The sequence below is a fragment of the Paenibacillus sp. FSL H7-0703 genome, from assembly GCF_038003485.1.
GTDB classification, from domain to species: domain Bacteria; phylum Bacillota; class Bacilli; order Paenibacillales; family Paenibacillaceae; genus Paenibacillus; species Paenibacillus polymyxa_B.
In genome coordinates this window covers 1,094,731-1,325,416 of record NZ_JBBOPF010000001.1, presented here as the reverse complement: position 1 = coordinate 1,325,416, position 230,686 = coordinate 1,094,731, and the positions used below count along the sequence as shown (strand labels likewise).

Annotated in this window: 218 protein-coding genes, 1 tRNA gene, 2 pseudogenes and 1 other annotated feature (2 of these 222 running past the window's edge); of the genes and pseudogenes, 181 read left to right on the top strand and 40 right to left on the bottom strand. The window is 45.6% G+C overall.

Annotated elements, in window-relative coordinates:
• A protein-coding gene (locus tag MHB46_RS05370) for a YkvI family membrane protein (protein WP_028542811.1) crosses the window boundary here: on the bottom strand, positions 1–44 show its beginning. Its footprint begins 1,063 nt before the window's first position; 44 of the gene's 1,107 nt are visible here — the first part of the coding sequence; its start codon is at positions 42–44; the stop codon falls past the left edge of the window.
• 140 nt (positions 45–184) lie between these two features.
• Here MHB46_RS05370 and MHB46_RS05365 point away from each other — a divergent pair, with 140 nt between their 5' ends.
• The 5 genes from MHB46_RS05365 to MHB46_RS05345 all read left to right on the top strand — a co-directional run bounded on the left by MHB46_RS05365 (position 185) and on the right by MHB46_RS05345 (position 2,703).
• A complete protein-coding gene (locus MHB46_RS05365; RefSeq protein WP_235308041.1) occupies positions 185–790 on the top strand; it encodes a DedA family protein in 606 nt (201 codons plus the stop codon).
• 84 nt (positions 791–874) lie between these two features.
• Positions 875–1,447, top strand: a complete 573-nt coding sequence (locus tag MHB46_RS05360; protein WP_013309742.1) for a xanthine phosphoribosyltransferase — start codon at positions 875–877, stop codon at positions 1,445–1,447.
• Between the two features lie 101 nt (positions 1,448–1,548).
• On the top strand, positions 1,549–1,893 hold the full coding sequence (locus MHB46_RS05355) for a hypothetical protein (RefSeq protein ID WP_007429850.1): 345 nt from the start codon (positions 1,549–1,551) through the stop codon (positions 1,891–1,893).
• 140 nt (positions 1,894–2,033) lie between these two features.
• Positions 2,034–2,255 carry a hypothetical protein gene (locus MHB46_RS05350; RefSeq protein WP_061828588.1) on the top strand — a complete coding sequence of 74 codons (222 nt, stop codon included), beginning with the start codon at positions 2,034–2,036 and terminating at the stop codon, positions 2,253–2,255.
• 118 nt (positions 2,256–2,373) lie between these two features.
• Positions 2,374–2,703 (top strand): carboxymuconolactone decarboxylase family protein, encoded by a 330-nt coding sequence (locus tag MHB46_RS05345; RefSeq protein ID WP_013309744.1) that lies wholly within the window; start codon positions 2,374–2,376, stop codon positions 2,701–2,703.
• 140 nt (positions 2,704–2,843) lie between these two features.
• Here MHB46_RS05345 and MHB46_RS05340 read toward each other — a convergent pair whose 3' ends face one another.
• Complete coding sequence (locus MHB46_RS05340) at positions 2,844–3,380, bottom strand: hypothetical protein (protein WP_341161783.1); 537 nt, start codon at positions 3,378–3,380, stop codon at positions 2,844–2,846.
• 222 nt (positions 3,381–3,602) lie between these two features.
• On the opposite strand from MHB46_RS05340, the gene MHB46_RS05335 reads away from it, so the two are divergent.
• From MHB46_RS05335 to MHB46_RS05325, 3 genes are all read left to right on the top strand, one after another.
• A tRNA-Leu gene (locus MHB46_RS05335) sits at positions 3,603–3,687 on the top strand.
• A gap of 177 nt (positions 3,688–3,864) precedes the next feature.
• A complete protein-coding gene (gene msrA / locus MHB46_RS05330; protein WP_341161782.1) occupies positions 3,865–4,377 on the top strand; it encodes a peptide-methionine (S)-S-oxide reductase MsrA in 513 nt (170 codons plus the stop codon).
• Between the two features lie 125 nt (positions 4,378–4,502).
• Positions 4,503–5,438 (top strand): divergent polysaccharide deacetylase family protein, encoded by a 936-nt coding sequence (locus tag MHB46_RS05325; RefSeq protein WP_341161781.1) that lies wholly within the window; start codon positions 4,503–4,505, stop codon positions 5,436–5,438.
• Here MHB46_RS05325 and MHB46_RS05320 read toward each other — a convergent pair.
• Positions 5,413–6,174 (bottom strand): N-acetylmuramoyl-L-alanine amidase, encoded by a 762-nt coding sequence (locus tag MHB46_RS05320; protein ID WP_341161780.1) that lies wholly within the window; start codon positions 6,172–6,174, stop codon positions 5,413–5,415. The genes MHB46_RS05325 and MHB46_RS05320 overlap by 26 nt on opposite strands.
• 289 nt (positions 6,175–6,463) lie before the next feature.
• On the opposite strand from MHB46_RS05320, the gene MHB46_RS05315 reads away from it, so the two are divergent.
• On the top strand, positions 6,464–6,655 hold the full coding sequence (locus MHB46_RS05315) for a YqzE family protein (RefSeq protein WP_029516735.1): 192 nt from the start codon (positions 6,464–6,466) through the stop codon (positions 6,653–6,655).
• Positions 6,656–6,751: 96 nt separating this feature from the next.
• Here the strand turns inward: MHB46_RS05315 and MHB46_RS05310 are convergent, their stop codons facing one another.
• The 4 genes from MHB46_RS05310 to MHB46_RS05295 all read right to left on the bottom strand — a co-directional run bounded on the left by MHB46_RS05310 (position 6,752) and on the right by MHB46_RS05295 (position 11,807).
• Complete coding sequence (locus MHB46_RS05310) at positions 6,752–7,807, bottom strand: hypothetical protein (protein ID WP_341161779.1); 1,056 nt, start codon at positions 7,805–7,807, stop codon at positions 6,752–6,754.
• A gap of 258 nt (positions 7,808–8,065) precedes the next feature.
• The gene (locus MHB46_RS05305) at positions 8,066–9,016 is read right to left on the bottom strand and encodes a YqhG family protein (RefSeq protein ID WP_328802330.1); all 951 of its coding nucleotides are present in this window, start codon (positions 9,014–9,016) and stop codon (positions 8,066–8,068) included.
• 1 nt (position 9,017) lies between these two features.
• Positions 9,018–10,832 (bottom strand): DEAD/DEAH box helicase, encoded by a 1,815-nt coding sequence (locus MHB46_RS05300; RefSeq protein ID WP_341161778.1) that lies wholly within the window; start codon positions 10,830–10,832, stop codon positions 9,018–9,020.
• A 135-nt stretch (positions 10,833–10,967) separates the two neighbouring features.
• Positions 10,968–11,807 carry a helix-turn-helix transcriptional regulator gene (locus MHB46_RS05295; RefSeq protein ID WP_103047982.1) on the bottom strand — a complete coding sequence of 280 codons (840 nt, stop codon included), beginning with the start codon at positions 11,805–11,807 and terminating at the stop codon, positions 10,968–10,970.
• Between the two features lie 163 nt (positions 11,808–11,970).
• Here MHB46_RS05295 and fabF (MHB46_RS05290) point away from each other — a divergent pair, with 163 nt between their 5' ends.
• From fabF (MHB46_RS05290) to MHB46_RS05275, 4 genes are all read left to right on the top strand, one after another.
• Complete coding sequence (gene fabF / locus MHB46_RS05290; protein ID WP_341161777.1) at positions 11,971–13,209, top strand: beta-ketoacyl-ACP synthase II; 1,239 nt, start codon at positions 11,971–11,973, stop codon at positions 13,207–13,209.
• A gap of 141 nt (positions 13,210–13,350) precedes the next feature.
• The gene (locus MHB46_RS05285; protein WP_061828577.1) at positions 13,351–13,857 is read left to right on the top strand and encodes a GNAT family N-acetyltransferase; all 507 of its coding nucleotides are present in this window, start codon (positions 13,351–13,353) and stop codon (positions 13,855–13,857) included.
• A gap of 20 nt (positions 13,858–13,877) precedes the next feature.
• On the top strand, positions 13,878–14,831 hold the full coding sequence (locus tag MHB46_RS05280; RefSeq protein WP_061828692.1) for a helix-turn-helix transcriptional regulator: 954 nt from the start codon (positions 13,878–13,880) through the stop codon (positions 14,829–14,831).
• A gap of 106 nt (positions 14,832–14,937) precedes the next feature.
• Positions 14,938–15,678: a zinc ribbon domain-containing protein gene (locus MHB46_RS05275; protein ID WP_341161776.1), complete on the top strand. Its 741-nt coding sequence runs from the start codon at positions 14,938–14,940 to the stop codon at positions 15,676–15,678.
• Positions 15,679–15,761: 83 nt separating this feature from the next.
• Here the strand turns inward: MHB46_RS05275 and MHB46_RS05270 are convergent, their stop codons facing one another.
• On the bottom strand, positions 15,762–16,997 hold the full coding sequence (locus MHB46_RS05270) for an MFS transporter (RefSeq protein ID WP_341161775.1): 1,236 nt from the start codon (positions 16,995–16,997) through the stop codon (positions 15,762–15,764).
• A 195-nt stretch (positions 16,998–17,192) separates the two neighbouring features.
• Between MHB46_RS05270 and MHB46_RS05265 the strand changes: the two genes are divergently transcribed.
• The 4 genes from MHB46_RS05265 (at position 17,193) to MHB46_RS05250 (ending at position 19,565) form a co-directional block, all read left to right on the top strand.
• Positions 17,193–17,774: a TetR/AcrR family transcriptional regulator gene (locus MHB46_RS05265; protein ID WP_069291646.1), complete on the top strand. Its 582-nt coding sequence runs from the start codon at positions 17,193–17,195 to the stop codon at positions 17,772–17,774.
• Between the two features lie 80 nt (positions 17,775–17,854).
• The gene (locus MHB46_RS05260; RefSeq protein WP_069291647.1) at positions 17,855–18,586 is read left to right on the top strand and encodes an SDR family NAD(P)-dependent oxidoreductase; all 732 of its coding nucleotides are present in this window, start codon (positions 17,855–17,857) and stop codon (positions 18,584–18,586) included.
• 53 nt (positions 18,587–18,639) lie between these two features.
• A complete protein-coding gene (locus MHB46_RS05255; protein WP_341161774.1) occupies positions 18,640–18,969 on the top strand; it encodes a macro domain-containing protein in 330 nt (109 codons plus the stop codon).
• Positions 18,970–19,004: 35 nt separating this feature from the next.
• Positions 19,005–19,565 carry a GrpB family protein gene (locus MHB46_RS05250; protein WP_341161773.1) on the top strand — a complete coding sequence of 187 codons (561 nt, stop codon included), beginning with the start codon at positions 19,005–19,007 and terminating at the stop codon, positions 19,563–19,565.
• Positions 19,566–19,741: 176 nt separating this feature from the next.
• Here MHB46_RS05250 and MHB46_RS05245 read toward each other — a convergent pair whose 3' ends face one another.
• Positions 19,742–20,926 (bottom strand): aminotransferase class I/II-fold pyridoxal phosphate-dependent enzyme, encoded by a 1,185-nt coding sequence (locus MHB46_RS05245; protein WP_061828572.1) that lies wholly within the window; start codon positions 20,924–20,926, stop codon positions 19,742–19,744.
• Between the two features lie 42 nt (positions 20,927–20,968).
• Positions 20,969–21,207 (bottom strand) — a binding site (T-box leader).
• Positions 21,208–21,397: 190 nt separating this feature from the next.
• On the opposite strand from MHB46_RS05245, the gene MHB46_RS05240 reads away from it, so the two are divergent.
• Together MHB46_RS05240 and MHB46_RS05235 are read left to right on the top strand one after the other, a co-directional pair.
• On the top strand, positions 21,398–22,006 hold the full coding sequence (locus tag MHB46_RS05240) for a DUF1349 domain-containing protein (protein WP_341161772.1): 609 nt from the start codon (positions 21,398–21,400) through the stop codon (positions 22,004–22,006).
• 93 nt (positions 22,007–22,099) lie between these two features.
• The gene (locus MHB46_RS05235; RefSeq protein WP_069291650.1) at positions 22,100–22,810 is read left to right on the top strand and encodes a DUF1361 domain-containing protein; all 711 of its coding nucleotides are present in this window, start codon (positions 22,100–22,102) and stop codon (positions 22,808–22,810) included.
• Between the two features lie 56 nt (positions 22,811–22,866).
• On the opposite strand, the gene MHB46_RS05230 is transcribed toward MHB46_RS05235, so the two are convergent.
• Positions 22,867–23,796, bottom strand: coding sequence for an ArsR/SmtB family transcription factor (locus MHB46_RS05230; protein ID WP_061828569.1), 930 nt, complete (start codon positions 23,794–23,796; stop codon positions 22,867–22,869).
• Positions 23,797–24,304: 508 nt separating this feature from the next.
• On the opposite strand from MHB46_RS05230, the gene MHB46_RS05225 reads away from it, so the two are divergent.
• The 11 genes from MHB46_RS05225 to MHB46_RS05175 all read left to right on the top strand — a co-directional run bounded on the left by MHB46_RS05225 (position 24,305) and on the right by MHB46_RS05175 (position 36,385).
• Complete coding sequence (locus tag MHB46_RS05225) at positions 24,305–25,648, top strand: ABC transporter substrate-binding protein (RefSeq protein ID WP_250244585.1); 1,344 nt, start codon at positions 24,305–24,307, stop codon at positions 25,646–25,648.
• A gap of 93 nt (positions 25,649–25,741) precedes the next feature.
• Complete coding sequence (locus MHB46_RS05220; RefSeq protein ID WP_013309768.1) at positions 25,742–26,632, top strand: carbohydrate ABC transporter permease; 891 nt, start codon at positions 25,742–25,744, stop codon at positions 26,630–26,632.
• Between the two features lie 27 nt (positions 26,633–26,659).
• Positions 26,660–27,502 (top strand): carbohydrate ABC transporter permease, encoded by an 843-nt coding sequence (locus MHB46_RS05215; protein ID WP_025723511.1) that lies wholly within the window; start codon positions 26,660–26,662, stop codon positions 27,500–27,502.
• A gap of 80 nt (positions 27,503–27,582) precedes the next feature.
• Complete coding sequence (locus MHB46_RS05210; RefSeq protein WP_341163686.1) at positions 27,583–28,968, top strand: arabinan endo-1,5-alpha-L-arabinosidase; 1,386 nt, start codon at positions 27,583–27,585, stop codon at positions 28,966–28,968.
• Between the two features lie 40 nt (positions 28,969–29,008).
• On the top strand, positions 29,009–29,980 hold the full coding sequence (locus tag MHB46_RS05205; protein ID WP_341161771.1) for a glycoside hydrolase family 43 protein: 972 nt from the start codon (positions 29,009–29,011) through the stop codon (positions 29,978–29,980).
• A gap of 357 nt (positions 29,981–30,337) precedes the next feature.
• A complete protein-coding gene (locus MHB46_RS05200; protein ID WP_341161770.1) occupies positions 30,338–32,446 on the top strand; it encodes a class I SAM-dependent methyltransferase in 2,109 nt (702 codons plus the stop codon).
• Between the two features lie 90 nt (positions 32,447–32,536).
• Positions 32,537–33,076: a GrpB family protein gene (locus tag MHB46_RS05195; RefSeq protein ID WP_341161769.1), complete on the top strand. Its 540-nt coding sequence runs from the start codon at positions 32,537–32,539 to the stop codon at positions 33,074–33,076.
• A 24-nt stretch (positions 33,077–33,100) separates the two neighbouring features.
• Positions 33,101–33,748, top strand: coding sequence for a hypothetical protein (locus MHB46_RS05190; protein WP_341161768.1), 648 nt, complete (start codon positions 33,101–33,103; stop codon positions 33,746–33,748).
• 97 nt (positions 33,749–33,845) lie between these two features.
• Positions 33,846–34,271 (top strand): VOC family protein, encoded by a 426-nt coding sequence (locus MHB46_RS05185; RefSeq protein ID WP_235308060.1) that lies wholly within the window; start codon positions 33,846–33,848, stop codon positions 34,269–34,271.
• Positions 34,272–34,502: 231 nt separating this feature from the next.
• A complete protein-coding gene (locus MHB46_RS05180; RefSeq protein ID WP_341161767.1) occupies positions 34,503–34,976 on the top strand; it encodes a MarR family transcriptional regulator in 474 nt (157 codons plus the stop codon).
• Positions 34,977–35,131: 155 nt separating this feature from the next.
• Positions 35,132–36,385 carry an MFS transporter gene (locus MHB46_RS05175; RefSeq protein WP_341161766.1) on the top strand — a complete coding sequence of 418 codons (1,254 nt, stop codon included), beginning with the start codon at positions 35,132–35,134 and terminating at the stop codon, positions 36,383–36,385.
• A 193-nt stretch (positions 36,386–36,578) separates the two neighbouring features.
• Here MHB46_RS05175 and nrdF read toward each other — a convergent pair whose 3' ends face one another.
• The 3 genes from nrdF to nrdI all read right to left on the bottom strand — a co-directional run bounded on the left by nrdF (position 36,579) and on the right by nrdI (position 40,191).
• Entirely contained in the window at positions 36,579–37,544 is a 966-nt protein-coding gene (gene nrdF / locus MHB46_RS05170) for a class 1b ribonucleoside-diphosphate reductase subunit beta (protein ID WP_029516760.1), read from the bottom strand.
• Between the two features lie 216 nt (positions 37,545–37,760).
• Positions 37,761–39,845, bottom strand: coding sequence for a class 1b ribonucleoside-diphosphate reductase subunit alpha (gene nrdE / locus MHB46_RS05165; protein WP_341161765.1), 2,085 nt, complete (start codon positions 39,843–39,845; stop codon positions 37,761–37,763).
• Positions 39,832–40,191 (bottom strand): class Ib ribonucleoside-diphosphate reductase assembly flavoprotein NrdI, encoded by a 360-nt coding sequence (nrdI, locus tag MHB46_RS05160; RefSeq protein ID WP_016819181.1) that lies wholly within the window; start codon positions 40,189–40,191, stop codon positions 39,832–39,834. Before nrdI ends, nrdE begins: the two co-directional genes overlap by 14 nt.
• Before the next feature lie 405 nt (positions 40,192–40,596).
• Between nrdI and MHB46_RS05155 the strand changes: the two genes are divergently transcribed.
• Genes MHB46_RS05155 through MHB46_RS05145 form a run of 3 tightly spaced genes read left to right on the top strand, consistent with a single transcriptional unit; the run spans position 40,597 to position 42,806 of the window.
• Complete coding sequence (locus MHB46_RS05155; RefSeq protein WP_341161764.1) at positions 40,597–40,959, top strand: DUF2500 domain-containing protein; 363 nt, start codon at positions 40,597–40,599, stop codon at positions 40,957–40,959.
• 60 nt (positions 40,960–41,019) lie between these two features.
• Positions 41,020–41,580 carry a GNAT family N-acetyltransferase gene (locus MHB46_RS05150; RefSeq protein ID WP_341161763.1) on the top strand — a complete coding sequence of 187 codons (561 nt, stop codon included), beginning with the start codon at positions 41,020–41,022 and terminating at the stop codon, positions 41,578–41,580.
• 2 nt (positions 41,581–41,582) lie between these two features.
• Positions 41,583–42,806, top strand: a complete 1,224-nt coding sequence (locus MHB46_RS05145) for an MFS transporter (protein WP_341161762.1) — start codon at positions 41,583–41,585, stop codon at positions 42,804–42,806.
• 76 nt (positions 42,807–42,882) lie between these two features.
• On the opposite strand, the gene MHB46_RS05140 is transcribed toward MHB46_RS05145, so the two are convergent.
• Positions 42,883–44,574, bottom strand: a complete 1,692-nt coding sequence (locus MHB46_RS05140; protein WP_160789687.1) for an ABC transporter substrate-binding protein — start codon at positions 44,572–44,574, stop codon at positions 42,883–42,885.
• A 280-nt stretch (positions 44,575–44,854) separates the two neighbouring features.
• Here MHB46_RS05140 and MHB46_RS05135 point away from each other — a divergent pair, with 280 nt between their 5' ends.
• From MHB46_RS05135 to MHB46_RS05110, 6 genes and pseudogenes are all read left to right on the top strand, one after another.
• Positions 44,855–45,922: a LacI family DNA-binding transcriptional regulator gene (locus tag MHB46_RS05135; RefSeq protein ID WP_341161761.1), complete on the top strand. Its 1,068-nt coding sequence runs from the start codon at positions 44,855–44,857 to the stop codon at positions 45,920–45,922.
• Between the two features lie 205 nt (positions 45,923–46,127).
• A complete protein-coding gene (locus MHB46_RS05130; protein ID WP_341161760.1) occupies positions 46,128–48,680 on the top strand; it encodes a beta-mannosidase in 2,553 nt (850 codons plus the stop codon).
• A 143-nt stretch (positions 48,681–48,823) separates the two neighbouring features.
• Positions 48,824–49,180 (top strand): annotated as a pseudogene (locus MHB46_RS05125) (sugar phosphate isomerase/epimerase); the annotation flags it as partial.
• A 313-nt stretch (positions 49,181–49,493) separates the two neighbouring features.
• Complete coding sequence (locus MHB46_RS05120; protein ID WP_341161759.1) at positions 49,494–50,234, top strand: DUF1361 domain-containing protein; 741 nt, start codon at positions 49,494–49,496, stop codon at positions 50,232–50,234.
• A 63-nt stretch (positions 50,235–50,297) separates the two neighbouring features.
• On the top strand, positions 50,298–50,501 hold the full coding sequence (locus tag MHB46_RS05115; protein ID WP_039270088.1) for a YwbE family protein: 204 nt from the start codon (positions 50,298–50,300) through the stop codon (positions 50,499–50,501).
• Positions 50,502–50,525: 24 nt separating this feature from the next.
• Positions 50,526–51,158 carry a DUF2238 domain-containing protein gene (locus tag MHB46_RS05110; RefSeq protein WP_039270090.1) on the top strand — a complete coding sequence of 211 codons (633 nt, stop codon included), beginning with the start codon at positions 50,526–50,528 and terminating at the stop codon, positions 51,156–51,158.
• Between the two features lie 57 nt (positions 51,159–51,215).
• On the opposite strand, the gene MHB46_RS05105 is transcribed toward MHB46_RS05110, so the two are convergent.
• Together MHB46_RS05105 and MHB46_RS05100 are read right to left on the bottom strand one after the other, a co-directional pair.
• Positions 51,216–52,385: a glycosyltransferase family 4 protein gene (locus tag MHB46_RS05105; RefSeq protein WP_341161758.1), complete on the bottom strand. Its 1,170-nt coding sequence runs from the start codon at positions 52,383–52,385 to the stop codon at positions 51,216–51,218.
• Between the two features lie 92 nt (positions 52,386–52,477).
• Positions 52,478–53,800 carry an MFS transporter gene (locus MHB46_RS05100; RefSeq protein ID WP_445667583.1) on the bottom strand — a complete coding sequence of 441 codons (1,323 nt, stop codon included), beginning with the start codon at positions 53,798–53,800 and terminating at the stop codon, positions 52,478–52,480.
• A 187-nt stretch (positions 53,801–53,987) separates the two neighbouring features.
• Here MHB46_RS05100 and MHB46_RS05095 point away from each other — a divergent pair, with 187 nt between their 5' ends.
• The 5 genes from MHB46_RS05095 (at position 53,988) to MHB46_RS05075 (ending at position 60,879) form a co-directional block, all read left to right on the top strand.
• Positions 53,988–55,019 carry an FUSC family protein gene (locus MHB46_RS05095; RefSeq protein WP_175405266.1) on the top strand — a complete coding sequence of 344 codons (1,032 nt, stop codon included), beginning with the start codon at positions 53,988–53,990 and terminating at the stop codon, positions 55,017–55,019.
• A gap of 355 nt (positions 55,020–55,374) precedes the next feature.
• Positions 55,375–57,753 carry an RNA polymerase recycling motor HelD gene (helD, locus tag MHB46_RS05090; RefSeq protein ID WP_341161757.1) on the top strand — a complete coding sequence of 793 codons (2,379 nt, stop codon included), beginning with the start codon at positions 55,375–55,377 and terminating at the stop codon, positions 57,751–57,753.
• A 153-nt stretch (positions 57,754–57,906) separates the two neighbouring features.
• Positions 57,907–59,748 carry an adenine deaminase gene (locus tag MHB46_RS05085; RefSeq protein ID WP_341161756.1) on the top strand — a complete coding sequence of 614 codons (1,842 nt, stop codon included), beginning with the start codon at positions 57,907–57,909 and terminating at the stop codon, positions 59,746–59,748.
• A gap of 125 nt (positions 59,749–59,873) precedes the next feature.
• Entirely contained in the window at positions 59,874–60,455 is a 582-nt protein-coding gene (locus MHB46_RS05080; protein WP_341161755.1) for a Crp/Fnr family transcriptional regulator, read from the top strand.
• A gap of 82 nt (positions 60,456–60,537) precedes the next feature.
• On the top strand, positions 60,538–60,879 hold the full coding sequence (locus tag MHB46_RS05075) for a darcynin family protein (RefSeq protein WP_341161754.1): 342 nt from the start codon (positions 60,538–60,540) through the stop codon (positions 60,877–60,879).
• A 139-nt stretch (positions 60,880–61,018) separates the two neighbouring features.
• On the opposite strand, the pseudogene MHB46_RS05070 reads toward MHB46_RS05075, so the two are convergent.
• Positions 61,019–61,865, bottom strand: a pseudogene (locus MHB46_RS05070) (copper amine oxidase N-terminal domain-containing protein).
• A gap of 244 nt (positions 61,866–62,109) precedes the next feature.
• Between MHB46_RS05070 and MHB46_RS05065 the strand changes: the two are divergent.
• Both MHB46_RS05065 and MHB46_RS05060 read left to right on the top strand, forming a co-directional pair.
• Positions 62,110–63,384, top strand: a complete 1,275-nt coding sequence (locus MHB46_RS05065; RefSeq protein ID WP_341163685.1) for an ABC transporter substrate-binding protein — start codon at positions 62,110–62,112, stop codon at positions 63,382–63,384.
• A 33-nt stretch (positions 63,385–63,417) separates the two neighbouring features.
• Entirely contained in the window at positions 63,418–65,121 is a 1,704-nt protein-coding gene (locus tag MHB46_RS05060; RefSeq protein WP_341161753.1) for a methyl-accepting chemotaxis protein, read from the top strand.
• 95 nt (positions 65,122–65,216) lie between these two features.
• Here the strand turns inward: MHB46_RS05060 and MHB46_RS05055 are convergent, their stop codons facing one another.
• Complete coding sequence (locus MHB46_RS05055) at positions 65,217–66,491, bottom strand: oligosaccharide MFS transporter (RefSeq protein WP_341161752.1); 1,275 nt, start codon at positions 66,489–66,491, stop codon at positions 65,217–65,219.
• 482 nt (positions 66,492–66,973) lie between these two features.
• Between MHB46_RS05055 and brnQ the strand changes: the two genes are divergently transcribed.
• Positions 66,974–68,332: a branched-chain amino acid transport system II carrier protein gene (gene brnQ / locus MHB46_RS05050; RefSeq protein ID WP_341161751.1), complete on the top strand. Its 1,359-nt coding sequence runs from the start codon at positions 66,974–66,976 to the stop codon at positions 68,330–68,332.
• Positions 68,333–68,347: 15 nt separating this feature from the next.
• On the opposite strand, the gene MHB46_RS05045 is transcribed toward brnQ, so the two are convergent.
• Positions 68,348–69,268 carry an AraC family transcriptional regulator gene (locus tag MHB46_RS05045; protein ID WP_341161750.1) on the bottom strand — a complete coding sequence of 307 codons (921 nt, stop codon included), beginning with the start codon at positions 69,266–69,268 and terminating at the stop codon, positions 68,348–68,350.
• A gap of 181 nt (positions 69,269–69,449) precedes the next feature.
• On the opposite strand from MHB46_RS05045, the gene yicI reads away from it, so the two are divergent.
• Complete coding sequence (gene yicI, locus MHB46_RS05040; RefSeq protein ID WP_341161749.1) at positions 69,450–71,774, top strand: alpha-xylosidase; 2,325 nt, start codon at positions 69,450–69,452, stop codon at positions 71,772–71,774.
• 137 nt (positions 71,775–71,911) lie between these two features.
• Here the strand turns inward: yicI and MHB46_RS05035 are convergent, their stop codons facing one another.
• The gene (locus MHB46_RS05035; RefSeq protein ID WP_341062849.1) at positions 71,912–72,865 is read right to left on the bottom strand and encodes a serine hydrolase domain-containing protein; all 954 of its coding nucleotides are present in this window, start codon (positions 72,863–72,865) and stop codon (positions 71,912–71,914) included.
• Between the two features lie 271 nt (positions 72,866–73,136).
• Between MHB46_RS05035 and MHB46_RS05030 the strand changes: the two genes are divergently transcribed.
• Positions 73,137–74,855, top strand: a complete 1,719-nt coding sequence (locus tag MHB46_RS05030) for a methyl-accepting chemotaxis protein (RefSeq protein ID WP_069291672.1) — start codon at positions 73,137–73,139, stop codon at positions 74,853–74,855.
• 90 nt (positions 74,856–74,945) lie between these two features.
• A complete protein-coding gene (locus MHB46_RS05025; protein ID WP_341161748.1) occupies positions 74,946–76,256 on the top strand; it encodes an MFS transporter in 1,311 nt (436 codons plus the stop codon).
• A gap of 79 nt (positions 76,257–76,335) precedes the next feature.
• Here MHB46_RS05025 and MHB46_RS05020 read toward each other — a convergent pair whose 3' ends face one another.
• The 3 genes from MHB46_RS05020 to fsa form a co-directional block, all read right to left on the bottom strand.
• On the bottom strand, positions 76,336–77,535 hold the full coding sequence (locus MHB46_RS05020; protein ID WP_341161747.1) for an MFS transporter: 1,200 nt from the start codon (positions 77,533–77,535) through the stop codon (positions 76,336–76,338).
• Between the two features lies 1 nt (position 77,536).
• Complete coding sequence (locus MHB46_RS05015) at positions 77,537–77,992, bottom strand: MarR family winged helix-turn-helix transcriptional regulator (protein WP_341161746.1); 456 nt, start codon at positions 77,990–77,992, stop codon at positions 77,537–77,539.
• A gap of 202 nt (positions 77,993–78,194) precedes the next feature.
• Positions 78,195–78,842 (bottom strand): fructose-6-phosphate aldolase, encoded by a 648-nt coding sequence (fsa, locus tag MHB46_RS05010; RefSeq protein ID WP_013309811.1) that lies wholly within the window; start codon positions 78,840–78,842, stop codon positions 78,195–78,197.
• Between the two features lie 185 nt (positions 78,843–79,027).
• On the opposite strand from fsa, the gene MHB46_RS05005 reads away from it, so the two are divergent.
• Positions 79,028–79,738 (top strand): CBS domain-containing protein, encoded by a 711-nt coding sequence (locus MHB46_RS05005; RefSeq protein ID WP_165175733.1) that lies wholly within the window; start codon positions 79,028–79,030, stop codon positions 79,736–79,738.
• A gap of 23 nt (positions 79,739–79,761) precedes the next feature.
• A complete protein-coding gene (locus MHB46_RS05000) occupies positions 79,762–80,382 on the top strand; it encodes a TraX family protein (RefSeq protein ID WP_341161745.1) in 621 nt (206 codons plus the stop codon).
• A gap of 91 nt (positions 80,383–80,473) precedes the next feature.
• Here MHB46_RS05000 and MHB46_RS04995 read toward each other — a convergent pair whose 3' ends face one another.
• The 3 genes from MHB46_RS04995 to MHB46_RS04985 form a co-directional block, all read right to left on the bottom strand.
• On the bottom strand, positions 80,474–81,472 hold the full coding sequence (locus MHB46_RS04995; RefSeq protein WP_103047942.1) for a polysaccharide deacetylase family protein: 999 nt from the start codon (positions 81,470–81,472) through the stop codon (positions 80,474–80,476).
• 119 nt (positions 81,473–81,591) lie between these two features.
• Positions 81,592–85,287, bottom strand: a complete 3,696-nt coding sequence (locus tag MHB46_RS04990; RefSeq protein ID WP_341161744.1) for a non-ribosomal peptide synthetase family protein — start codon at positions 85,285–85,287, stop codon at positions 81,592–81,594.
• A 139-nt stretch (positions 85,288–85,426) separates the two neighbouring features.
• Positions 85,427–87,196, bottom strand: a complete 1,770-nt coding sequence (locus MHB46_RS04985) for a methyl-accepting chemotaxis protein (protein WP_061831317.1) — start codon at positions 87,194–87,196, stop codon at positions 85,427–85,429.
• Positions 87,197–87,663: 467 nt separating this feature from the next.
• Between MHB46_RS04985 and MHB46_RS04980 the strand changes: the two genes are divergently transcribed.
• From MHB46_RS04980 to MHB46_RS04935, 10 genes are all read left to right on the top strand, one after another.
• Positions 87,664–88,134 carry a GNAT family N-acetyltransferase gene (locus MHB46_RS04980; RefSeq protein ID WP_165175727.1) on the top strand — a complete coding sequence of 157 codons (471 nt, stop codon included), beginning with the start codon at positions 87,664–87,666 and terminating at the stop codon, positions 88,132–88,134.
• 60 nt (positions 88,135–88,194) lie between these two features.
• Positions 88,195–88,863: a ribose-5-phosphate isomerase RpiA gene (gene rpiA, locus MHB46_RS04975; RefSeq protein WP_165175725.1), complete on the top strand. Its 669-nt coding sequence runs from the start codon at positions 88,195–88,197 to the stop codon at positions 88,861–88,863.
• On the top strand, positions 88,863–89,312 hold the full coding sequence (locus MHB46_RS04970; RefSeq protein WP_254325861.1) for a VanZ family protein: 450 nt from the start codon (positions 88,863–88,865) through the stop codon (positions 89,310–89,312). The genes rpiA and MHB46_RS04970 overlap by 1 nt, the downstream gene beginning before the upstream one ends.
• Before the next feature lie 199 nt (positions 89,313–89,511).
• Positions 89,512–89,973 carry a MarR family winged helix-turn-helix transcriptional regulator gene (locus tag MHB46_RS04965; RefSeq protein WP_013309820.1) on the top strand — a complete coding sequence of 154 codons (462 nt, stop codon included), beginning with the start codon at positions 89,512–89,514 and terminating at the stop codon, positions 89,971–89,973.
• Positions 89,974–90,166: 193 nt separating this feature from the next.
• Complete coding sequence (locus MHB46_RS04960) at positions 90,167–91,231, top strand: cobalamin B12-binding domain-containing protein (RefSeq protein ID WP_341161743.1); 1,065 nt, start codon at positions 90,167–90,169, stop codon at positions 91,229–91,231.
• Positions 91,232–91,280: 49 nt separating this feature from the next.
• On the top strand, positions 91,281–92,996 hold the full coding sequence (locus MHB46_RS04955) for an ATP-binding protein (RefSeq protein ID WP_341161742.1): 1,716 nt from the start codon (positions 91,281–91,283) through the stop codon (positions 92,994–92,996).
• 54 nt (positions 92,997–93,050) lie between these two features.
• The gene (locus tag MHB46_RS04950; RefSeq protein WP_013309823.1) at positions 93,051–94,304 is read left to right on the top strand and encodes an MDR family MFS transporter; all 1,254 of its coding nucleotides are present in this window, start codon (positions 93,051–93,053) and stop codon (positions 94,302–94,304) included.
• 19 nt (positions 94,305–94,323) lie between these two features.
• Positions 94,324–94,878: a nucleotidyltransferase family protein gene (locus MHB46_RS04945; protein WP_341161741.1), complete on the top strand. Its 555-nt coding sequence runs from the start codon at positions 94,324–94,326 to the stop codon at positions 94,876–94,878.
• A gap of 43 nt (positions 94,879–94,921) precedes the next feature.
• On the top strand, positions 94,922–95,344 hold the full coding sequence (locus MHB46_RS04940; RefSeq protein ID WP_069291686.1) for a GNAT family N-acetyltransferase: 423 nt from the start codon (positions 94,922–94,924) through the stop codon (positions 95,342–95,344).
• 71 nt (positions 95,345–95,415) lie between these two features.
• The gene (locus tag MHB46_RS04935; protein WP_341161740.1) at positions 95,416–96,054 is read left to right on the top strand and encodes a GDSL-type esterase/lipase family protein; all 639 of its coding nucleotides are present in this window, start codon (positions 95,416–95,418) and stop codon (positions 96,052–96,054) included.
• 103 nt (positions 96,055–96,157) lie between these two features.
• On the opposite strand, the gene MHB46_RS04930 is transcribed toward MHB46_RS04935, so the two are convergent.
• The 7 genes from MHB46_RS04930 to MHB46_RS04900 form a co-directional block, all read right to left on the bottom strand.
• Positions 96,158–97,039, bottom strand: coding sequence for a TetR/AcrR family transcriptional regulator (locus MHB46_RS04930; RefSeq protein WP_341161739.1), 882 nt, complete (start codon positions 97,037–97,039; stop codon positions 96,158–96,160).
• The gene (locus MHB46_RS04925) at positions 97,036–100,116 is read right to left on the bottom strand and encodes an efflux RND transporter permease subunit (protein WP_341161738.1); all 3,081 of its coding nucleotides are present in this window, start codon (positions 100,114–100,116) and stop codon (positions 97,036–97,038) included. The genes MHB46_RS04930 and MHB46_RS04925 overlap by 4 nt, the downstream gene beginning before the upstream one ends.
• A complete protein-coding gene (locus MHB46_RS04920) occupies positions 100,113–101,525 on the bottom strand; it encodes an efflux RND transporter periplasmic adaptor subunit (RefSeq protein ID WP_445667582.1) in 1,413 nt (470 codons plus the stop codon). Before MHB46_RS04920 ends, MHB46_RS04925 begins: the two co-directional genes overlap by 4 nt.
• Before the next feature lie 226 nt (positions 101,526–101,751).
• A complete protein-coding gene (locus MHB46_RS04915) occupies positions 101,752–102,429 on the bottom strand; it encodes a tetratricopeptide repeat protein (RefSeq protein ID WP_341161736.1) in 678 nt (225 codons plus the stop codon).
• 171 nt (positions 102,430–102,600) lie between these two features.
• Positions 102,601–102,972: an iron chaperone gene (locus tag MHB46_RS04910; protein WP_165175703.1), complete on the bottom strand. Its 372-nt coding sequence runs from the start codon at positions 102,970–102,972 to the stop codon at positions 102,601–102,603.
• A 241-nt stretch (positions 102,973–103,213) separates the two neighbouring features.
• Positions 103,214–103,744 carry a GNAT family N-acetyltransferase gene (locus MHB46_RS04905; protein WP_341161735.1) on the bottom strand — a complete coding sequence of 177 codons (531 nt, stop codon included), beginning with the start codon at positions 103,742–103,744 and terminating at the stop codon, positions 103,214–103,216.
• A 234-nt stretch (positions 103,745–103,978) separates the two neighbouring features.
• On the bottom strand, positions 103,979–105,013 hold the full coding sequence (locus MHB46_RS04900) for a C40 family peptidase (RefSeq protein WP_341161734.1): 1,035 nt from the start codon (positions 105,011–105,013) through the stop codon (positions 103,979–103,981).
• Between the two features lie 253 nt (positions 105,014–105,266).
• On the opposite strand from MHB46_RS04900, the gene MHB46_RS04895 reads away from it, so the two are divergent.
• Positions 105,267–106,418, top strand: coding sequence for an iron-containing alcohol dehydrogenase (locus MHB46_RS04895; RefSeq protein WP_341161733.1), 1,152 nt, complete (start codon positions 105,267–105,269; stop codon positions 106,416–106,418).
• Between the two features lie 95 nt (positions 106,419–106,513).
• On the opposite strand, the gene MHB46_RS04890 is transcribed toward MHB46_RS04895, so the two are convergent.
• Positions 106,514–107,110, bottom strand: a complete 597-nt coding sequence (locus MHB46_RS04890; protein ID WP_250268070.1) for a TetR family transcriptional regulator — start codon at positions 107,108–107,110, stop codon at positions 106,514–106,516.
• Positions 107,111–107,357: 247 nt separating this feature from the next.
• Here MHB46_RS04890 and MHB46_RS04885 point away from each other — a divergent pair, with 247 nt between their 5' ends.
• The 5 genes from MHB46_RS04885 (at position 107,358) to MHB46_RS04865 (ending at position 111,619) form a co-directional block, all read left to right on the top strand.
• Positions 107,358–108,479 carry an NADH:flavin oxidoreductase gene (locus tag MHB46_RS04885; RefSeq protein WP_341161732.1) on the top strand — a complete coding sequence of 374 codons (1,122 nt, stop codon included), beginning with the start codon at positions 107,358–107,360 and terminating at the stop codon, positions 108,477–108,479.
• Positions 108,480–108,825: 346 nt separating this feature from the next.
• Positions 108,826–109,248, top strand: coding sequence for a MarR family winged helix-turn-helix transcriptional regulator (locus MHB46_RS04880; protein WP_341161731.1), 423 nt, complete (start codon positions 108,826–108,828; stop codon positions 109,246–109,248).
• Between the two features lie 72 nt (positions 109,249–109,320).
• Complete coding sequence (locus MHB46_RS04875; protein ID WP_341161730.1) at positions 109,321–109,902, top strand: NAD(P)H-dependent oxidoreductase; 582 nt, start codon at positions 109,321–109,323, stop codon at positions 109,900–109,902.
• Positions 109,903–110,329: 427 nt separating this feature from the next.
• Positions 110,330–110,767 (top strand): MarR family winged helix-turn-helix transcriptional regulator, encoded by a 438-nt coding sequence (locus MHB46_RS04870; protein WP_165175690.1) that lies wholly within the window; start codon positions 110,330–110,332, stop codon positions 110,765–110,767.
• A 21-nt stretch (positions 110,768–110,788) separates the two neighbouring features.
• On the top strand, positions 110,789–111,619 hold the full coding sequence (locus tag MHB46_RS04865) for a DegV family protein (RefSeq protein ID WP_025718529.1): 831 nt from the start codon (positions 110,789–110,791) through the stop codon (positions 111,617–111,619).
• A 73-nt stretch (positions 111,620–111,692) separates the two neighbouring features.
• Here MHB46_RS04865 and MHB46_RS04860 read toward each other — a convergent pair whose 3' ends face one another.
• From MHB46_RS04860 to MHB46_RS04850, 3 genes are all read right to left on the bottom strand, one after another.
• Positions 111,693–112,328 carry a BclA C-terminal domain-containing protein gene (locus MHB46_RS04860; protein WP_061831340.1) on the bottom strand — a complete coding sequence of 212 codons (636 nt, stop codon included), beginning with the start codon at positions 112,326–112,328 and terminating at the stop codon, positions 111,693–111,695.
• Between the two features lie 210 nt (positions 112,329–112,538).
• Positions 112,539–113,765, bottom strand: a complete 1,227-nt coding sequence (locus MHB46_RS04855) for an MFS transporter (RefSeq protein WP_341161729.1) — start codon at positions 113,763–113,765, stop codon at positions 112,539–112,541.
• Between the two features lie 69 nt (positions 113,766–113,834).
• On the bottom strand, positions 113,835–115,862 hold the full coding sequence (locus MHB46_RS04850; protein WP_341161728.1) for a beta-galactosidase: 2,028 nt from the start codon (positions 115,860–115,862) through the stop codon (positions 113,835–113,837).
• A gap of 138 nt (positions 115,863–116,000) precedes the next feature.
• On the opposite strand from MHB46_RS04850, the gene MHB46_RS04845 reads away from it, so the two are divergent.
• From MHB46_RS04845 to coaD, 9 genes are all read left to right on the top strand, one after another.
• Positions 116,001–116,837: an AraC family transcriptional regulator gene (locus tag MHB46_RS04845; RefSeq protein WP_061831343.1), complete on the top strand. Its 837-nt coding sequence runs from the start codon at positions 116,001–116,003 to the stop codon at positions 116,835–116,837.
• 193 nt (positions 116,838–117,030) lie between these two features.
• Positions 117,031–118,848, top strand: a complete 1,818-nt coding sequence (locus MHB46_RS04840) for an APC family permease (RefSeq protein WP_023988151.1) — start codon at positions 117,031–117,033, stop codon at positions 118,846–118,848.
• Positions 118,849–118,988: 140 nt separating this feature from the next.
• Positions 118,989–119,060 (top strand): hypothetical protein, encoded by a 72-nt coding sequence (locus MHB46_RS26200; RefSeq protein ID WP_367987578.1) that lies wholly within the window; start codon positions 118,989–118,991, stop codon positions 119,058–119,060.
• Entirely contained in the window at positions 119,029–120,147 is a 1,119-nt protein-coding gene (locus MHB46_RS04835; protein WP_341161727.1) for an acyltransferase family protein, read from the top strand. The genes MHB46_RS26200 and MHB46_RS04835 overlap by 32 nt, the downstream gene beginning before the upstream one ends.
• Positions 120,148–120,318: 171 nt before the next feature.
• A complete protein-coding gene (locus MHB46_RS04830) occupies positions 120,319–120,951 on the top strand; it encodes a hypothetical protein (RefSeq protein ID WP_341161726.1) in 633 nt (210 codons plus the stop codon).
• The gene (locus MHB46_RS04825) at positions 120,944–121,459 is read left to right on the top strand and encodes an accessory gene regulator ArgB-like protein (RefSeq protein ID WP_165176697.1); all 516 of its coding nucleotides are present in this window, start codon (positions 120,944–120,946) and stop codon (positions 121,457–121,459) included. Before MHB46_RS04830 ends, MHB46_RS04825 begins: the two co-directional genes overlap by 8 nt.
• 5 nt (positions 121,460–121,464) lie before the next feature.
• Positions 121,465–121,587, top strand: coding sequence for a cyclic lactone autoinducer peptide (locus tag MHB46_RS04820; protein ID WP_023988155.1), 123 nt, complete (start codon positions 121,465–121,467; stop codon positions 121,585–121,587).
• 308 nt (positions 121,588–121,895) lie between these two features.
• Entirely contained in the window at positions 121,896–122,537 is a 642-nt protein-coding gene (gene rsmD / locus MHB46_RS04815) for a 16S rRNA (guanine(966)-N(2))-methyltransferase RsmD (protein WP_028542741.1), read from the top strand.
• Positions 122,530–123,051: a pantetheine-phosphate adenylyltransferase gene (gene coaD / locus MHB46_RS04810; RefSeq protein ID WP_250261723.1), complete on the top strand. Its 522-nt coding sequence runs from the start codon at positions 122,530–122,532 to the stop codon at positions 123,049–123,051. Before rsmD ends, coaD begins: the two co-directional genes overlap by 8 nt.
• Here coaD and MHB46_RS04805 read toward each other — a convergent pair.
• On the bottom strand, positions 123,014–124,297 hold the full coding sequence (locus MHB46_RS04805) for a nucleoside recognition protein (protein ID WP_341161725.1): 1,284 nt from the start codon (positions 124,295–124,297) through the stop codon (positions 123,014–123,016). The genes coaD and MHB46_RS04805 overlap by 38 nt on opposite strands.
• A gap of 198 nt (positions 124,298–124,495) precedes the next feature.
• Between MHB46_RS04805 and MHB46_RS04800 the strand changes: the two genes are divergently transcribed.
• The gene (locus MHB46_RS04800) at positions 124,496–125,527 is read left to right on the top strand and encodes a YlbL family protein (RefSeq protein WP_341161724.1); all 1,032 of its coding nucleotides are present in this window, start codon (positions 124,496–124,498) and stop codon (positions 125,525–125,527) included.
• On the opposite strand, the gene MHB46_RS04795 is transcribed toward MHB46_RS04800, so the two are convergent.
• Positions 125,517–126,752, bottom strand: coding sequence for a nucleotidyltransferase (locus MHB46_RS04795; RefSeq protein ID WP_341161723.1), 1,236 nt, complete (start codon positions 126,750–126,752; stop codon positions 125,517–125,519). The two genes, MHB46_RS04800 and MHB46_RS04795, sit on opposite strands and share 11 nt — an antisense overlap.
• 355 nt (positions 126,753–127,107) lie before the next feature.
• On the opposite strand from MHB46_RS04795, the gene MHB46_RS04790 reads away from it, so the two are divergent.
• The 28 genes from MHB46_RS04790 (at position 127,108) to MHB46_RS04655 (ending at position 153,346) form a co-directional block, all read left to right on the top strand.
• Complete coding sequence (locus tag MHB46_RS04790) at positions 127,108–127,626, top strand: YceD family protein (RefSeq protein ID WP_069291707.1); 519 nt, start codon at positions 127,108–127,110, stop codon at positions 127,624–127,626.
• 187 nt (positions 127,627–127,813) lie between these two features.
• Positions 127,814–127,987 (top strand): 50S ribosomal protein L32, encoded by a 174-nt coding sequence (rpmF, locus tag MHB46_RS04785; RefSeq protein WP_007429979.1) that lies wholly within the window; start codon positions 127,814–127,816, stop codon positions 127,985–127,987.
• 281 nt (positions 127,988–128,268) lie between these two features.
• The gene (gene fapR / locus MHB46_RS04780) at positions 128,269–128,865 is read left to right on the top strand and encodes a transcription factor FapR (protein ID WP_007429980.1); all 597 of its coding nucleotides are present in this window, start codon (positions 128,269–128,271) and stop codon (positions 128,863–128,865) included.
• Complete coding sequence (plsX, locus tag MHB46_RS04775; protein ID WP_061832012.1) at positions 128,849–129,841, top strand: phosphate acyltransferase PlsX; 993 nt, start codon at positions 128,849–128,851, stop codon at positions 129,839–129,841. Before fapR ends, plsX begins: the two co-directional genes overlap by 17 nt.
• Before the next feature lie 8 nt (positions 129,842–129,849).
• Positions 129,850–130,839: a beta-ketoacyl-ACP synthase III gene (locus MHB46_RS04770; protein WP_069291709.1), complete on the top strand. Its 990-nt coding sequence runs from the start codon at positions 129,850–129,852 to the stop codon at positions 130,837–130,839.
• Positions 130,840–130,920: 81 nt separating this feature from the next.
• Entirely contained in the window at positions 130,921–131,865 is a 945-nt protein-coding gene (gene fabD / locus MHB46_RS04765) for an ACP S-malonyltransferase (RefSeq protein WP_069291710.1), read from the top strand.
• 50 nt (positions 131,866–131,915) lie between these two features.
• A complete protein-coding gene (gene fabG, locus MHB46_RS04760) occupies positions 131,916–132,665 on the top strand; it encodes a 3-oxoacyl-[acyl-carrier-protein] reductase (protein ID WP_025721716.1) in 750 nt (249 codons plus the stop codon).
• A gap of 108 nt (positions 132,666–132,773) precedes the next feature.
• Positions 132,774–133,007 carry an acyl carrier protein gene (locus tag MHB46_RS04755; RefSeq protein ID WP_007429985.1) on the top strand — a complete coding sequence of 78 codons (234 nt, stop codon included), beginning with the start codon at positions 132,774–132,776 and terminating at the stop codon, positions 133,005–133,007.
• Positions 133,008–133,235: 228 nt separating this feature from the next.
• Positions 133,236–134,474, top strand: coding sequence for a beta-ketoacyl-ACP synthase II (gene fabF, locus MHB46_RS04750; RefSeq protein ID WP_061832008.1), 1,239 nt, complete (start codon positions 133,236–133,238; stop codon positions 134,472–134,474).
• A gap of 12 nt (positions 134,475–134,486) precedes the next feature.
• The gene (rnc, locus tag MHB46_RS04745; protein ID WP_341161722.1) at positions 134,487–135,185 is read left to right on the top strand and encodes a ribonuclease III; all 699 of its coding nucleotides are present in this window, start codon (positions 134,487–134,489) and stop codon (positions 135,183–135,185) included.
• A 256-nt stretch (positions 135,186–135,441) separates the two neighbouring features.
• Positions 135,442–139,011, top strand: a complete 3,570-nt coding sequence (smc, locus tag MHB46_RS04740; protein WP_341161721.1) for a chromosome segregation protein SMC — start codon at positions 135,442–135,444, stop codon at positions 139,009–139,011.
• A gap of 38 nt (positions 139,012–139,049) precedes the next feature.
• Positions 139,050–140,066, top strand: a complete 1,017-nt coding sequence (gene ftsY, locus MHB46_RS04735; RefSeq protein WP_061832006.1) for a signal recognition particle-docking protein FtsY — start codon at positions 139,050–139,052, stop codon at positions 140,064–140,066.
• Between the two features lie 162 nt (positions 140,067–140,228).
• The gene (gene trhA / locus MHB46_RS04730; protein ID WP_013309859.1) at positions 140,229–140,879 is read left to right on the top strand and encodes a PAQR family membrane homeostasis protein TrhA; all 651 of its coding nucleotides are present in this window, start codon (positions 140,229–140,231) and stop codon (positions 140,877–140,879) included.
• Positions 140,880–141,045: 166 nt separating this feature from the next.
• Positions 141,046–141,414, top strand: coding sequence for a putative DNA-binding protein (locus MHB46_RS04725; RefSeq protein WP_069291713.1), 369 nt, complete (start codon positions 141,046–141,048; stop codon positions 141,412–141,414).
• Positions 141,415–141,465: 51 nt separating this feature from the next.
• Positions 141,466–142,842, top strand: coding sequence for a signal recognition particle protein (gene ffh, locus MHB46_RS04720; RefSeq protein WP_254327919.1), 1,377 nt, complete (start codon positions 141,466–141,468; stop codon positions 142,840–142,842).
• A gap of 67 nt (positions 142,843–142,909) precedes the next feature.
• A complete protein-coding gene (gene rpsP / locus MHB46_RS04715; protein ID WP_013309862.1) occupies positions 142,910–143,182 on the top strand; it encodes a 30S ribosomal protein S16 in 273 nt (90 codons plus the stop codon).
• A gap of 23 nt (positions 143,183–143,205) precedes the next feature.
• Positions 143,206–143,436 (top strand): KH domain-containing protein, encoded by a 231-nt coding sequence (locus MHB46_RS04710; protein WP_013309863.1) that lies wholly within the window; start codon positions 143,206–143,208, stop codon positions 143,434–143,436.
• Between the two features lie 97 nt (positions 143,437–143,533).
• Positions 143,534–144,049, top strand: coding sequence for a ribosome maturation factor RimM (gene rimM, locus MHB46_RS04705; protein WP_165175670.1), 516 nt, complete (start codon positions 143,534–143,536; stop codon positions 144,047–144,049).
• A complete protein-coding gene (trmD, locus tag MHB46_RS04700) occupies positions 144,049–144,867 on the top strand; it encodes a tRNA (guanosine(37)-N1)-methyltransferase TrmD (RefSeq protein ID WP_341161720.1) in 819 nt (272 codons plus the stop codon). Before rimM ends, trmD begins: the two co-directional genes overlap by 1 nt.
• Positions 144,868–145,091: 224 nt before the next feature.
• Positions 145,092–145,436, top strand: coding sequence for a 50S ribosomal protein L19 (gene rplS / locus MHB46_RS04695; protein ID WP_010346403.1), 345 nt, complete (start codon positions 145,092–145,094; stop codon positions 145,434–145,436).
• 101 nt (positions 145,437–145,537) lie between these two features.
• Positions 145,538–146,164, top strand: a complete 627-nt coding sequence (lepB, locus tag MHB46_RS04690) for a signal peptidase I (protein ID WP_069291716.1) — start codon at positions 145,538–145,540, stop codon at positions 146,162–146,164.
• 86 nt (positions 146,165–146,250) lie between these two features.
• Positions 146,251–147,111 carry a ribosome biogenesis GTPase YlqF gene (gene ylqF, locus MHB46_RS04685; RefSeq protein ID WP_069292106.1) on the top strand — a complete coding sequence of 287 codons (861 nt, stop codon included), beginning with the start codon at positions 146,251–146,253 and terminating at the stop codon, positions 147,109–147,111.
• 209 nt (positions 147,112–147,320) lie between these two features.
• A complete protein-coding gene (locus MHB46_RS04680; RefSeq protein ID WP_080682994.1) occupies positions 147,321–147,968 on the top strand; it encodes a ribonuclease HII in 648 nt (215 codons plus the stop codon).
• Between the two features lie 90 nt (positions 147,969–148,058).
• Positions 148,059–150,176, top strand: coding sequence for a DNA ligase (locus MHB46_RS04675; protein ID WP_341161719.1), 2,118 nt, complete (start codon positions 148,059–148,061; stop codon positions 150,174–150,176).
• The gene (locus MHB46_RS04670) at positions 150,173–150,472 is read left to right on the top strand and encodes an EscU/YscU/HrcU family type III secretion system export apparatus switch protein (RefSeq protein WP_061831852.1); all 300 of its coding nucleotides are present in this window, start codon (positions 150,173–150,175) and stop codon (positions 150,470–150,472) included. Before MHB46_RS04675 ends, MHB46_RS04670 begins: the two co-directional genes overlap by 4 nt.
• A complete protein-coding gene (locus tag MHB46_RS04665; protein WP_341161718.1) occupies positions 150,472–150,855 on the top strand; it encodes a YraN family protein in 384 nt (127 codons plus the stop codon). Before MHB46_RS04670 ends, MHB46_RS04665 begins: the two co-directional genes overlap by 1 nt.
• 155 nt (positions 150,856–151,010) lie before the next feature.
• Complete coding sequence (locus tag MHB46_RS04660; protein ID WP_025723284.1) at positions 151,011–151,562, top strand: nitroreductase family protein; 552 nt, start codon at positions 151,011–151,013, stop codon at positions 151,560–151,562.
• A 164-nt stretch (positions 151,563–151,726) separates the two neighbouring features.
• Positions 151,727–153,346 carry a YifB family Mg chelatase-like AAA ATPase gene (locus MHB46_RS04655; protein ID WP_341161717.1) on the top strand — a complete coding sequence of 540 codons (1,620 nt, stop codon included), beginning with the start codon at positions 151,727–151,729 and terminating at the stop codon, positions 153,344–153,346.
• A gap of 368 nt (positions 153,347–153,714) precedes the next feature.
• Here MHB46_RS04655 and MHB46_RS04650 read toward each other — a convergent pair whose 3' ends face one another.
• Positions 153,715–154,143 (bottom strand): organic hydroperoxide resistance protein, encoded by a 429-nt coding sequence (locus MHB46_RS04650; protein ID WP_069291719.1) that lies wholly within the window; start codon positions 154,141–154,143, stop codon positions 153,715–153,717.
• 147 nt (positions 154,144–154,290) lie between these two features.
• On the opposite strand from MHB46_RS04650, the gene MHB46_RS04645 reads away from it, so the two are divergent.
• The 75 genes from MHB46_RS04645 to MHB46_RS04275 form a co-directional block, all read left to right on the top strand.
• A complete protein-coding gene (locus tag MHB46_RS04645) occupies positions 154,291–154,761 on the top strand; it encodes a MarR family winged helix-turn-helix transcriptional regulator (protein ID WP_061831856.1) in 471 nt (156 codons plus the stop codon).
• A 338-nt stretch (positions 154,762–155,099) separates the two neighbouring features.
• Positions 155,100–156,260 carry an ADP-forming succinate--CoA ligase subunit beta gene (sucC, locus tag MHB46_RS04640; RefSeq protein WP_053325253.1) on the top strand — a complete coding sequence of 387 codons (1,161 nt, stop codon included), beginning with the start codon at positions 155,100–155,102 and terminating at the stop codon, positions 156,258–156,260.
• Between the two features lie 49 nt (positions 156,261–156,309).
• Complete coding sequence (gene sucD / locus MHB46_RS04635) at positions 156,310–157,239, top strand: succinate--CoA ligase subunit alpha (RefSeq protein WP_165175658.1); 930 nt, start codon at positions 156,310–156,312, stop codon at positions 157,237–157,239.
• Between the two features lie 228 nt (positions 157,240–157,467).
• Positions 157,468–158,586, top strand: coding sequence for a DNA-processing protein DprA (gene dprA / locus MHB46_RS04630; protein ID WP_165175656.1), 1,119 nt, complete (start codon positions 157,468–157,470; stop codon positions 158,584–158,586).
• A 285-nt stretch (positions 158,587–158,871) separates the two neighbouring features.
• Positions 158,872–160,974, top strand: coding sequence for a type I DNA topoisomerase (topA, locus tag MHB46_RS04625; RefSeq protein WP_165175654.1), 2,103 nt, complete (start codon positions 158,872–158,874; stop codon positions 160,972–160,974).
• Positions 160,975–161,001: 27 nt separating this feature from the next.
• The gene (gene trmFO, locus MHB46_RS04620; RefSeq protein ID WP_341161716.1) at positions 161,002–162,342 is read left to right on the top strand and encodes an FADH(2)-oxidizing methylenetetrahydrofolate--tRNA-(uracil(54)-C(5))-methyltransferase TrmFO; all 1,341 of its coding nucleotides are present in this window, start codon (positions 161,002–161,004) and stop codon (positions 162,340–162,342) included.
• A 26-nt stretch (positions 162,343–162,368) separates the two neighbouring features.
• Positions 162,369–162,911: an ATP-dependent protease subunit HslV gene (hslV, locus tag MHB46_RS04615; RefSeq protein WP_013309881.1), complete on the top strand. Its 543-nt coding sequence runs from the start codon at positions 162,369–162,371 to the stop codon at positions 162,909–162,911.
• Positions 162,912–162,947: 36 nt separating this feature from the next.
• Entirely contained in the window at positions 162,948–164,348 is a 1,401-nt protein-coding gene (hslU, locus tag MHB46_RS04610) for an ATP-dependent protease ATPase subunit HslU (protein ID WP_023988186.1), read from the top strand.
• Between the two features lie 408 nt (positions 164,349–164,756).
• Entirely contained in the window at positions 164,757–165,164 is a 408-nt protein-coding gene (gene flgB / locus MHB46_RS04605; RefSeq protein ID WP_013309883.1) for a flagellar basal body rod protein FlgB, read from the top strand.
• A 6-nt stretch (positions 165,165–165,170) separates the two neighbouring features.
• On the top strand, positions 165,171–165,623 hold the full coding sequence (flgC, locus tag MHB46_RS04600) for a flagellar basal body rod protein FlgC (protein WP_013309884.1): 453 nt from the start codon (positions 165,171–165,173) through the stop codon (positions 165,621–165,623).
• Positions 165,624–165,662: 39 nt separating this feature from the next.
• Positions 165,663–165,977: a flagellar hook-basal body complex protein FliE gene (fliE, locus tag MHB46_RS04595; protein ID WP_061831861.1), complete on the top strand. Its 315-nt coding sequence runs from the start codon at positions 165,663–165,665 to the stop codon at positions 165,975–165,977.
• A gap of 35 nt (positions 165,978–166,012) precedes the next feature.
• Positions 166,013–167,596: a flagellar basal-body MS-ring/collar protein FliF gene (gene fliF / locus MHB46_RS04590; RefSeq protein WP_013309886.1), complete on the top strand. Its 1,584-nt coding sequence runs from the start codon at positions 166,013–166,015 to the stop codon at positions 167,594–167,596.
• Between the two features lie 11 nt (positions 167,597–167,607).
• Positions 167,608–168,624 carry a flagellar motor switch protein FliG gene (fliG, locus tag MHB46_RS04585; protein ID WP_013370674.1) on the top strand — a complete coding sequence of 339 codons (1,017 nt, stop codon included), beginning with the start codon at positions 167,608–167,610 and terminating at the stop codon, positions 168,622–168,624.
• Positions 168,617–169,453 carry a FliH/SctL family protein gene (locus MHB46_RS04580; protein ID WP_069291724.1) on the top strand — a complete coding sequence of 279 codons (837 nt, stop codon included), beginning with the start codon at positions 168,617–168,619 and terminating at the stop codon, positions 169,451–169,453. The genes fliG and MHB46_RS04580 overlap by 8 nt, the downstream gene beginning before the upstream one ends.
• The gene (gene fliI, locus MHB46_RS04575; protein WP_341161715.1) at positions 169,440–170,759 is read left to right on the top strand and encodes a flagellar protein export ATPase FliI; all 1,320 of its coding nucleotides are present in this window, start codon (positions 169,440–169,442) and stop codon (positions 170,757–170,759) included. Before MHB46_RS04580 ends, fliI begins: the two co-directional genes overlap by 14 nt.
• Before the next feature lie 10 nt (positions 170,760–170,769).
• A complete protein-coding gene (gene fliJ / locus MHB46_RS04570) occupies positions 170,770–171,213 on the top strand; it encodes a flagellar export protein FliJ (RefSeq protein WP_013309890.1) in 444 nt (147 codons plus the stop codon).
• Between the two features lie 47 nt (positions 171,214–171,260).
• Complete coding sequence (locus MHB46_RS04565; protein WP_341161714.1) at positions 171,261–172,244, top strand: magnesium transporter MgtE N-terminal domain-containing protein; 984 nt, start codon at positions 171,261–171,263, stop codon at positions 172,242–172,244.
• A 26-nt stretch (positions 172,245–172,270) separates the two neighbouring features.
• Positions 172,271–173,728 (top strand): flagellar hook-length control protein FliK, encoded by a 1,458-nt coding sequence (locus MHB46_RS04560; RefSeq protein ID WP_341161713.1) that lies wholly within the window; start codon positions 172,271–172,273, stop codon positions 173,726–173,728.
• Positions 173,729–173,747: 19 nt separating this feature from the next.
• Positions 173,748–174,281 (top strand): flagellar hook capping FlgD N-terminal domain-containing protein, encoded by a 534-nt coding sequence (locus tag MHB46_RS04555; protein WP_025723729.1) that lies wholly within the window; start codon positions 173,748–173,750, stop codon positions 174,279–174,281.
• Positions 174,278–174,658, top strand: coding sequence for a TIGR02530 family flagellar biosynthesis protein (locus MHB46_RS04550; protein ID WP_341161712.1), 381 nt, complete (start codon positions 174,278–174,280; stop codon positions 174,656–174,658). Before MHB46_RS04555 ends, MHB46_RS04550 begins: the two co-directional genes overlap by 4 nt.
• A gap of 103 nt (positions 174,659–174,761) precedes the next feature.
• The gene (flgF, locus tag MHB46_RS04545) at positions 174,762–175,571 is read left to right on the top strand and encodes a flagellar basal-body rod protein FlgF (RefSeq protein ID WP_071640489.1); all 810 of its coding nucleotides are present in this window, start codon (positions 174,762–174,764) and stop codon (positions 175,569–175,571) included.
• Between the two features lie 60 nt (positions 175,572–175,631).
• Positions 175,632–175,856 carry a flagellar FlbD family protein gene (locus MHB46_RS04540; RefSeq protein ID WP_013309896.1) on the top strand — a complete coding sequence of 75 codons (225 nt, stop codon included), beginning with the start codon at positions 175,632–175,634 and terminating at the stop codon, positions 175,854–175,856.
• A complete protein-coding gene (locus MHB46_RS04535) occupies positions 175,853–176,326 on the top strand; it encodes a flagellar basal body-associated FliL family protein (RefSeq protein WP_061831870.1) in 474 nt (157 codons plus the stop codon). Before MHB46_RS04540 ends, MHB46_RS04535 begins: the two co-directional genes overlap by 4 nt.
• Before the next feature lie 43 nt (positions 176,327–176,369).
• Positions 176,370–177,368: a flagellar motor switch protein FliM gene (fliM, locus tag MHB46_RS04530; RefSeq protein WP_322251976.1), complete on the top strand. Its 999-nt coding sequence runs from the start codon at positions 176,370–176,372 to the stop codon at positions 177,366–177,368.
• Positions 177,358–178,668 (top strand): flagellar motor switch phosphatase FliY, encoded by a 1,311-nt coding sequence (gene fliY / locus MHB46_RS04525; RefSeq protein WP_341161711.1) that lies wholly within the window; start codon positions 177,358–177,360, stop codon positions 178,666–178,668. Before fliM ends, fliY begins: the two co-directional genes overlap by 11 nt.
• 29 nt (positions 178,669–178,697) lie before the next feature.
• The gene (locus tag MHB46_RS04520; RefSeq protein ID WP_010346372.1) at positions 178,698–179,063 is read left to right on the top strand and encodes a response regulator; all 366 of its coding nucleotides are present in this window, start codon (positions 178,698–178,700) and stop codon (positions 179,061–179,063) included.
• A gap of 12 nt (positions 179,064–179,075) precedes the next feature.
• Positions 179,076–179,609 carry a flagellar biosynthetic protein FliO gene (locus MHB46_RS04515; RefSeq protein ID WP_209941756.1) on the top strand — a complete coding sequence of 178 codons (534 nt, stop codon included), beginning with the start codon at positions 179,076–179,078 and terminating at the stop codon, positions 179,607–179,609.
• Positions 179,606–180,361, top strand: a complete 756-nt coding sequence (fliP, locus tag MHB46_RS04510; protein ID WP_013309901.1) for a flagellar type III secretion system pore protein FliP — start codon at positions 179,606–179,608, stop codon at positions 180,359–180,361. The genes MHB46_RS04515 and fliP overlap by 4 nt, the downstream gene beginning before the upstream one ends.
• A 37-nt stretch (positions 180,362–180,398) precedes the next feature.
• On the top strand, positions 180,399–180,668 hold the full coding sequence (fliQ, locus tag MHB46_RS04505; RefSeq protein ID WP_007430038.1) for a flagellar biosynthesis protein FliQ: 270 nt from the start codon (positions 180,399–180,401) through the stop codon (positions 180,666–180,668).
• A gap of 10 nt (positions 180,669–180,678) precedes the next feature.
• The gene (gene fliR, locus MHB46_RS04500; protein WP_023988198.1) at positions 180,679–181,464 is read left to right on the top strand and encodes a flagellar biosynthetic protein FliR; all 786 of its coding nucleotides are present in this window, start codon (positions 180,679–180,681) and stop codon (positions 181,462–181,464) included.
• On the top strand, positions 181,464–182,576 hold the full coding sequence (gene flhB, locus MHB46_RS04495) for a flagellar biosynthesis protein FlhB (protein ID WP_341161710.1): 1,113 nt from the start codon (positions 181,464–181,466) through the stop codon (positions 182,574–182,576). Before fliR ends, flhB begins: the two co-directional genes overlap by 1 nt.
• Positions 182,577–182,599: 23 nt before the next feature.
• On the top strand, positions 182,600–184,633 hold the full coding sequence (gene flhA, locus MHB46_RS04490; protein ID WP_016820963.1) for a flagellar biosynthesis protein FlhA: 2,034 nt from the start codon (positions 182,600–182,602) through the stop codon (positions 184,631–184,633).
• The gene (gene flhF / locus MHB46_RS04485; protein ID WP_341161709.1) at positions 184,630–186,072 is read left to right on the top strand and encodes a flagellar biosynthesis protein FlhF; all 1,443 of its coding nucleotides are present in this window, start codon (positions 184,630–184,632) and stop codon (positions 186,070–186,072) included. The genes flhA and flhF overlap by 4 nt, the downstream gene beginning before the upstream one ends.
• On the top strand, positions 186,069–186,956 hold the full coding sequence (locus MHB46_RS04480; protein WP_341161708.1) for a MinD/ParA family protein: 888 nt from the start codon (positions 186,069–186,071) through the stop codon (positions 186,954–186,956). Before flhF ends, MHB46_RS04480 begins: the two co-directional genes overlap by 4 nt.
• A 30-nt stretch (positions 186,957–186,986) precedes the next feature.
• On the top strand, positions 186,987–188,531 hold the full coding sequence (locus MHB46_RS04475; RefSeq protein WP_341163684.1) for a chemotaxis protein CheB: 1,545 nt from the start codon (positions 186,987–186,989) through the stop codon (positions 188,529–188,531).
• Between the two features lie 33 nt (positions 188,532–188,564).
• Positions 188,565–190,661 (top strand): chemotaxis protein CheA, encoded by a 2,097-nt coding sequence (locus tag MHB46_RS04470; protein ID WP_061829450.1) that lies wholly within the window; start codon positions 188,565–188,567, stop codon positions 190,659–190,661.
• Positions 190,662–190,723: 62 nt separating this feature from the next.
• The gene (locus MHB46_RS04465) at positions 190,724–191,185 is read left to right on the top strand and encodes a chemotaxis protein CheW (RefSeq protein ID WP_007430046.1); all 462 of its coding nucleotides are present in this window, start codon (positions 190,724–190,726) and stop codon (positions 191,183–191,185) included.
• Between the two features lie 3 nt (positions 191,186–191,188).
• Entirely contained in the window at positions 191,189–191,815 is a 627-nt protein-coding gene (locus MHB46_RS04460; protein WP_023988204.1) for a chemotaxis protein CheC, read from the top strand.
• On the top strand, positions 191,808–192,305 hold the full coding sequence (locus tag MHB46_RS04455; protein WP_010346358.1) for a chemotaxis protein CheD: 498 nt from the start codon (positions 191,808–191,810) through the stop codon (positions 192,303–192,305). Before MHB46_RS04460 ends, MHB46_RS04455 begins: the two co-directional genes overlap by 8 nt.
• A 2-nt stretch (positions 192,306–192,307) precedes the next feature.
• The gene (locus MHB46_RS04450) at positions 192,308–192,721 is read left to right on the top strand and encodes a hypothetical protein (protein WP_341161707.1); all 414 of its coding nucleotides are present in this window, start codon (positions 192,308–192,310) and stop codon (positions 192,719–192,721) included.
• Between the two features lie 14 nt (positions 192,722–192,735).
• Entirely contained in the window at positions 192,736–193,524 is a 789-nt protein-coding gene (locus tag MHB46_RS04445; RefSeq protein WP_013309911.1) for a FliA/WhiG family RNA polymerase sigma factor, read from the top strand.
• Positions 193,525–193,568: 44 nt separating this feature from the next.
• A complete protein-coding gene (locus MHB46_RS04440; protein WP_341161706.1) occupies positions 193,569–194,978 on the top strand; it encodes a DUF342 domain-containing protein in 1,410 nt (469 codons plus the stop codon).
• Between the two features lie 79 nt (positions 194,979–195,057).
• Entirely contained in the window at positions 195,058–195,378 is a 321-nt protein-coding gene (locus MHB46_RS04435; RefSeq protein WP_165175642.1) for a hypothetical protein, read from the top strand.
• 41 nt (positions 195,379–195,419) lie between these two features.
• Entirely contained in the window at positions 195,420–196,052 is a 633-nt protein-coding gene (locus MHB46_RS04430) for a hypothetical protein (RefSeq protein ID WP_165175640.1), read from the top strand.
• A complete protein-coding gene (locus MHB46_RS04425) occupies positions 196,049–196,696 on the top strand; it encodes an endolytic transglycosylase MltG (RefSeq protein WP_341161705.1) in 648 nt (215 codons plus the stop codon). Before MHB46_RS04430 ends, MHB46_RS04425 begins: the two co-directional genes overlap by 4 nt.
• A gap of 254 nt (positions 196,697–196,950) precedes the next feature.
• Positions 196,951–197,649, top strand: coding sequence for a 30S ribosomal protein S2 (gene rpsB, locus MHB46_RS04420; RefSeq protein ID WP_013309916.1), 699 nt, complete (start codon positions 196,951–196,953; stop codon positions 197,647–197,649).
• A gap of 131 nt (positions 197,650–197,780) precedes the next feature.
• Positions 197,781–198,431: a translation elongation factor Ts gene (gene tsf, locus MHB46_RS04415; protein WP_013309917.1), complete on the top strand. Its 651-nt coding sequence runs from the start codon at positions 197,781–197,783 to the stop codon at positions 198,429–198,431.
• A gap of 121 nt (positions 198,432–198,552) precedes the next feature.
• The gene (gene pyrH, locus MHB46_RS04410; RefSeq protein WP_013309918.1) at positions 198,553–199,281 is read left to right on the top strand and encodes a UMP kinase; all 729 of its coding nucleotides are present in this window, start codon (positions 198,553–198,555) and stop codon (positions 199,279–199,281) included.
• Positions 199,281–199,835 (top strand): ribosome recycling factor, encoded by a 555-nt coding sequence (frr, locus tag MHB46_RS04405; RefSeq protein WP_029517013.1) that lies wholly within the window; start codon positions 199,281–199,283, stop codon positions 199,833–199,835. Before pyrH ends, frr begins: the two co-directional genes overlap by 1 nt.
• 84 nt (positions 199,836–199,919) lie before the next feature.
• Positions 199,920–200,687 carry an isoprenyl transferase gene (locus tag MHB46_RS04400; RefSeq protein ID WP_023988210.1) on the top strand — a complete coding sequence of 256 codons (768 nt, stop codon included), beginning with the start codon at positions 199,920–199,922 and terminating at the stop codon, positions 200,685–200,687.
• 17 nt (positions 200,688–200,704) lie between these two features.
• Positions 200,705–201,496 carry a phosphatidate cytidylyltransferase gene (locus MHB46_RS04395; RefSeq protein WP_029517015.1) on the top strand — a complete coding sequence of 264 codons (792 nt, stop codon included), beginning with the start codon at positions 200,705–200,707 and terminating at the stop codon, positions 201,494–201,496.
• Positions 201,497–201,641: 145 nt separating this feature from the next.
• Complete coding sequence (locus MHB46_RS04390) at positions 201,642–202,781, top strand: 1-deoxy-D-xylulose-5-phosphate reductoisomerase (protein ID WP_165175634.1); 1,140 nt, start codon at positions 201,642–201,644, stop codon at positions 202,779–202,781.
• Positions 202,782–202,887: 106 nt separating this feature from the next.
• Positions 202,888–204,159, top strand: a complete 1,272-nt coding sequence (rseP, locus tag MHB46_RS04385; protein ID WP_341161704.1) for an RIP metalloprotease RseP — start codon at positions 202,888–202,890, stop codon at positions 204,157–204,159.
• Positions 204,160–204,210: 51 nt separating this feature from the next.
• Positions 204,211–205,659, top strand: coding sequence for a proline--tRNA ligase (gene proS / locus MHB46_RS04380; RefSeq protein WP_069291738.1), 1,449 nt, complete (start codon positions 204,211–204,213; stop codon positions 205,657–205,659).
• A gap of 202 nt (positions 205,660–205,861) precedes the next feature.
• A complete protein-coding gene (locus MHB46_RS04375; protein ID WP_341161703.1) occupies positions 205,862–210,178 on the top strand; it encodes a PolC-type DNA polymerase III in 4,317 nt (1,438 codons plus the stop codon).
• 312 nt (positions 210,179–210,490) lie between these two features.
• The gene (gene rimP, locus MHB46_RS04370; RefSeq protein ID WP_061829440.1) at positions 210,491–210,952 is read left to right on the top strand and encodes a ribosome maturation factor RimP; all 462 of its coding nucleotides are present in this window, start codon (positions 210,491–210,493) and stop codon (positions 210,950–210,952) included.
• Positions 210,953–211,053: 101 nt separating this feature from the next.
• Complete coding sequence (gene nusA, locus MHB46_RS04365) at positions 211,054–212,151, top strand: transcription termination factor NusA (protein ID WP_013309927.1); 1,098 nt, start codon at positions 211,054–211,056, stop codon at positions 212,149–212,151.
• A 23-nt stretch (positions 212,152–212,174) separates the two neighbouring features.
• Positions 212,175–212,483: an RNase P modulator RnpM gene (rnpM, locus tag MHB46_RS04360; protein WP_007430067.1), complete on the top strand. Its 309-nt coding sequence runs from the start codon at positions 212,175–212,177 to the stop codon at positions 212,481–212,483.
• Positions 212,476–212,799 carry a L7Ae/L30e/S12e/Gadd45 family ribosomal protein gene (locus tag MHB46_RS04355; protein WP_025720915.1) on the top strand — a complete coding sequence of 108 codons (324 nt, stop codon included), beginning with the start codon at positions 212,476–212,478 and terminating at the stop codon, positions 212,797–212,799. The genes rnpM and MHB46_RS04355 overlap by 8 nt, the downstream gene beginning before the upstream one ends.
• Positions 212,792–215,347 (top strand): translation initiation factor IF-2, encoded by a 2,556-nt coding sequence (gene infB / locus MHB46_RS04350; RefSeq protein ID WP_061829439.1) that lies wholly within the window; start codon positions 212,792–212,794, stop codon positions 215,345–215,347. The genes MHB46_RS04355 and infB overlap by 8 nt, the downstream gene beginning before the upstream one ends.
• Positions 215,348–215,367: 20 nt before the next feature.
• Positions 215,368–215,718 carry a 30S ribosome-binding factor RbfA gene (gene rbfA / locus MHB46_RS04345; RefSeq protein ID WP_010346342.1) on the top strand — a complete coding sequence of 117 codons (351 nt, stop codon included), beginning with the start codon at positions 215,368–215,370 and terminating at the stop codon, positions 215,716–215,718.
• Positions 215,719–215,769: 51 nt separating this feature from the next.
• Entirely contained in the window at positions 215,770–216,747 is a 978-nt protein-coding gene (locus MHB46_RS04340) for a DHH family phosphoesterase (protein ID WP_061829438.1), read from the top strand.
• Complete coding sequence (truB, locus tag MHB46_RS04335; protein WP_341161702.1) at positions 216,744–217,679, top strand: tRNA pseudouridine(55) synthase TruB; 936 nt, start codon at positions 216,744–216,746, stop codon at positions 217,677–217,679. Before MHB46_RS04340 ends, truB begins: the two co-directional genes overlap by 4 nt.
• Positions 217,680–217,737: 58 nt before the next feature.
• Complete coding sequence (locus MHB46_RS04330) at positions 217,738–218,676, top strand: bifunctional riboflavin kinase/FAD synthetase (protein ID WP_341161701.1); 939 nt, start codon at positions 217,738–217,740, stop codon at positions 218,674–218,676.
• Between the two features lie 132 nt (positions 218,677–218,808).
• A complete protein-coding gene (gene rpsO / locus MHB46_RS04325) occupies positions 218,809–219,078 on the top strand; it encodes a 30S ribosomal protein S15 (RefSeq protein WP_007430074.1) in 270 nt (89 codons plus the stop codon).
• Positions 219,079–219,292: 214 nt separating this feature from the next.
• A complete protein-coding gene (pnp, locus tag MHB46_RS04320) occupies positions 219,293–221,395 on the top strand; it encodes a polyribonucleotide nucleotidyltransferase (RefSeq protein WP_250261597.1) in 2,103 nt (700 codons plus the stop codon).
• 230 nt (positions 221,396–221,625) lie between these two features.
• Positions 221,626–222,630, top strand: a complete 1,005-nt coding sequence (locus MHB46_RS04315) for a polysaccharide deacetylase family protein (RefSeq protein WP_341161700.1) — start codon at positions 221,626–221,628, stop codon at positions 222,628–222,630.
• Positions 222,631–222,696: 66 nt separating this feature from the next.
• Positions 222,697–223,962 carry a M16 family metallopeptidase gene (locus MHB46_RS04310; protein ID WP_061829434.1) on the top strand — a complete coding sequence of 422 codons (1,266 nt, stop codon included), beginning with the start codon at positions 222,697–222,699 and terminating at the stop codon, positions 223,960–223,962.
• Entirely contained in the window at positions 223,940–224,386 is a 447-nt protein-coding gene (gene dut, locus MHB46_RS04305) for a dUTP diphosphatase (protein WP_013309936.1), read from the top strand. Before MHB46_RS04310 ends, dut begins: the two co-directional genes overlap by 23 nt.
• 184 nt (positions 224,387–224,570) lie before the next feature.
• On the top strand, positions 224,571–225,470 hold the full coding sequence (gene dpsA / locus MHB46_RS04300) for a dipicolinate synthase subunit DpsA (RefSeq protein WP_250261595.1): 900 nt from the start codon (positions 224,571–224,573) through the stop codon (positions 225,468–225,470).
• Entirely contained in the window at positions 225,467–226,060 is a 594-nt protein-coding gene (locus MHB46_RS04295) for a dipicolinate synthase subunit B (RefSeq protein ID WP_029517031.1), read from the top strand. The genes dpsA and MHB46_RS04295 overlap by 4 nt, the downstream gene beginning before the upstream one ends.
• A 134-nt stretch (positions 226,061–226,194) precedes the next feature.
• Complete coding sequence (locus MHB46_RS04290) at positions 226,195–227,232, top strand: aspartate-semialdehyde dehydrogenase (protein ID WP_341161699.1); 1,038 nt, start codon at positions 226,195–226,197, stop codon at positions 227,230–227,232.
• Between the two features lie 23 nt (positions 227,233–227,255).
• Positions 227,256–228,473, top strand: coding sequence for an aspartate kinase (gene dapG / locus MHB46_RS04285; protein ID WP_165175616.1), 1,218 nt, complete (start codon positions 227,256–227,258; stop codon positions 228,471–228,473).
• Positions 228,474–228,512: 39 nt separating this feature from the next.
• Positions 228,513–229,394 carry a 4-hydroxy-tetrahydrodipicolinate synthase gene (gene dapA / locus MHB46_RS04280; protein ID WP_341161698.1) on the top strand — a complete coding sequence of 294 codons (882 nt, stop codon included), beginning with the start codon at positions 228,513–228,515 and terminating at the stop codon, positions 229,392–229,394.
• 348 nt (positions 229,395–229,742) lie between these two features.
• Positions 229,743–230,686 carry the 5' portion of a ribonuclease J gene (locus MHB46_RS04275; RefSeq protein WP_013309942.1) on the top strand. 736 nt of this gene lie beyond the right edge of the window, so only the first 944 of its 1,680 coding nucleotides appear in the window; the start codon lies at positions 229,743–229,745; its stop codon lies beyond the right edge, outside the window.

The window sequence follows — 230,686 nt, the reverse complement described above, 5'->3', positions numbered from 1 at the left end:
ATGTATGTAAAAGCAATTTGAAAAACATGAATATTACGTTTCATCCCCAGTCCCTCCTTGCTTGCTTGAATAACGCTGCAGCGAGCATATAATACAAACTATGTTCAACTGAAATAGGACATGACTGGATGAGACTGAAAATAATTAAAGTGAATTAATGAATAGCTTGACGGGAGCGTAATTTATGGGTCAAATCCTTGCATGGATACTTGAATACGGATATTTGGCAATGTTCGGCTTGCTTGCACTTGGAGTAGCGGGTATGCCGATACCCGACGAAGTGCTAATGATCGCCTTCGGCGGGCTCGTGTCTCAAGGGCACTACAACTTCATTGCTGCACTGGCAGTCACATTTTTCGGTAGTATGACGGGTATGATGCTTAGCTACACATTGGGGCGTCTGTTGGGCAAACCACTTTTGCATCGATACGGAAAATGGGTGAGGCTTACGCCTTCTAGGATTGCCTCTTCTGAAAATTGGTTTGGGCGCTATGGTACCTGGGGAATCCTGTTTGGATATTTTGTCCCCGGCCTGAGACATGTATCCTCATATCTGGCAGGTACAACCCGTCTAGGCGTTTTTCGCTACATCAGTTATGCATCAGCAGGAGCTTTGCTGTGGTGCGGTACATTTTTGGGGATTGGACATGCGGTGGGCATGCATTGGGAGCAGGTGGCGAAGCTAATGGAGAAGGTGACGCATCAGGTAGGGCTGGTCGTTATTCTTTTAATCGTTGCGGGAGGAATCACCGCATGGTTCTGGAACAAGCGTAAAAAAAATGTCACATGACCGCATGGAAAGCAGCTATAGCTTGAAAGCGGCGGGTGAAGTATGGTACTTTTACCGCATAGGATTGCCGTGGGAGGTCATGTAATGGAAGTATTAAAGAAACGAATTTTAAATGAAGGCGTGATTGCATCAGATCAGGTGCTGAAGCTGGATGGTTTGCTTAATCACCAGGTTGATCCAGAACTGACAATGGCAATGGGACGAGAGTTCGCAGCACGTTTCCGGGAAGAGAAGATTACCAGAGTAGTGACCGTGGAGTCCTCAGGCATTGCCATCGGGTTTGCGACAGCATTGGAATTGGGTGTACCGTTGGTATTTGCTCGTCGTAAAAAGACCCTATTAGCTGATCCAGACGCGCTGTGTGAACGCGTACCTTCGTTTACAAAAGGTATTGTTACGGATATTATGCTGTCTCGTCAATTTATTCACGAAGATGACCGTGTTCTGTTCATTGATGATATTATTGCTAATGGTGATGCGGCGCGAGGTATGGTTAAAATCATTCAACGCTCCGGAGCGGAGTTGGTTGGATTTGGTGTCGCAGTGGAAAAAAGCTTTCAGGCCGGAGCGAGAACCATCCGTGAGCAGGGTATTCGTGTAGAGTCATTGGTCAAAATTTCGTCGTTAGCTGACGGCAAGATTGAGTTTGCTGAATAGTAACAATTCAAAACTCCTGATCCTTATTTCTAATAATAACCTTTGCATGAGCTTCAATTTCGCTTATAATATAGATAAGGTTTTGGAGAGGAGGCAGCAACATGGGGAAAGAACAATTGACCGAACAGTTTTTTCTGGAAAAACTGGCAGCGGCTAAAGTACACTTTGAGCGTGCCTTGGATTGTAAGCATACGGAATTCGACGATTTGTATCCCTATATGATTGAACATCCTCAGTTTTTTTGGTATAAACGCTATGTGGCCTGGTCTGAGTTGTTGACGTTGGTTAACCTATGCGAAGAATTGTCCTTCTCTTGGAAAGAAGAATTTACTGCTCACCAAGTGGAGTATGTAGATCAGCGAGTGTTGTCTGCACAAGTGCTGGACTTCTGGTATGAGAAGAACGATACAAAAGAACATGATCACAGTGTGAATCAGTCGGGATAATTTGTCGCTCTGTTGGCAATCCATATAAGTAGTAAGAGAGAAGAGACCTAAATGATTCGTTTAGGTCTCTTTTTAAACTTTTTTCATGTATATAGAACCATGATCGTTATGTTAAAAAAGTGAATAAGGAGGGGACAAGGATGATTATGGACGAAGAATTGGATGCTTATCGACTCTCCGGTGAAAAGGTGCGTGTCGTACGCGATGGATTGGAGTCCAACGATGTTGTGGGCATTGTACTGGCATGGGATGAGGAACAGGTGCTTATTCGTCGCCAGAATCGACGTGTGGTCAAATTGGATCGCAGCTATACATACCAGTCGTTCAGCGAGCCGCGTCACAATCCGATAGATCTGGATTAGGAATGGGTTCTCAAATGGGTGTTGGATAAAAATAACTGGGTGATTCATTAGGCATACAGAAACTCTAAATCGGACACAGTAATGAAGGAAAATCCAACAGAGAGGACGTGCTGTGTCAATGACGGTTATGGACGAAAAAGTACATGCATACAAGGATCAAATCAGCCATTTGGAAGATCAGTTGCCCGAGGTAGTTCATGCATATCATCGTTTTACCGGAGAGTGCTTTCAAGCCGGCAGCTTAGATGAGAAAACCAAGCAACTGATTGCGCTAGGCATTGGCTTATTTGCCAACAATGAGGTATGCACGTTTTATCACGTGGACGAGGCGCGGTCCAAAGGAGCCAGTGATCAGGAAATTATGGAGACCATTGCTGTAGCCGCAGCAGTAGGTGGAGGACATGCTCTAAGCCAAGGGGTAACGCGTGTACAGAAGGCGTTGCAATAAGGCGAATCATTAATTGATGTGCTTATACTTCGTCATAGCGGTTATAGATCGATTTGGATATATGATGAATATGGAAAGGAGCTTCCGCGCACACTTGGTGTCTGCGGAAGCTTTTCTTTTGCGTGTTGGTTGTGCGGGGATTATGCTCTTCTGCTTGCGGCAAAAGCAGCAGGGCGAGACATTTTACGCTTATAAGCCAAAGAGGATGTAACCAAACTTCGTTCAACGATGCGTAGAGGTTTGGATGTTGTATTGTTAGGTAATTCGGGGCGATGTTTCTCTAGTAAAGGAAGGGCAGCTGTATGGGGCATAGAGGTTGAGAGCCCGAGATATGCTCGCATCCGCTCATACATTTCTTTGCGGAATGCTGGCATTGCCATACTGAACTGCTCTTTATTGCCTTTACTTATATAGGTGGCGTGAACGCCGGAGTGGTTTTGTTGTATGTCCAGAACATGAATGTGATATTTATTAAATTCATGTTTTATTTCAGACAGCAGGATCCCGGTACGATCTACACCTGCGTTAACCATTTCGACATAAAGACCAGGGGTTTTCAGCATACCGCTTTCTTCAAGAATTAGGCTGTCCCGCTCAAATACTTTTTGAATAAAGGTAAGGAGTAGATAACTTTTCACAAGAGACCATTCATGCTGAGTAGTATCTAAAGAGATCATTACCATTCACCGCCTTAGGAAAATGTGATGATAATTCATAACCGAATGAAGAAAAGGAACCTTCGTTCCCAGGAACTTATGTTCTTATTTTAGTTTATTATTCCTTTTTTATCAAGAGGAAATTAACAAACATAAAAGGTTTGACATCTCGATATGAGCATGGTATGATCTATCTTGTCGCTAAGAAAGATTGATCTTTCGAGGATAAACGACAACTTATATGCGGTCGTGGCGGAATTGGCAGACGCGCACGGTTCAGGTCCGTGTGGGCTAACCCCCCGTGGAGGTTCGAGTCCTCTCGACCGCATCTATTAGAAAAGGTCTATAGAATTGCTCTCGTAGCAGTTTTAGAGACCTTTTTCTTATATTTCCGGGGATTTGCTCATAGTTTAAGCTGAACACGTTTCTTGTCTTCCCGCAAACTATGGATTTCCAGATATGATAGAAAATTTTAAGATGAAGTTATTGAAAGGTTGGATGTAAGATGGAGAAAGCGACTTTTGCAGGTGGATGCTTCTGGTGTATGGTGACTCCGTTTGAAGAACAGCCGGGCATTCATGGCATTGTGTCAGGATACACTGGAGGAACGATTCCCGATCCGACCTACGAGCAGGTTAAAACAGGAACTACAGGTCACTACGAGGTGGTGCAGATTACTTTTGAACCTGGGCTGTTTCCTTATGAAAAGCTGCTCGAATTATATTGGCCGCAAACAGATCCTACCGACGGGGAAGGTCAATTTCAGGACCGGGGTACACAGTATAAACCAGCAATTTTTTATCATACAGAGCAGCAACGTGAGCTTGCACAACAGTCCAAGGAGCAGTTGGCACAAAGTGGACGCTTTGATAAGCCAATTGTAACGGAGATTCTTCCTGCTTCGATTTTTTATCCTGCAGAGGATTATCATCAGGATTACCACAAGAAAAACGTGAAGCACTATAAGGAAGATCGGGCCCAATCAGGTCGTGATGAATTTATTGATAAGAACTGGTAAGCGGCTTTAACATACGTTTCTACGCACGATAAGGCAGATCAGGGAGTATTCCATGGATCTGCCTTATACATATTTAGACGACGTTACTCACACAATGAAGGGACAGAGAAGGAGGCTGACCCGCAATGAGTACACGACGGAAGCTGCACATGAGAAATATAATAAAAAAGGCTTTAAAGGAATCTCGCGCTCGGAAAGAGCCAGCTTATGTACCTGTATTCCATTCAAGCTCCAAAATGCGAAGAACCGTAGTACTCTGTATTTCGGTATGCATGTTATTCATGGTCTGTAGTACTGGTGTTGCAGAAGCAATAGACAAACAGGACGAGCCGCAAAAGATGGTTGCTGTCATTATTGACGATCTGGGAAACAATATGAAAGGAACTGAGCAAATTTTAAATTTACCCGTTAAGATTACCGTTGCTGTGATGCCCTTCCTGCCTACAACCAAGCAGGACGCTATGGAAGCGCATAAGCGCGGTCATGATGTCATCGTCCATCTTCCAATGGAGCCAAAGCAGGGGAAGCCCGAATGGCTTGGGCCTGGAGCAATTAAGGCTAATATGACGGATGAAGAAGTACGTGCGAAGGTGACAGCAGCCATTAAGGATGTTCCTTATGCGATAGGGATGAACAACCACATGGGTTCAAAGGTCACTTCGGATAAGCGCATTATGTCCATTGTTCTTGATGTTTGTAAGGAGCATGGACTATTTTTTGTCGATAGCCGTACTAATTATTGGTCAGTGGTCCCTGAGCTTGCCGCTAAAAAGGGAATGCCACCAGTACGAAATGATGTTTTTCTGGATGATGTCCATAACCTCGCCCATGTGAATCGGCAACTTACAAAAGTGGTTGAATGGCTGGATGAGCACAACACCTGCGTAACGATTGGGCACGTCGGCGTGTCTGGTATGTACACATCCTCCGCTCTTCATTCGTCGGTTCCCAAGCTAAAGGAGCACGCCAAATTTGTGGGTATTAGCGATTTGGTACGAGCTGTATGGGGATGGACGGGAGACCCAGCCACCAACACTACCATGCCGTCAGATGCGCAATAATGCCTTCGGCAATAGCTTCGGCAATGCTTTTTTGACCACGATCCTCGGAAAGTATAGCTCTGTCCTGTTCGTTACTGATAAATCCAGTTTCTACAATTACAGCAGGATGCTGAATTTTATTCAAAAGATAAAAGGGCTTTCCGTACACTGTTTTTCTATTCATGCAAAATAAGCGGTTTAATGAATGCTGAATCCGTTCAGCTAACAGATAGCTGCTGCCTTCATCCTGATACAGTACAATGGGTCCCCGTTTTTCGGCACGTTTGTTCCAATTGACATGCAGGCTTACAACCAAAGCGGTGGGCAATTGTTCTGTTAAGCTTTTCCGTTGGGCGAGGTCTTTAAGGTGCCGGGATTTGGACTGCAGCCAACGGTTGTCGTCACTCAGTGCGTAGTCCTTGTCCCGATTCAGGACAGCAGGATATCCCTGGGAGCGTAAAATCAAGTACAGCTTTTGAGCAATGGCAAGATTGATATCTTTTTCCAAAATTCCTTTGTGACTTGTTCCACCATCCACACCGCCATGGCCTACATCAATCAGGACAACGGGCTTGGCAAAAGCGTGATAGGACGAATGTACGTTGGATGGACTATCTATATACTTGTTCGGTTCGTTACTTTTCTCGTCGGGCTGAGCAGCTATATAGGTAAATGGGGCGAATACAGCACTGCAAAGGATGCATAGACTGAACCCCAAGCATGTCAGCCATATTTTGTTTAACTTTTTTTTTCTCACATTCTATTCCTCCAGTGGACGAATTGATTATTTACTGAAAAACCATGCATAACAGGTATCAAACCTAAAGCAGCGTAGCTGCCTTCAATATGACAATTAGCCTTGGGGTAACTGTTATGTTGAAGATAGTATGTTCCATTTAAGGGAAACCATGCATAGTTATTTCCACAGGGGTTAGACCTTTTGGAAAATGAGCAAGCTAGTTTTATCTGCACCTAACGTGTGAATCCGATATTTCCAAGCAATGTAAATGGAAATAATAGGCGCAGATTGGAGGAGGTTATGGAGGATGGCGAAAAGTGACGAACTGGTGACGTATATTACGCAGCGGATTGTTCGCTATATGGAAACGCCGCGTGATGTTCGGCGCAGTCAAAAACAAGCCAGAGAGCCGTGGGGGAGCAAATGGTTTGGCATGTTGCCTCTCGCTCTGAAAATGTGGATGAAATCCACACGCAGAGGGCGAAGGGAGCGACATTAAACTCGCCAAAGAGACCACAAGAGGCATAGGGAATGCCATTTGAGGTCTCTTTTTATGTTGTAGGGATCATTCCGATCTTTTCGTGTTTCTTAATAACTAGGAGTCCAAACGATAAAATTCGCCAGCTGACAATAACTGTTTTAATGGTACAAATCGGGAAAGTCCATGATGGTAGGTTAACGCATATAAATTGGGTTGGGACGGATGATCTGGGGATATCCAGGACTGATACCCACTAATGGATAAGGGACCTCCAAAGACAAAATTGATACCTGTGGCAGAAAATATAATACGCGGTGAAATACTCAGTGTATCCATAAATTGGGCTGTGTTACGGACAGAAAGTTTTTGCTTGGGTTGAAGCCAACCCAGATCGTCATAGGGATCGAAAGGAGCAGACGAGACCGTAACTGCTTGCGCCTGTGTTTTCAAAAAGGGTACAGATGAAGAGAACACGTTGTTTTGGAGCTTATGTTTCCAACTCCCATCTGCCACTTCTTCAGGTAACGGATCGCCAGTTACAGCATCAATACATATTTCGCTGCCTGTAGAGGAACGCACCAGCCAGTAGGCTAGTAGCGGTTCCTCATACATAGGTGTGATTTGCAGCTTGTCGATAGATGAAAGATCGGTTTCTGTGAGCGACACCAGAGATTGGCGAAGTATATCCATACTATAAGGTCCACCCGGACCATTCCCATATTCGTTGAGTTGATATGCGCCATTTGAGTCTGATCCGATAATCAGGTAGCCGATGTATTCTCCCGCACGGTTTACTTGAACAAGCCAACTATGGGTTCCAGGTCCGAGCGGATGATAGCTAAGCTCAGCATCTTTCCACGAGGCAAAAGGGGGCTGCGACGATAGGGATTGTACCATGTTGTCTACAGTCTGTTTTACGTCTGCGGGCACGCCTTGCACCTCAGTAGGAAAACTTGCTGAAACGTCACCCGGGGAAGGAGTAGCAGGACTCGTGGAGTTCAATGGAGGAACCCGGGAGCTTTTGTTGTAGAGAGACACCAAGTTTAAATTGTTGCCTTGAGCGATTGAGGGAGCCGCATGAATGGAAGCGAACGGACAGACTGCGGACAGGCCGATCAGAACAGCTGCGATCATACCTATGCTATAGTGCCCGGAATGATTCTTCTTCAATGAAATCCACCTTTCTGTCGGCTTGATTGCCCGACGGAGGCATTCTTTTTATACAGCATACAGCCTGTCCGATAAAAAGACTGCTGCACCTTGTCGGCGCAAATGTCGTATCCAGGTTCGCTTTTTGCTGTCGATACATAGGAGACATGTTTAACCAAACTTGTGGTTACAGCAGCGGAAACTGATGTAGGCTGAAGCAAGATGTTACAAGCTGACGATACCTCTGCAACTCTCCTGCGAAGGAGCAAGAGATATCGGTTACCGCAGATGAAATATCCCGCAGTTAATGGCGGATACGAGTACCTTGGGCTCATATTGCCATACCATCTCTTTACGGCGGGCTTGATGCTGCTCTGATATGGCTTCTTTTTTATCCTCTTCCTCTTTCTGCTCCTTGATTAGATCATCATAGTAGTGGTCAATAACCTCCAATTCCTCGCGCAATCGTTCCTTCGCCTGCTCAGCCCAATCATAATCTTGCTGACGGAGCTGTTCGGTGAGGTAGCTTTCAAGCGAGCTAGAAGCTTCAGGGACAGATAACTCGGCAGGCTGCACATGCATATTACCCGCCAGCAGCGGGCTGAGCTGTCGAGTTTCGAGCATGGCGCCAAAATCGGTTACAATGGTGCCGCTTTTGAGGGAAATACCTAGCCACTGAAGTTCTTCACGCTTCAAATCGCAGGCGAATTCAATCTTATAGCAGATGCTGAGCCAAGCTTCATAGACTACGGGAGAGCGGGCAGACAGCTGACGGGCATCAGGCTGCTCAAACAAATAAACATATTTTCCTCCATCTCGTGCGGCTTCAAAAATTTGATGTAGCCGACGGCTTCCATATCGAAGCTCCTCCTGCAGAATACGTCCAGGTCCCAATTGTGGTAATGTCGGTACATGACCGAAGTAACGCCCCATGACCTGATCTTGTGCTGCGTTGCCTGATGCTGGAGTTGGGGGCGTATGATCTGCTAAACGTTCCTGTTCTGTGCGATAGGCTTCCCCATCAAAGATGAAAGTGAAGGACATCGTCTGCGCTGGAACGCCAGTACGCTCTACGTATCCCCAATAGTAGGGCCGGTTTGTTAAGGCTTTATCCGCTTCTGGAGAAAGCTTGACGGTTACATGGTGGGGCGACCTCTCAATGACACTGCATCCGGTAGCTTCCAGATAGGTGTGGACAAAACGCTGGACTTGCTGGGCATCCATGGTCAAACTAGCGACCTCCCTTCACACTGCGTCGAGCTTTGCCCGGTGGAACCGTGTTGTCTGCTAGGCCTAATAAATCCTCGGTGTTTGGCTGGTCTGTGCGCAGTTGTTCCATTTCCTGCTTGATGGAATCCAGCGAGTGGCCCAGCTTTTGCATTTTTTTGCGAATTTCATCATCGCTACTGGATTCAAGCATGATCTTATACAGACTTTTTTCAATGGATTCTTTTTTCTCAAACTTCTCAAGAATAACGTCCAATCCGCCAATGACCATCTCAAACATATTTATCTTTTCATGCAGCAGATGCAGGATATGCTCCTCTATCGTTCCGGTTGTGGACAAGTTGAAAATATTAACATCATGCGTCTGTCCAAGCCGATGCACCCGTCCGATCCGCTGCTCCACACGCATGGGATTCCACGGTAAATCGAAGTTAATCATATGGTGACAAAATTGCAGGTTAATGCCTTCACCACCCGCTTCGGTGGCAATCATGACCTGAATGCGCCCACGGAACAGATCCATCATCCAATCCTTGCGTCCACGGTTCATACCGCCTCGATAAGGAACAGCAGATAGGCCACGGTCACGGAAATAGTTCAGCAAATACTCCTGTGTGGCCCGGTATTCTGTAAAAATGATCACTTTTTCGTTCATCTGACGGATAAGTTCGAGCGCTTTTTCTGCTTTGGAATTGGCCTTGATCGCTTTAATATGTGCAACCAAATCCCAGACACGATCGCGTAGGGGAGAGTCTGGGGCCATCTTTTTAGACAAATTGACCAGCGTCACGAACACAGCGTCCCGGCTGCTGCAGACTTCCCGTTGAAGGGTGACGAGAGACAGCATGCTACTTAAATTTCCGCCATTCGCCTGGTATTGCTCTTTGACAAAAAAGGTCACCCCATCGTACAGCGCTTGCTCTTCCGGCGAAAGTTCCAAGTGAATGTTGGAAACATTTCGTTTGGTGAATTGAACCGGGCCTTCTCCGCGACGATTGCGGATCATGACTTTAGATAGCTCATCCTTGAGCTGATCTTCATTTTTGGGCAGACGTTTATCTACAACAAAGTTGGCTGAAAAATCGCCATGTCTTCCCAATTGACCAGGCTTGAGCAGTGTAATCAGGTTAAACAGCTCAGACAGATCGTTTTGTACAGGTGTTGCTGTCAGGAGCAAACAATATTTTTTACGCAGCTTCATAATGAACTGGTAGTTGGATGTCTTTTTATTTTTCAGCTTATGAGCCTCGTCTATAATGAGCAGGTCATAATCGGTATCTAGCAGGATGTTACTATGGGGCTCCCGCTTGGCGGTATCCATAGAGGCCACGACGACCTCGGAAGACCATGAATACGCTTTTTTCTGGGCGACAGCGGGAATACCGAATTTGCTGTTCAGCTCACGTACCCATTGTAGGACCAGAGATGCGGGTACAAGAATAAGCACTTTGGAAGCCAGCCCGCGAACCAGATATTCCTTTAGGATCATTCCAGCTTCGATTGTTTTGCCTAGGCCGACTTCATCGGCAAGAATGGCACGTCCGGACATTTGAAACAGTACCTTTCGAGCGGTATCCAGCTGATGGGGTAGTGGAGTGAGGTCTTGCAAATGCTGTAGACATTGAAGCTCATCAAAGCTCGGCACCAGTTTGACTTTTTCAGCCTCAATGGCCAGCTGATACAGATTCCAATCTCCCCAAGGGCCACCTTTGCGCAGCCGCTGGTCCAGCTCATCCTGCCAGCTTCGATCAAATTGCACCGGAACAGGCAGTGGCGCTTGATTAGGTATGTGCGGGGAACTTGTCGTTTTGGCTTTCATGATGATTCCCTCCCTCCTGGTAGTAGCACAGTTGAAGCTCTTGGTTCTGTCACATATGTGGCATCTATTTAGCACAGATCGTAGATGTAGTATGGACGGAAAAAGATATCTTCATAACAGGAGGGATGAAATCCTTTAGCTGCCTTCCATTAACTTTTGGAGTTTACTTTCCGTAGAGGTCTGCGCATTAGGGGTGTAGATGCTGCAACGGAGATCAACACTGCCCTGTACCTGAAGAGAAGTCAGGTCAAATAGCATTTTGCCAGCCTTGGCATGACGAAATTCAATGAGCACCTCCGGCGCGGAGCTTACTTCACTCTGATTCCAAAGCTCGTTAAACTCTGGGTAGGTCTGACTCATATTTTGTATAAATTGTGCATACCAGGGGTCTGTTACGTATTGTCCGTAATAAGCGCGGAAAATTGCAAGGAACCCCTTTACAAAGTGTTCCCAATTCACGGCTAGACTTTTAAACTCCTTTTTGGTGAATAGCAGTTCAATCATATTGCGTTGCTCATGTGGTAGCTCGGCAAAATCCATAAAAACATGAGCAGCAGCGGCGTTCCAGCCGACAATATGACAACGCCGATCTGAAATAATAGCAGGGCAGTAGTGTAGCTCTTGTACGATCTTTTGCAGAGAGGGGGAAATGACGGCCTGCTCTGCAGGAACAGGAAGGCTGTGAGACCCGGCCTCGATCGCCAAATCATACAAATATTTGCGCTCGTCTGTGTTCAACTGCAATGCGGCAGCAATAGCATCCAACACAGAGGCGGACACCTTAATATCTCGTCCTTGCTCCAGCCAGGTATACCAGGTCGTACTGACACCTGCCAGCTGAGCGACTTCTTCTCTGCGCAAGCCTGGTGTTCTGCGACGTGATCCTTGGGGGAGACCGACCATATGTGGGTGTAGGCGGGCCCTTTTTGTTTTTAGAAAAACAGATAGTGCTTCCAGACGTGCTTCCGTTTTCATAGGTATTTTCTCTCCATTCAATGGGTATATCCGAAGTGAGCAAATAAGGCGTTTACTATAGTAGTGTTCATTATACCAGGATAAACAAACACTTGTAATAGGATAAGACAAGGGTAAAATGAGGATTATAAGTAAGTCACCGAGCAGGAGGAATGAATAGCTTATGCAAAGAGTAGTGATAACAGGTATGGGTGTCGTTTCCCCACTAGGTAATGAAGTGGACACGTTGTGGAAGAATTTGCTGGAAGGCAATTCAGGTATACGTAAAATTGATACATTCGATGTGTCCGATTTGAAAGCACAAATTGCTGGACTGGTACAGGATTTTGATGCAGAAAAGCAATGGGGACGTAAAGATGCTAGACGAATGGATCGGTTTACTCAGTTTGCATTATATGCGGCAGAACGAGCGCTTAAGGATTCCGGTCTGGAACTGGATCACACCGATTTGGAGCGTGTAGGTGTCTATGTGGGATCGGGAGTCGGCGGTTTGGATACGTTGGTGAACAATGTAGATGTTCTGCTACATCGTGGACCGGGTAGAGTTAGCCCGACGCTGGTACCCATGATGATTTCGAATATGGCAGCTGCTCAAATTAGTATCGCGTTTGGAGCGATGGGACCTACGCTTTCACCCGTGACGGCTTGCTCTATTGGGAATACAGCAATTGGAGAGGCGTTTCGGACGATTCGCACAGGAGATGCGGATGTCATTTTTGCTGGTGGAACTGAAGCGGCGGTGACTAGATTGGCCTTGGCAAGCTTTGCTAATGCGACTGCCTTGTCCACACGTAACGAGGAGCCTTCTATAGCAAGTCGACCTTTTGATCAGGATCGAGACGGCTTTGTCATGAGCGAAGGTGCAGGTATTCTGGTACTGGAGTCACTGGAACACGCTATCCGCCGTGGTGCGGAAATCTATGGTGAGGTCATCGGTTATGGAGCCAGTTCGGATGCTTATCACATGGTTGCACCGCATCCCGAAGGAACCGGAGCTTACTTGGCTATGAAAGCAGCCCTTCATTCGGCCCGCATCTCCCCTGAAGAAGTGGACGTGATTAGCGCCCACGCAACGAGTACGTCTGTCGGGGATGCCGCTGAGACCCTTGCAATCCATAAGCTGTTTGGTGATTATGCCTATCAGATTCCGGTTACTGCGAATAAGTCCATGCTGGGTCATATGCTGGGAGCTGCGGGCGGGGTCGAAGCGATTGCGCTTGTGCAAAGCCTACGGGAGGGCATCATTCCACCAACGATGCATCTGGACAATCCGGACCCGGTTTGCGATCTGGATTATGTGCCTCACGAAGCGCGCAAGGCTCCACTAAATATTGGGCTATCTAATTCTTTCGGCTTCGGTGGTCATAATGCGGTCATTGTGCTGAAGCGCTACGAGTCATAATTTGTAAGGAGTTATTGAAACCTCAGGCATTCTATCCGGCTGGATAGAGCACCTGAGGTTATTTTAATCGAAGAATAACAGATTCATTTTAGATAAGAGATAGAGTAAGATGAAGGAAAACATTCGGAGGGACGGGAAGCCATGGTTTTAATTAGGAACATACAACCAGCAGACGCTGAGGCTTATTGGAATTTGAGATTGGAAGCCCTACAAATGAACCCCGAAGCTTTTGGAACCTCCTATGAGGAAGCCGCACTAGTTCCGCTATCTGATGTGGTGAAGCAGATACAAAATAAACGAGATCATTACATACTTGGTGCATTTACAAAGGATCATCAGCTGGTTGGCATGACCGGGTTTAGAAGAGAGCAGAAAATAAAGACGCAGCATAAGGGAGCAATTTGGGGAGTTTATGTACCATCGACCTATCGAGGCCAGGGGATCGCTAAAAAACTTTTATTGGAAGTTATCAGCCAAGGTAGAAAAGTGGAAGGTTTGAAGCAAATCAACCTGAGTGTGGTGACTACCAATCAAGCTGCTGTTGAGCTGTATAGGAAATTGGGATTTGAAACCTATGGTATAGAAAAGAATGCTTTGGAATATCACGGTCAGGGATATGATGAGGAGTTCATGGCTTATTTTTATTAATGACGAAAGGTTTTGAAAAAATGAAAATTGACCGATTGCTTTCTATCGTCATTTTGCTGCTAAAGAAAAATAGAATACAAGCGAAGGAACTGGCTGATTTATATGAGGTTTCGATCCGGACGATCTATAGAGATATTGAAGCGATTAGTATGGCAGGTATTCCGGTGGTCACTTATCAGGGAGCCAATGGGGGAATCGGTCTGATGGAAGGATACCGCCTGGATCGCAGTATGCTGACGGATCATGATATAAAGGATATCGTGATGGGTTTGCAGAGTTTGTCCTCGTCGTTGGGCGGCCCGAATGTGTCGCGGTTACTTCATAAATTTGAAAGTATTATACCGGAATCTGGGAAAGAACAATTTAGTGTCCATACCACACAGTTTATCGTCGATCATTCGGGATGGGGAAATCGGGCTGCGCAGGAAGGCAAATTGATAAAGGTAAAAGAAGCAATGAGCCAAGCGCGCACTGTCGCCTTTACCTATCGAAATGCGGGGGGAGCCATAACGGAACGGAATGTTGAACCGCATACGCTCGTTCTGAAAGGACAACAATGGTTTGTATATGCATATTGTCCCGATAGGGAGCAGTTTCGTCTATTCAAACTCTCGCGCATGAGTGACCCTGTGGTTACAGAGACAGTTTTTGCTCGCAGGGATCTTTCTTATGAAGTGTTGCCGTGGAATGAGGGGCGGATGGAGGTATCCAGAGCCGTACAACCATTTACGCTACAATTTAACCGTGACTCAAGGCATCTGGCGGAGGACTGGTTTGGCGTAGAAGCATTGACCGAGCAGGAGGAAGGGATCTATACGGTTTCGGTCCCGTTTCCTGAGGATGCATGGGCGTACGGATTTATTTTAAGCCTGGGACCGGATGTGGTTGTCAAAGAACCAGCCCATTTGCGTGACAAGATTCATAAGATGGCGCTGCGTATTGCGTCTAATTATGAAGAAGTTCAGGAATCATAAAGGAAATCTTAGTTAAAGTAAAACAAACCTGACCCATAGTTGTCAGGTTTGTTTCGTTATACTGGTGGCATACCTGATATCAGTTAGCGAAAGGGGATTTACGAGGATGGATAAAGCTTGTCAAAGTTGCGGGATGCCGCTAGAGCATGAGGACCAATATGGAACGGATGCACAACATCAAAAAACGGATGAGTATTGCAAGTATTGTTACAAGGAAGGCGAATTTGTACAGCCTGACTTGACTATGGAGGGAATGATTCAGCAGTGTGTGCCTATCCTGGTAGAGGAGGGGATGCAGGAAGAAGAAGCGACTTCGATGCTGCGCAATTACCTGCCGTATTTAAAACGATGGCGGTCCTCAGAGGATACGGGGCTTACACTGGATGGACCCATTCGGGAGGAATATCGAGGTGATATCCGTTTGATTGGACTGAAAGCACGTACAAGTAATCAGAATGAACAAACATCTCACGGGATCATTCCAAACATGTGGGAACGTTTTTGGAGTGAGGACGTGCCTGGTCGGATAAAGGAAAAAGCAGGACATGCTTCTGTCTATGGTTGCTATACTGACTATGAAAACGGAGCTTTGGGCGAGTATACGTTTTTTATCGGGAAGGAAGCGGCCGTAGATTTCCAAACTCCTGATGACCTTGAAGAACTTGTCATCCCGGCTGCACGCTACGCCATTTTTCAGGCAACTCAGGAACCCTCTTCTGTCTTCCGTGTATGGCAGACGATCTGGGAGTGGGCTGCCACGGGACAAGGGGAGCGGACATACACAGGTGATTTTGAAGTGTATGGCAGTCCTGATGGACCTGTTTTGATTTATATTGCAATCAAGTGATATTTTGTTGTGACAGAAGAGAACCGCCGGTCATTGTCGTGGACCCGGCGGTTTTTCTGATTCAATCAATAGCAGTCTCTCCATCAAGTTGAACGTCGAGTTAAAGCCCAAAAGATGAGAGCCAGAGCACTGACACCAGCTCCTAATAGACACACCCCGTTCCATCCGGCATAGATGTACATATGAGTGGAAGCAATGGCCCCGGTAGCGCTACCAATGGAATAAAATATCATGTAGCCTGCAGTAAGTCGGCTCCGTGCCTCAGGGCGCACATTGAAAATCAAGCTTTGGTTGGTGACATGTACAGCCTGTACCGCCAAGTCCAAAAGAATGACGCCAAGAACTAAAGCGAACAGAGAATGCTCGGTGTAGCGGATAGGTAACCAGGACAGCAGCAACACAACTAGTGAGATACCCGTCGTCCGTTGTCCCAAGCCCTGATCGGCAAGACGCCCTGCTCGTGCTGCTGCTAATGCCCCGGCGACTCCAGCCAGACCAAAGGCCCCGATAGCAGTATGTGAAAGAGACAATGGGGGTGCACTGAGAGGTAACACAAGCGAAGTCCACAATATGCTGAACGCCGTAAAAATGAGCAATGCAAGGACAGCACGAATACGCAGAATTCGTTCTTGCAAGAATAGTACGATAACCGAGCGGAGCAGTTGCGGATAGGAAAGTGTCGTACTTGTGGGTTCGTTCTTTGGCAACACCCGCAACAGAGCTCCAGCCATAAACAGCGTAAGTATAGCTGAAACAAGGTAAACTGAACGCCAGCCTGCCAGATCAGTTAATACACCGGCCACGGTTCGTGCCAGCAGAATGCCGATAACGACTCCACTGGTCACCAGACCTACGATACGCCCACGTTCAGTCGGATTAGCCAAGGTAGAGGCGAAAGCCACGAGTGTTTGAGTGACTACAGCCAGCAGACCAACCATTGCCATTCCCATAAGCAGTATTGTACGGGTAGGAGCAAAGCTAACCACGATTAGTGCCAGCACGGATAGCAGCATTTGCCCTGTAATCAGTCGCCGTCGATTCAAAAGATCGCCAAGCGGGACGAGCAGCAATAATCCCAACGCATAACAAATTTGCGTGATGGTAATGACCATGCCTACCGATGAGTGCGTAATGCCAAATTCGTTTGCCAGCGCATCCAGCAATGGCTGTGCATAGTAAATATTAGCGACAGCCAGCCCGCAGGCTATGGCAAACAAGAGTGCCACAGATCGGGACAGGGAGGGAATGGGGGCTGTTTCGGCAGCATTTGCTACCGTTTGATGAGGGAGGAGTACCGCTTTTTCTTCTGACGTCTTCATTTTCACATACCACGTCGCTTTCTGTAATTTACATACCGTTGAGTATAATATACCGATTGGTATGTAATGATTTTAGGTCAATATAACTCGTGTATATATGAAATGTCAAGAGTTCATCATGTACATATTTGACAGTTTCTTATCGTGATCATACAATCTTAATATACTGAACGATATGAAAAGAAGGAGCTGCTTATGGTTCGACCACGGGAATTTGATGAAGATCAAGCGTTGGATGCAGCGATGCGAATTTTTTGGGAAAAGGGATTCGAGGCTACATCTTTAAGTGATTTAACCTCCAAAATGGGAATTCAGCGCCCTAGCATTTACGCTGCCTTTGGAGACAAGAAGCAATTATTCGAAGCTGCGCTGCGCAAATATACGCAATCCCACGCTGCTTATGTACGCTCTAGACTACAAAGCAATTCTTCTGTAAAAGAAGCGTTTTACAATTTTTTTGGAGGAGTCGTGGCAGAAGAGTACGAGGATGGGCCTAATAGAGGATGCTTTTGTATTAATACGATGGTAGAATTAGCCCCTCATGATGAGAAATTTGAGATTTTAACCAGAGAACATCAGATGTATCTTTCTGCCGTCTTTCAGGAAACCCTCGAGCGTGGTATAAGATCAGGAGAGCTGGAGGCTAGCATGGACGCACGAGCTCTGGCCCATACGATGGTCTCTTTGTTAATTGGGATTACCGTGATGATGAAGTCGCGTCCAGAGCGTTCTTTTGTGGATCATTCGGTTGCGACTGCACTTATGTTACTGAAGTAAGTTTCTTTCATATAGCTGATAGTACTTGAGAGAGGTATTTTGAGTAAAACTATATACCGAACGAGAGAGGGGTTTCTTCATTGCTTAATAAAATGAAAGTTATTATAACAGGAGCTGCTTCCGGCATTGGAAAGGAAATTACTCAGCAATGTCTAAGGGAAGGCGCAAGTGTTATTGCGTGTGATATGAATAAACGTTCTTTAAACGAACTTGAGGCTGAACTGAATTCACCAAGTTTGTACACCTATCTGATAGATATAAGTAACTATACGGAAGTAACTGATTTTTTTACATACATTAAGGGAGAACACCCGGACATAACAGCTTTAGTCAATAATGCAGGTGTTTATAGAGGAAAGAATATACTCGACTATGGTATGGAAGAAATAGAGAAGGTGCTGGACATAAATATTAAGGGATGTGTATATTTCTCGCAATTTTTTGGAAAGTTCATGATTGAGAAGAAGCATCAGGGAATTATCGTAAATATGTCTTCTGTTTCTGGAATGGAAGGAAGCTCAGATGCGATCTATGGATTATCAAAAGCTGCAATATTGGGCTTTACTAAAAGCTGTGCCATGAATTTTTCACCTTATATAAGAGTTAATGCTGTGGCACCAACGATGGTAAGTACTCCAATGATGGATCATATTCCTGATTGGAGAAAGGAGGAATATACAAATCATCAGCTAATTCCTGAGCCTTTAAAAGCAGAAGATGTTGCTTATACTGTCCTGTTTCTGCTATCGAAAAGATCCAGGCATTATACGGGAGCGACCTTTGATATTAATAATGGGTGTTATCTAAGATGATTTTTTACGAGAGGAGGAGGATTAATGAATACCCAAATTGAACTTAGATAAACGTGAATGTTGTTCATACCGTTGGTCCTGTGTGGAATGGTGGCGACCATCAAGAAGAGGAGCTATTGGCGAAATGCTACCATAATGCACTCCAATTAGCTTTAAAACTGAATGCACGAAGCATTGCCTTTCCGAATATCAGCACAGGCATCTACCGTTTCCCGAAAGAAAAGGCGGCGGATATTGCTATACAGGAAGTGACACGTTTTGTACGTGAACATGCGGCTTTGAATGAGATTATTTTTGTTTGTTTTGATGCGGAAAATGCTCAGTTATACACCCGTAAGTTACAAGATGGTGTTAAGGATATTAAAAAAGATACAGTTGAATGAGAGAATACATGAGTAGAAATTAGGGGGGATCATGAATGCATGAGGAGCAAAACCAGGAACATTGGCCGGTGTGGGCTACGGAGCCTGTAAAAATAGTGAATCCTGATCCTGCCTGGTCAGAGCAGGGCTTAAAGATCATTTACCAGTTGCGGGAGTTATTACTGCCGTTTAAGGTGACGGAAATCGAACATATAGGAAGCACGGCAATTCCCAATCTTTCCGCTAAGCCCATTATTGACATAATGGCAAAATTAGAATCATGGGATCAACTGGAACAGATCGTGTCTGCTTTACAACCAGCAGGCTGGAACTATGTTCCGCCTGAATTGGACGGTCGGGAATGGAGAAGATTTTTGGTTAAAGTGAAACAGGATCAAAGAAAGGGACATCTGCATCTCATACTGAAATCTGATGAGCATTGGGATCGGCAGCTGTTGTTTCGGAACCGACTTCGTGAACAGCCTGAGCTGATTCAGCAATATGATGTATTAAAAAGGCGGCTGGCGATGGAAAATCAGCATGATCGTGAAGCGTACACGGAGGCCAAGACTGATTTTGTGCAAAACGTTCTGAATACCGGACATCCTAAAGATTAGGATGTCCGGACTCCCGGGTGCTTTCCGACCAAGCGCCGAAATCTCCAACATTTGTTATTGCCGTGTAGGGGAATGGCCAGAAGGCTTGCCAGCACACCAGAAAAAGCTTATTCAGAAGCTGCTACGGTAGTGTTTATCCAGTGTTCATATTCATTTTATGATAGGAAAAATCGCATTTATAGACGTTTCAAGAATGCGCTAATGCGTTCCAAAGCCATTTCCAACTGTTCTCGCGATGACGCATATGAGCAGCGGATAAAGCCCTCGCCGCCTGGGCCAAATGCGGAACCGGGTACAGTAATGACTCCTTCTTCTTCCAGCAACCGCTTGGCAAACTGCTCTGAGCTTAACCCTGTGTGCATAATGGAGGGAAAAGCATAGAAGGCACCGTTTGGTTCGTGACATGGCAGTCCTGTCTGACATAGGCCTTCAACGAACCATTTTCTACGCAGATTGTAGGATTCCATCATACGATCTTTTTCCTCCAGCCCGTTACGCAGGGATTCAATAGCGGCAATTTGCCCGATAATAGGAGCGCACATGGCGGTATATTGATGAATCTTCAGCATAGCTGAAATCAACTCTCTTGGGCCGCACACGTAGCCGACCCTCCAGCCTGTCATCGCAAATGCTTTGGAAAAGCCGCTGATGAGCAGGGTACGCTCTTTCATTCCCGGCAGAGAAGCGAAGCTTACATGCTTCTGTCCATAGGTCAGTTCAGCATATATTTCGTCTGATATAACGACAAGATTATGCTCCTCAACCAGGCGGGCAATCGGCAACCAATCCTCATAGGTCATCACCCCACCCGTCGGATTATTCGGATAACAGAGAATAAGCACTTTGGATCGTGGAGTCAGCTTGGCTTGGAGTGCCTCAGCTGTTAGCTTGAACTGCTGATCCGCAGAGGTTTCAACCGTTACGGTATGTCCTCCGTTCAGAAACGTGATGGGCGAATACGAAATATAACATGGAGCCGGAATGAGTATTTCATCGTGTGCGGTGATCAGAGCGCGTAGTGCCAAATCCAGTGCTTCACTGCTCCCAATGGTAACCATGATTTCATCTGTCGGGTTGTAGGATGTGCTAAAGCTGCTCTCCAGATACCCGGCAATCTCCTCACGAAGCTCAGGAAGTCCAGCATTCGGTGTGTATGATGTTTTACCATTTTCCAGTGCTGTGATACAGGCCTTTCTGACATGTTGAGGGGTTACAAAGTCAGGTTCACCGACACCAAGCGATACAATATCTTTTCTGCCTGTACTATATTCAAAAAACTTACGGATGCCTGAAGGTGGCATTTCCCGTACAGCTGGAGTCAAAAAATCGGTTATAGATACTGCTGTCGATACATTTGTCATGATGATTTCCTCCTTTTTGAAAAACAAAAAAACCCGCCCCTGTAAAGGGACGAGTTTATACCCGTGTTACCACCCTAGTTTCATTCCATACGAAATGACACTCTGTTCACGTATCCATCAATACGTGTTCCGGTTAACGCTGGAAAGGCGGCAGAGCTTACTTCAGGTTCAGCCCGCTTCTCAGAGATGGCGTTCGGCTACCCTCGGAATGTTGGCTCTCACCTGCCCCAACTCTCTGCAAATCCGCTGTATAGCTTACTCGTTCTCGTCATTGAAATTTGTTACCGTATCAAGTTAGGTGTAATTATAAGCACAACATTTCAGGATGGCAAGTCTTTTTTTTTATAAACTTTAAAGACAGATCATCATTGTTGACGACTGGAAAATAACGTATATAGTGGTATCAAGGGGATTGTGCCCCAGATTTCAATGTGTTATATGACTATATTGCCAGAGAGGAATGGTATCCATATGAACGTATTTGAACGCTTTAGCGGTAAAGTTTTGCCGGCGGATTGGAGTTGGATCAATGAGCCGGCTGAATGGAGATTCGATGATTCCAAGTCTTTGCAAATTTCTGCACCTTCACAGGCAGATTTCTTTAGGGATCCGTCTGGCGCAGCGGTAAAATCGTCCGCACCCTTTTTGCATACAACGCTTCAAGGTGATTTTACAATATGGACGAGGGTTCGCGTTGATATGAAGCAGCCTTATGATTCAGGATGCTTGATGATGATGGCGGATGATACCCACTGGGCTAAGCTGTGTTTTGAATATTTTGAAAGCACTCCATCTATTCTTAGTGTGGTCACTCGGGATACATCCGATGATTGTGTCTCTGGGGCGATGGATGTGTCCAATCCGTATTTACGAGTGGCACGAGCTGGAAATTGCTTTGCATTTCATTATTCATCAGACGGTCAGCATTGGAAGCTGGCGAGATATTTTGGTATGAATGTTCCTAACCAGCTCAAAGTCGGAGTTGTTGCTCAATCTCCGGTGGGGGAGGGCTGTGCTGTTACCTTTGATGCCTTGACGATAACAACCCATGTATCCGAGGACATACGAAACGTGGAGTAAATAGACAAAGGCCCTCTCTAAATATGAAAGCGCTATAAAGTAGGGCTTAAAAAGACGTATATACGCATGATCAGGCAGGAGGTAGATGGAAACTTGCTGTTAAGAAGAAAGGGTTACAAGCTGCCCAGTTTGTTGGGAGTGCTGCTTGTAGCTACGTTGGGCTGTTTCGGACTCATCATGTATTTACAGTCCACAAGTGGAACGAGGATGTATCAATTTCTGTATTGGGATATATTCCTGGCCTGGGTTCCGGTCTTTATCACTCTGGGAATGATGGCTTTATCCCGACTGCGAAGTACAAAAGTGAGAAGTATTCTTTTATTTTTCTCCTCAATTGTATGGTTGTTTTTTCTGCCGAATGCTCTTTATTTGGTGACTGAGTTACTTCATGCGTTTCGTTTTTACGATGTGAATCCTGATACACGTTTTTGGTTGAACACACAATTTTGGTTAATCTTATTTACGTCTTTTTCAGCAGCAGGGCTTGGCCTTTTTCTTACATCCCTTTGTGTATTGGTGATCCACCATATGCTGAGGAGGATTTGTTCAGGTGGGCTCGCATGGGCTGTAGTATTTGTGTTGTTGTGGCTGGCCAGCATAGGCGTATATATTGGTAGATTTGCTCGCTGGAATAGCTGGGACATATTATTGCAGCCACTGGTGCTCCTTACGGATATTTGGAGATGGGGAGTACATGCAGTACCAAGGCTTCATTTACTGTCCTTTTGCTGGTTGGTGTTTGGGATAGCAGTCATTTTTTATTTATTGATCTATATCTCTTTAAGTGAGGATCAGGATATTTAGGCCGAGGACATGTATTCAATGAATACAGGCTTCGGCCTATTTTTACATGTGGCGTGTCAGGAGTTGGCGTTGTCCTCCCCGTGCACATCATAAAGCACACGCACAAGCAGATCCTGACTGAAATTCCCAAATCTTTTGCCGAAAATAGTGAGCCCACCTTTGTTTTCCGATTGATCGGTTACGGATAAGCGGAGTGTAATGTCGCTTTTATAGTTAAGGTTAATATCGTCTATTGTGACTTCGGAAATGCGGCACCCGTCAATGAAGCTGCCTTGCTGATTGATGCGAATTAATTTGAGCATACCATATTGATTTAAATGCGGTGGCCACCAATCTGGATTGAGAACCCCCGGCACTTCTCCAAAATCTCCGGCGCTGGTCCAGTGCCCAATAGGGATACCGTTAATGTGAAAACAAATGTCGGAGGGATATTCCTCACAATAGCAGGGTGCTTCTGAGCCTAGTTCTGCGGAGAATTGAATTTCTTTAAAGGATTGATTCGCTTTCAGATAGTTGGGGATGCGGTATTCCAAAAAGCCTTCGGCCATCCAGATCATTTCCGACTCCAGCCGCCCGGGATCTGCAAAATAGCGTGGATCATCAAAATCGCCGATAATGCTGTCTCGGGTCACCAATCCACAAGTGGGGGACGCTTGATAGTTACTATAATGACCTACGCGAATCTCAACCTCATACACATTTTTTTGTTCTCTGCTGCGCAAATCTACCATCAGCTTATCCTTGTTCAAATAACACATTTTTCGGGTACCGTGCTTGCCGCTCACCGTATTGATCTCCACAAGACCGCATTCTTCCAATTTTCGAATATGCATTGTAATGGTACCGTTACTCAAATTAAGTTTGTTGGCAATGTCATTCATACTTTGTCCCTGGTAAGCAAGTAACTCGAGAATTTGAATGCGGATTTCTGAACCCAGTGCTTTAAAAATATCTAACCCTGACATTAAGTCCTTAATATAAATCATAGCTATAGACCATCCTTATCTATAAAAATTGTAATGTAAGCGCTTATATATTTACTTTGATTTATGTTAAAATAAAATCAAAAAGAAGTAAACTTCTTTTTTGTAAATTTTTTTTACTAAACCAAGAGGGGAGCGAATTGAACTCAAAATTAGGGATTACTTCATAAACAAATCGTATTTAAGATTTATTTCTAGTTTTTTTGATATAAATAAACTTAAATACGATTTAATTTTGCTTTCCATGTTACTCTAACCTATGTTTTATAACTATTTAAAAAGATTGAAAAATACATTGACGAACTGAGGAAAGGCATGCTATATTTTGTTTGTAAACGAATTCATTATTGATAAAGAAAAATGTTAATTATACGGTACATGAGAGGGATGATAATCACAGCGGCAATCAACAACGGGTTGTGTACCGCACAGTTAAAGATTAGGCCGAGTGGTATGAAGTTATTTTAGCACCGATTGTATGCGGTTTCATTTAAATTTAGGAGGGGTCGCGTTGATAAAGAAAAAAGGTTTTGCAATAACAATGGTCGTTCTGTTGTTAATGGTGGCTGCACTGGCTGGTTGTAGTGGGGGAAGTTCCAGTAGTGATGGAAGTAAGGAACTGACATTCATGTTCCGTGGTGGAACAGATGAACAAAAGGCTTATAAGGAAGTAATCAAGAAATTTGAAGCGGAACATCCTGGCGTAAAGGTTAAAATGGTCGTGACGGCAGCAGATCAATATGCTACAAAGCTTAGAGCTGCGATTACAGGAAACAACCTCCCAGATATCTTTTATTTTGCCCCTGGAGATGTGAAAGCTTATGTAAACAGTGGGGTGTTGAAGAATCTCACTCCTTACATTGAGAAGAACAAGGATATTAAACTGGATAACATTTGGAAATACGGTGTGGATTTGTATCGCTATGACGGTAAAATGGCCGGCCAAGGAGATATTTACGGTATGCCGAAGGACTTAGGTCCATTCGCACTCGGCTACAACAAAACGATGTTCGAAAAAGCGGGCGTTCCCTTGCCTGACAAAGACAAACCGTATACATGGGATGAATTTATCAAGGTTAGCCAAGAGTTGACCAAGGATACCAATGGTGACGGCAAGCCAGATCAATACGGTACAGGCTTTAACGTTCAGTGGGCATTGCAAGCCTTTGTATGGAGTAATGGGGCTGATTGGCTGGATGAGAGCAAAACTAAAGTAACGATTGATGATCCGAAATTTGCGGAAGCGCTTCAGTACTTTGCTGATATGCAAAACAAATATAAAATCACACCTGGTATTGAACAATCACAAACATTGGACACATACCAACGTTGGATGAAGGGCGAAATGGCATTCTTCCCGGTAGGTCCTTGGGATATGAGTACATTTGAAAAACTGCCATTTGAATATGATTTGCTGCCGTTCCCAGCCGGATCGACTGGCAAATCGGCAACATGGATTGGTTCTCTGGGTATCGGCGTTTCCTCTAAAACAAAATACCCGGATGAAGCTGTTGAACTGGTTAACTATCTGACAACTTCTAAAGAAGGAATGAAGCAGCTCGTAGATGCCAAGGTACAAATTCCGAATCTGTTGGACATGGCTGATGAATGGTCCAAAGATACGAAAACCAAGCCTAACAATAAACAAGAGTTTATTGATATCGTGAATGACTATGGACGCTCATTACCAGGCAACTATACGTATAATGCAGAATGGTACGATATTTTCTTCACAGATATTCAACCTGTACTGGATGGTAAAATTACGGCGGCAGATTATGTGAAACAAGAACAACCGAAGATGCAGAAACTGCTGGATAAAGCGGTGGAGCAAGAGAAAAAATCACAGAAATAATGCGTAAATAGAGGAAAAAAGGATGATGTTAGTGGCTAAATATCATGCTGCTAACATCATCTTCATTCCAAATTAGAAACAGAGGTGAGCCCTGTGATAACCAAATCTAATCTCTACCGCAAAGAGAAGGTATATGGATACTTATTTATTCTTCCACCTATTCTCGGTCTGCTAATCTTTACGTTATTCCCGTTTGTCTATTCGTTATACGGCTCTTTTACAGACTGGGACGGATTGGGACAAATGAACTTTATTGGCCTCGACAATTTTAAAGATTTATTTAGCGATGAGCTCTTTTATAAATCGATGTACAATACTCTTTTCTTAATGCTGGGTATTCCAATCGGTCTTGTACTAGCTTTACTGCTGGCACTAGGTTTGAATCGCAAGATTCCAGGTACGACAACATTTCGTGTGATTTACTATATCCCGGTTATTTCTTCATTGGCTGCCGTTTCTATTATGTGGAACTGGGCGTACAACGGAGATTACGGTTTGGTGAACCAATTCCTCGAAATATTCGGTATTAAGGGTCCTAACTGGCTGATGGATAAGGATACGGTCAAACCAGCCTTGATTCTCATGACCGTCTGGAAGGGTCTCGGATATACGATGTTGCTATATTTGGCAGCCCTGCAAAGCGTGTCTCGCTCTTATTATGAAGCAGCAGAGCTAGATGGAGCGAGCGGATTCCAGATGTTCCGCAATATTACATGGCCAATGGTGAAACCAGTAACCTTCTTCCTAGTCGTAACTAATATCATTGGTGGTTCGCAAATCTTTACTGAAATGAACATTATGACACCTACAGGGGGTCCGGAATACTCATCCGCCTCAATCGTCTTTTATATTTGGGATAAGGCATTTAAAAACCTGCAAATGGGATATGCCTCCGCGATGGCTATGATTCTCGGCATCTTCATTTTTATCGTAACTTTGATTCAATTTAAAATGAATGAAAAATCGTCCTTTGATGGGGATTGATTTTCGCGGAAAGGAGTGAGTCTGATTATGTCCCATAGTCAAAAAACGAAAGTTACCAATATCATTATCTTTATTGTACTAGCGATTGGAGCGATTGTGATGATCGCGCCGCTGCTTTGGATGCTGTCCACTTCGGTGAAAGAAAAGCAGGATGTCTTTGCTCTTCCACCAGTATGGATACCAGAGGTGTTCCAGTTTGGGAAATATAAAGAAATTTGGGAAGCAGGACCTTTGTTAAGCGGGATCAAGAACAGCGTGATTGTGGCTGTAAGTGTTACCGTTGTAGGTACCTTCACATCCAGTGTGGCCGCTTTTGCATTTGCAAAGCTGAGATTCCCTCATAAAAACAAACTGTTTTTGGCACTCATCGCATCTATGATGATTCCATACCCAACGGTTATGATTCCACAGTTTATGATGTTTTCCAAACTTGGCTGGGTCGATACACTTTTGCCTCTGATCGTTCCAGGTTTGTTCGGAAATGTAGTTATGATCTTTTTCCTGCGGCAGTACTTGCTTAGCGTACCGGATGCCATTATCGAAGCTGCGAAAATTGACGGAAGTTCTTATTTCCGACTCTATTCGTCGATTACATTCCCGCTCATTAAGCCGGCAGTTGCGGCACAGCTTATTTTATGGTTCATGGGGATTTGGAACGATTATTTGGCACCGATTATTTACTTGAACTCACCAGAAACGCAGACACTGCAACTGGTTATCGCGAATTTTAATGCGACTTACGCCATTCAGACGGACTATCCGCTTATTATGGCAGCATCGATTATAGCCTTGTTACCTGTACTGATTATATTCTTGATCTTCCAGAAACAAATTATTGAATCGGTTGCCATTTCGGGTGTCAAAGGTTAATTGACACTTGGAGGGTACGGATGAACGATGTAAGGCAGTCACAATATGTAATGGGTAAAGGAAGGAGGAGAATAACAGTTATGGTTATGCTGCTCATGCTGGGTCTATCCGGCTGTGGGGATAACACTCCGGACCCTGTGTATCCGCAGGCTCCGCCTCCCGATCAATTGTATGATCAAAGTACGATTAACGATGAACAGCGCTGGACCATTAACAATGCACATGACCCGGCGATTATCAAAACAGATCAAGGCTATTATGTCTACTCAACGGATGTAAAGACAGGTGGAGAATTGAGACCTGGTGTCATGGTACGCAAATCGACTGATCTGATTCATTGGAACTGGGTTCAGTATGCACTCCCCGGCATTCCAAAGGAAGCAGAGGCGTGGTCATTGGCAACCAATCTGTGGGCACCGGACATTATCAAGATGGGTGATACCTATCGCATGTATTACTCCGCTTCTACCTTTGGCAGCACACGGTCTGCGATCGGTTTGCAGACATCCAGCTCCCCGGAAGGCCCTTGGAAGGATGAGGGACTGGTCGTTAAAACGGAAGAACATGACAAGCTGAATGCGATTGATGCCAATCCGGTGCTGGATGCAGAGGGAAATCTATGGATGGTATACGGCTCTTTTTTCGGCGGTATCTATATTACACCGCTTGATCCCCAGACTGGAAAGCTCAAAGAATCTGGCTATGGTAGAAATATCGCTGCCAGAGATCGGGCAACTGAGGACGGTGCTGTAGAAGGGCCTTACATTGTGTACAATCCAATGTTCCGTAAATACTACTTGTTCGTCTCGTATGATTCTTTGTTCGAGGACTACAATGTTCGCGTTGCTCGCTCAGATTCTATCACAGGCCCTTATGTGGATATGAATGGACATGATATGGCAGATACCAGCTATTTGCCTCAATACGAGATCGGAAACAAGGTATTGGGCGGTTATCGGTTCAGCGAAGGAGAAGGCTGGGTTGCGCCAGGTCACAATTCTATCCTGAAGGACGGTGCGGATTATTATATTGTACATCATGCGCGGGGAGAAACGGACAAGAGCTGGCCGTACCTGCATGTACGCAAAATATTATGGACGGCAGAGGGCTGGCCGGTCGTCTCTCCGGAGCGCTATGCGGGGGAAAAGGAGCAGGATATACCCAAAAGGCTATTATCCGGCAACTGGGAGCGCATCGTGATAAGGCAGGAAGTAGATGGTCAGGTGGAAGCTGAACCGCTCCGTTTGGAAGATGGAGGGCGGGCAACCAGTGGTTCTCTTGAAGGTCACTGGAGATTTGATGGCAAGCGTACTCTAACAATGGATTGGAGCAATACATCCGAAGGAACAAAGGAAGAACTGTTATTGCTTCCTTCATGGGACTGGGAGCTCGGTCGCTATACTCTAATTTTCACAGGTATGAATGAAAAGGGAATTTCCATCTGGGGAAAACGTATCAGCGATTAATTGTATGAACTACATACTACACATAGAGGAGAGAAAAACCATGAATCAATCTGTACCCTTTAATAATCCGGTCATTGAGCAACGGGCAGACCCTTGGATTTACAAGCATAGTGACGGATACTATTATTTCACCGGATCTGTGCCAGAGTATGACCGCATTGAGGTTCGACGAGCAAGTACTATTCAAGGCTTGAGTACAGCAGTGCCTGTCGCAGTGTGGCACAAATATGAAACGGGCCCGTTAAGTGCGAACATTTGGGCACCGGAAATTCATTATATTAACGACAAATGGTACATTTATTTTGCAGCAGCTCGTACAACGGAAACGAAGGAAGGCCTGTTCGACCACCGGATGTTCGTGCTGGAAAATGATTCAGCTAATCCTCTGGAAGGGGAATGGGTGGAGAAAGGACAGATCAAAACCCGTTGGGAGACGTTCGCTCTCGATGCGACAACCTTCCAGCATAATGGAGTTCTGTATTATGTGTGGGCTCAGAAGGACCCTGACATCGTCGGTAATTCCAATCTGTATATTTCTGAAATGAGCAATCCATGGACACTGCGCGGTGAGCAGGTCATGATCTCCACTCCTGAATATGATTGGGAAATCATCGGTTTTAAGGTGAATGAGGGAGCAGCAGTTCTAAAACGGAATGGGCGGATCTTTATCAGTTATTCAGCTAGTGCCACTGACCACAATTATTGCATGGGCCTGTTGACAGCAGATGAGAATGCGGATTTACTTGATCCGAAATCATGGACGAAATCACCTGAGCCGGTATTCTGCACCAATGAGGAAACAGGACAATTCGGGCCAGGTCATAACAGTTTTACGGTTGCTGCTGACGGTAGCGATGTAATCGTATATCACGCCCGGAATTACAAGGAAATTACAGGCGACCCGCTGTATGACCCGAATCGTCATACACGTGTTCAGCCGTTCAACTGGAAGGAAGATGGAACACCTGATTTTGGTATTCCAGTACCAGATGGCGTCTCCGTTAATAACTAAGCAGAATATATGCTATACGATTGACGTGTCACATAGCGACGCTATAACTTTATAAAACATCGCAGAGAAATGATTTTGCTGCGTCTAACAATATCAATGAGATATCTTCGGCCTTAGGCTGGAAGGTATCTTTTTGCTTTTGGGAGGGAGAGACGTCTCGGAAACTATGGGAACTTTAAATCAGGTTATGTGAAGCCTAGAATATGTCAAGCGATTAATTGATACAAATGTTTAATATTTTCCACGAGATGGAAGCTACAAATGTATGGTAAAGTGTACTATATACAAGGTTTAATCCAAATGTCTTATCCAAAGTCTCCTGTGCATACCGAATCCGAATCACACGAGGTGAGAAAAATGCTGCAATCGTTAAAAGCCATTGCTAATTACAGGAAAGAAAATGATCTGGCCTGGGATACACCGACTTGGTTAAAGCTGCTTGTTTCGGCTGAGGAGCGTATTGTAAATTTGGAACGCATTCGATCCATAGGTGAGTTAAAGGATGCCAATCCTGTACTGGATTACGTGGAGCGTACGTTGCTTATTTTGGACGGACTTCCATTGTCATTCTGGGTTAAAGAGCTACTGGAGGATGTTTTGGTATGGTCTGAGACAGCCAAAGGAGGCACAGTCCGCGAACGGCTACGTTGGCAGCATGAGGGCATTAATTTATTTGTACATAATATCGGCTCCTCTCAACTGTATGTCAGACAGGCCCAAGCGGAGTCCCCTGCTTACCCGCGCAATAGCATGACCCGAATTCTGATTGAGACGCATGGATTGATTGGGCAATATATACGGGGAGAAATTCCTTTTGCGGAAAATCGACTGCTGCTTGAAATTACTCGTAAGGGCTGGCTGAGCCCTGAGGAACTGGAGCTTGTTTTACGGGCTCTGAATGAGTGTATTATCGCCGGGGTAGAACCTGCATTATGGGACCAAGTACGCAGTGAAGTGGAGCAGCTGATCGGCTGGATTGCATGGGATAACGCACCTGTAGTCTGGAGTGTAAAGGAGCGACTGGAGAGATTACGGTCGGTTTCCATTCATGAAGGGGAGCCGTTCGAGCAGGCTTACGCAGAACTAGAGCGGGAGTTGAATGTAGAGAAGGCGCTGGCTCCCTTGGAGAATCGGACACTTTGGTATGTAGAATCAGCTTTGCAGGATTTTTCACTTCAAGAACTGGTAAAGGTATTTTTACTCACATTGAGGGATGGCACAGGGCAGGAACAGCCTGCAACCGTTCGCCATATCAGTTTCGAATCGCTCATGAATACGATGTATTATGACTATCGTGGTGTCAAGAAAATTAACGTATATAAAAAACGAATGATAGAAAAATATTTAAGTGCACTGTCTTGGCAGGACATCTCAAAAGGAAAACGGAAGCATAATCCTCACTTAAGTGTGATCGTGGAGCATAAAGAGGAGCTGCCGAGTACTGTATTTTTTAATTTTGTATTTTCATCTGCGGCTGAGAAACTAATCGATTTTTGTATTGAAGCAGAAAAAACGCCTCTGTATGACAAAGCAGTCCTGCTGCTGTTCGATCTGTTCGGATTACGGCGTGATGCTTATGATCGCTTTCACAATGAGGAAACGTATCTTACAGATATGAACCAGACCGTAGATTACAAAAGGGTCATTTTGGATTATGTGACTGGAACCCGTATACTGGATATTGGACCCGGCGGGGGCGTGCTGCTGGATCTGATCGAACAGGAAAGACCAGATGCGAAGCCATTAGGTCTTGATATTTCTGTGAATGTCATTGAGGCACTTAAACGTAAAAAGCAATTGGAGCGCCATCGTTGGGATGTCATCAAAGGAGATGCGCTTCGGTTGGAGGAATATGTGGAAACGGGGAGTATGGACACGGTTATATTCTCTTCGATTCTTCACGAGCTCTATTCCTACATCGAACGAGATGGAATTCGGTTCAATCCGCAAACGGTGGAGGCTGCTTTGCAGAGTGCCTATTGTGTGCTTGCACCCGGCGGGCGTATCATCATTCGTGACGGTATTATGACCGAACCAGTAGAGCAGCGCAGACGAATTCGATTCTTGGAGCCGGATGGAATGGAATGGCTGATGCGGTATGCGCAAGATTTTGCGGGTCGCCCCATTGAAATAGAGCGCGTAGGTGAGCATGAGGCTGTTTTGCCGGTAAATGATGCAATGGAATTTCTATATACCTATACATGGGGGGCGGAAGCCTATGTGCATGAGGTGCAGGAGCAGTTTGGTTATTTTACCCCATCACAGTATGAAGAGCATATTCGTAACACACTTGGACCACAAGCGATTATCCGGGTGAGCCGCCACTATTTACAGGAGGGCTATGCCGAGGCGCTGTCCAGCCGTGTTGAGTTCATGGATGAGCAGGGCCAGCGGGTTCCTTTGCCAGACAGCACCTGTCTGATCGTGATTGAGAAGCCGAATGATAGGGCTGGAATTGCTGAATGATTTTTAATTTGAACAAGAAAATGCCTTCTGATTTGTGCCAAGCACGATTAGAAGGCATTTTTTAGAAAGCTAGTGGAGGTGTGTTCATGTATGTCCTCGCAGGTGGAAATATCCGGGTATGACCCGCAGTGGGCTGAAGAGTATATGCGAGAGAAAAGGAAAATTGTAGAGGCTCTCAGAGATGTATGTGTTGGCATAGAGCATATCGGTAGTACGTCCGTTCCCAATCTGGGAGCCAAGGCTATTATTGATATTATGGTTGGAGTGGAAGAGTTGGCAAGTCTTCAATCCGAACATCGAGAGCGTCTACAGGGTATTCAATATGAATATGTACATAAGCCTGATTTTCCAGAGAGAGCTTTCTTTCGCCGTGGAGAATGGGGAGCTGGAACTCATCACTTGCATATTTACAAGTATAAAGGTGAGCATTGGGAAAACCATCTATTGTTCAGAGATTACTTAAAAGCGCATCCTGATAGCCTGCGAGCGTATGATACTTTAAAAAAAGATTTGGCGTACCAATTCAAATATGACCGTGCAGCGTATACCGAAGCCAAAGGACCATTCATTCGGCAGGTGGTTGAGCGGGCGAAGCTTGAAAGATATAGGCAGGGACAGATGAATTCTTAGTACGCATGGACACAAGGTGGAGGAATGATGAAGAATATGATGCTTGATGCACAGGTAACGCCGAATGGCTTAAAAGACAGAATGCTGCTGCTGTCAGCGCTGGACATTATATTGTCTCCTGAAGATTGGTTACGCACGTATCGTATGCAGTCTGAATGGTCTGGTGATGTGTGCCTAGGTGAGGTGAACAACGGCGCTGGAGATACGATTCATATGCTATGGACGTGTGGAGGTGTGCTATTGAAGGGTTTTGACCACGAATCCCCTGTAAGTCCTCATGCGAGAGACGAATATGAGGTCTGGCCGGGCATGTACGACGGTGTGCCTGATGATATGATGGAGCTTTTGGAAGATGAAGCACTGGAGAAGGAGGACGTTACCTTTTGTATGTGGAGGGAAGCGGGAGATAAGGAGTGGAGTATGGGCAACACGAACTTTCCTGAGGGATATGACGATGGCTCATCCTTTTTGCTGGGGAAAATTATAGTTACACCGGAGGAATATCAGGATTGGGCTGAAAGTTACTATGAGTTGCCGATTTCTCTAGGAGTGGTAAGCCAGATTTTCAACGGCGTTCCGATCACTGCACAGATGATCTCTGCGCTTCATCCACAGCGTAACGTTACGGAAGCGATAAAGGAGCTAAAGCAGCTTGGCGTTCAAGTGCATTAAAGCTAAGCATACAGATTTGTTTTTCTTGACAAGTTTTGTATATAATACAGGAGAAATGCTGGGTTAATCACCTCGAATTAAAGGAGCTGTGTTGAAGATGTCCAAACGTTTGATTCCTTACATCACGATGGATGGAAATGCAAAAGAAGCAATCGAATTTTATAAAGAGGCATTGGATGCTCAACTGCTTTTTATTCAAACCTTTGGGGAAATGCCGGAAAACCCCGATTTTCCCATTCCCGCAGAGGTCAAGGAACGTGTGGGACACGCTACCCTTAAAGTGGGTGAGACAGAGCTCATGTTTTCTGATACCTTTCCCGGATCACCGTTTAGCAGTGGGAATCAGGTGAGCATCTGTATTACAACCGATAGTGTGGAGCAAGCTCAAAAAATGTTTGATGCTCTACAGCAAGGAGGACAGGTGGGAATGCCTTTGCAGGAAACCCATTTTAGTCCAGCTTATGGGAATGTAACAGACAAGTTTGGTGTCACCTTTCAAATGTTCACAGAGGCTCGGTCTTAAGAAATGGAAAACGGCTCGATTCCGCTACTTTAGCGATCTGGCCGTTTTTTTGCGTGTATGTCCTCGTCTGAAGAATAAATATACATACAGCATGGGGAGTGATATTTTTTTTACCCTGCTTGCCGTTTAGTAGATTAGGTTTATTTACTGAATGCTTAGACGCTTGTTGAAATAGAAACAAAAATATATTATATTATGTTGTTAATGCACCAACGGGTGGGAGGACAGGCCATGAGCAAAGAAGAACAGGTCATAATGGGTTTCAGGGACTTATATAACAAGATGGTTTGGCTTAATAAGGATAAGATGGAAGACAGTCTTAAGGGTTATAAGTCTTCTGAAGTCCATTGCATCGAATACATTGAAAGAAATATAGATTCCAACGTGACAAAACTTGCGGAGTCCCTTTATATGACTAGCGGTGCCATAAGTAAAATAACTAAGAAGCTCATAAAAAAAGGCATTATCGAAAGCTACCAGAAGCCGGATAACAAGAAAGAAATCTATTTTCGGCTTACGGAGCAAGGGAAAGTAATCTATAAAATCCATGAGGACCTGCATAAAGAGTTTCAAGAGCGAGATAAAGCCGTATTTGAGCAGGTAACCGAGGAACAATTTGATAGTATGCTTAACTTCGTGGAAAAGTATAATAGGCATTTGGATGCAGAAATAAAGAAACAGGGTATAGATATTAAGTCGGAATAAATCTAAATAATGAAAATCAAACCACAGGCAGCCGGGCTCTATTGAGAACGGGCTGCCTTTTTTTTGTTATTATTTTGTTGCCGAGGAAGCAAAATTGTGATACGATGTTTTTGCTTCCAAGGAAATAAAAACATAGCTTTTGAGGGGAGAATTTAATGTTCAAATTTAGATCACACAATGAACAGAACACAGAACAAACCGTAGATAAACATGCTTTAATATTCGGTCTTATCTCTGTGTTTCTTTGCGGAATAGGCTTCAGTATCATAGCACCTGTCGTCCCATTCTTAGTACAGCCTTATATAAGCAATCCGGGAAAACAAGCTATCGTTGTTACGCTGCTGACCTCTGTTTATGCATTCTGCGTGTTTTTTGCGGCCCCCATACTTGGAGCTTTGTGCGACAAATATGGCCGTCGTCCATTGCTCTTAGTATGCCTTTTGGGTTCCGCATTCGGGTACTTGGTTTTTGGCATAGGAGGAGCTCTATGGGTACTATTTGCGGGACGCATAATAGAGGGTATAACAGGTGGGAGCATAAGCACGATCTTCGCCTATTTTGCAAACATCATTCCTACAGAACAGAGAACTAAATACTTTGGATGGGTGAGTGCGGTTGTAGGTGCAGGCACTGTCATTGGCCCAACTGTAGGCGGATTACTCGCCAAGTTTGATTATTCTGTACCCATGTATTTTGGAGCAATCATAACTTTAGTGAATGTTATATATGGGTTCTTTTTTATGCCTGAGAGCCTTGACAAGAAACATAGACTGAAAGAAATTACTTTTGTAAGACTTAATCCATTCATACAGCTTGCAAACCTGCTTTCCATGAAAAACTTAAACAGGCTACTTATCTCAGCGTTCTTACTTTGGATACCCAACGGATCTTTACAGGCCGTTTTTTCACAATTTACAATGGATACTTTTAGTTGGAAGCCTACACTAATCGGACTTATGTTCTCAATTATGGGTGTCCAAGACATTATCTCACAAGGTTTCATCATGCCAAAGCTTTTGAGAAAACTTAGTGATAAACAGATAGCCATTCTTGGAATGGTTTCGGAGATTATAGGCTATAGTCTTATTGCAGCATCGGCTTTGTTCTCATTCTATCCTCTTTTTATCGTTGGAATGTTTATATTTGGTTTTGGTGATTCGGTCTTTGGGCCTTCATTCAATGGGATGCTCTCCAAGTCTGTTGATTCTAGTGAACAAGGAAGGATTCAAGGAGGTAGTCAATCTATTCAGGCTTTAGCAAGAATGATGGGGCCTATCATTGGAGGTCAAATCTATGTATCACTTGGTCATGCCGCACCCGCTTTTATGGGTATAATCCTTATAGCAGCGGCAATACCAGTTTTATATAAGCGAACGCAAGTAAATGAGGATTTTGCAAAAATCCCATAAGCGACTTCCAATGAACAAGATATAGATCGAAATGGTTTAGTTCGTCTATATCTTGCACTTCGGAGCGACTGGAATCGAATTTTGCAAAATCCTAAAATATGTAAACTATCTACTTTGTTTACAGTCTGAGCCATCCGCATGCGGACGGCTCTTCATAGTATCACCTTGCTAAATTAATTTCACGTATTTGTACTTAGACGCCAAAATTAAAATCATCATCTGTCAGCGGCTCTACATTCATCGCCCGCACATAGCCGTTTCCTTTTTTAGAAAAGAAATCATGCTGCTTAGTGTGAGTGCTGATGCCGTTGAATACAATGGGATTAACTTCCTCTTCTTCAAACAGTGGATCAAAGCCCAAGTTCATCATGGCCTTGTTGGCGTTGTAGCGCAAAAAGACTTTCACATCGTCTACGAGTCCAATAGGAGTGTAAATTTGCTCGGTGTATTGTTCCTCGTTATTATGCAAGTAGCGCAACAAGCCTACCAGCGTCTGGTAAAGATCACGTTGTTCTTCCTCATCCAATTCTGCATAAATCTCTTGTGCCAGTACACCTACGTACACACCGTGAATACTTTCGTCCCGTAGGATCAAATCGATAATTTCTCCACTGCATGTTAACTTGCCCTGGCCCGCCAGATAAAGAGGGTAGAAGAAGCCGCTATAAAATAAATAGCTTTCTAACAGCACCGACGCTGCCATCGCGAGATACAGGTCTTTCGGTGTGTGGATATTCATATAATACTGACGAATGGTTTCTGCCTTGGTTTGGAGATGGGGATTTTCTTCCACCCAGCGGAATACACCGTCAATTTCTTCCGTGGAAGCTAGCGTTGTAAAGATGCTACTGTACGACTTGGCATGAATTTGTTCCATCATCGCCATAAAGCTTAGTACGGCTTTGCGCTGTAGTCCGTCCACATGCTCCATAATTTGCGGCATACCCACGCCGCCTTGAATGGTATCCAGTAGCGTCAAGCCGCCCAGCACCTTCATGTAGGCTTCTTTTTCGATATCACTGAGGGTTACCCAGGACATTTTATCGTCAGACAACGGGATTTCATCATCCGTCCAAAATTGCATAATGTTCTGGTTCCAGAACATCAGTGTGAAATCATCGTCCGAGCGATTCCAGTTTACAGCTTGTATACCTGTCATTGTTAGCATTCTCCCTTCAGCTTGCGAGATTCCCTGAAAACACACATTGAAATAGTGCAGGCGAATCATCGTATGCTTGACATACGGAAGCTGTATCCGCGAGGGTCTGTCCAGTCCCGTAAAGGTCTGAACCACACGCTGGATACAGCTTCTAATGCAAAGCATCTATATCTATTCAAAATCTAATTTTTATACTACAGCTTGTTACCTTATACTTTAGATGGAGCAGGTGAGGCACTCTTCCACAGACAGCTTTTTGGTGCGTGTGTAGTATAACGATTTAAGTCCTTTGTGTGCAGCGTACAGATAGCAACGTGCTAACTGACGCGTAGTCACGTCACTGTTCACATGAAGCACGGTCGAAATCCCTTGGTCCACGTGCGGCTGGATTTCTGCAATCAGATCAAGCACTTTGAACTGGTCCATTTGATAAGCAGATTTATAGAAGAACACGTTATCCTTTTGTAAATAAGGCATTGGATAGTAGGTCGTCGAATTGGCATAGGTACGGGTTTCAATCTGCTCAACAATCGGCATGACGCTGGATGTTGCATTTTGAATGTACGAAATGCTAGCAGTCGGCGCAATCGCCATACGATAGGCGTGGTACAGACCATTTTTCATCACATCTGCTTTTAATTTGTCCCAGTCCGCTGAAGTCGGAACATAGATGTCTTTGAACAACTCTTGTACACGTGCAGTTGTTGGACGATAATCTGTGTTCAGGTATCGGTCAAAATATACGCCTGTCGCATAATCCGATTCCTCAAATCCATAAAAGCTTTGTCCAGCTGCTTTAGCGATTTCCATACTTTTTTCAATGGAATGATAGTTCATCGTCATGAAGAAGGTACGGACAAAGTCCTTCGCTTCATTGCTTTCATACGCAATTTTGTTCTTGGCAAGATAGCCGTGCAGATTCATAACACCCAGTCCGACGGAGTGCATTTCACGGTTTGCTTTCGCAACACCCGGTGCATTAGCTACTTGGGTCATATCGCTGACCGAGGTGAGAGCAATCATACCCTCGTGAACGGATTCGCGGATTTTGCCATGTTCCATCACATTTACAATGTTCAGAGAAGCTAGATTACAGCTCACGTCCCGGCGGATGGTATCCTGTTGGCCGTAATCTGTAATTTCGGAAGTTTCCTGCAACTGGAAGATTTCCGTGCATAGGTTCGACATCTTGACTTGACCCACGTTTTTAAGAGCATGTGCCTGGTTCGCGTTACTTTTGTTCATGATATATGGATAACCAGACTCCAACTGAATCATGGCAATTTTCGTCAGCATGTCACGTGCGCTCATCGCTATTTTTTTCTTCACCCGATCGTCAGCGAGCAACGTATCGTACATTTCATCCAAATCCATGTCGTCCAGATGCGTTCCATAGGCTTTGAACACACTGTAAGGAGCAAATACATGCAGCGGTTCATTATCTTGAGCCAGCTTGTAAAAGCGGTTTGGCACCAGTAATCCAATAGAAAGTGTCTTGAGACGTACTCTTTCGTCAGCATTGATTTTTTTGCTATCCAGGAACTCAAGCACGTCCCATCCGAAAATGTTGTAATAGGCTGCCCCAGAGCCTTTACGTTGCCCCATTTGATCCGCATAGGAGAAACCGTCTTCCATCAGCTTCAGCACAGGCATAATGCCTTTTGCTGCGCCTTCTACGCCTTTAATCGCTTCGCCGCGTGCCCGCAGTTTCGACAGGTTGACCGCAACACCGCCCCCGATTTTGGACAACTGCATGCAGGTGTTCAGCACATAGTTAATTGAGTTCAGGGAGTCGTCCATTTCGAGCAGGAAGCAGGATACCAATTCCCCACGGCGGCTTTTGCCTGCATTCAGGAAGGTTGGTGTTGCTGGCTGAAGGCGTTGCTCCATCATCGAGCGGGACAACAGGCGTGCCTTATCGGCGTTACCGCGTCCTAAATGCAGCGCGACAGCAGCAACCCGGTCAGGGTAATGTTCCAGATAGACTTTCCGGTCGTTACTCTTCATTGCATAGTCGGTGTAAAACTTGGATGCTGCCATATAGGAAGGAAATTTAAAATTATAGCTATGAGTGATATGGAAAATATCATTAATTTCGTCAGCCGTGTAGCTGTTATAGAAATTTTCGTAATAATCATTCTCAATCATATACAGCACTTGAGCGGCTGTGTCAGCAAACTTCAAACTCCGTTCCTGAACTTCCTTCATAAACTCTGCTACAGCCTCTTGGTCTTTTTCCAATTGGAAAAAGCCGTCTGTATCGCGTTTCATCAACATGTTGTTCAATTCAATATGCCGCAACTCGGCTCACCTCCTGTTTAAAACGCTCTACATCTCCGAACGTTCCAGATAATTCAAATTTACTAATCACGGGGACATTATAATGATCGGCAATCAAATCCGCACTTTTGGCAAATTTCTCACCCCAGTTACGGTTGCCGCTTGCAGCTACACCAACAAGGTTTTGAGCATTCTTTTTTAAAAAGGAAGACACCCTCTCAGGTATCTGCCCAAACCCAGTTGTATATGTAATAAGTACGTAAGGTTCTTCTATAGTCATTTGCTCCTCGATCTGAACCGCTGGAAGCTTGAGCTTGTTTATAAATCTTTTTACATTGCCGGTCTTCGAATCATATGCAATCAGCATGGTATGCAACCTCCTTAAACAATTAACGAAAAAAGAAAACGCATTGCCTAGGATCTATTATAGATGGAATCCCTTGCTGGCTGCGCCATTTAAGATTTTGACTCTATATTTACATGTATTTTCATACCTGTATCTTCAAGATATCGGGCATAAATACGTTTTTTACACTATATTTAGAGTACATTCTCTATTTTATATCTATATATAGTTTTGTCAATCGGTCTAGAAGGGATCAGAGGACCCAGATCGGGTATAAGTCCAAGCGGGGTGCGGAAAAGAGCGAAAGAACTTTTTTTTCGTAAGTATGTTAAAAAAGTATTGGAGTTTTTGAGGGTGAAGATGTACGATTTGTCAATGGGCAATAGAATGGAAAATTTACATTTTACTGTAGAAAGGATGAAGCAAATGGGAAGTGATTTTATGGAATTTCAATCCTTTAATACAATCTTTTTTATAGTATTTGGACTTATTGTTTTTGTAATCATTATGGGAATTGTCAAAACGATAGGAGCGGGCCTGTCCAATCAAGCAGCCGAACGGGTAAAACGTTCATGTAAGGTTGTGGATAAACGGACGAGAGTGCGCGGGGGATCAGGCGATTTTTCAGCTTCGACATATTATTATATCACCTTTGAGTTTGACGGGGGTGAGCATATGGAGCTGGAGGTGAAGGATACGGATTTTGGTATGATTGTGATCGGAGATCGTGGGGAGCTTCATTATAAAGGTACACGTTTTCTGGAGTTTGTAAGAGTAATGGAAGCATAAAGGTTGACCGGAAAACTAGAGTACTACCCGAACAAAATACATACTGAGAGGAAAATGACGATGCCACATATCATTGGAAAACGAATTGTATTGAGAGAATACCGTCAAGAAGATATACCGAATATCCGAAAATGGGTCAATGACCCGGAAATCACACACGGGTTAAGCGACGTGTTTGTCTATCCGCATTCACAGACTAATAGTGAGTCTTTTGTACAAATGATGATTGACGGCAACTCCGAGATCAAAGGTTTTGTCATTGCGCATAAAGACACACTGGACTATATCGGACAACTGGATTTATTTAAAATCAACTGGGTGAATCGGCACGCTACCCTTGGTATTGTGATCGGGCGTGACGGTGACCTGGGCAAAGGTTATGGACGGGAAGCGATCCGACTGTTACAAAAATTTGCATTTCATTCACTGAACCTGCATCGGCTGGAGCTGGAGGTCTATGCGTTCAATGAACGTGCACACCGTTGCTATTTGGCATGCGGCTTCAAGGAGGAAGGACGGCTGCGGGAGAAGCTATTCAGGGAAGGGCAATACTATGACATTATTCAGATGGGGATTTTGCGAAGTGAATATGAGGCTGCAAAGCAAGCGACGGAATCCTGAGAGTGCAATCTCATAAGCTATTTTACTCCGTCAGCTTTCTTCAATTTTTTATGAGTGAAATCACTGGGACTACGCTCATCCTTTTTCTATTAGCTAAAGGACTTTCTTTGCAGAGTGCAAACTTCTTACTAGTTGTATTCTTTGTAAGTATTTTTTTGTTTGAGATACCCACAGGGGCGATTGCAGATAAGTATGGAAGAAAAATTTCTGTTATTTTGGGACTTTGTTGTTTTCTAGTCTATAGTGTGTTGTTCGTTTGGACAGATCATATCGGGGTGCTTGTGTTTGCGCAAGTTTTTGGGGGTCTGGCTATATGTTTACAGTCAGGTTCGTTGGAATCATGGGTTGTGGAAAATAGTGATAAGCCCATGGAAGTTCTTTTTACAACCTCTAACAGTATACAGTACATTTCGGGATTTATTTGTGGTCTGTTGGGGGCCTTTCTCGCAACCTATAACTATTCACTTCCATGGGCGGTCAGTATTTTATCTATTATTGTATGCATTTTTCTATGCTCCTTTTATATGGATGAGGAGAATGTTGCTCATCGAAAGACGTCTACTACTCGCATTAAAACGATTATCGGAGAAAGTGTGCGTATTGGTTTTGAAAATAAGTCTATCTGGATTGTGTTTATGATTGGTTTATTTATCAGCTTTTCGAACTCAGCGGGGAATACATTTCAACAGCCACGTCTGGTTGGCCTTTCCGAACAAGGAATTTGGATTATGGGGTTTATCAAGGCAGGCTATTCACTATGTATGACTTTGGGAAGTTATCTAGTTCGAAAGCTAGGCGCCAGATACAGTGATGTACATATACTCATGTATGCTTGCGGGATGATTGGGATATGGCTCATTTTAGCCGGTGTGTTCAACACATTTTATCCTGTATTGCTTACCTTTTTAATCTATGAGATTGGGCGCGGGATGTACCCGGTTGCCAAACAAATTTTTCTCAACAAAAGAATCACGAATGAGTATCGTTCCACATTACTATCTCTGGATTCTGCGATTTCACAATTAGGCATGTGCGTAGGTTTAATCGTGACAGGGATCATCAGTCGTAATTTTACGGATTTGTCTTCCGATCAAACACCTATTCAAATATCTTGGGTGATGTGTGGCGGGATTGCGTTGATTCCAATCATTTTATTGTTTTACGTCCATCGTGTTTCAGGAAAAAGTAATTATTGGAAAGAAAAAGAAACCAAACAAAATATTTAATGTAAAAGTTAATGTAGAAGGGCTGAACAGCATGGTCTGTCAGCCCTATAATATTTCATTAAAAAGCAAGCAAACCTTATTTTTCACCGTACCACAGTTTCAGCCGATTTTGGATTAGGCCAGTATAGATTTCTTCAGCCTTTGGAACACCTGCCTGGTCCAGCTCTTGGAGCATGCGGTCATACACAGCGTCGAACTGATCTGGCTTGGCGAGTACAGCCTCAGGAATCCGTTTGCGTACAATGTCCTGCGACTTTTGATAAATAACATTGTAATTCGTATCGGTCGGAACAGGCATGTTGTAGGCAGCACCCCACTCTTTTACCGGAAAATCCTTTTCGTTCGGAAACAGGTCTTTCCACGTCTGGGCTTTGTATGCCTGAAGGGACTCTTTTTCGGCTTGACTATAATTTTCGGTAATCATCTCCGGATAATTGGTTGTGTAATAGTTGCCAGAAGGGTCCTTCACGCTATCGCCATAATGTGGCCCCCATATCCAGTACAAACCGATTCCTGACTCTCTGCTAAAAGAAGCGTTATCAGTGTTTTTACGTTGTTGCACATCCGCCGGAATGACTCGTTTGCCGTTCTCTACGTTGTAATGCTGGCCTTCAATTCCCCAATTGCGTAAAATTTGTCCTTCGTCGGAGGCCAGAAAATCCAGAAACTTGATAGCTCGCACCGGATTTTCGCATGAGGTTGTAATTCCGATCCCGGATGCAGTATCGAAGCCGATAGGCTGAAGGGAATGGTCCTCGTATTTCTCATTTAAAGTGACTGGAAAATGGGCGTAAGTGAATTCATCCTTACCGGCTGCCTTGAGCGCATTTTCGGCATCTTGATAGTTCCATTCCTGATCAATGAGTCCGATGACACGGCCTGCGGCGATTTTGGACTTGTACTGATCACTTTTTTGTACAAAAGTATCCTTATCCAACAGTCCTTCATTGTACATATGGTTCAACCAACGGAAATATTCGCGTTCTTCTGGGCGCTTGTAGTGAAGAATGGCTTTGTGTGTTTTAGGATCAATATAATATTCGCCATCGTCGGGTCCACCTGTAGCAGTAACAGCCGGGTTTGTCACTGTAATTTGAATTTTCCAGTCTTCGGCATCAAGTGATAGGGGGATGGTAGGCTGGCCATTGGTGGTAGGGTATTTGGCGACATAATCTTTAAGTGCTTTTTCAAAATCTTGAACGGTGCGGATTTTAGGGTATCCAAGCTTCTTAAGTGCCTGATGCTGGATTTCGAAGCCAGCTTGTGCATCAAACGCGATGTGATCCACACCCAAATTGGTCGGGATCGTGTAAATGGCTGGATCTTCACTACTATATTTAATACGATTAAAATAGTCTCCATACACTTTCTTAATGTTAGGGCCGTATTTATCAATGAGATCTGTTAAGTCAATGAGTGCTCCGGCATCGACCAACTTGCCAATGTCTGATTTGGGGTACACGAGATCTGGATACTCTCCGCTCGCTGCCATTAAAGCAAACTTTTCCTCGCCTCGACCATTGACAGCATGTTCGGCATTTAGCGTAACGCCCGTTTTCTTGATAATTTCCTGCCCGACAGCATCCTTCATGTTGTTCCAGTTAGAGCTGGAATCACCGCCAAAGAAAGTAAGTGTAATGGGACTGGTGTCATTAGGATCTTCCTTTTCTGCCTTACCGTCTGTTCCATTCGCGCAGCCCGTTGTAACGAGCAGCAGCAAAGACAGGAGTAGAATGGAGCTCTGTCGTACCAACCTGTTCTTGAACATTTGCAAATCCCCCTTAATAAGTATGATTTACACAATGTAAGTGCTTTCAATAGTAAATTGTAGGAAATAAAGAACCTCACGTCAAGTAATTTATAATTGCTTGTTATGCGGTTTGTTTTTTTATTAAGCAAACATATTTTGGTGGAGGGTGTGGATTTGTACAAATCTATCATTTGATGATCTAAAACAAAGTATGCTACGATGGTACCAGTTTATAGGTACACCCGTGTATTAGAAAGGTTACGATAGAAAAAGACTCCGAATAGGGTTGGGTGAGAAGATGCGTGGAAAAGTAACGTTGCAAGAAATTGCGGATGCGGCGGGCGTTTCAAAGTTCGCTGTTTCGCGTGCACTATCAGGCAAACCCGGTGTAAGTGAAGAGACAAGGGCGGTTCTGGTCAAGCTTGCCGCCCAGATGGGCTATTTTCGCAGTCACCCCAAAATGACAGGGGTAGAGCCTCGGGACACAGATACCAGAGAATGGTCAGGTACCGTGCTAGTGTTATTTCCGAATATTAGGTATCAGAACAGGGAATCTAGATACTGGGGGCCAGTATTTGAAGGGATTTCTGAGCGTCTGAACCGTAAGGGTATGGATATGATCACGTTAACGGAGCCCTCGACTGAAGATATGTTTTCTTTACTGAACCCGGAGGCGATTAAAGGGATTATCACAGTGGGGACGATTTCAACTTCGTTGTTGCTGAACATTTATCGGATGGGTATTCCGGTCGTCATGGTAGATCATTGGGATTCTGCATTTTTAAGTGATACGGTGTTTACAGATAATCGCACATGCATGAGTGAATTAATGAAGGACTTGCTGTGCAGGGGCTATACCCGCTTTCAGTTTGTGGGTCATATTGATGACGCTCACAGTTTCTACGAACGCTGGGAAGCATGTCGTTCCACACTGGAAATGAGCGGAGTAGAATTGCGGCAGATTAAAGCTCTTCTTCACAGGGGAGCGCAAGCGCTTGCTGAGGAAATGGAAAAGTTGTCCGAGGACGAACTGCCTGAGGTTTTTGTATGTGCTAATGATGTGACTGCTGGGCAAGTCGTGGATGTGCTGAAAGAAAAGGGGATTGACGTTCCGAGGCGTTGCGGAGTGACCGGGTTTGACGATACGAATGAACAAATGCCGATTTATGCCACGGTGAGAGTGGATAAGGAATTGCTGGGAATGCGTGCAGTGGACCAGTTGTTATGGCGCATAACGAACCCGAACTCGCCTGTCGAGAAAAAGTTGCTACATGCTGAGCTATTCGTACGGGAAGTTCATGCACCCCGGATCAGTCGGGAAAATGATGACCGTGAGCGTCCCATCAGCACAATCACATATAGTTAATGTCCAGATACGTGTTATGACACCATACACCGTGAAGACGAAGGAGGTCGCTTTTAGCCTGTTTAGGGGCAGAGGGCGACTTTTATTTTGTATTTTTCCATTTGTTCTAAAAAACAATTGACTATTTTGTTAGCTTAATGTTATTTTTGTTATGTTACTGACGAATCCAGATGTTCCCAATCATGCTTATAGGAGGCTTGTGACGATGGTTAATGTGATAGGGTTGGATGGCTGGAGGTTTAGGGAAGCGCAAAGTGATGAGTGGCTCAGCGCGAAAGTGCCGGGTTGTGTGCATACTGATCTTTTACGACATGGCAAAATTCCTGATCCGTTTATCGGTATGAACGAGATGGAGGTACAGTGGATTGATAAGCAGGATTGGATATATGAAGCCCATTTTGAGATAAATGAAGATCAGCTTCAATGTCAATGTGTAGAGTTGGTGTTGGAAGGTCTGGACACATACGCGGATGTAAAAGTGAATGGCCAATATGTCTTGTCAGCCAATAATATGTTTCGGGTATGGAGACAGGATGTGAAGGCAATTGTTCAGCAAGGGGAAAATCGGCTGGAAATCAGTTTTCGTTCTCCGATTGCTGAAGATGTACCCAAGCTGGAAAGCTTAGGTTATGGACTCCCTGCACCCAATGATCAGTCCGAGATCGGTGGTTTGTCCGACAAAAAGGTAAGCGTTTTCGCACGTAAGGCTCCCTACCACTATGGTTGGGACTGGGGACCGAGGCTGGTGACGAGCGGTATCTGGAGGGAGGTCCGGATCGAGGCGTGGTCCGGTCTGATCGTGAGAGACTTGTTTATTCGACAGGACGAGGTGAATTCGGTAGGGGCTAAACTCATGGCAGTGGTAGAGATCGAAAATGCAGATGAGATTAGAGATGCCGAGTTGCGTATTTCCGCTGACGGGAAGGTGTGGTCCAAGCCGGTACGGCTGCTGAAGGGGAAGCAGACGGTCGAGCTGGAGCTGGAGATGAAGAAGCCGAAGCTGTGGTGGTGCCGTGGACTGGGGGAGCCGCATTTATATACGTTTGTGGCCGAATTGGTGGAGCAAGGACAAGGAGCTGTAATCGCGGAAAAATCAGTAAAAACGGGACTGCGTTCCATCCGTCTTGTACGTGAACGGGATGCAGCAGGAGAGAGCTTTTATTTTGAGCTGAACGGAATTCCTGTGTTTGCAAAAGGGGCTAACCATATTCCGAATGACAGCTTTGTCACTGAAGTTACGATGGAACGATATCGGTATGAAATTGCCAGTGCAGCCGCCTCGAATATGAATATGCTGCGGGTGTGGGGTGGCGGTATTTATGAACAAGACATATTTTATGAGCTTTGTGATGAATACGGTTTGCTCGTGTGGCAAGATTTTATGTTCGCCTGCAGTATGTACCCGGGGGATGAGGATTTTATGGACAATGTGGCACAGGAAGCCGAGGATAATATTAAGCGGCTGCGTCATCATCCCTGCATTGCCTTATGGTGCGGCAACAATGAGATCGATTCTGCATGGGCGCATTATGAAGAGAATGGAGGCTGGGGCTGGAAAAAGGACTACACACCTGAGCAACGGGAACGCCTATGGAATGATTATGAAACACTCTTTCATCGGATTCTACCGGAGGCGGTACACACCTGGTCTGCGCAGACAGCCTATTGGCCCTCCTCCCCGCTGATTGACCTGACGCGAGATCGGAACCAGCATGCCCATCGGTCTTCAACTGCAGGTGATATTCATTATTGGGGTGTATGGCACGCGTCTGAGCCGTTTGAGAATTATCATGTACATGTGGGTCGTTTTATGAGTGAATATGGTTTTCAGTCCTTTCCTGAATACAAGTCTGTTCGTACTTATGCGGAAGAGAAGGATTTGGAGCTGGAATCTGAGGTGATGCTGGCACATCAGAAGAACGATGCGGGCAATCGTCTGATTAAAGAATATATGGAGCGATACATGCGAGAGCCAAAGGATTTTACATGTTTTCTTCCCATGAGCCAAATTTTACAGGCAGAAGCAATGAAAGCAGCTATAGAGGCGCATCGTCGTCACAAGCCCTATTGCATGGGAACATTATACTGGCAAATGAATGACTGCTGGCCCGTTGCCTCCTGGTCGAGTATGGACTATTTTGGTCGTTGGAAGGCGCTCCAATATACGGCTAAGCGCAGCTTTGCTGATGTGCTGTTGAGTGCAACAGATACAGAACAGGGGAATAAGGCCCTGCATCTGGTCAACGATACACTAGAGCCGATATCAGGTACGCTGCGGCTGACTCTTTTGCATATCCGTAGCAGCCAGGCAGTTCATGAAGAGAACGTTAAGGTAAAGCAACCAGCAGGCGGTGCAGGAATTGTACATATACTGCCTATCGACAAATGGCTGAGTGGCCTGAACCGTGCGGAGCATATGCTGGTCGCGTGTCTGACTCAGAATGGTGAACAGGTCGCCTCTGGTGAAATTTATTTTGCAGACACGAAAGAGATGGATTTACCGCAGGCAAAAATTGAAGTGACAGAGATTCAGGGAAGTGGGGGCAGCAGATTCATGCTGTGTTCGGATGTACTTGCTAGACACGTGTGGCTATCGGCAGAGCTGGAAGGCATTTTCAGCGACAACCATCTGGATCTGGCTCCCGGTATTCCAAAAACAGTGGAATTTTTGGCTTTGCACAACGGTTCATCAGCATTTGTGGCAGCTGCGCCGGGTACATTGGCAGTACATTCATTAGTCAATTGGATACAAGGTTAGACAACAGTAAAAGCTTATCCGTCTTTAAGTAGATGATGGATAGGCTTTTTTTGTAATATAAATTTATTTTTTGTGATATGTGGAGCGCTTTCATAATGTTAATATACATAACAAAAGAAGGCTTGGGAGTTAAGTGGTAACAGATCATTTGTAAGAAATCTGTCTATTTAGCAACTAACTGTTGGAATATAAAAAAGCATACGGTTGGTCGAGAACTTGTAAAGGAAATCCGTCAGTTGGGCTTTAGCAGGGTGGAGCTGAACTATAACATTACCCGGGAAATGCTAACGACGATTGAGCCTATGATTGAGCGGGGAGAAATCGGCATATCGAGTGTGCATAATACATTTCCTCATACACCAGATCCGGATTACGGCACGAATTCCGTTCTGCTCGGGTTTGACGTTGAAACCAAGCGACAACGTGCGATAGAGCTGCTGGTGCAATCTGTGGAATATGCGCATCATTATGGAGCAAAAGCGGTAATTGTGCATCCCGGACGCCGGATGGCGAATGGACGGGATTAGTGACGAAATTTATAATGCCGTTAGCGATATTACGCTAATTCATGCTGCCCGAATATTAAAACTACCGGAGCTACGCCTTTACCTGTGAGTGAAGTCTAAAACACAGTAAGCATCTATTTTTCGGGGATGAAGTCCATTCCCGGAGAACGGATGTTTTTTTGTGTTCATTGATGCAGAGGTAGAGCGCTTCCATTGAGCTTGAAGCCATTGTGGTGTACACTGTCCAGAACAGGTGTAAATTGGAACGTCAGGAAGGCAGGACGGTTACAAGGAGGGAAAGACACATATGTATGCCCGTTTAAGATCGTTAAATTATCCACTAAAAATCTATGTTTTTTTAGCACTGGCCTTATGCTCCGTAATCAGTACATTGTGGATCATTAACGTGCGACTGCCCTCAGGGGGCCGCCCTTATCTTTTTATTTGGTGGAATATGATGTTGGCCTGGATTCCTATGCTGTTGACGTTACTGCTTGATGTAATGTACAGCTCGTGGAGGCGGGGAACGAGGACATTTTTACTCTGGGCTATGGGGGCGGCATGGCTTTTCTTTTATCCCAATACACCCTATTTGATCACAGATTTGCTGCATGTATTCGCCAGATATCCATTTCTCGGGGAGCAACGTTTCTGGGGCAATCCGTACTTTTGGAATCATGTACTGGGGATGCTGCTGGTAGCCGTACTTGGCCTGACAATGGGTTTTGTATCGCTCGAATCCGTACGACAGTTGGTACAACGTGCACGTGGTGGGCTTGTTAGTTGGCTGTTTATGCTGGCGGTACTCTTGTTGAGCAGCCTGGGTATTTACATTGGCCGTTTCTTTCGAGGGAACACATGGGATATTGTTTCTGCGCCCTCTCAACTGTATGCACAGGTATCTTCCATATGGGCAGACTCCTTGCAACGTACTCATTTTGTGGAGTTTAGTGGGATGCTATTCGTCATTTTGCTCGTCAGCTATGTATCCACGATGTGCGTAGTCTGGATAGGGAACAACCGCCAAGACGAATGGCGTCGCTGGTGATTTGATTGCAGCTGAGTGGCTGAATATTATCAAAAAATGTAAATCAAAGGAGGAATAGCTACAATGAACGGACAGAATCGATCCGATATCCGCGCTGGTCTTCAGGTGGATATTGTGCTTAAAAAGGATCAGTCTACCGGTAAGTTGACGCGAGGAACGGTGAAAGATATTTTGACCAATTCCCCGCGTCATCCGCATGGAATCAAAGTGCGTTTGGCAGACGGACAGGTTGGGCGTGTCAAACATATCGTAACGAACGAAGGCTAGAGCTTTGGGTGAGGAGGAATGAAGATGAATCAGGCAACGGCATGGTCTAAAAATGATCGCTACCCGCTTGTTTTACTTGTATTGCTGGCGCTTGCCCTCATTTGGTCTTTAATTCGCCCGGCGGATCATTTTACATGGGTACTGGAAGTTCTCCCGGCAGTTTTGGGAGCTGTGCTGCTGGCGGCTTTGTACCGTAGATTTCGGTTTACCAATCTGGTATACACCCTAATCTGGCTGCACGCATTGATCCTGATTGTCGGTGGACATTATACCTATGCCGAAATGCCACTGTTCAACTGGATTCGGGATACGTTCGGACTGGAGCGCAATTATTATGATCGACTTGGGCATTTTGTACAAGGTTTTGTACCTGCACTCATTGTCAGGGAAGTGCTGTTGCGTAAAACGGCCTTGGGAAGCGGGAGCTGGCTTACTTTCCTCACGGTTAGTGTGTGTCTTGCGATCAGCGCTGTGTACGAGCTGATTGAGTTTGCTGTAGCCAAGGCAACCGGAACGGCAGCAGAAGCCTTTTTGGGCACACAGGGAGATGTATGGGATACCCAGTGGGATATGCTTCTTGCGTTCATCGGCGCCTTGACCGCAGTGATTTTGTTGAGTGGGGTACATAACAAGCTGCTGAAGCAATTAAGGTATTAGCAGAATTTATTTAACCCGCCATTATCATGCTATCTGAAATTTCGCTGTTTTTGAAGGCTACATTCGCGTCATGGGACGGCTGTCGAGGTGTAGGGTTGCTGCGTCCATGTAGCTGTCCAGTAGCCGTTCAAAAATACGGTCCCATGTCTGCTCCAGGCTGTAGGCTCTACCAGCTCTGGACATAGCATCACGAAGTGAGGCATCCTCGTACAACAGCTGTACAGCTTTGGCAAAGGCAGCGGAGTCCCCAGCAGGACACAATAGCCCTGTATTTCCATGGATTAGATTATCTTTTACCCCGCCTTCATTGGCACCGACCACAGGTGTACCGCTCGCCATAGCCTCCAGTACAACATTGCCGAAGGTTTCCGTGGTGGAAGGGAAGAGAAATACGTCGGCTGCGGCGTAGAGTTCAGCTAATTCCGGCCCTTTCACAAAACCAAGCCAGTGGACTGCATGCTCCGGCACCCCTAGATCCGCTGCAGTTTTGACCTTATACAATGGACCATCTCCTGCAATGACCAGCACAGAGGCTGCGCGGACGTCATCGGGTAACTGGAGATAGGAATCCAGTAACGTGTCTATCCCCTTTTCCGGTGCAAGCCTGCCTACATACAAAATAACAAATGCATCTGCATGAACGCCCCATTTCTTCCATACTGCATTACGGTCCACCTTTGGTTGGAATCGGTCAGTATCAATGCCTCTACTCCAGATTTCGAGCTGCCCCATTCCTTTATTGTGCAACAATTCCATGGTTGATTGAGAAGGGACATATACCCTTTCGCAATGTCTGTGAAACCAGAGCATGTATTTCCATAACGCAGGTTCAAGCCAGCGAAGCTTGTAATATTCGAGGTATTTATCAAAGTGGGTGTGATATGAGGCGACGAGTGGAATATGGTGTTTGGCTGCGTAGCTTGTTCCATACAGGCCAAGGTTAAATGGAGTAGCGACATGAATCAGATGCGGGGAAAAGGCTGACAGACGCTCGTTGATCTGTTTGGCGTTGGGGATCGCAAGTCTGCATTCCCGGTACAATAAAAAGGGAATACTCCGAAATCGCTCTACACCCGGCCCAGAGGGCAGATGATGGTCTGCCTCCGGTGCGAAGACGAGCGTAGATACTCCATGTGTCTCCAGATAGCCAATCCATCGTTCCAGGGTCAGAGCAGCGCCATTCACGTCAGGCGTATACGTGTCCGTAAATAATGCAACTCGAAGCATGCCTTCATTCCTCCTCGCCATTCTCATTTATCCTATGACGTTCCAGGGGAGTCCGCTTGGAGGCTCCGGCTTTTATTGTGTCATGATTTTGTTTACGGGCTTGCTGGGTTTTGTAAAAGCTGGCCCGCGGACGGGCGCTTTTCTCGGAACATTCTGTAATAGACGAGGGAGGACAAAATATAGAAAACACCTGTCATGCTAAATGTGATGGCATAGCCCCAGTAGTTGCCATATGTTGTAACCAAATAGGCTTGTACAGGTCCCATACCTGCGGTGCCTAGCATCCAGGTCGTCTGGAGAATGGAGTTGGCAATGCCGCGATTTTTATCTGACACACGTTCGACGAGAATGGCGGTTTGCAGCGGATTGGCTGCATTCATTAGCGCTTGCCTGAATAGAAAGCTGATGGAAGCGATCCATAGCACGTTCGTAAAGCCGGTAATGAGAAGGAAGGGTAGCGAAAGCAGTTGGAAGCCAACTACAGCTCTGACCAGTCCAATCCGGCTGCCGAGGGTAGGCCCGATCAACATGGAGAGGATGGTCATGAGCTGGCCGAGTGCAATCAGTAAACTCATTGCGCTGAGCGATACGGAGAAGCGGTTCGTAAAATACAAATTAAGATACGGGATGACCAGACCTGAACCTAACCCAAGAAAAAACTGGGCCAGAACAAATTGTCCAATAACCCGGCGATCAGAAGCAGCAGTAGGCGTCTCTGAGGCAGGGATATCGGGTGCACTGTGCGGTGTATGTACTTGTTCTGTTTGAGGTGAAGATTCAGCAGGAGCTGGTGCTTCTACGGTTGCTGTAGTTTTTGTGATGAACAATAGAGGAATAAAGGCGGTCAATGTTGCCATTCCTCCAAGGAACAGAGCGACCCGCAGACTGGATAGCGGTGTGATTCCCCACGTCTGCAGCCCATCTGCGAGTACGCCACCCCCGAAGCTACCCAGAACCTGGGCTGCCAGTACAAGAGCTGAGTAATAGCTGAATATTTTTAAGCGTTGAGCTTTACTTATGCTTTCCGCTAAAAAAGGCACAGCCAGCACCTGAATAAAGGCGGCGAATACACCTGAGATTACGGCAAATACCAACATGCTTCCGCTGGTATCTGTAAAGGTACGGGCGAGAAAGGCCAGGCCGCTGAATAATGCGCCGATGACCAGCATATTTTCGCGGCTCGTCCGATCCCCCAAAAATCCGACCGGAATGAACAGCAACGCCGTCGCCAGCGCCTGCATGCTGACCACCCGGCCGTTCATATCATCATCAAAGCCAAGCCCTTGGATATACAGGTTATACAGTACAGAAAACATTCCCGTGCCCATCTGGTACAGCAGATTGGCCATAAAAAACAATCGGATATTACGCGGCCACTTTCGGGGCTCTTCTAACATTTTGCTAATCCATGACACGATGAGTTCCTCCTGTGACGTTGTTGCAAATAAGTTAATTCTGTTGATATGTATTCTATCAGGAACTGTACATTTCATAAATATTCCTGATCTCCGATTGTTTTGGGTAATAATAAAGCATGGACTTTACATTGAATTTTCATTATAGTAATTCGGTATGAATAAATTTGAAAGGTAAGCAGGAGGGATGGCTTTGGCTTTTGGAGCACGGGTGTTAAAAACGGGAATCGCAGTGACGCTCGCCCTTTTTCTGAGCACGCTTTTGAACACCCATTCGCCTGTGGGGGCAGCGATAGCCGCTATTTTTGCCATGCAACCGTCGATATATAGGTCGTGGCGTTATTTTCTGGATCAACTCCAAACAAGCACACTAGGTGCAATCATGGCGTTGCTGGGCGGAATGGTATTTTCGAATGAGCCGATTGCAGTTGGACTGGTATGTGTATTGGTACTTATGATATGTCTGAAAATAAATATGGCTGATACGGTTGGATTGACACTCGTGACTGTTGTTTCTGTAATGGAAGCCTCAGGGGACTGGAAATTTGCGGTGACCCGCTTTGCGCTCACTTTGATTGGGATTGTGTCTGCTTTTGTCATCAATGTTAGTGTTTTTCCCCCGAAACCGAAAAGGCAGTTTATTAATCAGATTCAAAATGTATTTAACAGCATGTCCTTGCTGCTGCGTACTGCCATTTCCGATGAGATTAAGGAGTCTGTCTTTAAAGAGGAAAAAGGAAATCTGGAGGGAGCCATTAAATCGCTGTCGGACAAATATCATTTGTTCGAGGAAGAGCAGAAGAAGCTCAAGCGCTCCAAGTTTAGTCAAACGAGACAAATGGTAGTATACAAACAAATGCTCGGAAGTTTACACAAAGGATATGAGGTACTGGATGCGGTGGAAAGACACTACTTCCAGTCTTTACGGCCAAAAGGAACGGATGCTTTTTTTGACAGTCATCTGGAGCTGCTGATTCGTTTTCACGAGCATGCTCTACTGAAATTCGAAAATAAGCTAAAACCGAATGAGGACGAAAGTGAATTGTTTCAGCAAGCCAACGGCGAATTTATGAAGCATGCGATCACACGTTTTGACCATTGTCAGGAAGGAATGCTGCGGCTGTCCATTGTGGCTGCGGCGATGTACGACTATGGTCATCAGCTGGAGAGGTTGAGCAGACTGGCCGATCATATTCATCCTGTAGAAGAGAGCAGATAGGCGAATTTCCTAAAGAAAAGCGACCGCATTCATCAATCAGATGGACGGTCGCTTTTTTATGTAATGAATTCAAGTATGTAAGAACAGGTTAATAGATGGTTGCCAGAACGCACAAAAAAAGCCCGCTGGTTGCGAACAGGGACTGAACTTGCTACAATAGAGGATGCTCTGTTTTATTGTGAAACCATATGCATAAGTTGTGAATTACACTTCTTGTTACATTATAGCATGCTTCAAAGGATTAGTCAATTTTCCCGGATCAGGGGGATGCCGCGAGTATGCCCGGGTCCATAATAGAGCATAGTTTGTACGCAAGGGAGCCCTGCATGGAGCAGGAGGAAACGGAACAGGAGCGATGCCAGTGACTACTGAACAGCAATGGAATGAAGAACAACGAAGAGTAGAAGATGTGACCGCAGTGATTAGCGGGCGTATTCGGAAGCTAGAGACAGAGGTTGGTTCTGTGCGCGGAGATGTCGTCGATATGCGTAAAGACTTCTGGGATGAGGTAACGATCAATTTCAGTGAGGCAGATGATGTGGGTGAGACGTCCACCAGTTTGCGTCAGCAGTCTGAGATTTTGTCTGAGCGGGAACGAAGACACAAGCATTCTACAGAGGCGTTAGGTCGTTTGAAAAAGTTGCTTGATTCACCGTATTTTGCACGCATTGATTTTGCTGAGAAAGGGCAGACTGCGGAACGTGTTTATCTGGGGATTGCCTCCCTGCTGGATAATCAAGATGAGGAGTTTCTGATCTACGACTGGCGCGCGCCTATTTCCAATCTTTATTACGATAACATGCCGGGCCCCGCTTCATATAAGAGCCCGGCAGGGGAGATGGAAGGGGAACTCACGCTTAAGCGCCAATTCTCGATCCGTGATGGACAGATCCGTTTTATGTTCGATACAGGGGTGACGATTGGAGACGAACTTCTTCAAGCTGTATTGAGCCGCAGCTCGGATGCTCAAATGAAAAGTATTGTCGCTACCATCCAAAGGGAGCAGAATCGCATCATTCGTGATGATCGAAGCCGGATGCTCATTGTTCAGGGGGCGGCAGGAAGTGGCAAAACCTCTGCTGCGCTTCAGAGAGTAGCGTATTTGTTGTATAAGTACCGGGATCGCTTACGAGCAGATCAGGTCGTGTTATTTTCGCCTAACCCGATGTTCAACAGTTATGTATCGACAGTATTGCCTGAATTGGGTGAGGAAAATATGCTTCAGGCCACGTTTCAGGAATATTTGGAGCGGCGTTTGGGCCGGGAGTTTCAGTTAGAAGATCCATTTGAACAGCTGGAATATGTGCTTTCAGCTTCGTTACAGCCTGGGTATGAAGCCAGGATGGAGGGTATCCGCTTTAAGTCGTCCAAGACATTCTTACATGTGATTACAAGCTACAAGACGTATTTGGAACAGGAGGGAATGCGTTTTAAACCTATCCGCTTTCAGGGACGTGAGGTAGTTTCAGTAGAGCAAATGGCACGCAAGTTTTATGAATTCGACTCTACGGTGCGGCTGGCGAACCGATTGGAATTGCTGCGGGATTGGATGCTCAAAGAGCTGGCCCGCTTTGGTAAGGAAGAATGCTCCGCCCCATGGGTGGATCAACAGATGGATCTGATGGAGCCGGAGGATTATCAGCGTGCCTATAACCGCATGCGCCGTAAATCCAAGAATAAGGGCGATACCTTCGACGATTTTACGCGTGAAAGAGAAATATTGGCGCGTATGGTGGTCAGTGACCGCTTAAAGCCCCTGCGCAAATGGATTAAGGCGCTTCGCTTCGTAGATACGACCCGGCTCTACAGCGAGCTGTTTATGAATGAGGCATTGTTGAGCCAACTGGCGAATCATGCAGAGCTGCCCGTCAGCTGGGGTGAAATTAGTCGACAAACTCTGGAACGAATTCAGGCTGGGGAGTTAGCGTATGAGGATGTGACACCCTTTTTATATTTGCGTGAGCTGATGCTGGGCTTTCGTTCCAATAGCAACATCCGTCACGTGTTTATTGATGAGGCACAGGACTATTCCCCATTCCAGCTGGCGTTCTTCAAGCGTTTATTTCCACAGGCTAAAATGACGGCACTGGGTGATTTTAATCAGGCCATCTATGCCCATGCCTCGGTGCTTCAGGATGCAGAGCCATTGTATGAGTTGTATGGTGCAGATCAGACCGAGATGATTTCCCTCACACGTAGCTATCGCTCAACACAGGAGATTGTGGAATTTACCCGGGGCATGGTCCCTGGGGGAGAGCATATTGTACCGTTTAACCGTAAGGGTGAGAAACCTCTTGTAACCGAGGTGCGTTCGCTTGAAAAGTTGCATCAATTGATAGTTGGGAATGTCACAGAATTGTTGGCAGAAGGCTATGAATCCATCGCGGTGATCTGTAAAAATGCTGACGAAAGCGCGGCAGCCTACGAAGCGCTGGAAGGACAGCTGTCAGTGAAGCCAAAATTAATTAAGAAAACAACTCCTGCTTTTGAAAAGGGGATTCATATCATTCCGGCCTACCTGGCAAAAGGCGTGGAATTCGATGCGGTCCTGATTTATGACGGATCAGCGAAACAATACCAGCGTGAGAGTGAGCGTAAGTTGTTCTACACCGCCTGTACGCGAGCGATGCATCTGCTGCATATTTATAGCATAGGGGAGATTACGCCATTCGTGAGTTTACGGGATTCGGATACGTATACCCGCAAAGTGGAAGAAAGTGATCGTGTTCTATAGAGAGGACATTGGCAATCAGCTGGGGACAAATGCCTTAGAAACCCATGCGATGCTTGAATAGATGTAGAGTTGGCTGGCATTATGGAGCGTATTCCAGTAACATAAGCAAATAAGCAAAACAGGTAAGAAGCATAAACGGAGGTTACAAACGTAATGGACATGAAGAGTGTATTTCAACGCCCGCCGCTGGCGGACTGTGTACCCGAGCTGGTGGCTACAGCTAGAGGGGAGCGCAAGGCATCGCTGGTGATCCGCGGAGGAACGCTGGTCAATGTGGTATCGGGCGAATTGCTACCGGGCATGTCTATTGCTGTGCAAGGTTCTCGTATCGCTTACGTCGGTAGGGACGTCAGTCATACGATTGGAGAAGACACCATAATCATTGAAGCGGAAGGCCGCTATATGGCACCGGGGTTACTGGACGGACATTGTCACATCGAAAGCACACAGCTGACCGTAACGGAGTTCGCTAAGGCTGTACTGCCGTTGGGAGTGACGGGTGGTTTTTTTGACCCGCATGAAATTTCCAATGTACTGGGTCTAAAAGGGCTTCGTCTGATGTTGGACGAAGCACGTACGACACCGCTGGCTGCTTACATGCAGGTGGCTTCTTGCGTGCCTTCCACAGGTCCAGAGCTGGAAACGACGGGTGCCTCCTTCGGCCCCGCGGAAGTCGCAGAGGCGTTAAGCTGGGGCCCGGATATGATCGGGCTGGGCGAAGTCATGAATTTCCCTGGTGTCGTCTATGGAGACGATGTGATGATCGGGGAAATTCAGGCCACGCTGCGCGCGGGCAAGGTGGCGGATGGCCATTTTACATGGGCCTCCGATGATTGGCGTCTGCCGGTCTATGCAGCCGCGGGAATTACGGGCGACCACGAGTGTGTCACGCCCGAGGATGTAGCCGAGCGTATCCGGCTCGGCATGTATGCCAAGATGCGGCAAGGCTCCGCATGGCATGATGTGGCCGAGACGATCCGAGCCAGCACGGAAATGGGTCTCGACACGCGCCGCATGATGCTGGTAACGGATGACCGTAGCGCAGAATCCCTGCTCCATGAAGGGCAGATGGACTTCGTCGTGCGTCATGCCATTGCACAGGGCGTCAAGCCCGTAACCGCGTTTCAGATGGCCACGCTGAATACGGCAGAGCGCTTCGGCGTGGCAAGGGATATCGGAGCGATCATTCCGGGTGCGATTGCCGACATTATTTTGCTTGATGGCCGATTGGCCGAAGTGAATGTGACGGCTACCATCGCAGCGGGCCAGCTGGTGGCCGAGCACGGTCAAATGGTCGCCGATTGGGACGGCTTCGTTTATCCTGCGGAAGTGATGGACACGGTCCACCTGGGACGAGAGCTGAGTGCTGCAGATTTTCGCATTGCGGCTCCAGTACAGGAGGGGAATGTACCTGTACGGGTGATTCGTGTTACGGAAAACCACGTGGACACGAAGGAAGTGCGAATGACCGTTCCGGTCCGTAATGGAGAAGTCACGGCAGATCCTGCACAGGATTTGTGCAAAATAGCCGTTTTCGAGCGCCATCATGCCAGTGGCACTCACGCGGTGGCACTTGTGACAGGTGTCGGCTTCACCGAGCCGGCTGCGATTGCCATGACCGTCGCGCATGATAGCCACAACCTGCTCGTCATTGGTAATGATGACGAGCTCATGACCCAGGCGGCGAAGCAGGCTGTTGCCCTGCGTGGTGGCGTGGTGGTCGTATCCGCCTCGGGTGAGACGCGCTTCCCGCTGCCTATCGCCGGGCTGATGTCCCCAGCTCCGTTTGCGGAGGTAGCTGCGCAGTCCGAAAGTATCAGCCGGGCGCTTCAGCAATCCGGCTGCATGCTGAACAACGCGCTGATGACACTGTCACTGCTCGCACTGGTCGTTATCCCTGAAATCCGTCTGTCGGATCAGGGGCTTGTCGTGATCGGAGCGGATGGCATCCGCAAGGTATCTCTTTTTGTGGAAGAGGATGCTGCGGAAGTCTGATAGAACACGTCGCTGGGGGTTGTCCTGCAGGTCTGCTTAGACCTGAGGGATAACCCCTGTTTTTCATATACGAAGTCAAAAAAATATCTTCGATTCCTTTATAAAAGTCAAGGAGCGGTGAGCAGATGCATCCCTATTATCGTTCATTAGAAAAAATGGCTCATCATGCCTCGATTATAGAGCAGGATTGGAACAGGTTTGTAGAGCAAACCTGTGTGAAGCATATTCAGCAGGGAACGGTTCTCATTGAAACGGGTGAGCCTGTGAAACATGCCTATTTTTGTTCAGAGGGATTATTCCGTTTATTTTATACATTGGCAGATGGCAGAGAATATAATGCTGGTTTTTCGCCAGAAGATGATTACGTAACCTCTTATGGGGCTATGATCCAAGGAGAACTATCCACTTTTTCGATTGAGGCCATGGAAGATTCGGTCGTCATTGAAATTCCATATCACGTATTGAAGGAGCTTATGGATACAAGCCATATGTGGGAAAGATTCGTCCGTAAAAGTGTAGAAAGACTTTATATTCGAAAAGAAGAACGGGAGCGCGAATTATTGTATCTTTCCGCTAAGGAGCGTTATCATGCTTTTCTTCTCAAATACCCCGGATTGGACAAACGAGTTGCCCAATATCATATAGCTTCGTACATAGGCGTCTCTCCTGTATCACTTAGTCGTTTGCTGCGTAGTGATCCGCATTAACCTATGTTAATGAGACTTTGTAGACGAGCAGCGTACAATAATGATAAATCATTCAAGCTTCACCAAAAAAGGAGATAGGCATATGCGTTATATGATGATTGTATTGTTGGAATTCTACCCTTCCTGGTTGGCTTTGCCTCGAGAAGAACGTCGAAAACATGCGAGGGCCTTGCAGGCTACCATTCAAAAATATAGCGAACATGTTCAGGTTCGTTTTTTTGATGCAGAAGCACTGCCTGGAAAGGACTACACCGATTTCGTCGTATGCGAAACGGAGGACATGAAGCAATATCACTATATGTGGGAAGAAATTCGCGATTCGGAGCCGTATACCAAAGGATACATGAAGATTAAAGATGTAGTGATGGGTATGGAAAATGCATTTCAGTCCTATGAGTCAGAAATGCTACAGATGGAAAAATAACGTCATTCCGCTTCTATGTAAAATGAAGAGTTCAGCTTATATGCGATTAAAAAAGGCGAACTCCTGTGCTGCTTATGTTCAGCTGGGAATTCGCCTTTTATCTTTTGGAGACAAAAAAGTGTAATAAGAAAAAATCACATTATACAACTGTGTTACTTATAATCTTCAGAAAACCATTTTTCCCAGCGGTATCCATTAACTGATAAATGGATTTTCCTGCGGTATCGTTAAACAAATACCACTCATCATTCGATACATCATGAATCAAAGTCTCTGGGTAGCCTGTTAAAAGTTCAGGTGGATAAGTGCGAATTAAAGAATATATATCAAAACGAGCTAAGCTTTTCCCTTTTTGGTCTAAAAAATCATATTGTGCATTTTTATAATAAGATCCAGGTGTGTCAAGAGTTAAGCTCCAAGAATAGTTTGCAGGTGCTTCGACCTTTTTACCTTTGTTTTTTGCAAAAATATTATAAATGGTTTCATTATATGCATTGCCATGAATTTGCTGAACTACGCCGCAAAGTCATACGGTATTCCTGTTGAAGTGCTTTTACTTGTACACCGTTTATGAACAATGGTTTAGTATCAACAGTCACTGCAAAGTTGCTGTAATTAACATTGCAGCCAAACGCCTCTGCAATAAAACGAAGTGGAACATATATGCGATTATTTTTCGTATATGGTTTTACATCAAGCAGCATCTTTTTACCATTTTTCTCCGCTATGCTTCTGTTTACTGCTAATTTTACTTTCATCTCGCTTTTAGCGAGAATAACCTCGGAATCGGACCATTCGACACTAGCCCCCAAACTTTCGCTTATAACACGTAGAGGTACCATAGCGCGTTTATTCTTCATTTCGGGCTTCACATCGGATGTAATAGCCACACCGTCAACTTTGATCTGATTTTGTGCTGCATAAGTTGTGGACGATGAAATAAATAAAAAAATTGCAAGAAAAGCCGCAAAGAATGCTTTTTTCATAAATGATTGCTCCTTTTTCGGTTAAATTTGTTGCGCAGTAACTTTCCCCCATATTAAGACGCAACTGGATAAAAAAACGTTGCGCTGTCCTGTCCGTTAACTTAACGTAACAACCAGTTTGTACTATTTAATTACCTTCCGATATTTACCAACTAAAAATTGCTAATCTTCCTGGAGAATTATGTCGATAACACTGAATATTATTCATAAAATTTATCAAAGTAAATCTTTAGGGGGAAAGTTAATGAGAAAACAGCTAAAAGTTGCGATTTCTCTAGTATGTTTAATGATGTTTATAGGTTGTTCAGCTTCACCAGTATCACAGCAGACGACCAAGATTACACTTTTGAATTCCAAATCTGAAATAAAAACCCAATTAGAAGAAGTAGCAAAACAATACAATCAAGAGCACCCTGAAGTATCTTTAGAGATTATAACCGCTCCTGAGGGGACGTCTGCATATCAAAAGCTGATGTCGATGTACGGCTCAGGAACTCCCGCTACCATGTCGATGCTTGATCCTGGGGATGCTCAGCAATTTCTGGATAAAGCCGTTGATTTAAGCAAAGAAAAGTGGGTAGCTGATACGATAGAAAATGGACTTGACGCCGTTAAGAAAAGTGATGCTGTGCTGGGGTTTCCATTTGCAGTGGAAGGCTACGGATTAATTTACAATAAGAAAGTGCTGGACAAAGCAACAGGTGGGGCTTTTGATGCTTCCTCGGTAAAAAGTAGAAGCAACCTGAACTCATTAATGGCTAAGATTCAGAAGACGGGAGTAGCACCGGTCATGCTATCACCAATGGACTGGTCTCTGGGCTCACATCTTTTAGCTCTGTCTTATTCTGTTCAGCCTGGGGGTTTTCCAGAGTTTGTTAAGGGTATGCAGGATAACTCCATAGACATGTCCCAGAATAATGTAATGTCTGGATGGGTACAAACTTTAGACTTGCTCAAGGATAACAGCATCAATAAGAATTCGCCTTTGGACAGCACGTATGACGATGGAGCCAAAGCATTAGGAGAGGGAAAAGTGGGGCTTTGGTTTATGGGCAACTGGGCTTGGGCTGGGATTAAGAGCAATGATACAGCAAATGAGGAATACGGTTTTTTGCCCCTTCCGTTAAGCGATAATACGGATGACCCTAACAATGCTAAGATTACAGTCGGTGTAACAAAGTATATTTTCATTGACTCCACAGCTACCACACCTCAGGAGCAAGAGGAAGCAAAGAAGTTTCTGAACTGGCTGGTATACGACAAGTCCGGACAAGATTTTCTGGTAAACAAGGCTAATACGGTACCTGCGTTCAAAAATATTGATTTAGAGCCTGCCGATCCTTTGGGACGATCAATCAAGTCGTATATCTCGACCGGAAAGACACTGCCGTTTATGGCAACCCTTCCACCTGATCATGGGGGCATCACAGGAGCATCTATCCAAAGCTATATCAGTGGAAAGATAGATAAGACTGAGCTGTTGCGCCAAATACGCATATACTGGAAAGCTCAGCAGTGATGATACGAGACCTGTTACGGGAGGAAGATAAAGATGTTTAAATTAACGTTAAAGAAAAAAATAATTAGTGCAGCGCTCATACTGGTTATCGTACTGTCCCTTTCAAGTGTTATAGGCGTCATTAAAATGTCGGAAATGGGTGAGGCTTCTGACAAGGTAAATAACAGGTCTTTACCCGCGGTTATTCTTCTTCAGGGTATGGATAAGCAGATTACAGAAATCGATAGACTCACTGTTCGATTGATACTTGAAGAGGATGCGGCTGTTCGCAGTACTTATCAAGAAGAACTAACCAAAGCTACAGCTTCAATGGATAAGAGTGTAAATGAATATCAAAGTTTAGCCTCTACGGCAGAGGAAAAAGAACTGTTCACCAACTTTTATGGTCAGTGGGCAATGTATCTTCGCCATCTAAAGGTGGTTTCCGCTGCCATGGAAGAAAACGACAAAGTGATGGCCTACATGATCATTCATGGAAATTCTTCTATTTATAAGGCAGCATTAGAAGATGTAAATAAACTGAAGCTACTTAATGAGCAATACGCAACTGATGCCGCTAATCAATCGAGTCAATCTTACCATTCAGGTAGAATTTTGATGATTTCTCTGACTATCATATGTACGATCCTTGGAATCATCGGTTCTTTTTTACTGGCTCAATCGTTCACTAAGCCCATATTAAAGATAGCGGAACAGATAAAGCTGGTAACGAGGGGGGACCTGCAAGTGGAGCCCCTTAGAGTCCAGTCAAAAGATGAGGTCGGGGAACTGGCATCCGATTTTAATGAAATGTGCGATTCACTGCGCAACCTTTTAAAGGAAGTTGTGGATAATTCCTTACTGGTTGCCTCTACGGCTGAACAGTTAACGGCCAGTGCGGAACAGACAAGCATCGCTACCGAGCAGATAGCTATAAGTGCCACTCAAGTTGCAGAGGGATCTCAGACACAGCTTGCAGATATAGCTGAAACGCTGAATTACACGGTAGACGTTTCTAAAAGTGTAGACAACATAACCAATCGCTTTGTTCATGTGGCTAATCTCACAACCCAAGCACAAGAAAAAGCAAACAACGGGAAAACCCAAATGTCTTCGACTGTCTCCCAAATAAGAGATGTGCATACCAAGGTAACTCAATCCGCTGAAGTGGTAAATATTCTAGGAGAAAAGTCTGCGGAGATCAGACAGATCACAGCTATGATCCGTGATATAGCAGCCCGAACCAACTTGCTTTCAATAAATGCGAGTATAGAAGCTGCGAGGGCGGGAGAGCAGGGAAAAGGGTTTGCGGTTGTCGCTTATGAAGTACGCAATCTGTCGGCACAAGCAAGTGAAGCAACAGGCAAGATCTCTTCGCTCGTCAACGAAATTACCTTAAGAACAGATGAAGTTGTGATTTCAATGAATGAAGGTGTTCAATCTCTGAATGAAGGTATGATGCTTGTCGAAGGTGTAGGTAACGTTTTTTCTGAGATTGTAGGTGCCGTTGAAGAAGTGAGCGGTGAGGTGGACACGGCGGCTTTAGAAGCAAGATCCGTAAATGAAGGAACCGTTTCTATGGTGGAATCGATGAAGAAAATTGCTGAAATCTCCGAACGTGCAGCAGATTCTACTCAAACAGTCGCAAGCGTAGTCGAGGAAACTACTGCATCCATGCAGGAAGTGTCTGCAGGTGCTAACATGCTTGCCAAGAGAGCGGAAGAGATGAATCAAACGGTGTCGGTATTCAAGATTTAAAATAAGCTTCAAATCAACTGGAGTTAAGAGCGGCAGCCGTGGACGAGAAAAAAAGTCCTAGACTGCCGCTGTTTTGTTAAGCTCAAACCATTAGATTACGAATGAACGGCTTCAGCTTTTTTGGCTGCTCTTTTCAGATCCTGTTTACGACGTTCCTCCAGAAACCGCTCCCCATTCTTCTTGTCTGCTGTCAGTGTAAAGCAGGATATGATGGTGAACAGGCCTGCAATGGAACCCAGAATTACATAAGTTATCGGGAAATTTAATACTTCATACATATGCCCCACAATGGGCGAGAAAATGGAAACCACCAGGGAGCCCATAAACAAATACAGCAGGTACATGGTGGAGGACAAGCGCTGGTCGAAGTTAACGGTAATGTATTTGAAGATGGCTACCAGAATAAGCGGTTTCTCCAGGGAGTGAATCATCTTCATTGCAGCTACCCATATGGAACCGAATGGCAACGAAGAGCCGATAATACGCAAAGACATGATCGACCCGGCAATAATTAATGCCCATTTGGCGGTCGTTTTGTTCACAAACCAAGGGGTAACGAAAAGGAACACAAATTCCAGGAAAACCTGCACAGCGCTCAAATCGCCAAGGAATTGATTTCCTTCCGCTTTGGAACTGAACTGTGATACGAAGTATGTGGCAAATTGTTGGTCATATACCTCATAGATTTGGGTCACGCCAACCATGAATAGCATAAGAAACCAGAACTTTCTGGTACGCACGAGATGCAGCACATCAATTAGCTTCAACGATTCTGTTTTCTGCTGCTCCTGTCCGGAAATTTCGACTTTGGTCAGGAAGATGCAGATCATGGCAACAACGGCAGATACCGAGGCAATCCAGAAGGTCAGATTTACATTGATATTGATGACCCGTCCTGCAACAAAAGTAGCCGCCGCCCACCCAAGCGAACCCCACATACGAACCCGTCCGTATTCAAAGCCGTATTTACGCGAAACTTTGTCCATATACGAATCGACGACACCGTTACCTGCATTAAATACCAAGCCGATAAATAGCGCACCAACAATGGCACCAATGACGAACTGCGTTTGTAGTAATGGACCGTACACATAAATAAAAAAGGGTCCAACGAGCAAAAGAATCGTAAAGAGTATGTACAGCAGATGTTTTCTCAAGCCCAGCTTGTCGGATAAGTAACCGAACAGGGGCTGCATGATCAAGGCCACGATTGAGTTAGCCGCATATAGAAATCCCGTGTAGGTTTCTGAAATTCCCAGGCTTTGTCCCAGCCAAATGACAAAAAAAGACATGGCGGCAGACCATGTAAACAGATAAGCGAAGTTAAAAATACTCATAGACCAATAGTTGCGTTTTGCCAAATTCATCATGTTTAGCACCCCTTCAAATTGTAGCCGCTCAATGTGTTGTCAACGTCAATATGTATTGTCAATACTATTAATTGTAAGGATTTTTCATTCGCTTCCATAGGGCATTTTCCCAAGATTTCCTGTGCTTATTTCAATCAGTTGAGGATTTGAATAAAACAGCAGATCCTGATATGGATTAAATTGGGCTCAAACTTTTTTAAATATGTTGAAGAGGAATAGTACTATATCTACATCTTGTAAGAAATAAGTCCTAAGTGTAAAATTCTCTTATAGTTCATTAAGCTCACTAAGTTCATTCTGCAAGTACAAAGTTACTTGAAATACTGATCGTATATAGAGTATTGTGTAACGATGAGTTAAGACGAAACCCACTCATCCTAAAGGCACGGGTTATCACTAGGCTCTATTAACATATATTATACAAATTAAAAAGAAAACGAATAAAAACAAAATGTTGTGAGTTCGTAGTTGGAGGATTTATTATGTCGAAAAGTGTTTCTTCGTCCTTTATTATCATTATAGGCTCAATGCTATTTGCCTTATTTTTTGGTGCAGGGAATCTAATCTTTCCACCTATGCTTGGGCAAATGGCTGGAAAGAATGTATGGATAGCCAATGCGGGTTTCTTGGTTACTGGAGTTGGCTTACCATTACTAGCCGTCACAGCCTTTGTTTTTTCGGGCAAAAGCAATTTGCAAACTTTAGCGAGTCGTGTACATCCTGTCTTCGGCCTTGTCTTTACAACAATCCTTTATCTAGCCATCGGGCCTTTATATGCAATTCCTAGAACCGGTAGTGTGTCATTTGAAATTGGAGTAAAACCTTTTTTTTCAAACAATGCAGATCATCCTGTCGCACTTTTTGTATTTACTATCCTTTTTTTTGCAGTTGCATGTTTGTTATCACTTAATCCTACAAAAATTATTGATGTAATCGGAAAGTTCCTAACACCCATTAAATTGACATTCATTGGATTACTTGTGATTGTAGCTATTATTCACCCAATAGGAAAATTCCAAGAACCTGCGGAAGGTTATACATCGAATGTCTTTTTCAAAGGCTTTCAAGAGGGTTATTTAACATTGGACGCTCTTGTAGCCTTTATTTTTGGAATTATCATTGTGAATGCAATTAAGGATAGAGGGGTTACTACAAAAAAAGAGTTGATGATCATTTGTGCCAAAGCGATAGCAATTGCGGTTATACTCTTAGCTTTTATCTATACGTCTCTTTCATACATGGGAGCTTCTAGCGTTGAAAAATTGGGTGTTTTAGGAAATGGCGCTGAGGTGTTAGCTAAGGTTTCCTCCTATTATTTTGGATCTTACGGTTCTATTCTATTAGGCTTAATGATTACAGTAGCGTGTTTAACGACAAGTGTGGGGCTTATCACTTCCTGCTCTTCCTTTTTTCATGGATTATTTCCAAAAATCTCTTATAAAAGAGTTGCTCTCATGTTATCTATATTTAGTACCCTTGTAGCCAACATAGGTTTAACACAGCTCATTAAGGTTTCAACGCCAGTATTAATGGCAATATATCCTATTGCTATTTCTCTTATATTTTTAACTTTTTTACATCCCGTATTTAAAGGGAAATCAGAAGTATATCAGGGCAGTTTGATATTAACCTTTATCATTAGTTTATTTGATGGCTTGAATGCTACTGGAATAAAAATCAATGTAATTAATGATTTTTTCACTCATCTTCTTCCATTATATAATGTAGGGTTAGGGTGGTTAGTTCCCTCTGTTTTGGGAGGCGTAGCTGGCTACATATTTACTAAGTTAAGAGGAAGAAAAATAATTTTAGTACTTATGAAGCCCAAAAAAAATAAATGATTTATCCTATGCATATTAGTCTGTTATATAAGGGACAGCAAGCGCCTGATCTGCTTCGTGCTGCTTACGGTACTGCGAAGGGGTCAGGCCGTTCCATTTTTTAAAGGTCGCAATAAAATAGCTTAGATTGTCAAAACCAACATCCAGCGCAATATCTACTACTTTACGATCACTTTGCTCCAGCAGCCTGCAAGCCTTTTGAATCCGATGATAGTTGATGTATTCTACCGGACTTTTCTGAACCATCTGCTTAAAAAAACGGCAAAAATGCCCCTCACTCATTCCAATCTCATCTGCGATCTCCCGTAAACGTATAGGTTCATGAGCATGACTGTTGATATACGCCAGCGCTTTTTTGATCCGTTCAACTTTGTTGCGTTGACCCGCCATAATCACATCCTCTCCGTTAGCAGGGGTCATGTGTGGGTACAGACAGGCGATCATGCTATAGAGCTGCGCCTTGGTCGCCAATTCACGGGCAGGCGCATTCTGCTCATGGCTGGTGATAATGTGTCGCAATGCAGCCAGCACCTCTTGCTCCCAGGGCTGCACGCCGCGAATGTGAGGGGGAGGGACAAGCTTTTTACTGATAAATGGGTCAATAAACTGCGTTTGCACCGTATCCTGCGTGCGGCTGTGCAGCATGTCGGGGTGAAACACCACCGCAGAAAATACGCAACGAGCGCTTTTTTGTAAATAACCTGCATGAAGCTCGCCGCTGTTGACAAAAAGAGCTTCACCTTCGTTCACCTCCGTATAGACCATATCCGTCTGAAATATGGCGCTCCCCTGTTCCACTACGATAAACTCCATCTCCTCATGCCAATGGGACTCCAGTACACTATTTCCATTTAGCTGCTCTACGCTCGGATATACGCTGACCGGATACATGGGATTGCCGTGAATTCGATTTTCCCGCAACATTTCTCTTTGCATTTCTATGACTCCTTTTCCGCAAACTGATTTATATATAAAACATCAAAATATTGATACAATACGTCAAAATAAAAGAAGTAAACCCTTACATAAATCAATATTATTATAGTAAGGATTTCGAAAAAATCCAATAAGCGATTTGGGATTAAGAAAATAAAGATTGAAGCGGAGGAAGAAACAGATGAAATTTACTGATGGCTATTGGATGGTTCGCAAGGGCTATGAAATACAAAATCCTGCTGATATCCGTGATATTGTGACGGACGATGCTTCCATGACGGTATATGCAGCGACCCACCGGATCGAGCACAAAGGAGATACACTGAACGGAGCGTTGCTGAAAGCGACCTACAGCTCGCCTATGCCGAATGTCATTCAGGTGCGTCTGAACCACCATAAGGGACGGGTGCATCAAGGGCCGAATTTTGAAATTCACACCTTGCCAACAGAGGTAGATATTATAGTGGATGAGGACGCAGCGGTACTGAAAAGCGGCGATCTGAGTGTGCGAGTCGGTCGTGGGAAGAGCTGGGATGTAGGCTTTTATGTCGAGGATCGTAAAGTCACAGGCAGCGGACATAGGGGACCAGGCTATATTACAGACCCGCAGGATCAGCCTTTTTTCCGAGAACAGCTGGAGCTGGGCATCGGTGAGTACGTATACGGACTCGGAGAGCGTTTCACCCCGTTCGTAAAAAATGGTCAAGTAGTCGATATCTGGAATGAAGATGGCGGGACTAGCAGTGAGCAGGCCTATAAAAACATTCCATTTTATCTATCGAATAAAGGGTATGGTGTGTTCGTCAACCATCCGGAAAAGGTATCCTATGAGATTGCATCGGAAAATGTATCAAAGGTTCAGTTTAGCGTCTCCGGCGAATCGTTAGAGTATTTTATTATTGGTGGAGCTAACCCTAAAGAGGTACTGGACAATTACACCAAGCTGACGGGTAAGCCTGCATTACCACCAGCCTGGACCTTTGGTTTGTGGCTGACCACTTCGTTCACAACAGATTATGATGAAGCGACCGTTAACCATTTTGTGGACGGGATGGCTGAGCGGGATATACCACTCTCGGTATTCCATTTTGACTGCTTCTGGATGAAGGAATACCAATGGTGTGATTTCCAGTGGGATCAAGATATGTTCCCAGATCCAGAAGGCATGCTGCGGAGATTGAAGGCTAAGGGCCTCAAAATTTGCGCATGGATCAACCCGTATATTGCAGAAAAGTCCATTTTGTTCGATGAAGGCATGGAGAATGGCTACCTGGTCAAAACAGCTGATGGAAGCGTTTGGCAATGGGACCTGTGGCAGGCAGGGATGGGGCTGGTTGACTTCACGAATCCGGCTGCTGTCGCATGGTACCAGGATAAGCTGAAGGTGCTGATCGATCAGGGCGTGGACTGTTTCAAAACCGACTTTGGTGAGCGTATTCCAACACATGTAGTTTATCATGATGGCTCTGACCCAATGAAAATGCATAATTATTATACGCATTTGTATAACAAGGCAGTGTTTGAAGTGCTGGAGGAAAAGCTGGGTAAAAATGAAGCAGCGTTATTTGCACGTTCTGCTACGGCCGGGGGGCAACAGTTCCCAGTTCACTGGGGCGGAGACTGCTCGTCGACGTATGAGTCGATGGCAGAGTCATTGCGGGGCGGATTATCACTTGGCTTGAGTGGGTTTGGCTTTTGGAGCCATGATATTAGCGGCTTTGAACTAACGGCTGCGCCGGACTTATACAAACGGTGGGTGCAGTTTGGACTTTTATCCTCCCATAGCCGACTACACGGAAATGTGTCGTACCGTGTTCCTTGGCTGTTTGACGAAGAGTCAGTTGACGTGGTACGCAGCTTTACCAAACTCAAATGCTCGCTGATGCCACACCTGTATGCTTCTGCTGTGGAATCCTCGGTGAAGGGACTGCCGATGATGCGGGCTATGGTGTTGGAATTCCCGCAGGACCCAACCTGTGCAACGCTCGATCGACAATACATGCTAGGAGATTCCATTTTGGTAGCTCCGATCTTTAATAAAGAAGGCAGTGTACAGTATTATGTACCAGAGGGTCAGTGGACGAATTTGTTAACAAACAAGAGCATGTCTGGTGGTCGTTGGGTCAACGAGTATCATGATTTTACAACCTTGCCTGTGCTCGTGAAGCCGAACACACTGTTGGCAATTGGTCATGAGGACAGTCGTCCGGACTATGATTATGCAGATCAAGTGGCGCTTCATTTGTTTGAGCTTGGAGAGGGGCAACAAGCTAGAACGGTTATTGTGAATACGTCAGGTGAAGAAGAGCTAACGGTTACTGTCAGCCGCAAGGATTCTGTTATTACGGTGAAGGCAGAAGGTGCTGTTAAACCATGGTCGATAGTCCTGCGCGGTATCCACGAGGCTGTTCAAGTGGAGGAAGGCAGCAGCCAGTCGGGAGAACAGGGTGTAATCATTACACCAGCTTCCAGCGGACAGCAAGAGCTTACGATTCACGTGGGCTAGGTAAGGCTCTAGAAAGTGGATGTGTCATAATGTAGCGATTATATGCAAAAAAGGGCTTGCCTGATCCAACAGGCAAGCCCTTTTTGATGCAGATTTTTGCTAGAGCCAGTTGCAACTTTTAGCTTTGGTATTTATTTCTATTTATTCTGCTGGAGTAGCAGCGGTACAATATACTGCCGGAAAATATCTACAGGAGTCCTTTTCTTTTTAAATCTATCAGCGGTAACGACAACAACCATGTCATACGACGGGACGACAACAATATATTGCCCACCAAAGCCGAGAGCGTAAAAATAGTCCGTTTCAGTTCCTATCTCTGTTTCATCTGAAAAGGAAGAAGTCCACCAGTGCCAGCCGTAAAATGCCTTTTGTGGTTTGGCAGCAGGAAGAAACGGACGGGTTGAATATCGGACTGTCTCTGTTTGGATGATGTGCCGTCCTTCCCAGCCTCCTTGGTTCAGATAAAGCCGCCCGAATTTGAGCATGTCCATCGGCCTGAGATGCAGTCCGAATCCACCCGTATGAGTACCCTGAGGATCGGTTTCCCAATGATAGCTTTCGATACTGAGCGGTTGGAATAATTGCTGCTCGGCAAATTCAGCAACTGTTTGTCCAGAAACATTACGTAGTATGGTGGCCAAAAGTTGAGAACAGCCAGAACTGTATTCCATTCGCGTACCTGGCACATCCGATAATGGCTGTGAAAGCACAAATTGCACCCAGTCTGACGTTTTGCTCATGGTAGGAAAAGAATTTTGTCCGCCAAATTCCGTCCAGTTAAAGCCTGCGGACATCGTCAGCAGATGTTCAATCGTAATATCACGCTTACGAGAATCACTATCTGTGGCCAACTGGGGAAAGAATTCGAGGATCGGCGTCTCCGGTTTCGGTCCCCGCTGCTGGTCCATAGCGATACTAACTAATGCGGAAATCACGCTTTTGGTACAGGAATTTATTTTATAGAGTTCATTAGCAATTTGAGGTTCACGATAATAATTCATGATCATGTTACCCTGCTGCTCAATAAGGCAGCTGCGGGTTTCCAACTCGTTAAGCACGTGAATAAGCGGTTTGAGTTCCAGACTTTTCATGCAGATCCTCCTTGAGGCTTATGGCATACCAATACATAGTATATCATTTTAATAGTCTGAAATTCGAAGGGTACAAACTGAAAAGAGTTCATTTACCTAATTTTGAATTTTTTTGTTCTTTGATATTAAAAAAGATATATATGTTCACTGAATAGACATAAATATATTAAAAAATCTATACACTTTTTCTGTTTCATTCAAAAAAACAGTCGAATAAAACGATATATAGTAAGTTGGACATTTTATTCAGAGATAACTGGGGGACCGATTCATGAATTTAACCATTAAGGCCAAAATGATTCTTAGCGCGATACTGATCCCGAGTGTGATTGCAGCCATGCTGCTGACCAATTACATTTTAAGCGTACATAGTGAGAATGAGTACAAGGATATTATGAATCGTGAAGAGGCTATAGCGTATAACTCGAAGTCTCTTCAATTTTTGTTAAACGGCATATCTAATGATGAGCGGGCATATTTGCTAACTCGTGACGAACAGTACGGGCGAGAGATCGGAAACAAGCAGAGTGAAGTTGCAAAGTTGCTACAGGAGACAGAAGCTCTGCTTAGTGCAGGTAATGAGGATTCTAAGAAAAAGATGACTGATCTCAAGACGGGAATTAATACCTATATGAATCAAGTTCATCGTTTACTGACTACAGCGGGGTATCAGAGTACAAGAGATGATGCTTTCCCGCCATTTTCTGATTTGCTCGATGATTTTGAAAACGAACGGGTGTTGCGCAAGCAACTTGATACCAAGGTAGTAGCCTTTGTCAAAGCTCAAGAGGATATGGTGACGGTGAAAGTACAGCAAGCGCACCAAACGATGACGAATACATCCTTGATTACGAGTGTTGTAGGACTTCTAGTTATCATTTACAGTATTTTTCAATCCATCGTGCTGATTCGTTCCATTCGTCCATTACACCATATGAATGAGCAGCTGTTGGAAATGTCTGAAGGTGGGGGAGATTTGCGTAGCCGACTGGATATTACGTCCAAAGACGAAATCGGTATGATTGCAAGCTCCTACAACAAGCTTATTGAGGGATTCCGCAGTATTATAGTGGATGCGCAGGATACGGCGCGTACATTAACCGTAACCGCAGAGCGGGTTAGCGTAAGTACAGAGGAAATGAATCAGGCCAATCGTCATACTTCCGGTGTAATGGAAGAGCTAGCGGCTGGTATGGAGCATCAGGTCGATGATATTACACAAACTACAGATACCGTGAAAGAGCTAGCCCACGAACTGGAGCATATTGCAGCTACGAGCCAGCAGGTGTACGAGTTATCTGATACAGCCGCTAAAGATGCAGAAGCAGGAGAACAATCTATAGGTCAGGCTATGCGTCAGATGGAGAAGGTAAGCGAAAGTGTAGACAGCTCTGCACGTGCTGTGCGTTCACTTAGTGAACAGGCCGAACAGATTGGCATGATTGGAGCTGTCATTACCGGAATAGCCAAACAGACAGGAATGCTAGCGCTCAACGCGTCGATTGAAGCGGCAAGAGCAGGAGAGCAGGGGAAAGGATTTGCTGTTGTAGCCTCTGAGGTAAGAAGATTGGCCGAGCAGGTATCAGTTTCAGCAGCAGAAATTACACAATTTGTGCAAAATATTCAGGAGCATGTTGGAAATGTCGCTTCCAGTATGCAGACAGGTACGGTTGAAGTGCAGTCTGGCGTAAAGGTCATGCAATCCGCAGAAACCGCATTTCGTCAGATTGGGAGTTCCATTCAACAGGTCAGCGAACAGATTCACAGTGTAAATCGGTCCGTAGAACAAATGTCCGGCGGATCCGAGCGAATGGTGGAAGCAGTAGAACGTATTCGTGAAGTAGCAGAGCAGTCGGCAGGGGGAACCCAGAGTGTCAGTGCGGCGGCTGAAGAGCAACTGGCTTCCATGGAGGAAATTGCGTCTTCCATTCATACACTGGCGGATATGTCGCAACTTCTGAATGCAAGGGTCGGTGGATTTAAAGTGTAGCCGCATAAATTCCCACCAATGTAAACACAATAACATCTGTTGAACGAATCAGAACAGCTGTGTTATTACTTTTGCAAAGGTGGTAACGGGATGCAACAAAATAAAGGGAATCTGCTTGCGTTAGGTTCCATCCCGCTGATGATGACGCTGGGTAATTCCATGCTGATTCCAGTTTTACCGGAAATCGGACGTAAGCTACATGTAAGCTCTTTTCGGATTAGTATGTTGATTACAGTATATGCGGTGGTGGCCATTTTACTGATACCGATTGCGGGCTATCTCTCCGACCGATTTGGCCGTAAGGCGGTGATTGTTCCCTGTCTGATTCTGACTGTGATTGGAGGGGGGATTTCTGCGGTGGGGGCATGGCTGCTTCACGACTTGGCAGCTTACTGGACCATTATTGCAGGCCGTCTACTCCAGGGTGCGGGAGCGGCAGGGGCTTTTCCTATAGTCATTCCGCTTGTGGGCGATCTGTACGAAAATGAGGATGAGGCCAGCAAAAACCTAGGGGTAGTTGAGACCTACAATACATTTGGTAAAGTGCTAAGTCCGATACTCGGTGCTGCGTTGGGCGCTGTTTTATGGTTTTTGCCATTGGCGGTGATTCCGGGCCTCTGTCTGATTTCGCTCATTTTAGTGCTTTGGCTGATCCATGTGCCTAAGCGTAAGAACCAACCGATTATGTTTCGAGAATTTGTGGGAAATGTGAAGCAAGTGCTTGCCGAAAAAGGACGCTGGCTCTATGCTATTTTCGCCATGGGCGGTATTTGTATGTTTGTCATTTTTGGCGTCCTGTTCTACTTATCCGACATACTAGAAAGTCGTTACAACCTTCATGGAGTGTGGAAAGGTTTTGTGTTAGCCATTCCGCTGATTTCCCTCTGTCTGTGCTCATATGTAGGAGGCAAGATCATCGGCAAGCACAAAAAGCGCATGAAGTGGATCGGTTTCAGTGGTTTGGCCTTATTGACGATCAGCTTTGCCATTCTCGGATTTTTCCAAAATATTTATGCGGTGATCGGATTGTTTACGTTAGGGGGCGGCGGGATTGGGCTCGCACTGCCTTGTTTGGATTCCCTCATTACGAAGGGAATTGAAAAAGAGGAGCGCGGAACCATTACTTCGTTGTATAGCAGCATGCGCTTTGTCGGGGTATCGTTAGGCCCTCCGGTTGTTTCATTGCTGCTGGGTCGCAGTGGACATGGTCTGCTTTTTGGCGTGATGGCCGCAGTGGGAGGCATTGCAGCTATGCTGATGCTGTTTGCGGTCAGACCCAAGCAGGATGAACCCACAGATGACAAATCCACTGACCCTATGAATGTGGATAAGGGGCTAACAGATGTGTCCCGAGAAAAGCCTCTTTCTCCCAAGCTAAGACGCAAAGCTCCTGTGAAATAAGAAATAACACCCGTTGTCCATGAAATCATGGCAACGGGTGTTTTTGAAAACTGAGCAAGTATAAACTAAATCTATAGTCTTACCCTCCTAGAGGGACATGCGTCTTAGGCTTACGGCTCGCGACGATTTGTATGACATAGATCAGTAAGAACAGTACAATAAACAGCGAGGAAAGACGGTACATCCACGCATAATCACTTGCTTTGGCGATAATGCCAAGTATAAGCGCTCCGGCTGCAACACCGAAATCGAGGGAGTTGAGAAACATTCCGTTTGCCATACCCCTCTGTTTAGGAGACACGACCTGAATCATCCAGGTTTGCAGGGTCGGCTGCATGACACCAAACCCGATACCGTAGCAAAGAGCAGACATATACATGAAGACATCACTGTGCGCATAGGAAAGCAGGATCAGACCGCCAATTAAAAACAGGGAGCCGGGGATGAGCAGTGCTTTTGCCCCCTTTTTGTCATAAATACGGCCCGAGAAGGGACGCACGATCAGCACGGATACCGCATTAAACAGGAAAAAGTAGGCAGGATGCGCCAGATTTGCTTCATCCCCGTAAAGCGCCATAAAGCCGAGTAACCCACCATATGTGATAGACATCAGCATGTTCAACAAGGCGGGAATCCACAATTTACGGTTAAATGCCGGTTTTCGCCCTTCTTCCAAAGGAACCATAGGTGGTTCGATGTGCCCCTTAGGTAGTGTACGAATCAGCCAGTAAGCCAACGGGAATATCACAACAATTACAGCTGCTGTCGTATAGGCAAGCAGGTTGAAACTCCCGTATTGCAGCATCGAAATGCCGATGGTTGGCCCAATCGACATCGCTAGACTGGTGGACAGACTAAAGAAACCCATTCCTTCACCGAGACGTTTGGGCGGGATGACATCAGAGGCCATCGTTGGAAAGGCTGTACTACTCATACCGAAGCCGATCCCAAATAACATCCGCATGAGTAGAAGCACTGTAATCGTCGGTGAAACACTGTACCCCAGCGTTCCTGCCAATGCAAACAGTAGGCCCACGAAGATCAGGGTACTGCGGTGTCCTTTTTCCAGCATACGGGCTGAAAAGAGTCGTGCTGCAATCGCACTTAAAGCGAATAAGGTGGTAACGAGACTCACCTGAACGGAACTGGCGTGGAATGTATTTTTCACATAAGAAGGAATGGAAGATAGGATCATCTGTAATTCCAGAAACAAAAATAAATTGGAAACCGTAAGAACGATAAATTCTTTGGTCCAAAGAGGTTGCTTGCCTTGTTGCATATTAATCGTTCTCTCCTTGTTTCTCTGATTCGGTCATGTTGGCGTGAATTTGTAAAAGAGTCCGGCGGAATTGCTTCAGATCGGCCGAGGAAATTCCTTTTACAAAATCGTGATTGGCATCACGTTCGACAGGAAGAGTCTCCTCCACAAGCTGTCGGCCTGCTTCAGTCAAATGAAGCAAATAGGCCCGACGATCCTGTGGGCTATTTACACGCCGTACCCAGCCCTTCTTATCCAACAAATCAATAATTCGAGTCGTGGTAGGCTGGTCCTTCACGGCCTTAGCTGCAATTTCTTTCTGATTTAAACCCTCAGCCTGATAGATTTGGTACAGAACCGACCATTGCTCTGGGGAAATATCATAAGGTTTGAGACGCTGTAAGAGCTGCTGACTCATTTTGCGGTGAGTAATCCCGAGCAACATCCCAATGGAACAATCGGGAGGTAAGTTATTCATAGGTACTCCTTTCCGTTTTCCGTACATAAATTACTTTGAAATTAATTAGTTGTTATAACAATTATATGAACAACAAGTTATTTTGTCAAAAAAAGTTGTTCAGCGTTTTGGGTTCTGCCATCGCTAAAGCCAAAATAAAAAACAGCCCGTAAAATACAGGCTGTTTGGGTTGATATAGTATCGTTTTGCCATGACTGGCGAATTAAGCTTTTGGTACAGTTTCCCAGTCCTTCAGGAAGCGTTCGATACCGCTATCTGTCAGCGGGTGTTTCCACAGAGAAGGGAGCAAGGAACCTGGAATGGTGGCAATATGTGCACCAGACAGAGCAGCATCTTCTACATGCTTAATATTACGGATGGATGCGGCGATGATTTCGGATTTCAGACCATGAATGTCCAAAATTTGTCTCAGTTCACGAATCAGCTTCATACCATCAACAGCAATATCATCCAGACGTCCTACGAACGGGCTGATAAAAGTAGCGCCAGCTTTGGCTGCCATCAAACCTTGAGCCGCGGAGAAAATCAGTGTTACATTCGTTTTGATTCCGTTCTTGGTCAGCTCGTTACAAGCGTACAAGCCGTCTTCGGTCATAGGAAGCTTGATAACCACGTTCGGTGCCCACTTGGCGATATCATAAGCTTCTTTGAGCATATCCTCAGCCTTCAGACCAATAACCTCAGCACTTACAGGACCTTCAACGATACTGCAAATCTCCTGAATGACTTCCTTGAACACTCGACCTTCTTTAGCGATCAGTGAAGGGTTCGTTGTTACACCATCAACCAGACCCAAACGTTCAATACGTTTGATTTCTTCAATGTTACCAGTATCCAAGAAAAATTTCATTTGATTTCCTCCTCAGGTTTATATAATACATAATACATATTACATGCGATGTACAATAGTTCATTTAAATGTAGCATATTGCACACGTTAAACTTATAATTAGTATGTATTACATTCTTAATTGTGACACATTTTAAATTTGAAAACAAGCTGTGTATGATTAAAATTTGATGAATTGTCGGAAGATGCTGAAATTTATCGATCTATGCTCGTCTATAATGTATACTACCCCACTCCATAAGGAGGTAATCATTATTCAACTGTCTGAAAGACAGCGGGAAATTGTTGATATTGTCCGGCGTCTGGCACCTGTTACGGGGGATAAAATTGCTGAAACACTGGGACTGACGCGTCCGACTCTCCGTTCTGACCTTGCTCTGCTCGTTATGCTCGGGCTGGTGGATGCCAAGCCGAAGGTAGGCTACCTGCCAGGACGTTACCCCAAATATGATAGTCATATCGGCAACATGCTCAAAAAGCTGACTGTGGCAGATATACTTAGCGATCCGATTTTGATTTCCGGTGACACGACCGCCTATGATGCGGTGCTGATGCTGTTTCAGCAAAATACAGGCGCGCTGATGGTCACAGGGGAGGAGCAGGAGTTCATTGGGATTGTTACCCGCAAGGATTTGCTGAAGGTCATGCTGGGGCATACCGATCTTCACACCGTCCCGGTGACCATGGCAATGACGCGCCGGGCCCAAATGACGACGCTTGCTCCAGAAGACACTTTACTGGAAGCGATATCGAGACTGATTCGGCATCAGGTCAATTGTCTTCCAGTTTTGGACGAGCAATGTAGCTCCTCAACTTCAATTCGGGGGTTGGTAGGACGGGTTACGAAAACGGATATCATGAACGCCATTCTGAGCTTGACAGAAGAAAAAACGTAAAACATTGAATAAGGGGGCCTTGTATGTACTGGTTGGCCATGCTGACGATGCTGATTGACCATGTCGGGCTTGTGTTTTTTCCGACGGATCCGGCTTGGAGAATTGCCGGCAGGCTTGCTTTTCCAATCTACGCGTACGCGCTGTATTTGGGATATACTCATACCCGAGACATACGGAGCTATATGCTCCGTCTACTCGGACTGGCTCTGATTTCTCAAGTTCCCTATATGCTAGCGTTTGATGTGCTTAGACCGAATGTAATCTGGACGCTATTGGCCTCATTGCTCGCGCTGGCTGCTGCATCCCGCTTGAAGCATTGGACAGCTGTAACGGTTCTGTACGTCCTTTCAGCTCTGGTTATGGAGCTCAGCCAGATGGATTACGGAGCCTATGGACTGCTGTTGGTTCTCATTTATCGATACACCCGTTCATATATGATGATTGCAGCCCATTTTATTTTGAACGTAGTGTATGATATGGTGCATCACGCGAATCTCCAACACTTTAGTCTGCTGTCCAGCATTCTGATCGCATGTTTTGCAACTGGAGAAAGCGGATTTTATAATAGGGTACCGCGCTGGTTGTGGCGCAGCTTTTACCCGGTACATCTGGCTGTTATCGCTGCAATTCGTATCTGGCCCTAATCTAACATCTTATACAGCAAAAGAACCTTTAAAACCAGGACATAAATGGTTTTAAAGGTTCTTTTGTTTTCTTTATTAAGCTAGCCAATGTTTAGGATACCTTGTTGGGACCTTGGGCAAAAGGAAGTGGACGAAGGGGAGCACCTTCCTTCATGTATTGCACCAATACTTCTGGAATATTGTGTATTCCACCTGCATTGACGCGATAGCCGTTCGTTTGCCCTGGCGAGTTAATCCCCCGCTTCACCGTGAACGTAACGTCAATTCCCAAGGAACGGCAAATTTCCAGCGTCTCCTTGGTATACCCACCATAAGGGAAGGCAAGTACATTCTGATCATTGTGTAGATGCTTGAACAGCTTCTTGTCAGCCATCCCCAAGTCGGTATAAATCCGCTGTTTGAACTCATTCTCGGTTTCCATTCGCCCCAGCTTTTTCGAATACACCGGACCCATCAGAAGTGGCTTTTGTTGGGTGCGCGCTGTGTTGGAGTATCCGTAAGCATGCTGGTCATTGGTATGGTTGTAAAAATCAATACCCTCGGCATGCATCTGATGAATTTGATCCCATGTCAGCTTAGGAATTCCAATATGTTTGGGATTGCTGATCGTGGACGTGATGAGAAAATTGGTTGCCGGTACCTGGTACTTTTTCAACACAGGAAAAGTGTCCGTATAAAAGGACTCATAGCCGTCGTCGAATGTCATAAGTACTGCATTATCAGGAACCTTGGCTTTATGTAAAATAAAGTCCGTATACTCTTTCATCGTGATCCAGTGGAAGCCGTTAGCTTTCATTTCGTCCAACTGCCTCGTTAAATTACTAAGCTTGAGAGCGCCGGGATCAGGTGGAGTCTTGGTCACCTCATGATACATCAGGACAATTACTTTGTTTTGGTAATATACTTTATCTGGTGTAGGCGTCAGTGAGAATAAATGGCGTACCAGTCGATCTGCATGAGCTGTACGTGTACGATGAGTCCCTTTAACTGTAGGGGTGTGGTATATGCTACGTGCTTCATACACCAAAATCCCTAAAATAGCCAACAAACTTATGATTAGCAACGTTCTTTTAAAAAAAGTGTGTTTCATTGAATGACATCCCCCGCATGCAAAAAAATTCTGAAAGTATAGAGGTTTATACTAAATATGAAACTAGCAAAATCTAGTCTATCATACCGAAAACATGCGGGGGAAATATCACAACTTTGTTACCTCTGTGTTGCTTTTACAGATACCGAGGGAGAGGTCGGGAAGTAACCGATCTCGACGGCATGCTGGATCATGTTCCGAATAAAGTTAAGGTCGGTTGCCGGGCATTGAACGCCAGCTTGTTCCAGCAGAGCTGCGGTTACAGAGCATCCGTAACGGTAAGCTGAATCCTTGGCTCCGTCACCTTCCAGTTGTCCCATAGCAAGGTGAAGGGCATCCTCCTGAATGCCGGAAGACGGATTCAGCAGCCAAGCGCTGTAATCGTCAAAAGGCAGAGTTTCTACTGCGTAACCGAGTTGGTTTACCATAGCGATCAGTTCATCATATGGCAGTGGGTTCGGATTGCAGATATGGAAAATGCGGTTTGCGCTTTTTTGATGAACGGACAGCTCTACGATAGCACGGCTGGCGTAATCAATCGGTGTGAAGTCCGTATGCCAATCGGCTTGTGGCGCTTTGCCCAGCAGCAGCATCGCCTTCATCATACGATAATAAGCATTGCTGTCGATATTTCGCTGGAAGCGTCCGTTGGCCGAATGGGCTGTCAAATTGCCTGCGCGATAGATCGAGACAGGCGTACCCGCTTGAGCTGCTTGGAACAACAGCTTCTCCGCCGCGAGTTTACTGTTCGTGTACAGGTTGTCCACGTTCAGTTCTTCTGGGAAGGCAGAAAGCTCCAATGCCGACTCCCATTTTCCTTCGTTAGCAAGATCCTCCGGAATTCCCATAGTGGAGACATGATGGAAGGATACTCCCGGCTTGGCTTGAGCGATTTTCAGCAGTTCCAGTGTTCCGGTCACATTCGTGCGATCGAAGGCTGCCGAATCACCAAAATGGCGAACGTCAGCGGCGCTGTGAATGATGCCGTCGATTTGGTGCTCCAGCATATGGCGGTCGACGGAAGAGAGACCCAGATCAGCTTGCTCCAGATCCCCATAGACAGCTTTTACCCGTCCTTCAATCAAGCTGGAGATATCTTGTCCAAAATATCCCGTCAATACGGACTGAATACGCTCGATACCGGATGGACCGTCCTGAGAAGGGCGTACCATCGCGTATACTTTGGCTTCTGTCCGTTGAAGTAGGTCATACAGAATGTGCGAGCCCAGATAGCCTGTAGCACCGGTTAACAAAATCACACGCAAGCCGCGGACTTCAGCTAAGTCAGAAGCACCAGACAACTCAATAGGATGCTCATTCAAGTCCATTTTTTCTTGAGAAATCGTGAGTGGCTTGCGTTGCGGCGTTTGTTCCGTACCTAATTGTTCCACATATTCAGCAAGCTCACGAACGGTTTTGTAGCGGAAAAAATCTCCGATGCGCAGCGCGCCATAACGCGGCTTTAGAATAGCCAGCACATGAATGACACGAAGCGAATCGCCCCCGATCAGGAAGAAATCATCGGTAGCGCCAATGTTATTTTTACCAAGCACTTGAGTCCATGCTTCGGCAATGAGTGTTTCGGTTCCTTCTCGGAGAGGTTCTCCGCCAAATGAAAGATCAGACGCTTCGGGAAGTGGTCGCAGGGCCAGCTTTTTGCGATCGATCTTGCCAGTTGGTGAAATTGGCATGGCTTCCAGATGAACGACATGGCTTGGTACAAAATAAGAAGGCAGCTTGCCCCCAATATAAGACTGAATAACGTCTTGTGGAATGGATTGTCCATCCGAAGTGGTAAAATAGCCAACTAACATGTTCTGATCTGTGTGATCTTTGACGGCTACTACAGCGACGTCCTGAACACCTGGATGTTTGGAAAAATGGTCTTCAATTTCTCCAATTTCAATCCGATTCCCCCGAATTTTGAGCTGTGAATCCTTGCGACTTACGTATTCAATCGTACCGTCTGGCAGCAGCTTGGCGATATCACCCGAGCGGTACATTTTTTCACCCGGAACAAAAGGGTTGTCCACAAACGATTGAGCTGTACGTTCTGGCTGATGGAGATAGCCATGGGCCAACGCAGGCGTAGCAATACATACTTCACCCGGAATATTGACAGGGCAAAGCTTGTTATCATCGTTAACGATATACACTTTATAATTGTAAATCGGCTTGCCGATCGGAATATTGACGACATGCTCAGGCACGGCACCACGAACCCGGTGGGTCGTTGTCGCCACGGTGCATTCGGTCGGTCCGTATACGTTTACGATGTCGGTATCTGTACCGAATTTACTTTGGAACGCTCGAACTTGTGAGCCGTACAGCGCTTCGCCTGCCACGGTAACGATCCGTACCTTAGCGAGTTTGCGATAGCCTTCGTCTGACAAGTACGTAGATAGCTGATTAAAGAATACGGTCGGCAAAATGGTAATAATCGTCGTGCCTGTACGTGCAATGGCTTCAGCGAATTCTTCAACAGATACACGTTCTTCGGAAGACAGCAAGTACAATTTTGCACCGTAAAACAAGGCTCCAATTGTATCCCAAACGGATGCATCGAAGCTGTAGGTTGCAAATTGGGTCAATACATCCTGAGGTGTAATGTCGCAATCGCGTTGCACGACAGCTCCTAGGTTAACGACACCGCGGTGAGCGATCAGGGCCCCTTTCGGTTTGCCTGTAGAGCCGGATGTATAGATGACATAAGCTAGATCATCTGGACTTACATTAACGTTTGGATTGCTTGCAGCATAGCCTGCCAGTGGTCCGTTAATTGCTAAAATTTCTTTTACCGTCTCAATGGAACCGCACAGTTCAGTCGCTTGCTCCATGAGTGCGGAAGTTGTTAAGACAAAAGGAGAACGCGTGTCTTCGACAATGTAGCTGCTCCGGTCGGCGGGGTGGGCGGGATCAACAGGCACATACACGCCCCCGGCTTTCAGGATACCCAGAAGGGAAATAACGGTCTCCAAGCTTCGTTCCATGAAGATAGTCACGAATTCACCTTTGGTAAGACCTTTAGATAACAAGACACGTGCGACTTGGTTAGCACGTTCGTTCAACTCACGGTACGTGTACTCTCCAGTGTGGGAAGCAATAGCCGGACGATCAGGGTATTGTGAAGCAGCCTCCTCAAACATTCCATGAATAGTTTGATGCTCAGGATATTTCACGACTGTATTATTTAAAGCTTCGTGAGCAGCTCGATCTGCATCTGATAATATATCAATGGAGTTCACAAGTGCATGGCTGTTGGTTAGCGCGCCGCGCAAAAGGGTTTCAAAGTATTCTGCGTATCGGACAACCGTTGTTTCCAGCAAGAGTGATTGATCATATCGGATCTGTATTTGATAAGTGCCATTGTGTTCACTAACAGCCCAGTCCATAATACGGGATTCTACTCCGCTGTCCGTAGGCAGATTTGCCGAAAATGAAGTATCGGCTTGTGGTTCCGCTAGGTATGCATTAGGCTCACGGAGCATCTCCTGAAATAAGTCTGCTAGTTCATGAAAAGTCGTTTCCTTTTCGACTGTCAGCGAAGCTGTAAGCAGACCGGTTTGTGGCACAAATGTAGAAAAAGAAACTTCTTCTTCTGCGGATAGGCGATATACCCATGCAGTATATGCTGATAAAAGCAACGCTTGTTTGTCATCCGCAGTTTGTTGCTGATTTAATTGTTCCGAGATGGACGCTTCTAACTCTACTTGATAAGTAGAGGATGTATGCTTGCGTTGTATACGTGCACAATCCAAGGGAACTAGGAATGGGGATGGGGTTGTCTGTGTGCTGTTTTGTAGTAATGAAGCCATTACGCTAACCTCCTGAATGTATGATGTCTTAATATAAATGGTAAACTCAGTAAATGCCTCCGATCCCTTCAAATGCATGAACAGGAGGGAGGCATTACCGAATGATTTACTTATAAATTTTGGAGCCGATAAATGGTTATTATGATTTGGTACGGTTGGTGTCTGCAATTTTGAAATAAGATGTAATTTCTTGAAGCTCTTCAGACATGGACGTCAATTTATGGGATGAATCAATGATCGAATCCAAAGAAGCTTTTTGCTCCTCCACCGTTTGCACAATGTGAACACTGTTATTGGCTGTTTTGGTTACAGTGGAAGAAAGATCGTCTGCTGTCGCGGTCATTTCCTGTGTACCCGCAGATATTTGCTCAGTAGCGCTGGAAACTTCTTGGATTTGCCATGCTACATTTTTAGTTGCTTGAAGAATATCATTGAACAGCACGCCTGCTTGTCCGGCAACGACGATTCCGTTTTGAACTTCAACGTTTCCTTGCTCCATCGACTTCACAGCTTGTCCGATTTCACTTTGAATTTCTTCGATCAGGGACGTGATTTGTTTGGTTGCATCCGCAGATTGTTCTGCCAGCTTACGTACTTCACTGGCAACAACGGCAAAGCCTTTACCTTCTTCACCAACGCGCGCAGCTTCAATAGAAGCGTTCAAAGCGAGCAGGTTGGTTTGACTGGAGATGCCTGAAATGGTACTGATGATATTGCCAATTTCCTGCGAACGACTGTCCAGCAACTTGATGATACGGGAAGTATTGGTGACTGTATCGGTAATCAAGTGCATTTGGGATGATACCTTGCTTACAATCTCGTTGCCTTCGTTAGAACGTTTCTCTACCGAATTGGCTTCTTCCGCAACATTGGAAGAACTCGTGGCAATATTTTGAATTACCGAAGCCATTTCAGCCATGGCACGTGCACTATCGCCTGTTGCTTTTTCCTGCGAACGGATATTCTCCGTGATTTCACTGATGTTTTGATTGATGATGTTGGAGTTGATTCCGTTTTGTTCGCAGATTGCGAGTAGTTCCTTGGCAGATTCATTGACTTCATCAGTTGTCTGCTTCACTTTGGTCATAATGCTGTTAATATGACTTACCATATCGTTGAAATTCTGATTTACGAGCCCCAAATCATCATGACCTGCATGAATTTGAACATCCAGATTTCCTCTGCTTACTTCACTGATACCGTACATCAGTTGCTTAATCGGTGACAGCGTGCGCTTCACAACCCAATATTGAAGCGCCAGGCAGATCAGTAGGAAAATCACTAAAATGGTAGCGCCGCTAATGAGCAGCTTGGTTAAGCCGGCAGGTACGGCGCCAGCATCTGCATCGACTGCAAAATATGCAAAGATTTTGCCACTTGAATCTTTAATCGGAGTCATCAAAGTCGTCCATGTACCAAAAGAATCATCGTAGAAGCTAGTAAATGTTGGTTTGCCACTGTCCAGCATACCGGTTACGCCGACTGCCACGACATTGGGTTGCTCGTACATAGAGCCAACGAGCAGCTTATCTTTTTCAAATGCTTCTCTGAGATCCGTTGGCATCGCCACAATAGAAGTTAGATTGCCGTTTTCGAGCTCCGTCCCGAATATATAGGCATGAGAGATATTCGGATTGGTCGCCATGATGTTATCTAGGTACGTGCGGAGTTTGGTTTGAACGGGTCCATCATAATTTTTCTCTTGAACCGCTTGGGTTACTTCATCGGAATTAATGCCCTGGGCCCACTTCAATGTGATTTTTTCCACTTGCCCATGCAATTGGTCTATCAAAATCGTACGTTGGATCAAATAACTGGACACAATAAGGACTAGTCCAATCAATACGATGTTGAAGAAGGATAATAATAAGTTTTTGGTGAAGAATGATAAGCTACTCCACTTTTTCAAAATGTTCCACTCCCTGGTTGTATTTTTGTATATGGTGTTGAACCGCTTATCGAATGAGATAATCAAGTCCCCCTTACAAACATAATAATAGAGATAATAGACCCTTGAATTTTATGTAATAGGTCTTAAGTCCTTTTATAGACAAGTATGATATCCCTATATATATGTCGTACGAAAAGCCCTTGAAATGAATACCTTACACAATAAAAAATTAATTTTTAATAGGTAAACGCTGTCTGTGTTTCAGTATATTCCAATTTATACTTCAACTTGAAATTCGAATTCATTACAGTCCATAAGCAACTATTCAACAGAAACCATCATACTTTATAATAGAGTCAAATGCACTTATCAATTTGGGACATTTTTCATATTTAACGTTGGAAATGCTTGATTTATCGCGGTTTTTGTGAATTGTTTGCGAAATGAGTCCTTATATCCATGCAAAGAGAAGAGGGATAAGAAGAATGTCCAAGCTTACGATTTTAAAGGTTGAGAGTCATCACGAGGATCTGCATGAGTTGATTCAAAGGCTGGATGAGGACTTGCTGGAAAGGTATCCTGCCGACGAAATTTACTTGGTTGATTTTTCCAATCCAAAAGTTAAAGAAATGATTTTCGCTGTTGTGTATGTGGACGAAAAACCGGTGGCTTGTGGAGGGCTTAGGCCTATAGATGCGGAAGAAATGGAGCTCAAAAGATTTTATGTCGATTCCTCTTATCGCAGACAAGGAATTGCGGTGAGCCTATTATCTTTTTTGGAAGAGGAAGCCAGCAAACGGGGAGTTGTAAGGATTAAACTGGAGACCGGAGCAGCTCAACCTGAAGCGATTGCTCTCTATACCAAGCGGGGATACGAACCTATTGAACGGTTTGGGGAGTATGAACACGATGAAAACAGCCTTTGTTATGGTAAAAAGCTGTCTCTGTTATTATAAAGCGTTCTCTTATAAAATGGATGATGATCAATACTAGCCTATATAGCGGGAGAGATGATAATGAATTTGAAGCAAAAAGCAGCCGAAAAAGCAGTTGAGGCGATTGAGGACGGCATGAAGGTAGGACTTGGTACAGGCTCGACAGCCTTTTGGGCTATTCAAAAAATTGGTGAGCGTGTAGCGCAAGGATTACATATACAGGCTGTAGCTACATCCCAAGCTTCGGAGGATCAGGCCAGGGAGCTGGGAATTCCCATCATTCCGTTTGATCAGATTGGAAGGCTTGACGTTACCATCGACGGTGCAGACGAGGTGAACGAGCAGCTGGTGCTGGTGAAAGGTGGAGGCGGAGCCCTGCTGAGAGAGAAAATTGTGGAAAGCAATAGCGACCGATTAATTATTATTGTCGATGAGTCCAAGGATGTGAAGGTACTGGGTGCATTTCCTTTACCCGTTGAGGTCGTACCCTTTGCCAGTGAATGGACGTTGGAGGCTTTACGGCAGACAGGCTGTAGGGCGGAGTGGCGTATGAAAGACGGCGAGCGCTTCCTTACGGATAACGGTAATTATATTGCCGATTGTCGCTATGGTACGATTGAGAATCCGCAGGAGTTGGAAATCCGCTTGAATCAAATTCCGGGTGTAGTCGATAACGGACTGTTCATTAATATGGCGGACCAGGTTATTATCGCACGGGCCAACGGACAGATCGACGTTCGTAACAAGTAATGTTTAGGACCCGCCTGCTTCATCATGTGGCGTTGATGTTATTGATTTTATATACAGGACTTCTATTATATTGGATGTTTCTCGGTTTTGGTCGTACATTACGGCCAGGACCCCCGTATTCGTATAATATTGTTCCGTTTGATACGATCAGGCAATACTGGCGGGCAATGGAGTCGTTTCCTTTTCGGGTATGGGGTGTTAATTTGCTCGGCAATATTGGCGTATTCATTCCCTTCGGTATTCTTGTGCCTATCATTTGGGTGTCCATGCGAAGTATAGGCAGTCTGTTGTTAACGATAGTGATCGCACTGGTCATTCTTGAGGTGTCCCAAATGCTGCTGGGCGCAGGTACAATGGATGTAGATGACATCATATTGAACGTTCTGGGAGTATTATGCGGCCGTGTTGCCTACGTATTTTTACGTAAGAAGTTAGGGGTTACAACATAATCGTCCTGCTCTCTGGATCAGTGCATTAAGACTGACTGAGAGCGGGCTTTTTTTACATAATGAACTGTAACCTTCACATAATAGACGGTAATTCCTCCATTTATAGGCCGTATGAGCAGGGGAAGGAACGCTTAAACTTGACAAAAGCGCACAATTAAGATATCTTGGAATAAAGATATGAGTAACGGAGGCTGTTAATATGTCTGTAAAACCAGATGATCAGGACTTAGCGCTTAATTTGTTCGTGGTTCTGGCTCGTGCTTATAATTCGGTCACGTCCCGTACGAATCGGGACATTCATAGTCATGGATTAAATACAACAGAATTTGGAGTGCTTGATCTGCTGTATTATCGGGGACCACAGCCTTTACAGAAAATTGGAGAAAAGGTACTAATCTCTAGTGGGAATATTACGTACGTGGTAGATAAACTTCAGAAAAAAAACTTGCTTACCCGTCGTGCATCACAAGATGATCGGCGTGTGATTTATGCAGAATTGACTGATGATGGACGTCATTTCTTTGAGCAAATATTCCCGCAGCATCATCGTGTCATTATGGAGACCGTAGATGGCTTATCTGTGGAAGAGAAAGAGCAGGCTATTCATCTGTTAAAAAAGCTTGGACTAACGGCTGAGGGGCAGAAGAGTAACGGATCATAAATTGTGCGTATGCAGGTTAAAACTGCTTTTAGATAAAATACCGACTTCTCGGTATTTTATTTTTTTGTCGTATTTTGGGGAGTAGGGTTAATGTAGAGACGCAAATCAGGTATAATTGTCTAATAGTCACGTCTGGAACAAATCCCCAGTATCTGTTTCGAATACAAATACCTTGTCGGGGAAGGAGCTGTACATGAGTATACAGCAATATACCGCAGGTGAATCGCTATTGATGCAAGCAGGAGCTTTGGCTGAATTAGTTACCCATAAGCAATACGAATTACAGCCCGATCTTTTGCAGCGTTTTGGGGATAACGGTAAAATAAAGACAAAACAGGATTCTATATATAGTTTGAACTATTTAGCTGAAAGTGTAATCATGAACAGCCCTATTTTATTTACACAGTATGTTTCTTGGTTAAAAAAGCTTCTGGAGGGTTTCGGCATAACCCAAGAAGATTTGAGCATCAATTTCCGATTAATCCAGGAGACGTTGGTAGAGCATTTCGATCATACAGATAAAGCTATGATGCTGGAGCATCTGGATTTGGGGATACAGCAAATAGGGAAGAAAGAGGAGTATGCCTCTTTTATTACAGATGATAATCCCTATGCTGCTGACGTGGCTCAATATTTGGAATATTTACTCTCAGGTAATCGCAGACAGGCTTTGGATTGGATCGTCCGTTTGCTGAATGAGGGTATCTCTATTCAACATACGTATAAATATATTTTTCGAATTTCGCAATATGAAATAGGTCGTCTATGGTATGAAGGCAAAATCACCGTCGGTCAAGAGCATTTTTGCACTGCTGTGACTCAATTTATTATTTCCAGCCTGTACCCCCAATGGATGGGGAATGGAAATAAGGAACGCTGCCTCGTGGCGGCGTGTGTAGGCAGCGAGCAGCATGAAATTGGTCTGCGTATGCTGGCTGATATATTTGAAATGGATGGTTGGGATACGTATTATTTAGGTGCCAATGTACCTAACCGTAGTCTGCTTCAGGCCATTGTGAGTTACAAGGCGGATGTGGTGGCTATCTCAGCTACCATGGCTTACCATGTCCATCTAGTGAAAGAGTTGATTGCTCTCATTCGGCAAGACCCAACGACTAGCCATGTGAAAATTATGGTTGGGGGCTTGCCTTTTAATCTCGATACCCACTTGTGGCAGGAAGTAGGGGCGGACGGATATGCACCAGGTGCGGAGGAAGCGATGGAGGTTGCAGGGGACTTACTTTCGCTCAGGAGATAAGGTTAGTTTTGTGAACCTGTTAGTCATTTTGTAAAGGGGGCCTTTTAATATGAAGGAACCGACAGCAGAAATGGCTGTCCTGCGGAAAACGGTCGAACAATTAACGGATGAGATTGTGAAAAGCAAGGCTGAGGAAGAAAAGTTGCTGAATGAATTTTCATCAATGAACAACGAGCTGGTCAATCTGCAGCGTCAGCTTGCCAAAAGCAATGCGGAATTAACACGGACGAAGGAAGAAGCGGTACGGGCTAATGACCTCAAGAGCACTTTTCTGGCTGTGGTTAGTCATGAATTCAGAACGCCAATGAATGGAATACTTGGAATGATTGAAATGTTAGGTTCATCCAAACTTTCCCCAGATCAACGGCAGGCCATCGGTGTCATACGTGAGTCAGCTTCTCTGTTGTTGAACATGATTAATAATCTGCTCGATATATCTAAAGTGGAAGCAGGACAGATGGAACTGGAGATCGGAAACGTCAGAGTTCAGGCGATTATGAGCCACGTTGCTCAGTTGTTGGAGCCACAAATCTATCAGATGGGTAACCGTTTGCGTATAGAGACCGATTCCGGTGTGGCAGAGCATCTGGAGGGAGATTCGGCAAGGATCATGCAGATCTTGCTCAATCTGTTGAACAATGCGAATAAATTTACCAGTGAAGGATTGCTCATCATTCGAACAAAATTAGTGGAGGAAACAAAAGATTCCCAACGTGTTCGGTTTGAGGTGCAGGATTCAGGTATTGGGATTTCACCGGAGGATCAGAATAAGCTGTTTCAGCCTTATGTACAGGCCGGTGAAGGCAGCGCCTCCCAATATGGAGGAACGGGTCTGGGGCTATGGATATGCAGTTCATTTGTGGAACTCATGCAGGGAGAAATTGGGGTCGTCAGTAAAGAAGGCCAAGGCTCTACGTTCTGGTTTGAAATTCCCCTCATGAAAGGATCGGAGCAGGCAGACGAAATGGAGAAGCATGAAAATGGTGATTTGAAGGCATTTAGCGAGTTGCTGCGTGAGCATAGTCATTCTCAAACTATTTTGGTGGCTGAGGATAATCGGGTGAATCGGCAGGTGGTGCAATTACAGCTTAACCACTTGGGATTCCAGCATATTGATTTTGCTGAGGATGGACAAGCTGCTGTAAGAGCGGCCTCCGAACGATCCTACGCTTGTATTCTAATGGATCATCATATGCCTCTGCTGAATGGTCATGATGCGGCGAAAGCGATCCGACAGTGGGAAGCAGAAAACCAGCAACCCCCTGTACCGATCATTTCTTTGACCGGAAATGTGTCCGAGGAGGATCAGGCACGGAGCCAGGAGGTTGGAGTGAACGATTACTTGATGAAGCCAGTAACGATTGAAAAGCTCTCTGAAAAGCTTGTCAAATGGCTTCCAAAGGCGGAAACCGAGCCGATTTTGGATGAGGAAGTTATACGTGAAATTATGCTGCTGGACGAGGACGGCAGCACGGGACTACTGGAGTCATTGGTCGAAATGTATACAAGTGATACACCTGCCAAAATCAATAAGTTAAATGAACTGGCTGCTGCGGGCGAAGCCACAAAAGTAGTAGAGGCTGCTCATGAGTTGAAATCAGGCAGCGTGAGTCTGGGTGTCGGACGTTTGTCCTCGTTGCTGTCCGATATTGAACAGCTTGCACGGGAGAACCGACTCGAGAATGCGAAAGCGAAGTTGTCTGCGCTCCAATCTGTCTATCAAGCAACGTGTTCAGAACTGGAACGTTATATTCACCAGTGCTAGACAGGTTTCTCCCTTATTAGACTTGCATACGGAAGGAGGACGTAAGAGACATATATGAAAGAACAGTTACGTTCCATTCACCCGCTGGCCTGGACGATTATTGTCGGTACAATTTTTGGACGGATGGCGACATCCATGAGTATCCCATTTTTGTCTATTTACCTTACCACCCGTCTAGGGGTGTCCCCCTTTCATACAGGGGTGATCGTATCGGTCAGCTCGTTGGTCGGCATTTTTGCCAGCTTTTACGGTGGATATATTTCAGATCGAATCGGACGGCGTAAGGTGATGCTGGTGTCCATTGCGAGCTGGGCGCTTGTATTCGTTGCTTTTGCGTTGGCGGAAGCGGCCTGGGCCTTTTTTGTCATTAATGCTCTGAATGGACTGTGCAGATCCTTGTTCGAGCCAACCTCACGGGCACTGTTATCAGATGTAACCCCGAAGGAGAAAAGACTGCTTATCTACAATATGAGATATGCAGCCATTAATGTTGGGGTGGTGGCAGGACCGTTGCTTGGTTTAATGTTAGGATCTGCATCCACGGGTACGCCGTTTATGGTAGCTGCTGGTGTGTACGCATTATACGGGGTACTGTTGTTGATCCAATTTGCCCGGTATGCATCGGATCTGCATATAGGTACAACGGCGGGAGAGGCTCCACTGCGAATGGGCGAGGCATTCCGTACAGCCAGCCGTGATCCGGTGTTTATGCCAATTTTGCTGGGAACGGTATTTTGTGTGATGGGCTATGCGCATTCCAATTCCACAATGCCTCAATTCTTGTCCTTATCCTTCGCAGAAGGAACCCGATGGTTTACATACATGCTGACGGTCAACGCGGTTTGTGTATTGGCATTTCAATATCCGCTGGTGCGACTGGCAAGCCGATTTTCCCCGGTAAATTCCTTGATTGCAGGGAATATATGTATTGCGGTCAGCCTGTTGCTGTGCGGTATGCTAAATTCAGGCTGGATGTTTATACTGGATATGGTGCTGTTTACGGTTGGTGAAGTGTTATTGTTCACGATGCTGGACGTATTGATTGACCAAATTGCAGATGCTCAATATAAAGGGACCTACTTCGGTACAATCGGCTTTAATAATTTGGGAAGCGTGCTGGCTCCTTTATTTGGTGGCTGGTTGCTGGATATCTATGGTCAAACGGCGCCGCTTGCTGTTTTTGTTCCGGTTGCCCTGTCGGTTGTGATTGGTATTCCATTCCTTCTGGTCGCACGCCGCCGTCTGGTGCAGCGTACAGCACGGATCGCGGCTCAAGGAGGAGAATCGGTGCAGCAACTGTCATCATAAAAAGGGAGTTGAGTGCAGGATGAAATCGGAAGAAAATGTGCTACGAATCATACAATATATGAATGATCCGCAGGTACTGCAAGACTTGCGCTATGTGCGAGAGCTGAAGTTGCCGCAAGGATGTATTTGCGCAGGCTATGTACGTAACCGGGTTTGGGACAAGCTCCATGGCTATACAACTGCTACACCTTTAAACGATATTGATGTTATTTATTTTGACCCGAAAAATACGCTAGAGGAACGAGATGAGTATCTAGAATTGTCCTTGAACCGTAAGCAGGCCGGACGTAACTGGTCTGTCAAAAATCAGGCTCGGATGCATATTCGCAACGGGGAGGCTCCGTATTCCTCGGTAGAGGATGCGATGAGCCGCTGGCCAGAGACGGCAACGGCTGTAGCGGTTAGATTGAATGACAAGGATCAAATAGAGGTCATTTGTCCGCATGGATTGGAAGATTTACTGGATATGCGGGTACGGCAAAGCCCTTTGTTTCGTCACACAACGGCTTTTCGTCAGCGTGTATTTGAGAAGCAATGGCTTGATAACTGGCCGTTGCTTATTATGGAGAATTAGAGTGTAATCCTAATTTCAGGATATTAAGGAGAGACGACAAACAATGTTTAAAAATATAAAAACAGATTCAGATCGTGAGGAGGTTCTGGAGCTGTTAACCTACGCTGTACTGGATCACCCTGAACGCGGAGAAGCAGCTTTACGTACCTATCAAGCCTCGGATGACTGGAAGCTGTTCGGTGTAGAAGATGAAGGACTTATTGTAGGTATTGTCGGCTTTGAGGAGCAGGAGGATGGGACAACCGTAATTCGTCATCTGGCCGTGTTGCCTGAAAACCGTCATAGAGGATATGCCAGAGGTATGCTGCTTACGCTCATTCAGGAGCGTAATCCGAAACGGCTTACTGTGGACACGGATGCGGAGGGGGCAGATTTCTTCCGCAACGTGGGCTTTGCCGTCTATGGATCAGAGGATTTGCCAGAGGGTGGGCAATTCCATTGTGTATATGAAATAGACGAAGAATAAGCGAATCTCCGGGTCCCGCGTTCCTCTTTCTACATAAGATATGTTATGTAGAAAGAGGGAGGTGGGTTTCATTGGCGTACCACTACACAGCGATTGGAGATTCTTTAACAACAGGTGCAGGGACGTTGCTGAGTGGCGGATTTGTACCTATCTATCGGCGAATGGCAGAAAGACATCTCCGTACGCCAGTCAGTTACGAGAATCTGGGAATCAATGGGCTGACATCGCAGGAGTTGCTGTCAATGGTCCGCAACAATCCGCTTTTTCGGTCGGCGCTCAGCCGGGCTGAACTTATAACCGTAACGATCGGCGGAAATGATCTGCGCCCATACATCAGCGCCCTTGCTGGAGGTTCCGGCTTGTCGGGTTCTTCCATTCCGCAAGCGTTGAATCACACAAAAGAACATGTGCGCCAAATTGTACATGTCCTGTATCAGATAAAGTCCGGTCAGCGTGAGCCATTTATCATCCGAATGGTGGGATTATATAATCCTTTTCCAGGGGTGAAGGAGGCGGGAGTATATGTGCGCCAGTATAACTCGTTTCTCTATACATTGGGCGGACCGAATTACCGGGTGGCTAACATTTATCCCGCATTTGAGGGCTGTGAACGGGTACTGCTTTCGTTAGACCGGGTGCATCCGAACAGTCGTGGTTATCGCGTGATTGCAGAAGAGCTGAATCGGCTTGGTTATGCGCCGTTACGGTGAGCGTGAGAGGATGCTTTGGATCGGACAAAGTATATTAAAGAAAGAGGTTCATGATGGCAGTAGATCTGACTATCATGAACCTCTTTTTATGCATTTCGGCGTGCTAAATCTCCAATACAGCCTTCAGCTTGGTACAGTCTTCCAGCAACTCGGGCAGCTGTCCCAAAAATAGAAGGAGGGCTTTCACGTGAGCTATTTCCACGTTTTCTTCCGAGAGCTCACGCTGTAATCTGCTTAGGATTTGCACATATTCATTCCGTGTAGCTTCATTTAATTTAGTTTGTTTCAGAACCGTATCTATACGTTGCAGTGCATAGGAGATTTGTTTTCCTTTGGTCCAGATTTGATCAGAATCTTCATAGAATACGGAATCGCGGCGCCACATGATTTGATGTTGAACATCAGGGCTCAACATTCCTTGTGCCAGTATATCCGTAATGCTGACAATAAATTCAGCCAGTGTTTGATGCTCCGTCGAGGACAGTTCTGAATCGCTCATTCGGAAGGAATTAATAATGATACTTTTGATGACAAAATTGATATCGTGCGCATAGTCACGTATAGATTGTCCATAAGCATCAATTAAGAAATCAACCATCACGTTAGACAAATAATGTTCAACACGATCAATGGCTTGTGCGATTTTTTCTTCCTTAGAACCGATTAAAGGGACGGAGTATACCAGCAAATGAACTTTATTCTTATAAATCCGGCCCAGCGCAATCAAATACAGTTGTCTCAACTTTTCACGGGAAGGTAGCTGGTGCTTCAAATAAAGTTCTTTAATATCTGCATCAAGAAGTTTTTCAATCAGGACGATTGTCCCCAGCAGCAACTCTTCTTTACTTTGAAAGTATTTATAAAAGGAAGCCTTGACCATCCCGCTTTTGCGGGCAATTTCATCCACCGAGGTGGCATCGTACCCTTTTTCAGAAAACAGGGAAAGGGCGGCATAGATAATATCTTCACTCGTTATTTTTTTCATTGTACCCCCAATTTTTTGCTCTGTCTCTTTAATTTCCAGCGGGCAATAACCATATACAGGGACGGAACCACAAACATCGTAAGAATGGTCGAGTACATCAATCCAAACATAATGGTATACGCCAGCGGTCTAAACATAAGCTCTCCAATAAGCGCAATCGGAATCAGACCGACAATGGCTGTCAGTGAAGTAAGCAATATGGGACGGAAACGCGCTTTGGTCGCTGCAATAACCGCCTCCTTCAGTTCGATCCCTTCACGTCTTGCATCCTCAATAAACTCAATCAGCACAATGCCGTTACGTACGACAATACCTGCCAAGGTCATTAAGCCCAACACGCCCATAAAACTAACCGGCGTATTTAGAATGAACAAGCCAAGAAATCCGCCTGCTGCTGCCATATACACGGTAGTCAATATGATGAGTGGAGTCGAGAAAGAATAAAATTGCAAAAAGATCAGCATGAAGATTAATAGTATGACGACAACATATAACCATCCTATTTCTGATAAAATGTCATCTTGTCCTGAAATCTCGCCCCCAATTTCCCAAGTGTAGCCTGGAGGAAATTTAATATCCTGCAATTTAAGCTTGACATCCTTCATGACTTCGGAAGCTGTACGCCCGTGAACTTCAGCTTCAACAGTAATCGAACGTTTTAAATTATAATGGTTTATTTTTTGTGTTGCAAAGGATGGTTTCAACTCAGCCAATTGAGATAAAGGGATTTGAATACCATTGGCATTGGTCACATTCAATTGCTGAAACAAAATTTCAGGATTTTGATCGGTTTGGCTTAGCTTCAGCTTAATATTGATCAAATCTTTCCCCGTATCAAATCGGCTAAAGCTCACGCCATTACCCATTAACAAGAGTGTACGTGTCAGATCATTATTGCTTACCTGATATTGATCCATCGCTTGTTTGTTGATTTGGAAATCCAACGTATATCCTTCATTTTCCATATTATCTTGTATGTCCTGTGTTCCTCTGGTAGCCATAATGCCTTCTTTTAACTGCTGTGACAACGAACGCAACTGATCTACATCATTGCCTAAAATCCGAATGGAGATCGGCTTACCGAGAGGCACCCCCACTTTAGCTATTTTCAAGGAAATGGATTGACCCGGATAACGATCCTTTAAGATGGAGGGCCATTTGTCTGCCATTTCATCGGGATCAAATGCACCTTCTTCCCCAATAATAGCAATTTGACCCACGGTTGTGCCTGTTTTGGCGTCAGCGGTCATATCTTGAAACAACCGGGGAGCGTCGCCGCCAGCCGCATAACTGATCGTTTCCACATGAGGTTGCTGCTTCACCCATTTGGCAATATCCTCGGTGACCCGCTTGGTTTCTTCTATAGAAGTACCTGTAGGCATACGCACATTAATGCTTAATTCCGGATCGTTGGTTCTGGGGAACAGGTCGATCGGAATCAGAGCAAGTATGCCGTACAGCGTGGTACTGATCAATAATCCTAATGCAGCATATAATCCAGGTTGCTTAATGACTCTCGGAATCAGCTTGCTGGTATATACGTTACGAAGAGCATCAATTTGTTTTCCCAGCAGTCCCGACGGCTTCATGGTGGAGTTGGGCGTTTTTTGATTTCGTTGTCCATACCATTCTCTAAAGATTGGGATGACGGTAAAGGACATGAGCATGGAAGCCAATAACGTAAAGATAACAGCAAACGGTAATGGTTTGATAAGGGAGCCTGCATCGCCTGATAAAAAGAACAGCGGGGCAAAGGAGGCTACAGTTGCCAGGGTTGCGGTCAAAATGGAAATGGAAACTTCTTTCGTTCCATTTAATGCTGCTATCTTGGGACTCTCGCCCAAGGTCATCATTCTGCGTTCAATATTATCATTAACCACCACAGCATCATCGACTAGAATCCCCATTACAATAATTAAGCCAATGACCGTAACCTGATTCAATGTTATTCCGAGCATAGGGAGAATAATGAGACCTATGGCGATTGAAATAGGAATAGCCAGTGCCACAAAAGAGGATGTAATCAGATTCAAGCCCAATGTACATACGATCACAACCGCCGCAATGGCAAACAGCAATTCACGGGTCAAGCCATGAAAAATATGATCAATCCGCTCGGTCTGTGAAAATAACGTATTCAGTTGAAACGTATTAGGCAGATCTGGTTTTAACAACTGCATTTCTTTATTTACTTTGCTATAAATCGTGTCTACGTCAGAGCCGGTATTACCGTTAATCGTCAGCGTAATAGCTGGTTTACCGTTAAAAAAGGCCATATAGCTGCTGGTGTTATGTGTAAGCAATACGGTGCCCACATCACTGAGATACACAGGAGCGCCGCTGTCCGTTCTGGAAATAATGACTTTACTCAAATCCTGAGCATCCTTGGACTGCTTTACATTCAAGCGATAGGTACGTTCATTGTAATCCAGATTGCCTATCGGATATTGCTCATTTTCCTTCTGCACTGCACTCATGAGCTGTTCCCAACTGATATGGTACTGTTGGAGCTTTTGAGCATCAATCTGAATCTGAACCTCTTGATCCGGTAATCCCTTGATTGTTACTTCCGATACACCGGGAATGGTTTTTAATTGATCCTTCCATGATATCACCATATCATTTAGTTGATACAATTGCTCCACAGAGTCCCCCGTGATGGCGTAGGAATGGATAAATACTTTATTCAAATCATCGTTAACGACAGGCTTTTGAGCATCTGTGGGCAGAAAAAATTGGGCATCGTTCATTTTTTTGCGTAATGTATCCCAGACTTCTGCGGCATTGGCGTTGCCTTCTGTCTCAATGATAATCGTCGAAAGTCCATTTTCGGATGTAGAAGAAATCTTTTTAATATGATTGATTTCTTTCATTTTTTGTTCCAGAGGCTTCGTGACCGTTTGTTCTACCTTTTGGGGTGTAGCTCCAGGGTAGAGGGTCGTGACCACAGCGGTTTTCTTGATAATATCCGGCGTTTCCTGCCGGGGAAGTTGAGAGACACTATATAGCCCGGCAACAATCGCCATGATAAAAATAAAGAGGGTCAGTTTTTTCTTTTTGATAAAATATGCAATCATTTGCTCGTTCCCTCCATGATCTGAACGAGCAGCCCATCGTAGATCAGGTTTACTCCGGTGGTAACGATACGATCCCCGACATTCAGTCCCTTGGTAATTTCGAGCTTATTGTTGGACATCTGACCGACATTCACGACCGTCTTGACCGCTTTGTTGTTCACCACTTTATAGACAAAAGTATCTGTACCGTTATTAATGACAGCTTTGGCTGGGAGCAAAATTTGCTCACTCTGAGTCAGTTGGCGGCCTGCCTTTATGACTTGTCCCGGGGCCCAATCATGCTGGGGGTTAGGAACAATCACTTCTACGTTGATACTGCCCGTATTGGTGTTGGTGGCCGGATAAATTTTGCTGACCGTTCCTTCTCTGTTCTCATCGTACAGTTGAAGTTGGACTGTCTGACCTTGCTTCCAGTTCGTGATTTCATGATCGGGAACAGGGAGCAGCACCTTGAGCTTGTCGATTTGTCCGATACGATATATCGGCTGTCCAGTGCTTGCCAATTGTCCCACCGTTGCCTTTTTCTCCAGAATAACGCCGGAAATGGGGGCTTTTAAAGCTGTCTTGGAGAGGGAAAGTTCGGCTTGCTTTTTGGCAATGACCGCCTGTTGATATGCCGCAGTTGAGTTATCTCGGGAGGCTTCTGCCTGTTCCTTCGCAGCGATAGCAGCTTCTTTCCCGGCTTGGGCTTGCTGTAGGCTGGATTCTGCCGATTGCCGATCTTCCAATGTTGCTCCCTCCTGGATTAAGGAGAGGGCTTCTTGTGTATCCTCCAGGTCCTTGGTGGCATTGGTCAAAGCGAGCTGCGCATTTTCATAATCGTTTTTGGTTGCAGCTCCCTGATCATATAAAAGCTTGGTGCGTTCAGCGGTAGCCTGTGCTTTAGTCAAAGCGGACTGTGCTCTTTGCACTTTGGTACGGACCTGTGCCCTTTCCTGCTCACGGGCACCCTTGTTCACTTTGTTAACTCCAGCTTGAGCTGCTGCCTTTTGCGCGTCGGCGGATTGAATGGAGGCATCTGCACTTGAAATGGCAGCTGTAGCATTTTTGATACCTGCCTGTGCTTCAAGAATAGCTGTACTAGCCTGCTCCAGTTGTAGCTGGTAGCTGGATGAATCAAGCATCGTCAAGATCTGCCCCTGGGATACGGAGTCTCCCACATTGACTACTGTGTCGCGAATCAGTCCGGATAACTCAAAAGATACGGAGGTATCCTCATAGGGCTGTAGTGTGCCTGAAAGGTCAAAAGAAGCAGACAGCGGTTCTTTTTTAACAACCATCGCTTCCACCTTTTGCTTTTGTTGTTCTGCTGCTTCATTATTACTCGATCCTGTAGATGAGCAAGCTGAGGTGAACAGAAGAATGAATATAGCAGATATGTAGAGACTGGGTTTTAACAAGATGATCATCCTTTCTGTTTTTTTGTACTTTAAAGTTTATGTATAAACTCATAAGTTCATAAACGGATTATATGACCTGATTTGTGGCATGTCAACGACTGATTACAAAAAAATGCCTCAAATTCAGGATGCGAAAGGGAGCCGATTCAGGTCCGTGGAAGTACATGGTAGACAAACGTAAATACGACCTTTCTCAAAAGAAGAGAAAGGTCGTTAAGAAAATAAATATAGCTGTTTAGCCGATTAATTTACGGAATAAGCTACGTACAGCCCACTTGCGCTCACTTCGTTTACGGTATTTGGGCAGAGAGCGATAGACGGCAATGGACTGGTTAAAGGCTACAATGGCCTCATCCTTGCGTCCCAGCATACGGTACATCAAGCCTGTCAGATAATAGCCCTCACTGGAAGAAGACTGAATCTCCTGAAACTGCTGCAGATAATGAAGCGACTTATTGACGTCACGTTCCTTGAAAGCAGCGGCTAAATGCAAATAAGGCTCACCGTATTGCACCCGCGGGTTAATATCCAGTGCTTTCAATAAATGCTGTTCTCCAACCTCCAGATGGTTTGTGTGTACTTCAGCCGTTCCCCGTGCGTTCCAATAGTCTGCTGATTCTTCATAACGGGATTGAATTTCCAATAACAGCTCCAAAGCCTGAGGATATTTCTTGCTTTCGATCCAGATACGAGCCAAATCGAACTTGGCAGCCACATCGTTGGCGTTTAGCGTAATCTGTTGGCGCAATCGAGCGGCATTGCATCTTCTTTTCCATGGTCTGCTGATGCTGGGCAATACACCGACAAAGCTGCGATCCAATATATAGATCACGATTAGGAGTACGAGCATTGCCAAAAACGGGTTGCCGAGCAAACTCCATAGTAGAGAGAAAATTAAAAATTTCCCAATCATTTTGCTCCAATCCTCCTGTGCATGTAACAATCCATACTTTCCACATTATAGCATAGTGTTACTTTAAGGGTCATTAGCATGAGGAGATTTGGAAGGATGGTAGAGGGGCGAGAAGAAACATACTTATTTGTGATGCTCGATGTATAGTTTTACGAGAAAAGGAACCTTTTTTTATCCCCGCCAAAAGGTTGAACAGTCTGCCTTATCCAAAATATTAAACTCGATCATTTTCTCAAGTAATGAGAAATCAACGGGACTATCCCACTGGATACGTACCAACTGCTTGGTGTGATCATAGCCAGCCTGCATAATTAACTCAGAAAAATGATTAATCCCTGCCTTTTCAGGGGCAACGGCCAAATGATGTTTGGCTACGCTAAAGCCAATAATAAATGTGCCGTGATCCGTAAACATAGGCTGACTCCACGCAATTTTTGCCATTAAATTTGGAAACTTCTTGGTTACCCAAGCCAAAACCTCTTGCGTTCGAGCCCGATGTTGGGGGTTATCAATATGCGCTAAATATTCTGCAAAAGCTTCCATGTTGTTCCCTCCTTAATTAAAAATTATATCGTTCAGAAAAGTTCCTCAAATCTATTTGTCGTTAAAACTCCTCACAGAATGGCTCAGACACATTCTTAACAACACCTATTTCCAACTATATATATTTTCAAACTAGATAGTCAAAATGGTTTAACTATCATTTTATCGCAGCAACATGTTTCTCAAGCAGTAATTGTCTGTTGAAAAATACAAAAATATATTTAGATATAAAAAATACCTTTTATGCTCTGTTATATTCCTCAGCAAGAATAGAGTACAAATATGAATCATGAAACTCGCCTTTGTAGTACCAGTGTTCACGCATCAAACCTTCACGTTGCATTCCAATCTGTTGCATAACCTTCTCAGAAGCTTTGTTTTCTGGACGACATGTTGCATAAATACGGTGGACAGCAAGTGTGCTAAATCCAAAGTCTAGTAACGCTCGTGCTGCCTCTGCTGCATAACCCTTCCCTTGATAATCGGGATTCAAAACATAACCCATTTCTGCATTAGTATCTTTGACATGAATACCAACACCGCCGATCAGCGTTCCATTGTTTTTCAGACAAACGGCTAGTTCATAGTCTTGTCGTGGCTGTTCCTGCTGTGAAGCTAGAACTTGTTCTATATATGCCTTTGTATCTTCTTCTGTATTCGGTCCCCAGGCCGTATATCTAGTAACTTCAGGCAATGACGTGTAGGTATGTATACTTTCCCAATCGGATCTGCCAATATCACGAATGATGAGCCGATTTGTCTCAAATTGCATAACGATTCCTCCTGTCTATAATCAACAGACTCTACTTAGTATTTTAAAACGATTAACATCTCAATCCAATCTTTTATGCGTTCGTAGCCTTTAAACGTTGGACCTCCATTTAACAATGAACCCAGACCTTTTGCCGCCTGAACGCAAACCGCAAGGGAGGCGTCCGACAAAAGGCAATCAGAAGATAATGAGTGTGGTGCTGGAATCCTCCTGTTATTGGCTATCTGGTTCGTCCTAAAACAGCCTGCGCGCTGTTACGAAACGTTTCTGCCATTTATCATCAAGCGTGTCAAAATGAACGCCGCGTTCTTTGGAGAAGGTATGCAGCAACTTGTTGTTCCCTGCATAGATAGCCACATGGCCGATCTCCAGGCCGCGTGCGCTGAAGAACAGCAGATCGCCTTTGCGCAGCTCGTTCAGCCCGACTTTCCGGCCTTCTTTAGCCTGATCGTAAGAGACACGGGGGAGGTCGATGGAGAGCGTATGTCGGAACACTTCCCCCACAAAAGAAGAACAATCAAAGGTCGATGTCTGACCGCTTGCTGCGCCGAATTCATAAGGAGTTCCAAGGAATTTCTCTCCGTAGGCGATCAGTTCATCTCCCTGTCGTTCCACCAGGGATGGGCTGGTATAATCGCTGTATTTTGGTTTAGCCGATATGTATCCGGTCAGGTTGTCTTTAGTGCGCACTTCCAGCCAGAGAGCATTGACCTCGCGAATGACATGAACCTTTTCGTCGGCTGGAATAAGCCGCAGGGAAGGGGAAGCTCCCGCTGAATCTGGTTCGTTGCGTAGGTTGACCCTGGAAAGAACTGTTGTGAAAAAATCGTCCCTGGAGGCAATCCGGATTGTACGGGTAAGGGCATCCCACTTCACTGTGCTCCCAAGTGCTTCGCTCACAAAACGCAGTGGAATCATCGTGTTGCCCTCAACGATCTGTCCCGGAACATTCAGGGACATCGTTTTGCCGTTTAGGGTGGCAGCGAGTTCCCCAATGTGGTAGGTCAGCACCGTGTCGGTTTTGGTTGCTGTTACGGTTTTGCTGAATCCGTTCCAGGAAAGCACAGCTCCTTGCGCCTCAAACAACTGACGCATGGGGACGAGCGTTGTCCCGTCTAGCAGCAGCGGCTGGACGGCAAGCTGAAGCGGGCGGTCATCTACATAAACGGTTGTCACCGGAGTCGTCCGTACCGACTTTGCATACGACGGGTTTGCCTGGAGCAGTGATACCGCTAGCAGAGCTAGCAATGCTTTCTTGTTGATTATCATGCTGTTATCACCTCATTGTGAATATGTTCATCTAAGTTGTACGAGACTGCATCCGATTAGTTGTGTACTAAATATTGGGTTCATTTAATAAAACAAAACAAACAAACATAAAACAAAATAATATCTGTGTTTTATTATTGACATCAAAATAAAATAAAGATAAAATTATAAATGTGAAACATTTCACTTTTAAGAGATATCCCTATATTTAGCGAGGCAATAAGAAGTGAATCCTTTAGGAGGCCGATTTTTTATGAGCGCACATGTATTTTTTGTACCATCTATCAATCTTATGGGAACAGGCTGTTTACAAGAAGTTGGGCCGTATATAAAAGAACTGAATTTAAACAAAGCTCTAGTCGTTACGGATAAATTTTTGATGAAGAGTGGCATTGCAGGCAAGGTTACATCTTTGCTGGATGATATTGGGTTGAACTATGCGGTATACGATGAAGTAAAACCAAATCCGACCTGTAAAAATGTACATGATGGTGTTCAGTTTCTGCAAGAAAACGGATGTGACTTTTTAATTTCGATTGGCGGAGGATCACCACAGGATACGGCTAAGGGAATCGGCATTATTGCTACCAATGGGGGACATATAACCGAGTATGAGGGCGTTCATAAATCGACGCATAAATCGCTTCCTATTGTGGCTATTAATACCACAGCAGGAACATCGGCTGAAATCACGATTAATTATGTCATTACGGACGAAGAGCGCAAGGTCAAGATGGTTATGGTTGATAAGAATAGTGTTGCTACGATTTCGGTCAACGACCCTGAACTGATGGTAGATAAACCCGCCGCGTTAACGGCAGCTACAGGGCTAGATGCTTTGACCCACGCTATTGAAGCTTTGGTTACGCCAGGCTCCTATCCTGTAACGGATGCGACTGCGTTGGCAGCAGTAGAGATTATTTTTAATTATTTGACCCGTACGGTGAGCAACGGTCATGATATAGAAGCACGTGAGCAAATGGTATACGCTATTTTCTTGGGAGGACTTGCATTTAATAATGCCGGATTGGGTTACGTTCATGCGATGGCGCATCAGCTTGGCGGCGTATACGATTTGCCTCATGGTGTTTGCAATGCCATGCTGCTGCCGATTGTGGAGGAGGAGAACGCCAAGCATGTACCAGAGAAATTTCGTGCCATCGCTAAGGTCATCGGTTTTGAAGATAAGGGGAAAACGGATAAGGAATGCGCAGACTATGTAATCCAAAGAATCAAAGACCTGTCGAAGGAAGTTGGGATTCCTTCCAAACTTTCTGAACTGGGTGTAAATGAAGTGGATTTGGATCTGCTTGCCGAGAACTCAATGAAGGATGCTTGCGCTCCGGGCAATCCGTTCATACCTAGCAAAGAACAAGTTATCGAGATGTTTAAGAAAATTCTTTAAATAAAAGATGCAATTATTTTACTAAATACTATAAGGGCTGTCCCAGGAAATGATCGAAGAATACTGGGAACGGCCCTTTTTATTTGCATTTTCTACTAAGAAATTTGTGAAACTAGAGATAAGACAACCCCATTGAATATTAATGGCACAGCTCTCTCGGCTAAATCTGTAGGGGACTCTTTTTTTCCTTCCACATTCCAGCGAAAGGTTACACCATAAATGGACCAGCTTAAAATAGTCGCGGCAAGTTCTAACGTTCTTGGGTCTGTATTACTGGTTCCTCTTGTTATGAGTTGAAGTATGAATTGCTCTAATTGATTCTTAATATGTTCTTCCAGGATGGGTGCGACTGAATTATATTTATGGACGCATTGGTTACTAGTGTCATGATAGTCGCATAACGAAAGAATAAGTTTCTGAATGGTCCCCTCCGACAAACGCGCCTCAGCATCAATCCTCTTAATAACATGCTCCAAAAATGCTTCTGACAAAAGGGTTTCAAGCAGTGCATATTTATCTTGAAAATGTGCATAGAACGTAGCACGGTTAACGGTGGCTTTTTGGGTAATGTCATTGATCGTAATCGTGTAGAAGTCTTTCTTATTTAATTGGTCAGTGAATGCGTCGAGAATTAGTCTACGTGTTCGAATGACGCGCGGATCGTTTGGGTTGGGTGAGGTTACACCAGGCATCCTCAAGACACTCCTTTCAGGTAAATTAAATGATTCCCCCATTATAAACATGTGTTGTTTTGTCAACAAGTGAGTTTAGTTATACAACAATTTTATAACCCTTTTGGTTAAGCAACAGAATGAACATTTTGTCGGTTGAATGATAAATTAAACATTGCTAACATTTCACTTGCACCCCGTTTGATGGTGCACGAGTCTTTTATAAAATCGCTAAAAAGCGATAAAAGAAAATGAGGAGGTACAATCCTTGAGTAATCAACCGCAAAATGTCCATTCAACAGAATATTTATTTCAACCTTATACCATTCATAATCTGACCCTACAGACTCGTATTGTAATGCCGGCAATGGGCCGCGCTTTTTCACCAAATGGTGTGCCAGGACCGGATGTAGCCGCTTATTATCGCCGTCGCGCAGAGAATGATGTAGGCCTTATTATTACTGAAGGCGCAGTGATTGACCATCCGGCTGGAACAAGTGAGCCGAGGATACCTAATTTTTATGGGGAAGCGGCTTTAAACGGTTGGGCTGAAGTGGTCAGACAGGTTCATGAAGCTGGTAGTAAAATTTTCCCACAGCTTTGGCATATGGGGATGGCTCGTCCTTTGGGATCTCAGCCGAATCCCGAAGCGCTATCGATTGGTCCATCGGGGCTGGATCTGGAAGGCAATAAAGTGACCGAGCCGATGACAGAAGAAGAAATCGCCAAGGTCATTGGCGCCTATGTCGATGCAGCTGCGAATGCAAAACGACTGGGCTTTGACGGCGTTGAAATTCACGGAGCACACGGCTATCTGGTTGATCAATTCTTTTGGGAGAGAACGAACCAACGTACGGATCGCTATGGTGGTGATATCATAAAACGTGCTCAATTCGCCATTGAGCTTGTGGAAGCTATTCGTGCTGAGGTTGGCCCTGATTACCCTATTGCCATGCGCCTATCCCAATGGAAAATGAATGATTACAACGCAAAGCCGTTCGATACACCGGATAAACTGGGGCAGCTCCTGAATGTGTTAGTACAAGCGGGCGTGGACATCTTCCATTGCTCGACACGTCGCTTTTGGGTACCTGAATTTGAAGGCTCCGATTTGAGCTTTGCCGGATGGGTGAAGAAACTGACTGGAAAAACCACGATTACGGTTGGCTCTGTAGGTCTGGATGAGGATTTTGTAAGTTATATGGAAGGGAAAGGGGCAGGACACCAAGATATTAATGAACTTCTGGAACGGCTGGACAACAATGAATTTGATTTGGTAGCTGTTGGGCGTGCGCTTCTGGGCGATCCTGCATGGGCTACGAAAATACGTGAAGGTCGAATTCATGATCTTCAAACTTTCACACCTGAGGTACTTCAAACGCTCAACTAAAACATATCATACTTTGAACACCTCTTCATTTCATAAATAAACACTGTAAGCCAAAATACTCAAAGTCAGATAAGGAACTTTGGTATTTTGGCTTTTTTATGCGTCTGCGATAGTAGTCCACCATGAACCATTTTAGATTAAGTCATATTTGCTCTAAAGTTGTCTTTTCTTGGGTACTCAAGTATTGAATTTTTTTAAAAAGCTGCTCCATTTAAAAAGCTACTATCTATTTTAGATTTCATTATATCAAACTTAATCGTAGTTCTTTGAATCATTCATATACTAAAACCCGATCAGACTGACACCAACACTTGATATATATAGATGTCTATGTAATAATGCTTGTATGTTAAAAAATAATGCAGCTGCACTGATAGGAACCATTAGAGACTCGATCAATAAATTGATTGTGTCTGAGCTCGAATCGAATGGAATTGAAGGGATTGTTCCTACTCATGGCGGAATCCTAATGTTCCTTTATCAAAAAGACGGGCTCTCCATTAAGGAATTGACGCAAAAAATTTCTCGTCAGCAACCCACGGTCACTGTTTTGATCGACAAGCTAGTGAAGTTGGGATATGTCGAAAGAAAAAAAGAAAGGGAGGATAGCCGAGTTACCCTGATATTTCTGACCGATAAGGGAAGAGAGATAGAGCCTGTATTTGAGATGATCTCCAATAGATTACAAGAAACCGTCTATGGTGGTCTTAAAGATGAAGAAAAAGAACAGCTGGAATATTTGCTAGAGCATGTAAAAAACAGATTATAAATTTTTTTAAGTAAATGTATAGATATCTATATTAATATCAAAATAATAATAAAACATCTGGAGGTTATTAAAATGAAACATCTTATTATCTATGCTCACTCTAACGCAGAAAGCTTCAATCACGCGATACTCGAAACGGTTGTAAATACTCTGAAAGAAAAAGGTGATGAAGTCGTTGTACGCGATCTATATGCCCTTGATTTTCAACCTGTATTAAAACCTGAGGATACTGCCGCTATGAGAGCAGGGCAAACTCCGGCTGATATCAAAATGGAGCAGGAGTACATTTCACAGTCCGATACGATCACGTTTATTTCTCCCATTTGGTGGACAGGTCTTCCGGCTATCCTGAAAGGTTATGTAGATCGTGTATTTGCATACGGCTTTGCATATACGGCTGGTCCGGAAGGGATTAATAAGCTGCTTACAGGTAAAAAAGGGTTTATCGTGAATACACATGGTACTCCTAACGCAATCTATGATGAAATCGGTATGACCGCAGGATTGAAGCTCACATCCGATACGGGAATTTTTGATTTCGTTGGAATTGAATCCGTCGGTCACTTACTGCTTGGAAGTATCGGCTACCTTGATGATGATGGCTATAAAGGGCTGCTACAGCAAGTACAAGACACAGTTAAAACGGTGCTGTAAAGTCAGTTTATGTTCTCTTAGAAACGTAAGACATTCTTTAAATGATGAGGTCAACCCGTATTTAGTGGTTGGCCTTTTCTTGTAAATGCTTATATTTCTCCAACATCCCGGTCCATAGATCTTTTGAATTTGTAATAGCATCTTGGGGCAGATGTAACTGGACATTCAAGGGTGGACGTCTGGCTGAGCTTCCTTGAAAAACAATTGTGGGATTGGCGAAGAGTAAACCGTTTCATCTTATGTAACAACTCCTTTACTATAAACTGGCAAGAGGTGATCAAGCTTATTTTTTCTTATTCGACGCTGAGCTCATTAACCCTTGTATTAAAATTCACAAATATTTCATTGTTATTATCGTGGGCAATTCATTATAGTACATAGTATTAATAGTTAACTGTATGTATTATGTGTGTTGCGGAGGTTCACTATGAAATATTATGAACTAAGGGACGAATTGAGAGAATCCGTTAACCGGATTTATGACATGGAATTATTCAGTAGCCTGACGGAGCTTGTTCAGGGGGAAAACCATGTGCTTCAATATTTAGTTCAGCATCGGGATGATGAAATTAATCCTTCCTTGCTCAGCGATCATCTGCATGTATCCAGATCAAGAATTACGGCAGCGCTTACGGGATTAAGGAAAAAAGGCTATGTGACTATGGAAATGTCTGAGCATGACAGACGACGAATGTGTGTAAGGCTCACAGTAGATGGTGAATCCTTGATCAAACAGAAGCAAGAGAGAATTGAAGGTTATTTTGAAGCGCTTGTAGTAGGTTTGGGTGAGAAGAATGTGAAGGAATTTATACGGTTAATTGAGCTTTCTTTGAGTATTATGAATGCGCGTTCTATTGAAAAATAACATAATGTGAGGGTGTACCGGGTGAGATATAAAATAATAGCGGATAGCTGCTGTGATTTAACGAGAGAGCTTAGAGAAGAGATGCAAGTTACTACGATTCCGTTGAATATGACGCTGGGAGATAAATGCTTTGTAGATGATGACACATTAGACTTGCCTCAGTTTATGGAAGAAATGAAAGCCTGTACAACCAAAATTGGATCCGCATCACCGTCACCTATGCTGTATAAGGAAGCCTTTCAAGGTGCGCATACTTCTTTTGCCATTACATTATCCAGCAACCTGTCCAGTTCGTATTCCAGTGCATTGGTAGGAAAAGATATGGCGGAAGAAGAAGGGGCGGATGTTCATGTATTTGATTCGAAAAGCGCTTCGGCTGGACAGCTCTTGTTAGCTCTAAAACTACGCAAGTTGATTGACGAGGGATATCATAAAAGCGAAATTATTTCTTCCTTGGAGAGCTTTATTAGCAAGATGAAAACCTACTTTGTTTTAGAAAATCTGGATAATTTGGTTAAGAACGGACGAATGAACAAAATCACTGGAAAGATACTTTCACTCTTGCATATCAGGCCTATTTTAGGCTCGGATGGTGACGGGAATATCGCATTTTTTACTCAAGCACGCGGTCAGAATCAAATTATCGAAAAGCTGGCAGATACTATTGAAAAAAGTGGTCGGGCTACCGAAGGAGAAAGCATCGTCATTACTCACTGCAATAATCCTGGGCTGGCGGAAAAATTAATGAATGCGCTGAAGAAACGCTATCAATTTAAAGATATTCATATTGTGTCCACCAGAGGGATTAGTTCAATGTACGCTAATGACAAAGGGATCATTATGGCCTTTTAAAAATATTCAGGGTTTATCCTCGCTGTATGGATAAACCCTTTTTAGTACACTGAGACTTTGCGGGAGTTCAAGCCTATCTCAATTTTCTAATGAGGACAGAAGCGTTTATGCTGGCTTGAGTTCCTCCGGCTTGTGTTTGCAGGGTAACAGCAGTAGTAGAGCTATGGTTTCGCAAAGTAAGGACGTCACCGCATGCCAGAGCGAGGATGGCTTGCCCTGTGTTCTGTTGTGTCCCGGCTCCTGAGCCGTATACAGTTCCCTCAGCCAGTGCGCCATTAATAAAGAGGGCGAATTGGTTAGGTTCCACGCCGGACACCGAAAAGTGAACTTCATATTTTCCAGCATCGGATACAGCAATCTGTGTAGTTCCTGGAACATGAGCAATTCCAGGTGTAAGTATACCGTTTGTATCCAAAATGACATCCCCTTCAATCGGAACAACTTGGGGCTTCACATTATAAATATAACCGAACTGCGCTAAATCACCTATGGTTCCAGAATCCCCTTCAGGCCCTAAAGCGCCATGATTAATATTCACACTTACAAGTTGCTTTTTGACGATGATGTCTTTCCCGAACCCTTTCCGTTTCGAGCGGCCTTTTCTCTTTGGGGGCTTTTCCTCAAACTTTTTTTCTAACTTATCAAACCAGGCACGAACAAAAACATTTTTTTTACGGCCTTTTTTTCGTTTTAATTCAGGATGACCCAATACAAACACCTCCATATGGTTTGTTGTATACTACTCCATTCATCTAGAGGAGGCATGGATATCTGTCCTGTGATCCATAGGAAACGATCTATTTTGACTGAAAACAGGCTGCTGTACAAGGTACATTCGTCTAGTATGTAAAAAAGCACCTTTGAATGTGCACTTGGATGATAACCAAGGAACAGACAAAGGCGCCAGTAGAGACGTGTATCATGATGAAGCGGTTTGAAGCCGCTTTTTGCGCACATATAGGGCGTACAAGATGCCCCCAAGCAGACACAGGATGCAGGCGAAGCCTGCCAGCAACCACGCCGATGAGACTGCTCCACCACGATCCATGCTATTTCCGAGCCATAAAGGCAGCAGAGCTCCTCCAACTCCACCTGCGCCTATAAGCAGGCTGGTGGTGGATTCTTCGGTGCCTGGCATCATTTTGCTGGCAAAAACAAGTGCGATGGAGAAGATCCCGGACATGCCCAGCCCCAGCAGTACAATAAGGATAAAGGCGCCGGCAGTGCCTTTGATCAGCGGGAACACGCATAGCAGCAAGGTCGCTGCCAGCGAGCTCAGGGCGACAAAGACACCGTAGCCGTATCGATCGGCAATGTAGCCTGTGAATAACCGGCCGGTAGCCATTGCTAACCAGAAGCAGGTGACACTAAGTGCTGCTTCGGCTTGCGTGAGACCCAAACGTTCGATGAACATGGAGGGCAGGAAATTAGCCAGGCTCATCTCTGTTCCTACATAGATAAAGAAAAAGACGATAAATAGTGCAAGTAGCTTCCAATTGCCTATAGGGCTACCTTTAGAAGCCTCTACCGTGGGGGATTTGGATGAGTTAGTGGAACGCGCATGGTTGTCACCTCGGTGTTCCTGTTGGTCTAATACAGCGTCCAGCGTGCCGAAGGACCCACGCAGCCAAGCTATGACGGTCATGGCTGCAAACATGGAAATGATGGGAAAGGCCAATCGCCACCAACCGAGAGAAATGAGCTGGCTGGCGATAGCGGGCATAGCCAACGCGCCGATCCCAAAAAAGACTTCCAGACGGCTCATCGCCGCGCCCGTTCCTTGAGTAATACCGCTGATAATAATAGTGCCAATGAGTGTTTCTACCATGCCGAAGCCAAACCCGGCTGCTGCCCCGACGGCATATAGCCAACCCCAAGGCGGCAGCAATGAGTACAGCACTTCAGCCGCGCACAGCAGGAGCAGGGCGAATACTAGACTTCGGCGTTTGCCGAAACGCCGGGCTAGCCACGGCGACAGCAGGACTCCAGCCAGAAAACCGGAAAATTGAGCGAAGATTAGGCTTCCGCCGTCCGTATAGTTTCTACCGTAATGCTCTAACAACACAGGCAGTAGGGAGCCTACAACCACGTGTGCCAGTCCGATTAAAAAATAAGACAAGCTGCCGATCCATAGCAGTCGTTTCATGATGAACTCCTTTGATACCTAGATTTGACTCATGCAGCAAGCTGAACTGCATGAGTCAAATCTGAGTGATTATGATAGCTCCAGTACATGAAAGCCGTAGCCTTCAATAGAAATTTCTCCTTCCAGGTATTTACCGCTGATCAGCTCGTTCCCTTTCTGATCATCCAGATGATATTGCTGCGTCTGGGCGTTATGATTCAGAACGAATAGATATGATTTTCCATCTTTGGTCCGGACAGTGGCTTCTACACCCGCAGGAGCGCGCAGCAGGGATGGAATCCCTTTTTGCTCACAAATGTAGCCCAGTAGGCCATCAAGGAAAGTCTCTTCAGGATCTGAAGCAACGTACCATGCCTCACCTTGACCGAAACCATTGCGTGTCAGCACTGGCATGCCCTGATAGAAATCATCGCCGTATTCGGCCAGTACTTCGGCGCCTTCGCTATGCAACAAGTCACAGAGTAGACCGCATTTATATTCACCTTGTAATACGCCCACCTTTTCTTTCAATACAATGCGATTGTGTGATTCCGGCAGAAGCGCGTCAATTTCTTCCACCCAGATCCCAAGCAAGTTACGCAGTTTACCAGGATATCCTCCGGTTGTGACCAGATCATTTTCATTTACAATGCCACTGAAAAAGGTCGTTACGAAGGTGCCACCATGCTCTGTGAATTGTTCCAGCTTCTCGGCGGTACCCGGCTTGACCATGTAGAGTACAGGCGCGATAATGAGATCATATTTCTGGAAATCTGCATCAACAGAAACCAGGTCTACCTGTACATTCCGCCGGAAGAGGGGAGCATAATACTTGTGTACCTGATCCATATATTTCAAGGCAACAGAAGGGCCGCTTGATTTTTCCAAAGCCCACCAATTGTCCCAATCGAATAAAATGGCTACTTTGGCATTAACGGTCGCGTCAAGTAGCGTGTTGCCTAATGCGCCAAGCTCACTGCCAAGCTGTGCCACCTCGCGAAATACACGTGTGTTCTCATGCCCGGCATGTTCAATGACGGCCCCGTGGAATTTCTCACAAGCGCCGATCGAGCGGCGAAGCTGGAAGAACATGACCGTGTCCGCGCCATGCGCGACTGCCTGATAACTCCATAATCGCATAACGCCAGGCCGTTTAAGCGAATTATACGCCTGCCAGTTCTGCTGGCTCGGTGTTTGCTCCATCAGCATAAAGGGTTGCCCATCCTTCAAGCCGCGCATCAGATCGTGCGCCATCGCCGTATAGCTTATCGGAGTATTGGCCCCGGGATAGCTGTCCCAAGATACAATATCCATGTGCTTAGCCCATTTAAAATAGTCCAGTTGTTTAAAAAAGCCCATCAGATTGGTCGTTATCACGGCATCGGGAACATGTTTTTTAATCGCGTTATACTCCAGCAGATAACAATCAAGCATACTGTCTGAATTAAAGCGTGCATAATCGAGGGATATGCCCTGAAAGGTCGAGTGATTTTCTCCCCAATGCTCGCTCAGATTATTTGGTGGTACAATTTCATCCCAATCATAGAAGGTGTGACCCCAGAAGGAAGTATTCCACACCCGGTTTAGTTCTTCCAGTGATCCGTATTTTTGCTTGAGCCACACCCGAAATGCGGCCGCACAGTTATCACAATAGCAATCCCCGCCGTACTCATTGGACACGTGCCACACGAGGATCGCAGGATGGTTTTTGTATCGTTCTGCAAGTCGGTCAGCCATCTGCTCCGCATATCTTCGGTAAGTTGGGCTATTCGGACAAGAGTTGTGGCGTCCGCCGAATTTCCGCTTACGCCCGTCAGCATCGACCCGCAGAATGTCGGGATAACGCGTAGCCATCCAGGCTGGATGCGCTGCCGTGCTAGTAGCTAAACAAACGAAGATATAGCTTTCATAAAGACTGTCAATCAATTGATCCAGCCATTCAAAATGATATGTGATTTCGTCGGATTGAATTTTGGCCCATGAGAATACGTTGACCGTGGCGATATCAATCCCTGCCTGCCTGAACATCCGTAAATCTTCCTGATGTGTGGCCTCATCCCATTGCTCAGGATTATAATCTCCACCGTAAAATACTTTAGGAAGTTTGCTGCTTATCATGCCAATCACCTCTGTATATAAGAATAATCCTATCTTATAATACAAATAACTGCTTTTAAATATAATAAAATGAACGTGTATATAACAATATGGATCTACATGTGAAATACATACCCGCATACGCCGGAGGTGCTTTTTATGATTTTAACTCCCCATCATTTAAGATTTTTCCTGACTACGCGTGAGCATTCTTTACCCCTTTTTATTGAAAGTATCGGATTTAACAGCAGGCAGGAAGATGTGTCCCGTCCAGAGGGTTATCCGTGCTTTCACTGGATTCAGACGGTGTCTGGTGAAGGGATATTTACATTTAAAGGGGGGAGCTTCCGTTTGGGAGAGCAGTCCGGGGTTCTGCTGCTGCCCGGGGAATCCCATGCATACAGACGGGCGACCAAGGTATGGCGAACGTTATACATTACATTTGACGGCCCCATCGCCGCTGCTGTATTGACTGCACTGGGATTGAAGCATACGCGTGGATATCATTGGGACCCGGATAGCGAGCTACACAGCTTTGGGGAAACGATGCTCCATTCCATGGTTAGTGAACGTGATTTGTCTGGATTAGATGCTTCGGCCAATATGTATCGTTTTCTGACTCTACTGCGTAAACATGGACAACATAGCTCAATGCCTTCCCTCTCCCATAATGTGGAACGTTTAACCCCTGTACTGGCCTTTATGGAGCAAAATTATGCCAGTCCAGATGTGGGCCTAGGTGATATGGCAGTTATGATGAATGTCAGCTCCCGCCATTTAAATACATTATTTAAGCAAGCGTTTGGTGTGACTTCTTATGCTTATCTGATTGTAATTCGGCTGCGGAAGGCCAAGGAAATGATGACGGAATATCCGCAATTAACAGTAAAGGAGATTTCGGAGCGTGTAGGCTTTCGGGATGCCAGTCATTTTGTGGCAACTTTTCGCCGAGCTGAAGGAATTACGCCTGAAAGGTTCAAATTACTGTATACATAAGGGTATTTTATCGAAATACTCTTTCTTACTCGGGAATGCTCATTTTAGGGAGCATTCCTTATTGTTTTTTTCAGGATGAGGGAGTATAAAATAATAGTTCATTTGTTTCATCAATCTGATGTTCAGGTGACATAATAAACATAAGATCCATAGTTCTTTTGCAAAACCCTCATCCAAAGAAGGAGTCAACGAAATGCTGAGTAAAGTCAAAAGATTATTAATCGGTCGTCCGCGAAAGTCGACGGCCCTTGAAGATGAGAAACTGAATAAGCTCAAGGCACTGGCCATTCTGTCCTCAGATGCCTTGTCCTCTGTAGCTTACGGAACGGAGCAAATTCTGCTGGTTTTAATTACAGCCGGCTTCGCTGCCCTATGGTATTCCATTCCTATATCCATTGCGGTATTGGGATTGCTGATCATTCTGATCCTGTCCTATAGACAGACCATATTTTCCTATCCTGGTGGCGGAGGAGCGTACATTGTTGCACAGGACAATTTGGGAAAGAGTCCGAGTCTGATTGCAGGTGGTTCTTTGCTGGTCGATTATATTCTGACGGTAGCAGTTAGCTCATCAGCAGGTACAGATGCCATTACATCGGCTTTCCCGTCGTTACATGATCATCGGATCGCCATTGCTCTGATTATGATTATCTTTTTGACTATTATGAACTTGCGCGGGGTGACAGAATCTGCCTCGGTGCTGGCTGTACCGATTTACTTATTTGTTGTTGCGATTTTTGTTTTGATTATTAGCGGTATCATTCATTACGTGGCAGGGGGAGCTCATGCTGCAGCACCGCAATTTGGAGCTACGGTATCCAACGTCAGTCTGTTCCTATTACTGAAGGCGTTCAGCTCGGGTTGCTCGGCATTAACTGGGGTAGAAGCTGTCTCGAATGCCATTCCGAACTTCCGCAAGCCTGCTGCCAAAAATGCAGCAACTACACTAATGATGATGGGTTTGATTCTCGGGTGTATGTTTATCGGAATTAGTTTGCTGGCTTATTGGTACGGTGTTCGTCCTAATCCGCATGAAACGGTCATCTCGCAAATTGCGAACGCCACTTTCGGGCGCGGTGTGATGTATTACATCATTCAGGGCGTAACGGCGCTCATCTTGTTTTTGGCGGCAAATACAGCCTATTCGGCCTTTCCGTTGCTTGCTTTTATGCTGGCGAAGGACAAATACATGCCGCACATGTTCATGGTTCGTGGAGATCGGCTCGGATACTCTAATGGTATCCTGTTTCTGAGTATCTTCTCGGCATTGCTGGTCATCGTATTTGGCGGCAACACAGAAAATCTGATCCCGCTTTATGCCGTAGGGGTATTTATTCCGTTCACGCTCTCGCAACTTGGCATGATGATTCGCTGGATCAAGCTCAAACCGCCAGGCTGGATCGTCAAACTTGCTATTAATACGGTTGGGATGCTGACCACGCTGTCGATTACGCTCATCTTTATTTTCACCAAATTTAGCCAGGTGTGGGTAATCTTTATCTTTCTGCCTTTGGTTCTGTATTTCTTTATGAAGATCAACAGGCATTACAAAAATACGGCTGAACAACTGCGCATTGATATTACCAAGGATAAACCTATGGTGAAAGGCAATACGATTATTATTCCGGTGGCAGGTATTACGCGAGTCGTTATGAATACGATCAGCTATGCCAAAACCTTGTCGGATAATGTGGTTGCCGTATATGTGGGAGTGGATGATGAGGCGATTCAAAAAATGGAACAGAAGTGGGAAGAGTGGGACGTGGGCATACGTTTAGTAGTGCTGAGATCCCGTTATCGCAGCATCATTAATCCGCTCCGCAAGTTCATCGATACAGTAGAGTGGAAAAAAGCAGACGAGGACCATATCACTGTTCTCATTCCACAATTCATCACCAAGCACTGGTGGGAAAATATTCTACACAATCAGACCAGCTTACTGATGAGAGCTTATTTGATTAATTATAAAGACGTGATCGTAACGACCGTTCCTTTTCATTTAAACAAATAAAGTCACTGCCAATTGTAGGGTACAGCTGAATATAGCATGACCAAAATGAACACCTTTTGGCCGCATTTCTTTGCGGTCGGAGGGTGTTTTTTTTGCATAACGGAGATATTTACTTTGGTGATACATTTTGTGTATTATAGATACGAAATGTATCATTCAAGACTGTTATGGAGGGATACGATGCCCGAAGCCACGGGGAAAATGGAAGATGACAAGCTGCAATTTGTAGATACGCTGAGGGCGCTGGCTATTATTGGAGTTTTACTTGTGCATGTCAGCCAGCATGTAGACGGATTAAACGGATGGTTGCAAAAAGGTTTGAGTATAGGAGCTAAAGGAGTCGCTTTATTTTATATGGCCAGCGCTTTTACGCTATTTCTGTCCTTGAGCAGACGTTCGGGTGACAAGAGGGAAAGAATTTCAGCTTACCTGTTGCGTCGTTTTTTTCGGATTGCTCCTTTGTATTACGTGATGTTAGGAATCTATTTGGTTGTGAACGGGACAGGTCCAAGATTTTGGCTTGGAGATCAGGAGGGAGTCACTGTCGCCAATATCACTGCTCATGTCCTGTTTTTGAATGGTCTGAATCCGTACTGGATCAACAGCATTATTGGTGTGGAATGGTCCATTGCGGTGGAATGTATGTTTTATCTGTTTATTCCCCTATTATTTAAGCTGATCCGATCAGTCCGCCATGCGACCTGGTTTGTTGTGATGGCGCTTGTGGTAAGCTTCGGGCTAAATACGGTATTTGCTCAATATCCATGGATTAGTGATCACTCTTTATGGGGTCACTATCTGTATTTATGGTTTCCGAATCAATTGCCTGTCTTTGGGCTAGGTATATTGTTGTTTTTCATTTGGAAAGACGAGCGGCATTGGAAAAGTATAGACCGAGTCAGTGGAGGTTTGCTGCTTGTTTCTGTGCTATTTGCATTTTTTGGAGGCATGACCGATTATCTCCTAGGTTTCGGGTTGCTACTGGGAGCGTATGCTTTGTATCACTGGCAGCCGATATGGCTGCTTAATCGGGTATGGTCATGGATCGGCCGCCTTAGCTACAGCATGTATTTGACGCATATGCTGGCTCTGGGACTAATCGTACAGGTTAAAATACCTTTTGCTCCCCTAGTCAGCCTCACACTTATGTTTATCATGACGTTGCTAGTCACCATCGGACTATCTTGGTTTACCTACTCGTGGATTGAACACCCCGGCATCCGTTGGGGGAAAAAGCTTATATCACGTATGAAGCCTGTGCGCAAGCAGGGAGATTCGGTCAAAGAAAGTGTTGCCTAAGCTACAACTTGAAGCAGCATCCGATAACATTTGGTTGAAGTGCTTGAATAAATCTATGAAATAATTGAAAAGACCTCTTGAAAAGTAGCTCCCAGCCCTTTATATTCGATGTACATCCAAGTTTTTGAATACACCGATGAGGTTGGTTGGAATTGTAAAGGAGATGCGCGCATGCTTTTGAAGCCAATCGGCTTTTTGGTTTTCTCCACGCTTGAGGGAGTAGCTGTTTTTGCGCTGATTTTGAGTATTTTTAAAGTTAAAATGACCCCTTATCTTTGGCAGGCCATTTTTGTTAACCTGATTATGAATATGCAAAGTTATATGCTCCGAGAGGAGTTTTCCCTTTCGTATTTGGTGCCTGTCGTAAATATGCTGCTTTTTATTTTTTTACTCGCTACGGTCGTGAAGATTCCGATTGTGTGGTCCGGTATTATGACGGTTACAGGTTATTTTGCATATGCCGTTGTTCAGTCGGTATTCTTAAAAGTCATGTTCGGCAACCTTCCGGTTTCTGAGCTGCAGGATGGGTCCTTGAAGGGCTATCTGCTACAAGTGGTAAGTGCGGCAGTAGGACTGCTTATTTCATTGATGTTGTATCGAAAAGGGATTGGCTTTTCCCCTAATTTCAAGAAGCTTAAGTTCAAAGAGGAATATGGCATTGTCATCACGCTGATTATCCTGTCCCTCATTTCAACTTCTATTGTGCTCTACTATAACGAGGTATGGTTAAGTATGATATTTTTTGCACTGGTTTCGGGATTTTTCATCTATTATGCAATCGGAAAGGAATACCGGGATGATTGAAGCGATGGCTTTCAAACTTGCTAACCAGATCAAACGTACTGTGCCTGATCATCCAGCCTCTGTCGCGGTACTTAAATACGCACTTGCTCTCATTCTGAATGCGTCCATGATCATCGTGTTAACACTATTCGCCTCAATCTTCACGGGACGGATGGTAGAAGCTGTAACGATTCTCATCGCTTTCGCCCTACTGCGCCAAATATCAGGAGGCATTCATTTGAAAACGGGCATGGCATGTGTGTTGGTGACTTCAGCAGCTTTTACTTACATATCCTGCATTGCCTTAAATAGTTGGTGGACAAACCTGTTTACCGGAATAGCTCTCATTCTCGTTTTATGTTTTGCCCCATCCAGAATTGAAAAGCAGTCGCGCATTCCAGTACGTTTTTATCCCCTCTTGCGACTGTTATCCTCCTTGCTTGTATGTACTAATTTTGTAATCGGTTCCTCTGTAGTGGCTGTTGCTTTTTTGGTCCAAAGTCTAACATTGATCCGGGGAAGGAGGTGAGTGGAATGATGAGGAAAATGGTATATGGATTAGCCACATCGTTGTCTATGTTTGCAACATTTGCTGTCTCAGTGGCGAGTTATGTGTATGTTTATCAAGGGGATACACCCGAGGAACTGCTTAAATAAACAAAAATAGAAAAATGATACATAGAGCTGCTATTAAGCAGCTTCTTTTTATGTAAAAAAAATCAGGCGCTCCATTAAAGAGCGCCCGAATGGGAGAGGAGAAACCGGACGAAGAGCTTATGGGGAAACGTAAGTCTTCTCCGCGGTTGTCTACGACATTGGTTGAATGCCGATATCCTAAGGATGCCCAGGGAATGGTTTTTTATACCTGCCTCATCCTAAGTTTTTCAAACGGCGGTGCATGTGGTACGATAGCGTCATAATCTTATATGGTTATGAACACATATAGAAAATAGGTGAGTTTCAGCGTGAGAGTGGTATCGGGTAGTGCCAAAGGAAGGCCGTTAAAGGCAGTTCCCGGCACAGGGACGCGGCCGACCACGGATAAGGTCAAGGAAGCGCTATTTAGCATGATAGGTCCTTATTTTGATGGGGGAGTCGCACTTGATCTGTTTGCTGGCAGTGGTGGCCTGGGTATAGAGGCGCTTAGCCGGGGAATGGACAAGGCTGTTTTTATTGATATGGAATCCAAAAGCATTGATGTCATTAAAGAAAATTTGCGAAAAACTGGATTGGAAGGACAGGCTGAAGTGTTCCGCAATGATGCCGGACGAGCGCTCAAGGTGCTGGCAAAACGTGGAGCTCTTTTTGATGCTGTTTTTCTGGACCCACCCTATCGTCTCAAACACGGAGATGAATTAATGAGCCGTATGGCTGAGTTGAACTTGCTTCGTTCAGATGCAATCATCGTGCTGGAGTATGAATCGGGACATGAATATCCGGAAAGCTTCGGGCCGTTCGAACAGGTCAGAAAAGCAGTTTATGGTGAAACGGCGTTATCTATTTATCATTTTGCAGCCGATGTTTTGTCGGATGTCGTAGAACATACAGAAGCCGGAGGGGTCAAATTCGGCATCAGCGAATCAGACGGGGAGGACCATCATGATTGAGCACAAACCACGTATTGCTGTATATCCGGGAACTTTTGATCCCGTGACGATGGGGCATCAGGATATTATTCAAAGAGCAGCCAGACAGTTTGATCTATTGATTGTCGCGGTTCTTAACAATATTAGTAAAAATCCGCTGTTTTCACTTGAGGAACGAATGGAGCTGCTGCGAACGGTAACTCGCGATATCCCGAACGTTGAAGTGGACAGCTTCCGTGATCTGACAGCTAATTATGTACGTCAAAAAGGGGCCCAGGTTATTGTCAGAGGAATCCGGTCGGTGACTGATTTTGAATATGAGCTGCAATTAGCCTCTACAAATCATAAGCTGAACCCGGATGCGGAAACGATCTTTATGATGACCAATCCGACTTATTCATATCTGAGTTCCAGTATGGTGAAGGAAATTGCGCATTTTGATGGCAAGGTTGTAGATCTGGTGGCACCCGAGGTGGAAGACGCGCTGCGTGCGAAGGTCAACGCGAATCGTGGCGGCTCCACCATGAAGTCATAAAGGAAAAGGCCAGCAGGGTAACTATAATTGTACCTAGCAGTGCAATGGACAGTACGGTTAGTTGCCAAGGGTACATAGATGTTCCTTCTATTTGTGTTAGTAAGCCGCTGGCTCCGGCCATGACAGGATGCGTGGCGGATTCATTTACGCTTTCCACAAAAGAAGACACAGAACTGCGACTGACGTAAGCGGGAGTTGTATTGCTGACGATGCGGTTAAGTGGGACCCATGTCGCTAAGGTAAGTCCAAAAGCAGTAATCCCATGGAGCACTCGTGACAAGGTGAAGGTGATGCCCTTGTCGGAAGGTCTGGTGACGGCGGTAATTTGAAGCCAGCCGCACAGGCCGCCCCAGCCCAACACAGCACTGATCAGGGCTGCTTGTGTACGGAGATCGTAGGGCAGACGGCTGATTTCATAGGAACCCAAATGGATTTCCATCCAGGCAGGCCATATGAAAGAAAGCGATCCTTGGCCTGTGTATATGGACAGCAGTCGAATTAGTACGGAAAAGAAAATAATGAATCCACCTGTCACCATCAGCGTCTGTACAGCATGGGATACGGTTTCGCCCAACAGTTTTCCGAAACTGCGGCCGTCCCGTTCTCTGGCAGAGCGGGTAGCTTCCCATGCGGATCGGATCAGGGAGGGAGAAGTACGGGAAACTGAGGTGCGCCGTAGGGCAGCTGGCGTTTCCCGTTTTTGCAATTCTTTAGACGATACAGGTAGTCTGGCGGTGATCCAGCCTGCCAGCAGCCCGGAAATCCAGTGAACTGCAAGTAACATCACGCCTGCGGTAGCATTGTGCAGTAGCCCTGTCCCGATGACGAGCAGGATGGTAATCGGATTGCAGAAATGAGCGATAGAGGTTAGACGTCGAAGCTGAAACGCAGTCATATCCTCCTGTTGTGCCCATTGGCGCACTGCTTCCGCAGCAGCGGGGAATCCCGCGGTCAGGCCGAGGGCCAACACCCAGCCGCTTCGCCCGGGTAGACGGAACCAGGATCGCATAAACGGCTCCAGCAGGATACCTAGTCCATGTACTAGACCAAAGGCGATGAGCATTTCGGACAGCATCAAAAAAGGCAGCATGGCTGGGAAAATAATACTCCACCATAGCTTAAGGCCTTGAGTAGAGGCTTGAAATACTTCTTCTGGTGAGGCGACAACAGCCAGTACAAGCAAAATGGCTCCGAGGCCAAGCAGTATGGTTGTCCAATAAGGAGCGGAATGGGCTTCCTTTTGCATCAAAGAATTCACCTCTCATAAATATACTAAGGAGAGTGGGATGCTGTCTCCAGTGTTTATTCACGTTCGTTGTCTTGGGATAGGTTGTTCGTATACGTTGTCGTAAACAATGTATGCTTTTTCGGAAGGCTTGAGAACAGGTGGCGCAGAGGCACTTGGATAAGATAGGAGAAGTTAGGCTGCAAGGGGGGAGAAGCAATGAAACGAATAAACCGGAAAAGAGTTTTTTTTACAACCGGTTATGTCTTAATGCTGGCTGCAATGGTCTATGTGCTGGTCTATATGCCAACCCCTTATCTGATCTATGGACCAGGTGGGGCTAACGAGATCAAACCGATGGTTAAAGTCCGGGAGGGTGACAGCATCGAACGGGGGAGCTTTATGATGACGACGGTATCGGCGCGTTATGCCAATGTTATTATGTTGGGCCTGTCCAAGCTGGACCGCAATTCGGAGATTCAGCGCAAAGAGGATCGTCTGCATGGAAGAAGTGAAGACGAATATGCGGCAGAGCAGGTATGGTATATGGGGGATTCCCAATCTTCCGCGATGGAGGCTGCCTACACCCGTGCCCATGTTCCCTATCGCATTGTGCCAGATTACGTGTATGTATTTAAGGTCCCGGGATCGAACAGCGTGTTTGAGCCTGGAGATGAAATATTGGAGCTGAACGGCGTGCGAGTGACCGATAATCGTTCCATTCGGAAGGCTTTGGAGGACGAAAAATCGGGAAAAATGGCTAAAGTGAAGCTAAAGCGCGATGGAAAGTTGCTGACCGTTCAAGCTCCCTTAACGACCATCACGGACAGTGAAACGGGTAAGCAACGTTCTGGATTTGGCGTCAGTATTGCCACGGTACAGAAGGTAGAGCCGAAGGATGAACGTAAAACGATTCATTTTACATCTACGGATGTTGGCGGTCCTTCGGCAGGTTTGATGTTTACCATGGAAATCTATAACCAACTGACACCAGGTGATCTGAGTAAGGGATATCGTGTAGCCGGTACGGGTACTATTGATAAGGACGGTCAGGTTGGAGCGATTGGTGGTGCAAAGTATAAAATAGTTGCTGCTGACCGTCAGAGTGCGGATTTGTTTTTCGTCCCTGCGGATAATTATAAAGAGGCGAAGGCCAAAGCTGAGCAAATGGGAACCCGGATGAAGCTTGTTCCGGTTCGCAAGCTTGGCGATGCGCTGAATTATATGGAAAAGCTGCCCATCAAACCATAATGGGCGGTCGCAAGTAATCAGCATACATGTCGCGGATGGCGGGACGTGGCATCCCGGCTGCGTGTATGGCGGCTGCGGCTGTATCCCAGTCCAGCTGAGGATGTGATCCGGCAGACAGCTTGACCCATACCGGAAGGGTGGCTGTCTGCTTCATACGTGCCAGCAGCTCGCGTCCAGCCCTGTTAAAGCCGAGCACGCGGATATAGCCCGGACCTTTCGCCAGCTCAGCAGGAGTCATATCGGTTTTGGCATGATTCAGCAAAATATGTGTACACATCCGCTGAAGCTTCGTACGAGTATAGCGCCTTGTCTTGATCGCGGTGAGCAGGGCCTCCACAGAAGGCTGGGGGAGCGTGTACAGCGATTGCCGCAGACGATGCTCCAGCCCTTCGGTGACCTCGTGCAGCTCCGCCAGCTGCTGCGGGCTACGTGTGATCAGGGCGTTCAGCAACGGCTGGCTGAACGCTTCCCAGTGCAGCGGCGCGCGTTCAGCTTGCCACTCGCGCCGCAAAATCTCCAGTGTCGCCGCAGGTATGTAGAGCGACGCGGCTTCCGGCCCGCCGTCCAGCAGCAGACGGCGGATGGCCGTGGCGCTGGCGATGACTCCGTCCGCAGGGGCCACGGCTTCGTGGTAGCCCGATCCTGGGCGGGCAACCACGAAGGGCTTGATTGTGCTGCCCAGCCGTTCCAGCGCAATCAAATAATGCAGCCCCAATGTATTGTTGGGCTGCTGCATTAGGGCGGCGAGCGCAGCGCCGTCCGCTCCTTCGGCCGCGAGCGCGGCTGCGGCTCCCGCGTAGGCAGCGGGATAGCTCGTGCCACTGCTTAGGCGCTGCGCGATGCCGGCCTTGAGCTCGGCCGGCTCTGCCGCCAGCACGCGAGCCAGCGCGCGCAGCGGGGCGATGTCTCCGCTCTCGCTGCCGAAGCAGAGCGCGTCGACGATGCCCGTCGCGTGGAGCAGGGCGACCGCTCCGCGGGCAAACCATTCTGCGGGCTGGACGGCATAGGCCACAGGCAGCTCCAGAACTAGGTCCACACCCATGGCGAGTGCCATTTCGGTGCGGGACCATTTGTCTGTAATCGCGGGTTCACCCCGCTGAAGGAAAGGACCACTCATCACAGCCACTGTGCGCTGTGCACCAGTGATGCGAAGAGATTCCTCCCAGTGATGGACATGTCCGTTATGCAGGGGATTGTACTCTACAATCATACCGAGTGTTTTCAAGACCGTAGTCGGCTCCTTTCTTAAAGTAGCTTATTGGGTATCCCTTTTGATAATAATGGTTAAGTACCCGTGAATGATTGTTTTCAGGGTAGCTATACTGATTTTTCATCGTCGGCATGAACAAGACCATTGAGACCTGGACGAAAAAGCTTTATACTCGCATTATTGTACACGAAGAGTGGCGGGGGTACGAATACTCATCAGTACATGTTTAGCACAATGCATTTTTACTTCTGCATAAAACTTGTCGAACCATTGGAAAACCGGTGGATTTGTGAGTGGTGTAAAGTGAAAGGTGTTGACAAACGACTCGATCAGTCGGTATAATAATTTTTGTTTGTTTGGAGTGATAGTGATGCAACTATTTTTTCGCAAAGTAGCAACAAGTGACGGTCCTTTTCCTATCCGTGAATCTCTTAATGTGAGTGAATTGGTGGATGATCGTGCTGATGTTACGGCCGTTTCCCCGCTGGAGACCGACTTGGTCGCCGTTAGTCTGGGTCAAGGCTTGATGAGCGTGGAAGGCACGTTGACCGCAGGTCTGGACATGCTGTGCTCACGCTGTTTAAGCCCGATGCACGAGGATTTAAAGATTGAATTCCGTGAACGGTTCAAGCAAACCTCTTCGAGTGTTGAAGAGGAGGATGAAGATGGCGATTTTATCGCAGTGACGGAGGACTCCTTCGACATTGCACCGTATTGTGAAGAACTGTTTGTACTGCATGTGCCGTTTGCGCCTTTGTGCAGTGAGGATTGTCAGGGAATCGCACCAAAGACCGGACAAAACTGGAGTATTGGCTCCGATGACAGTAGCGATGGCAATACGGAAAAGATTGATCCGCGTCTGGCAGGGCTTAAGGATTTTTTTAAATGAGAATTGAGTTCAATTCTGAAAAATCATCATCCGCTTGTGCCGGAGAGTTACTGAACCGATGCGTGGATGTTGCAGGCTTGATTCACCGGCTGTAAGATAATAGCTTCTAGCATTTTCTTTCAGTCTTGAATGAGATAAGAAGTCATACCCGTTATGCGGGGTTGATCTGGTTAAGGAGGTGGGAAGAATGGCAGTACCTCAACGGAGAACATCCAAAACTCGTCGCGACAAACGTCGTACTCACTTTAAACTGGCAGTACCAGGTATGGTGAAATGCTCCGAATGCGGCGAATTGAAACTTGCTCACCATGTGTGCAAAGTTTGCGGAACGTACAAAGCTAGAGAGATCATCTCTCAATAATGTCCGATAAGCGGATTCTTTGGAATCTTCGCAGAAAGAGTAGCGCTTCACTTCAGTGAGGCGCTACTTTTTTTGTCTGCATGCTTCCTTTTTACGTCAGCATGCTATATACTGTTTTAGTACCAGGTTCTAAGAAAGAAGGGCCCAAGGGGTTCCTTTATACATACAAGAAGACAAATCGGCTTGAAGTCTCGCCGTTAGAAAGTGAAGTAAAGTAACCCAAACTGTCGTCTGAACGACAGTTTATTGTAGAGAAAGGAGGCGTCATTGATATCGAACGTTTGCCGAAGAGACAGAGACAGCAGCGGCTGACTCAATTAATTGATGATAATCCGTTCGTAACGGATCAGGAATTGACAAGACAGCTGAAGGTAAGTATTCAGACTATTCGGCTGGACCGGATGGAGCTGGGAATCCCGGAATTGCGGGAACGGCTAAAGCTGATGGCTGAGCGCTCCTACGACCAGGTTCGTTCCTTGCCTTTGCATGAAGTGATCGGGGATATCGTTGATCTACAGTTGGATCGAAGCGGTATTTCGATTTTTGAGATTAAAGAGGAACATATTTTTTCGCGTACTGGCATTGCGCGGGGGCATTATGTATTTGCCCAGGCCAATTCATTGGCCGTTGCCGTGATTAATGATGAGATAGCATTGACCGCGTCAGCGGATATACGCTTTGTCCGCCCGGTTCATTTAGGTGAAAAGTGCATTGCCAAGGCATATGTGCGCTCCAATCCAGAACAAAAAGGGAAGGCTAAAGTGGAAGTCTTTGCCTACGTAGGAGAAGAAATGGTGTTCCAAGGCAACTTTGTCATTTATCGCTCCACGGAGGAAGAGTATAGCGAAGGAGGAAGTCAGCATGCGGATCGCCATTGATGCCATGGGGGGAGATAATGCTCCTGAGGCGACAGTAGAGGGCGCGCTATCTGCGGCGGCGGAATGGAAGGATACGGACATTACGCTGGTTGGTGACCGGGAACGAATTGAATCGGTTCTGAACGGCAGGGCGTTGCCGACGAACCTCAGCATTCGCCATGCATCCGAAACGATAGATGCGCAGGACGAGCCTGTAAAGGCAGTGCGCCGTAAAAAGGATGCTTCGATGGTCGTGGCTGGTCGAATGGTCAGAGAAGGCGAAGCGGATGCCATGATATCCGCAGGTAATACAGGCGCGCTAATGACCACAGGGTTGCTGGTGGTTGGAAGAATGGAAGGCATTGAACGTCCGGCTCTTGCGCCGATGATACCAACGATTGATGATCAGGGTATTCTGGCGCTTGACTTGGGAGCCAATATGGATGCCAAGCCTGAGCATCTTGCCCAGTATGCACTGATGGGGAGTCTGTATCGTCAGAAAGTTCACGGTGTGACTTCTCCAAGGGTGGGTCTGCTGAATGTGGGGACTGAAGCTGGGAAGGGCAATGAACTGACGAAGTTGGCATTTCCACTTATTGAGCAATTACCTGTCAATTTTGTGGGTAATGTTGAATCGAGAGATGTGTTAACCGGGAATTGCGATGTACTGGTGTGTGATGGATTTGCTGGAAATATCATGCTAAAATCACTGGAGGGTACAGCCGGAGCCATATTTTCTCTCTTAAAAGAGCAATTCACCAAATCCTTGAAGACCAAGCTTGCGGCAGCCTTGATTATGCCTGAGCTTCGCAGTCTGAAAGGTAAATTGGATTATAAAGAGCATGGCGGGGCTCCTTTGCTGGGTTTGAGTGGACTCGTCCTGAAAAGTCACGGTTCGTCTGACGGCGTTGCCGTCAAAAATGCGGTAAGGCAGGCTCGTACGGCCTTGCAAAACCGGTTGGTGGAAAGTATATCCAAGGAAATCAGCAGGAAGTGAGTGACGATATGAATAAATTACGGCCGGTTGGTGTTATCGGAACAGGGAAATACGTACCTGAGAAAATTCTGACCAATAAAGATTTGGAAGCAATCGTAGAAACGAGTGATGAATGGATTGTCAGCCGTACAGGGATTCAGGAGCGCCATATTGCGGCTCCAGAACAGGCTACATCTGATTTAGCTTATGAAGCAGCAATTAAGGCGTTGGAGTCCGCGGGTATGACGGCACAGGATCTGGATTTAATTATTGTAGCTACGGTTACACCGGATATGGCGTTTCCGTCAACTGCTTGCATTCTTCAGGACAAATTGGGAGCCAAAGGCGCAGCAGCTTTCGATTTGTCTGCGGCATGTTCGGGTTTTGTATACGGACTAGCTACGGCAACAAGCTTCATTAAGACAGGTATTTATAATAATGCATTAATCATTGGGGCAGACTGTCTTTCTCGGATTACAGATTATACCGACCGCAATACCTGTGTTCTATTCGGAGATGGTGCAGGAGCTGTAGTGATTGGCGAAGTGCCTGAAGGTAGAGGATTCCAATCCTTTGATCTCGGGGCTGAAGGTGCCGGAGGCAGCTTACTCAAGTTGGAAGCAGGAGGCTCGCGTTTGCCTGCGAGTGCAGACACACTGGAAAATAAACAGCACTATATTTACATGAACGGACGCGAAGTGTTCAAGTTCGCGGTTCGTGTTATGGGAACGGCAACGGTTGATGTGTTGGAAAAAGCAGGGCTGTCCAAAGATGATATTGATCTGTTCGTTCCGCATCAAGCCAATATTCGCATCATCCAATCGGCGATGCAACGTCTGGATTTACCAGAGGAAAAGGTAGTTGTTAATGTTCATAAATATGCGAATACATCTGCAGCATCAATCCCTCTCGCTCTTGTGGAAGCAGCTGAGGAAGGCCGCATGAAGGAAGGCGACCGTGTATTAATGGTGGGCTTTGGCGGTGGCTTGACCTGGGGAGCGTCGGTTCTTGTCTGGTGATTAGTTGGAATTTTTGATATAATATTGAATTTGTGTAGTGTTTTACAGGACAAGCATTGGATACAGAGAGGTGCATACACGATGGGCAAAACGGCATTTATATTTCCCGGTCAGGGTTCACAAGCTGTAGGTATGGCTAAAGATGCTTATGAAGCAGTTCCAGCTGCAACAGAAGTATTTCGCCAAGCGGACGAACGGTTAGGGTTCGCACTAAGCACGCTGATTTTTGAAGGGCCGGACACAGCTTTGAAGCAAACATCCAATACGCAGCCTGCACTGTTAACGGCGAGCATTGCGTTGTATGAAGCGTTCAAGGAAAAAATGGGCATTCATCCCGATTATGTGGCTGGACACAGTCTAGGAGAATACAGCGCGCTAGTCGCTTCCGGTGTCCTCGCATTTGAGGATGCGGTTGAGATCGTTCGTACACGTGGCGAGTTCATGGAGCAGGCCATTCCTGATGGGCAAGGCGGGATGGCTGCTGTGTTGGGAGCTGATCGTGAAGCATTGGCAGCATTGTGCCGTGATATTACGGAGTCTGGTCAACTGGTCGAACTAGCCAACATCAATTGTCCCGGACAAATTGTTGTATCTGGTACGAAGGAGGGCGTAGCTGCTGTCGCTGAACGTGTGAAGGAAGCAGGAGGCAAGCGCGCTATTACTCTGGAGGTTAGCGGTCCTTTCCACTCGTCATTGATGAAGGAAGCAGCGACCAAGCTCTCCGGCAAGTTGGGGGCTGTAACTTTCTCCAAAGCTCAGATTCCGGTTGTTGCCAATGTAACAGCTAAACCTGTACGTGAGGGGAGCGAAATCCGCCAACTGTTGGTGGATCAGGTCTATTCTCCGGTACTGTGGGAAGACAGTGTAACATGGCTACTAGAACAAGGTGTTGACACCTTTGTTGAGTTTGGACCGGGAAGTGTTTTGACTGGACTGGTTAAAAAAATCGACAAAACGGTTAAGCTGTATAATATAAGCAGCCTGGAGTCGTTTGCTTCTGTAACGGAAGCCTTGGAGGCCCGTTAAAAGTATAATCATTGCCTTAACGGGTTATATACTTGCAAGGGGGGACTATGATGTCTAAGCCATTGAGTGGAAAAACGGCGCTCGTTACGGGAGCGTCGCGCGGAATTGGCCGTAGTATCGCGCTGGCGCTGGCTGAAGCAGGCGCTAATGTGGCAGTAAACTATGCTGGTAGTGAAGCGGCTGCGACTGAGGTAGCAGAGCAGATTCGTGCCAAAGGTGTAGAGGCTATTACAGTTCAGGCTAATGTCGGTCGCGCTGACGAAGCAGATCAGTTGATCAAGGATGTGATTGGCGCTTGGGGCAAGATTGACATCCTGGTGAATAATGCCGGCATAACAAGAGATAATTTAATCATGCGCATGAAGGAAGAGGAATTCGATCAGGTGATCGAAACGAATCTGAAGGGTGTGTTTAATTGTCTTAAGGCGGCAACACGTCCAATGATGAAGCAGCGTTCTGGCCGAATTATCAATATCTCCTCCGTGGTCGGTGTACTTGGCAACGCAGGACAAGCCAACTACGTTGCTGCTAAAGCAGGGGTAATTGGTCTTACCAAATCCTCTGCTCGAGAGCTTGCATCGAGAGGTATTACAGTGAACTGTGTGGCTCCTGGATTCATCGATACCGAGATGACGCAGGTACTGGCTGATGATTTGCGTGACAATATGCTTAGCGGTATACCGCTGGCCCGTCTTGGACGGCCTGAGGAAATTGCTGATGTGGTGCTGTTCTTGGCCTCGGATGCTTCCTCATATATGACGGGCCAGACTTTGCATGTGGATGGCGGCATGTATATGTAGTAGCATGTTGCCAATCCGCATGCCCCGATGAAGAGTTGTCAATGAAAACTCTCTTCTATGGCATTTTAATTGTAATTTTCGTATAATACCTAAGAGGAGGTGAGCCGGATGTCCGATGTATTGGAGCGCGTAAAACGCATTGTCGTTGACCGTTTGGGAGCCGACGAAGCCGAAGTTACACTTGAAGCATCTTTTAAAGATGATTTAGGCGCTGATTCTCTCGATGTAGTTGAATTGGTAATGGAATTGGAAGATGAGTTTGATATGGAAATCTCTGATGAAGATGCAGAGAAAATTACAACTGTAGGTGAAGTTGTGAAGTACATACAATCTCATACCTAATTCATGTCATCAAAAGTCCCGTTCTGTTACAGGCGGGACTTTCTCCTAATTATACAGATTGAACTAAAGACGGAATTGCCGTGTGTTTTTGAGTTTGGCTCAGCTTCACTTAGTCAAAGGCTGAGAAGTATGCGGCATTACTAACTTTAGTTGATTCTATATTATTTTTACGCACAAGAGTGTGCGGTCTTAAAATACAATATGCAGTAAACATAGAGGTGATTATCTTTGAAACAACGTGTTGTCATAACAGGAATGGGTGTAATCACTTCGCTGGGACAGGATTTGAACACACTATGGGATAATCTGATGGCTGGAAAATCCGGCGTCAGTGAAATCGAAGCTTTCGATACAAGTGAGTACACTACGAAAATAGCCGCTTCCATTAAAGATTTTAATCCAGAGGATTATATTGAACGTAAGGATGCGCGTAAAATGGACCGCTTTGTGCAGTTTGCGGTTGCTGCTAGTAAGTTGGCGCTTGAGGACAGCGGACTTGTAATCGGAGAAAATGCGGACGCTGAGCGTGTTGGTGTATCTGTCGGTTCCGGTATTGGCGGATTGGGAACTTGGGAAGATCAGCACAACGCGCTGATTGAAAAAGGACCTAAACGCGTAAGCCCTTTCTTCATCCCGATGATGATTGCTAATATGGGTTCCGGTCAAGTATCGATTTCACTCGGTGCTAAAGGCCCTAATACATCACCAGTTACGGCATGTGCCACGGGTAGTCATGCTATTGGCGATTCCTTCCGCATGATTCAGCGCGGTGACGCAGACGCCATGATTTGCGGAGGAGCTGAGGCCACTATTCGTCCGATTGGTATGGCTGGATTTTGTTCCATGCGAGCGATGTCCACGCGTAATGACGAGCCTCAAAAGGCAAGTCGTCCTTTTGATACCGAAAGAGACGGGTTTGTTATGGGCGAAGGTTCAGGTGTTCTTATTCTGGAATCGTTGGATCATGCTTTGAAGCGTGGTGCGCGTATTTACGGTGAAGTGATTGGCTACGGACTTTCTGGTGATGCCCATCATATGACGGAGCCTGATCCAGAGGGAGCGGCGCGCTGCATTAGAATGGCGATCCGTGATGCTGGATTGAATCCTGAAGAGATTGATTATATCAATGCACATGGTACATCTACACCAGTCGGTGATAAATCCGAAACGGAAGCAGTTAAGAAAACGCTTGGAGAGCATGCCTATAAGGTAGCGATCAGCTCAACCAAGTCGATGACAGGGCATTTATTGGGTGCAGCGGGCGGCGTTGAAGCCGTGATCTGTGGTCTCGCCCTTCAGCATCAGACGATTCCGCCAACGATTAATTTGGATAATCAAGACCCGGCATGCGATCTTGATTATGTACCTAATAAGCCGAGAAAAGCGGAACTGAATGTGGTTATGTCCAATTCCTTTGGTTTTGGCGGTCACAATGCTACGGTTATTCTAAAAAAATATGAAGCATAAGGGGTCAGTTCGTTGAGTGGAGACTTGAAGCAATTACAGCAGAAACTTCATATTCAATTCAACAATCGGCAGCTTCTGAAGCAGGCCTTTACGCACGCTTCCTACGTAAACGAACATCGGTTCAGTCAGAATGCAGACAATGAGCGTCTTGAATTTTTAGGTGACGCTGTTCTGGAACTGACGGTGTCCGAGCAATTGTACAATCAGTACCCTAACCGACCCGAAGGCGAACTCACCAAGTTGCGTGCAGCTATTGTCTGTGAGCCTTCTCTGGTGAAATTTGCTGTCGGGCTTGAGTTCGGGCAATATGTACTGCTTGGAAAAGGTGAAGAGTTGACAGGTGGACGTACTCGTCCGGCTCTGTTGGCTGATGTATTCGAAGCGTTCGTAGGTGCGCTTTATTTGGATCAGGGTCTGGAGGCCGTCCGTTCGTTTTTGGAATGTTATATTTTTCCTCAAATCGTATTAAATGGTAAGCTTCAGATGAGTGATTTCAAAACAGAGCTTCAGGAACTGACGCAGCATCATAACATGGGGATGCTTGAATACAAGATTGTAGAGGAGCGCGGACCAGCCCATGAGCGCGAGTTTGTAGCTGAGGTATATATGGACAGCGAACGGCTAGGGGCAGGTACGGGACGCTCCAAAAAAGAAGCTGAGCAGCAAGCGGCGGCAGTAGCTTTAAACCGCTTGAAGCTGGCAGAATCGTAATCGGTACCTGAGCAGCCCGGACGGGTTACGCAAGCAGGGGGCACAAAGTAAGAGCAAAGGGCAGTCCGCGGGGAGTCCCGGCCCGTAATGGCGAATGGACTGCGTTTTGCTCTTTTTTCGTGGCTTTGCTGGTGTAATGTGAGTGTCGGTACTGTGCTTTATACAAGCTAGTTTATGCTACAATAGGGATAATTCATATCAATCAGGTATACGGTGTTGTACAAGCATATTTGAAATGTTAGAGGTGAGATTGAGCATGTTTTTAAAGCGCATTGAGCTGGCGGGCTTCAAATCGTTTGCAGATAAAACGGAAATGGAATTTGTCCGCGGCATTACGGCAGTCGTCGGACCCAACGGAAGCGGAAAAAGTAATATTTCCGACGGAATTCGTTGGGTGCTAGGCGAACAGAGTGCCAAATCACTGCGTGGCGGCAAAATGGAGGACATTATTTTTGCGGGTAGTGATGCTCGTAAGGCTGTTAATTACGGTGAAGTATCGCTTACGTTGGATAATGAAGATCAGGCGTTGCCTCTGGATTTTGGTGAGGTCACGGTAACGCGACGTGTACATCGAAGTGGGGATAGTGAATATTTCATTAATCGGCAATCATGCAGACTCCGAGATATTACAGAGCTGTTTATGGATACAGGCATTGGTAAAGAAGCTTATTCAATTATTGGGCAGGGACGCATTGAAGAAATTCTGAGTACCCGATCTGAGGATCGTCGAGGTATTTTTGAGGAAGCTTCGGGTATCGTAAAATATAAATCGCGTAAAAAAGATGCGGTTCGCAAGCTGGATGAAACGGAGCAAAATTTGCTGCGTATTCACGATTTGGTTAGTGAACTGGAGGATCAGATTGGACCGCTTAAGGAGCAGTCTGAAAAGGCGATTCATTTTAAAGAACTGCGCGGTGAATTGAAATCAAAAGAAATTTCAATGTACGTCCATCAAATTGAACAAATTCATACTTCGTGGAGCGATGCGACTTCCAAACTAGCTCTGTTGCAGCAGGAGCAGCTTCAGTTGTCTACGGTGGTGTCCCGACACGATGCGATGCTGGAAAGCGACCGCAACGAATTGCGCCAGCTGGAAGAGCGGGTAGAGCAGTTGCAAAGGGATCTGCTGCAATACAGTGAAGCGACGGAGAAAAGTGAAGGCTACGGCGAATTGCTCAAAGAGCGCACACGCAATCTGGAGGCTAATCGGGAACAATTGATCTTATCACTTAGCACAAGCGAATCACGCCATTCCGAGCGCAGGAGTGAACTGGATCAGCTGAACGAAAAACTGTCTACACTGAATGTAGAGCTTGACGAGTTGCGTGCGCGGCTGTCTGACGAAGAGGCCAAACTGATTGGTGTTACAGGCGGAATCAGCCAGGAGCAGGAAGAAAGCCTAAAGGGTGGTCTGCTGGAGCTGATGAATCAGATGGCGCAGGCGCGTAACGAAATTCGTTATACAGACCAACAGAAGGAAGCATTGGAACGGCGTGTGACTCGCGTAAGTGACGAATCCGGCAAATGGGAAGCCCAGAAAGTACAACTTGAACAGCGCAAAAAGGGATTGGAAGCTGCGGTTCAGAAGCTGGGGCAGGAAATCAGTAGTTTGCGTAGTGGCTATATTCAGGGAAGTGAAAAGTACCAGGCCCTTCAAAAACTACTGGAAGAAAACCAGGGTACGGTTCGTAAATGGGAACAAAAACGTGAGGCTCAAATTTCACGGCGAGATACAATGAAGGAAATGCAGGATGACTTTGACGGCTTCATGCTTGGAGTTAAAGAGGTATTGAAGGCTGCACGAAAAGATACTTTGCACGGTGTGCATGGAGCGGTAGCGGAGCTGATTCGGGTGCCTGAGCATTTAGAGCAGGCGATGGAAACCGCTTTGGGTGCTTCAGTTCAGCATATCGTGATGGAAAATGAATCCGTATCCAGACAGGCGATCAGTTTTCTAAAGCAGCGTCAACTGGGCAGAGCGACATTTTTGCCTATGGATGTTATCCGTCCGCGTCAAATCGGTGCAGGAGAACGCCAAATTGCAGAAGGAGCCGAAGGCTTTGTCGGAATCGGTGCAGATCTTATTCAGTATGATGATCGATATGCCGGAATTGTAGGCAGTCTCTTGGGGAATGTGGTCATTGCCCGTACGTTGGAAGATGCAAACCGTATTGCGGCCCGTTGCCAATATAGATACCGCGTGGTCACTTTGGAAGGCGATGTTGTCAATGCAGGGGGTTCCATGACTGGGGGAAGCCAGTTTAAGAAAAATGCTAATCTGCTTGGACGCAAACGTCAGCTGGATCAGTTGGACCAGGACATTGTAGATACGGAGCAGCAAATTGCAAGGTTGCGCCAGAGTGCAATAGATACCAAACGCCAGTTGGAAGAGACACAGACCCGTCTGGACGAGTTGCGCCAGGGCGGCGATGTGAAGCGCGGTGAAGAGCAGCAGATGGCAATGGAACTCAAGCAACTGGAGCATGAACTTCGTCATGTTCTGGAGCAGGTCGCTGCGTCTGGTCAGGAGAAAAAGGGCTTTGATCAGGAAATCAAGGAGCTGGAAACTTCCCGTGAAGAAGCGTTGGTAAAGTTGGCTGCGCTGGAAGAAGAAGAAAAGAAAACGCATCAGGCCATTCACGCTGCTGAATTTGCCCGTAAAGCTAACGAATCTGCCAAAGAGCAGCTGCAGGGAGAGCTTACGAATCTCAAGGTAAGAGAAGGAAAACTGGACCAAGAGCGCTTTTCTTTGGAAGAGCAGTTGCGCAGATTGCGTGGGGATTATGATACTCTTGGTAAAGATTCGAGACAAAACAAAACCTTGCTTGCTTCCATCGAAGCAGATTTGCTGACCAATGAGCAGGAGACCGTGAAACAGATTGAAAATCTCAATCAATACCGTTTGAAAAAGGAAGAAGCCGCACAGCAACTGGAATTCAAGCGGGCTGCACGTAGCAGCTTGTCCAAAAAGCTTGAAGTGGCTGAGAACGACACGAAAGAACAGCGAATTCAGCTCAAGTCAGTGGAGGAGTTGCTTCGTCAAACGGAAATTGGAGTAAATCGGCTTGATGTGGAACTGGAAAACGTTCTGAAAAAGTTAAGTGATGATTATGAACTCAGCTATGAGTTAGCCAAGCAGCGTTACCCTATACCGGAAGATATTGAAGGTACGCAGAGCGAGGTAGAGAGGCTCAAACGGGGGATTTCCGCGTTGGGTGAGGTGAATCTGGGCGCCATTGAAGAATACCAGCGTGTGCATGAGCGTTATACGTTTCTTGATGAGCAAAAGTCTGATTTGGTGGAGGCCAAGACAACGCTCTATCAAGTTATTCGTGAAATGGATGAAGAAATGTCCAAACGCTTTAAGACAACGTTCGATGCTATTCGGCGCGAATTTGGAACGGTGTTCTCCAAGCTGTTCGGAGGCGGACGTGCTGATCTCGTGCTGCTTGACCCGGAACGCTTGCTGGAGACGGGGATCGACATCGTAGCTCAGCCACCGGGCAAAAAATTGCAAAACTTGCAGCTACTGTCGGGCGGTGAGCGTGCGTTAACAGCGATGGCGTTATTATTTGCCATTTTACACGTTAAACCTGTTCCATTCTGTGTACTCGATGAAGTAGAGGCTGCACTGGACGAAGCAAACGTGGTGCGTTTTGCCCAGTATTTACGGGAATTCTCGGAACAGACACAGTTCATTGTAGTCACACACCGTAAGGGCACAATGGAAGAATCTGATGTGTTGTACGGGGTTACGATGGAGGAAGGCGGGGTTTCCAAACTCGTATCTGTCAAGCTGGACAACGATGAAGCTGAGATTGCCTGACATTAAACAACATACTTTCAGACCAACGGAGGGAATCCATGAGTTTCTTTAGGAAATTGAAGGAAAGCATTGCAAACAAAACTGAATCTGTCACAAAACAGTTCAAAGATGGTTTGGAAAAAACACGTAAAGGTTTTGTTGAAAAAGTAACGGACTTGATGATTCGCCGTAAAAAGATTGATGAGGAATTTTATGAGGAACTGGAAGAAATTCTGATCGGAGCGGACGTAGGCGTCAACACGGTTATGAACCTCATTGAAGACCTGCGAGAAGAAGTGAAAAAGCGCAAAATTGAGGACGCATCGGAATTACAGCCTGTATTGTCGGAAAAGCTGTCCGAGTTACTGCGGGGGAATGACAATAGTCAGCTCAAAATGAGCGCTGACGGGATTACAGTCATTCTATTCGTAGGAGTCAATGGCGTCGGCAAAACGACAACCATTGGCAAGTTAGCTCACCGTTTTAAACAAGAGGGCAAAAAAGTATTATTGGCTGCTGGAGATACGTTCCGGGCGGGTGCGATTGAACAGTTGGAGGTATGGGGCGAACGGGCAGGTGTAGAGGTTATTAAGCAGCAATCCGGTTCCGATCCGGCTGCGGTTATGTTTGATGCCGTACAGGCTGCCAAGCAGCGTCAAGTGGATGTTTTGTTGTGTGATACCGCTGGACGTCTTCAGAATAAAAGCAATCTGATGGAGGAACTGAACAAAATTTTCCGCGTGATCCAACGAGAAATTCCAGATGCTCCTCATGAAGTGTTGTTGGTACTTGATGCGACGACTGGACAAAATGCACTTAACCAAGCCAAGCTGTTTGGTGAGAAAAGCGGTGTAACCGGGCTGGTACTAACGAAGTTGGATGGTACAGCGAAGGGCGGGATTGTTGTGGCCATCCGTCAGGAGCTGAATTTGCCTGTTAAGCTGGTGGGCTTAGGTGAAAAAGTGAATGATCTTCAACCGTTTGATTCCGAGCAATTCGTTCATGCGTTGTTTGCGGGGTTGATTCAGGAAGAGACCGTCGAAGCAACTGCTGCAGACGAGGAAGAACAGAACTGATACGTTTAAAGTAGGCTTTCATGCTACGTTTGGGACTAAGTAGCCATCCTGTTGCTGTTCAAGTTCGCCCAGATGTATAATGAAAGCAAGAGGTCTGTCGATGCCGTATATGTAATGTATGTTGTATGTAAAATATAAATAAGGAAGCCGGGTGAAAAACCGATGGCAAACACCTATACCTACTCCCGACGGGAAGAAGTAGCCAACGCCATTACACATGGAATTGGAGCCGTTTTAAGCGTGGCAGCGCTTGTGTTACTCATTGTTTTTGCTAGCTTGAAAGGAACCACTTGGCATGTCGTCAGCTTTACGATTTACGGGATTACGATGTTGCTGTTGTACACCAATTCAACGTTGCTTCATAGCCTGCGTGAAGGGAAAATGAAGGATTTGTTCGAAATATTCGATCATTCTTGCATTTACCTGTTCATTGCAGGTAGCTATACCCCGTTTATGCTCGTTGCACTGCGAGGTACTCTGGGATGGACATTGTTTGGAGTGATTTGGGGGATTGCACTGTTTGGTGTGTTGTTCAAGGCGTTCTTCACCAAGCGCTTCCTGTTTATGTCTACCGTGTTTTACATTGTGATGGGCTGGCTCATCACCATTGCCTGGAATCCTTTGGTTGCGACTGTTCCCGCCGGAGGGATGACGTTATTGTTCGTAGGTGGTCTTATGTATACGTTGGGCACAATTTTCTATGTGTGGCGGGCATTTCCATATCACCATGCGATCTGGCATCTGTTTGTTTTGGCAGGCAGCATACTTCATTTTCTGGCTGTTCTGCTGTATCTTACTCCAGTAAGGGTTTAAGTAACAGTGGGCAAAAAGCCGATCCGTACTTCCGTTTGAGGGCAGTGGATCGGCTTTTTTTTGTATGACAAGGGATAACGCTTGACATCTTCTTTTCTTTTATGTATCATAAGGAACGTTGAAAAGAACTGTAAAGTGTTTTTCCTTGACGATGGAGGTATACAAGATGAGTCAGGAGAATCGGCTGGAAAAGACAAACCGGATTAACCGACTGTTTGACTTCTATGAACCTCTGCTTACAGAGAAGCAACAGATGTTTTTAAAATATTACTTCCATGATGATTTTTCTTTAGGGGAAATTGCATCGGAATTTCAAATTAGCCGTCAGGCAGTATATGAACATATTAAACGTGCTGAACAGGTATTGGAAATGTACGAGGAAAAGCTTGGTTTGCTAAGCAAGTATGAGCGTAGAATCCAAGATCTCGAAGAATTAAATAAGACGTTGTATGAGGCATTCGGTAAAATCGGTGAGTCCGATGAAGGCATTCTGCAACATGTTCATCAAATTGTAAATCGCCTGCAGGAACTGTAGGACATATAGATTAAGAACAAACAACCCTGGTAGACAAGGAGGTGCGAAAGTATGGCATTTGAAGGATTATCGACTCGCTTGCAAAATGTATTCAGTAAACTGCGCGGTAAAGGAAAAGTGTCTGAGGAGGATGTAGCTCAGGCGATGCGTGAAGTACGATTAGCTTTGCTTGAGGCGGACGTTAACTTCAAGGTTGTAAAGGACTTTATTGCCAAGGTAAAGGAGAAATCCGTTGGTAAGGAAGTGATGGACAGCTTTACGCCAGGCATGGTCATCATCGACATCGTGAACAAAGAACTGACCGAGTTGATGGGTGGCAGTCAGGCCAAGCTTGCCAAAGCAAACAAACCGCCTACGGTCATTATGATGGTGGGTCTCCAGGGCGCAGGTAAGACGACGACGTCTGGTAAACTGGCGAAATTGCTGCAAAAGCAAAATCATCGTCCATTGCTTGTAGCTGGTGATATTTATAGACCAGCCGCGATCAAGCAACTTCAGGTTCTTGGGGAGCAGATTAATACTCCTGTATTTACACTGGGAGATCAGACAAGCCCGGTAGAAATTGCAAAACAGGGTTTGCAGCATGCTAAGGATAATGGTAATGACTACGTTATTATAGATACTGCTGGTCGTCTTCATGTTGATGAAGAGCTCATGGAAGAGTTGCGCCAGATTCATACCAACGTCAACCCGGATGAAGTTCTACTGGTTGTAGATAGCATGACGGGGCAGGACGCAGTTAACGTTGCGGAGCACTTTAATAATAGCTTGGAGTTAACGGGAGTTGTACTGACGAAGCTGGATGGTGACACTCGTGGTGGTGCAGCTTTGTCGGTCAAGGCTGTGACGGGATGTCCGATCAAGTTTGCTACATTGGGTGAAAAGCTGGATGCGATGGAGCCGTTTCATCCTGAACGGATGGCTTCACGGATTTTAGGCATGGGTGATATGTTGTCCCTGATTGAAAAAGCGCAGTCCAATATCGACGCCGATAAGGCGAAGGAAATGGAACGGAAAATGCGTAATGCCGAGTTTACTTTTGAAGATTTTCTGGAGCAAATGGATCAAGTTAAGAAGCTTGGCCCAATCGACCAGATTCTTGATATGATTCCCGGTATGGGCAACATGAAGCAAATGAAAGATATCAAAGTGGATGACAAACAGATGGGCCGGATTGAGGCTATCGTTCATTCTATGACCACACAAGAAAAGCAAAACCCAGATATGATTAATCATAGCCGTCGCAAACGTATTTCTGTAGGCAGCGGAACATCACTGGCTGAGGTAAATCGTCTGATAAAGCAATTCGACGAAATGCGTCGCATGATGAAGCAGTTCTCAGATATGATGGGACCTAAGGGTGGCAAAAACAAGGCTATGAAGCAGTTGAAGAGTATGGGTAAAGGTATGAAGTTTCCTTTCCGCTAAGGCCAATAGGCCCTTGGAATTATGGGATAACAATATACAGTCTACTTTTTGAAGGAGGTGAATTTTCGTGGCAGTTCGTATTCGTCTGAAACGTATGGGTGCACATAAAGCTCCTTTCTATCGCGTCGTGGTATCTGATTCTCGTTCCCCGCGTGACGGTCGTTTTATCGAAGAAATCGGTTACTACAACCCAATCACAGTACCAGCGGTTGTAAAAATTGATGAAGATAAAGCGCTGAAATGGTTGCAAGATGGTGCACAAGCATCCGACACAGTCCGTAACTTGCTTAGCAAAGCGGGCGTAATGAAAAAGTTTCATGAGTCTAAACTACAGAAATAAGGTGCTGATACGGAGGGTCAACCATGGAAGAATTAGTGATAATCATTGCTAAGGCTTTAGTCGATCATCCGGAAGATGTAACCGTGAAGACCTTGGAGAAGGATCGGCTTGTTGTATATGAGCTTAGTGTGCATCCTGAGGATGTAGGCAAAATCATTGGTAAGCAGGGTCGTATCGCCAAGGCGCTTCGCACTGTGGTTGCATCAGCAGCCGTTAAGATGGATAAACGGGTTACCGTAGACATCATATCTTAAAGATATACGAAAGTGGGTTAGGATGTATGTCCTAACCCTTTTTCGTACATGATGAAGATGATATGGAGCGGGACCGATTACAAGCAGGAGGAACACGATGCAACAATTGTTTAATGTCGGAAAAATTGTGAACACCCATGGAATCCGTGGGGAGCTTAAAATATTAACGACGACAGATTTCCCAGAGGATCGCTTTGCTAAAGGTAGTGAACTTTTGATTGTTCCGGCTGAAGGTAAAGCCCCGATTCCCGTAACTATTGAAACAGCGCGTTTTCAAAAAAATATGGTTGTCGCTAAATTTAAGGAATATCACAATATCAATGAAGTTGAAAAATATAAAGGTACTTTGTTGAAGGTATCTGCTGATCGGTTAGGCGAATTGGAAGAAAATGAATTCTATTTTCATGAAGTAGTCGGCATGGAAGTGGTGACCGAAGACGGAAATGAGCTCGGCGTGGTTAAAGAAATTTTGACTCCGGGAGCCAATGATGTATGGGTAGTCAAAATGCCTAAAGGCAAGGAACTGCTATTGCCGTATATAGAGGATGTTATTTTGGATGTAAACGTGCGCGAAAAACGGGTTACGGTACGGTTGATGGAAGGTCTGCTGTAATGCGGGTAGATGTGCTGACCCTGTTTCCAGAGATGTTTGATGGAGTATTTAATGCAAGCATTCTGGGAAAAGCAAGGGATAAGGGAATTGTATCACTGCAAGCGGTTAATTTTCGTCAGTATGCCGGCAACAAGCATGGACAAGTGGATGATACGCCCTATGGCGGTGGGGGCGGCATGGTTTTGAAGCCTGACCCTATTTTTGCTGCCGTGGAAGCGCTGTTGGATAAATCAGAGGAATCAACATTAGAAACTGCCGATGAAGTTATTCAACATGAAGGGATAGAACGTAACACAGACATAAAATCTCCGCGTATCATTTTGATGTGTCCACAAGGCGAGACTTTTACGCAAAAGAAAGCGGAAGAGCTGGCCAAAGAGGACCATCTTATTTTTATATGTGGGCATTATGAGGGTTATGATGAGCGTATTCGAAAGCATTTGGTGACGGATGAGCTTTCTATCGGAGACTATGTGTTGACTGGTGGTGAGCTTCCAGCCATGGCCGTCATTGACAGTGTGACACGGTTGCTACCAGGAGTGCTGGGGAACGAAACGAGTGCGGTAACGGACTCGTTTAGTACCGGGCTGCTGGAGTACCCCCATTATACCCGGCCTGCGGAGTTTCGGGGCTGGAAAGTTCCTGATGTACTCCTGTCAGGGCATCACGTCAATATTGATTCTTGGAGACGCCAAGAGGCGTTACGTCGCACGATGGAACGCCGACCAGACCTGTTGGAACAGGTTGAACTGACAGGCAAGGAGCGCGTGTGGGTTGAGGAGCAGCGCAAATCTGACTGTTTGGGGGATAAGCAATAAAGCGTCTTAGGCATGAGTGGATTTGAAAGCAGGCAGTGACCTGTTTTATAATGGAGTCAATTAAATAATGTTTGGTCAAATCCCTTTTTGTTGTTGCAATGCGGTATCCTCCATGATACAATACATCTGTTGTGTGTAATACGGTGGTCCTCTGTGGATGATGAAGGAAACGGTTGTGTTTCCAGAAGAAGCATGAACACCTGTACGGAAGGAGGGAGTCATAGATGAATATCGTCCAAGCGATCACTGAAGAACAACTGCGTAAAGATTTGCCTAACTTTCGTCCTGGTGACACTTTGAAAGTGCACGTGAAAGTTATTGAGGGAACTCGTGAGCGTATCCAGTTGTTTGAAGGTGTTGTAATTAAACGCCGTGGTGGTGGAATCAGTGAGACTTTTACAGTTCGTAAAATTTCTTACGGTGTAGGTGTGGAAAGAACTTTCCCGCTTCATTCCCCAAAAATCGATAAAATCGACGTGGCTCGCCGTGGTAAAGTGCGTCGTGCGAAGCTTTATTATCTTCGTGAACTGCGCGGTAAAGCAGCGAGAATTAAAGAAATTCGTCGTTAATACAACGAAAAACGAAAGGGGCTTGGTTACAAGCTCCTTTCGTTTTTTCTACGTACATAGGGAACTGTGGATTATTGACCGTAAAGAGAGGACAGTGAGCTATGGAGCAAGAAGTAGGACAAGGAGCTGTACAGCAGCCAACTGAACAGGATGGTACGCCCAAGCGTAAACCAAAAAATGAGATTTTTGAGTGGCTCAAGGCCATCATTATTGCGTTAGTGCTTGTCTTTTTAATCCGCTGGCTTCTCTTTAAGCCGTTTATTGTGGATGGCCCGTCGATGCAGCCTAACTTTCATACCGGAGAACGCGTCATTGTAAATGAGATTTTGTATGATTTCCGTGCCCCTAAACCAGGGGAAGTGATCGTGTTTCATGTGCCGGAGGAAGGAAGAGACTTTATCAAACGCGTCATTGCCGTTGAAGGAGATACGGTCAAGGTAGAAGGTGACACGATTACAGTAAATGGTAAGCCGATTCAGGAATCTTACTTGAAAGCTCCTTTAGAAGAAGCGCATCAAAATGGTGAGCTTTACAACAAATTTACAAATTTTCCAAATGATAAATTTAAGGATGGAAAAGTTCCGGCGGGGCATATTTTTGTAATGGGAGATAACCGTTCCAATAGTACAGACAGTCGGATGATTGGATATATTGATTTGAAGGAAGTTGTAGGTCGGGCTGACGTTATTTTCTGGCCGGCAAAAGATATGCAGTGGATTAACCACTAGAATAACTAATAAGCAGCATAGCTGCCGTAATCCTAACTAAGAGCCTAAGGGTAAAAGTAGGAGTTACGATCAATGGGGTGATGACGGTGACGATTCAATGGTTTCCTGGTCATATGACCAGAGCGCGCCGCCAAATTGAAGCAAAATTAAAGTTAATTGATTTGGTCATTGAGCTGATTGATGCTCGATTGCCGCTCTCTAGCCGAAATCCAATGATTGATGATATTTTGCAAGGCAAGCCGCGAATGATTATTTTGAATAAAGCAGATTTGGCGGACCCGGTAGTATCACAGCAATGGATTGCCTATTTTAAGGAGCAGGGGCATGTGGCCTTTCCGGTGGATGCCACAACTGGGACGGGACTAAAAGAAATTCCGATTCAGGCCAAGCTGCTGCTTAAGGAAAAGATAGATCGGCAGATTAGGAAGGGAATGAACCCGCGTCCTATGCGTGGGTTGATTGTTGGTATTCCGAATGTCGGCAAATCGACACTGATCAACCGAATGGCGGGACGTAATATTGCAGCTACGGGTGACCGTCCAGGGGTAACGAAGGCACAACAGTGGATCAAGATTGGAGAAATTGAATTGCTGGATACACCAGGGATTCTATGGCCTAAATTTGAGGATCAGAATGTAGGCTATCGTCTGGCAGTTACAGGTGCGATCAAGGAAGAAATTCTGAATGTCGAGGATATTGCCTTTTTTGCGACTAAATATTTGGTTCAGTACTATTGGGACGCACTGGCAGAGCGCTTTGAGCTCACCGAACGTCCTGAAGATACAGAAAATCCTGATGAAATTGTCAACGTTATGGAAGCGATCGGACGTAAACGTGGCTGTATTGTTAGCGGCGGACGTGTAGATCTCGAAAAGGCGTCAAAAATCATTTTGCGTGAGCTGCGTGCAGGGAAGCTGGGACGATTCAGTTTGGAAGCTCCTTACTGATTTTACTGGTACACCGATGCAGAACATAGCATTTTGTGGCAAGGAAGAACCTTCCCCATCTCTCCGGAGAGGAGGAAGGTTTTTTTGGTATTTGAAGGCAGTTAGAAAAGGGTTTTGGACGGTGAAGGTCTGTGGTAAGCTGAATTCAATCGCTAGAGCTACGGCATGAATGACGCGTTAAACTACATATAGATGGGCAGGTATTGAATATGGAAAATAAAGAGATTGTAGTGAAGGACATGCTACATTATGAAAAAAAATGCTGGGAGCAGTCTTGTGAGCGGATTGCAGGTATTGACGAGGTAGGTCGTGGATGCCTGTTTGGTGATGTTGTGGCCGCAGCAGTCATTTTACCAGTGGGTGAGTTACTGGAAGGTGTGGATGATTCCAAAAAATTGACGGACAAGAAGAGAGAAGCATACTACGAGCTGATTATGGAGAAGGCTATTGCTGTAGGAGTTGGCTATGTAGACGCGCAGACGATTGATGATATCAATATTAAACAAGCAGCTCGTTTGGCTATGAAGCAGGCTATTGAGGCTTTACATGTGTCTCCTGATTATTTACTGGTGGATGCAGAAAAGGTAGATGTGCCTATTCCTCAGCTCTCTATTATTAAAGGAGATGCCAACAGTCAGTCTATTGCGGCGGCATCTATCATCGCCAAGGTAACCCGTGATCGGCTGTGCAAAGGTGAATGGGATGCGAAGTATCCGGAATATGGGATCGGTATACATAAAGGTTACGCTACCAAGTTACACAGGGAACAAATTTTGGCGCTAGGACCTACAAAGATGCATAGACGCAGCTTTCTGGGCAATTTGTTGACGGAGCAACCGACGCTGTTTGATCTGTAGTTGCTTATTATGAATCAGGACAATGCCGATATAAAGTATAACTAATACCATAAGCCCCTTTGAATGGGGGAGAGTGAGAGGAGGGGCGATATGAACATCGGATCTGTATTTCGTGGATTACTTGGAGATGTGAAGGCTGGAGAGGCTAAAAAACTTGATATGCAGCCAGGTCAGGTTGTACGAGGAGTCGTGCTAAAGGTGTCTGAGGACGGCAGCGAGGCTGTGTTGCAAATACAAGGTTCTCAGGTCAGGGCAAAGCTGGAGACCCCTCTTCAACCTGGACAGACTACAACGTTTCAGGTTCAACCGGCTTCCCCCAGCGGAATGACGGTGCTTAAGCCTCTGAACGATGTGACCAATACACCACAGCAAACCGTAGCGCTGACAGATGTATTGGAATCGGTGGGACTGCCGGATACAGCTCAGAACAGGGAGCTTATACAGGCAATGCAAAAGAATGGTGTGCCGTTGACATCTGAAAATGCGGCCTCTTTGCGAGAAGCTATGGCGAAGCAAAACGGCAATGTACAATTGGGAACGTTTGTGCAGGCGGCGGCAGTTGCCTTTCAGCGGGGACTTCCATTGACGGCAGAAAGCATAAACGGATTGCGTCAAGCGATGTTTGGGCCTCCTTTAAATGATCTGTTGTCTTCGCTGGAGCAAGAGCTTGAAGCGGTATTAAAGCAGCAAGGACAGGGAATATCCACTGACCGTTCAGTGGCGGAATCAACAGCTATAAAGAGCGCTGATCGAATGCCTGCTAGTCCAACAGGTGCTTCTTCCGGGGTGGTTGTAGATGGACAGGAAGGCCCAGCTCTCATATTGTCCAAGGATGCTTCTACCGCTGCAAAGCAGGCAGAAGCTGGACAAACCACAGGCGGCAAGGAATTGTTAAAAGGGACTCAAGCAGCCAACCTTGCTGCTGCAGTGAGTGAAGCGAGTGCTTTAGCAACAGATTCAGATACTGCGACGGGAGCTACATCTGCAGCCAAAGGGACTGCTCCAGGAGAAGCGGAGACAGTCAATGGACGCGGAGCGACAGTGGCATCGGAAGCTAGCGTAATTGCTCCAGAATCGGGTGCTGATGCATTAAACGGTCCTCGCACCAGAGTGGAGCAGTCACAGTCACAGCAAGCTACTGCGTCAAGCACACAACTTAAGAATGCGGATGGCGCTCCAGCGGTTGCCACGGCAGAATCTGCGGGGGCAAAGACAGCCTTAACCGCGGCCACGGCTGACCGTCCCACTGCACAGCAGGCTGGTGCCCCTGTGCCGCAATTCACAGCAGGTAACACTGCTGCGCCAGAGGTGCCGCTCCAGCGGCTGCGCACGTTGCTGCAAGAGCTACGCGCGGCGGTGCCGCCCGCACTGGGCACAGCTGCGCCGGAGCAGCCCGCAACGGAAGTGGCGCAGCCAACGGCTGGCGCCTCACGAGCCGCAGACGCCGCTGCGTCGCAGCCTGCGGCGTCCAGCACGCAGCTTCCCCCCACGGAGGACCCGTGGGTGGGCCGCGTACTGAAGCTGCTCGGTGCAGAGCACGAGCAGCAAGTACACCGCGCGACTACACAGGTCGCGCAAGGGGCGGCGGCACGTATGGAGCCGCCAGAGGGAATGCCGCAGCCGCTGCCGGGATTAGCGGCTGCGTCTGGGGACACGGTGTCAGCAGACGCAGACACCGTAAAAGGGGCGCTGCTCCAGCTGATGAGCAGTGACGATCTGCCGCCCGCTTTGAAAGAGGCGGCCCAGCAGGTTGTACAGCACCTGACAGGTCAGCAGTTGCTACTCAATACAGACCGAACGGCGCCTTTTGCCCAAGTACACATGTTTATACCGTTCGTTGGAACGGACGGTCGTGAAACAGCTACGATCCAGATTCAGTCCCGCCGCGGCAAACGTGGAGAGCTGGACGCCTCCAACTGTCGTCTTTGGTTTGATTTGGACATGAAGGGGCTTGGACCGACCCTGGTAGATGTCCAGGTTGTAGATCGGATTGTAAGTGTCAAGCTCCATAATGATCATGAATGGGCGGCTTCGTTGTTAACCAGTGGGCGTGAGTCCATTCACACAGCGTTGGAGTCACTAGGATACCAACTTCTATCGCTTCGTACCGAGCCTATGCCCATAAGGACTGAACAGAACAGTCTCGCCTCTTCTGAAGTACAAAGCTATGTGCCTCAGCCGTATAAAGGAGTCGATCTTAAAATATGAAAGAGCCGTTGGAACCTCCTTCTCCTTCCATAAAGAAGGCGGTCGCCCTTAAATATACGCCTGGCGAGAGCGAAGCACCGATTGTCGTTGCCAAAGGGAGCGGCCGTATTGCGGATAGCATTTTAGAAAAAGCTAAAGAACATGGTGTTCCAGTACAGGAGGATGCCGCGCTGGTTGAAGTACTATCCAAACTCGATTTGGACGAACAAATTCCTGCTGAGCTCTATCAGTTGGTGGCAGAGGTGCTTACCTATATATATCAAATGGATAGGCTTGCATCAAAGGATGACTGGTGATGTCGAATGAAATGAAGGCTGGAGGCAAGGATCAACGGAAAGCCAAAGGAGCGATGGGCGAAGAGGCAGCGGCTTTGTTTTTAGAAAACTTGGGTTACCGTATCATAGAGCGTAATTGGCGATGCCGCAGTGGTGAAATAGATCTGATTGCCAAGCAGGAGCATACACTCGTGTTTATTGAGGTACGTAGTCGAAGTAGCTCCAAATATGGAACGCCAGCAGAATCAGTTACTGCGCGTAAAATAGCCCAAGTTCGCCAAACAGCCGCTGTATATTTGCATATGAACGGGATTGGAGATGCTCCAATCCGCTTTGACATGATTTCTGTACAATTAACTGACGAAAAGGCAGTTGTTACGGACCATTTAATAGGCGCATTTTAAACGAGTAAGAGCTTATACAAAGGTAAGAGTGCGGGACTGAATTCATATGTGCAGGTTGACAGGAAGGAAAGCTACAGGTATATTTTATTGAGAATAGTTATCATTTTCATCTTAAAATGAATATCTAGAAGTTGTACCTGTGAAGGAGGATTTACGTGACAAAGCATACCTTTAGCGAACATGTCATAGATGTAATTCAGGAACGCCGGACGATTAAACGATTTAAATCCGACTCCATTCCGGTAGATACGATCAAAGAACTGCTGGACGTCGCTGTGTGGGCTCCTAATCATAAAATGCGTGAACCGTGGCGTTTTCTGTTATTTGCTGGTGAAGGACGGAAAAAGCTTGCAAAAGCAATTGCAGCCGATATCGGTAAGGACAACAAGTTTGAGAGCGGCATTTTGCACAACCCGATCCAGCTTTTAGTAGTATTGGAAGAAGACCCGCGTCAAGCGGTTTGGGATGAGGATTTTGCAGCGGTCAGCGCGCTTGTACAAAACTTTATGCTTGCCGCATGGAGCAAAGGAATCGGAACGTTTTGGGTGACAAAGCCATTTTTGTATTCGCCTAAGTTCCGTGAGCACTTGGGAATTCAACCGGGTGAGAAGGTAATAGGAATGATATATGCAGGCTATCCTGACGTTATCCCAGAATCAAGACCACGTACTCCGGCAGCCGATAAGCTGACCTTGTTTGACAAATAATCTGTCGTCAGATAAACTTAGTCAAGAATTTTGAAAGGCATGGTTCGGAGTTAAAATTTCGGACATCACATTTGCAAAGAATGAAAATTTGGAAGCACCTTTTTTCATATATGCAATGATTCCCGAGAGGGAGCATTCCAATATGAGGAGAGGTGCTTTTTGATATGTATGGAAAATTACACGGAGCTTGTTTGTATGGAATAGATGGTGTTCTGATTGAAGTTGAGACTGATTTGTCCAATGGCTTGCCTCAGACAGCGATTATAGGATTGCCGGATTCGGCGATTCGAGAGGCAGTGGAGCGTGTCAGAGCAGCAATTAAAAACTGTGGCTTTAAATATCCGTCCCAGCGTGTCACGATTAATTTAGCTCCTGCTGATTTGCGTAAGGAAGGTTCATCTTTTGACCTTGCTATCGCTTTAGGGTTGCTGACGACCAGTGAACAGGTCGTTTTACCCGTGGGAGAACGGACGCTGTTTATTGGTGAGCTGGCGCTGGATGGCAGTATTCGCCCTGTGAATGGGGTACTGTCCATGGTTGATCTGGCCAAGCGAGAAGGATTCAACTCCGTGCTGCTTCCCCAGGAAAACGCAAGCGAGGCTCGTCTGATTACGGGTATACGTATTTACGCTATACGGCATCTAGCAGATCTTATTCCGATTGAAGATCGTGCACAAGGCACTGTTGATAGCCCAGCGACAAATCAGAGTTGTACTGCCAGTAAACAAGTCATGATCTGTTCCTATGACCATTTACCTCAGGCAGAGCATATACCGTTGTGTGAAAAAGAAAGGATAACTAGCAACATGGAGGATTACAGCGATGTGTTGGGTCAGTTGCACGCCAAGCGTGCGTTAGTCATCGCTGCAGCCGGAATGCATAATATCCTGCTTATGGGACCGCCGGGGGCTGGGAAAACAATGCTCATCCGCAGATTGCCATCTATCCTTCCGCCTTTGACTGAAAAGGAGGCGCTTGAAGTCACCAAAGTATACAGCGCTGCCGGGAAGTGGAAGGAGTCATCGCCTCATCTGATGAATATTCGTCCCTTCCGTTCGCCTCATCATACGATCTCTGCTGCTGGTTTGGTGGGTGGGGGAGGTATACCCAAACCAGGAGAAATCAGTCTTGCACACCGGGGGATTTTATTTCTGGATGAGTTGCCTGAGTTTAGCCGTCATGTACTAGAAGTGCTGCGTCAGCCTTTGGAAGACCACAATGTTACGATCAGTCGTTCACGTGCTGTTTTTAAGTATCCGGCGCATTTCTTACTTGCTGCCTCTTTAAATCCGTGTCACTGTGGCTTTTTCGGAAATGACACGGAACATCAGCGCTGTACCTGTTCACCTGCAGCAGTAGCCCGCTACCGTTCACGTATTTCTGGTCCACTGCTGGATCGGATTGATCTTCAGCTTGAAGTATCGCAACCGAAGGATTGGCGGGAGGAAAAAGAATCATTGTCGTCCGCTGAAATGCGAAGACAGGTGCTGGCTGCTCAAGCGATACAAATCCACAGATATAGCAAGCTTCCCTTTTCATGGAATAGTGAGCTGTCCGGTCAGATGCTTCGTAAATATGCCGTATTAGAAAAAAATGCAGCGGAGTTGCTTGATCAAACAATGGACGCACTCGGTTTAAGCATGCGTGCGTATGATCGAATTCTCAAGCTTTCGCGTACCATTGCAGACTTACATGACTCAGAGAAAATTTTGACTTCACATGTGGCTGAAGCTATTCAATACCGCCACATGGATAGAGCAAATGCCAGTTTTCCTGAAAGTTAAAAAGGCGATAAAACTTAATAGTTATAACACATTATTTTTATGAAAGAGTTTTTCCAAGGGGTATGATAGAAAGTGGAAAAAAGAGCAAAAAAAAGCTCCAGGCAAAAAGACCTGGAGAAGAAAAATAAGATTATGACAATAGTGATTATACTATGAGTATATCATTTTCGTATATACGATTATGCATCATCTCCCATGTTACTTGATGGAAAAAAACAAACAGTCTTTAAGGAATGGATAGCTCAAAGGATAATAAACCCCTCGACCAAAACGGTTGAGGGGCTTGTTGTGAACTTTATTCTAACGAAACGATTGAATCCATGAAGAGAGATGAGACGTCCCCCTACATAAGCTTAAGGAAATCTAAGTTACAAAACGTTCAGTTTCACTTCAATATTACCGCGAGTAGCGCGGGAGTATGGACATTGTTCGTGCGCGCCTTCCACCAGTTTTACTGCAGTTTCATGATCGACGCCTTTTACCAGTACGTCGAGACTTACTCCGATTCCGAAGCCGCCGTCTTCCACTTTGCCGAAATGGACCGTAGCTGTTACTTCAGTACCTTCATGCTTAATACGTTGCATGCGAGCAACCATATTTAGGGCACTGTCAAAGCAAGCGGAATAGCCTGCTGCGAACAATTGCTCTGGATTCGTACCTGCACCGCCTGCGCCGCCCATTTCTTTTGGGGTATCAATATCTAAACGGAGTTCAGGGGAAGAAGACTCGATATAACCGTTACGTCCACCAACCGCTTTTACTGTTGTTTCATACATTTTTTGTTGAATGGTCATCATAATCCAATCACTGCCTCTCGCTCAATTTATATTTTACACAATTTAATTTATCAAAATAATTATTGTTTGTAAAGTATTTTGTGCAATTAGCACGTATTTTATTATATAATGTGCTAAAATAATGACGAAAGTAGGTGATCAGACAGCATGAAAGACAATCCTAATGAAGGTACAGCGTTGAAACTTGATAATCAGTTATGCTTTGCCATATATGCATGCTCCAGAGAGATTACGAAGCTATACCAGCCTTATCTGGAAAAGCTCGGTGTGACGTACTCGCAATATTTGGTACTTATCGTGCTCTGGGAGCGTGAAGAGTGTACAGTGAAGGAATTGGGTGAGGCACTATATTTGGACTCCGGCACACTAACTCCGCTATTGAAGAGATTGCAGAACGCCGGGCTTATCGATCGAAAGCGTTCCACTCAGGATGAGCGTAAGGTGCTGATTTCTTTGACGACAGAGGGAAGCGCATTACGGGAAAAAGCTCTGTCCGTACCAGGATGCATCCAGGAAAAAACAAGTATGACTCATGATCAATTTGGGTCGCTTCTGCTCCAGTTCAATGATCTGCTCGATCGTGTTCATCAAGCTAATGTACAAATTGAAAAATCATAAGGTGTTTTCAGTTGCTCTTGCGAATCTTATGGCATGAGTTGTTCTCAGCTGAAAGAAAAAATACCTAATAATGCTTGAAGAATTAAAGTGCCTCTTAATGTGGATTAGGTAATCCCATGTTGTAGAGGTGCTTTTTTTGTGTGAATTTGTATTAAGAGAAATATCCAATAATATCCAAACATTCGATTTTGGGAATGATAATGATATCAAAATACTGTAATTCATGAGGTTAAATTATAAGGAAAGCGTTTTAAAAACATGTTACAATGATGTAGGTTTAGTATAGATTTCCTTGTGAACCGCCCTTGTTGCAGTCATGTTGATAGGAGGATTCCAGAATGAATATCCATGAATATCAGGGTAAAGAAGTATTGAAGCAGTACGGAGTGGCTGTACCGAACGGTAAGGTTGCCTATACGGTGGAGGAAGCCGTTGCTGCGGCAGAATCGCTTGGAAGCGCTGTTACGGTGGTAAAAGCACAAATTCACGCTGGTGGACGCGGTAAAGCGGGTGGCGTGAAAGTTGCCAAAGGTTTGGATGAGGTGCGGACTTTTGCTTCTGAAATTTTGGGTAAGGTGCTGGTGACGCATCAGACCGGACCTGAAGGTAAAGAGGTCAAACGCCTTTTGGTTGAGGAAGGCTGCGATATTCGTAAAGAATATTACGTCGGCGTTGTCGTAGATCGTGCGACTGGACGTATCGTAATGATGGCCTCAGAAGAAGGCGGTACGGAAATCGAAGAGGTGGCTGCAGCCACTCCGGAGAAGATTTTTAAAGCGGTTGTTGATCCAGCGATTGGGCTTCAGGTGTATCAGGCACGTAAGTTGGCGTATGACATTAATATCCCAAATGAACTGGTAAACAAAGCGGTCAAGTTTATGCTGGCACTATACGAAGCTTTTGTGGACAAGGACTGTTCGATTGCAGAAATCAATCCCTTAGTCGTTACGGGTGATGGGAATGTACTGGCGTTGGATGCCAAACTGAATTTTGATTCTAATGCGTTGTTCCGTCACAAGGATATTTTGGAATTGCGTGATTTGGATGAAGAGGACGAGAAGGAAATTGAGGCATCTAAATACGATCTAAGCTATATCGCTCTGGACGGAAATATTGGCTGTATGGTCAATGGTGCGGGCTTGGCGATGGCAACCATGGATATTATCAAATATTACGGTGGCGATCCGGCCAACTTCCTGGACGTAGGGGGCGGTGCGACGACGGAAAAGGTAACCGAAGCGTTCAAAATCATTTTGTCCGATCCGAAGGTAGAAGGTATTTTCGTGAACATTTTCGGCGGAATTATGCAGTGTGACATCATTGCGAACGGCGTCGTGGAGGCTGCCAAACAGTTGGGGCTGACTCGTCCGCTTGTTGTCCGTCTTGAAGGGACAAATGTTGAGCTCGGCAAACAGATTTTAGCGGAATCCGGTTTGAATATCGTAGCAGCGGATTCCATGGCGGATGGCGCCCAAAAAATCGTCGAACTTGTTCAATAGCCTGTTTGCATTCCGATATGCCGAATAAACGATAGGGGATGTGAAGATCGTGAGTATTTTGGTCGATAAGCATACAAAGGTGATTACACAGGGGATTACGGGAAAAACGGCGTTGTTTCATGCCAAGGGTGCGCTTGATTATGGTACACAAATGGTAGGTGGCACTTCTCCAGGTAAGGGGGGCACCGAGGTAGAAATTACACTGGAGAACGGACAACAGGTCAAATTGCCAGTGTTTAACACCGTAAGCGAAGCCAAGGGAGCTACTGGCGCAACAGCGAGCGTGATTTACGTGCCACCGGCTTTTGCAGCAGATTCCATTTTGGAGGCTGTAGATGCGGATTTAGATCTCGTGATTTGTATCACGGAGGGCATTCCGGTGCTTGATATGATCAGGGTCAAGCGTTTTATGGAAGGTAAAAAGACCGTTCTGATTGGCCCTAACTGTCCAGGTGTTATTACACCAGGAGAATGTAAAATCGGTATTATGCCAGGTTACATTCATCTACCAGGTCATGTAGGTGTTGTGTCACGTAGTGGTACTTTGACCTATGAAGCAGTGCATCAGTTAACGACCCGAGGTATAGGACAATCTTCCGCGGTTGGTATTGGCGGTGACCCCGTTAAAGGTTCAGAATTCATTGACATTTTGCAACGTTTCAATGAGGACCCCAACACTCACGCTGTCATTATGATCGGAGAAATTGGTGGTACAGCCGAGGAAGAGGCTGCCGAGTGGATCAGGGACAATATGACGAAGCCAGTGGTTGGTTTTATCGGCGGTGTGACTGCGCCTCCGGGCAAACGGATGGGGCATGCAGGCGCCATTATTTCTGGTGGAAAAGGAACGGCCAAAGAGAAAATTGCCACGCTTGAAGCCTGTGGGATCAAGGTGGCACCGACTCCTTCCGAAATGGGCTCGACACTGGTAAGTGTGCTAGAAGCACGTGGTATTTTGAATTTGTGTACGACACATTAAATCGTGTTTCTTCATTAATATACAGGCCATAAAACTGCATCGAAATTTGCCGCAGGCTAGTGTATAATGAAAGAAAGGTAAGCAACCTTTTTATCTTCTGAAACAGGGGATGAAAAGGTTGCTTTTTTTTGCGTTAAGACAGGCTTGTCAGGGAAACGCTTGCAAAATGATTCATTGTGCCACAAAATAAGGGAGGGTTCACTCTTCCGTGAATGGGGGAACCATAGTTTGGAAGAAAGATGGCTTTTGTTAGGCTTACATGAGTTAGAGGGAATCGGAAGAAAAACAATTCAGCGTATTTGGTCGAGTGACTATCGATTGCATGAGCTACTGCATTTTAGCGAACAAAAGTGGATTGAGATAGGGTTAAGCCCTGCTCAGGCACGAATTGCGGCTCAGTGTTACGATGAAGAATGGGTGCATGAACGATATCAGCGAGTTCTATCCGGTGATATTGGAACGGTAACTTATGTGGACGAGGATTATCCCCTATTAATGAAGGAAACAGTTGACCCACCATGGGTAATGTATACAAAAGGGGATAAATCACTTTTGCATACATGTTCTGTAGCCATGGTAGGAACCCGCGTTCCCACCGCTTATGGACGTAGAGCAGCGGAGATACTAACAGATGGATTATGTAATGCAGGGATTACAGTAGTTAGCGGATTGGCGAGAGGAATTGACAGTATTTGTCACGAAACAGCCCTGCGCCGGGGAGGAAACACGATTGGTGTACTGGGAACAGCGATTGATCAAATTTATCCTCCCCAAAATGCGTCTTTATTTGCAGAGATGGCTAGCAAAGGCTTGATCGTATCGGAGTACCCTCCAGGCACGAGGTCACATCCAGGAATGTTTCCACAACGTAATCGGATTATAGCTGGCCTAACGAAGGGAACGCTCGTTGTTGAAGCAGATGCAAGAAGCGGCTCCTTGATTACAGCTGATGCTGCGCTAGAGGCAAATCGAGATGTGTTTGCTGTTCCCGGACCCATTACGTCACCGAAGAGTAGAGGCACGCTGAGCTTGATCAAGCAAGGAGCCAAAACAGTCACTGAAGCTTCGGATATTATTGAAGAGTATGAAGCAGATTTGCGTACAAGGGAGGTTTCTTCATACAATAGAGAGCAGAGTCTTAATCTGAAACAGGCCTCCAAAGTGCCAGAAAGTGAGACTTCTGAGGAAAACCGTGTCATACTGTTGCTCGAACAGGGAACCATGACACTGGATGAACTGCTTGATGCTACGGCATGGGATTTTGGACTTTTACACGCAGTTCTGTTATCGTTAATCATAAAAAAAAGGATCGCCCAGCTAGCGGGCACAAAATACAAGCTTATTTAGTAGTTGTTTTTGCAAAGTCCTTAGTTAGTAAATGCACAAATTCAATTTTAAACATCAGGTGGAGGGCAGTATGGTATTCATCCGCGCCGCGGATTCCTACTCCTTCCCCACTTCCTGAAATGTGTTGACATTATGACTCGCAGTAGCGGAGCAGATGGAATCTTTCTGAACAAGCACAGCGATCTGGAAAAATAACCAATCTGTTAAGCGCTCTCCGCGTCATAACTCACCACATTTCAGGAAGTCTATCATATTCATGTGTGTAATTGAGAGGAGGAAGAGCCTATGGCGGATTCACTCGTCATCGTGGAATCGCCTTCCAAGGCGAAGACGATCGGCAAATACTTAGGCAGCAAATATATCGTCAAGGCTTCCATGGGTCATATCAGGGATTTACCGAAGAGTCAGATCGGCGTAGAGGTCGAAAATGATTTTAATCCCAAATACATTACCATTCGAGGTAAAGGCTCAATTCTAAAAGAATTAAAGGATGCCCGAAAAAAAGTAAAAAAAGTATATCTGGCGGCTGACCCGGATCGCGAAGGTGAGGCTATTGCCTGGCATCTGGCGCATGCGCTGGAACTGGACGATACAGCAGATTGCCGTGTTGTATTTAATGAAATTACGAAGCAGGCTGTCAAAGATGCTTTTAAAACCCCCCGTAAAATCAATATGGATTTGGTTAATGCTCAGCAGGCACGACGGATACTGGATCGACTTGTTGGCTACAAAATCAGCCCGTTGCTCTGGAAAAAGGTAAAAAAGGGTCTATCCGCTGGGCGGGTGCAGTCGGTTGCGGTGAAAATTATTTTGGACCGGGAAAACGAGATCAGTGAGTTTGTACCGGAAGAATACTGGACGATTACAGCTAAACTAGCTATTAAAGACAGTACCTTTGAAGCGAAATTTCATAAGCTGCGCGGTGAAAAGAAAGAGCTCTCCAGCGAAGCGGATGTACAAGAAGTGTTGGAAGCTATCGGAAAATCGTCTTACAAGGTGCGCGATGTGAAAGAGAAAGAGCGTTTACGCAATCCTTCTCCTCCATTCACAACAAGTTCCTTGCAGCAGGAGGCGGCTCGGAAGCTCAACTTCCGTGCATCTAAAACGATGTCTGTAGCTCAGCAGCTATATGAGGGTGTGGACTTAGGAAAAGAAGGGACCGTGGGTTTGATTACGTATATGCGTACGGATTCCACACGGATCGCCGCTTCAGCTCAAGAGGAAGCGAAAGATTTAATTATTCAAAAATATGGCGAAGCTTTTGTACCTGAAACTCCTCGTCAATATTCAAAAAAAGCGGCCAACGCCCAGGATGCGCATGAAGCGATTCGCCCAACCTCTGCGTTACGCGATCCGGAAACAGTTAAGCCGTTTATGAGTCGGGATCAGTTCCGTTTGTACAAATTGGTATGGGAACGTTTCATGGCCAGTCAGATGGCATCTGCTATTATGGATACTTTGTCCGTTGATATTGAAGCGGGTGAGACGATATTTCGGGCAGCAGGTTCTAAGGTTCGTTTTCCAGGTTTCATGAAAGTGTATGTAGAGGGAAATGACGATGGTAAAACCGAAGAAGATAAACTGCTGCCACCACTTCAACCAGGCGATAAATTAAAAAAAGAAGCGGTTGAGCCGAAGCAGCATTTTACACAACCGCCTCCCCGTTATACGGAAGCGCGACTGGTGAAGACGCTGGAAGAACTGGGTATAGGACGTCCAAGTACGTATGCACCAACGCTGGAAACCATTCAGAAACGTGGGTACGTTGCTATTGAAGAAAAGAAATTTTTCCCTACAGAGCTGGGCGAATTGGTCATCGAACAGATGGAGGAGTTCTTTCCAGAGATACTGAATGTGGAGTTTACAGCTAATATGGAAGGTGATCTTGACCACGTCGAAGAAGGCGAAGGTAATTGGGTCAAGGTGTTGAGTGACTTTTACGAGTCATTCGAGAAGCGACTTGAAGTGGCTGAAGAAGAAATGAAAGAAATTGAAATAAAAGATGAAGTATCCGATGTCATTTGTGATAAGTGTGGCAGCCAAATGGTGTATAAGCTTGGCCGATTTGGTAAATTCCTGGCCTGTTCTGCTTTTCCAGATTGCCGTAACACAAAGCCAATTGTTAAGGATATCGGGATTAATTGTCCTACATGCGGTGAGGGCCATGTCGTCGAACGACGGAGTAAAAAGGGACGTATCTTCTATGGATGTGACCGCTACCCGGAATGTGATTTTGTTTCCTGGGATAAACCGTCCATTAAGCCTTGCCCAAGTTGCAGTAGCCTAATGGTCGAAAAACGTACAAAACAAGGGACGAAGCTCAACTGTACGGTCTGCGATCACAGCGAAATGCTGGAAGAGAGCGATGAGAGCGTAGAGACTTCTTAAGAACAACAATAGCAGGGGGATTTAAACGTGAGTGAACTACAAAAGGTAACGGTCATCGGAGCAGGTTTGGCAGGCAGCGAAGCTGCCTGGCAAATTGCAAGCCGTGGAGTGCCAGTCAAGTTATATGAAATGCGGCCGGTCGTAAAAACACCAGCACATCATACAGATAAATTTGCCGAATTGGTATGCAGTAATTCCTTGCGAGCAAACGGCCTAACGAATGCAGTAGGTGTACTGAAGGAAGAGATGAGAATACTAAACTCCTTGATTCTGAGTGCAGCAGATCGTCATGCTGTTCCGGCTGGCGGTGCATTGGCAGTGGATCGTGACGGATTTTCCGGTCATATTACTGAGACGCTTCATCAACATCCTTTGATCGAGGTTGTTAATGAAGAGCTTCAGGAAATCCCACAGGACGGTATTGTGGTCATTGCGACGGGGCCTTTAACTTCTCCGGCTTTGTCGGAACAGATTAAATCACTGATGGGAGAGGAGTATTTCTATTTTTACGATGCGGCAGCCCCGATTGTAGAAAAGGACTCTATCGACATGAGCAAGGTTTATCTGGCTTCCCGTTATGATAAGGGAGAAGCAGCGTACTTGAATTGTCCGATGAACGAAGCGGAATTTGATGCTTTTTATGAGGCTCTGGTTACGGCTGAGGTAGCGCAAGTCAAGGAATTCGAAAAAGAAATTTATTTCGAAGGCTGTATGCCCATCGAAGTGATGATGCAACGTGGGAAACAAACGGCATTGTTCGGACCGATGAAACCTGTGGGTCTCGTAAATCCACATACAGGAGAACTGCCCCACGCAGTTGTTCAGCTTCGCCAGGACAACGCCGCAGGAACGCTGTATAATCTGGTTGGTTTCCAGACTCACCTCAAATGGGGGGAGCAAAAGCGTGTGTTTTCAATGATTCCGGGTCTTGAAGACGCAGAGTTTGTACGTTACGGTGTGATGCATCGCAATACCTTTATTAATTCTCCGCAGCAACTTCATCCAACTTATCAGTTTAAGGGAAGAAGTAATCTATTCTTCGCCGGACAAATGACCGGTGTAGAGGGATATGTGGAGTCAGCGGCTTCTGGTCTGCTGGCCGGGATGAATGCTGCACGAGCAGCGCGTGGACAGGAAATGTTTGTATTTCCTGCGGAAACGACACTAGGTAGCATGGCGCGGTATATTACGACCGCTGATTTTAAGCATTTTCAACCGATGAATGCAAACTTTGGTTTGCTTCCAAAGTTGGAGAAACGGATTCGTAACAAAAAAGAAAAAAATGAAGCTCTCGCTAATCGCGCGTTGGAAAGTTTGCGTGGTTATATCAACGAAACGGGAGTTATGTCAGCTGAAGTACAGGCATAAGGATGAAGGAAAAGGAGGAGCGCGTTATGGATATGTCCTTTCATGCTACCACCATCTGCGCTGTACGCCACAATGGCAAAGGAGCTATTGCGGGTGATGGACAGGTAACGTTCGGCAACAGTGTTGTCATGAAGCAGACGGCTAAAAAAGTGCGCAGATTGTATCGAGGTCAGGTCGTTGCAGGATTTGCGGGTTCAGTGGCCGATGCTATCACGTTATTTGAAAAGTTCGAAAATAAGCTGGAGGAACACCACGGAAATCTTCAAAGAGCAGCCGTGGAACTTGCCAAGGACTGGCGTCAGGATCGTATCCTGCGCAAGCTGGAAGCGCTCATGATTGTGATGGACTCATCCGGAATGTTGCTCATTTCTGGAGGCGGCGAAATTATAGAGCCGGATGATGATGTGCTTGCGATTGGCTCAGGTGGTAATTTTGCATTGGCGGCTGCCCGTGCTTTCAAACGCCATGGCTCTGGCATGGAAGCAAAGGATATGGCACGGGAAGCGCTAGAGGTTGCTTCGGAAATATGTGTGTATACGAACAATCAGATTATCGTGGAAGAACTGTAAATCGGCTCTGAGTATTCAAGGGTGGAGGAGTGCAAAATGAATAATCAATCGTTGACGCCCAGACAAGTGGTATCCGAGCTGGATAAGTATATTGTCGGACAAAAGGAAGCTAAAAAATCTGTTGCTGTTGCCTTGCGCAACCGTTATCGGCGTAGTAAGCTGCCGGATGATATCCGGGATGAAATTGTGCCTAAAAATATTTTGATGATCGGACCGACAGGTGTGGGTAAAACGGAAATTGCGCGTAGACTTGCACGGCTCGTGGGAGCTCCTTTTGTCAAGGTAGAGGCGACCAAATTTACAGAAGTGGGTTACGTCGGTCGTGATGTGGAATCCATGGTGCGTGATCTGATGGAAACCTCTATTCGCATCGTTAAGACGGAACGAACAGAGAATGTGAAGGACAAAGCGGAAGACATGGCAAATGAACGGATTGTCAGCATCCTTGTACCTGCAGAAAAGTCAAACAAATCGCAACGTAATCCCTTTGAAATGCTGTTTGGTAATAACACGGGAACTTCAGTAGAAGAAGAACCACCACAACAGGATGGATCTTTGGCAGAAAAGCGCCGTAAGGTTAAATTCGATCTATTGTCTGGTAAGCTTGAGGATGATGTCATAGAGATTGATGTGGAGGATACTGCCCCCAATATGCTCGATATGTTTGCTGGGCAAGGGAATGAACAAATGGGTATGAATATGCAGGAGATGTTCGGAAGTTTTCTGCCCAAGCGGACGAAAAAGCGCAAGCTACCAGTCAAGGAAGCTCGCAAGGTGTTGATTCAAGATGAGGCTGCCAAATTGATCGATATGGATGATGTGATTCAGGAGTCTGTGAAGCGTGCTGAGCAATCCGGTATTATTTTTATTGATGAAATAGATAAGATTGCCAGCCAGGGTAAGGGTAGCGGCCCCGATGTGTCGAGAGAAGGCGTCCAGCGCGATATTTTACCTATTGTCGAAGGATCTACCATCATGACCAAATACGGTCCGGTAAGAACAGATTACATTCTGTTTATTGCTGCAGGTGCTTTTCATGTTGCAAAACCATCTGACCTGATCCCTGAGCTTCAGGGTCGTTTTCCAATCCGTGTGGAATTAAGTAGCCTGACTTTGGATGAGTTTGTGTCGATACTGACGGAGCCTAAAAATGCGCTGACCAAGCAATACACTGATCTACTCCGTACTGAGGAGATTGAAGTCGAATTTTCTGCGGAAGCGATCCGTGAGATTGCCAGCATTGCTGAGTCTGTAAATCGCAACACCGAAAATATTGGCGCACGTCGTTTGCATACCATTCTAGAAAAGCTGCTGGAGGATCTGTCGTTTGAAGCACCAGAGCTTACATTGGATCGTATGATCATTACCCCGGAATATGTACGTGAGAAGCTGGGAGATATTGCCCAAAACAGGGACCTTAGTCAGTATATTTTATGAATAGGGTTTCTAAAAATAGGGTGTGAGGTCCAGAATAACACTATCTTGCACCGTCGTTAAGACCTAGATAATGGTCAAGTTGATGATTTTTCTGTCTATTCCAAAAGTAGGACGTATAATCTTTTACAGGTGTAAAGTGCTAAGAAAACATTCATTTTCTTGAAATAAACCTGAAAAATTTAACATTTTATGCATCTAAAGCCCTCTTTTTTAAAAAAGATAGGGCTTTTTTCTTATTGTAATTAGGTCCCAACTCTACGAAACTTAGAATATATGACAGAAAGTTATTATTTTCTACTTAAGACCTAAAAGAAATGTATAATTATGAAATTTTATTGTCGAAAAAAAGTGAAAAATCTTGTTTTATTGAATCTTACTTTGGAGTAGACGCTGGGAGGGAGGAGCTAAATGAATCTGCTGGGTGATATGAGCTTTCAAAAGCTTCAGGCAGGTGTACAGGCGGCAAATACGAGACAACGTGTGATGGCCGACAATATATCCAATGCGGATACCCCGTATTTTAAGCGTTCGGAGGTTTCATTTGAAGAACTACTTCAGCAGCAAATGGACGGCGATGTCACACCACTACGTGGAAAAGTAACCAATTCAAGACATTTTCAAATAGGACCTGTGAACTCCATTCCAGATGCCACGGTCACCAAAGATGGGTACTCAGTCATGAATAACAATATGAACAACGTAGATATCGACAGAGAAATGAGTCTTATGGCTGAAAATCAACTAAGATATAATACCTACATCCAAGAAATTAATGAGCGCATCAAGATGATGAGAACAGCGGTAGAAGGGAGATAGGACTAGGTGAAGATTAACAACGGCTTTGATATTAGTGCATCTGCTCTTACGGCCCAACGGTTGCGGATGGACGTTATATCTAGCAACATTGCCAACGCAGAGACAACTCGGGCGAAAGTAGAGAATGGACAAGCAGTTCCATATCGGAGAAAAACGGTTGTTTTGGAGCCGAACCAATCTGGCTTTGCCGATGTTTTGAAGGCTCAAATGGAAGGAAGTAGCACAAGCGCTGCTGGCGTTAAGGTTTCGCAAATTCAGGAAGATCAGTCACCTTTAAAGCCTGTGTACAATCCGGGTCACCCGGACGCTGATAAAGATGGCTATGTATATATGCCTAATGTAGACATTATGAAAGAAATGGTCGACATGATTTCCGCAACACGCTCATACGAAGCCAATGTAACAGCTCTGAATGCATCAAAAGCTATGGTTTCCAAAGCGCTTGAAATCGGTCGCTAAGTTCTAGGACTACTAACTACTTAATAGGGAGAGTAAAACATGATTCAGAACGCCATGTTTAATGTACAGACACCGGCAATACAGCAGATTCAATCGCCTAACAATGAGTTGACGAAAGCGACGCCTTCCGAATCCTTGAAGGATTTTGGTTCCTTCCTAAAGGATGCTCTCAATGAAGTAGGGCAGCAGGAAGCCGCTACGCACCAGATGTCCGACCAATTCATGGCAGGCAAAGTTGATGTAGATCAGGTCATGATCACTTCCCAACAAGCGCTGCTTTCCCTGCAGCTTACTACACAGGTCCGAAACAAAGCGATCGAAGCCTATCAGGAGATCATGCGTACACAGATGTAAAGAGGGTTTAGCAAAGTTTCGGATGGGGTGACGGAGTGAACGAGAGAATCGCCCAATATCGGGATAAGATTTCCGGGTATTGGAATAATTTCAGCAAAAAACAGAAGATATTACTTGTTTCGACATTAGCATTCATCATTATCGCCGTTGTAGTGCTAACGATGCAGTTTACCAAAACCGAGTATGAAGTGGCTTTCCGAGATTTAAATGCTAATGATGCTGCCGGAGTCATTAAATATCTCGATTCTGCGGGTATACCGTACCAACTTAATGCTGGTGGGACACAAATCTCAGTCCCAACCGCTAATGCGGATAAGGCGAAGGTAGATGTTGGGTCTCAAGGCCTGATTCAGAAGGGTTCAATCGGCATGAGCGCTTTTGACCAGTCCTCCTCTGCGATTGGTATGACGGAGAACGAGTTCAATGTGAAGTACAATAATGCATTGAACGGCGAAATACAGCAACTGTTGGAACGGATGGATGGTGTCCAAAGCTCCAAAGCTGTCATTAATATGCCAAAGGAAAACATTTTTGCCGGACTTGAAGAAAAGGACAAAGCCTCCGCTTCGATTCAAATGGAATTCGAGCCTGGCTTTACTCCAAATCAGCAAGCGATCGACGGATACTTTAATCTGGTAAAAACGGCCGTGCCGAATCTGCCAGTGGAAAACATTACGATCACCAATAAGGAATATGAGTTGATTCCAACGGCCAAGGGCGGCCAAGGTGGGCTCACTAGTGGTGTTCAGGAAAACATGGCTCTACAGAAGAAGTTTGAGAGCGATGTAAGGAATAATGTTCAACAATTTTTGTCGAAAATTGTTGGAGACGACAAGGTAAACGTGCTGGTTATGTCCCAGCTAAATTTCGACAAAGTCACATCAAAAGAACAAATGGTCACACCGGTTGATCAAACGAAAATGAAGGGTATTGAAATTAGCGCCCAACAAATTCAGGAAAGCTATACGGGCAGTAGTGGACAAACCGGAGGAGTTGCAGGAACAGGAACACAGGATGTTCCGGGCTACCCGGGAGGAGCTAATTCCGGCAATACCAGCTCAGATAAGAGCTCAAGTACGATTAACTACGAAGTTAACCGAATTGCAAGGGATATTATCCAAAGTCCGTACACTGTAAAAGATTTAACCATTAATGTTGCAGTTGAACCACCAACAGGTCAGCAAACGTTGGATACTGCAACTCAGACAGCAATTCAAAATATTTTGGTTAATATTGTAAGAGCATCGTTGGCGAATTCTGGTACTACTATTACAGACGCTGATTTGGCTAAGAAGGTTTCAGTGTTCTCACAAGCTGTTCCAGCGCCTGCGAGCACGAATACATTCTTCTCAGCTTCCAACCCTTGGCTATGGGGCATCGGAGCTGCTGTTCTGGCACTGCTGGCGGGTGTAATCTTCCTCATCGTACGCGGTCGTCGTAAGCAGGAAGAAGAGTTGGATGAAGAATTGCAACTCATGCCAACGCCGACGGAGTTCCCGTCTATTACCATGGAAAGTGTGACAAATGAAAGTCAAGTGCGTAAACAGCTTGAAAGTCTGGCGAAAAAGAAACCCGACGAATTCGTCAATCTGCTTCGTACATGGCTGGCTGACGAATAGAGGTGAGTTCATTGGCAAAGGCAAGCAGTCAAGGTTTAACGGGAAGACAGAAAGCAGCTATACTTCTGATCACAATGGGACCAGAGGTATCTGCTCAAATATTCAAGCATTTGCGTGATGAGGAGATCGAGCAACTTACATTGGAAATTGCCAATGTGCGGAAGGTCGATGCCATTGAGAAGGACTCCATCATGGCCGAGTTTCATCAAATTTGTTTGGCTCAGGAGTACATTTCCCAAGGCGGTATTAATTACGCTAAAGAAATATTGGAGAAAGCACTCGGATCGCAAAAAGCAGTTGAGGTCATTAACCGTCTAACAGCGACGTTACAGGTAAGACCCTTCGATTTTGCCCGCAAGGCTGATCCAAACCAGATATTGAATTTTATACAGAATGAGAATCCGCAAACGATTGCTCTCGTGCTTTCGTACTTGCAATTTGAGCAGGCGGCTGCAATTCTGTCGTCTCTGCCACAGGAAAAACAGGCAGATGTGGCCCGGCGTGTCGCTGTCATGGACAGTACATCTCCGGAAGTTATTTCCCAGGTGGAACGAGTGTTGGAGCAAAAGCTGTCTGCAACCGCGACGCAGGATTATACGAATGCAGGTGGTATCGAGTCCATTGTTCAGATTTTGAATGGCGTAGACCGCGGAACCGAACGTACGATTCTCGACTCGCTTGAAATTCAAGATCCAGAACTGGCTGAGGAAATCAAGAAAAGAATGTTCGTGTTCGAGGATATCGTCAATGTGGACAACCGTTCCATTCAGCGCATTATCCGCGATATCGACAATGCAGATTTGCAATTGGCGCTTAAAGTGTCCAGTGAAGAAGTACGCGATGTGATTTTCCGAAATATGTCGAAACGTATGGCAGAAACCTTCAAAGAGGAAATGGAGTACATGGGACCGGTGCGGTTGCGTGATGTGGAAGAAGCACAGACACGTATCGTATCGACGATCCGCAGATTGGAAGAGGCCGGTGAGATTATAATCGCACGCGGCGGAGGAGATGACATCATTGTCTAACTTGATTAAATCTTTCCAATATGTTCCTGTAGAGGCTTTGAAAACAATTGATGTGGCACATACGTATGCGCCAGAAACGACGGATGAAGAAATCACAACTGAATATACGGAGCCGGAGCCTCAGCGAGATCACGAGGCTGAACGGCTGCGGGATGAAATGCTGAATGATGCCAAGGATTTTGCCGAACGTCAGGTTCGCGAGGCAGCTGAAGAAGCGGAACGGATGCTTCAGGAGGCACAGCAGCAGATTGAAGCCTGGTGGCAGGAACGACGCGAGCATGACGATCAGTTGACTCAGTCGTTAAAAGCTGATGGGTTTCAGCAAGGATATGAAGAAGGCCAGAAGCTGGCTGAGGCCGAGCTCCAAACGAAATCGGAGCAGATGATGGAAGAAGCACAGGATATTCTGCGTCAGGCCTATGAGATTAAGGAACAACTGATTCAGGAAGCGGAGCCTTTCTTGGTCGAACTGAGTAGTGCTATTGCTGAGAAGGTCATTGAGAAACAGCTTAGCCTTGAGCCGGAATACACGATTGAATTAATTCGTAAAAATTTGGCTCGTAAGCGGGAAAAAGGGACCATTACATTGTGTGTGTCACCTCAGCATTTCGCATTTGTGCAAGGTGCACGGGAAGAATTGTCATTAACTGTCGATTCGCAGGCAGAACTGCAAATTATTCCTGATGGTACCGTGAAAGATCGCGGTTGTGTTATCCGTTCTTCCTTTGGAAGCGTGGATGCGCGGATTGATACGCAATTAGCTGAGATCAAAAAGGAACTACTGCGTCTGGCACATGAGAATGAGGAGCGAAGACATGAAGGGGCTTAATGCGCAGCGCTACATGGATCATTTGCGCCAGTTGGACCCGGTTCGGGTAAATGGCAAGGTTACGCAGGTTATCGGCCTGATGGTTGAATCGGAAGGTCCGGACGCCAGTATCGGGGATGTTTGTTACATTTATCCGGGCAAAACGGCCAAGCCGTTGCAAGCGGAAGTTGTAGGCTTCAGGGACAATAAAGTGCTTCTGATGCCACTTGGAGAACTGCAATCTATTGGTCCCGGTTGTGATGTTGTAGGAACAGGGAAGCCGTTGAATGTGCAGGTCGGGTCGGAGCTGTTAGGCAAAGTGCTGGACGGCTTGGGTCAGCCTTTGGATGGCTCATTGATCCCCTCGCGAATGGCGAGATATTCAACCTTCAATATTCCGTCCAATCCGCTGAATCGTCCGCGTGTGCAGGAACCAATCAGTATCGGGGTGCGCGCTATCGACGGGTTGCTTACTATCGGTAAAGGACAACGGGTTGGTATTTTTGCAGGTTCGGGTGTAGGTAAAAGTACCTTGATGGGAATGATTGCTCGTAATACGGAAGCCGATGTGAATGTAATTGCCTTGATCGGAGAACGTGGACGTGAAGTGCTGGACTTTATTGAACGCGATTTAGGCCCGGAGGGACTAGAACGCTCCGTGGTCATTGTGGCAACTTCCGACCAACCTGCGTTAATCCGTATTAAGGGTGCACTTATTGCAACGACCATCGCAGAATATTTTCGGGATCGCGGATTGAATGTCATGCTGATGATGGATTCAGTTACCCGGTATGCGATGGCCCAACGTGAAGTCGGCCTAGCGGTAGGGGAGCCACCGGCAATGAGAGGGTACACCCCTTCCGTGTTTGCTAGTCTACCTAAGCTTTTAGAACGTGCAGGGACAGGTCCTACTGGCTCCATAACCGCTTTTTATACGGTACTGGTCGATGGTGATGATATGAACGAGCCCATCGCGGATGCGGTGCGCGGGATTTTGGATGGACATATTGTCTTGAATCGTGGGATTGCGAACAAAGGACATTTTCCCGCAATTGATGTGTTAGCGAGTATTAGCCGGGTTATGAAGGATATCGCACCACGAGATCAGATAGACGCTGCCGAGAACATTAAGCGCTTGATGGCCATTTACAAAGATTCGGAGGACCTGATTAATATCGGGGCCTATCAGCAGGGTTCAAATGCAGAAATTGACGAATCCATAGAGCGCATACGGGATATATGGGATTTTACAAGACAAAGAACAGATGAAAAGGCTGAGCTGGACGAGGTAAGGGAGCGTTTGATTTCTGAATTTACGAGGAGATGAAGGTTGAACGATGAGATTTCAGTATTCCTTTCAGAAAGTTGTAGACTTGAAAACCAACGAAAAGTCACAGGCCGAATGGTTGCTTTCCAGTGCTGTTGGACAATTGCAGGCTGAGGAGCAGACATTAACACAGCTTGTAGGCGAAAGGAATCGGGTCATATCAGCCATTCAAAAGGCTGCCGAGGATTGCGCGCCACTCTCTACCATTCAGGAATTACAGGCTTATGTTAATCATCTGGACCAATGTATTACACGCAAGCATAGGGATGTTCAATATGCGCAGCAAAATGTGCAAAGCAAACAAACCGTTTTGACCGATAAAATGCTGGATGAACAGGTTTGGCTGAAAGCGAGAGAGAAGGCCAACGTGAAATTCCAACAGGAAATGCTCCTGCGCGAGCAGAACGAGCTGGATGAAATGGCTTCCGTGCGATTTGCCATGAAAGCCCGGTAAGCGGAAAGTCATAGGATACGCATATCAGCTGCCTGAGGAGGAAGACGATGGCACAGAAGTTAGCAGAAAATGAACTGGATATGGATTTAGGAAAAGAATCAGGCGGGGGATTTGAACGGTTTATGTTTTTCCTGATTCCGATTGTGTTCACAATCGTTCTGGTAGGGGTCCTGCTTACATTGTTCAATATGGACTTCAGAAGCGAAATGATTTCATTAGGGAATAAAATACCAGTTGTTAAAAATTGGGTACCTGAACCGAAAGATAAGGCTACCCAGACGAAAGAGGCAGATCGGAAGGCACAGTCTGAAAGTTCTGAAGCAACCATTCAGCAGTTAAAGGCAGATTTAGCCAAGCAGACGGAGGAGCTCAAAAAGGCTACCGCTGCTAAGACGACACAAGATAAAAAGGTTACTGAACTGCAGAATCAGGTCAATACGCTGCAAACGCAACAGGAACAGCAGCCACAGGCCAGTCAGCAGGGACAGGCCGGTACGCAAACTACAGGTGGAACAACAAATGAAGATCCTTATGTAAAACAGGCCAGAGATCTTGCTAGCATGTATGAAGGAATGACAGCTAGTAAAGCGGCACCGATTATGGAGAATCTGACCACGGAAGAGACTGTGCAGCTGTTAAGCTACATGGACCCTGCCAACAGTGCAAAGATTTTGCAAAAGATGGACGCTAAAAAAGCAGCTGATATTACTATGGCTCTGAAAAACGTAACGCCATCTACGGATTTGTCAGTTGCTGCGTTGCAGTCTCGTCTGAAAAAGGATCAAGGTACCACGGCTGGAACAACGAGTAAGAGTTTGCAAAGCACTCAAATCAGTAGCACATTTGCTTCCATGGACAAGAAGAGCGGTGCCGAACTTATTTTACAAACTTACAAAATCAGTCCAGACAAGGCATTAAACATATTAAATACAGTAGATGATTCGACACGTGGTTCTTTACTACAAAATATGTCTGCCAAGGATGCGGCTCAGACCGCAAAAATTTTGAACAAACTGATGGGCAGTAAGTAATTTAAATGAAGGGAGGTGAAAAATAAATGACTCTTATTTCTCAAAGTGTATCGCTCGGCTCCAGTCAGACAGCTAGCAGTACAACGGCCTCAACAACGACTACAGCCACAGCTGCTGGAGCAACCACGGGTGCTTTTAATCAAACACTTACGCAAATGATGACAGGCGGGCAAACGGGCTCAGCAGGCACAGATGCGAACGGTTCTCCATTAGTTATGGTACTTCCGCTTATTGCAACTGGAGAATCCACGGAAGCTCCAACCGAGCCGCTGGCCGAAACACTGGCTCCTTTGCTGCAAAATCTTGAAAAGCTGGATGATCAAGTAGCTGCTGATCCTGCTCTGCTTGCAACTCTGCAAGCGTGGATTCAGCAAGTACAACAGTTTTTACAAGGCGACGGAACAAATCAACAGTTAAACGGTGGGGAAACGACAGAGGCGACAGGCTTAACAGCTTTGGCAGCCAACCCGGCTACTCTTCGATTTGCATTACAGGACGCTTTGTCACAACTTGCCAATGTAGCAGAGCAGGCTTCTGGAGACCAAAAGTCCCAAGTGGCACAGTTACTACAATCGCTCCAAAGCGCAACGGCAGGTACGGGAGCTATTTCCGATGAGCAATGGAATGGTGTAATGAAAGCTGTGGAACTTGCTGATGGTGGGGATTCACAAGCAGTTCAGCCTTCTGCAAATCGAGCAAATGGTACTCAGACCGTAGCTACAGCTACTACAGACAAACAGGTTGTTGCTTCTCAGCAGCAAGCAAGTCAGGGTGAAACTAATCAACAAGGTTCAGAAGGGCAACGTTCATCAACTAATATTCTCGTTCAGTCTGCAGTTAAGACGACTGTAACAGATGAAGCGAGTGCATTCGTAGATGCAACTGAGCAAGCGAATTCGACAGCAACTGACAATCAGACTCCAGTGATTACGACTGCGGGACAGCTTTCGATACAAACGCAAGGAACAACACCTTCGGCTCCGGCTCAACCAGTCGTACATGTACGGCAATTTGCCAAGGAGATGACCGAATTTGTAGTGCAGAAACTTGACATTGTAAAACACACTGGTTTGACGGAAGCGACTATCATGCTTCGTCCAGATCATCTGGGCCAGCTGGAAGTTAAGCTGACAATGCAAAATGGTCATCTGGTTGCCCAGTTTATGACTGAGCATAGCGGAGCGAAGGATTTGCTGGAACAGCAAATGTCGCAGCTGCGTTCGAGTCTCCAAAGCCAAGGTATCCAGGTAGATAAGGTAGAAGTAACGCACAATGAGTCGCTTTCCTCCCATATGTATCAGGATGGACGCGGATCTGGAGCTAATCAACAGCAGCAATCCAACCAACGTTCCAAAGCTCGAGGTAGAGAAGAGAGCGAGGATGCTTTGAAGGTAGCTGAAATGGCAGAAGAGCTTCGTAACTGGACAGCTGAACAACGCGTAGATGATATGAATCGGACAGGCTCCTTTACAGCACAAGCGTAATGATGGAGGTGAGAACACAATGACGACTACAGACAACAATGTATCCACCAGTAACGTCTGGCCGAATTACAATGTGAATAATGTCAAAACAGCAAGTGCCAAGGATACTAAAACGATGGGTAAAGATCAGTTTTTGAAAATTTTGATCACCCAGCTACAAAATCAGGATCCGATGCAGCCTTTGGAGGATAAAGAATTTATCGCTCAAATGGCCCAGTTTTCCTCGGTGGAACAACTGATGAACATTTCTACGCAGTTGAATGCATTGGGACAATCTTTAGGTACGGCTTCCGGTTTGATAGGAAAAGAAGTTAGTTGGATTGAGGCAGGTAAAAAAGACTCCATCACAGGTGAAACAGGTGCGGGTACAGTGAAAAGTGGAATCGTGGATTCCATCGTTATTCGCGACGGTGTGCAGTATGCCAAAATGGGAGCGGCTGAGGTGGCATTAAAAGATGTAACATCAGTGAGTCAGGCTAACACAACGACTCCCGCTACAGATACATCGGATACTTCATCTTCTTCCTCTACTGGAAGCGGTGAGAACTCATGAATGACAGGATAACGGTCGGACGCCTTTTTCCCGCCAACGTGCCACCGGCAGCAATCTCACAAAACCGAGTAAATTCGGTATCCAAGGATGCCAGACCGTTCGGTCAGGTGTTGCAGGAACAGGTGCTCAAGCTGAGTAACCATGCAGCCAAGCGTCTGGAGCAGCGGGGAATAGAGTTGAGAAGTGACCAAATGGCGAAAATTAACTCTGCTGTGGATAAAGCAGCTGCCAAAGGCGCCAAAGAATCATTGATTTTAATGCATGATATGGCTTTGATTGTAAGTGTACCTAATCGAACTGTTGTTACCGCGATGGATAAGAAATCCATGGAGGATAACGTATTTACGCAGATAGATAGTGCTGTAATTATTTCATAAAAATGTATACGAAGTGGCTGGCCCGAATAGGAAAGCCATGAAAAAGCCGCGGATCGACTGATGCGGTCAACTAAGCAACCAATCAGAGGAGGATTTATACTCAATGTTGAGATCAATGTATTCAGGTGTATCGGGCATGAAGGGCTTTCAAACGAAGCTGGACGTTATCGGTAACAACATTGCAAACGTAAATACTACAGGCTTCAAGTCCAGCCGTGTGATGTTCAAGGATATCTTGAGCCAAACGAGTTCAGGCGCAAGTGCGCCAGACGGAACAACAACCGCCGGGCAAAATGCCAAACAGGTAGGTTTGGGAGTGTCGGTCAGTTCAATTGATACACTGCACCTTCCAGGTAGTGCAATGACTACGAACAACCCAACGGATTTACGTATTAACGGTGACGGATTTTTCCTGGTCAAAATGAATGATGCACAGGAAGTTCCTTATCTGACTCGTGCGGGTGATTTTCACGTAGATGCGAACCGAAACCTGGTTACTTCTGATGGATTTTTCGTAGGAGATGCGGGTGGAGATCCCATCACACTTGCTGACAATGTTACAGCGTTCTCCATCTCGCAGGACGGTACAATTGTACAACAATTGGATGACGGAACAGTTGATAATGGCACGCAAATCGGATTAGCCAGAGTCACGAATCCGGAAGGTCTGGAAAAAATCGGAGGGAGTTTGTACCGTACTACGGTCAACTCAAATATTGATGCAATTGAGCCTGGAGCAGCCAACTCAGAGGGGCGTGGAGCTATCATCGCGGGTCAGCTGGAAATGTCCAACGTTGATCTGACAGGCGAATTTACCGAAATGATCGTAGCTCAGCGCGGATTCCAAGCGAACTCGCGTATCATTACGACCTCGGATGAAGTTCTTCAGGAAGTTGTAAACTTGAAACGATAATCTCATTTAAACGCGGAGGAGTAGAGGCTCCTCCGCACCTATCAGGAGGTTGGTGTTACGATGATCCCGTTAACGCGGCTGAACGGCTCGCCTATGTGGCTTAATGCGCTGCTCATTGAGACTGTGGAGGAAACACCGGATACATACGTCACTTTGGTGACGGGGAAACGGTTGATTGTATTGGAAAAAGCGGCAGATGTCGTCTCCTTGATCAAGGGTTACAGCCGTGAAATCGGCATGCATGCCGCCACGATAAAAGTGCAACAAATGGAGGAAGACGAATGAAGAAGATGCTGCCATGGCTCATTACAATTTTACTCGCGATTACTTTGATTGCAGGCGCGGCCTTTGTACTTATACCAGCGCTTAGCGGGAAGAAGTCGGAAGTCATAACGAATGCGCAAGCTGCTCAAGCAGAACAACTTCCAAGATTGTCAGCAGATGAATTGGTGGAAGTGAGCTCTGAAATTACCGGTATCAAAACGAATTTGGCAGACGCAGATTATATTGTCCAGATGAACCTATCTTTTCAATTGAACGATGCCAAAGCAAAAGAATCTTTTGAAAAAATTAAAGACATCAGTATTAAGCCCATCGTTATTCAATTGCTTGCAGACACCAAACCTGATGAGCTCAGAACGGCTAAAGGCCGGGACCAGTTCAGTGACAAGCTGACGGATCTCATCAACAAGTCGCTCCCTGAAGGTCACCTGGGGAACGCCAAAATTACAGATTTTTTGCTGGCAGCCATTTGATTCCAGGTGAACTTGTCAGGAACACGTAAGGGGGTGAATAACATTGGTGGATGTACTGTCACAAGGGGAAATTGATGCCCTTTTAGCAGCTCTTTCGTCCGGTGAAATGGATGCGGAAGAACTTAAAAAGGAAGATACCCAAAAGAAAGTTCGCGCTTATGATTTTAAAAGAGCGCTTAGGTTTTCCAAGGATCATATACGGAGTCTGACGCGGATACACGAGAACTTTGCACGGTATCTGACCACATATTTTTCAGCGCAGCTTCGTACTTTTGTCCAAATTAATGTCGTTCAGGTGGAGCAGCTTCCTTATGATGAATTCATTCGCTCCATTCCGAAAATGACCATTCTAAACATTTTTGAAGCTGAACCGCTGGAAGGCCGTATGGTGCTTGAGGTTCACCCGAACGTTGCTTATGCCATGTTGGACAGGCTTCTCGGAGGAACAGGTTCGGCACCGTCAAAGGTTACTGCGTTGACCGAAATCGAGACGACGATCATGGAGCGAATTTTCAGCCGTACCTTTGATAGCCTGCAAGAGGCTTGGAAAACGGTACTGGACATTGAACCGCGCCTAGAGGCGATGGAAACGAATCCGCAGTTTATGCAGATTGTTTCGCCGAATGAAACGATTGCTCTGATTTCGCTTAGTACCAAAATTGGTGATACCACAGGGATGATTAACCTCTGTATCCCGCACGTGGTATTGGAACCCATTATGGCCAGACTGTCTACGCACCAGTGGTTTACATCCGAAAAGAAATCAAGGGCGCCCGAAGAGATCGACGCCTTGAGATTACGGGTCACCAAAGCAGAGCTCCCTATTATTGCGGAGTTGGGTGAATCCCGGATAAATGTAGCCGAGTTTCTGGGTCTTTCGATAGGGGATGTCATTTCATTGAACAAGCCTGTCAAAGAAGGACTATCCATCCGGGTAGGCGAGAAATTGAAGTTTATGGGAAGTCCCGGCATGGTAAGAGATCGTGTTGCCGTACAAATTGATGAAATTGTCAACGAAGGAGTTGAAGAAATTGACGAGTAAAGACTATTTGTCCCAGGAGGAAATCGATGCCTTGCTGAAACAGTCTGAAGCGGGGACGGATTCTACTCCCGCCAACAAGACCGTTGACGATTTTCTGACTCCTCTGGAGCAGGATGCTCTCGGGGAAATCGGTAATATAACGTTCGGCAGCGCAGCTACGGCTCTTTCCACACTGCTCGGTCAAAAGGTGGATATTACGACACCTAAAGTTTCAATTATTACCCGTTCTGAATTTGAAACTGCATTTCCAAAGCCACACGTAGCTGTACATGTAAATTATGTAGATGGATTCGAGGGTATTAACTCACTCGTAATCAAAAAGCGTGATGCACAAGTGATAGCGGACTTAATGCTTGGTGGTGAAGGAAACCCAGTAGATGAAGAATTGAATGAAATCCACATCAGTGCCGTGCAGGAAGCGATGAACCAGATGATGGGGTCGTCGGCGACCTCTATGTCTACCATGTTTAATCGTTTTGTTAATATCTCTCCACCGGGGATTGATATTTTGGATCCTATGCACGGTGATGGAGTATCCAGTCTGCCGGATGAAGAGACGCTCATTACAGTATCCTTCCGTTTATTGATCGGGGATCTTATTGACTCTACGCTGATGCAACTGTTACCTGTTAATTTCGCCAAAAAAATGGTGAGCATCCTAATGAATGGCGGAGAGGATGAGGAACAACCGCAAGCGTCCGCACAGCAGGTAGCTGCAACAGCAGCTCCTGAAGCGCCGCAACAAGCTAGCGTTCCGCAGCAACCGCCTGCACCAACCTATCAGCAGCAGCCTGCAGCCGCGCAGGCGCCACAAGACGCAGGCTATGGGCAACAACCGCCAATGTATCCTCAAGACCCGGGATATGGGCAGCAGGGCGCTCCAGGCTATGGAACACCGGGTTATGGAATGCCAGCTGGTGTACCGCCGCAAGCTCCTTACGGAACGCCTCATCACTACGGCGCAGTACCGGGACGTAATGTAAATGTACAACCTGTACAATTTTCTAACTTGCAGTCCGGTGCATTTGCGCAAGTGGATGAAAACAATTTAAATTTATTGATGGACATTCCCCTTAGAGTCACCGTAGAATTAGGAAGGACCCAAAAGCAAATTAAAGATATTCTGGAGCTCTCACAAGGTTCAATTATTGAACTGGACAAGCTTGCCGGGGAGCCGGTGGACATTTTGGTTAACAACAAACTGATTGCCAAGGGCGAGGTTGTCGTAATCGACGAGAACTTTGGCGTGCGTGTAACAGATATTGTAAGCCAATGGGACCGTATTCAAAAATTACAATAAAAGCATAATTTAGGGAGGATTTATTTCAGATGGCAAACCGTATTTTGATCGTGGACGATGCTGCATTTATGAGAATGATGATTCGGGACATCCTGTCCAAAAATGGATTTGAAGTAGTAGGAGAGGCCCAGGACGGATCACAGGCCATTGAAAAATTCAAGGAGCTTCGTCCGGACCTGATTACGATGGATATCACGATGCCTGAAATGGACGGCATTGCCGCTCTGAAGGAAATCAAACAAATTGACGCGAACGCAAAGGTTATCATGTGTTCCGCGATGGGTCAGCAAGCAATGGTTATTGATGCCATTCAAGCTGGCGCAAAAGATTTTATCGTTAAGCCTTTCCAATCGGATCGGGTTATCGAAGCCATCAACAAAACACTGGGTGTGTAAGGCGCACCCAGTATGGATACACAACAGGGTGCCTCTGACGCATTGAGTACATCCAGCAATATAGGCAACATTGCCTGGGTCCTTTTCGTGCTAATCTTTATCATCGTACTGATCGTGTACTTGATACGGTTTTTGAGTAAAAGAAATCAGAGCTGGTTCAGCAACCGCTCCGTTCGCATACTGGGAGGCGTGGGACTTGGTCCCAATAAATCCCTTCAGCTTGTTGAAGTTGGTAGCAGTGTGTACCTCATTGGTGTGGGAGAAGATATCCGGCTTGTTGACAAAGTATCCGATCCTGAAGAAGTGGAGCAAATTTTGGCCGCACTGGAGCAAGAAGCTTCTCTGCAGCGCGGCCCGATTGCCCCGCTATTCGCTAAAATTGCGGATAAGCTTCGCCGGAACAACGCGGCACAGCAGCAGTCTGAAGAGGAGACATCTTTTCACGAGATGTTTGAATCCAAGCTTCGGCAAATGCCGAATCGCAAGGATAAACTTGAAAAGCTGCGCAATGAGGAGAATACTACAGATCGGTCGGGAGATTCATGAGAAAAAAGATTATACTTGCATGTTTGCTGCTTGTCTTGTTCAGCTTCATTTCGGTGACGGCGGCCTCTGCGGAACCGATTCCGAACATTGATATTCAAGTCGGCAATTCGGACAAAGGACAGCCCGGTGCCACCTCGCTGTCTATTATTTTACTTATTACTGTCATTAGTGTAGCACCGGCGTTGCTTGTACTTATGACAAGTTTTACGCGAATTGTGATTGTGCTTGGCTTTGTGCGAACTTCGCTGGGAACCCAGCAGATGCCGCCTAATCAGGTGCTTGTCGGGCTGGCTTTGTTTCTCACTTTATTCATTATGGCACCGACGTTCTCAGCTATGAATGAAACTGCACTTCAGCCGTATCTCAAGGGGGATATAACACAGTCTCAGGCGCTGGATAAGGCATCGGTACCGATCAAGACCTTTATGTTCTCTCATACACGTGAGAAGGATCTACTGCTCTTTATGAAATACACCAAGATGGAAAAACCAAAGAATTATCAGGATATTCCACTAACGGTGATGGTTCCGGCTTATGCAATCAGTGAGTTGAAGACGGCATTTCAGATGGGCTTTATGATTTTCATACCGTTTTTAGTTATAGACATTGTGGTGTCGAGTACACTCATGGCTATGGGGATGATGATGCTACCACCAGTAATGATTTCACTTCCTTTTAAGATACTGCTTTTCGTACTTGTAGATGGTTGGTATTTGGTTGTCAAATCATTGCTTCTGAGTTTTAACACATGAATACTTCATGCAAGGACAGCAATCAAGGAGGACGGCAATGACTTCGGAGTTTATTATTTCCCTGGCTGGGCAAGCGGTGTACATTGTACTCAAGGTGAGCGCTCCGATGCTGATTTTGGGGCTAGTCGTGGGTTTGATTATCAGCATTTTTCAGGCGACAACCCAAATTCAGGAGCAAACACTGGCCTTTGTTCCGAAGATTGTCGCCGTATTGCTGGCATTGCTTTTGTTCGGGCCCTGGATATTGACCACATTAGTGGACTTTACGTATAACATTCTGGACAATTTGTACAAATATATAGGTTAGGCTGAATGTTATGAACATATTGTTACAGAGTTTTCCTGTTTTTTTGCTGATTTTTTGTCGGATTACTTCATTTTTTGTAGTAGCGCCTATTTTTTCAACCCGAGGGGTACCTAATATCTTTAAGGTCGGAATTTCAGGATTTCTAGCTTTGGTCGTGTATCTTACATATGGTACGCATCAACAGGTACCGACCGATGTAGCGTATGTGCTCTTAGTGGGCCGTGAAGTGCTGATTGGGTTGTTATTGGGGTTTACTGCATATCTGTTCATGACAGCGATCCAAACCGCAGGTTCTTTTATAGACCTACAGGTGGGTTTCGGAATGGCGAGTGTGTTTGATCCCATGACAGGGGCTTCAACGCCTTTAACGGGGAATTTTAAGTTTGCCATTGCAGTATTGTTCTTTTTAAGTATAAATGGGCACCATCATCTGCTAAATGCTATCTTATACAGCTATGATTGGGTACCGTTGACAAATGATTTTTTTGTAAAGCTGTATGGTGGCAGTGTAACTGAATTCCTGGTACGTTCTTTTGCGGAATCATTTATGCTTGCTTTTCAAATTGCTGCTCCTATTGTAGTGGCTACCTTTTTAACAGATGTGGGACTTGGTTTTTTAGCTAAAACAGCGCCACAATTCAACATTTTTGTTATTGGTGTACCTCTTAAAATTATTGTGGGACTGTTCATGTTACTGCTTCTCATGCCAAGTTTTGCTTTTATATTCGAAAGATTGTTTTCGGTGATGTTCGAATCCATGCGCAACTTGTTGGATATTATGGGTAATCGTCCTTAATGTCTGGTCTGGAGGAACGTAGTTTGTCATTTAAATATGCTATGAACCTGCAGTTGTTCTCAGGGGAAAAAACGGAAAAAGCTACACCCAAAAAGAAACAGGATGCAAGACAAAAAGGGCAGGTTGCCAAAAGCATGGAGTTGCCCGCCGCTGGTGTCCTGCTGGTTACGTTTTTTTGCCTCATGATTTTCGGCGGGTATTTTAAGGACCATGCAGTTCGACTATTTCGAGATATTTTTGTGAATCGGCTCTCTATGGAGGTAACGCCGAACACAACGCTGCTGATGATGGGCGAGTATGGCGTGCAAATCTTGATTATGCTGGCACCTATTTTTATTGGGGCTATTGTCATCGGGATAGCAGCCAATTACATGCAGATCGGTTTTTTATTAACCGGAGAGGGCATTACGCCCAAGTTTAGCAAGCTTGACCCGATTAAAGGATTCAAAAACATTTTTTCCATGAGATCATTAGTTGAATTCCTGAAATCTGTTTTAAAAATGACCATAATTGGTTATCTGGTGTACAGCGTACTCTGGAAAACAAAGGCTGACCTACCCAAACTGGCTGAAATGTCCGGCGATCAGATGTTGAGCTTTACAGCTTCATTAACGATGGAACTGGGGCTCAAAATTGGTGTGGTGCTGTTCGTTTTAGCGGTATTGGATTATATGTATCAACGTTATGAGCATGAGAAAAACCTGAAAATGTCCAAACAAGACATCAAGGATGAATACAAGAAAATGGAGGGTGACCCGCTGATTAAAGGGAAAATTCGCGAGCGTCAACGCCGTATGGCTATGCAGCGTATGATGCAGGAGGTTCCTAATGCAGATGTCATCATCACCAACCCTACGCATTTTGCTGTGGCTTTGAAATATGACGGTTCGGAGATGGAAGCGCCGCAGATTATTGCGAAAGGGCAAGATTACGTTGCACTCCGAATTAAAGAAATTGCCAAGCAAAACGGCGTAATAACGATGGAAAACAAGCCGCTGGCGCGGGCGCTGTTTCAAAGAGCCGAAATCGGGGATGCGATACCAGCTGATCTGTTCCAGGCCGTTGCCGAAGTGCTGGCGTATGTATATAAATTAAAAGGTAAAGTGAAATAAAGGGATCGGAGGGCTAGAGACCCGTGAAAATAAAAGAAATAACTGTCCTTGCAGGCGTCATCGGTATCGTTCTTATGATGATTCTCCCGATCCCATCATGGCTGCTGGATATCCTACTCGTCATTAATATTTCTATTGCTTTGATGATTCTACTCGTTTCTATGAATACGAAGGAAGCTTTACAGTTTTCTATTTTCCCTTCATTGCTGCTCATTACAACGTTGTTTCGTTTGGCACTTAATATCTCTACAACCAAACTTATTTTAGGTGAGGGACATGCAGGGGAAGTAGTTGCTACGTTTGGTAGTTGGATTGCAGGAGGGCAAATTGCCGTCGGTTTTGTTGTCTTTCTCATTCTCGTGGTCGTACAGTTCATTGTTATCACCAAGGGATCTGAGCGGGTTGCTGAGGTAGGCGCACGGTTTACATTGGATGCGATGCCGGGTAAACAAATGAGTATTGATGCTGATCTGAATGCAGGTTTGATCAATGAGCAGCAAGCCCGTGAACGACGCAGTAAAATCGAACGGGAAGCTGATTTTTACGGAGCGATGGATGGTGCGAGTAAATTCGTTAAAGGTGATGCCATTGCTAGTATTATCATTTTGATCATTAACTTGGTCGGCGGCTTTATTATCGGTATGGCCGTTCAGGGGAAAGGATTTCAAGAGGCGCTGTCGACTTATTCTGTACTCACCATTGGTGACGGACTGGTCAGCCAGATTCCCGCACTGCTCATATCCACGGCGTCAGGCTTGATTGTTACGCGGGCTACGTCGGATGGCAACTTGGCAGAGGATTTAACTGGACAGCTCTTTTCTTATCCAAAACTGATCTACATTGTGGCTGCCACAATTGCATTATTGGGCCTCTTCACGCCTATTCATATCATTACAACTCTTCCACTGGCGATTCTGCTGTTTTTCGCGGCTCGAAGAATGCAGGGCAATATGGAACGCAAGCAGATAGCCGATGAACAGCTGGAAGAGGAGCAACAAATTGAAGAAGTCCGTAGTCCAGAAAGTGTCATTAATCTGCTTCAGGTAGATCCAATTGAATTTGAATTTGGATACGGGTTAATTCCGCTGGCGGATACACAGCAGGGCGGGGATTTATTGGATCGGATTATTATGATCCGTCGTCAATGTGCTTTGGAGCTGGGTTTGGTTGTGCCGGTCATTCGTATTCGGGATAACATTCAGCTCAAGCCTAACGAATATGTCATTAAAATTAAAGGTAATACCGTGGGCGGCGGGGAGCTTCTGTTAAATCATTACCTGGCTATGAGTCCGGGATACGACGATGATTCTATTACAGGGATTGAAACGACAGAACCGGCCTTCGGATTGCCCGCGCTCTGGATTGATGAAAACACCAAGGATGTTGCGGAACTATCGGGTTATACCGTAGTTGATCCACCTTCAGTTGTAGCTACTCATCTTACGGAGACGATTAAGAAACATGCTCATGAGTTGCTTGGCAGACAGGAAACACGGTCGCTGGTCGACAATCTCAAAGAGAATTATCCAGTGCTGGTGGACGACCTTATTCCTTCTGTGCTTGCGATTGGGGATGTACAAAAAGTGTTAGCCAAGCTGTTGAAAGAAAAAATCTCCATTCGCGATATGGTGACTATTTTCGAAACGCTAGCTGACTACGGTACTTATACAAAAGATCCCGACGTGCTGACTGAATATGTCCGTCAGGCGTTGTCCCGACAGATTACGCAGCAATTTGCCCAACAAGGGGAGACGTTACGCGTTATTACAGTGGGACCAGGATTGGAGAAGAAAATTGCTGAAAGCGTGCAACAGTCGGAGCAAGGTAGCTATTTGGCTCTTGATCCGGTGTCTACGCAAACGGTGTATCAAAGGATGATGGAGCAAATCAACCGTCTCATTCAATCTGGACAGCAGCCTATTGTGTTAACGTCACCGACAATTCGGATGTATTTGCGGCAAGTGATGGAGCGGACTATGCAGGATGTCCCGGTACTGTCGTACAGTGAGCTGGAGCCGAACGTTGAAATTCAAAGTGTCGGGGTGGTGAACTTATGAGAGTGAAACGCTATGTAGTGGATACCATGCCAGAAGCTATGCTGCAAATCAGGGGTGACTTAGGAACAGACGCCGTCATTTTAAGTACAAAGGAAATGAAGGTCGGCGGTTTCATGGGAATGTTCAGTAAAAAGAAAATCGAAGTGGTAGCTGCGGTAGAGGAGAGACAACCTCAAAAGCCACGACGGTTTGGATCATCTTCACAAGAGCTTGCCCAGGCGGCTTCATCTTCAATGAATGCTCCTGAACAGTCAGAAAAATCATTTATGCCTGTGGTTCCCAGACAAGCTGCTCCAGAAGCTTATCGGCGGGTAACGCAGATGACGGGTGGTTCCAAAGAAGAACAAGCTGAATTAACGAATGATGCAGAACAGGCAGCTTCAGCAACTGAGCATTTGTTATCTAGGCCTGCTAATAATCTGGAGACTATGTCTCAAGTACTTGATCATGAAGCATTGCTTTCGAACATGAAATCATCCAGTGAACTGTTTAAACAGCCCATTGAAGTAAGTGTTCCAGAGAAGAGCGGAGCAGAGGAAAATCAGGCTCTGCTTAATGAATTGCGGGAAATGAAGGCTATGATGACTCGGTTTTCCCGAAATTCTTCATTGGAAAGTACTTGGCCGGAGCCGCTGCAAGAGATTTGTGAGCGTGTGCTGGAGCAGGAAGTGGAACGCGATTTACTGGAGTATTGGCTCGAACAGGTATATGTGCGCCGGAGTGAGCATCCTTTTGCGCCTGAAACTTTTGATTGGGAAAAAGCCTTTCGTGAGGAAGTGGCCAGTTTTATTCAGACAAGACTGGACAAAGGGATCTCCAAAGATACCAAAATTGTGTATGTGGCAGGTCCTACTGGAGTAGGGAAAACGACAACCATTGCCAAGTTAGCAGCAGAGCAGTTGTTTAAGCATCATCGCAAAGTTGGATTTATTACTTCTGACACGTACCGGATTTCAGCCGTCGAGCAACTGCGTACATATGCTACGATTTTGAATGTACCGCTTGAAGTTGTGCAGTCTCCCGGTGACGTCCACAGAGCCATTCAACGTCTGGAACATTGTGACCTGATCCTCATGGACACCGCAGGACGAAATTATCGTAATGAATTACTTGTTTCGGAACTGCAAAGTCTGCTTTCGCCTATTAATGAAAGTGAGACGTATCTGGTACTCAGCCTCACATCCAAAAGCAAAGATATGCTCAATATAACTGGACATTTCAGTAAGTTTGGTCTTGGTAAGGTTGTATTTACTAAGATGGACGAGACAGGTAGCTGCGGTGGAATGTTTAATCTTTTGTATCAATTTCCGATGCAACTGGCCTATATTACCAATGGACAAAATGTTCCTGACGACCTGCTTCATCCCGATACAGAAATGGTGACAAGCATGCTGCTTGGACCCAAAGCATCATCAGGAGCTAACGGAGATTCCATATGAGTGACCAAGCCCAATCACTTAGACAAATGGCTTCTTCCTTAGATAAATATCGATTGCCCCCACGTAATCGTCAAGCCCAAATTATAACGATTACCAGTGGCAAAGGCGGGGTGGGCAAATCCAATTTTACGCTGAATTTTGCTCTGGCTCTGCAATCCCTTGGTCGAAAGGTACTTGTGTTTGATGCTGATATCGGTATGGCCAATATTGATGTCTTAATGGGGGCCAATTCACAATACAATCTTCTTCACCTGTTAAAACGTGAGAAATCAATTGATGAAATTATTCAAACGGGTATAGGTGGTTTGCCTTATATTGCTGGAGGATCGGGCTTGAGCGAATTGTTTACGTTATCGGATGACGATCTGAATTATTTTGCCGAAGAAGTAGAAAAAATGGCGGCAGATATGGATTACATTCTATTTGATACAGGTGCAGGTTTATCTAAAGAAAACCTTAAATTCATCACTTCAGCTGACGAATGCCTGGTCGTAACCACACCGGAACCGACGTCCTTAACAGATGCGTATGCGCTAATTAAAGTCGTCAGCGGGTTGCAAAAGGATACGGTATTCAAAATTATAGTCAATCGTGCCGATAACGATAATGAGGCCCGTCAAGTTGCCGATAAGATCGCACTGGTTGCGAAACGCTTTTTGGAGATCGAAATCCCGTTGCTTGGGCATATCAGTGATGATACTCATGTCATGCAAGCAGTCAAAAGGCAAGTACCTTTTATGGTTGCTTTTCCGGGATGTGCGGCTTCAAGAGATGTATTGAATCTGGCACACCGTTTTGCAGCAATGCCACAGATTCCGCAATCAGGTGCATTGAGTGGAATTAAAGGGTTTATGCAAAAATGGTTGCGACGTTCTGTACATTGATTTTGATGAGAGGAAACAGAGGTGTTTAACATGTGTGCTTACCGGGTGCTGGTTGTAGATGATTCGGCCTTTATGCGCAAAATTATTACAGATTTAATTGTAAGGGATGAGTCGTTCAACATCGTAGGTACAGCCGCCAATGGCAAAGAGGCTGTAGAGAAAGTGAAGGAATTGCAGCCCGATTTGGTCACCATGGATGTCGAGATGCCTGAAATGAATGGTCTTGAAGCATTGCCATTGATTATGGCAGCCCATCCGCTACCTGTTATTATGCTGTCAGGCATTAATGAACAAGGCATGAAGGAGACCATCATGGCTTTGGAGGCAGGAGCTTTCGATTTTATAAGAAAGCCTTCCATTGCTCATGCGCAAGATATCGAGCAAGTGAGCAAGGCGCTGCTGGAACAGATGCACACTGCTATGCAAGCAGTGCGGAGCCGCCTGGAGCGCAAGGAAGCTAATGAGCGCAAAGCTGCATTGGAACAAGCGAAAAAAGTGCCACAGGAAAAGCCTACAGGACAGGCGGTGACTGAGAAACGAGCAGGCAGTCAAGCTTCGACAGACAAGCCTCCGGTTGTTCCGCTTGCTCCTTCACCTGCTGTATCAACTCAGCCGAAGCGTGATGCTGGCAAGTCCGTCCCGGCAGCAGCCAAGCAGGAAACGAAACGACAACAGTCTGGAACATCTGTTACGGCGGGGCGCATAGAACAGCCAGCTGCTCAGCCAAGCAAGTCAGTCCAAGCATTTACTGTTCAAAAGAAGGAAGACTTGTCCAAGGGGATGGGACGAACACCAGGGAAACTAAACAGTTCTAATACGGCCGCTGACAAATCGCTGCATGGTAAGGATAAAGCAGGGCTGGTTAAGCCGGAGCCCCGTAAGACGGTGAGTTCATCAGCTACGCCTATTCCAGCGGCTGCTACGCCTCCAGTAACGGCACCTACAGTTCCTGCCGCACCTAAAGGATTTTCTCTTAAAAAAGGTGTGCATACGTCCAGCTTTCGCAAACTGGTGGCGGTGGGATGTTCTACGGGCGGTCCGCGGGCGCTTAAGACGCTGTTGGAACGCATTCCTGGTGATTTTCCTGCTCCAATAGTTATCGTTCAGCATATGCCGCCAAACTTCACTCGTTCGCTGGCACAACGCTTGAACACGTTAAGTCCACTCCGAGTTGTGGAGGCTGAGCAGGGAATGACGCTGGAGACTGGAACGGCCTACATTGCCCCAGGGGGATATCAACTAAGAATTGTGCCAGGAGCCGGTGGTAAATACACTGTGTCACTGAAGATGGAGGAAGCTCGCAATGGTCACCGTCCTTCCGTAGATACGATGTTTGAATCGTTGCTCTCGTTAACCTCGTTGGAGCGGCATCTAGTATTGCTCACTGGAATGGGGAGCGATGGGGCCAAAATGATGAAAAAGCTTTATGATGCTGGGGTACAATCCACATTTGCTGAAAATGAGGAAACTTGTGTAGTGTACGGAATGCCCCGCTCAGCAGTAGAGTTAAAATGTGTGCGTCACCTTCTGCCAATGCAGGAGATCGCCCCCAAGCTTGTACAAGTTGTGAAATAATCGGAGTGTAACTCATGGAGGAGGTGTCTCACAATGGACATGAACCAATATTTAAACATGTTTATTGATGAGTCGAATGATCATCTGCAATCTCTTAACGAAAAAATGCTTCAACTGGAAAGCAATCCAACCGATCTAGGCATCGTTCAGGTGATTTTCCGTTCTGCCCATACCCTCAAAGGAATGGCTGCTACGATGGGATTTGAAGACCTAGCATCGCTAACTCACCAAATGGAAAACGTTCTTGATCTGGTACGTAACAACAAGCTGGCGATGCATGAATTTATATTCGATACCTTATTTAAAGGATTGGATGCTTTGGAGTCCATGGTGCAGCACATTACAGAGGGAGGCGACGGGAAAGCGGATGTCTCCTCTATTGTATCTTCACTACAATCCATCGTGAGTGGGGATTTCCAAAAGTCCGGCACAAATGCTGCCACTGAGGAGTCTCCATCTAAAAAAGTGGACAAAAACGATAGTGCTGGGCTTGTCTTGGATCAGTTCCAGTATTCTGTACTGGAGCAATCTATTTCTGAAGGACATCGTGTTCACTATATACAGGTAACAATCAGCTCAGAGAGCCAGTTGAAAGCGGCACGTGCCTTTATGGTGTTCAACACGCTGGAAAACTCTGGTGAAATCGTCAAGGCCTATCCGTCGGTACAGGATATTGAGCAGGAGAAATTCGAGCAAAGCTTCTCGTTATATTACATAACGCAGAAAGAAGTTGGGGAGCTGGAAAAGGAAATCGCGGGTATCTCTGAAATTGACACTGTCTCAGTGGTACAACTAGATCAGGAATCGCTTAAACAAATGAGCGAAGTTACTGCTGGACTGGCTGAGGCTGCTGCGGTGCAGGAAGCACCTGTTGCCGTGCAACCACCTGCTCCATCCCAGCCGCAGTCTCCAGCTGCGGCCTCTGTGGCTAAGCCAGCAGCAGGTAAAGCACCAGCAGCTAAGGCAGCTGCACCTACGCATAACCGTACGATTCGCGTAGATATTGAACGCCTGGATGTGCTTATGAACTTATTTAGCGAGTTGCTCATTGACCGTGTGCGGTTAGAGCAGTTGGCAAGTGAAGCTTCCAATCCAGCACTGACAGAAACGGTAGAGCACATGAGTCGTGTGAGCAGCGATTTGCAAAACGTCGTTCTTAAATTGCGGATGGTACCAGTAGATACTGTTTTCAATCGTTTCCCGCGTATGGTGCGCGATCTGGCCAAATCGCTAGATAAAAAACTTGATTTGGTTATTACTGGAGCAGAGACTGAAATGGACCGCACTGTTATCGACGAAATTGGCGATCCTCTGGTGCATTTGCTTCGGAACTCCGTGGACCATGGCATTGAGTCGGTAGCCGACCGGATTGCAGCTGGTAAACCTGAGACAGGAACGGTTCACTTGCGTGCTTTCCATAGCGGAAATAACGTATTCATCGAGATTGAAGATGACGGAAATGGTATTAATCGCGATAAGGTACTAAACAGTGCTATTTCTAAAGGGATTTTGACGGCAGAGCAAGCAGCGGTCATGACCGACGAGGAAGCCTATCAGGTATTGTTTGCTCCGGGCTTCAGTACAGCTGCAGTCATTTCAGACGTATCAGGACGTGGTGTCGGTTTGGACGTTGTTAAATCCAAAATCACCGCTTTGGGTGGCAATGTTACGGTTCACTCTACACTGGGCCAAGGCACTAATTTCTCTGTGCAATTGCCGCTGACCCTATCCATTATTGCAGCCATGATGATACAGATCGGTTCTGAAAAATATGCGATTCCATTGTCATCCATTGTGGAGACTGCGATCGTCAAGCGGACACAAATTCGTTCAGTACATGGCAATAAAATGATTGCTTTCCGCGATTCTCATATCCCGCTCATCTCCTTGAGTCAGCTGTTCGAGGTACCGGACTTCAATGAAGATGAAGAAGAAGAGACAGAGGTCGTGGTCATCCGCAAGGGAGACCGTCTGGCAGCTCTTTCCGTACAGGACTTTTTGGGACAAAGTGAAATTGTCCTTAAAAATTTGGGCAAATACCTTCCAAACATCCAAGGAATTTCAGGCGCCACGATTCTGGGTGACGGTCAGGTTGCTTTGATCATCGACCCGAATGTTTTCATTAAATAATGTCTTCATCAAAAATGAAAGAAATGTGAAGTTGCTGACATCAATAAGGAGGGTTTTTAGACATGGGAGAAGAAATTAAAGTTATCGTATTTAAGCTTGGTGAAGAGGAATACGGTGTTGAAGTAGAAAAAGTCCAATCTATTGAACGCATGGTGCCGATTACACGGGTTCCAAGAACCTACGATTTTGTTAAAGGCGTATTCAACATGAGAGGCGTAGTCATTCCGGTTATTGATCTTCGTGGCCGGTTTGGATTACCTGAAGCTGAATATACCGATCAAACTCGCATCATTATCGTTGCAGTGGGTGAAATGCAAGTCGGCTTTATCGTTGACTCAGCGAATGACGTTATTGACCTGAATACTGACAATATTGAGACACCACCGGAAGTGATTGGTGGAGTTAAGGCTAAATACCTTCGTGGAGTTGCTAAGATTGGTGAAGAGCGCTTGTTGATTATGCTGAACTTGTCTGAAGTCCTGAATCGTAGCGAGATGAACCAACTGGAAGGCTTAGAGGATTAACATATGGAAAATCTAGGAAATCTTGAAGACTTCAAGTTGGATGTGTTGAAAGAAGTCGGCAACATTGGCTCGGGGAACGCTGCTACAGCGCTCTCCCGGCTTCTCAATAAACCGGTGGATATGGGTGTGCCCAAAGTACAAATGCTGCCCTTTGAGGAAATTGCCGAGAAAGTCGGCGGCTATGAGCAACTTGTTGTTGCCATATTTTTTAGGGTAGAAGGGGAAGCCCCCGGGAATCTATTCTTCATATTGCAGCCTCAGGCGGCAAAAAGCTTACTTTCCCGTTTGGCAAATATTCCTTCAGATGACGAGGACAGTTTTAACGAAATGGAGCACTCAGCCCTGTCGGAGATCGGAAACATTTTAGCAGGCTCATATTTGTCTTCGCTGGCAGACTTTACGCGTTTATCTATGTATCCAACAGTCCCTGCGCTGGCGTTGGACATGGCAGGAGCAATTCTCAGCTATGGACTGCTGCAGTTTGGGCAGATGGGGGATGCTGCATTATTGATTGACACATCGTTTCTGGAAGGGCAGAATCAGATAGAGGGTCAATTTTTCCTGATTCCTGATCCAGAATCGTTCGGGAAAATCTTTAGGTCGTTAGGAGTCCCGATGAACGATGATTGAGGATAAAAGCATCATTAAAGTCGGTATGGCTGACTTAAATGTTACCAGTAACCCGAACTCGATTCGCACGACAGGACTCGGTTCTTGCGTCGGATTGACTCTCTACGATCCTCACTTGAAACTGGCAGGTATGGCACATGTGATGCTACCATCCTCGGATATTGCACGTGAAGGGCAACTGAATATTGCTAAATACGCCGATACGGCGCTGCCCGAGTTATTTGAGCGGATGCTGAAATTGGGTGCTGAACGACGCAGACTGATTGCCAAAATGGCAGGGGGAGCGCAGATGTTCGCCTTTGCCGGTAGTGGAGATACCATGCGCATTGGTCCACGCAATGTAGAATCATGCAAAGAGATGCTCGTAGATCTCGGTATTCCCTTGATTGCGGAGGACACAGGCGGCAATTATGGACGAACGATTGAGTTGGACTCTGAAACTGGCGTTTTGAATATTCGAAGCGTACAAAAAGGTGTAAAGGAATTATAAACATGTTATTTGGCAGCTTACGCATTAATCTTTGGTCTGGAGTAGTCGGATTTATTCTGACTTTTGTGTTGTCCGTTGGCAGCAATCTGCTGACCACGAGCTTAATTCGTGGCTTGATCGCCTTCGTTTTTTGGTTCCTACTTGCATTTGTGCTGCGCTGGACACTAGGTGTTGTAGCGCGGCCAGATCTGGGGAATGCCCAAAGCCGGGCAAGCTCTCAGCTAGATGGCGTAGGGGGGAATCTGGACTTGACGACACCAGACGAGAATGAAAACCTGAATGAATTGCTGAAACCGAAACCAGATCAGACGGACGAAGGGAACAATGGTTTCGCGCCTTTAAACCCACCTAAGCTGGTTTCCAACAAGGACCCTGAAGAATTGGCCAAGGCCGTTCGTCACCTGACAGACAAATAAGGAGGGTGAAGCCGATGAACGAGCGTAAAGCCGCTCATTTAAACCATTCCGAACTATGGGAGCAATGGAAAGAACACGGTGACAAGGAAGCAAAAAAACAGTTAATTGAAAAGTATCTCCATATTGTGGAATATGTTTCGGGCCGCCTTGCAGTAGGCTTGCCCAAAAATGTATCCAAGGATGATCTGGCGAGTAACGGCGTTATGGGTTTGATTGACGCTTTAGAGAAATTTGACTATGAGCGTGGTTTGCAGTTTGAGACTTATGCTTCTTGGCGTGTTCGCGGAGCGATTTTGGATGGTCTTCGTCAAGGGGATTGGGTTCCTCGTTCAGTTAGGGAAAAAGCAAAAAAAATCGAGGATGCCTACCAGCATCTGGAACAAAGATATTTACGCACGGTAAGCGACGAAGAGATGAGCCATTATTTGGACGTTTCTGAAAAAGAGTTTCAAAATATGATCCAGGAAGTTGCCGTTATGTCGATTGTCTCACTGGAGGACCCGATCCGTGAAGAGGAATCGGAAACACGGCTTTCCCTTTTGGTGGACGAGAAGGCGAAAAATCCGGATCATAAGGTCAATGAATTTACACTTCGTGATGCCCTTGCACAAGGCATTGATAAATTGACTGAAAAAGAACGTATCGTTGTTTCTTTATTGTATTACGAGGATTTGTCACTCAGTGAAATCGCTGAGGTCATGTCGCTATCTCCATCGCGAATTTCACAGTTGCATTCCAAAGCAATATTACGTCTGAGAGCGACATTGGACAAACAGCGGGATTTGCTAATGCGTAAAGATTAACGTACGGGAGGTTACAGTAACAGTTAGACGGAAGGAGCACCCTTGTGGAGAAGCAATATGCTTTGGACCAGTATTTAAAAGTGGTTGTCTCACCTGACAAACAAACAGCCTACTTGGAGTTTGCCAAACGTGAAGAAGGTTTTGCCTGTTCTGTGGAAGAATTAGAGCGTTTTCTAAGCAACCAAAAAATATCCTACGGTTTAATGACCGATGCGATTCGCGTATTTGCGGCAAATCCGGAAGATCATTTCTTCGGAAAATTACTGATTGCTCAGGGAAAGCAGCCGATCCATGGCACAGACGGAAAAATTAATCTGGCTGATATTGTGACTGGGGAAGATGCGCATAAGCCACTTGAAACCGTAGATGGACGGGTGGATTATAAAGAACTAACTCGTTTAAGAAATGTAAAACGTGGACAATTGATTGCCGAACGAGTTGATCCTCTGCCGGGTGTACCGGGGATTGCTGTAACCGGAGAGGAAATTCCTTTTCTTCCAGGTAGAGAGGCGCGTTTTAAAGTTGGAAAAAATGTAGTGATCCATCCGGAAGGTGTTGCCATGTATGCGGCTATTGACGGACTGGTGACTACGACTGAAAAGGGCAAGCTTAATGTGTTCCCCGTATATGAAGTGAACGGGGACGTCGATTATAGTGTCGGTAACATTGATTTTGTTGGAACCGTCGTCATTCGTGGGAATGTCTTGACAGGGTTTCGCGTTCGGGCGGCTGGCGACATTCGTGTCATCGGTGGTGTGGAAGGCGCTGAAATTGAGGCGGAAGGTTCAGTGGATATCAGTGGCGGTATTATCGGATACCATAAGGGGTTCGTGAAAGCTGCACAAAATGTCAAATGCTCATTCATACAAGATGGTAACGTGATTGCGGGAGGCGATATACTTGTATCCCAGAGCATCTTGCATTCCCAGATTAAAGCGAGTGTAAATGTACTCTGCGAGGGGACCAAAGGGCTTATCGTAGGTGGCAGTGTACAAGCTGGTAAAAAGGTAGTGGCTCGTACCATCGGTAATACGATGTCCACAGCTACTGTTATCGAAGTGGGTGTGCTTCCCGAACTGCGCGATGAACTGACAGAACTCCGCGCACGTTTGAAGCAGCAGACAGACAGTCAGGATAAAACGAATAAGGCTCTTACCATATTGGATCAGCTTGCCGCTGCCGGACAGCTTGCACCTGAAAGAATGGCTATGCGAATCAAGCTGACGTCTACTAAAAAATCTAATGAACAGGAGCTTTTGGAAACCAAGTCCAGAATGCTTGAAATTGAACGAACATTAGAGGATACGAGCCGGGCACGGGTAGAAGTTAAAAATGTGATTTACGGTGGCTCTAAAATAGTTATCGGCAGATATACAAAATTTATTAAAGATTCAGTGGAAAGAATGGCGTTTTATTATCATGAGGGAGACATCAGCATGTCCTCCTACGTGTAATTCAGCACACTGTTAATCATTTAACATTGTATTCCTTGAAAGACAGATACGGATGCCCAATCGGAAAGGGTGTGGTCCAATGAGCTTGAAGGCTGTTGAATTGCAAATTGCCGTACCTCGCACCAGTGAAGCAGGAAAATACCAAAGTGAGTCCCAGCAGCGGCCAATGAATGACCAAGCATTGCTTGGACAAAAGGCCGCGCTGGAGACAGAGAACATGCGTCAGCGAAGCAGTGCCATAGATCAGTCTGCAGAAACATTCGTCGGTGAGCGGCAAACGGGAGGACAGAGCAGAGATTCTTCCCAGCAGAGCCGTTCCCAATCAGATGAGACTGAGGTGCCTAAGGAGCATCCGGCAGAGCATCCGTACAAGGGACACCATATTGATTTTTCGCTCTGATCCGACAGGTGGAGAAGCGTTATTAAAGGAGACGATGGGCAGTGGATCAACCATGGATTTATATTGTTCTGCTGGGCGCTGCAGCTGTTGTCTACGCCTGGCTTCTGCCTAAGCGTCAGCCAGGCCGGGGAACAGAAGAGGCCGTCGTTCAAAAGGTCGAGGCCACATTGGAGCAGTATATGGCCGATATTGAAAACGACAATGACGAGCTGATTGAGCTCGTATCTGGTATGAAGCAGGAGCATACAGTTAAACAGGCGGCATTACAGGAACAAGTAGCTGAGCTTCGGAACCGTATCGTGGAGCTTGAGCGCCAGGCTATGTTTGCTACTGTTTCTATGCAAACCGAGCCTGTATCTAAGGAAATACAACATACAGTAACTTCTCATCAGGCAGCGGTTGCTTACGGTCAATTTCAAAGTCCGCAACCTGGAGTGTCTGTACAGAAAGGCTATTCTGATTCAGAAGCTCCTCTCGTAACTATGGAGGAGCAGACAGTATTGCAAGACCCTGAAACTGAGCAGGAAGTAGAGTCCATCCGTGATCGTTATCAAGAGTTGTTTGCGCTGCATGAGCAAGGCAAGTCGTTGGATTATATAGCCAAGCAATCAGGCATCCAGCGGGGGGAAGTACAGCTTATATTGCAACTCGCGGAGCGGGAGGATGTAATGTGATCAAAAACCGTTCATTTATGCTAGGCATGGGTGCGGGCCTTATAACGGGGGCATTGCTGTTGCAACTGGCAATGATCGGTCAGGGACAATCGCAGCAATCTTCAACAGACCCAAAAAACATGACGCGAGAGCAATTAGAAAAGGCAGCTGCCGAATTAAATCTTCAGATCAGTGACAGTTCTGATCCGAAAATGACAGAAGAGGAATGGCGTAATAAGGTGATCAAGGAAGGCAACAAAACTCCGGTTGCACCCCAAAAGGCTAAACCAGCTCAAACGCCGTCAACACCAAAGGTACCTGCAAATAGCACATCCTCGGCGGCTTCTAAACCTTCGACCAGCGCATCGGTTCCACAAAGTCCGAATAAGCCGCAAACTCAAAGGTCTGGCACTACAACGACTCCCAACATCCCCAAGCAGCCTGCCACCCCACAAGTGCAGTATAGCATTGCATCGGGAAGCAATTTGAGAAGTGTGGCATTAGGATTGCAACGGGCAGGGGTTGTGTCGGATGCTAGTGCATTTGAGGCAGCAGCTAAGGCCGAAAAAATCAATACCAAAATTCGTACGGGTACCTATCAGTTTGCTAAAGGTGAGGATTTCAGTTCTATTATTACTAAAATTACGAAAAAGCCGTCCAACTGACCAGACCGGGAAGTGGACGGCTTTTATTTCATGCTGACAAGTTCGATAAGAGGCGTAAAACGTCACATTTTGCGTTGTTCCAACTATTGTCGAAAAGTTGGTTGCAACGATGCAAGTGTTATGGTATATTAATTGACGGTGTTAAAAACGCACGTCGGTTAATTTTATAGAGGGTGCTTTCCAATGGAAAGTCTTTATGAAAAATGATGTCGGCGGAGGACACACAAAAAACCAAACTTAGGAGGTGCGTGAAGATGGCAGTAATCTCCATGAAACAGCTTTTGGAAGCTGGGGTTCACTTTGGTCACCAAACACGTCGCTGGAACCCGAAAATGGATCGTTATATCTTCACTGAAAGAAACGGTATTTACATCATTGACTTGCAAAAGACAGTGAAAAAGGTTGAGGAAGCTTACAACTTCGTAAAAAGCATTGCAGCTGAGAATGGTACAATTCTGTTCGTAGGCACGAAGAAACAAGCACAAGATTCCGTTAAAGAAGAAGCAGCACGCGCTGGTCAATTCTACATTAACCAACGTTGGTTGGGTGGTACGCTGACTAACTTCCAAACGATTCAAAAACGTATTGACCGTTTGAAACAACTGGAAGCTTGGGAAGAAGACGGTACATTTGCAGTTCTTCCTAAAAAAGAAGTTATCATTCTTCGCAAAGAAAAAGATCGTCTTGAAAAATTCTTGGGCGGTATCAAAAACATGAAGGGCCTTCCGAGTGCTCTGTTCATCATTGATCCACGCAAAGAACGTATCGCGGTTGCTGAAGCTCGCAAATTGGGTATCCCAATCGTAGGTATCGTTGATACAAACTGCGACCCAGACGAAATCGACTATGTTATCCCAGGTAATGACGACGCAATCCGCGCTGTTAAATTGCTGACAGGTAAAATGGCTGATGCAGTTATGGAAGCAAACCAAGGCGAAGAAACTACAGCATAACATTTCCATTAGGAAATAACTATATGAATTAAATGAAAAGGGTGGTTGGCAGGTGTATAACCTCTCACTACCCTTTTTTTAAGGAATAAAGCACGGTATACCACTGAAAATCAAATTTGGAGGGAAATAATATGGCAGTTAATGCTAGCGCAGTAAAAGAGCTTCGTGAAAAAACAGGCGCAGGAATGCTGGATTGTAAAAAAGCGCTTGAAGAAGCAAACGGTGATTTGACAAAAGCGGTTGAAGTTCTGCGCGAAAAAGGACTTGCAGCTGCAGCCAACAAAGCAGGTCGTATTGCTACTGAAGGTGTTGTTGAATCCTACATTCATGCTGGCGGCCGTATCGGCGTACTGGTAGAAGTAAACTGCGAAACAGACTTCGTAGCTAAAACAGACCAGTTCAGAGATTTTGTACGCGACATTGCAATGCATATCGCTGCATCGAACCCTCGTTATGTTCGTCGTGAAGAAGTGCCACAGGAAGAAATCGAAAAAGAAAAAGAAATCCTGAAAGCACAAGCTCTGAACGAAGGTAAACCAGAGAAAATCGTTGAAAAAATGGTTGAAGGCCGCATTGGTAAGTTCTATGAGGAGTTCTGCTTGTTGGAGCAATCTTTCATCAAAGATCCAGACAAAACAATCTCCACGCTTATCAACGAAAAAATCAGTACAATTGGCGAAAACATCTCTCTGCGTCGCTTTGTTCGTTTTGAACTGGGTGAAGGTCTGGAGAAAAAAGAAGATAACTTCTACGAAGAAGTTATGTCTCAAGTGAAACAATAATTACCAACGAACGGTAATTGCATATGGAAAAAACGGAAATGGAACACATCAGTGTTCCTTTTCTTGCAACAGGACACCTATCCTGTTACATAAAGTATAAATGATATTGGAGGGTGATCATTTGGAAAAACCTGTGTTTAAGCGTGTTGTCCTGAAAGTTAGTGGTGAATCGCTGTCAGGTCCTAACGGTTACGGTATTGATGCGGATACAATTGCGTCCATTGCCGAACAAGTCAAAGACGTGGTGGAACTGGGAGTAGAAGTTGCTATCGTGTGTGGTGGCGGTAACATCTGGCGTGGTATTGCTGGAAGTGCCAACGGAATTGACCGGGCCACGGCAGATTACATGGGTATGCTGGCAACAGTGATGAACTCACTGGCCTTACAGGATGCTTTGGAGCAGATTGAAGTACCTACTCGCGTACAAACATCCATTGCGATGCAACAGATTGCTGAACCTTATATCCGCCGTAGAGCTATCCGTCATTTGGAAAAAGGTCGGGTTGTTATTTTTGCAGCAGGTACAGGTAATCCGTTCTTCTCGACTGATACTACTGCTGCACTACGTGCTGCTGAAATTGAAGCGGAAGTAATTCTGATGGCTAAAAATAAAGTGGATGGCGTATATTCTGCTGATCCGTTTAAAGATAGCACAGCCGAGAAATATGAGCAGCTTACGTATTTGGATGTGCTCAACAAAAATCTCGGTGTCATGGATTCTACCGCTTCCTCGTTGTGCATGGATAACAATATTCCGTTGATTGTCTTTGCTATTACAGAGCAAGGTAACATTAAACGTGTCGTGCTGGGTGAGAAAATTGGTACGATCGTCAAAGGGAGTGTAAATTAATGCCACAATCTGTGAAAAAGAGTGCTGAGGAACGCATGCAAAAAGCAATCCAAGCATTGCAACGTGATCTTGCATCTTTGCGTGCAGGACGGGCGACACCAGCTTTACTGGACCGTGTACAGGTAGAGTATTATGGTGCAATGACTCCAGTCAACCAGCTGGCGAATATCAATACACCTGACAGCCGGACCTTGATGATTCAGCCTTGGGACAAATCTTCCTTGGCCGATATCGAGCGCGCTATACAAAAATCCGATTTAGGTTTGACACCTTCGAATGATGGTAACACCATTCGTCTGAGCATTCCTGCTTTGACGGAGGAACGCAGAACTGACTTGGTGAAGTTGACGAAGAAGAACGGTGAAGAAGCGAAGATCGCTATTCGTAACATTCGTCGTGATGCCAATGATGACATCAAAAAATTGGAGAAAAGTGATATTTCCGAGGACGAATCTCGTAAACATCAGGAAGATATCCAGAAAACAACTGATAAGTTTATCGCTGAAGTGGATAAAGTTTTAGCTGCAAAAGAAAAAGAAATTATGGAAGTTTAAAAGATTGGCAGCCCCTCCCTTACGGTGGGGTTTGTCTCTTTTCAAGCCTGAGGCACATTTTCAGAGAATGCTGGAGGAACTGGAATGATCAAACGGGTTCGGTCTTGGTGGAACGGGGAACAAAAACAGCAAACACCGGCCATTTCAAAAGACAATATTCCGCAGCATGTTGCTGTCATCATGGATGGGAACGGCAGATGGGCCAAACGGATTGGAATGCCGCGGATTGTAGGGCACCAAAATGGAATGAAGGCAGTGAAACGCACAGCAATTGCAGCGGATGAACTGGGTATTAAGTATTTGACTTTGTTTGCATTTTCAACTGAAAATTGGACGCGTCCAAAGGACGAAGTTGATTTTCTAATGCGCTTACCGCAGGAATTTCTGGCTATTGAGCTGGATGAGCTGATTGAAAAAAATGTGCAAGTGCGTATGATGGGCAATAAGGAACATTTACCTTCCCATACCGTTGAGGCGCTGACTGAAGCGACTCGACGAACTGAAAATAATACCGGACTTGTTCTTAATTTTGCATTAAATTATGGAAGTCGGTTGGAAATCACAGAATGCATGCAAACATTGGGCCGTCAAATTGCGGATGGGAAGCTTAAAACAGAAGATATAACATCTGAGCTGATCGGTAATACGTTGCTTTCTAGTGGTATGCCAGACCCTGATTTACTGATTCGAACAAGCGGTGAGCTTAGACTTAGTAATTTTATGCTCTGGCAGCTTGCCTACAGTGAGTTGTGGTTTACTGATATTTATTGGCCTGAGTTTAAGAAAGAACACTTATACGAAGCAGTGATCGAATATCAGCAAAGAACACGGCGGTATGGCGGACTGAAGTAAATGGAGGATGAAAGCCGTTGAGACAGAGATTAATTACCGGTATTCTGGCAGGCATATTCTTTTTGGCGATGGTCCTGTGGGGCGGCTTGGCCTACCATTTGCTTATATTGGCGATGGCCCTAATCGGATTTTATGAGTTCGCACGAATGACGCAGGTATCTCCTTTTGGAGGTACAGCAATACTTGGATACGTAAGCATATTAGCTTTTGTATTCCCGTATGAACCTTTTGGTTTGCACTCACCCTTACCCTTTGCCAGTATGCTTTGGCTGGTAATGATAGCTTTTATGATTATCACGGTAGGAACCAAAAATAAAATCCCGATTCAAACGGTAGCTATATTATTTCTTGGTACCGTTTATATAGGGTTTGGATTTTCGTATATTGCGGAATCACGTCATATGGAACATGGACTGTTATGGACATTTTTATTATTGGCTTGTATTTGGGCAAGTGATGCAGGGGCATATTTTGTAGGCAAAATGGCAGGAAAGACGAAATTATGGCCTGCGATCAGTCCGAACAAAACGGTCGAAGGATCCATTGGCGGCATTGTTTTAGCGTTGGTTATAGCTCTTGTATTCGCTGGATTATCGGGTGGACTGCTGCCATGGGGCAAAGCCATCGGCATCGGTTTGTCTTGTGCAGTTGTGGGACAACTGGGCGATTTGGTACAATCTGCATACAAACGAGTGTACGGCATTAAAGATTCTGGTAATCTGCTGCCAGGGCACGGTGGTATACTAGACCGCTGCGACAGCTGGATTGTCGTTTTTCCATTTGTACATATGCTGATGCTGCTTCCATGAGTCTGTTGATTACAGTTTATGCTCAGGCTAATCTCTATGCTGCTCACTCTGCGCTACTAGAAGGTTGGAACCAGTAGCATAACTGCCTGAATAACAATCAATGAGCTCCTGGATAAAAGTGATTTTCAGGATAGGAAGGTGCATCATGAAAAGAATTACGGTACTTGGTTCAACCGGATCTATTGGAACTCAAACGCTGGATGTAGTGTCCATGCACCCGGATCAGTTTACTGTTGAGGCTTTAGCAGGTGGTTCTAATATAAAGTTACTTGCTGAGCAGGCGCATCTTTATAAACCCAAAAAAGTGTCTGTGGGTACTCGGCAGTTGGCGGATGAAATTCGTCCTTTACTGCCTTCTGGAATGGAACTGCATTGGGGAAATGAAGGACTCGTTGAGCTTGCTGCGAACACAGAGGCGGATATGGTTGTGACGGCTGTAATGGGCAGTGTCGGATTGCACTCCACGCTGGCCGCAATTGAGGCTGGAAAACAGATCGGTTTGGCCAATAAGGAAACACTGGTTACTGCTGGTCATCTGGTCACAGCGCGGGCTCGGGCGAAAGGAGTGCCGTTGCTGCCGATTGACAGTGAGCATTCAGCTATTTTCCAATGCTTGAATGGTGAGCGTATGAAAGATGTGGCACATATTACTCTCACAGCATCAGGGGGTTCTTTTCGAGATTTGACAAGAGAACAGTTGCGTGAAGTTACAGTGGAAGATGCACTCAAGCATCCCAATTGGTCAATGGGGGCTAAAATTACAATTGATTCAGCAACGATGGTAAACAAGGGGCTGGAAGTCATTGAGGCGCATTGGCTATTTGGACTTGATTATGAGCAGATTCATGTGTTGCTTCATCCGGAAAGCATTATTCATTCCTATGTTGAGTTTCAGGATACAAGCATTGTTGCTCAACTTGGGAATCCGGACATGAGAGTACCCATTCAATATGCATTGACTTATCCTGAGCGTATGAAGTCCCCGGCGAAGCCGTTGTCACTGGCTGAAGTGGGCAGACTCCATTTTAAGGAAATGGATTATAATCGTTTTCCTTGTTTAAGGCTTGCCTTCGAATGTGGTAAAATGGGTGGTACAGCACCGACCGCATTTAATGCAGCTAATGAGATTGCTGTTGCCCGTTTCCTGCGTGGAGAAATTTCTTTTCTGCATATTGAAGCTATTATTGAACGTGTGCTGGAGCGGCATGTCAATGTGGCTAATCCTGATCTGTCTGCGATTGAAGCATGTGACGGAGAGACTCGTAGCATAGCTGCGGAATTGTAGGCCAATGTTGGGTTAGAAACGAAATGTGATTCTCTTGTGCGGGATCGGAGAATAATGATAATCTAGGAAGACAAACTCGATCTCATTGAAAGGGGAACGGAAACGATTGGAAACGATTCAAATAGTGTTGATGACGGTGCTCATGTTTTTCGTCATAGTGACGGTGCATGAATGGGGGCATTATTATTTTGCCAAGCGCGCCGGGATTCTGGTACGGGAGTTTGCGATCGGTTTCGGTCCGAAACTGTTTTCTTATAAAAGAAACGAGACGCGATTTACGTTGCGTTTATTGCCGTTCGGTGGCTTTGCCCGCATGGCGGGAGAGGATCCGGAGGTCAATGAAATTGAGACCGGACAAACGATTGCTGTACGCGTAACGGATGACGTCGTGAAAACCATCTATCTGGATCAACTGGATAATCGCAAGAATGTGGTGCGTGGCGAAGTGTTGGATATTGATCTGGAACAGTCGTTAACTTTAAAATTGGATGTAGATGGCGAAGATCAGCAATACACTGTATACCCGCAAGCGATGATGGTAACCAAAGGTCAATCCATTCAGATTGCACCCAAGGATCGGCAGTATGGGAGTAAAACAGTAGGACAGCGTGCGATGGCTATTTTTGCTGGACCACTGATGAATTTTATTCTTGCCTTTATTTTGTTTGGTCTGCATATTCAGATGGTCGGCATACAAGTGGACAACCCGACTTATGTCCAAATTAGTGAAATTACAGCAGGTATGCCTGCTGCTGAAGCTGATTTGCATAAGGGAGATATCATCGAATCGGTGAATGGAATAGCCATTGGTGCGAATGTTGAAAACATGATCAAACTGATTGCGGATTCTCAAGACAAGCCGATGAAGTGGACGGTTCGCCGTGATAATAAGACCTTTGATCTTACTATTACACCTCGTGCAATGGAAGGACAAAAGGGTGGCAAGGTGGGCATTGTGCCTGAACTTCCAAAACGCCAAGCAGGTGTGGGTGAAACGTTCAAATTTGCCGGACAATCGATGGTCAGAACGACCGATATTATTTTCCAAGGATTTAGCCAGCTCATTCAACGATTTTCTATCAATGACTTGGGAGGCCCAGTACGTACTTTTGAAGTGACGGGGCAAATTGCCAAGCAGGGGATTGAGCAGTTGACGTATTGGACTGCTATAATGAGTCTTTATCTGGGGATATTTAATTTATTGCCCATTCCGGCGCTGGATGGAAGCAGACTTGTTTTCCTGGGTGTAGAGGCGGTAAGAGGACGTCCTGTTGATCCGAGCAGGGAAGGAATGGTCCATTTCGTTGGTTTTGCTATGCTATTCCTGCTTATGATTGCGGTCACGTATAACGATATTTTACGCTTAATTAATGGTTAATTAGAGACGGACTTATATAAAAACGGTCTGTATGGGAGGACATGCATTTCTATGTCGAACGATAAACAGTTTGTCGAGGAAATTACGCCGCAGAGCGAAGATTTTTCCCGATGGTATATTGATGTTATTAAAAAAGCAGAACTGATGGATTATTCCCCTGTTCGCGGATGTATTGTATTCCGCCCCGATGGTTTTGAAATCTGGGAGCATATCAAGGAAGCCATGGACGTGCGCTTCAGAGAAACAGGGCACCGTAATGCCTATTTTCCAATGTTCATTCCAGAAAGCTTTTTTCAAAAGGAAAAAGAGCATGTTGAAGGGTTTAATCCTGAACTGCCTTGGGTAACCGAAGCTGGTGGGGAAAAGCTGGAAGAGCGTCTTGCAATTCGTCCGACTTCGGAAACCATGATTGGTCATATGTACTCCAAATGGATTCAATCCTATCGTGATCTGCCTGTGCTTATTAACCAATGGGCTAATGTAGTGCGTTGGGAAAAACGCACGCTGCCTTTCTTGCGCACAAGTGAATTTTTGTGGCAAGAAGGTCACACCGCCCATGAAACAGAAGAAGAAGCACGCGAAGAAACGATGAAAATGCTGGAAGTATACCGTGAGGTTATTGAGGAAGTTCTGGCTATTCCGGTTATTACTGGACAGAAAACACCTTCTGAAAAGTTTGCAGGTGCGAAGGATACATTTTCACTGGAAGCGATGATGAAGGATGGACGGGCGGTACAAGCTGGGACCTCCCACTATATGGGAACTAATTTTGCCGTTGCATTTGACATTAAATATTTGAGTCGTGAAAACAACTTGGAATTCGCGCATACGACTTCATGGGGAACAAGTACACGTTTGATCGGTGCACTGATTATGGTACATGGAGATGACCGTGGTCTGGCATTGCCTCCTAAAGTTGCGCCTACGCAGGTTATTATGGTTCCAATTGGACCACCTAAGAAGCGTGATGCCGTTATCGCTCGTGCAGATGAACTATTTGCTGAGTTGAAACAAGCGGGAGTGCGTGTTAAAATGGACGACCGCAGCGATGTAAGTCCAGGCTGGAAATTTAATGAATATGAAATGCGCGGTGTGCCGGTTCGTCTGGAAATCGGACCTCGTGATATGGAAAACGGTGTCTGTGTGCTCGTGTCCCGCATCAGCGGTGAGAAAAAAATCGTGCAGCAGGATAATCTGGTTGAGGAAGTACACGCGATGCTCGCACAGGTACAGCAGGAGATGTTTGATCGTGCGAAAAATTTCATGGAAGAAAACTTCTATTCCGTCGATACGCTGGATGAAATGAAGACTCTCATGGAAGAAAAACGCGGCTTTACTTTGGCAGGCTGGTGCGGAGCTGAAGAATGTGAAGACAAAGTTAAAGAAGTAACAGGTGCTACAAGCCGTAACATACCGTTTAAAACAACCGAGCAAAAGTCCACATGTTTGTGTTGTGGCAAACCGGCCAAGCATACAGTAGTGTTTGCACGGGCGTACTAATATAGATGTAGGGCAATATCACTATACTCACTTCATTCTTTTTGCTGACATGGTAGCTATTACGGGACAATGTTCCGAAGGATCTATGTCGTTGTGAGAAGGATTGAAGAGGGCTACGAAAAGCTTTTGCGGTCGGAGATGTTTTTGACGCAGAAGCTTTTCATGTTTTCAGAATGGTAGATTTAAAATTGGGGGGAGAGTCATGGGCGGAGCTGAAGAAAAGAGAAAGCGGCTGGAACTGCTGATGAAGCAAGTTGGGATGCCGGCTGGAGTGGTTGAACCTTATTTTTTGGACGGTTGGATTGATCAAGTGGAGATTAGCCGTACCAATAAGGATTGGAATATCACCATTGCCAAGGAGACACTGGTCCCCGCTCAGGTGTATCGTACGTTCTGTATTCAAGTACAGGAAAAAATGAGTCACATCGCAAAAATTACGTTCCGTTTTCAGTATAGTGAGCAGATTCAGCCTGGTGATATCATCAGTGAATACTGGAAACTTTTTCTAGAGTGGGTGCATCGTGAGATCCCATCTGTTAACGGTTGGATGAATCGGGCTGTGCATGAGTGGGAAGACGGTCTATTATTGCTGACGATGAGCGATAGTATGTCATTGGAACTGGCGCGTAAAAAACAGATAGATCAAGCTATCATCAAATTTTACGATAAATATTTCGGCCTCTCTATGCGCATTAAAGTCCAAGTGGGTGAAAGTAACCAGGAGGCATTACAGCAATTCCAAGAAAAGAAGATGCAGGAAGAACGCGAAGTTATTCAGCAGATGATGGAAAGTATGGAATCCGAAATGCCGCCTTTGGATGAAGAAGAAGGAGACGTACGGCTTCAATTTGGTTATGACATCAAAGAACCGGCTGTTCCGATGCAAGATATTCAGGACGAAGAGAAAAAAGTCACCTTACAAGGAACAATCTTCGGTTTGGATAGTAAAGAATTGCGCAATGGCAGTACGTTGTTTACGTATTATTTGACCGACTTTAGTGATTCCCTGCAAATGAAAATGTTTGCTAAAACTAAAGAAGATCTGAAGATCCTCAGTTTGTTGGCTAACGGGAAATGGGTCAAAGTGCGAGGGCGAGTTGAATATGATCGTTTTATGCAAATTCCCGAGCTGGTTATGATTCCTTCCGATCTAGTTGAAGTACAGGCTCCACCCACACGTAAGGATAATGCAGAGGAAAAACGGGTTGAGTTCCATCTCCACACAAAGATGAGCGCAATGGATGCTGTCGCCTCTATTGACCAATACGTCAAAACAGCCGCCAAATGGGGGCACAAGGCGATTGCGGTCACTGATCATGGCGGTGTGCAATGCTATCCCGATGCAGCAAAAGCAGCAAAGAAAAACGGAATTAAAATGATCTACGGTATTGAGGCCAACGTGGTTAATGATGCCGTTGAGGTTGTAATGCAGGCACAACCATTAAATTTGAAAACAGCGACTTATGTCGTTTTTGATATTGAAACCACCGGTTTATCGGTTACGCAGAATAAAATCATTGAGATTGCGGCTGTAAAAATGCATGATGGCAAAGAAGTTGATCGTTATGCTACCTTTGTCAATCCACATGAGCGTATACCATACAATATCCAGCAACTGACCAACATTAACGATGAAATGGTCAAGGACGCGCCGGATGTAGAACCTGTTATGAAGGAGTTTGTAGCTTTTGCTGGCGATGCTGTATTGGTTGCCCATAATGCGCGATTTGATGTCGGGTTTATCCAGGCCACCCTTCGAAATATGGGGTTGCCTGAAATGACCAATCCGGTACTGGATACGCTAGAATTGGCTCGTTTACTGTTTCCAACAATGAAAAACCACCGTCTGAATACGCTGACGGCCAAATATAAAGTTGCGCTCGAAAGCCATCACCGAGCCATTGACGATACAGTCGCACTGACTGAAGTGCTAAATGGCTTGCTGAATGATGCGGAACAAATTAAGGGTTTAAAAATGCTCGATCGTCTGAATGATTATGTGGGTAAGGATTTATCGACCGTTCGTCCTTTTCACTGCTGTATTTATGCCCTCAATCCGATTGGTAAAAAAAATCTGTACAAGTTGGTTTCGATGTCTCATACCGAATATTTCAAGCGTGTGCCTTGTATTCCTAAATCCAAATTGTCAGAAATGAGAGATGGATTGCTTATTATTTCTGGTTGCGAAAAAGGAGAGTTCTTTGAGGCTGTGTTGAACAAGTCCGAGGAAGAGGCCGAGGAAATTGCACAGTTTTATGATGTGTTGGAGATTCAACCTTTGACGATGTATATGCATTTAGTAGAAAAACAACTGGTAAGCGGGCCTGATGCTCTGAAAACGGCAATACGCAAAGTATGCGAAATTGGACGGCGACTTGATAAGCCCGTAATTGCCACAGGCAATGTTCACTACTTGGAAACTCGCGATAAGTTGTACCGTGATATTACGATACACGGCATTACGGGATTTAGCCCGCTAAAAGATATTCGTAAGCCAGATGCGCATTTACGCACCACAGACGAAATGTTGGCAGAATTCGAGTTTTTGGGCGAGGAGAAAGCCTATGAAGTCGTTGTGAAGAATACCAGTGAGTTGGCGGATCGATTTGAGGAGCTGGAGCTGTTCCCTGACAAGCTGTTCACACCTTTGCTGGATGGGGCGGACGAGGAAATCCGCAACACTTGCTACGAGACAGCTAAATCCATCTATGGTGCGGAATTGCCCGAAGTGGTTGTAGCCCGTCTTGAAAAAGAACTAGAGCCGATTATTAAATACGGTTTCTCTGCCAACTATCTCATTTCCGAGCGTTTGGTTAAAAAGTCTAATAAGGATGGATATCTGGTAGGTTCACGGGGTTCTGTTGGATCTTCTGTGGTCGCTACCTTTCTCGGTATTTCCGAGGTTAATCCACTGCCTGCACATTATATTTGCGGTAATCCTGAATGCAGACATAGCGAGTGGATTTTGGACGGTAGTGTGCCGAGCGGATTTGACTTGCCGGACAAAAACTGTCCGAAATGCGGTGGTAAACTGAAGGGTGAGGGACAGGATATTCCGTTTGAAACGTTTCTTGGATTTAAGGGAGATAAAGTTCCCGATATTGACTTGAACTTCTCTGGCGAATATCAGCCTGTCGCACATAACTATACGAAAGTACTGTTTGGTGAGAAAAGTGTATTCCGTGCTGGAACCATCGGTACAGTTGCCGAGAAAACAGCCTTTGGCTTTGCAAAGAAATATGAAGAGGCGCATCATAAAAAATGGCGTGGGGCTGAGCTGAACAGGCTGGCTTCGGGCTGTACAGGGGTCAAACGCAGTACCGGGCAACATCCAGGCGGAATTGTCGTTGTTCCCGATTATATTGAGGTCGAGGATATTACGCCGGTACAGTACCCCGCCGATGATACAAGCTCGGAATGGAAAACAACGCATTTTGATTATCACGCTTTTGATGCGAATTTACTCAAACTTGATATTCTGGGTCATGATGATCCGACCATGATGAGGATGCTTCAGGATTTGACTGGTGTCGATCCTACGACCATTCCAATGAATGATCCAAAGGTGATGAGCATGTTCAACTCCACGGAGGCGCTCGGTGTAACACCCCAGCAAATCCGCACACCTGTAGCTACCTATGGTGTACCAGAGATGGGGACAAAGTTTGTACGCCAAATGCTAGTAGAGTCGCAGCCCAGTTCTTTTGCTGATTTACTGCAAATATCCGGACTGTCTCACGGCACGGGCGTATGGTTGGGGAACGCACAGGAACTGATTAAGAATAATACCTGTAACATCAAGACTGTAATTGGTTGCCGTGATGACATCATGCTATTTTTGATTTACAAGGCAGGGATGGACGCAGGTCTGGCCTTTAAAATTACGGAGAGCGTACGTAAAGGTAAGGGGCTTAGTGCTGAATGGATTGAGGAAATGAAAAAATGCAAGGTGCCACAGTGGTACATTGATTCCTGTCTGAAAATCCAGTACATGTTTCCGAAGGCGCATGCTGCGGCCTACGTTATTTCAGCAGTGCGTACAGCGTACTTTAAGCTGTATCATCCGATTGAATATTATGCGACTTACTTTTCAGTACGTGCAGCCGATTTTGATATTGAGCTGTGCTGTCAGGGATATGATGCAATAGCACGGAAGATTGTCGAAATCGAGCAACTCGGCTTTCAGGCACCGCCCAAAGAAAAAGGGATGCTTCCGATCCTGGAAATGGCTCTGGAAATGACAGCTCGCGGGTTTAGTTTTAAATCCATTGATTTGTACCGTTCTGAAGCTACACGCTTCAAGGTGGATGGAGATTCACTCATTCCGCCATTCGGAGCTCTTCAGGGAATTGGAGACAATGCAGCACGTAACATCGCAGCCTCCCGTGAACATGGTGAATTTTTGTCTGTCGAGGATTTTCAACAAAAATCGAAAGCTAGTAAAACCATTGTCGAAATGCTGTCCCAGATGGGTTGCTTTCGAGGTCTGCCAGAGAGTAATCAGCTGTCTCTGTTTTAATCCGAACCACAGTAGTCAAGCTCTGGCACTTGTCACATAACTATGGTTATGTTATAATTTTTTTGGTAATCATGGAGATAAAACCGTTGCTAAAAGAGTGGGGAAACCCACTCTTTACTGTTTGATATACAGTTACAACGTGAAAAGGTTATTTTCGGGCACGAAACCGGTACGCCGGTTTATTTGCAGTGAGCCCGAAATGAACATTACATCAAATGAAAATGAAAAAGCCGGTGATGGAGAAGCATTGTCCATGGTAATAGGGCGTCTTTTTTTCACCACAGGAAAGTTCACTTTTGGAGGTTATAATCTTTGAGCACACCAAAGATCAAATCAGTAGTAGAAGAAATGGCCCAACCTTTCCTCGATGAGCATGGTTTTGAACTGGTCGATGTCGAGTATGTCAAAGAGGGCAGCAATTGGTTTCTTCGCGTTTTTGTGGACAAAGACGGAGGAATTGATCTGGACGACTGCAGTATGATCAGTGAATATCTGGGTCAAAAGTTGGATGAAAATGACCCTGTTTCTACAGCATATTTTCTGGAAGTGTCTTCACCAGGCGCCGAAAGACCGCTGAAAAAAGCGGAGGACGTTACTAAAGCGGTAGGCAAAAACGTATTCGTTACTACATACGAGCCGATCAACGGCCTGAAGGAATTCGAAGGTCGTTTGCTTTCTTTTGAAGACGGGGAACTCACCGTTCAAAGCGGACAAAAGAAGCATGCCATACCTTATGACAAGGTAGCTGGTGCAAGGCTCGCGATCATATTTTAATTCAGATTTGACTGTTGCTGTTTGACATGTACTACATGTTTTTTTGCCTCGTGTGCCGACCAGTACGCAGGTGCATCATTTGAAAGGGGGAGCAGTAATCCATGAGTATGGATTTTATTGAAGCAATGAACGAGTTGGAAAGAGAAAAGGGGATCAGCAAGGATGTGCTGTTTGAGGCCATTGAAGCAGCCTTGATTTCCAGTTACAAACGGAATTTCAACACCGCACAAAACGTGCGTGTTGATATGAACCGCAACTCGGGAGTCATTAAGGTATATGCCCGCAAGTTGATCGTTGAGGAGGTATTGGATCCTCGCACCGAGATTTCGTTGCCTGCGGCCCGTGAGATTAACCCGCATTTTCAGTTGGAGGATATCGCTGAAATCGAAGTCACACCACGTGATTTTGGACGGATTGCTGCACAAACTGCGAAGCAAGTCGTGACCCAGCGTATCCGCGAAGCGGAACGGGGACTGATCTACAACAAGTTTGTGGACAAGGAAGAAGATATTGTAACAGGAACTGTACAGCGCCAAGACCCGCGTAACATTTATATTGATCTTGGTAAGGTGGAAGCGGTTCTCCCGTTAGGTGAATTGATGCCTAATGAGAAATTTAGCCATCTGGATCGAATCAAGGCTTATATTACCAAAGTAGAAAACACAACCAAAGGACCGCAAATTATGCTGTCCCGATCACATCCGGGTCTGCTTAAGCGTTTGTTCGAACTCGAAGTGCCTGAAATTTTTGATGGTGTTGTAGAGATTCGTTCCGTAGCGCGTGAAGCAGGCTTCCGTTCTAAAATCGCGGTTCATTCCCGTAACGCCGAGGTTGACCCGGTTGGCTCTTGTGTGGGTCCTAGAGGAACACGTGTACAGACTATTGTAAATGAGCTGCGTGGCGAAAAAATCGACATTGTACGTTATTCCGATAATGTTGATGAATACGTGGCTAATGCGCTGAGTCCATCCAAGGTGCTCGAAGTGCAAGTATTTGAAGAAGAGAAAATGGCGCGTGTTATTGTGCCTGATTATCAGCTTTCTCTTGCTATTGGTATCAAAGGGCAAAATGCTCGCCTTGCTGCTAAGCTTACGGGCTGGAAAATTGATATTAAGAGTGAAACACAGGCGGAGGAAGAACTCGGCAGACCGAGAACATCCACCGATGAAATGCATCAGGATTCCGTTTCTGTAGATTAAGCGGAGTGTAGGGGGGTTAATGCATGAAACAGAGAAAGATACCTTTGCGCAAATGTGTGGCCTGTCATGAAATGATGCCAAAGAAGCAGTTGATCCGTGTCGTCAAAACCCCTGAAGACGAAGTGTTGATTGACTTGACTGGCAAAAAGTCGGGACGCGGCGCTTACTTGTGCGGCAAAGCCGCCTGCTTCAAGCTGGCTCAAAAGAGCAAGGCACTGGATCGAGCATTGAAGCACTCGGTTCATCCTGATATTTATGAGCAGCTAAGTCGTGATTTTGCTGCCGTCGAGGAAGAATTCCTGGCGGCACAAGGCAGCGTGCAGGATGAATAAGGCGCTGTCTGGATTGGGTCTTGCCATGAGAGCTGGCAAGCTGCTAACAGGTGATGAGATCGTTTTTAAAGCGATCAGGTCTTCAGAAGCCAAGCTGGTCATTCTTGCGAAAGATGCTTCAATGAATACTCAAAAGAAATTCCGCGACAAATGCGGGACGTACAAAATCCCCTTATTGATAGGATTTGACCGGGAAAGCTTGGGAAGCAGTATCGGCAAACCTGAACGGGTTGTGCTGGCTGTGACGGATCAAGGATTCGCGAAATTGATCAAGAAACATGCGGGGATAATGTCGGAGGTGGAGTATATTGAGTAAACAAGAAAGCAAAGACAAAGTGCGGGTATACGAATACGCCAAATCGTTGAACATGAGCAGCAAAGAAATTATCACCATTCTTAAACGGCTGGATATTCCCGTGAACAACCATATGAGCGTCATGGAACATGATGCCGTAGGTAAAGTGGAAAGTTTTTTTAAGAATATTAAATCCAATGCTGCGGCCAAGCAAGGCGGAGCAGGTACGGCGCAAGTAAGCTCGAATCAGGCCGGTTCAAGCCAGAATAGTAATCATTCAACTGAGCAAACCAAAAATCAACAGGAAAAGCAGGTAAGTATGAATAGGACAAACAACAACCAAAACAGTAACCGAAGCAGCGCTCCTAAAGCGCAAAGCAGTCAGCAGGGCGGTCAAAACCGCAGTCAACAAAGTACTAGCAGACCCACTGGTCAGCAAAGTACACAAAACCGCAGTAATGGTCAACAACAGGGAGGACAACAGCGTCCTAGTGGCAACACAGGTTCGCGTCCTCAAGGTAACCAAAGCACTAACTCACGCCCTCAGGGAAGTAGTCAGGGTGGTACGGCTGTAAGAACATCATCCTCCACAGGTAGCAACAATGCGAACCGTAGTGGTGGCAACCGTACAGGCAGTAACTCCAACAACGGTGGTAACCGTTCCGGTCAAGGACGTTTTGACGATAACCGTCAAGGCGGCGGACGAGGTGGTAACGGTGGTCGCGGAGGCAATAATCGCGGTGGCAGTAATCGTGGCGGGAAATTTAACAATCGTGGTAAAGGTCAACAACAGGAACGTCGCGAGAAAATCGACAACACGCCTAAGAAAATTATTGTGCGTGGTGAGATGACCGTAGGCGAAACAGCCAAGCTTCTTCATAAGGATGCGTCAGAAGTCATCAAAAAGCTGATTATGCTCGGAACGATGGCGACCATTAACCAGGAACTGGATATGGATACCATCCTCTTGCTTGCCGGAGACTTTGGCGTCGAGGTAGAAGTGAAAATTCCGGTAGAAGAAGATCGTTTTGAAACCGTGGAAGAAAATGATGATCCTGCGGATCTGAGAACACGTCCACCAGTTGTAACGATTATGGGTCACGTCGACCATGGTAAAACAACTTTGCTGGATGCCATTCGCTCGACTAATGTAACCGGTGGCGAAGCTGGCGGTATTACACAGCATATTGGTGCATACCAAGTTGAAATTAATAGCAAAAAAATCACTTTCCTGGATACACCGGGTCACGAAGCCTTTACCGCTATGCGTGCACGTGGTGCTCAAGTGACAGATATGACGATTATCGTGGTTGCAGCTGACGACGGTGTTATGCCACAGACGGTCGAAGCTATTAACCATGCGAAGGCAGCAGGTCTGCCAATTATCGTAGCTGTGAACAAGATCGACAAACCGGATGCCAACCCGGATAAAGTGAAGCAAGAACTCACTGAATATGAATTGGTACCTGAAGAGTGGGGCGGCGATACGATTTTCGTCAACGTTTCCGCGAAACAAAGAATGGGTCTGGAAGACCTGCTCGAAATGATTCTGCTCGTAGCTGAAGTGAATGAGTACAAAGCGAACCCGAACAAACGGGCACGTGGTACCATCATCGAGGCAGAACTGGATAAAGGCCGCGGTTCTGTAGCCCGTATCCTCGTTCAGAACGGTACACTGAAAGTCGGCGATGCTTTCGTAGCGGGTAACTGCTTCGGACGTGTGCGTGCCATGGTCAACGATAAAGGTCGTCGTCTTAAGGAAGCGGGTCCTTCCACTCCAGTTGAAATTACTGGTTTGACAGAAGTTCCACTTGCTGGCGATCCATTCATGGTGTTTGAGGATGAGCGCAAAGCTCGTGCTATTGCTGACAGACGTGCGATCACGCAACGCCAATCTGATCTGGGCAGTAATACCCGCGTAACACTGGATGACCTGTTCCAACACATCAAGGATGGCGAAATGAAGGATCTGAACGTCATTATTAAAGGTGACGTACAAGGTTCCGTCGAGGCGTTGAAAGGTTCCTTGAACAAGATTGAAGTCGAAGGTGTGCGCGTTAAAATTCTTCACAGTGGTGCAGGAGCAATCACCGAATCCGATATTATTTTGGCCGCAGCTTCCAATGCTATTGTCATTGGTTTTAATGTTCGTCCGGATAACCAGGCGAAATCTACAGCGGAAGCTGAAAAAGTGGACATTCGTCTACACCGTGTCATTTACAATGTCATTGAAGAAATAGAGCAAGCCATGAAGGGCATGCTGGATCCTGAATATAAAGAAAATGTGATTGGGCATGCTGAAGTACGTAACGTATTCAAAGTTACTAAAGTCGGTACGATCGCTGGTTGTATGGTGACATCCGGTAAAATTACCCGTTCAGCAGAAGCACGTCTGATTCGTGATGGCATCGTCATTTTTGAAGGTAAAATCGACTCACTGAAACGCTTTAAGGACGACGCAAAAGAAGTTGCCCAAGGTTACGAATGCGGTATTACCCTTGATGGCTATAATGATGTTAAGGAACTCGACATTATTGAAGCGTTCGTCATGGAAACAGTGGAGCGCTAACGGCAGAGAGGTGAGCATCCATGGCTAAAATACGTACAGGTCGGGTTGGCGAGCAGATCAAGAAGGAGCTAAGCCAACTCATTCAAACTGAATTAAAAGACCCCCGCATCGGTTTTATCACCGTAACGGGTGTCGATCTTACAAATGATTTGTCCCAAGCCAAAATATACTTGAGCGTGCTCGGGGATGAAGAACAGAAAAATTCTTCCCTGAAAGCATTGGACAAAGCGAACGGTTATCTTCGTTCTGAACTCGGCAAACGGATACGGCTACGCCATATTCCTGAGTTGATTTTCAAAATTGACGAATCTATTGCTTACGGCAGTCGAATTGAAAAACTGCTGAGTGATATCGACAAGGATGAAAAATAAAACTTTTAGTTTGTCTGAAGGAACCATGAACTGAATGTAAAGGAGAAGGCAATGCATACCTATGAACAGGCGCTTCAACAAGCGAAGGAATTTATTCTGGAGCATGATGATTACCTGATCGTATCGCATGTACAGCCGGACGGAGACGCAGTCAGCTCCACCGTAACGGTGGGCTGGCTTCTCTCATGTCTGGGGAAGAAATTTACCATGCTGAATGAGGGGCCTATTCCCAAACGTATGGATTTTTTATGGCATGCCGATGAGATTATGGATATGAGCCAGCAACCGCCAGAACGGAAATACAACCGGATCATTTGTGTAGATTGTGCGGATTACCGTCGTGTTGGTTTGACAGAGCAGTTTTTTTCGGAAGATGCCATTATCCTGAATATTGATCATCATCCAACGAATGATGCTTATGGTACAGTTAATGTGATTAAGCCGGATGCTGCGGCAACAGCAGAAATTCTTTTTGACCTACTGAAAGAGTTTGCAGTAACCTGGGATGTCGAAATAGCTACGGCTTTATATACAGGGTTGCTAACGGATACAGGAGGTTTCCGTTACTCGAACACTTCACCGAAAGTGATGTCTACTGTGTCACAGCTACTTGCTTACGGTGTAGATGGTCCATCTTTATCCGAGAAATTGCTCGAGGAAATGACCTTTCCACAAATGAAGGTGCTAACAAAAGCATTGCAAACGCTCACGATGTCGGAGGATGGGAAAGTCGCTTGGGTCGTAGTAACCCCTGACGACATGACGGATTGTGGTGCTGTAAATGAGGACTTGGAAGGCATCGTGAATTATCCAAGAAATATTCGTGGAGTTGAAGTAGGCATTTTCTTTAAGGTTATTAATGATCAAGCGGTCAAAGCCAGCTTGAGATCGGCAGGGAATGTTGATGTAGCTGCGCTGGCTCAATCATTTGGGGGCGGTGGACATGTACGTGCAGCTGGCTGCCGGCTAGAGGGTAAGCTGGGAGATATCATTGAGACAGTTGTAGGGCGGGTGAAATCTGAGCTATGAACCCAATAAAAAAGGAACAGGCAACTTGGGAAGGCATTCTACCTGTCTATAAACCTGCTGGATTTACCTCTCATGATGTGGTGGCCAAGGCTCGCCGTTTATTAGGTATGAAGAGAATCGGACACACTGGAACGCTTGATCCGCAGGTAACCGGTGTTTTGCCCTTGTGTCTGGGACGTGCTACCCGTGTGGTGGAATACATGCAGGAGCGGCCCAAGGAATATCGGGCTACACTGCGATTAGGAATTGCCACGGATACCGAAGACCTGACTGGGAAAATCACGGAAGAGAGTGAACGTCCCGTAGAGGTGACGGAAGTGGAAGTCAAAGCGGTTCTGAAGCGTTTTTTTGGTACGATTTCCCAAGTACCTCCAATGTACTCCGCTCTAAAAGTAGACGGCAAACGTCTATATGAACTGGCTCGAGAAGGCAAAACCGTGGAGCGCAAAAGTCGTGAAGTGAACATTTACGAGTTGGAAATGACGGGATTCGCGGAGACGGGGGTGTATGTGGATATTTCTTTTCGTGCCTTATGCTCCAAAGGTACTTATATCCGTACACTATGTGTTGATATTGGTCGTGAATTAGGATATCCTTCCACGATGGTCAAGCTGGAGCGAACCATGTCTGCGGGAATTCCTGCGGAACGTTGTCTGACTTTCGAAGAAATAGAGCGTTTCGTTGCGGATGGCAGTCTTGGAGAGCGACTTATTACAACAGATCAGGCGATTGACTATATGCCTGAGCATATAGTGGCTGAAGCCAAGGTAACTGCGGCTCTGCAAGGCCAACGCCTGTCGCTGAATATGATTTCACCACCTGTGACGGACAATCAGCCCTTCCGTTTGTATAAAGAGGATAAAACGTTTTTAGGTATATATGGTCGGGATGAATCAGACGCGATCGCTCCCATTAAAGTTTTTTTACCTTGAATTGTGCTATAATTTTGACGAAGTTAGTCAAATGATGTGAAATGCAGGTGAATTAATAATGATTACCGTATCGTTATCTTATCCATTGAGTGATGAGCTTTTGCAGCAATGGGGACGTCCACAGGTCACGGCGATCGGTCAGTTTGATGGTCTTCATCTGGGACACGCAAGCGTGATACGTAAGGCCGTTGCGCTGGCTCGTGAACAGCAGGTGCCGGTATCTGTCATGACATTTCATCCTCACCCGAAGGAAGTCATGAAAAAAGGCGATTATGAAGGTTATTTAACACCGCTTGCGGACAAGCAGACTATTCTGGCTGATATGGGTGTGGACGTACTTTATATTTTGAGTTTTAACGAAGAATTTTCCAAGGTCAGCCCTGAGGCGTTTATGAGCGACGTGCTGCTTCCGTTGCAAATTCGAACAGCGGTAGTAGGCTTTGATTTTCGGTTTGGCCACCGGGGAGCCGGGCATGAGGATACACTTCGGAAGCTGGGAGGAGAGCTGATGTCGGTGCACACCGTACCACCGTTCGAACTGGATGGGGACAAGGTGAGCAGCTCTGGCATTCGCCGTGCTTTACAGACCGGGGATCTAGCACATGCCTCTCGCTGGTTGGGACGTCCTTATCGTATCCAGGGTACTGTAATGGATGGAGAGAAGCGCGGACGTACGATCGGTTTTCCGACCGCTAATCTCAAACTGGATGACACTTACGTGATTCCGATTAAGGGTGTGTACGCTGTACGGGCGCTTGTAGGCGATCGTTGGATAAACGGTGTAATGAATGTAGGGGTTAAGCCTACTTTTCATGAAGGTGTGCTGAATCCGTCGTTTGAGGTACATTTATTTGATTTTAATCAGCAAATTTATGGAGAGTCTGTTCTTGTGGAGCTTCACCACTATATCCGCCCTGAACGCAAATTCTTTTCGGTGGATGAGCTGATCAGCCAAATTGGCAATGACGCACAAACGGCTAAAAAGCTGTTAGGCTAATTTATTTACATAAGACAGGCGCTGTGTTATACTGACTTATGTTGTGTAAACAACGATGAACCTTAGCTTGGTTGTCCGCTTTCACCGGCGGCTACGAGGCTAATGGCGATTATAATGAAGGAGGTGAACAGGATGGCATTGACTCAAGAGCGTAAACAGCAATTGATCGAGGAGTACAAAACTCATGAATCCGATACAGGATCACCAGAGGTACAAATCGCTATCCTTACTGAAAACATCGTCAACTTGCAAAGTCACTTTCGTTCGCACAAGAAAGACCATCACTCCCGCCGCGGGTTGTTGAAAATGGTCGGTCAGCGTCGTAAACTTTTGGCTTACCTGAAGAAGACTGATGTTAAACGTTACAGTGCGTTGATCGAGCGTCTCGGACTGCGTCGTTAATTTTCAGACATGTAATGAGAAAAGAAGCCTGGTTGTTCACCGCTTGTCCCTGCTAAGGCGACGGCGGACAGCAGCCGGGTTCTTTTTTGAAATGAGGAATCTTTTTTTGAATTACATATCCTGATTTGTCTGCTAGCTTCTTATGAATAAGACCTACGCAGGAAATACTGGATATGTATAGAACTTTTACAATGAAATGAAATGGAGGGATACCATGGAGCAACGCGTAGAAATGCAGCTCGGCGGAAGAAAGCTGGTGTTGGAAACAGGACGTCTTGCGAAACAAGCCAATGCGGCAGTTAAAGTGAGCTACGGAGAAACAGTTGTGCTTTGTACCGTGACCGCTTCCCGTGAACCGAAAGATTTGGACTTTTTTCCACTGACCGTAAACTATGAGGAAAGATTGTATGCTGTGGGGAAAATTCCTGGCGGATTTATTAAACGTGAAGGACGTCCGAGTCAAAAAGCGATTTTGTCCAGCCGTTTGACAGACCGTCCAATTCGCCCATTGTTCCCGGAAGGTTTCCGGAATGATGTACAGGTGTTGAATCTCGTTATGAGTGTCGATCAGGATTGCGAACCTGAAATTGCAGCAATGATCGGAACCTCGGCAGCACTTAGCATTTCGGATGTGCCTTTTAATGGGCCAATCGGGGGAGTCGCTGTAGGACGTGTAGACGGGCAATTTGTGATTAACCCGGATATTGCACAGCAGAATGCAAGCGATCTGTACCTGGTTGTAGCCGGAACGAAAGATGCCATCATGATGGTAGAAGCCGAAGGCAATGAGATTCCAGAGGAAGTTATGCTGGAAGCTATTATGTTCGGTCATGATGAGATTAAGAACATTGTGGCAGTTATTGAACAATTGGTGCAAGTAGCAGGTAAAGAGAAAATGCAGGTTAAACTGCATGCTGTTGATGAAAAAGTGAACAGTGAAGTACGTGCTTATGCAGCTGAACGTTTAATGCAAGCTGTTAAAATTGCAGAAAAACATGCCCGTCAAGAGGCAATTGATGCAGTCAACGAAGAGACAGTTGCCCATTTTGAAGCACAATACATAGAGACACCTGAGCTTTTGAGTGACGTGAGCGAAGTTCTCTATGATATCGTTAAGGAAGAAGTACGTCGTCTGATCACGCATGATAAAGTGCGTCCTGATGGTCGTAAGCTTGACGAAATTCGTCCGATTGAAAGCGATACAAGCATTTTGCCGCGTACTCATGGTTCGGGCTTATTTACACGCGGTCAAACGCAAGCACTTAGCATTTGTACACTTGGTGCATTGGGTGATGTACAAATTTTGGACGGTATTGATCTGGAAGAAACAAAACGCTTCATGCATCATTACAATTTCCCGCCATTCAGCGTAGGTGAGGCTCGTCCTTTGCGTGCGCCAGGTCGTCGTGAAATCGGACATGGTGCTCTTGGTGAACGTGCGCTTTCCAAAGTAATTCCTTCCGAAACTGAATTTCCATACACCATCCGTCTGGTTTCCGAGGTACTGGAATCGAATGGTTCGACTTCACAAGCCAGTATTTGTGCAAGTACACTGGCTATGATGGATGCAGGTGTACCGATTAAAGCTCCGGTTGCAGGTGTAGCCATGGGATTGATCAAGGATGGAGACCATGTTTCCGTATTGACTGATATCCAAGGTATGGAAGACCACCTGGGCGATATGGACTTTAAAGTTGCTGGTACCGCGGAAGGCGTAACTGCCATTCAAATGGATATTAAAATTAACGGTATTGACCGCCAGATTTTACAGGATGCGCTCAAGCAAGCTAAAGAAGGACGTTTGTTCATTCTTAGCAAAATGATGGAAGCGATCCAGAAGCCGCGTGAGCAGTTGTCTCCGTATGCTCCAAAAATTATGACGATGCACATTAACCCGGACAAAATCCGTGATGTTATTGGGGCTGGTGGTAAAATCATCAACAAAATCATCGAAGAAACCGGCGTGAAAATCGATATTGAACAAGATGGTCGTGTATTCATCGCTTCCACAAATCAAGAGATGAATGAAAAAGCACGTTCTATTATTGAGGGTATCGTAAAGGAAGTCGTGGTCGGTGAGATTTACATCGGTACAGTAAAACGGATTGAGAAATTCGGTGCATTTGTTGAAATTTTACCGGGCAAAGATGGTCTGGTTCATATTTCTCAACTGTCTACTGAGCGTGTAGCCAAAGTTGAAGATGTAATTGCTATTGGGGATACAATTACGGTGAAAGTAACCGAAATTGATCAGCAAGGTCGTGTCAATCTGTCCCGTAAGGCTGTTCTGACTGCAGAAGCACCTGCAAAATCCTAGGTATCTGCATGTTGCAGACTAGAAAGGCAGGAGTAGCTTTTCGTATTAACAGTACAAGGGATTTGAATAGCATTGTTTAAGCTTTAGGAAAGAGGCAGAGCTACGTTTCTGGCTCTTTTTTCATACATATGCACAAGCTGCACCCAAGTGAGCTTCTAGAGCTTGCTACGTCATAGTTCTTGTCCTCGCCGCATACAATGTGGACAAACGGGCGGGGGGATGAAGGAATTATGAGTAGGGCAAAACGAGCAGTGTGGGTGGTAGCCAGTTTAGCCATCACACTCGTAATCGGGCAGTTTAGTGGGGTTCGTGACTATGCTAGTCAATTACGCAATGGAGACGTTACAGGGGTTAAAGAGCCAGAGGCTGTAACCACGATGGCGATAGCAGCTTTGCCCGACAATGCGCTTATGCAGCGACTAAGAACAGAAGCAGCACGTCAGCGGCGGGAACCAGTTGATGCCAAGATCGACAGGGTATGGAAGGCTATTCCAGGCTATAACGGACTGGAGGTGGATTTGGATGCTACCTATCGCAAAGCGATTGCATCTCCGGATCGACCCATTCAATATGTTTATCGGCAATTGGCACCTAAAATACATTTAAATCAGCTTGGTAATGTTCCAATTTACAGGGGGAATCCCGAAAAGCCGATGGTATCTTTCATGATCAATGTAGCATGGGGGAATGAATTTATCCTGCCGATACTGAACACGCTGGATCAGGAAAAGGTCAAGGCTACATTTTTTCTTGATGGAAGTTGGTTGAAAAAAAATCCTGATCTCGCCAAGGAGATTCAAAAAAGAGGGCATGAGCTTTCGAACCATGCATACTCTCATCCAAATATGAGCCGTCTGAGTCGGGCCAGAGCCACACAAGAAATTGAAAAGACTCAAGTGCTTCTTCAAGAAACTTTGGGTATCAAAAATAACTGGTTTGCCCCTCCATCGGGTGATTTTAATCAGCAAACGGTGGATATAGCAGCAGAACATGGGCTCAAAACAGTGTTGTGGACATTGGACACTGTAGATTGGAGACATCCGTCACCGGAATCGGTGATTAACAAAATCAGTAGTAAGGTTGAATCAGGCTCCCTGATATTGATGCATCCAACAGATTCCTCATCGGCTGCTCTCAAAGGCATGATTCATGCTATTCGTAGTAAGGGACTTGTGCTCGGAACTGTCAGTCAGACACTTTCCCCTGATCGGCAACTACCTGCTCCGGTTGAGTGAACGTCTTTTTTCTGTTAGGATTGAACATTATGGCTAAGTATGCAATTCAGTTTAGGAGGGCCAATCGTGGAAAGAATTCAACTTAAAAACGGCCTAAGAGTGGTCATTGAAAAAATTCCAACCGTACGTTCAGTTTCTTTCGGTATCTGGGTTAAAACTGGCTCCCGGAATGAAACGCCGGACAATAGCGGTATTTCTCATTTTATCGAACACATGCTTTTCAAAGGAACAGAGCGTTTTAACGCTAAGGAAATCGCTGAGCAATTCGATGCCATCGGAGGAAATGTTAATGCTTTCACTTCGAAGGAATATACATGCTATTATGCCAAAGTATTGGATGAGCATCTACCGATCGCAGTTGATGTGCTGTCTGATATGTTTTTTAATTCCAAACTAGATCAGGAAGAATTGGCAAAAGAGAAGAATGTGATTTTGGAGGAAATCTCCATGTACGAGGATACACCGGATGATATGGTGCACGATCTTGTATCTCGCGCGGCCTATGGTGAACATCCACTGGCTTATCCGATTCTCGGAACCGAAGATCACCTGCTTGCTATGGATAGCTCACACCTCAGTCATTATATGAAGGAGCATTATACAATCGACAATACAGTTATCAGTGTGGCTGGTAATGTTGACGATCGCTTGGTAGAATTGTTGGAGCGACATTTTGGACATTTTGATAATCATGGAACCGTTTCGCCGCTGACAGTACCTGTGTTTAACGGTGAGCTGTTGTATCATGAGAAAGCAACGGAGCAAAATCATATTTGTTTATCCCTGCCTGGATTTGCAGCGGGTGACGAGCTCCAGTATGCTATGGTTTTGCTGAATAACGCGATCGGCGGCGGCATGAGTTCACGTTTGTTTCAAGAAATTCGGGAAAAGCGTGGACTGGCTTATTCGGTTTATTCCTATCATAGCTCCCATGCGGACAGTGGGTTGTTCACGATCTATGCAGGTACGGCTCCTAAGCAAACAAAGGACGTGCTGGATTTGACGCTGGAGCTTTTACGAGATGTGGCTGTCAACGGTTTGGACGCTAATGAGCTTCGTAAAGGTAAGGAACAATTAAAAGGAAGTTTGATTTTAAGCCTTGAAAGTACAGGTAGCCGGATGAATCGGCTTGGAAAAAATGAATTAATGCTCGGTCAGCATTATACGCTGGATCAAATGATCGAACATATCGAGCAAGTGACGGCAAATGATGTGAACAAAGTGCTGGATCGGATGTTCTCGGAGCCGTTTGCCCTGTCGATGGTGGGAGCGAGTGATTCAGCGGTAAAGGATATGAGGAGGGACTATTTTGTTAACTTACGTGGAAATTAACAGACTTGCGGGCAATGAAGATATTGAGCTGCCCCGCAAAATGTCAGAGCTTGCATCAGGGTTTGACTTGTATGCAGCAGTACAGGAAAATCTGGTACTGGAACCCGGCAAACGTTGCCTCGTTCCCACTGGATTTGCAATAGCTATGCCAGCGGGATTGGAGGCACAAATCCGTCCGCGAAGTGGACTGGCTCTTAAGCATGGTATTACTTGTCTCAATACACCGGGAACGATTGATGCGGATTATCGTGGGGAGATCAAGGTACTTCTTATTAATTTGGGGGAAGAATCGTTCACGATTACGCGCAATGAGCGAATTGCACAAATGGTATTTCAGGTTGTACCTGAGGTAGAGCTGAAACAAGTAGACCAATTATCTGAAACAGTGCGTGGTGCTGGAGGCTTTGGCCATACAGGACGCTGAGCTATGGTTGGTTTGCAATGTAAGCATGTCTATTTTGTAAAAGCTTCAAATTTACTTGCTTAAGAGTAAGTATGCATATAAAGGTCGCCTCATCAAGGGGCGGCTTTTTTTTGTGTTTTTTCACCCCTCTCCGGGCACTCGCATAGACTAAAAGCATATCGTGTCTCGGAAAGGAGTGATCCGGATGCTAACAGGAATACGCGTCGTTGTTTTGGGTGGCGATGCGAGGCAGCTTGAGGTAATCCGCAAATGTGTGGACATGGATGCTACCGTCAGTGTGGTCGGTTTTGACAAGCTTGAAGTACCACTCAAAGGAGTGACACTAGAACCAATGTCTGTTAAGCTGCTGGAATCGTCAGACGCACTGATTTTGCCGGTGGTGGGATGCGATGAGGAAGGCAACGTAAATGCACTTTTCGGAGCACAGAAGCTCCAGTTTCTGAATGAACATGCTGCTGCTCTTCCACCGCATTGCGTTGTATATACAGGGATGGCGCGGACGTACTTAAAAGAAATTTGTACCAGACATGAGTTAAAGCTGGTAGAGCTGCTGGAGAGAGATGATGTGGCCATATACAACTCTATACCTACGGCCGAAGGCGCACTGATGATGGCCATTCAGCATACTGATTTTACGATTCACGGTGCAGATTGTATGGTTCTAGGCATGGGACGGACTGGATTTACCATGGCAAGAGCACTACAGGGGTTGGGAGCCAGAGTGAAGGTTGGAGTACGGCGGGCAGAGGATGCAGCAAGAGCCGTGGAAATGGGTTGGGAGCCTTTTATGACAAGGGATTTGGCGCATGAGACAAAGGGAGTTGACTTGATTTTTAATACGATACCCTCTATGATTATCACAGCGCAAATCCTGTCTAAATTGCCATTGAGCACCGTGATTATAGATCTTGCTTCCGCCCCAGGCGGATGTGATTTCCGTTATGCGGAAAAGCGTGGAATCAAGGCTATGCTTGCCCCTGGTCTTCCCGGTATAGTTGCTCCCAAAACTGCTGGTGCCATTATAGCGAATACGCTGGTGCAGTTGTTAATGGAAGATAATCCTGATCGGGGGGATGCACAATGAGTTGGCAAGGGAAAACAGTAGGTTATGCAATTACAGGCTCACATTGCACATTTGAAGAGGTAATGCCTGTTATACAGCGCTTTGTTGATGAGGGTGCGAAGGTCGTTCCTATTATATCCAATACAGTACTAACAACGGATACTCGCTTTGGTACTTCGCAAAGTTGGCAAAAACAGTTGAAAGATATAACAGGGAATGATATCATTTCTACAATTGTGGAGGCTGAGCCACTGGGTCCCTCCCAAATACTCGATGTGCTGGTGATTGCACCTTTGACGGGGAATTCGATGAGTAAGTTAGCGAATGCAATGACAGACAGCCCAGTTTTGATGGCTGCCAAGGCGCAATTGCGCAACGGTCGTCCACTTCTTTTAGCTATATCTACTAATGATGGACTGGGTCTAAATGCTGCCAATATCGCCAAATTACTCGTAGCCAAAAATATCTTTTTTGTGCCGTTCGGACAGGACAATCCAGTTAAAAAGCCGAACTCGCTTGTAGCTAACATGGAGTTGATCCCGGAGGCTGCTTATGAAGCATTGCAGGGCAAACAGCTTCAGCCGATGATTGTGGAACGCAAGACCCCATGAAGTATTATAGTTAACTGCTGAGCATCCCTCGCCTAGAAGATGATTCGATATTGTATCGGGTCTAATTTCTTGTTGGCGGTGGATGCTTTCAGAATAAAAAATGGTTTTTTAGTCGAGAAGGGGAGATACACCAGATGAGCAATAGAAAGTTTAATGTAGCTGTCGTTGGAGCGACAGGCGCTGTAGGAGAACAGATCGTAAATCTGCTGGAAAAACGGGATTTTCCTGTGGACAAAATCAAATTTCTTTCTTCGCCTCGTTCTGCCGGCACGTTAATTAGCTTTAAAGGTCAGCAAATTCCAGTAGAGATTGCTACCCCCGACAGCTTTGAAGGAATCGACATTGCTTTGTTTAGTGCAGGTGGAGACGTAAGTAAGGAATTGGCGCCGCATGCTGTTCGTCATGGGGCAGTTTGCATTGACAACACCAACGCATTCCGAATGGATCCGACAGCTCCTCTTGTAGTGCCTGAGGTGAACAGCGACAAAATTGCCGAGCATCAAGGAATTATTGCGAACCCGAACTGCTCCACCATTCAGATGGTAGCTGCTTTGAAACCATTATATGATCAGTATGGCATTTCTCGTATCATTGTATCCACATACCAGGCCGTTTCCGGCGCTGGAAGCCGAGCTATTGATGAATTGAATCGTCAAAGCGTAGCGATTCTGAACGGTGATGAAGTCCAGCCTGATCTGTTGCCAGTAGGCTCGTTGCCAGTAAAGCATCAGATTGCTTTTAATGCTATCCCGCAAATCGATAAATTCCAGGACAATGGTTATACACTGGAAGAAATGAAAATGGTACGTGAAACGAAAAAAATACTGGGTGACGAATCTGTGGACGTAACAGCAACGTGTGTGCGTATTCCTGTTGTATACGGTCACTCGGAATCTGTATATGTAGAACTTAAAAAAGATTATGATTTAGAAGAAATCCGCAATCTGCTGGCTTCGGCACCGGGAGTAACGCTGGTGGACGATCCTGCTGCTCAGCTTTATCCACTGGCATCTGATGCTGCAGGAAAACCTGACGTATTTGTGGGGCGTGTACGCCGTGATTTGGGCAATAGCCGTGGATTGAATTTGTGGGTCGTATCCGACAACCTGCTCAAAGGAGCAGCATGGAACGCGGTGCAAATCGCGGAAATTATTGCTGCAAACGCGGAGTAACGTTCCGATATGGGGGAAGAATAATGGGTATTTTGGTGCAGAAATTTGGGGGAACCTCGCTGTCCACACCTGAAGCACGTCAACTTGTGCTGGCACATGTGAAGCGGGAGTTGGAACAAAATCTTCAATTGGTTGTTGTTGTGTCGGCCATGGGGAGAAAAGGAGAGCCTTATGCCACCGACACGCTGCTGGATTGGGCGGCGTCTAACGGCGACAGTCTTCCGAAGCGCGAACGGGATTTACTGCTGTGCTGTGGTGAAATCATTTCTGCTGCTACATTATGCAGCCTGATGGAGAAGGAAGGTATTCCTGCTACGGTGCTAACTGGGGCACAGGCGGGCTTTATTACGGATGATCAATACGGCAATGCTCGTATTTTGGATATAAAGCCAGACCGTGTTGTTGAAGAGTTGAACCAAGGCAGAGTTGTCATTGTGACAGGTTTTCAGGGACAAACAGCAGACGGTGATATGACTACCTTGGGTCGGGGAGGCAGCGATACGTCAGCTACTGCTCTGGGTGCTGCTCTACATGCGGATATGGTTGATATTTATACGGATGTGAATGGTATATTGACTGCCGATCCGCGCATTGTGGAAAACGCAAAGCCACTTACACATGTTAGCTATACGGAGATTTGTAATATGGCTCATCAGGGAGCAAAGGTTATCCATCCTCGTGCTGTTGAAATCGCCATGCAGGCTAATATCCCGGTCCGTGTTCGCTCTACCTTCTCCGAAGGAGAAGGTACGTTAGTTACCCACCCGGAAGGCTTTAAAGACGTGCAGGCAGACATCGTAGACCGTTTCGTGACCGGTATTGCGTATGTCGGCAATGTCACTCAGATTAATGTTGAATTAAAGCCGGGTTTGGAGCACTTGCAATTACAAGTATTCAAATCTATGGCTGAACATGGAATTAGCGTTGACTTTATTAACGTAACGCCATCGGGGGCAGTTTATACTGTGTTCGATCATGATGGAAGCAAAGCGGTTGAAGTATTGAACGGTTTGGGTCTAGAACCTAAGATACTGGCCGGATGTGCTAAAGTTTCTGTCATAGGCGGTGGTATCAACGGGGTACCAGGCATTATGGCGACAATTGTGGAGGCATTGGCAGATTCAGACGTACAGATCCTTCAATCCGCAGATTCCAACACGACGATCTGGGTACTTGTTAAAAAAGAAGATATGGTGCAGGCTGTACGCGCATTGCATAATAAATTTGAACTCCATCAATAGGCGCATTGTCCGTGCTCGGACTTGCAAAAAGGAGGCAGCATGGTGAACTTCGGCAGATTGATTACCGCAATGGTGACACCTTTTGATAAGCAAGGAGAGATTGACTGGACTGCATTGTCCTCGTTGATTGATTACTTAATAGAAGAACAGCACTCAGAGTCGCTTGTTGTATCTGGAACAACAGGGGAGTCTCCTACCCTGAGCGATGATGAAAAAATCAAGTTGTTTGCATTTGTTGTAGAAAAAGCAGCTGGACGATGTAAAATTATTGCCGGGACTGGAAGCAACAATACGCGTCACTCCATTCATCTAACCCGTGCCGCGGAGCAGGCAGGAGCAGATGGTGTTCTACTGGTAGTGCCATATTATAATAAACCGAATCAGGAAGGGATGTATCAGCATTTCGAAAGTATTGCGAACTCCACATCCCTCCCAGCTATACTGTATAATGTTCCAAGTCGTACTGGAGCGAGTCTAACAGCTGAAACAACACTGCGCCTTGCACAAATTCCGAATATTGTGGGAACTAAAGAATGTGCATCACTTGCGCAGGTCACACAGATTGCAGCGGCAGCGCCAGAAGGTTTTCTGGTTTATTCCGGGGATGATGCTTCTGGGTTGCCTGCTATGGCTGTAGGTGCTTATGGTATTATCAGCGTAGCGAGTCATGTGGTAGGTGCTGAAATGAAGCAGATGATCGATTCACTTGTAGGAGGACACTCGCAGAAGGCAGCAAAGTTGCATCAGCAGTTGTTCCCGATTTTCAAGGGTTTGTTTGGCTGTCCTCATCCTCTGCCTAATCCGGTGGCAGTAAAATATGCATTGGAATTACGGGGGGTTAAGGTAGGTTCGGTTCGGTTGCCGCTCATTCCTCCAACTGAGGATGAAGCGGAATTTATTAAGAAATTATTTACCCGCTAAAGAGAAATAGGAATGTAAGAGTTAATTAATACTAAGGAGTATCCTTGTTAAGGGCAGTCGGTAGGTACAAAACCGATAGGGTTTATTGTCTGACAAGGTTCCCAGCGTGAAGGGCGTTCTTATAGGACGCCCTTTTTGCTGTGCTTTTAACCATGTATGTAGACAAAATGACAGATACTAATGGTTTCAGACGGCAATGGGAAACCTAGCGTAACGAACAGGATGACTTGTTTTTTCGTATTTTAATCATGTATAATGGGGTCAAGTGACTGGGTGCGGTATTTTTTTGAAAATTAAATAAACAAATCAAGGTACGACGTCCAACTACCATAGGAGGTTTAGATTCATTTGTCTAAAAAAACAAACAACGATAAATTGATGATTTTCGCTTTGGGCGGCGTCGGTGAAATCGGGAAAAATATGTATGTCGTTCAATACGGCAATGACATTGTCGTGGTGGATTCCGGTTTGAAATTCCCGGAAGAGGACATGCTGGGCATTGATATCGTTATTCCTGATATTTCCTACCTTACAGAGAACCGCGACAAAGTAAGAGGCATTGTGCTGACTCATGGTCACGAGGACCATATCGGCGGTTTGCCTTACGTGTTGAAACATTTGAATGTACCAGTATATGGTACCAAATTGACGCTGGGATTGGTGGAAAACAAGCTGAAGGAAGCGAATCTGCTTGGTGAAACCAAACGTATTTTGATCAATGCTGATTCTGAAATCAAGCTGGGTTCCACACTGAAAGCAACATTCTTCAGAACCAACCATAGTATTCCAGATTCTGTAGGTGTATGTATTGATACTCCTGAAGGCGCTGTTGTTCATACAGGTGACTTCAAATTTGACCATACTCCGGTCAACGGACAATATGCAGATTTGCAGCGTATGGCTGAAATTGGTACACGTGGCGTACTGGCTCTTTTGTCAGACAGTACGAATGCCGAAAAACCGGGCTTTACACCTTCGGAAAAGAGCGTTGGTATTGTCCTGGAAGACATTTTCCGCAAGTCGAGACAGCGTGTGGTCGTAGCTACTTTTGCTTCTAACGTACATCGTATTCAACAGGTAATTAATGCTGCTGAAGCAACGGGACGTAAAGTAACAGTTATTGGTCGAAGCATGGTTAATGTCGTAGGTATTGCTTCAGACTTGGGCTATTTGGAAATTCCAGATGGAATGCTGATTGAGCCTGAAGAAGTTGGCAAAATGTCAGCGGATCGTGTAGTTATTCTCTGCACAGGCAGTCAGGGTGAACCGATGTCAGCTTTGACAAGAATGGC

Coding starts and splice junctions, on each gene's coding strand:
- flgF (WP_071640489.1), top strand. CDS start 174,762: ATGTTGAGATCAATGTATTCAGGTGTATCGGGCATGAAGGGCTTTCAA.
- MHB46_RS05230 (WP_061828569.1), bottom strand. CDS start 23,796: ATGATTTATATTAAGGACTTAATGTCAGGGTTAGATATTTTTAAAGCA.
- flgB (WP_013309883.1), top strand. CDS start 164,757: ATGAATCTGCTGGGTGATATGAGCTTTCAAAAGCTTCAGGCAGGTGTA.
- MHB46_RS04895 (WP_341161733.1), top strand. CDS start 105,267: ATGAGCGCACATGTATTTTTTGTACCATCTATCAATCTTATGGGAACA.
- proS (WP_069291738.1), top strand. CDS start 204,211: ATGTCGAACGATAAACAGTTTGTCGAGGAAATTACGCCGCAGAGCGAA.
- plsX (WP_061832012.1), top strand. CDS start 128,849: ATGCGGATCGCCATTGATGCCATGGGGGGAGATAATGCTCCTGAGGCG.
- MHB46_RS05350 (WP_061828588.1), top strand. CDS start 2,034: ATGATTATGGACGAAGAATTGGATGCTTATCGACTCTCCGGTGAAAAG.
- rnpM (WP_007430067.1), top strand. CDS start 212,175: ATGAAACAGAGAAAGATACCTTTGCGCAAATGTGTGGCCTGTCATGAA.
- MHB46_RS04830 (WP_341161726.1), top strand. CDS start 120,319: ATGCTTTTGAAGCCAATCGGCTTTTTGGTTTTCTCCACGCTTGAGGGA.
- MHB46_RS04930 (WP_341161739.1), bottom strand. CDS start 97,039: ATGAAAAAAATAACGAGTGAAGATATTATCTATGCCGCCCTTTCCCTG.
- coaD (WP_250261723.1), top strand. CDS start 122,530: ATGATTGAGCACAAACCACGTATTGCTGTATATCCGGGAACTTTTGAT.
- lepB (WP_069291716.1), top strand. CDS start 145,538: ATGGAGCAAGAAGTAGGACAAGGAGCTGTACAGCAGCCAACTGAACAG.
- MHB46_RS04905 (WP_341161735.1), bottom strand. CDS start 103,744: ATGCAATTTGAGACAAATCGGCTCATCATTCGTGATATTGGCAGATCC.
- MHB46_RS05060 (WP_341161753.1), top strand. CDS start 63,418: ATGTTTAAATTAACGTTAAAGAAAAAAATAATTAGTGCAGCGCTCATA.
- MHB46_RS04540 (WP_013309896.1), top strand. CDS start 175,632: ATGATCCCGTTAACGCGGCTGAACGGCTCGCCTATGTGGCTTAATGCG.
- trmD (WP_341161720.1), top strand. CDS start 144,049: ATGCGGGTAGATGTGCTGACCCTGTTTCCAGAGATGTTTGATGGAGTA.
- fliI (WP_341161715.1), top strand. CDS start 169,440: ATGAAGGGGCTTAATGCGCAGCGCTACATGGATCATTTGCGCCAGTTG.
- MHB46_RS05275 (WP_341161776.1), top strand. CDS start 14,938: ATGGATAAAGCTTGTCAAAGTTGCGGGATGCCGCTAGAGCATGAGGAC.
- MHB46_RS04475 (WP_341163684.1), top strand. CDS start 186,987: ATGTGTGCTTACCGGGTGCTGGTTGTAGATGATTCGGCCTTTATGCGC.
- pnp (WP_250261597.1), top strand. CDS start 219,293: ATGGAGCAACGCGTAGAAATGCAGCTCGGCGGAAGAAAGCTGGTGTTG.
- MHB46_RS05130 (WP_341161760.1), top strand. CDS start 46,128: ATGGTTAATGTGATAGGGTTGGATGGCTGGAGGTTTAGGGAAGCGCAA.
- MHB46_RS05135 (WP_341161761.1), top strand. CDS start 44,855: ATGCGTGGAAAAGTAACGTTGCAAGAAATTGCGGATGCGGCGGGCGTT.
- MHB46_RS04645 (WP_061831856.1), top strand. CDS start 154,291: ATGAAAGACAATCCTAATGAAGGTACAGCGTTGAAACTTGATAATCAG.
- MHB46_RS05035 (WP_341062849.1), bottom strand. CDS start 72,865: ATGAAAAGTCTGGAACTCAAACCGCTTATTCACGTGCTTAACGAGTTG.
- MHB46_RS05155 (WP_341161764.1), top strand. CDS start 40,597: ATGGGAAGTGATTTTATGGAATTTCAATCCTTTAATACAATCTTTTTT.
- MHB46_RS04450 (WP_341161707.1), top strand. CDS start 192,308: ATGTTATTTGGCAGCTTACGCATTAATCTTTGGTCTGGAGTAGTCGGA.
- MHB46_RS05025 (WP_341161748.1), top strand. CDS start 74,946: ATGCAACAAAATAAAGGGAATCTGCTTGCGTTAGGTTCCATCCCGCTG.
- MHB46_RS04980 (WP_165175727.1), top strand. CDS start 87,664: ATGTCCAAGCTTACGATTTTAAAGGTTGAGAGTCATCACGAGGATCTG.
- MHB46_RS04840 (WP_023988151.1), top strand. CDS start 117,031: ATGCTGAGTAAAGTCAAAAGATTATTAATCGGTCGTCCGCGAAAGTCG.
- MHB46_RS04950 (WP_013309823.1), top strand. CDS start 93,051: ATGAAAGAACAGTTACGTTCCATTCACCCGCTGGCCTGGACGATTATT.
- hslV (WP_013309881.1), top strand. CDS start 162,369: ATGGATATGTCCTTTCATGCTACCACCATCTGCGCTGTACGCCACAAT.
- MHB46_RS04955 (WP_341161742.1), top strand. CDS start 91,281: ATGAAGGAACCGACAGCAGAAATGGCTGTCCTGCGGAAAACGGTCGAA.
- MHB46_RS04870 (WP_165175690.1), top strand. CDS start 110,330: ATGAAATATTATGAACTAAGGGACGAATTGAGAGAATCCGTTAACCGG.
- dpsA (WP_250261595.1), top strand. CDS start 224,571: ATGCTAACAGGAATACGCGTCGTTGTTTTGGGTGGCGATGCGAGGCAG.
- MHB46_RS04990 (WP_341161744.1), bottom strand. CDS start 85,287: ATGGCTTCATTACTACAAAACAGCACACAGACAACCCCATCCCCATTC.
- MHB46_RS04315 (WP_341161700.1), top strand. CDS start 221,626: ATGAGTAGGGCAAAACGAGCAGTGTGGGTGGTAGCCAGTTTAGCCATC.
- MHB46_RS05065 (WP_341163685.1), top strand. CDS start 62,110: ATGAGAAAACAGCTAAAAGTTGCGATTTCTCTAGTATGTTTAATGATG.
- MHB46_RS05180 (WP_341161767.1), top strand. CDS start 34,503: ATGAGCAAAGAAGAACAGGTCATAATGGGTTTCAGGGACTTATATAAC.
- MHB46_RS04820 (WP_023988155.1), top strand. CDS start 121,465: ATGATGAGGAAAATGGTATATGGATTAGCCACATCGTTGTCTATGTTT.
- MHB46_RS04455 (WP_010346358.1), top strand. CDS start 191,808: ATGATTGAGGATAAAAGCATCATTAAAGTCGGTATGGCTGACTTAAAT.
- MHB46_RS05360 (WP_013309742.1), top strand. CDS start 875: ATGGAAGTATTAAAGAAACGAATTTTAAATGAAGGCGTGATTGCATCA.
- MHB46_RS04295 (WP_029517031.1), top strand. CDS start 225,467: ATGAGTTGGCAAGGGAAAACAGTAGGTTATGCAATTACAGGCTCACAT.
- MHB46_RS04520 (WP_010346372.1), top strand. CDS start 178,698: ATGGCAAACCGTATTTTGATCGTGGACGATGCTGCATTTATGAGAATG.
- MHB46_RS04890 (WP_250268070.1), bottom strand. CDS start 107,110: ATGCCTGGTGTAACCTCACCCAACCCAAACGATCCGCGCGTCATTCGA.
- MHB46_RS05080 (WP_341161755.1), top strand. CDS start 59,874: ATGCATCCCTATTATCGTTCATTAGAAAAAATGGCTCATCATGCCTCG.
- MHB46_RS04755 (WP_007429985.1), top strand. CDS start 132,774: ATGTCCGATGTATTGGAGCGCGTAAAACGCATTGTCGTTGACCGTTTG.
- MHB46_RS04515 (WP_209941756.1), top strand. CDS start 179,076: ATGGATACACAACAGGGTGCCTCTGACGCATTGAGTACATCCAGCAAT.
- MHB46_RS04465 (WP_007430046.1), top strand. CDS start 190,724: ATGGGAGAAGAAATTAAAGTTATCGTATTTAAGCTTGGTGAAGAGGAA.
- MHB46_RS04680 (WP_080682994.1), top strand. CDS start 147,321: ATGGAAAATAAAGAGATTGTAGTGAAGGACATGCTACATTATGAAAAA.
- MHB46_RS05000 (WP_341161745.1), top strand. CDS start 79,762: ATGTACTGGTTGGCCATGCTGACGATGCTGATTGACCATGTCGGGCTT.
- fliQ (WP_007430038.1), top strand. CDS start 180,399: ATGACTTCGGAGTTTATTATTTCCCTGGCTGGGCAAGCGGTGTACATT.
- MHB46_RS04940 (WP_069291686.1), top strand. CDS start 94,922: ATGTTTAAAAATATAAAAACAGATTCAGATCGTGAGGAGGTTCTGGAG.
- MHB46_RS04805 (WP_341161725.1), bottom strand. CDS start 124,297: ATGCAAAAGGAAGCCCATTCCGCTCCTTATTGGACAACCATACTGCTT.
- sucC (WP_053325253.1), top strand. CDS start 155,100: ATGAATATCCATGAATATCAGGGTAAAGAAGTATTGAAGCAGTACGGA.
- MHB46_RS04290 (WP_341161699.1), top strand. CDS start 226,195: ATGAGCAATAGAAAGTTTAATGTAGCTGTCGTTGGAGCGACAGGCGCT.
- MHB46_RS04965 (WP_013309820.1), top strand. CDS start 89,512: ATGTCTGTAAAACCAGATGATCAGGACTTAGCGCTTAATTTGTTCGTG.
- MHB46_RS04675 (WP_341161719.1), top strand. CDS start 148,059: ATGAACATCGGATCTGTATTTCGTGGATTACTTGGAGATGTGAAGGCT.
- MHB46_RS05205 (WP_341161771.1), top strand. CDS start 29,009: ATGAATCAATCTGTACCCTTTAATAATCCGGTCATTGAGCAACGGGCA.
- MHB46_RS04355 (WP_025720915.1), top strand. CDS start 212,476: ATGAATAAGGCGCTGTCTGGATTGGGTCTTGCCATGAGAGCTGGCAAG.
- MHB46_RS05355 (WP_007429850.1), top strand. CDS start 1,549: ATGGGGAAAGAACAATTGACCGAACAGTTTTTTCTGGAAAAACTGGCA.
- ftsY (WP_061832006.1), top strand. CDS start 139,050: ATGAGTTTCTTTAGGAAATTGAAGGAAAGCATTGCAAACAAAACTGAA.
- MHB46_RS05315 (WP_029516735.1), top strand. CDS start 6,464: ATGGCGAAAAGTGACGAACTGGTGACGTATATTACGCAGCGGATTGTT.
- MHB46_RS04725 (WP_069291713.1), top strand. CDS start 141,046: ATGAGTCAGGAGAATCGGCTGGAAAAGACAAACCGGATTAACCGACTG.
- MHB46_RS04650 (WP_069291719.1), bottom strand. CDS start 154,143: ATGATGACCATTCAACAAAAAATGTATGAAACAACAGTAAAAGCGGTT.
- MHB46_RS05325 (WP_341161781.1), top strand. CDS start 4,503: ATGAGTACACGACGGAAGCTGCACATGAGAAATATAATAAAAAAGGCT.
- MHB46_RS05185 (WP_235308060.1), top strand. CDS start 33,846: ATGTCCAAACGTTTGATTCCTTACATCACGATGGATGGAAATGCAAAA.
- MHB46_RS04400 (WP_023988210.1), top strand. CDS start 199,920: ATGATCAAACGGGTTCGGTCTTGGTGGAACGGGGAACAAAAACAGCAA.
- rimM (WP_165175670.1), top strand. CDS start 143,534: ATGCAACAATTGTTTAATGTCGGAAAAATTGTGAACACCCATGGAATC.
- MHB46_RS04665 (WP_341161718.1), top strand. CDS start 150,472: ATGTCGAATGAAATGAAGGCTGGAGGCAAGGATCAACGGAAAGCCAAA.
- MHB46_RS05345 (WP_013309744.1), top strand. CDS start 2,374: ATGACGGTTATGGACGAAAAAGTACATGCATACAAGGATCAAATCAGC.
- MHB46_RS04920 (WP_445667582.1), bottom strand. CDS start 101,525: ATGATCATCTTGTTAAAACCCAGTCTCTACATATCTGCTATATTCATT.
- fabF (WP_341161777.1), top strand. CDS start 11,971: ATGCAAAGAGTAGTGATAACAGGTATGGGTGTCGTTTCCCCACTAGGT.
- MHB46_RS04880 (WP_341161731.1), top strand. CDS start 108,826: ATGTTAAAAAATAATGCAGCTGCACTGATAGGAACCATTAGAGACTCG.
- MHB46_RS05175 (WP_341161766.1), top strand. CDS start 35,132: ATGTTCAAATTTAGATCACACAATGAACAGAACACAGAACAAACCGTA.
- MHB46_RS04770 (WP_069291709.1), top strand. CDS start 129,850: ATGAATAAATTACGGCCGGTTGGTGTTATCGGAACAGGGAAATACGTA.
- MHB46_RS05075 (WP_341161754.1), top strand. CDS start 60,538: ATGCGTTATATGATGATTGTATTGTTGGAATTCTACCCTTCCTGGTTG.
- MHB46_RS04710 (WP_013309863.1), top strand. CDS start 143,206: ATGGAAGAATTAGTGATAATCATTGCTAAGGCTTTAGTCGATCATCCG.
- topA (WP_165175654.1), top strand. CDS start 158,872: ATGGCGGATTCACTCGTCATCGTGGAATCGCCTTCCAAGGCGAAGACG.
- fliE (WP_061831861.1), top strand. CDS start 165,663: ATGATTCAGAACGCCATGTTTAATGTACAGACACCGGCAATACAGCAG.
- MHB46_RS05005 (WP_165175733.1), top strand. CDS start 79,028: ATGCTGAAATTTATCGATCTATGCTCGTCTATAATGTATACTACCCCA.
- MHB46_RS04435 (WP_165175642.1), top strand. CDS start 195,058: ATGAGCTTGAAGGCTGTTGAATTGCAAATTGCCGTACCTCGCACCAGT.
- MHB46_RS04790 (WP_069291707.1), top strand. CDS start 127,108: ATGCAACTATTTTTTCGCAAAGTAGCAACAAGTGACGGTCCTTTTCCT.
- MHB46_RS04855 (WP_341161729.1), bottom strand. CDS start 113,765: ATGAAACGACTGCTATGGATCGGCAGCTTGTCTTATTTTTTAATCGGA.
- MHB46_RS04835 (WP_341161727.1), top strand. CDS start 119,029: ATGCCCGAAGCCACGGGGAAAATGGAAGATGACAAGCTGCAATTTGTA.
- MHB46_RS05265 (WP_069291646.1), top strand. CDS start 17,193: ATGGTTCGACCACGGGAATTTGATGAAGATCAAGCGTTGGATGCAGCG.
- MHB46_RS05055 (WP_341161752.1), bottom strand. CDS start 66,491: ATGATGAATTTGGCAAAACGCAACTATTGGTCTATGAGTATTTTTAAC.
- dapG (WP_165175616.1), top strand. CDS start 227,256: ATGGGTATTTTGGTGCAGAAATTTGGGGGAACCTCGCTGTCCACACCT.
- MHB46_RS04445 (WP_013309911.1), top strand. CDS start 192,736: ATGAACGAGCGTAAAGCCGCTCATTTAAACCATTCCGAACTATGGGAG.
- MHB46_RS04875 (WP_341161730.1), top strand. CDS start 109,321: ATGAAACATCTTATTATCTATGCTCACTCTAACGCAGAAAGCTTCAAT.
- msrA (WP_341161782.1), top strand. CDS start 3,865: ATGGAGAAAGCGACTTTTGCAGGTGGATGCTTCTGGTGTATGGTGACT.
- MHB46_RS04670 (WP_061831852.1), top strand. CDS start 150,173: ATGAAAGAGCCGTTGGAACCTCCTTCTCCTTCCATAAAGAAGGCGGTC.
- MHB46_RS05095 (WP_175405266.1), top strand. CDS start 53,988: ATGGCTTTGGCTTTTGGAGCACGGGTGTTAAAAACGGGAATCGCAGTG.
- trhA (WP_013309859.1), top strand. CDS start 140,229: ATGGCAAACACCTATACCTACTCCCGACGGGAAGAAGTAGCCAACGCC.
- yicI (WP_341161749.1), top strand. CDS start 69,450: ATGAAATTTACTGATGGCTATTGGATGGTTCGCAAGGGCTATGAAATA.
- MHB46_RS05200 (WP_341161770.1), top strand. CDS start 30,338: ATGCTGCAATCGTTAAAAGCCATTGCTAATTACAGGAAAGAAAATGAT.
- MHB46_RS05045 (WP_341161750.1), bottom strand. CDS start 69,268: ATGCAAAGAGAAATGTTGCGGGAAAATCGAATTCACGGCAATCCCATG.
- rbfA (WP_010346342.1), top strand. CDS start 215,368: ATGGCTAAAATACGTACAGGTCGGGTTGGCGAGCAGATCAAGAAGGAG.
- MHB46_RS04925 (WP_341161738.1), bottom strand. CDS start 100,116: ATGATTGCATATTTTATCAAAAAGAAAAAACTGACCCTCTTTATTTTT.
- dapA (WP_341161698.1), top strand. CDS start 228,513: ATGGTGAACTTCGGCAGATTGATTACCGCAATGGTGACACCTTTTGAT.
- MHB46_RS04825 (WP_165176697.1), top strand. CDS start 120,944: ATGATTGAAGCGATGGCTTTCAAACTTGCTAACCAGATCAAACGTACT.
- MHB46_RS04655 (WP_341161717.1), top strand. CDS start 151,727: ATGTATGGAAAATTACACGGAGCTTGTTTGTATGGAATAGATGGTGTT.
- flhB (WP_341161710.1), top strand. CDS start 181,464: ATGTCTGGTCTGGAGGAACGTAGTTTGTCATTTAAATATGCTATGAAC.
- MHB46_RS04550 (WP_341161712.1), top strand. CDS start 174,278: ATGAATGACAGGATAACGGTCGGACGCCTTTTTCCCGCCAACGTGCCA.
- MHB46_RS05110 (WP_039270090.1), top strand. CDS start 50,526: ATGAATCAGGCAACGGCATGGTCTAAAAATGATCGCTACCCGCTTGTT.
- MHB46_RS05120 (WP_341161759.1), top strand. CDS start 49,494: ATGTATGCCCGTTTAAGATCGTTAAATTATCCACTAAAAATCTATGTT.
- MHB46_RS05340 (WP_341161783.1), bottom strand. CDS start 3,380: ATGATCTCTTTAGATACTACTCAGCATGAATGGTCTCTTGTGAAAAGT.
- MHB46_RS04910 (WP_165175703.1), bottom strand. CDS start 102,972: ATGGAAGCTTTTGCAGAATATTTAGCGCATATTGATAACCCCCAACAT.
- fabD (WP_069291710.1), top strand. CDS start 130,921: ATGGGCAAAACGGCATTTATATTTCCCGGTCAGGGTTCACAAGCTGTA.
- MHB46_RS05085 (WP_341161756.1), top strand. CDS start 57,907: ATGGACATGAAGAGTGTATTTCAACGCCCGCCGCTGGCGGACTGTGTA.
- fliJ (WP_013309890.1), top strand. CDS start 170,770: ATGAGATTTCAGTATTCCTTTCAGAAAGTTGTAGACTTGAAAACCAAC.
- nrdI (WP_016819181.1), bottom strand. CDS start 40,191: ATGCTGATTGCATATGATTCGAAGACCGGCAATGTAAAAAGATTTATA.
- MHB46_RS04565 (WP_341161714.1), top strand. CDS start 171,261: ATGGCACAGAAGTTAGCAGAAAATGAACTGGATATGGATTTAGGAAAA.
- fliR (WP_023988198.1), top strand. CDS start 180,679: ATGAACATATTGTTACAGAGTTTTCCTGTTTTTTTGCTGATTTTTTGT.
- nusA (WP_013309927.1), top strand. CDS start 211,054: ATGAGTATGGATTTTATTGAAGCAATGAACGAGTTGGAAAGAGAAAAG.
- MHB46_RS04960 (WP_341161743.1), top strand. CDS start 90,167: ATGAGTATACAGCAATATACCGCAGGTGAATCGCTATTGATGCAAGCA.
- nrdF (WP_029516760.1), bottom strand. CDS start 37,544: ATGACAGGTATACAAGCTGTAAACTGGAATCGCTCGGACGATGATTTC.
- MHB46_RS04915 (WP_341161736.1), bottom strand. CDS start 102,429: ATGATTGGGAAATTTTTAATTTTCTCTCTACTATGGAGTTTGCTCGGC.
- MHB46_RS05245 (WP_061828572.1), bottom strand. CDS start 20,926: ATGACAAATGTATCGACAGCAGTATCTATAACCGATTTTTTGACTCCA.
- MHB46_RS05210 (WP_341163686.1), top strand. CDS start 27,583: ATGGTTATGCTGCTCATGCTGGGTCTATCCGGCTGTGGGGATAACACT.
- brnQ (WP_341161751.1), top strand. CDS start 66,974: ATGTCGAAAAGTGTTTCTTCGTCCTTTATTATCATTATAGGCTCAATG.
- rpsO (WP_007430074.1), top strand. CDS start 218,809: ATGGCATTGACTCAAGAGCGTAAACAGCAATTGATCGAGGAGTACAAA.
- MHB46_RS04900 (WP_341161734.1), bottom strand. CDS start 105,013: ATGATAATCAACAAGAAAGCATTGCTAGCTCTGCTAGCGGTATCACTG.
- fsa (WP_013309811.1), bottom strand. CDS start 78,842: ATGAAATTTTTCTTGGATACTGGTAACATTGAAGAAATCAAACGTATT.
- frr (WP_029517013.1), top strand. CDS start 199,281: ATGCCACAATCTGTGAAAAAGAGTGCTGAGGAACGCATGCAAAAAGCA.
- MHB46_RS04800 (WP_341161724.1), top strand. CDS start 124,496: ATGAAACGAATAAACCGGAAAAGAGTTTTTTTTACAACCGGTTATGTC.
- flhF (WP_341161709.1), top strand. CDS start 184,630: ATGAGAGTGAAACGCTATGTAGTGGATACCATGCCAGAAGCTATGCTG.
- smc (WP_341161721.1), top strand. CDS start 135,442: ATGTTTTTAAAGCGCATTGAGCTGGCGGGCTTCAAATCGTTTGCAGAT.
- MHB46_RS05030 (WP_069291672.1), top strand. CDS start 73,137: ATGAATTTAACCATTAAGGCCAAAATGATTCTTAGCGCGATACTGATC.
- MHB46_RS04560 (WP_341161713.1), top strand. CDS start 172,271: ATGACTCTTATTTCTCAAAGTGTATCGCTCGGCTCCAGTCAGACAGCT.
- MHB46_RS05195 (WP_341161769.1), top strand. CDS start 32,537: ATGTCCTCGCAGGTGGAAATATCCGGGTATGACCCGCAGTGGGCTGAA.
- MHB46_RS04555 (WP_025723729.1), top strand. CDS start 173,748: ATGACGACTACAGACAACAATGTATCCACCAGTAACGTCTGGCCGAAT.
- MHB46_RS04330 (WP_341161701.1), top strand. CDS start 217,738: ATGATTACCGTATCGTTATCTTATCCATTGAGTGATGAGCTTTTGCAG.
- MHB46_RS05270 (WP_341161775.1), bottom strand. CDS start 16,997: ATGAAGACGTCAGAAGAAAAAGCGGTACTCCTCCCTCATCAAACGGTA.
- MHB46_RS04340 (WP_061829438.1), top strand. CDS start 215,770: ATGCATACCTATGAACAGGCGCTTCAACAAGCGAAGGAATTTATTCTG.
- MHB46_RS05240 (WP_341161772.1), top strand. CDS start 21,398: ATGAACGTATTTGAACGCTTTAGCGGTAAAGTTTTGCCGGCGGATTGG.
- MHB46_RS05250 (WP_341161773.1), top strand. CDS start 19,005: ATGCATGAGGAGCAAAACCAGGAACATTGGCCGGTGTGGGCTACGGAG.
- MHB46_RS04995 (WP_103047942.1), bottom strand. CDS start 81,472: ATGAAACACACTTTTTTTAAAAGAACGTTGCTAATCATAAGTTTGTTG.
- fabG (WP_025721716.1), top strand. CDS start 131,916: ATGTCTAAGCCATTGAGTGGAAAAACGGCGCTCGTTACGGGAGCGTCG.
- MHB46_RS04470 (WP_061829450.1), top strand. CDS start 188,565: ATGGACATGAACCAATATTTAAACATGTTTATTGATGAGTCGAATGAT.
- MHB46_RS05015 (WP_341161746.1), bottom strand. CDS start 77,992: ATGAATAACTTACCTCCCGATTGTTCCATTGGGATGTTGCTCGGGATT.
- MHB46_RS05150 (WP_341161763.1), top strand. CDS start 41,020: ATGCCACATATCATTGGAAAACGAATTGTATTGAGAGAATACCGTCAA.
- rpiA (WP_165175725.1), top strand. CDS start 88,195: ATGAATTTGAAGCAAAAAGCAGCCGAAAAAGCAGTTGAGGCGATTGAG.
- MHB46_RS05300 (WP_341161778.1), bottom strand. CDS start 10,832: ATGAAAGCCAAAACGACAAGTTCCCCGCACATACCTAATCAAGCGCCA.
- MHB46_RS05280 (WP_061828692.1), top strand. CDS start 13,878: ATGAAAATTGACCGATTGCTTTCTATCGTCATTTTGCTGCTAAAGAAA.
- MHB46_RS05140 (WP_160789687.1), bottom strand. CDS start 44,574: ATGTTCAAGAACAGGTTGGTACGACAGAGCTCCATTCTACTCCTGTCT.
- rpsB (WP_013309916.1), top strand. CDS start 196,951: ATGGCAGTAATCTCCATGAAACAGCTTTTGGAAGCTGGGGTTCACTTT.
- MHB46_RS04845 (WP_061831343.1), top strand. CDS start 116,001: ATGATTTTAACTCCCCATCATTTAAGATTTTTCCTGACTACGCGTGAG.
- helD (WP_341161757.1), top strand. CDS start 55,375: ATGCCAGTGACTACTGAACAGCAATGGAATGAAGAACAACGAAGAGTA.
- MHB46_RS05295 (WP_103047982.1), bottom strand. CDS start 11,807: ATGAAAACGGAAGCACGTCTGGAAGCACTATCTGTTTTTCTAAAAACA.
- MHB46_RS04970 (WP_254325861.1), top strand. CDS start 88,863: ATGTTTAGGACCCGCCTGCTTCATCATGTGGCGTTGATGTTATTGATT.
- tsf (WP_013309917.1), top strand. CDS start 197,781: ATGGCAGTTAATGCTAGCGCAGTAAAAGAGCTTCGTGAAAAAACAGGC.
- hslU (WP_023988186.1), top strand. CDS start 162,948: ATGAATAATCAATCGTTGACGCCCAGACAAGTGGTATCCGAGCTGGAT.
- truB (WP_341161702.1), top strand. CDS start 216,744: ATGAACCCAATAAAAAAGGAACAGGCAACTTGGGAAGGCATTCTACCT.
- fliP (WP_013309901.1), top strand. CDS start 179,606: ATGAGAAAAAAGATTATACTTGCATGTTTGCTGCTTGTCTTGTTCAGC.
- MHB46_RS04480 (WP_341161708.1), top strand. CDS start 186,069: ATGAGTGACCAAGCCCAATCACTTAGACAAATGGCTTCTTCCTTAGAT.
- MHB46_RS05285 (WP_061828577.1), top strand. CDS start 13,351: ATGGTTTTAATTAGGAACATACAACCAGCAGACGCTGAGGCTTATTGG.
- MHB46_RS04390 (WP_165175634.1), top strand. CDS start 201,642: ATGAAAAGAATTACGGTACTTGGTTCAACCGGATCTATTGGAACTCAA.
- MHB46_RS04850 (WP_341161728.1), bottom strand. CDS start 115,862: ATGATAAGCAGCAAACTTCCTAAAGTATTTTACGGTGGAGATTATAAT.
- MHB46_RS05020 (WP_341161747.1), bottom strand. CDS start 77,535: ATGCAACAAGGCAAGCAACCTCTTTGGACCAAAGAATTTATCGTTCTT.
- rplS (WP_010346403.1), top strand. CDS start 145,092: ATGAATATCGTCCAAGCGATCACTGAAGAACAACTGCGTAAAGATTTG.
- ffh (WP_254327919.1), top strand. CDS start 141,466: ATGGCATTTGAAGGATTATCGACTCGCTTGCAAAATGTATTCAGTAAA.
- MHB46_RS04375 (WP_341161703.1), top strand. CDS start 205,862: ATGGGCGGAGCTGAAGAAAAGAGAAAGCGGCTGGAACTGCTGATGAAG.
- MHB46_RS05365 (WP_235308041.1), top strand. CDS start 185: ATGGGTCAAATCCTTGCATGGATACTTGAATACGGATATTTGGCAATG.
- MHB46_RS04535 (WP_061831870.1), top strand. CDS start 175,853: ATGAAGAAGATGCTGCCATGGCTCATTACAATTTTACTCGCGATTACT.
- MHB46_RS05215 (WP_025723511.1), top strand. CDS start 26,660: ATGTCCCATAGTCAAAAAACGAAAGTTACCAATATCATTATCTTTATT.
- MHB46_RS04460 (WP_023988204.1), top strand. CDS start 191,189: ATGGAAAATCTAGGAAATCTTGAAGACTTCAAGTTGGATGTGTTGAAA.
- MHB46_RS05115 (WP_039270088.1), top strand. CDS start 50,298: ATGAACGGACAGAATCGATCCGATATCCGCGCTGGTCTTCAGGTGGAT.
- rpmF (WP_007429979.1), top strand. CDS start 127,814: ATGGCAGTACCTCAACGGAGAACATCCAAAACTCGTCGCGACAAACGT.
- MHB46_RS05105 (WP_341161758.1), bottom strand. CDS start 52,385: ATGCTTCGAGTTGCATTATTTACGGACACGTATACGCCTGACGTGAAT.
- MHB46_RS04945 (WP_341161741.1), top strand. CDS start 94,324: ATGAAATCGGAAGAAAATGTGCTACGAATCATACAATATATGAATGAT.
- MHB46_RS05190 (WP_341161768.1), top strand. CDS start 33,101: ATGATGAAGAATATGATGCTTGATGCACAGGTAACGCCGAATGGCTTA.